Origin of the sequence: Streptomyces sp. C36, assembly GCF_040932295.1 — a bacterium.
GTDB lineage: Bacteria > Actinomycetota > Actinomycetes > Streptomycetales > Streptomycetaceae > Streptomyces > Streptomyces triculaminicus.
Genome location: NZ_JBFQGI010000002.1, coordinates 1 through 226,691 on the forward strand (window position 1 = coordinate 1; position 226,691 = coordinate 226,691).

General features: G+C 72.7%; 202 protein-coding genes, 7 tRNA genes, 2 pseudogenes and 1 riboswitch. Of the genes and pseudogenes, 106 read left to right on the top strand and 105 right to left on the bottom strand.

Features of this window, described 5'->3' with window-relative positions; translation table 11 throughout:
- Positions 1–368: 368 nt before the first annotated feature.
- A complete protein-coding gene (locus AB4K12_RS05470; protein WP_004951951.1) occupies positions 369–650 on the top strand; it encodes an HU family DNA-binding protein in 282 nt (93 codons plus the stop codon).
- 184 nt (positions 651–834) lie between these two features.
- On the opposite strand, the gene murA is transcribed toward AB4K12_RS05470, so the two are convergent.
- Positions 835–2,166, bottom strand: coding sequence for a UDP-N-acetylglucosamine 1-carboxyvinyltransferase (gene murA, locus AB4K12_RS05475; RefSeq protein ID WP_368433162.1), 1,332 nt, complete (start codon positions 2,164–2,166; stop codon positions 835–837).
- Between the two features lie 263 nt (positions 2,167–2,429).
- Here murA and AB4K12_RS05480 point away from each other — a divergent pair, with 263 nt between their 5' ends.
- From AB4K12_RS05480 to AB4K12_RS05510, 7 genes are all read left to right on the top strand, one after another.
- Positions 2,430–3,071, top strand: a complete 642-nt coding sequence (locus AB4K12_RS05480; protein WP_368433163.1) for a YqgE/AlgH family protein — start codon at positions 2,430–2,432, stop codon at positions 3,069–3,071.
- Between the two features lie 30 nt (positions 3,072–3,101).
- Entirely contained in the window at positions 3,102–3,401 is a 300-nt protein-coding gene (locus AB4K12_RS05485) for a DUF3039 domain-containing protein (protein ID WP_207246573.1), read from the top strand.
- Positions 3,402–3,536: 135 nt separating this feature from the next.
- Complete coding sequence (locus tag AB4K12_RS05490) at positions 3,537–5,333, top strand: beta-N-acetylhexosaminidase (RefSeq protein WP_368433164.1); 1,797 nt, start codon at positions 3,537–3,539, stop codon at positions 5,331–5,333.
- Positions 5,334–5,656: 323 nt separating this feature from the next.
- Entirely contained in the window at positions 5,657–6,562 is a 906-nt protein-coding gene (locus AB4K12_RS05495) for a xanthine dehydrogenase family protein subunit M (protein WP_368433165.1), read from the top strand.
- A complete protein-coding gene (locus AB4K12_RS05500; protein WP_368433166.1) occupies positions 6,559–8,565 on the top strand; it encodes a 2Fe-2S iron-sulfur cluster-binding protein in 2,007 nt (668 codons plus the stop codon). The genes AB4K12_RS05495 and AB4K12_RS05500 overlap by 4 nt, the downstream gene beginning before the upstream one ends.
- 23 nt (positions 8,566–8,588) lie before the next feature.
- The gene (locus AB4K12_RS05505) at positions 8,589–10,946 is read left to right on the top strand and encodes a xanthine dehydrogenase family protein molybdopterin-binding subunit (protein WP_368433806.1); all 2,358 of its coding nucleotides are present in this window, start codon (positions 8,589–8,591) and stop codon (positions 10,944–10,946) included.
- A gap of 91 nt (positions 10,947–11,037) precedes the next feature.
- The gene (locus tag AB4K12_RS05510) at positions 11,038–11,487 is read left to right on the top strand and encodes a hypothetical protein (protein WP_368433167.1); all 450 of its coding nucleotides are present in this window, start codon (positions 11,038–11,040) and stop codon (positions 11,485–11,487) included.
- 229 nt (positions 11,488–11,716) lie between these two features.
- On the opposite strand, the gene AB4K12_RS05515 is transcribed toward AB4K12_RS05510, so the two are convergent.
- Positions 11,717–11,968 (bottom strand): hypothetical protein, encoded by a 252-nt coding sequence (locus AB4K12_RS05515; protein WP_368433168.1) that lies wholly within the window; start codon positions 11,966–11,968, stop codon positions 11,717–11,719.
- Between the two features lie 1,169 nt (positions 11,969–13,137).
- Between AB4K12_RS05515 and mycP the strand changes: the two genes are divergently transcribed.
- Positions 13,138–14,337, top strand: a complete 1,200-nt coding sequence (gene mycP, locus AB4K12_RS05520; RefSeq protein ID WP_368433169.1) for a type VII secretion-associated serine protease mycosin — start codon at positions 13,138–13,140, stop codon at positions 14,335–14,337.
- Positions 14,338–14,434: 97 nt separating this feature from the next.
- Here the strand turns inward: mycP and AB4K12_RS05525 are convergent, their stop codons facing one another.
- Genes AB4K12_RS05525 through AB4K12_RS05540 form a run of 4 tightly spaced genes read right to left on the bottom strand, consistent with a single transcriptional unit; the run spans position 14,435 to position 17,108 of the window.
- The gene (locus AB4K12_RS05525; protein ID WP_368433170.1) at positions 14,435–14,920 is read right to left on the bottom strand and encodes a hypothetical protein; all 486 of its coding nucleotides are present in this window, start codon (positions 14,918–14,920) and stop codon (positions 14,435–14,437) included.
- A gap of 2 nt (positions 14,921–14,922) precedes the next feature.
- Positions 14,923–15,420, bottom strand: coding sequence for a hypothetical protein (locus tag AB4K12_RS05530; RefSeq protein ID WP_368433171.1), 498 nt, complete (start codon positions 15,418–15,420; stop codon positions 14,923–14,925).
- Positions 15,421–15,449: 29 nt separating this feature from the next.
- A complete protein-coding gene (locus tag AB4K12_RS05535; protein ID WP_368433172.1) occupies positions 15,450–16,745 on the bottom strand; it encodes a hypothetical protein in 1,296 nt (431 codons plus the stop codon).
- Positions 16,746–16,757: 12 nt separating this feature from the next.
- On the bottom strand, positions 16,758–17,108 hold the full coding sequence (locus AB4K12_RS05540) for a hypothetical protein (protein WP_368433173.1): 351 nt from the start codon (positions 17,106–17,108) through the stop codon (positions 16,758–16,760).
- Between the two features lie 260 nt (positions 17,109–17,368).
- On the opposite strand from AB4K12_RS05540, the gene AB4K12_RS05545 reads away from it, so the two are divergent.
- Entirely contained in the window at positions 17,369–17,875 is a 507-nt protein-coding gene (locus AB4K12_RS05545; RefSeq protein WP_368433174.1) for a DUF3515 domain-containing protein, read from the top strand.
- A gap of 36 nt (positions 17,876–17,911) precedes the next feature.
- On the opposite strand, the gene AB4K12_RS05550 is transcribed toward AB4K12_RS05545, so the two are convergent.
- Together AB4K12_RS05550 and AB4K12_RS05555 are read right to left on the bottom strand one after the other, a co-directional pair.
- Positions 17,912–18,106 (bottom strand): DUF397 domain-containing protein, encoded by a 195-nt coding sequence (locus tag AB4K12_RS05550; protein WP_368433175.1) that lies wholly within the window; start codon positions 18,104–18,106, stop codon positions 17,912–17,914.
- A 10-nt stretch (positions 18,107–18,116) separates the two neighbouring features.
- The gene (locus AB4K12_RS05555) at positions 18,117–18,968 is read right to left on the bottom strand and encodes a helix-turn-helix transcriptional regulator (RefSeq protein WP_368433176.1); all 852 of its coding nucleotides are present in this window, start codon (positions 18,966–18,968) and stop codon (positions 18,117–18,119) included.
- Positions 18,969–19,234: 266 nt separating this feature from the next.
- Here AB4K12_RS05555 and AB4K12_RS05560 point away from each other — a divergent pair, with 266 nt between their 5' ends.
- Positions 19,235–19,729: an ATP-binding protein gene (locus AB4K12_RS05560; protein WP_368433177.1), complete on the top strand. Its 495-nt coding sequence runs from the start codon at positions 19,235–19,237 to the stop codon at positions 19,727–19,729.
- Between the two features lie 10 nt (positions 19,730–19,739).
- Positions 19,740–19,982 carry a DUF6255 family natural product biosynthesis protein gene (locus AB4K12_RS05565; protein WP_368433178.1) on the top strand — a complete coding sequence of 81 codons (243 nt, stop codon included), beginning with the start codon at positions 19,740–19,742 and terminating at the stop codon, positions 19,980–19,982.
- A gap of 59 nt (positions 19,983–20,041) precedes the next feature.
- Here the strand turns inward: AB4K12_RS05565 and AB4K12_RS05570 are convergent, their stop codons facing one another.
- The 4 genes from AB4K12_RS05570 to AB4K12_RS05585 all read right to left on the bottom strand — a co-directional run bounded on the left by AB4K12_RS05570 (position 20,042) and on the right by AB4K12_RS05585 (position 23,039).
- Positions 20,042–22,033: a sigma-70 family RNA polymerase sigma factor gene (locus AB4K12_RS05570; protein WP_368433179.1), complete on the bottom strand. Its 1,992-nt coding sequence runs from the start codon at positions 22,031–22,033 to the stop codon at positions 20,042–20,044.
- Positions 22,034–22,052: 19 nt separating this feature from the next.
- Positions 22,053–22,406, bottom strand: coding sequence for a YciI family protein (locus AB4K12_RS05575; RefSeq protein ID WP_368433180.1), 354 nt, complete (start codon positions 22,404–22,406; stop codon positions 22,053–22,055).
- Positions 22,407–22,527: 121 nt separating this feature from the next.
- Positions 22,528–22,872 carry a hypothetical protein gene (locus AB4K12_RS05580; RefSeq protein ID WP_368433181.1) on the bottom strand — a complete coding sequence of 115 codons (345 nt, stop codon included), beginning with the start codon at positions 22,870–22,872 and terminating at the stop codon, positions 22,528–22,530.
- A 92-nt stretch (positions 22,873–22,964) separates the two neighbouring features.
- Positions 22,965–23,039 (bottom strand) — tRNA-Cys (locus tag AB4K12_RS05585).
- Between the two features lie 224 nt (positions 23,040–23,263).
- Here AB4K12_RS05585 and AB4K12_RS05590 point away from each other — a divergent pair.
- From AB4K12_RS05590 to AB4K12_RS05620, 7 genes are all read left to right on the top strand, one after another.
- Complete coding sequence (locus tag AB4K12_RS05590) at positions 23,264–24,169, top strand: LysR family transcriptional regulator (RefSeq protein WP_086572152.1); 906 nt, start codon at positions 23,264–23,266, stop codon at positions 24,167–24,169.
- Between the two features lie 90 nt (positions 24,170–24,259).
- Positions 24,260–24,814 (top strand): cysteine dioxygenase, encoded by a 555-nt coding sequence (locus AB4K12_RS05595; protein ID WP_368433182.1) that lies wholly within the window; start codon positions 24,260–24,262, stop codon positions 24,812–24,814.
- A gap of 98 nt (positions 24,815–24,912) precedes the next feature.
- Positions 24,913–25,878, top strand: coding sequence for a YeiH family protein (locus AB4K12_RS05600; RefSeq protein ID WP_368433807.1), 966 nt, complete (start codon positions 24,913–24,915; stop codon positions 25,876–25,878).
- A gap of 267 nt (positions 25,879–26,145) precedes the next feature.
- Complete coding sequence (locus AB4K12_RS05605) at positions 26,146–27,597, top strand: MFS transporter (protein ID WP_368433183.1); 1,452 nt, start codon at positions 26,146–26,148, stop codon at positions 27,595–27,597.
- A 105-nt stretch (positions 27,598–27,702) separates the two neighbouring features.
- Positions 27,703–29,493 (top strand): DEAD/DEAH box helicase, encoded by a 1,791-nt coding sequence (locus AB4K12_RS05610; protein ID WP_368433184.1) that lies wholly within the window; start codon positions 27,703–27,705, stop codon positions 29,491–29,493.
- Between the two features lie 342 nt (positions 29,494–29,835).
- Complete coding sequence (locus AB4K12_RS05615) at positions 29,836–30,477, top strand: IclR family transcriptional regulator (RefSeq protein ID WP_086572162.1); 642 nt, start codon at positions 29,836–29,838, stop codon at positions 30,475–30,477.
- 208 nt (positions 30,478–30,685) lie between these two features.
- Positions 30,686–31,531, top strand: coding sequence for a S16 family serine protease (locus AB4K12_RS05620; protein ID WP_107431154.1), 846 nt, complete (start codon positions 30,686–30,688; stop codon positions 31,529–31,531).
- Positions 31,532–31,607: 76 nt separating this feature from the next.
- Here AB4K12_RS05620 and AB4K12_RS05625 read toward each other — a convergent pair whose 3' ends face one another.
- Positions 31,608–32,072: an Lrp/AsnC family transcriptional regulator gene (locus tag AB4K12_RS05625; protein ID WP_086572163.1), complete on the bottom strand. Its 465-nt coding sequence runs from the start codon at positions 32,070–32,072 to the stop codon at positions 31,608–31,610.
- Between the two features lie 124 nt (positions 32,073–32,196).
- Between AB4K12_RS05625 and hppD the strand changes: the two genes are divergently transcribed.
- Entirely contained in the window at positions 32,197–33,339 is a 1,143-nt protein-coding gene (gene hppD / locus AB4K12_RS05630) for a 4-hydroxyphenylpyruvate dioxygenase (RefSeq protein ID WP_086572164.1), read from the top strand.
- A gap of 46 nt (positions 33,340–33,385) precedes the next feature.
- Positions 33,386–34,759, top strand: coding sequence for an FAD-binding oxidoreductase (locus AB4K12_RS05635; protein ID WP_368433185.1), 1,374 nt, complete (start codon positions 33,386–33,388; stop codon positions 34,757–34,759).
- A 102-nt stretch (positions 34,760–34,861) separates the two neighbouring features.
- Here AB4K12_RS05635 and AB4K12_RS05640 read toward each other — a convergent pair whose 3' ends face one another.
- Complete coding sequence (locus tag AB4K12_RS05640) at positions 34,862–35,278, bottom strand: SsgA family sporulation/cell division regulator (protein WP_368433186.1); 417 nt, start codon at positions 35,276–35,278, stop codon at positions 34,862–34,864.
- Positions 35,279–35,526: 248 nt separating this feature from the next.
- Here AB4K12_RS05640 and AB4K12_RS05645 point away from each other — a divergent pair, with 248 nt between their 5' ends.
- Both AB4K12_RS05645 and AB4K12_RS05650 read left to right on the top strand, forming a co-directional pair.
- Positions 35,527–36,864: an RDD family protein gene (locus AB4K12_RS05645; RefSeq protein WP_368433187.1), complete on the top strand. Its 1,338-nt coding sequence runs from the start codon at positions 35,527–35,529 to the stop codon at positions 36,862–36,864.
- A gap of 60 nt (positions 36,865–36,924) precedes the next feature.
- Entirely contained in the window at positions 36,925–37,614 is a 690-nt protein-coding gene (locus AB4K12_RS05650; RefSeq protein ID WP_368433188.1) for an RDD family protein, read from the top strand.
- Positions 37,615–37,620: 6 nt separating this feature from the next.
- Here the strand turns inward: AB4K12_RS05650 and AB4K12_RS05655 are convergent, their stop codons facing one another.
- Complete coding sequence (locus AB4K12_RS05655; RefSeq protein ID WP_368433189.1) at positions 37,621–37,881, bottom strand: hypothetical protein; 261 nt, start codon at positions 37,879–37,881, stop codon at positions 37,621–37,623.
- A 319-nt stretch (positions 37,882–38,200) separates the two neighbouring features.
- Here AB4K12_RS05655 and AB4K12_RS05660 point away from each other — a divergent pair, with 319 nt between their 5' ends.
- Both AB4K12_RS05660 and AB4K12_RS05665 read left to right on the top strand, forming a co-directional pair.
- Complete coding sequence (locus AB4K12_RS05660; RefSeq protein WP_368433190.1) at positions 38,201–40,624, top strand: immune inhibitor A domain-containing protein; 2,424 nt, start codon at positions 38,201–38,203, stop codon at positions 40,622–40,624.
- Positions 40,625–40,772: 148 nt separating this feature from the next.
- Positions 40,773–41,105 (top strand): hypothetical protein, encoded by a 333-nt coding sequence (locus tag AB4K12_RS05665; RefSeq protein ID WP_086565979.1) that lies wholly within the window; start codon positions 40,773–40,775, stop codon positions 41,103–41,105.
- A 28-nt stretch (positions 41,106–41,133) separates the two neighbouring features.
- On the opposite strand, the gene AB4K12_RS05670 is transcribed toward AB4K12_RS05665, so the two are convergent.
- Positions 41,134–41,727, bottom strand: a complete 594-nt coding sequence (locus AB4K12_RS05670) for an isochorismatase family protein (protein ID WP_368433191.1) — start codon at positions 41,725–41,727, stop codon at positions 41,134–41,136.
- A gap of 164 nt (positions 41,728–41,891) precedes the next feature.
- Positions 41,892–43,220, bottom strand: a complete 1,329-nt coding sequence (locus AB4K12_RS05675) for a nicotinate phosphoribosyltransferase (protein ID WP_368433192.1) — start codon at positions 43,218–43,220, stop codon at positions 41,892–41,894.
- 128 nt (positions 43,221–43,348) lie between these two features.
- Between AB4K12_RS05675 and clpS the strand changes: the two genes are divergently transcribed.
- From clpS to AB4K12_RS05715, 8 genes are all read left to right on the top strand, one after another.
- A complete protein-coding gene (gene clpS, locus AB4K12_RS05680) occupies positions 43,349–43,660 on the top strand; it encodes an ATP-dependent Clp protease adapter ClpS (RefSeq protein ID WP_368433193.1) in 312 nt (103 codons plus the stop codon).
- Positions 43,660–44,253, top strand: coding sequence for a DUF2017 domain-containing protein (locus AB4K12_RS05685; RefSeq protein WP_368433194.1), 594 nt, complete (start codon positions 43,660–43,662; stop codon positions 44,251–44,253). The genes clpS and AB4K12_RS05685 overlap by 1 nt, the downstream gene beginning before the upstream one ends.
- A 343-nt stretch (positions 44,254–44,596) precedes the next feature.
- Entirely contained in the window at positions 44,597–46,045 is a 1,449-nt protein-coding gene (locus AB4K12_RS05690) for an amino acid permease (RefSeq protein ID WP_368433195.1), read from the top strand.
- Between the two features lie 155 nt (positions 46,046–46,200).
- Entirely contained in the window at positions 46,201–46,623 is a 423-nt protein-coding gene (locus AB4K12_RS05695; protein WP_368433196.1) for a Mov34/MPN/PAD-1 family protein, read from the top strand.
- Positions 46,624–46,770: 147 nt separating this feature from the next.
- Positions 46,771–47,052, top strand: a complete 282-nt coding sequence (locus AB4K12_RS05700; protein ID WP_086565986.1) for a MoaD/ThiS family protein — start codon at positions 46,771–46,773, stop codon at positions 47,050–47,052.
- Between the two features lie 12 nt (positions 47,053–47,064).
- A complete protein-coding gene (locus tag AB4K12_RS05705) occupies positions 47,065–48,015 on the top strand; it encodes a PLP-dependent cysteine synthase family protein (RefSeq protein WP_086565987.1) in 951 nt (316 codons plus the stop codon).
- Between the two features lie 158 nt (positions 48,016–48,173).
- Positions 48,174–48,236 (top strand): hypothetical protein, encoded by a 63-nt coding sequence (locus AB4K12_RS05710; protein ID WP_368433808.1) that lies wholly within the window; start codon positions 48,174–48,176, stop codon positions 48,234–48,236.
- A gap of 473 nt (positions 48,237–48,709) precedes the next feature.
- Positions 48,710–49,462: an MBL fold metallo-hydrolase gene (locus AB4K12_RS05715; protein WP_368433809.1), complete on the top strand. Its 753-nt coding sequence runs from the start codon at positions 48,710–48,712 to the stop codon at positions 49,460–49,462.
- Positions 49,463–49,554: 92 nt separating this feature from the next.
- Here AB4K12_RS05715 and AB4K12_RS05720 read toward each other — a convergent pair whose 3' ends face one another.
- Together AB4K12_RS05720 and AB4K12_RS05725 are read right to left on the bottom strand one after the other, a co-directional pair.
- Positions 49,555–50,832, bottom strand: a complete 1,278-nt coding sequence (locus AB4K12_RS05720; protein ID WP_368433197.1) for a PTS transporter subunit EIIC — start codon at positions 50,830–50,832, stop codon at positions 49,555–49,557.
- Between the two features lie 221 nt (positions 50,833–51,053).
- Positions 51,054–52,367: a PTS transporter subunit EIIC gene (locus tag AB4K12_RS05725; RefSeq protein WP_368433198.1), complete on the bottom strand. Its 1,314-nt coding sequence runs from the start codon at positions 52,365–52,367 to the stop codon at positions 51,054–51,056.
- A gap of 197 nt (positions 52,368–52,564) precedes the next feature.
- Here AB4K12_RS05725 and AB4K12_RS05730 point away from each other — a divergent pair, with 197 nt between their 5' ends.
- The 3 genes from AB4K12_RS05730 to rdgB all read left to right on the top strand — a co-directional run bounded on the left by AB4K12_RS05730 (position 52,565) and on the right by rdgB (position 54,273).
- The gene (locus AB4K12_RS05730) at positions 52,565–52,798 is read left to right on the top strand and encodes a PTS glucose/sucrose transporter subunit IIB (protein WP_362257730.1); all 234 of its coding nucleotides are present in this window, start codon (positions 52,565–52,567) and stop codon (positions 52,796–52,798) included.
- A gap of 88 nt (positions 52,799–52,886) precedes the next feature.
- On the top strand, positions 52,887–53,618 hold the full coding sequence (gene rph, locus AB4K12_RS05735; protein ID WP_368433199.1) for a ribonuclease PH: 732 nt from the start codon (positions 52,887–52,889) through the stop codon (positions 53,616–53,618).
- A 52-nt stretch (positions 53,619–53,670) separates the two neighbouring features.
- On the top strand, positions 53,671–54,273 hold the full coding sequence (gene rdgB / locus AB4K12_RS05740) for an RdgB/HAM1 family non-canonical purine NTP pyrophosphatase (RefSeq protein WP_086572734.1): 603 nt from the start codon (positions 53,671–53,673) through the stop codon (positions 54,271–54,273).
- Positions 54,274–54,326: 53 nt separating this feature from the next.
- On the opposite strand, the gene AB4K12_RS05745 is transcribed toward rdgB, so the two are convergent.
- Positions 54,327–54,410, bottom strand: a tRNA-Leu gene (locus tag AB4K12_RS05745).
- A 167-nt stretch (positions 54,411–54,577) separates the two neighbouring features.
- On the opposite strand from AB4K12_RS05745, the gene AB4K12_RS05750 reads away from it, so the two are divergent.
- Positions 54,578–55,150 (top strand): hypothetical protein, encoded by a 573-nt coding sequence (locus AB4K12_RS05750; RefSeq protein ID WP_368433200.1) that lies wholly within the window; start codon positions 54,578–54,580, stop codon positions 55,148–55,150.
- Complete coding sequence (locus AB4K12_RS05755; protein WP_368433810.1) at positions 55,150–56,430, top strand: sensor histidine kinase; 1,281 nt, start codon at positions 55,150–55,152, stop codon at positions 56,428–56,430. Before AB4K12_RS05750 ends, AB4K12_RS05755 begins: the two co-directional genes overlap by 1 nt.
- Here the strand turns inward: AB4K12_RS05755 and bcp are convergent.
- Positions 56,411–56,878, bottom strand: a complete 468-nt coding sequence (gene bcp, locus AB4K12_RS05760; RefSeq protein WP_086572731.1) for a thioredoxin-dependent thiol peroxidase — start codon at positions 56,876–56,878, stop codon at positions 56,411–56,413. The two genes, AB4K12_RS05755 and bcp, sit on opposite strands and share 20 nt — an antisense overlap.
- A 140-nt stretch (positions 56,879–57,018) precedes the next feature.
- Here bcp and AB4K12_RS05765 point away from each other — a divergent pair, with 140 nt between their 5' ends.
- The 3 genes from AB4K12_RS05765 to AB4K12_RS05775 all read left to right on the top strand — a co-directional run bounded on the left by AB4K12_RS05765 (position 57,019) and on the right by AB4K12_RS05775 (position 58,214).
- Positions 57,019–57,360 carry a DUF3618 domain-containing protein gene (locus tag AB4K12_RS05765; protein WP_086572730.1) on the top strand — a complete coding sequence of 114 codons (342 nt, stop codon included), beginning with the start codon at positions 57,019–57,021 and terminating at the stop codon, positions 57,358–57,360.
- Positions 57,361–57,473: 113 nt separating this feature from the next.
- Positions 57,474–57,776, top strand: coding sequence for a co-chaperone GroES (locus tag AB4K12_RS05770; RefSeq protein ID WP_048831771.1), 303 nt, complete (start codon positions 57,474–57,476; stop codon positions 57,774–57,776).
- 19 nt (positions 57,777–57,795) lie between these two features.
- Positions 57,796–57,860, top strand: a riboswitch (guanidine-III (ykkC-III) riboswitch).
- A 33-nt stretch (positions 57,861–57,893) separates the two neighbouring features.
- Positions 57,894–58,214: a multidrug efflux SMR transporter gene (locus AB4K12_RS05775; protein WP_368433201.1), complete on the top strand. Its 321-nt coding sequence runs from the start codon at positions 57,894–57,896 to the stop codon at positions 58,212–58,214.
- Between the two features lie 7 nt (positions 58,215–58,221).
- Here the strand turns inward: AB4K12_RS05775 and AB4K12_RS05780 are convergent, their stop codons facing one another.
- Complete coding sequence (locus AB4K12_RS05780; RefSeq protein WP_368433202.1) at positions 58,222–60,531, bottom strand: transglycosylase domain-containing protein; 2,310 nt, start codon at positions 60,529–60,531, stop codon at positions 58,222–58,224.
- A 263-nt stretch (positions 60,532–60,794) separates the two neighbouring features.
- Between AB4K12_RS05780 and AB4K12_RS05785 the strand changes: the two genes are divergently transcribed.
- The 4 genes from AB4K12_RS05785 to AB4K12_RS05800 are packed head-to-tail and all read left to right on the top strand — an operon-like array spanning position 60,795 to position 64,088.
- The gene (locus tag AB4K12_RS05785) at positions 60,795–61,595 is read left to right on the top strand and encodes an ABC-2 family transporter protein (protein WP_362258102.1); all 801 of its coding nucleotides are present in this window, start codon (positions 60,795–60,797) and stop codon (positions 61,593–61,595) included.
- 55 nt (positions 61,596–61,650) lie between these two features.
- Positions 61,651–62,415 carry an ABC transporter permease gene (locus AB4K12_RS05790; RefSeq protein WP_368433811.1) on the top strand — a complete coding sequence of 255 codons (765 nt, stop codon included), beginning with the start codon at positions 61,651–61,653 and terminating at the stop codon, positions 62,413–62,415.
- The gene (locus tag AB4K12_RS05795) at positions 62,373–63,386 is read left to right on the top strand and encodes an ATP-binding cassette domain-containing protein (RefSeq protein WP_368433203.1); all 1,014 of its coding nucleotides are present in this window, start codon (positions 62,373–62,375) and stop codon (positions 63,384–63,386) included. Before AB4K12_RS05790 ends, AB4K12_RS05795 begins: the two co-directional genes overlap by 43 nt.
- Before the next feature lie 21 nt (positions 63,387–63,407).
- Positions 63,408–64,088: a DUF1707 domain-containing protein gene (locus tag AB4K12_RS05800; RefSeq protein WP_368433204.1), complete on the top strand. Its 681-nt coding sequence runs from the start codon at positions 63,408–63,410 to the stop codon at positions 64,086–64,088.
- Positions 64,089–64,116: 28 nt separating this feature from the next.
- Here the strand turns inward: AB4K12_RS05800 and AB4K12_RS05805 are convergent, their stop codons facing one another.
- On the bottom strand, positions 64,117–65,445 hold the full coding sequence (locus AB4K12_RS05805; RefSeq protein ID WP_368433205.1) for an SGNH/GDSL hydrolase family protein: 1,329 nt from the start codon (positions 65,443–65,445) through the stop codon (positions 64,117–64,119).
- 260 nt (positions 65,446–65,705) lie between these two features.
- On the opposite strand from AB4K12_RS05805, the gene AB4K12_RS05810 reads away from it, so the two are divergent.
- The 7 genes from AB4K12_RS05810 (at position 65,706) to AB4K12_RS05840 (ending at position 72,634) form a co-directional block, all read left to right on the top strand.
- Positions 65,706–66,989: a DUF445 domain-containing protein gene (locus tag AB4K12_RS05810; RefSeq protein WP_368433206.1), complete on the top strand. Its 1,284-nt coding sequence runs from the start codon at positions 65,706–65,708 to the stop codon at positions 66,987–66,989.
- Between the two features lie 126 nt (positions 66,990–67,115).
- A complete protein-coding gene (locus AB4K12_RS05815; RefSeq protein ID WP_362257763.1) occupies positions 67,116–67,313 on the top strand; it encodes a DUF3311 domain-containing protein in 198 nt (65 codons plus the stop codon).
- Between the two features lie 41 nt (positions 67,314–67,354).
- Positions 67,355–68,863: a sodium:solute symporter gene (locus tag AB4K12_RS05820; RefSeq protein ID WP_368433812.1), complete on the top strand. Its 1,509-nt coding sequence runs from the start codon at positions 67,355–67,357 to the stop codon at positions 68,861–68,863.
- 53 nt (positions 68,864–68,916) lie between these two features.
- Positions 68,917–69,246 carry a DUF6412 domain-containing protein gene (locus tag AB4K12_RS05825; RefSeq protein WP_368433207.1) on the top strand — a complete coding sequence of 110 codons (330 nt, stop codon included), beginning with the start codon at positions 68,917–68,919 and terminating at the stop codon, positions 69,244–69,246.
- Between the two features lie 141 nt (positions 69,247–69,387).
- The gene (locus AB4K12_RS05830) at positions 69,388–70,197 is read left to right on the top strand and encodes a YidC/Oxa1 family membrane protein insertase (protein WP_368433208.1); all 810 of its coding nucleotides are present in this window, start codon (positions 69,388–69,390) and stop codon (positions 70,195–70,197) included.
- A gap of 111 nt (positions 70,198–70,308) precedes the next feature.
- Positions 70,309–71,166 (top strand): fumarylacetoacetate hydrolase family protein, encoded by an 858-nt coding sequence (locus AB4K12_RS05835; RefSeq protein ID WP_368433209.1) that lies wholly within the window; start codon positions 70,309–70,311, stop codon positions 71,164–71,166.
- A 64-nt stretch (positions 71,167–71,230) separates the two neighbouring features.
- Positions 71,231–72,634, top strand: coding sequence for a choice-of-anchor A family protein (locus AB4K12_RS05840; RefSeq protein WP_368433210.1), 1,404 nt, complete (start codon positions 71,231–71,233; stop codon positions 72,632–72,634).
- A 36-nt stretch (positions 72,635–72,670) separates the two neighbouring features.
- On the opposite strand, the gene AB4K12_RS05845 is transcribed toward AB4K12_RS05840, so the two are convergent.
- The 4 genes from AB4K12_RS05845 to AB4K12_RS05860 form a co-directional block, all read right to left on the bottom strand.
- Positions 72,671–73,267 (bottom strand): dihydrofolate reductase family protein, encoded by a 597-nt coding sequence (locus AB4K12_RS05845; RefSeq protein ID WP_368433211.1) that lies wholly within the window; start codon positions 73,265–73,267, stop codon positions 72,671–72,673.
- A gap of 141 nt (positions 73,268–73,408) precedes the next feature.
- Entirely contained in the window at positions 73,409–74,041 is a 633-nt protein-coding gene (locus tag AB4K12_RS05850; protein ID WP_368433212.1) for a pyridoxamine 5'-phosphate oxidase family protein, read from the bottom strand.
- A 118-nt stretch (positions 74,042–74,159) separates the two neighbouring features.
- Positions 74,160–74,645 carry a heme-degrading domain-containing protein gene (locus AB4K12_RS05855; RefSeq protein ID WP_368433213.1) on the bottom strand — a complete coding sequence of 162 codons (486 nt, stop codon included), beginning with the start codon at positions 74,643–74,645 and terminating at the stop codon, positions 74,160–74,162.
- Entirely contained in the window at positions 74,642–75,772 is a 1,131-nt protein-coding gene (locus AB4K12_RS05860) for a Gfo/Idh/MocA family oxidoreductase (RefSeq protein ID WP_368433214.1), read from the bottom strand. Before AB4K12_RS05860 ends, AB4K12_RS05855 begins: the two co-directional genes overlap by 4 nt.
- Positions 75,773–75,837: 65 nt before the next feature.
- On the opposite strand from AB4K12_RS05860, the gene AB4K12_RS05865 reads away from it, so the two are divergent.
- The 6 genes from AB4K12_RS05865 to AB4K12_RS05890 all read left to right on the top strand — a co-directional run bounded on the left by AB4K12_RS05865 (position 75,838) and on the right by AB4K12_RS05890 (position 81,604).
- The gene (locus AB4K12_RS05865) at positions 75,838–76,953 is read left to right on the top strand and encodes an ROK family protein (RefSeq protein WP_368433813.1); all 1,116 of its coding nucleotides are present in this window, start codon (positions 75,838–75,840) and stop codon (positions 76,951–76,953) included.
- A gap of 98 nt (positions 76,954–77,051) precedes the next feature.
- Complete coding sequence (locus AB4K12_RS05870; protein ID WP_368433215.1) at positions 77,052–77,960, top strand: hypothetical protein; 909 nt, start codon at positions 77,052–77,054, stop codon at positions 77,958–77,960.
- Between the two features lie 129 nt (positions 77,961–78,089).
- The gene (locus tag AB4K12_RS05875) at positions 78,090–78,869 is read left to right on the top strand and encodes an HAD-IIA family hydrolase (protein WP_086575060.1); all 780 of its coding nucleotides are present in this window, start codon (positions 78,090–78,092) and stop codon (positions 78,867–78,869) included.
- 194 nt (positions 78,870–79,063) lie between these two features.
- Positions 79,064–79,696 carry a hypothetical protein gene (locus tag AB4K12_RS05880; RefSeq protein WP_368433216.1) on the top strand — a complete coding sequence of 211 codons (633 nt, stop codon included), beginning with the start codon at positions 79,064–79,066 and terminating at the stop codon, positions 79,694–79,696.
- A 4-nt stretch (positions 79,697–79,700) separates the two neighbouring features.
- On the top strand, positions 79,701–80,387 hold the full coding sequence (locus tag AB4K12_RS05885) for a class F sortase (RefSeq protein WP_368433217.1): 687 nt from the start codon (positions 79,701–79,703) through the stop codon (positions 80,385–80,387).
- Between the two features lie 164 nt (positions 80,388–80,551).
- Positions 80,552–81,604 (top strand): glycoside hydrolase family 6 protein, encoded by a 1,053-nt coding sequence (locus tag AB4K12_RS05890; RefSeq protein WP_368433218.1) that lies wholly within the window; start codon positions 80,552–80,554, stop codon positions 81,602–81,604.
- A 66-nt stretch (positions 81,605–81,670) separates the two neighbouring features.
- On the opposite strand, the gene AB4K12_RS05895 is transcribed toward AB4K12_RS05890, so the two are convergent.
- From AB4K12_RS05895 to AB4K12_RS05905, 3 genes are all read right to left on the bottom strand, one after another.
- Positions 81,671–83,653 carry a galactose oxidase-like domain-containing protein gene (locus tag AB4K12_RS05895; RefSeq protein ID WP_368433219.1) on the bottom strand — a complete coding sequence of 661 codons (1,983 nt, stop codon included), beginning with the start codon at positions 83,651–83,653 and terminating at the stop codon, positions 81,671–81,673.
- The gene (locus AB4K12_RS05900) at positions 83,650–85,509 is read right to left on the bottom strand and encodes a glycosyltransferase (RefSeq protein WP_368433220.1); all 1,860 of its coding nucleotides are present in this window, start codon (positions 85,507–85,509) and stop codon (positions 83,650–83,652) included. The genes AB4K12_RS05895 and AB4K12_RS05900 overlap by 4 nt, the downstream gene beginning before the upstream one ends.
- 340 nt (positions 85,510–85,849) lie before the next feature.
- Positions 85,850–85,923 (bottom strand) — tRNA-Lys (locus tag AB4K12_RS05905).
- 270 nt (positions 85,924–86,193) lie between these two features.
- On the opposite strand from AB4K12_RS05905, the gene AB4K12_RS05910 reads away from it, so the two are divergent.
- Positions 86,194–86,853 carry a C40 family peptidase gene (locus AB4K12_RS05910; protein ID WP_368433221.1) on the top strand — a complete coding sequence of 220 codons (660 nt, stop codon included), beginning with the start codon at positions 86,194–86,196 and terminating at the stop codon, positions 86,851–86,853.
- Between the two features lie 157 nt (positions 86,854–87,010).
- Positions 87,011–87,601, top strand: a complete 591-nt coding sequence (locus tag AB4K12_RS05915) for a lytic polysaccharide monooxygenase (protein ID WP_368433222.1) — start codon at positions 87,011–87,013, stop codon at positions 87,599–87,601.
- Between the two features lie 76 nt (positions 87,602–87,677).
- Here the strand turns inward: AB4K12_RS05915 and AB4K12_RS05920 are convergent, their stop codons facing one another.
- From AB4K12_RS05920 to AB4K12_RS05940, 5 genes are all read right to left on the bottom strand, one after another.
- Positions 87,678–88,502 (bottom strand): cytochrome c biogenesis CcdA family protein, encoded by an 825-nt coding sequence (locus AB4K12_RS05920; protein ID WP_368433223.1) that lies wholly within the window; start codon positions 88,500–88,502, stop codon positions 87,678–87,680.
- Positions 88,499–89,251, bottom strand: coding sequence for a DsbA family protein (locus AB4K12_RS05925; protein WP_368433224.1), 753 nt, complete (start codon positions 89,249–89,251; stop codon positions 88,499–88,501). The genes AB4K12_RS05920 and AB4K12_RS05925 overlap by 4 nt, the downstream gene beginning before the upstream one ends.
- 77 nt (positions 89,252–89,328) lie before the next feature.
- Positions 89,329–89,739 carry a hypothetical protein gene (locus tag AB4K12_RS05930; RefSeq protein WP_368433225.1) on the bottom strand — a complete coding sequence of 137 codons (411 nt, stop codon included), beginning with the start codon at positions 89,737–89,739 and terminating at the stop codon, positions 89,329–89,331.
- A gap of 122 nt (positions 89,740–89,861) precedes the next feature.
- Positions 89,862–89,935 (bottom strand) — tRNA-Lys (locus AB4K12_RS05935).
- A gap of 111 nt (positions 89,936–90,046) precedes the next feature.
- A complete protein-coding gene (locus AB4K12_RS05940) occupies positions 90,047–90,805 on the bottom strand; it encodes an IclR family transcriptional regulator (RefSeq protein WP_368433226.1) in 759 nt (252 codons plus the stop codon).
- 304 nt (positions 90,806–91,109) lie between these two features.
- Between AB4K12_RS05940 and AB4K12_RS05945 the strand changes: the two genes are divergently transcribed.
- A complete protein-coding gene (locus AB4K12_RS05945) occupies positions 91,110–92,213 on the top strand; it encodes an LLM class flavin-dependent oxidoreductase (protein WP_368433227.1) in 1,104 nt (367 codons plus the stop codon).
- A gap of 113 nt (positions 92,214–92,326) precedes the next feature.
- On the opposite strand, the gene AB4K12_RS05950 is transcribed toward AB4K12_RS05945, so the two are convergent.
- Positions 92,327–94,084, bottom strand: coding sequence for a putative bifunctional diguanylate cyclase/phosphodiesterase (locus AB4K12_RS05950; RefSeq protein ID WP_368433228.1), 1,758 nt, complete (start codon positions 94,082–94,084; stop codon positions 92,327–92,329).
- Between the two features lie 418 nt (positions 94,085–94,502).
- Here AB4K12_RS05950 and AB4K12_RS05955 point away from each other — a divergent pair, with 418 nt between their 5' ends.
- Positions 94,503–95,738 (top strand): M6 family metalloprotease domain-containing protein, encoded by a 1,236-nt coding sequence (locus tag AB4K12_RS05955; RefSeq protein WP_368433229.1) that lies wholly within the window; start codon positions 94,503–94,505, stop codon positions 95,736–95,738.
- 69 nt (positions 95,739–95,807) lie between these two features.
- Here the strand turns inward: AB4K12_RS05955 and AB4K12_RS05960 are convergent.
- The 7 genes from AB4K12_RS05960 to AB4K12_RS05990 all read right to left on the bottom strand — a co-directional run bounded on the left by AB4K12_RS05960 (position 95,808) and on the right by AB4K12_RS05990 (position 102,341).
- Positions 95,808–95,881 (bottom strand) — tRNA-Lys (locus tag AB4K12_RS05960).
- Positions 95,882–95,937: 56 nt separating this feature from the next.
- The gene (locus AB4K12_RS05965) at positions 95,938–96,513 is read right to left on the bottom strand and encodes a bifunctional DNA primase/polymerase (protein ID WP_368433230.1); all 576 of its coding nucleotides are present in this window, start codon (positions 96,511–96,513) and stop codon (positions 95,938–95,940) included.
- Positions 96,514–96,648: 135 nt separating this feature from the next.
- On the bottom strand, positions 96,649–97,014 hold the full coding sequence (locus AB4K12_RS05970; protein WP_368433231.1) for a hypothetical protein: 366 nt from the start codon (positions 97,012–97,014) through the stop codon (positions 96,649–96,651).
- 294 nt (positions 97,015–97,308) lie between these two features.
- The gene (locus AB4K12_RS05975) at positions 97,309–98,649 is read right to left on the bottom strand and encodes an AAA domain-containing protein (RefSeq protein ID WP_207247062.1); all 1,341 of its coding nucleotides are present in this window, start codon (positions 98,647–98,649) and stop codon (positions 97,309–97,311) included.
- A gap of 8 nt (positions 98,650–98,657) precedes the next feature.
- Complete coding sequence (locus AB4K12_RS05980; protein ID WP_368433232.1) at positions 98,658–100,244, bottom strand: hypothetical protein; 1,587 nt, start codon at positions 100,242–100,244, stop codon at positions 98,658–98,660.
- Entirely contained in the window at positions 100,235–101,431 is a 1,197-nt protein-coding gene (locus tag AB4K12_RS05985; RefSeq protein ID WP_368433233.1) for a hypothetical protein, read from the bottom strand. Before AB4K12_RS05985 ends, AB4K12_RS05980 begins: the two co-directional genes overlap by 10 nt.
- Positions 101,352–102,341, bottom strand: coding sequence for a phosphatase PAP2 family protein (locus AB4K12_RS05990; protein ID WP_368433234.1), 990 nt, complete (start codon positions 102,339–102,341; stop codon positions 101,352–101,354). Before AB4K12_RS05990 ends, AB4K12_RS05985 begins: the two co-directional genes overlap by 80 nt.
- A 243-nt stretch (positions 102,342–102,584) precedes the next feature.
- Between AB4K12_RS05990 and AB4K12_RS05995 the strand changes: the two genes are divergently transcribed.
- Positions 102,585–103,178, top strand: a complete 594-nt coding sequence (locus AB4K12_RS05995; protein WP_086573818.1) for a histidine phosphatase family protein — start codon at positions 102,585–102,587, stop codon at positions 103,176–103,178.
- Positions 103,179–103,202: 24 nt separating this feature from the next.
- Here the strand turns inward: AB4K12_RS05995 and AB4K12_RS06000 are convergent, their stop codons facing one another.
- Entirely contained in the window at positions 103,203–104,615 is a 1,413-nt protein-coding gene (locus tag AB4K12_RS06000) for a tetratricopeptide repeat protein (protein WP_368433235.1), read from the bottom strand.
- Between the two features lie 267 nt (positions 104,616–104,882).
- Between AB4K12_RS06000 and AB4K12_RS06005 the strand changes: the two genes are divergently transcribed.
- Positions 104,883–105,341 carry a hypothetical protein gene (locus tag AB4K12_RS06005; protein WP_368433236.1) on the top strand — a complete coding sequence of 153 codons (459 nt, stop codon included), beginning with the start codon at positions 104,883–104,885 and terminating at the stop codon, positions 105,339–105,341.
- 65 nt (positions 105,342–105,406) lie between these two features.
- Entirely contained in the window at positions 105,407–106,276 is an 870-nt protein-coding gene (locus AB4K12_RS06010) for a fused MFS/spermidine synthase (protein WP_362257854.1), read from the top strand.
- Positions 106,277–106,284: 8 nt separating this feature from the next.
- On the opposite strand, the gene AB4K12_RS06015 is transcribed toward AB4K12_RS06010, so the two are convergent.
- The 9 genes from AB4K12_RS06015 to AB4K12_RS06055 form a co-directional block, all read right to left on the bottom strand.
- A complete protein-coding gene (locus AB4K12_RS06015) occupies positions 106,285–107,685 on the bottom strand; it encodes a GH1 family beta-glucosidase (protein ID WP_368433237.1) in 1,401 nt (466 codons plus the stop codon).
- 49 nt (positions 107,686–107,734) lie between these two features.
- On the bottom strand, positions 107,735–108,577 hold the full coding sequence (locus AB4K12_RS06020) for a carbohydrate ABC transporter permease (RefSeq protein WP_368433238.1): 843 nt from the start codon (positions 108,575–108,577) through the stop codon (positions 107,735–107,737).
- Positions 108,578–108,586: 9 nt separating this feature from the next.
- Positions 108,587–109,546: a carbohydrate ABC transporter permease gene (locus AB4K12_RS06025; protein WP_368433814.1), complete on the bottom strand. Its 960-nt coding sequence runs from the start codon at positions 109,544–109,546 to the stop codon at positions 108,587–108,589.
- A 17-nt stretch (positions 109,547–109,563) separates the two neighbouring features.
- Positions 109,564–110,892: an extracellular solute-binding protein gene (locus AB4K12_RS06030; protein WP_368433239.1), complete on the bottom strand. Its 1,329-nt coding sequence runs from the start codon at positions 110,890–110,892 to the stop codon at positions 109,564–109,566.
- Positions 110,889–111,095, bottom strand: a complete 207-nt coding sequence (locus tag AB4K12_RS06035; RefSeq protein ID WP_368433240.1) for a cold-shock protein — start codon at positions 111,093–111,095, stop codon at positions 110,889–110,891. The genes AB4K12_RS06030 and AB4K12_RS06035 overlap by 4 nt, the downstream gene beginning before the upstream one ends.
- Positions 111,096–111,239: 144 nt before the next feature.
- Positions 111,240–111,312 (bottom strand) — tRNA-His (locus AB4K12_RS06040).
- A 125-nt stretch (positions 111,313–111,437) separates the two neighbouring features.
- The gene (gene orn, locus AB4K12_RS06045; RefSeq protein WP_086573831.1) at positions 111,438–112,043 is read right to left on the bottom strand and encodes an oligoribonuclease; all 606 of its coding nucleotides are present in this window, start codon (positions 112,041–112,043) and stop codon (positions 111,438–111,440) included.
- Between the two features lie 5 nt (positions 112,044–112,048).
- Complete coding sequence (locus AB4K12_RS06050) at positions 112,049–113,395, bottom strand: helix-turn-helix domain-containing protein (RefSeq protein WP_368433241.1); 1,347 nt, start codon at positions 113,393–113,395, stop codon at positions 112,049–112,051.
- Positions 113,396–113,778: 383 nt separating this feature from the next.
- On the bottom strand, positions 113,779–114,096 hold the full coding sequence (locus AB4K12_RS06055) for a hypothetical protein (protein ID WP_362257872.1): 318 nt from the start codon (positions 114,094–114,096) through the stop codon (positions 113,779–113,781).
- Between the two features lie 343 nt (positions 114,097–114,439).
- On the opposite strand from AB4K12_RS06055, the gene AB4K12_RS06060 reads away from it, so the two are divergent.
- A complete protein-coding gene (locus AB4K12_RS06060) occupies positions 114,440–114,961 on the top strand; it encodes a universal stress protein (RefSeq protein WP_071965807.1) in 522 nt (173 codons plus the stop codon).
- 413 nt (positions 114,962–115,374) lie between these two features.
- Here the strand turns inward: AB4K12_RS06060 and glmS are convergent, their stop codons facing one another.
- From glmS to AB4K12_RS06090, 6 genes are all read right to left on the bottom strand, one after another.
- Positions 115,375–117,195: a glutamine--fructose-6-phosphate transaminase (isomerizing) gene (gene glmS / locus AB4K12_RS06065; RefSeq protein ID WP_368433242.1), complete on the bottom strand. Its 1,821-nt coding sequence runs from the start codon at positions 117,193–117,195 to the stop codon at positions 115,375–115,377.
- Positions 117,196–117,305: 110 nt separating this feature from the next.
- On the bottom strand, positions 117,306–117,581 hold the full coding sequence (locus tag AB4K12_RS06070; protein ID WP_086574229.1) for a hypothetical protein: 276 nt from the start codon (positions 117,579–117,581) through the stop codon (positions 117,306–117,308).
- A 237-nt stretch (positions 117,582–117,818) separates the two neighbouring features.
- Positions 117,819–118,979 carry an acyl-CoA dehydrogenase family protein gene (locus AB4K12_RS06075; RefSeq protein WP_368433815.1) on the bottom strand — a complete coding sequence of 387 codons (1,161 nt, stop codon included), beginning with the start codon at positions 118,977–118,979 and terminating at the stop codon, positions 117,819–117,821.
- A 9-nt stretch (positions 118,980–118,988) separates the two neighbouring features.
- A complete protein-coding gene (locus tag AB4K12_RS06080) occupies positions 118,989–119,927 on the bottom strand; it encodes a hydroxymethylglutaryl-CoA lyase (protein ID WP_368433243.1) in 939 nt (312 codons plus the stop codon).
- The gene (locus AB4K12_RS06085) at positions 119,924–121,948 is read right to left on the bottom strand and encodes a biotin carboxylase N-terminal domain-containing protein (protein ID WP_368433244.1); all 2,025 of its coding nucleotides are present in this window, start codon (positions 121,946–121,948) and stop codon (positions 119,924–119,926) included. Before AB4K12_RS06085 ends, AB4K12_RS06080 begins: the two co-directional genes overlap by 4 nt.
- 8 nt (positions 121,949–121,956) lie before the next feature.
- Positions 121,957–123,573 (bottom strand): carboxyl transferase domain-containing protein, encoded by a 1,617-nt coding sequence (locus AB4K12_RS06090; RefSeq protein ID WP_368433245.1) that lies wholly within the window; start codon positions 123,571–123,573, stop codon positions 121,957–121,959.
- 89 nt (positions 123,574–123,662) lie between these two features.
- Here AB4K12_RS06090 and AB4K12_RS06095 point away from each other — a divergent pair, with 89 nt between their 5' ends.
- The 4 genes from AB4K12_RS06095 to AB4K12_RS06110 all read left to right on the top strand — a co-directional run bounded on the left by AB4K12_RS06095 (position 123,663) and on the right by AB4K12_RS06110 (position 126,758).
- Positions 123,663–124,280 (top strand): TetR/AcrR family transcriptional regulator, encoded by a 618-nt coding sequence (locus AB4K12_RS06095; protein ID WP_362257889.1) that lies wholly within the window; start codon positions 123,663–123,665, stop codon positions 124,278–124,280.
- 127 nt (positions 124,281–124,407) lie between these two features.
- A complete protein-coding gene (locus AB4K12_RS06100) occupies positions 124,408–125,565 on the top strand; it encodes an acyl-CoA dehydrogenase family protein (RefSeq protein ID WP_368433246.1) in 1,158 nt (385 codons plus the stop codon).
- Between the two features lie 8 nt (positions 125,566–125,573).
- A complete protein-coding gene (gene tesB / locus AB4K12_RS06105) occupies positions 125,574–126,464 on the top strand; it encodes an acyl-CoA thioesterase II (protein WP_368433247.1) in 891 nt (296 codons plus the stop codon).
- A 69-nt stretch (positions 126,465–126,533) separates the two neighbouring features.
- A complete protein-coding gene (locus AB4K12_RS06110; RefSeq protein ID WP_368433248.1) occupies positions 126,534–126,758 on the top strand; it encodes a hypothetical protein in 225 nt (74 codons plus the stop codon).
- A gap of 53 nt (positions 126,759–126,811) precedes the next feature.
- On the opposite strand, the gene AB4K12_RS06115 is transcribed toward AB4K12_RS06110, so the two are convergent.
- Positions 126,812–127,594, bottom strand: a complete 783-nt coding sequence (locus AB4K12_RS06115; protein ID WP_368433249.1) for a phosphatase — start codon at positions 127,592–127,594, stop codon at positions 126,812–126,814.
- Positions 127,595–127,780: 186 nt separating this feature from the next.
- Between AB4K12_RS06115 and speB the strand changes: the two genes are divergently transcribed.
- The 4 genes from speB (at position 127,781) to AB4K12_RS06135 (ending at position 136,545) form a co-directional block, all read left to right on the top strand.
- Entirely contained in the window at positions 127,781–128,752 is a 972-nt protein-coding gene (speB, locus tag AB4K12_RS06120) for an agmatinase (protein ID WP_086567368.1), read from the top strand.
- A gap of 173 nt (positions 128,753–128,925) precedes the next feature.
- The gene (gene kdpB, locus AB4K12_RS06125) at positions 128,926–131,070 is read left to right on the top strand and encodes a potassium-transporting ATPase subunit KdpB (protein ID WP_368433250.1); all 2,145 of its coding nucleotides are present in this window, start codon (positions 128,926–128,928) and stop codon (positions 131,068–131,070) included.
- A gap of 97 nt (positions 131,071–131,167) precedes the next feature.
- Entirely contained in the window at positions 131,168–134,941 is a 3,774-nt protein-coding gene (locus tag AB4K12_RS06130) for an ABC transporter ATP-binding protein (protein ID WP_368433251.1), read from the top strand.
- A 170-nt stretch (positions 134,942–135,111) separates the two neighbouring features.
- Positions 135,112–136,545, top strand: coding sequence for a S28 family serine protease (locus AB4K12_RS06135; RefSeq protein WP_368433252.1), 1,434 nt, complete (start codon positions 135,112–135,114; stop codon positions 136,543–136,545).
- 25 nt (positions 136,546–136,570) lie between these two features.
- On the opposite strand, the gene AB4K12_RS06140 is transcribed toward AB4K12_RS06135, so the two are convergent.
- The 3 genes from AB4K12_RS06140 to AB4K12_RS06150 all read right to left on the bottom strand — a co-directional run bounded on the left by AB4K12_RS06140 (position 136,571) and on the right by AB4K12_RS06150 (position 139,152).
- A complete protein-coding gene (locus AB4K12_RS06140; RefSeq protein WP_368433253.1) occupies positions 136,571–137,200 on the bottom strand; it encodes a hypothetical protein in 630 nt (209 codons plus the stop codon).
- A gap of 323 nt (positions 137,201–137,523) precedes the next feature.
- Positions 137,524–138,165 carry a TetR/AcrR family transcriptional regulator gene (locus tag AB4K12_RS06145; RefSeq protein WP_086567362.1) on the bottom strand — a complete coding sequence of 214 codons (642 nt, stop codon included), beginning with the start codon at positions 138,163–138,165 and terminating at the stop codon, positions 137,524–137,526.
- Positions 138,166–138,246: 81 nt separating this feature from the next.
- Positions 138,247–139,152, bottom strand: coding sequence for a LysR family transcriptional regulator (locus tag AB4K12_RS06150; RefSeq protein ID WP_368433254.1), 906 nt, complete (start codon positions 139,150–139,152; stop codon positions 138,247–138,249).
- A gap of 93 nt (positions 139,153–139,245) precedes the next feature.
- On the opposite strand from AB4K12_RS06150, the pseudogene AB4K12_RS06155 reads away from it, so the two are divergent.
- A pseudogene (locus AB4K12_RS06155) lies at positions 139,246–140,025 on the top strand (EamA family transporter); the annotation flags it as partial.
- 52 nt (positions 140,026–140,077) lie between these two features.
- Here AB4K12_RS06155 and AB4K12_RS06160 read toward each other — a convergent pair.
- Complete coding sequence (locus tag AB4K12_RS06160) at positions 140,078–140,884, bottom strand: sugar phosphate isomerase/epimerase family protein (protein WP_368433255.1); 807 nt, start codon at positions 140,882–140,884, stop codon at positions 140,078–140,080.
- A gap of 134 nt (positions 140,885–141,018) precedes the next feature.
- Between AB4K12_RS06160 and AB4K12_RS06165 the strand changes: the two genes are divergently transcribed.
- The 5 genes from AB4K12_RS06165 to AB4K12_RS06185 all read left to right on the top strand — a co-directional run bounded on the left by AB4K12_RS06165 (position 141,019) and on the right by AB4K12_RS06185 (position 148,123).
- Positions 141,019–142,173, top strand: coding sequence for a Gfo/Idh/MocA family protein (locus AB4K12_RS06165; protein ID WP_368433256.1), 1,155 nt, complete (start codon positions 141,019–141,021; stop codon positions 142,171–142,173).
- On the top strand, positions 142,170–143,321 hold the full coding sequence (locus tag AB4K12_RS06170; RefSeq protein ID WP_368433257.1) for a dihydrodipicolinate synthase family protein: 1,152 nt from the start codon (positions 142,170–142,172) through the stop codon (positions 143,319–143,321). Before AB4K12_RS06165 ends, AB4K12_RS06170 begins: the two co-directional genes overlap by 4 nt.
- Positions 143,318–144,148, top strand: coding sequence for a sugar phosphate isomerase/epimerase family protein (locus AB4K12_RS06175; RefSeq protein ID WP_368433258.1), 831 nt, complete (start codon positions 143,318–143,320; stop codon positions 144,146–144,148). Before AB4K12_RS06170 ends, AB4K12_RS06175 begins: the two co-directional genes overlap by 4 nt.
- A gap of 275 nt (positions 144,149–144,423) precedes the next feature.
- Positions 144,424–146,664, top strand: a complete 2,241-nt coding sequence (locus tag AB4K12_RS06180; RefSeq protein WP_362257926.1) for an ATP-dependent RecD-like DNA helicase — start codon at positions 144,424–144,426, stop codon at positions 146,662–146,664.
- A 169-nt stretch (positions 146,665–146,833) separates the two neighbouring features.
- Positions 146,834–148,123 (top strand): citrate synthase, encoded by a 1,290-nt coding sequence (locus AB4K12_RS06185; protein WP_086570638.1) that lies wholly within the window; start codon positions 146,834–146,836, stop codon positions 148,121–148,123.
- A gap of 469 nt (positions 148,124–148,592) precedes the next feature.
- On the opposite strand, the gene AB4K12_RS06190 is transcribed toward AB4K12_RS06185, so the two are convergent.
- The 5 genes from AB4K12_RS06190 to AB4K12_RS06210 form a co-directional block, all read right to left on the bottom strand.
- Positions 148,593–148,805: a heavy-metal-associated domain-containing protein gene (locus AB4K12_RS06190; protein WP_086570637.1), complete on the bottom strand. Its 213-nt coding sequence runs from the start codon at positions 148,803–148,805 to the stop codon at positions 148,593–148,595.
- A gap of 109 nt (positions 148,806–148,914) precedes the next feature.
- Positions 148,915–149,118, bottom strand: coding sequence for a MerR family transcriptional regulator (locus tag AB4K12_RS06195; RefSeq protein WP_368433259.1), 204 nt, complete (start codon positions 149,116–149,118; stop codon positions 148,915–148,917).
- Between the two features lie 242 nt (positions 149,119–149,360).
- The gene (locus AB4K12_RS06200) at positions 149,361–150,362 is read right to left on the bottom strand and encodes a Gfo/Idh/MocA family oxidoreductase (RefSeq protein WP_368433816.1); all 1,002 of its coding nucleotides are present in this window, start codon (positions 150,360–150,362) and stop codon (positions 149,361–149,363) included.
- 20 nt (positions 150,363–150,382) lie between these two features.
- Positions 150,383–151,405 (bottom strand): Gfo/Idh/MocA family protein, encoded by a 1,023-nt coding sequence (locus AB4K12_RS06205; RefSeq protein WP_368433260.1) that lies wholly within the window; start codon positions 151,403–151,405, stop codon positions 150,383–150,385.
- A 64-nt stretch (positions 151,406–151,469) separates the two neighbouring features.
- Positions 151,470–152,399, bottom strand: a complete 930-nt coding sequence (locus AB4K12_RS06210; RefSeq protein ID WP_368433261.1) for a sugar phosphate isomerase/epimerase family protein — start codon at positions 152,397–152,399, stop codon at positions 151,470–151,472.
- A gap of 228 nt (positions 152,400–152,627) precedes the next feature.
- Between AB4K12_RS06210 and iolC the strand changes: the two genes are divergently transcribed.
- From iolC to AB4K12_RS06235, 5 genes and pseudogenes are all read left to right on the top strand, one after another.
- On the top strand, positions 152,628–153,656 hold the full coding sequence (gene iolC, locus AB4K12_RS06215) for a 5-dehydro-2-deoxygluconokinase (RefSeq protein ID WP_368433262.1): 1,029 nt from the start codon (positions 152,628–152,630) through the stop codon (positions 153,654–153,656).
- Positions 153,653–154,531, top strand: coding sequence for a deoxyribose-phosphate aldolase (locus AB4K12_RS06220; protein WP_368433263.1), 879 nt, complete (start codon positions 153,653–153,655; stop codon positions 154,529–154,531). The genes iolC and AB4K12_RS06220 overlap by 4 nt, the downstream gene beginning before the upstream one ends.
- Positions 154,532–154,636: 105 nt before the next feature.
- Positions 154,637–155,527 (top strand): 5-deoxy-glucuronate isomerase, encoded by an 891-nt coding sequence (gene iolB / locus AB4K12_RS06225; protein ID WP_368433264.1) that lies wholly within the window; start codon positions 154,637–154,639, stop codon positions 155,525–155,527.
- Positions 155,496–158,933 (top strand): annotated as a pseudogene (iolD, locus tag AB4K12_RS06230) (3D-(3,5/4)-trihydroxycyclohexane-1,2-dione acylhydrolase (decyclizing)); the annotation flags it as partial. The gene iolB and the pseudogene iolD, both read left to right, overlap by 32 nt.
- Positions 158,934–158,986: 53 nt before the next feature.
- Positions 158,987–161,086, top strand: coding sequence for an FUSC family protein (locus AB4K12_RS06235; RefSeq protein WP_368433265.1), 2,100 nt, complete (start codon positions 158,987–158,989; stop codon positions 161,084–161,086).
- Here AB4K12_RS06235 and AB4K12_RS06240 read toward each other — a convergent pair.
- Positions 161,076–161,675, bottom strand: coding sequence for a TetR/AcrR family transcriptional regulator (locus AB4K12_RS06240; RefSeq protein ID WP_368433266.1), 600 nt, complete (start codon positions 161,673–161,675; stop codon positions 161,076–161,078). The two genes, AB4K12_RS06235 and AB4K12_RS06240, sit on opposite strands and share 11 nt — an antisense overlap.
- A gap of 86 nt (positions 161,676–161,761) precedes the next feature.
- Here AB4K12_RS06240 and AB4K12_RS06245 point away from each other — a divergent pair, with 86 nt between their 5' ends.
- From AB4K12_RS06245 to AB4K12_RS06255, 3 genes are all read left to right on the top strand, one after another.
- Complete coding sequence (locus tag AB4K12_RS06245; RefSeq protein ID WP_368433267.1) at positions 161,762–162,274, top strand: PH domain-containing protein; 513 nt, start codon at positions 161,762–161,764, stop codon at positions 162,272–162,274.
- Complete coding sequence (locus AB4K12_RS06250) at positions 162,271–163,287, top strand: PH domain-containing protein (protein WP_368433268.1); 1,017 nt, start codon at positions 162,271–162,273, stop codon at positions 163,285–163,287. Before AB4K12_RS06245 ends, AB4K12_RS06250 begins: the two co-directional genes overlap by 4 nt.
- Positions 163,288–163,397: 110 nt before the next feature.
- The gene (locus AB4K12_RS06255) at positions 163,398–165,044 is read left to right on the top strand and encodes a sigma-70 family RNA polymerase sigma factor (RefSeq protein ID WP_368433269.1); all 1,647 of its coding nucleotides are present in this window, start codon (positions 163,398–163,400) and stop codon (positions 165,042–165,044) included.
- Between the two features lie 5 nt (positions 165,045–165,049).
- Here the strand turns inward: AB4K12_RS06255 and AB4K12_RS06260 are convergent, their stop codons facing one another.
- From AB4K12_RS06260 to AB4K12_RS06275, 4 genes are all read right to left on the bottom strand, one after another.
- Positions 165,050–165,691: a TMEM175 family protein gene (locus AB4K12_RS06260; RefSeq protein ID WP_368433270.1), complete on the bottom strand. Its 642-nt coding sequence runs from the start codon at positions 165,689–165,691 to the stop codon at positions 165,050–165,052.
- A gap of 77 nt (positions 165,692–165,768) precedes the next feature.
- Complete coding sequence (locus AB4K12_RS06265) at positions 165,769–166,527, bottom strand: succinate dehydrogenase/fumarate reductase iron-sulfur subunit (protein WP_086574092.1); 759 nt, start codon at positions 166,525–166,527, stop codon at positions 165,769–165,771.
- Positions 166,524–168,470 carry a fumarate reductase/succinate dehydrogenase flavoprotein subunit gene (locus tag AB4K12_RS06270; RefSeq protein WP_368433271.1) on the bottom strand — a complete coding sequence of 649 codons (1,947 nt, stop codon included), beginning with the start codon at positions 168,468–168,470 and terminating at the stop codon, positions 166,524–166,526. The genes AB4K12_RS06265 and AB4K12_RS06270 overlap by 4 nt, the downstream gene beginning before the upstream one ends.
- A 1-nt stretch (position 168,471) precedes the next feature.
- Positions 168,472–169,176 carry a succinate dehydrogenase cytochrome b subunit gene (locus AB4K12_RS06275; protein WP_368433272.1) on the bottom strand — a complete coding sequence of 235 codons (705 nt, stop codon included), beginning with the start codon at positions 169,174–169,176 and terminating at the stop codon, positions 168,472–168,474.
- An 87-nt stretch (positions 169,177–169,263) separates the two neighbouring features.
- On the opposite strand from AB4K12_RS06275, the gene AB4K12_RS06280 reads away from it, so the two are divergent.
- Positions 169,264–170,151 (top strand): LysR family transcriptional regulator, encoded by an 888-nt coding sequence (locus AB4K12_RS06280; RefSeq protein WP_207246492.1) that lies wholly within the window; start codon positions 169,264–169,266, stop codon positions 170,149–170,151.
- 84 nt (positions 170,152–170,235) lie between these two features.
- On the opposite strand, the gene AB4K12_RS06285 is transcribed toward AB4K12_RS06280, so the two are convergent.
- The 6 genes from AB4K12_RS06285 to AB4K12_RS06310 all read right to left on the bottom strand — a co-directional run bounded on the left by AB4K12_RS06285 (position 170,236) and on the right by AB4K12_RS06310 (position 173,716).
- Positions 170,236–170,544: a transcriptional regulator gene (locus AB4K12_RS06285; RefSeq protein ID WP_368433273.1), complete on the bottom strand. Its 309-nt coding sequence runs from the start codon at positions 170,542–170,544 to the stop codon at positions 170,236–170,238.
- On the bottom strand, positions 170,544–171,005 hold the full coding sequence (locus AB4K12_RS06290; RefSeq protein ID WP_368433274.1) for a hypothetical protein: 462 nt from the start codon (positions 171,003–171,005) through the stop codon (positions 170,544–170,546). The genes AB4K12_RS06285 and AB4K12_RS06290 overlap by 1 nt, the downstream gene beginning before the upstream one ends.
- A gap of 161 nt (positions 171,006–171,166) precedes the next feature.
- Positions 171,167–171,523, bottom strand: a complete 357-nt coding sequence (gene crcB, locus AB4K12_RS06295; protein ID WP_368433275.1) for a fluoride efflux transporter CrcB — start codon at positions 171,521–171,523, stop codon at positions 171,167–171,169.
- Positions 171,520–171,882: a DUF190 domain-containing protein gene (locus AB4K12_RS06300; protein WP_368433276.1), complete on the bottom strand. Its 363-nt coding sequence runs from the start codon at positions 171,880–171,882 to the stop codon at positions 171,520–171,522. The genes crcB and AB4K12_RS06300 overlap by 4 nt, the downstream gene beginning before the upstream one ends.
- Entirely contained in the window at positions 171,879–172,349 is a 471-nt protein-coding gene (locus AB4K12_RS06305) for a CrcB family protein (RefSeq protein WP_368433277.1), read from the bottom strand. The genes AB4K12_RS06300 and AB4K12_RS06305 overlap by 4 nt, the downstream gene beginning before the upstream one ends.
- A 116-nt stretch (positions 172,350–172,465) precedes the next feature.
- A complete protein-coding gene (locus tag AB4K12_RS06310; protein ID WP_368433278.1) occupies positions 172,466–173,716 on the bottom strand; it encodes a styrene monooxygenase/indole monooxygenase family protein in 1,251 nt (416 codons plus the stop codon).
- A 263-nt stretch (positions 173,717–173,979) separates the two neighbouring features.
- Here AB4K12_RS06310 and AB4K12_RS06315 point away from each other — a divergent pair, with 263 nt between their 5' ends.
- Complete coding sequence (locus tag AB4K12_RS06315) at positions 173,980–174,948, top strand: polyprenyl synthetase family protein (RefSeq protein WP_368433279.1); 969 nt, start codon at positions 173,980–173,982, stop codon at positions 174,946–174,948.
- 55 nt (positions 174,949–175,003) lie between these two features.
- On the opposite strand, the gene AB4K12_RS06320 is transcribed toward AB4K12_RS06315, so the two are convergent.
- Positions 175,004–175,744, bottom strand: coding sequence for a 4'-phosphopantetheinyl transferase (locus AB4K12_RS06320; RefSeq protein ID WP_368433817.1), 741 nt, complete (start codon positions 175,742–175,744; stop codon positions 175,004–175,006).
- A gap of 226 nt (positions 175,745–175,970) precedes the next feature.
- On the opposite strand from AB4K12_RS06320, the gene AB4K12_RS06325 reads away from it, so the two are divergent.
- The 3 genes from AB4K12_RS06325 (at position 175,971) to AB4K12_RS06335 (ending at position 178,500) form a co-directional block, all read left to right on the top strand.
- Complete coding sequence (locus AB4K12_RS06325) at positions 175,971–176,210, top strand: chaplin (RefSeq protein WP_368433280.1); 240 nt, start codon at positions 175,971–175,973, stop codon at positions 176,208–176,210.
- Between the two features lie 197 nt (positions 176,211–176,407).
- The gene (locus AB4K12_RS06330; protein WP_368433281.1) at positions 176,408–178,306 is read left to right on the top strand and encodes an NB-ARC domain-containing protein; all 1,899 of its coding nucleotides are present in this window, start codon (positions 176,408–176,410) and stop codon (positions 178,304–178,306) included.
- The gene (locus tag AB4K12_RS06335) at positions 178,267–178,500 is read left to right on the top strand and encodes a hypothetical protein (RefSeq protein ID WP_368433282.1); all 234 of its coding nucleotides are present in this window, start codon (positions 178,267–178,269) and stop codon (positions 178,498–178,500) included. Before AB4K12_RS06330 ends, AB4K12_RS06335 begins: the two co-directional genes overlap by 40 nt.
- A 2-nt stretch (positions 178,501–178,502) precedes the next feature.
- Here AB4K12_RS06335 and AB4K12_RS06340 read toward each other — a convergent pair whose 3' ends face one another.
- Both AB4K12_RS06340 and AB4K12_RS06345 read right to left on the bottom strand, forming a co-directional pair.
- Positions 178,503–179,768 (bottom strand): hypothetical protein, encoded by a 1,266-nt coding sequence (locus AB4K12_RS06340; RefSeq protein WP_368433283.1) that lies wholly within the window; start codon positions 179,766–179,768, stop codon positions 178,503–178,505.
- Positions 179,769–179,796: 28 nt separating this feature from the next.
- On the bottom strand, positions 179,797–180,159 hold the full coding sequence (locus AB4K12_RS06345; protein ID WP_368433284.1) for a hypothetical protein: 363 nt from the start codon (positions 180,157–180,159) through the stop codon (positions 179,797–179,799).
- A gap of 216 nt (positions 180,160–180,375) precedes the next feature.
- Here AB4K12_RS06345 and AB4K12_RS06350 point away from each other — a divergent pair, with 216 nt between their 5' ends.
- The gene (locus AB4K12_RS06350; protein WP_368433285.1) at positions 180,376–182,607 is read left to right on the top strand and encodes a UvrD-helicase domain-containing protein; all 2,232 of its coding nucleotides are present in this window, start codon (positions 180,376–180,378) and stop codon (positions 182,605–182,607) included.
- A gap of 96 nt (positions 182,608–182,703) precedes the next feature.
- Positions 182,704–183,576: a maleylpyruvate isomerase N-terminal domain-containing protein gene (locus AB4K12_RS06355; protein ID WP_368433286.1), complete on the top strand. Its 873-nt coding sequence runs from the start codon at positions 182,704–182,706 to the stop codon at positions 183,574–183,576.
- A 79-nt stretch (positions 183,577–183,655) separates the two neighbouring features.
- Here the strand turns inward: AB4K12_RS06355 and nshR are convergent, their stop codons facing one another.
- Together nshR and AB4K12_RS06365 are read right to left on the bottom strand one after the other, a co-directional pair.
- A complete protein-coding gene (nshR, locus tag AB4K12_RS06360; protein WP_368433287.1) occupies positions 183,656–184,465 on the bottom strand; it encodes an NshR/TsnR family 23S rRNA methyltransferase in 810 nt (269 codons plus the stop codon).
- A 187-nt stretch (positions 184,466–184,652) separates the two neighbouring features.
- Positions 184,653–184,725 (bottom strand) — tRNA-Arg (locus AB4K12_RS06365).
- Between the two features lie 304 nt (positions 184,726–185,029).
- Here AB4K12_RS06365 and AB4K12_RS06370 point away from each other — a divergent pair.
- The 6 genes from AB4K12_RS06370 (at position 185,030) to AB4K12_RS06395 (ending at position 193,363) form a co-directional block, all read left to right on the top strand.
- A complete protein-coding gene (locus AB4K12_RS06370) occupies positions 185,030–186,652 on the top strand; it encodes a dynamin family protein (RefSeq protein ID WP_368433818.1) in 1,623 nt (540 codons plus the stop codon).
- 5 nt (positions 186,653–186,657) lie between these two features.
- The gene (locus AB4K12_RS06375) at positions 186,658–188,433 is read left to right on the top strand and encodes a GTPase (protein ID WP_368433288.1); all 1,776 of its coding nucleotides are present in this window, start codon (positions 186,658–186,660) and stop codon (positions 188,431–188,433) included.
- A gap of 164 nt (positions 188,434–188,597) precedes the next feature.
- Entirely contained in the window at positions 188,598–189,092 is a 495-nt protein-coding gene (locus tag AB4K12_RS06380) for a single-stranded DNA-binding protein (RefSeq protein ID WP_368433289.1), read from the top strand.
- Between the two features lie 235 nt (positions 189,093–189,327).
- Complete coding sequence (locus tag AB4K12_RS06385) at positions 189,328–190,764, top strand: Cys-Gln thioester bond-forming surface protein (RefSeq protein ID WP_368433290.1); 1,437 nt, start codon at positions 189,328–189,330, stop codon at positions 190,762–190,764.
- A gap of 176 nt (positions 190,765–190,940) precedes the next feature.
- A complete protein-coding gene (gene ettA, locus AB4K12_RS06390) occupies positions 190,941–192,605 on the top strand; it encodes an energy-dependent translational throttle protein EttA (protein ID WP_368433291.1) in 1,665 nt (554 codons plus the stop codon).
- Positions 192,605–193,363, top strand: coding sequence for a hypothetical protein (locus AB4K12_RS06395; RefSeq protein WP_368433292.1), 759 nt, complete (start codon positions 192,605–192,607; stop codon positions 193,361–193,363). The genes ettA and AB4K12_RS06395 overlap by 1 nt, the downstream gene beginning before the upstream one ends.
- A 64-nt stretch (positions 193,364–193,427) precedes the next feature.
- On the opposite strand, the gene AB4K12_RS06400 is transcribed toward AB4K12_RS06395, so the two are convergent.
- From AB4K12_RS06400 to AB4K12_RS06460, 13 genes are all read right to left on the bottom strand, one after another.
- On the bottom strand, positions 193,428–193,832 hold the full coding sequence (locus AB4K12_RS06400; protein ID WP_368433293.1) for a globin: 405 nt from the start codon (positions 193,830–193,832) through the stop codon (positions 193,428–193,430).
- A gap of 66 nt (positions 193,833–193,898) precedes the next feature.
- The gene (locus AB4K12_RS06405; RefSeq protein WP_368433294.1) at positions 193,899–194,882 is read right to left on the bottom strand and encodes an FHA domain-containing protein; all 984 of its coding nucleotides are present in this window, start codon (positions 194,880–194,882) and stop codon (positions 193,899–193,901) included.
- 19 nt (positions 194,883–194,901) lie between these two features.
- Complete coding sequence (locus AB4K12_RS06410) at positions 194,902–196,260, bottom strand: VWA domain-containing protein (RefSeq protein ID WP_368433295.1); 1,359 nt, start codon at positions 196,258–196,260, stop codon at positions 194,902–194,904.
- A gap of 114 nt (positions 196,261–196,374) precedes the next feature.
- The gene (locus AB4K12_RS06415; RefSeq protein ID WP_368433296.1) at positions 196,375–197,535 is read right to left on the bottom strand and encodes a protein phosphatase 2C domain-containing protein; all 1,161 of its coding nucleotides are present in this window, start codon (positions 197,533–197,535) and stop codon (positions 196,375–196,377) included.
- A gap of 3 nt (positions 197,536–197,538) precedes the next feature.
- Complete coding sequence (locus tag AB4K12_RS06420; RefSeq protein WP_368433297.1) at positions 197,539–200,124, bottom strand: tetratricopeptide repeat protein; 2,586 nt, start codon at positions 200,122–200,124, stop codon at positions 197,539–197,541.
- Positions 200,121–201,443: a hypothetical protein gene (locus AB4K12_RS06425; RefSeq protein ID WP_368433298.1), complete on the bottom strand. Its 1,323-nt coding sequence runs from the start codon at positions 201,441–201,443 to the stop codon at positions 200,121–200,123. The genes AB4K12_RS06420 and AB4K12_RS06425 overlap by 4 nt, the downstream gene beginning before the upstream one ends.
- A 168-nt stretch (positions 201,444–201,611) precedes the next feature.
- Positions 201,612–202,574: a glutamate ABC transporter substrate-binding protein gene (locus AB4K12_RS06430; protein WP_368433299.1), complete on the bottom strand. Its 963-nt coding sequence runs from the start codon at positions 202,572–202,574 to the stop codon at positions 201,612–201,614.
- Positions 202,575–202,591: 17 nt separating this feature from the next.
- Entirely contained in the window at positions 202,592–203,974 is a 1,383-nt protein-coding gene (locus AB4K12_RS06435; RefSeq protein ID WP_368433300.1) for a hypothetical protein, read from the bottom strand.
- 299 nt (positions 203,975–204,273) lie between these two features.
- On the bottom strand, positions 204,274–205,095 hold the full coding sequence (locus tag AB4K12_RS06440) for a tyrosinase family protein (protein ID WP_368433301.1): 822 nt from the start codon (positions 205,093–205,095) through the stop codon (positions 204,274–204,276).
- A 50-nt stretch (positions 205,096–205,145) separates the two neighbouring features.
- On the bottom strand, positions 205,146–205,550 hold the full coding sequence (locus tag AB4K12_RS06445) for a tyrosinase cofactor (RefSeq protein ID WP_368433302.1): 405 nt from the start codon (positions 205,548–205,550) through the stop codon (positions 205,146–205,148).
- Positions 205,551–205,980: 430 nt separating this feature from the next.
- Positions 205,981–206,967 carry an N-acetylglucosamine kinase gene (locus AB4K12_RS06450; RefSeq protein WP_368433303.1) on the bottom strand — a complete coding sequence of 329 codons (987 nt, stop codon included), beginning with the start codon at positions 206,965–206,967 and terminating at the stop codon, positions 205,981–205,983.
- Complete coding sequence (locus AB4K12_RS06455; RefSeq protein ID WP_368433304.1) at positions 206,958–208,211, bottom strand: 6-phospho-beta-glucosidase; 1,254 nt, start codon at positions 208,209–208,211, stop codon at positions 206,958–206,960. The genes AB4K12_RS06450 and AB4K12_RS06455 overlap by 10 nt, the downstream gene beginning before the upstream one ends.
- A 190-nt stretch (positions 208,212–208,401) precedes the next feature.
- Positions 208,402–209,547 carry an ROK family transcriptional regulator gene (locus AB4K12_RS06460; protein WP_368433305.1) on the bottom strand — a complete coding sequence of 382 codons (1,146 nt, stop codon included), beginning with the start codon at positions 209,545–209,547 and terminating at the stop codon, positions 208,402–208,404.
- Between the two features lie 238 nt (positions 209,548–209,785).
- Here AB4K12_RS06460 and AB4K12_RS06465 point away from each other — a divergent pair, with 238 nt between their 5' ends.
- Complete coding sequence (locus AB4K12_RS06465) at positions 209,786–210,304, top strand: FBP domain-containing protein (RefSeq protein ID WP_368433306.1); 519 nt, start codon at positions 209,786–209,788, stop codon at positions 210,302–210,304.
- A gap of 157 nt (positions 210,305–210,461) precedes the next feature.
- On the opposite strand, the gene AB4K12_RS06470 is transcribed toward AB4K12_RS06465, so the two are convergent.
- The gene (locus AB4K12_RS06470; RefSeq protein ID WP_368433307.1) at positions 210,462–211,538 is read right to left on the bottom strand and encodes a mechanosensitive ion channel family protein; all 1,077 of its coding nucleotides are present in this window, start codon (positions 211,536–211,538) and stop codon (positions 210,462–210,464) included.
- A gap of 279 nt (positions 211,539–211,817) precedes the next feature.
- On the opposite strand from AB4K12_RS06470, the gene AB4K12_RS06475 reads away from it, so the two are divergent.
- A complete protein-coding gene (locus AB4K12_RS06475; protein ID WP_086570884.1) occupies positions 211,818–212,354 on the top strand; it encodes an HNH endonuclease in 537 nt (178 codons plus the stop codon).
- A 61-nt stretch (positions 212,355–212,415) separates the two neighbouring features.
- Here the strand turns inward: AB4K12_RS06475 and AB4K12_RS06480 are convergent, their stop codons facing one another.
- A complete protein-coding gene (locus AB4K12_RS06480; RefSeq protein WP_368433819.1) occupies positions 212,416–215,460 on the bottom strand; it encodes a beta-N-acetylglucosaminidase domain-containing protein in 3,045 nt (1,014 codons plus the stop codon).
- A gap of 375 nt (positions 215,461–215,835) precedes the next feature.
- Between AB4K12_RS06480 and malQ the strand changes: the two genes are divergently transcribed.
- The 3 genes from malQ to AB4K12_RS06495 all read left to right on the top strand — a co-directional run bounded on the left by malQ (position 215,836) and on the right by AB4K12_RS06495 (position 219,411).
- The gene (gene malQ / locus AB4K12_RS06485; RefSeq protein ID WP_368433308.1) at positions 215,836–217,920 is read left to right on the top strand and encodes a 4-alpha-glucanotransferase; all 2,085 of its coding nucleotides are present in this window, start codon (positions 215,836–215,838) and stop codon (positions 217,918–217,920) included.
- 47 nt (positions 217,921–217,967) lie between these two features.
- Positions 217,968–218,240 carry a hypothetical protein gene (locus tag AB4K12_RS06490; RefSeq protein WP_368433309.1) on the top strand — a complete coding sequence of 91 codons (273 nt, stop codon included), beginning with the start codon at positions 217,968–217,970 and terminating at the stop codon, positions 218,238–218,240.
- Positions 218,241–218,436: 196 nt separating this feature from the next.
- The gene (locus AB4K12_RS06495) at positions 218,437–219,411 is read left to right on the top strand and encodes an acyl-ACP desaturase (RefSeq protein ID WP_368433310.1); all 975 of its coding nucleotides are present in this window, start codon (positions 218,437–218,439) and stop codon (positions 219,409–219,411) included.
- A 55-nt stretch (positions 219,412–219,466) separates the two neighbouring features.
- Here AB4K12_RS06495 and pepN read toward each other — a convergent pair whose 3' ends face one another.
- From pepN to AB4K12_RS06520, 5 genes are all read right to left on the bottom strand, one after another.
- On the bottom strand, positions 219,467–222,037 hold the full coding sequence (gene pepN, locus AB4K12_RS06500; protein WP_368433311.1) for an aminopeptidase N: 2,571 nt from the start codon (positions 222,035–222,037) through the stop codon (positions 219,467–219,469).
- A 148-nt stretch (positions 222,038–222,185) separates the two neighbouring features.
- Positions 222,186–223,214, bottom strand: coding sequence for an aspartate-semialdehyde dehydrogenase (locus tag AB4K12_RS06505; RefSeq protein WP_368433312.1), 1,029 nt, complete (start codon positions 223,212–223,214; stop codon positions 222,186–222,188).
- A gap of 162 nt (positions 223,215–223,376) precedes the next feature.
- On the bottom strand, positions 223,377–223,892 hold the full coding sequence (locus AB4K12_RS06510; RefSeq protein ID WP_368433313.1) for a tetratricopeptide repeat protein: 516 nt from the start codon (positions 223,890–223,892) through the stop codon (positions 223,377–223,379).
- 46 nt (positions 223,893–223,938) lie between these two features.
- Positions 223,939–225,228: an MFS transporter gene (locus AB4K12_RS06515; protein ID WP_368433314.1), complete on the bottom strand. Its 1,290-nt coding sequence runs from the start codon at positions 225,226–225,228 to the stop codon at positions 223,939–223,941.
- Between the two features lie 90 nt (positions 225,229–225,318).
- A complete protein-coding gene (locus tag AB4K12_RS06520) occupies positions 225,319–226,605 on the bottom strand; it encodes a dTDP-4-dehydrorhamnose 3,5-epimerase family protein (RefSeq protein WP_368433315.1) in 1,287 nt (428 codons plus the stop codon).
- Between the last annotated feature and the right edge of the window lie 86 nt (positions 226,606–226,691).

The following is a 226,691-nucleotide window of genomic DNA, read 5'->3' on the forward strand; positions in this document are numbered from 1 at the left end:
TCGCCGGGGCCGTCGCCGGTGCCGTGCGGGAGGCCGCCAAGGCCGCCGGAGCGGCTGTGACGGCCGCCACGACGGTCTGACGACGGCGCGTCGAGTGGCGCGGGGCTCCTTGAGCCCCCATAAGGTGTCGGGCAGACATCCAGGGCCGCGGAAATGCGCCCGCATCCAAGGCTGTGGCGCTGGCCGTGGCGCTTTCCGTGTGACTCTCCAGGGTGCCGGATTGGCTTTCCCGCCACTGGTGGGGGCAGGATGCGTAACCAGGCGCGAGGGTCTGGCAAACGGACCCGGGTCCGGGGACTGTCCGAGGGCCCTGGCAGCATCGGCTTCGATCTCACGCCTCATTGGCAAGAAGAACACGGGAGTACAACATGAACCGCAGTGAGCTGGTGGCCGCTCTGGCCGACCGTGCCGAGGTGACCCGCAAGGACGCCGACGCCGTTCTGGCCGCGCTCGCCGAGACCGTCGGCGAGGTCGTCGCCAAGGGCGACGAGAAGGTCACCATCCCCGGCTTCCTGACCTTCGAGCGCACCCACCGTGCCGCTCGGACCGCGCGCAACCCGCAGACGGGCGAGCCGATCCAGATCGCTGCCGGTTACAGCGTGAAGGTCTCCGCGGGCTCGAAGCTCAAGGAAGCCGCGAAGGGCAAGTAAGCCTCGGGCGCCGCGTCAAGCGTCGCAAGGGCGGCCACCCCGGTCCGGGGTGGCCGCCCTTTTGGCGTTCGTGAGGGCCTGTCAGCCCCGTGAGCGGCCTCGGAACACGAAGAAGCCCGTACGGACCTTCGAAGGTCCGTACGGGCTTCACGCGGCCTTACGGGGCGTCAGGCGCCCTGCGGGCTCAGGCTCCCGGGCGCTCCACGTTCGCACCGAGGACCTTCAACTTCTCCATGAAGTTCTCGTAGCCGCGGTTGATGAGCTCGATGCCGTGGACACGGGACGTGCCCTCGGCCGCGAGGGCGGCGATCAGGTAGGAGAAGCCGCCGCGCAGGTCGGGGATGACCAGGTCGGCGCCCTGCAGCTTCGTCGGGCCGGACACGACCGCGGAGTGCAGGAAGTTGCGCTGGCCGAAGCGGCAGGCGGAGCCGCCCAGGCACTCGCGGTAGAGCTGGATGTGGGCGCCCATCTGGTTCAGGGCGGAGGTGAAGCCCAGACGGGACTCGTAGACCGTCTCGTGGACGATGGACAGGCCGGAGGCCTGCGTCAGCGCCACGACCAGCGGCTGCTGCCAGTCGGTCTGGAAACCGGGGGCGACGTCCGTCTCCAGCGCGATGGCGTTGAGCGGGCCGCCGGGGTGCCAGAAGCGGATGCCCTCGTCGTCGATCTCGAAGGCGCCGCCGACCTTGCGGTAGGTGTTGAGGAACGCGACCATCGAGCGCTGCTGGGCGCCGCGGACGTAGATGTTGCCCTTGGTGGCCAGGGCCGCCGAGGCCCAGGAGGCGGCCTCGAGGCGGTCGGGCAGGGCGCGGTGGTTGTAGCCGCCCAGCTTGTCGACACCGGTGATGCGGATGGTGCGGTCGGTGTCCATCGCGATGATCGCGCCCATCTTCTGCAGAACGCAGATGAGGTCTTCGATCTCCGGCTCGACGGCCGCGTTGGACAGCTCGGTGACGCCCTCGGCGAGGACGGCGGTGAGCAGGACCTGCTCGGTGGCGCCGACCGAGGGGTAGGGCAGACGGATCTTGGTGCCCCGCAGGCGCTGCGGCGCCTCCAGGTACTGGCCGCCCTCGCGCTTCTCGATCGTGGCGCCGAACTGGCGCAGGACCTCGAAGTGGAAGTCGATCGGCCGGCCGCCGATGTCGCAGCCGCCGAGGCCGGGTATGAACGCGTGGCCGAGGCGGTGCAGGAGCGGGCCGCACAGCAGGATCGGGATGCGCGACGAACCGGCGTGGGCGTCGATGTCCGCGACGTTGGCGCTCTCGACGTACGTGGGGTCGAGGACCAGCTCGCCGGGCTCGTCGCCGGGGCGCACGGTCACGCCGTGGAGCTGGAGCAGACCGCGTACGACGCGCACGTCACGGATGTCGGGGACGTTGCGCAGACGGCTGGGGCCGTGGCCGAGCAGGGCGGCGACCATGGCCTTGGGCACGAGGTTCTTCGCGCCGCGGACGCGGATCTCTCCCTCGAGCGGGGCACCGCCGTGGACAAGCAGGACATCGTCAGGGCCGGTCATGGATCTCGCGTTCCTGGAGTTGGGCAGGGGGCAAGAAGAAAGGGTAATGCGACCGGAGCCCCTTTAGGCCGCCCCGAGGGCGCTCAGGGCACGCAATGGTTTTGTCACAACACTCTGCGTTTATGGAATGGTCGCTACCGGTTATCGCGACGTCGCATTCCGGTCATATGCGCGGGCGCTGCTCTCGTACGCCCCCTTCCCGCCCCCCGACGGTCGTCCCCGTCCACTCCCCCTCCGGCCCCGAAATGCGGGATCATGTGGCCATGACCGAGGTGTCCTCGCTCACAGGGCGGCTGCTCGTCGCGACGCCCGCGCTGTCGGACCCGAACTTCGACCGCGCGGTGGTGCTGCTGCTCGACCACGACGAGGAGGGCTCCCTCGGCGTGGTCCTCAACCGGCCGACCCCCGTCGACGTCGGCGACATCCTCCAGCCCTGGGCCGCGCTGACCGGGGAGCCCGGGGTGGTCTTCCAGGGCGGCCCCGTCTCGCTGGACTCGGCGCTGGGCGTGGGCGTGGTGCCGGGGGAGCAGCACGACCAGGACGACCAGCACGCCGCCCCCGCGGCCGGGGAGGGGCCCCTGGCGCCCCCCAGGACGCGCCCGGGGCGCGCGGACCCCATCGGGTGGCGCCGGGTGCACGGGGCGATCGGGCTGGTCGACCTGGAGGCCCCGCCGGAGCTGCTGGCCGCCGAGCTGGGCTCGCTGCGCATCTTCGCGGGCTACTCCGGCTGGGGCCCCGGCCAGCTGGAGCAGGAGCTCGTCGAGGGTGCCTGGTACGTGGTCGAGTCCGAGCCCGGCGACGTGTCGTCCCCCGACCCGCGGCAGCTGTGGCGGGCCGTTCTGCGGCGTCAGCGCAACGAACTGGCGATGGTCGCCACCTATCCGGACGACCCGAGCCTCAACTGACGGGGCCCGGTCCCAGTACCCTTGGAGACCATGAGCACTCTCGAGCCCGAGCGCGGGGCAGGTACCGGCACCCTCGTAGAGCCGACACCGCAGGTGTCGCACGGCGACGGCGACCACGAGCGCTACGCCCACTACGTCCAGAAGGACAAGATCATGGAGAGCGCGCTCTCCGGTTCTCCGGTGGTGGCGCTGTGCGGCAAGGTCTGGGTTCCCGGGCGCGACCCGAAGAAGTACCCGGTCTGTCCCATGTGCAAGGAGATCTTCGACGGCATGGGCGCCGGCGGCGACGGCAAGGGCGGCAAGGACGGCAAGGGCGGCGACAAGAAGTAGCCCCCGTCCCACCCACTTCAGGCTTTTCCACGGCTCCTGGGAGGCGCGCACGCGCCCTCCAGGAGCCGTTCGTCTTCGCCGGGCCGCGCACGCGCCCTCGGTGGCTCCCGGCGCCCGCGCACGGAGGAGTGACGCATGGCCGATCCGCTGACAGCTCCGTCGACCGGCTCCTCGACCGGTCCGCCGGTCGATCCGCCCCCGCTCCCGGCCCTGATCCCCGCCCCGCGCCGGATGCGGGGCGCGCCGCCCGGGGCCGCGTACGCATCCGGCGAGGACGGCGGCGTGGTCCTCGACGAGGAGACCGTGCTCGAGGCGCGGCCCGGCACCGAGGACGTCGCGCGCTGGCTGCGCGCGACCGTCGGCGCGGCGACGGGCCTGCCGCTCGCGCCCCCGGACCCGGCCCGGCCGGACGGCGCGGATCCGGGCGCGGGCCGCGGCGCGGATCCCGGCGCGGGTCGCGGAGTGCGCGTCGTGCTGAGCGTCGACGCGGCCGTCGGGCGGGAGCTCGGCCCGGAGGGCTACCGCCTGGTGGTCGACGGCCACACCGTGCACGTCGCCGGGGGCGGGGCCGCCGGGGTCTTCTGGGCGGCGCAGACCCTCCGTCAGCTGCTCGGCCCGGAGGCGTTCCGGCGCGCGCCGGTGTCCCCGCGCCGCGCGTGGACCGTCCCCCGCGTCGTCGTCGAGGACGCCCCACGCTTCCGCTGGCGCGGCGTCCTCCTCGACGTCGCCCGGCACTTCATGCCCAAGGACGGCGTGCTGCGCCAGATCGACCTGCTCGCCGCCCACAAGCTGAACGTCCTGCACCTGCACCTGACCGACGATCAGGGCTGGCGCGTGGAGATCGAGCGCTACCCGGGGCTGACGGAGACCGGCGCCTGGCGGGCGCGCACCCGGACCGGGCACGGCGCGTCCGCGCTGTGGGACGAGCGGCCGCACGGCGGTTACTACACGAAGGACGATCTTCGCGAGATCGTCGCGTACGCGGCCGGACGGCACGTCACCGTCGTGCCCGAGATCGATATTCCGGGCCACTCGCAGGCCGCCATCGCCGCGTACCCCGAACTGGGCAACACCGACGTCATCGACACCACCACCCTCTCCGTCCGCGACACCTGGGGCATCAGCGAGAACGTACTCGCCCCCACTGACAACACCCTGGCCTTCTACGAGAACGTGCTGACCGAGGTCCTCGAGCTCTTCCCGTCGCCCTTCGTCCACATCGGCGGCGACGAATGCCCCAAGGGCCAGTGGAAGGCGTCACCGGCCGCCCGGGCGCGGCGGGAGGCGGAGGGGCTGGCGGACGAGGAGGAGCTGCAGAGCTGGTTCGTCCGGCACTTCGACCGCTGGCTCGCCGGACGGGGCCGGCGGCTCATCGGATGGGACGAGATCCTCGAGGGCGGTCTGCTGGACGGCGGCCTGTCGCCCGGGGCCGCGGTCTCCTCCTGGCGCGGCCACGCGGGCGGCGTCGCCGCGGCCCGCGCCGGGCACGACGTCGTCATGTGCCCCCAGGAACAGGTCTATCTCGACCACCGGCAGGCGCCGGGCGACGACGAGCCCGTCCCCATCGGCTACGTCCGCACCCTGGAGGACGTCTACCGCTTCGAGCCGGTACCGGCGGAGCTGACGGACGCGGAGGCCGGCCGGGTGCTCGGGGCGCAGGCCAACATCTGGACCGAGGTGATGGAGAACCAGCAGCGCGTCGACTATCAGGCGTTCCCGCGGCTGGCCGCCTTCGCGGAGGCGGTGTGGTCCGACCTCCCGCCGCCCGCCGTCCGCGACTACGCGGGCTTCGAGCGGCGGATGACCGCCGCGCACTACGCCCGGCTCGACGCCCTGGGCGTCGACTACCGCCCACCCGGCGGCCCGCGCCCCTGGCAGCGCCGGCCCGGCGTGCTCGGACGTCCGATCGAGGGTGCGCCCCCGATCGTGTGAGGCGCGGCGGAAGGTGACGAACCGTGGGGCGGCCCCTGGCACGGTGGTCGTTCACACACTGCCGTAAGTCGTACAAGGGTCACCGAAGCATGGCAATACGCAGGCAATACGCACAGATTGCCCAGAGTGCTCATGAGGGAGAGAGTTCCCGAATCCGGACTTTTCCTGCCTCCATCCCGAGTGGGGGCAGTCCGGCGGTTCGTGGACCCTCGCGACGGCGCACCCGGAAGATGTGCCAGAGTTGCCACGTCCGGGCCGACAGCACGTACCGTACGGCGAGACCTGGCGGAACAGTCGGGACCTCCGGGGAAGGGGCAGCTGGGTTGACCACGCACGCACCGCAGGCGGCGCACACGGTGACGTTGCCGGGCTCGCTCGACGAAGCCGTGGCGGCGCTGGCCGCCATGCCCACGGCCGTGCCCGTGGCGGGCGGCACGGACCTGATGGCCGCCGTCAACTCCGGGCTGCTCCGGCCCGCCGCGCTCGTCGGCCTCGGCCGCATCAACGAGATCCGCGGGTGGCAGTACCAGGACGGCGCCGCCCTGCTCGGCGCCGGCCTCACCCACGCCCGTATGGGCCGCCCGGACTTCGCCGCCCTCATCCCCGCCCTCGCCACCGCCGCCCGGTCCGCCGGCCCGCCGCAGATCCGCAACGCCGGCACCCTCGGCGGCAACATCGCCTCCGCCGCCCCCACCGGCGACGCCCTGCCCGTGCTCGCCGCTCTGGAGGCCTCCCTCGTCATCGCGGGCCCCGGCGGCGAACGCCGCGAGATGCCCATCGGCCGGCTGCTGGCCGGCCTGGACATGCTGCGGCCGGGCGAGCTCATCGGGTACGTGCGCGTGCCGCTGCTGCACGCCCCGCAGACCTTCCTCAAGGCCACCGGGCGTACGGGCCCCAGCCGCGCCGTCGCGTCGGTGGCCGTCGTCCTGGACCCGGCGCGGCGCAGCGTGCGGTGCGCGGTGGGCGCGGTGGCGCCGATGCCGCTGCGGCCGTTCGACGCGGAGCGCTGGGTCTCCTCGATCATCGACTGGGACGGGGAGCGCACGCTCGCCCCGGAGGTCCTCGCGGCGTTCGGCGACTACGTCGCCACCGCGTGCATCCCCGACCCGTCCCCCGCACAGTCCGCCCTCGACGGCACCGAGCCGGGTACCCTGCCGCCAGCCGTCCTGCATCTCCGTCGTACGGTGTCGACTCTGGCCCGCCGAGCTCTGGGGAGGGCACTCGCGTGAGTGACGAACAGCAGCGACACACCCATGCGTCCGCCGCGGGCGGCTGGCAGCCCATTCCCCGAGGCGGGGAACTGGACGCCGAAGGCACGACCTTCGTGCAGCTCCCGCCGGAGCTCCTCGCCCACCCCGGCGCGGGCGCCGGAGCCGGCGCGCAGGCATCCTGGGGACCGCTCGCGGCACCCGGCACGGGCTACGCCCCCCCGGTGGCCGACACGTGGCAGCAGCCTGTGGCCGCGCCCGTCCCGGTCGCGCACGGCGGCCAGCACGGCGGTCAGTGGGACGCACCGGCGTACGAGGCCTCCTACGGCCACGCGGGCGTGCCCGCCGACTCCGCGCCGGACGGCGCCGACGACGGCGGTGCCGCCGACCCGCACGCCACGGAGCAGTGGCCCATGCCGTTCGCGGCCGAGGACGGCCAGGGCGGGCAGGCCGGGCATGAGGTCCAGTTCGGTCATGACCTGCAGTTCGGTCACGACGTCCAGGCCGACCCGTTCGGTCACGAGGCCCAGGCCGGCCAGTTCGGTCACGACGGCCAGGCGGGCCACGGCGGCCAGATCGGTCACGACGTTCCGTTCGGGCATGACGTCCAGGGCGGCTATGAGGCTCAGGCCGGTCATGGCGGCCATGGCGGCCATGGCGGCCAGCCGGGCCAGCCGGGCCAGCCGGGCCAGTTCGGCCACGACGGCCAGTTCGGCCACGACGGCCAGTTCGGCCACGACGGCCAGGTGGGCCACGAAGTCCAGGCCGGTCACGACATCCCGGCGGGTCAGTTCGGTCACGACGTTCCGTTCGGGCACGAGGTCCCGCCCGGTCACGGCGGCGTTCCGGCGACCGATCCCGCGGTGACAGCGGCAGGCCAGTGGTCCGTGCCCGCCGCCGGCGACGACTCGGTGGACGAGTCGGGGGAGTACCCCCTGCGCGAGGCGGGCCTGGAGGCGCGCCACGAGTACGCCGCGCCCGTCGGCGAGGTCACCGGTGCGGGCGACAATCCGACCGGAGAGTGGACGACGGCCGCGCGCGCGGAGGCGCCGACGGAAGGCGATCCCACGCCCGAGTCGCCCGAGCCCCCGCTCGACCACGCGGCACCCGACGCCACGTCCCCCGACCACGCCGCGCCGGTGGCACCCGAGGCCGCCGCGCCGGCCCCCGAGCCCGTGGCCGAGTCGACGGTGGAGCCCGTGGCCGAGCCCGAGCCCGAGGCCGTCCAGGCGCCCACCGCCGAGGCGCCGGCCGAGGCGTCGGCCGTCGCGCCGGACGCCGTTGCCGAGCCCGTTCCCGTGCCCGTACCGGAGCAGTACGCCGGGCCGGAGGCGTACGCCGCGGCCGGGGCACAGCCGGAACCGCCGCTGGAAGCCCAGCCGGAGCCGCAGCCCGAGGCCCTGCTCCAGCCGCACAACGAACACCCCTGCGCCTCGTACGTCCTGCACGTCAACGGCACCGACCGTCCCGTCACGGACGCCTGGATCGGCGAGTCCCTGCTGTACGTCCTGCGCGAGCGCCTCGGGCTCGCCGGTGCCAAGGACGGCTGCTCGCAGGGCGAGTGCGGCGCCTGCTCCGTACAGGTCGACGGCCGGCTCGTCGCCTCGTGCCTGGTGCCCGCCGCGACCACGGCGGGCTCGGAGATCCGTACGGTCGAGGGCCTGGCGCAGCACGGGCAGCCGTCCGACGTGCAGCGCGCGCTCGCCGAGTGCGGGGCCGTGCAGTGCGGCTTCTGCGTCCCCGGCCTCGCCATGACCGTGCACGACCTGCTCGAGGGCAACCACGCTCCCACCGAGCTGGAGACCCGCCAGGCCATCTGCGGCAACCTCTGCCGCTGCTCCGGCTACCGCGGCGTGCTGCAGGCCGTGCGCCAGGTCGTCGACGAGCGCGCCGAAGCGGCCGCCGCTCTGGAGGAGACCCAGCAGCAGCCGGACGCGGCCACGGCGGACATCCCGCACCAGGCGGGCCCGTACGGCCCGTACGGCGACGGCAGCGACAGCGGTGACGGAAGGGCGATGGCATGACGGGAATGGGCGGGACCGCCGGAATGGGCGGCCTCGGGGGCACGACGGGCGCGGGAGACATCCCGGCGTCCGTCACCACCGCCACCCTCGTGCCGCCCGCCGTCCCCGAGGGCCCGCCGCGCGGCATCGGCGTCTCCCTCCCGGCCGCCGACGCGGTCGCCAAGGCGCAGGGCACCTTCCCGTACGCGGCCGACCTGTGGGCCGAGGGCCTGCTGTGGGCCGCCGTGCTGCGCGCGCCCCACCCGCGCGCCCGCATCGTCTCCGTCGACACCACCACCGCCGCGACGATGCCGGGCGTCCGGGCCGTCGTGACGCACGCCGACGTGCCCGGCGACGCCGCCCACGGCCGGGGCGTCGCCGACCGGCCCGTCTTCGCGTCCGACACCGTCCGCTACCACGGCGAGCCGATCGCCGCCGTAGCCGCCGACCACCCCGACACCGCCCGCCTCGCCGCCGCGGCCATCGCCGTCGAGTACGAGGTGCTCGAGCCGGTCACCGACCCCGAGGCGGCCTTCGCCGCCGAGCCGCTGCACCCCGACGGCAATCTGATCCGTCACATCCCGCTGAGCTTCGGCGACCCGGACGCCGTCGGCGAGGTGATCGTCGAAGGCCTGTACCGCATCGGCCGCCAGGACCCCGCCCCCATCGGCGCCGAGGCCGGCCTGGCCGTACCACGCCCGGACGGCGGCGTGGAGATCTACACCGCCTCCACCGACCCCCACCACGACCGCGACCTCGCGGCCGCGTGCTTCGCGCTGGAGCCGGAGCGCGTCAAGGTCGTCGTCACGGGCGTCCCCGGCGCGATGGGCGACCGCGAGGACGTCGGAACCCAGATCGCGCTCGGCCTGCTGGCGCTGCGCACGGGCCACCCGGTCAAGCTCGCGGCCACCCGTGAGGAGTCCTTCCTCAGCCACGTCCACCGCCACCCCACCCTGCTGCGCTACCGCCACCACGCGGACGCCGACGGCAAGCTGGTGAAGGTCGAGGCCCAGATCCTGCTGGACGCGGGCGCCTACGCCGACTACTCCTCGGAGGCCCTGGCCGCGGCCGTGTCCTTCGCCTGCGGCCCGTACGTCGTCCCGCACGCCTTCGTCGAGGGCTGGGCCGTACGCACCAACAACCCCCCCTCCGGCCATGTGCGCGGCGAAGGCGCCATGCAGGTGTGCGCCGCGTACGAGGGCCAGATGGACAAGCTCGCGGCGAAGCTCGGCCTCGACCCGGCCGAGCTGCGCATGCGCAACGTCATGGCGACCGGCGACCTGCTGCCCACCGGCCAGACCGTCACCTGCCCGGCCCCCGTCGCCGAGCTTCTGCGCGCGGTCCGCGACTACCCGCTCCCCGACCTCCCCCAGGACGACCCCGAGGACGACTGGCTGCTGCCCGGCGGCCCCGACGGCGCCGGCGAGCCGGGCGCGGTGCGGCGCGGCGTCGGCTACGGCCTGGGCATGGTCCACATGCTCGGCGCGGAGGGCGCGGACGAGGTCTCCACGGCCACGGTGAAGGTCAGCGGCTCGGTCGCCACGGTCATCTGCGCGGCGGTCGAGACCGGCCAGGGCTTCACCACCCTGGCCCGCCAGATCGTCCAGGAGATCCTCGGCATCGAGGAGGTCCACGTCGCCCCCGTCGACACCGACCAGCCCCCGTCCGGCCCGGCCGCCCACGGCCGCCACACCTGGGTCTCGGGCGGTGCCGTGGAGCGCGCGGCGCGCATGGTGCGCACCCAGCTGCTGCAGCCGCTGGCCCACCAGTTCGGCATGTCCACGGAGCTGCTGACGATCGCCGACGGCAAGATCACGTCCTATGACGGCGTGCTCAGCACGACGGTCGACGAGGCCCTCGACGGCAAGGAACTCTGGGCCACCGCCCAGTGCCGCCCGCACCCCACCGAGCCCCTCGACGACACCGGCCAGGGCGACGCCTTCGTCGGCATGGCCTTCTGCGCCGTACGGGCGGTCGTCGACGTCGACGTCGAGCTCGGCTCCGTGCGCGTGGTCGAGATGGCCATCGCCCAGGACGTCGGCCGCGTCCTCAACCCGGCCCAGGCCCGCACCCGCATCGAGGCGGGCGTCACCCAGGGCGTCGGCGCGGCCCTCACGGAGAACCTCCGTACGAGCGGTGGCCACGTCCGCCGCCCGGACCTGACCGGGTACTCCCTCCCCACGGCCCTGGACGCGCCCGAGGTGCACATCGTCAAGCTGGTCGAGGAGCGCGACGTCGTCGCCCCCTTCGGCGCCAAGGCGATCAGCGCCGTCCCCGTCGTCACCTCGCCGGCCGCCGTGGCGGGCGCCGTACGGGCCGCCACGGGCCGCCCCGTCAACCGCCTGCCGATCCGCCCCCAGACGGCCGCGGCGGCTGTGACCGCCGTGACGCAGGAGGTTTGAGTACCCGTACTCAGGTGGATGTCATTCCCCGTCAGTAATCTGTGACAGGTTGCGACATGTCACGGGGGATGACACGAGGGGTGGGACGGACGTGAGTGCCGGGTCGGCGGCTGCCGGAATGTACGCGGAGCTCGAGTCACTGAAGATCTTCCGGGGGAAGCTGGAGGGCATCCTCGCCTCCCTCCCGGGCACGGAGGCGGACCCGAAGCTCGTCGCGGACAACCATTTGACGGTGGCCCAGCTGGGTGCGGGTTTCCCCGAGGTCGACTCGCTGCACGGCGCCTACAACGACATCCACGGCCAGCTCAAGACGCTGGTCGCCCTCCTGAACGACCAGATCGAGGCCCTCAGCACAGCCACCCACGCCGCCCGCGTCGGCTACGCCAACGTCGACGAGGACCTGCGCGCACGACTGGCCGCGATCCAGGCCAGGACCCGGGCCCTCTACGACCCGAGACTCGACCCCCACGCCCCGAAGACGGCTCCGCAGGCGCCTCCTGCGGCCCGCCCGAAGGACAGCACCGAGGGGAGCCTCGTATGACGGCATCGACACCGTCGACACCATGGTCACCGGGTGGGGGTGTGGGGGTGAGTCCGATCCTGCCGAAGCCGGCCAGTGGTCTGATCATCGCGTCGGATTTCGAGTCGAAGTCGCATGACGAGTTGTATGCGATGGTCGAGCACGCGGATGTGGAGCGTACGGCGTTGGTGGCGGCTCGGCTGGCTTCGGCGGCGGTGTTGATCGCGGAGTTGGGTGATGAGCTCAAGGGTCATGTGTCGCAGGTGCGGTGGGAGGGCGAGGCGGGCGAGGCCTTCCGTACATGGGGTGCGGACATGGCCAATGCGACGTTGCGGCTGGGTGAGCTGAGTGGCAGTGCGGGTGAGTGGATGACGCATGCGGCGTCGACGTTGTCGAGGGTGAAGTCGGCGATGCCGAAGCCGTCGGCGTCCCGGGCGACGCTGGATGCGTACCGGCAGGCGAATCCGGAGCGGGTGGGGCAGGTGCCCTCGCCGCTCGTCACGGACCAGTCGGGGGGCCTGCGAACGTCGGGGCCCACGCAGCGTCAGGCGTATGAGGCCCAGCAGGCACCTGCGGAGGCGGCACGCCTGATGCGCCAGCTCGCGGAGTCGTACGCGTGGTCGGCGCACCAGCTGTCGGTGGCGCCGCGGCCTACGTTCCGGCCGATGCCGGACCTGACTCCATTGCCGGGAGACCGTGACGGCGTAACCACTGATCCCGGCTCGGGAGGCGCCGGATCGACGGCTCCGGCCGGTGGTCCGCGTCAGCACACGATGCCGCCCCCCGAGTACAGCAAGGCTCCGCCTGGTCCGGGGACGGGCGGTGACACGCATATTGCGCCAGTCGACCAGGTGGAGGGCCTACCCAGCCACGCGAGCACTGTGATTGACGGCATTACGCCTCAACCTCCCGGTGCGGCCAATAGTGGATTGAATAACCCCGTAGGCATCGGTGGAGTCGGACCGGGGGACAACCCCTTCCCCGGCACCGTCGCTCCGCCGTTCCCCAGAGGTGACGTCAACCTGCCGGACCCCGGTGGTAGGGGCCCAGGCTCCCCCGGCATCACTGGGCCGGGGTTTCCGGGCGGCAGCCGCCGTGTTACTGCGAACCCGGGTCTGATCGGCGGGGCTACCGCAGCAGTGAATCCACGCGTGCCGAACGACGGCATCGTCGGCGGCCGTCCTGTCCCTCGAGCCACCGGACAGACCACTGGTGGTGTACCGCGAGGCACAGTGGTCGGTGCCGAGACGACGCAAAGCCAAGGCTGTCCCGGCATGAACCCTCTCCCCGGTACGGCCAGTCCTGGAGGAAACATGGGCAGCGGAGCCGGTCGTGGAGCCACACGGCGCTTGGCTTCCGAACCGGGAGGTATCGTCGGCGGCCGCATGCAGCAACGCCCCGGGGCGGCAGGCGAGCGCCCCTTCACCCCAGGCGGAACAGGCCTTGTACGCAATGCGCCCGTAGCCGAAGGCTCACCTACCAGCCCGGGGGGACACGGTGGAATCGCACCTCCACAATCAACTCATGGCGGCGCCCAGCAGTCAGGACGGCGCGGTCAACGGCCGGACTACCTCACCGAGGACGAAGAATCCTGGGCTCACAGCACTCGACGACGAATGGTTCCGCCGGTGATCGACTGAAGTGCCGCGCCAGAGGCAAGAGGAAGAGCGAATGCGTAACAGAGTCACCGCAACCGTCAGACGGGCAGGAATCGTCGCTTTCAGCACAGCGTTGCTGGTCGGCAGCCTCGCCGTCGTGCCTGCCCAGGCGGACGTCCGTTCCCGCCAGTGGCACTTGGATGCGATGAAGGCGGAAGAAATCTGGCAAACAGCCAGAGGCGATGGAGTTACCGTCGCCGTCGTCGACACCGGCGTGGAAGACTCTCTGCCCAACCTTCGTGGCCGAGTGCTCGAGGGCCGTAACTTCTCTGTGCAGCCAGGCAACGCACAAGTCGACCCGCACAACCACGGCACGCGCATTGCCGAGATGATCGCCGGCACCGGTGACGGCGATAACAACGCATTCGGCCTGGCACCCGGGGCCACGATCCTGCCGCTTCGAGTGGCGAACGGCAATGACTCGCCTAACGCAGTTTCCGCCGAGCGAGCCTTCTCATCGCAAGTCAGCGCGGCCATTCGGTATGCGGCCGACTCCCAAGCACGGGTCATCAACGTCTCGATGGGTTCTCGGGCATCGGATGAGCAACTCGCGCAAGCCGTTCAGTATGCGCTCTCCAAGGGCAAGCTCATCTTCGCCAGCGTGGGGAACAGCGGCAACGTGGGAAACGGCGTTGAATACCCGGCGGCACTCCCCGGAGTGATCGGCGTAGCCGCCATCAACCGCGAGGTGCGGGCTACCGAAGAGTCTCAGAGCGGCCCGCAGGTGGATCTCGCCGCGCCCGGCGAGGACATGGTGTCGGTCTGCGCGAATGGGACCGACATCTGCACAAGCCACGGCACGAGCGACGCCACCGCTCTGGCCTCCGCCTCCGCGGCCCTGGTCTGGTCCGCGCACCCCGACTGGACGGCGAACCAGGTCCTGCGCGTCCTCATCAACACCGCCGGCGGCCCCAAGAGCGGCGAGAAGCGCAGTGACTATATCGGCTACGGCGTCGTCCGCCCCCGCATCGCCCTGCAGAACCCCGGCGACCCCGGCCCCCCGGACGTAAGCCCCCTACCGGAGCTCGCCGCAGCCGCTTCGAAGGCCAGGCCGGGCACCTCCGCGCCGCGAGCCAATGCCGAGAAGACCTCCGAGGGCGGTGACTTGCTGTCACAGCGCAACATGCCGGCGGCGGGCATCGCCGCAGCAATCGTCGCGGCGGCAGGCGTTGTCACTCTCGTTGTGCGCCGTCGGCGGGGCCGGCCTCACTAGGTTCACGCTGCCACACAGGGGCCGTCCGAGTGTTGGTCGAAGACACGGTAAGTGCTACTGACCTGTGAAGACTTCCCCGCTGTGTCTTGCGGGTCAGTCACAGCCTGAACACTCCGCGCCAGGTCCACCCTGAGCTGAGGACCACCTTCTGCAGGGCATTCCTCATGTCGCGTGTGTCCAGGCGATACGTCTCGACTCTGCGACGGCGGCCGTCGGGCCCTCGTTCGTATGCCCACGCCCGTTCAACCGAGTACCCTCCCCCACGGCTGTACCCGCCCGACCAGGCCAGTCCCTCCCTGGCGGAGGTCCACTGCTCCTGGAGAATCCGCACCTCATGCCCTGCCGGGTCCAGGCGCATCCGGATCCTGAGTCTCCGCTCCACCTTCTCACGGGAGGAGGGGCGCGCCGGGATCCACCATTCCGCCGTCAGGTCGGCTTTCTCCCAGGGGTTGGCCTTGCGCACGCGGTACGGCACGTCCGGGCTGTTGACCGCGAACAGTGCGTCCCGGACCTCCGTGGCGGAGAGCGGTGTGACATCACTGTCGGGGTACTTGGTGCCAAGGATCTTGCTCCAAAGGCCCATCGTCAGCCCTCTGCTCCGGCACCCGGGCGCACCGTGCGCACGAAGTCCTGGAAGTCTCCGAGAACGGTGTCGTGCTGGGCCGCAGTGGCAGTCAGGGCCAGCCGGACCACCGCTCGCTTGCGAGAGTCCGCAAGGTCCAGCATGGGCAGATATACCTGGGACTGGACGAGGTCGCGGCGTGCGTCGTCGGTGCCGGTCGAGAAGGCCAACCGCTGGATCAGGGCAGGCGCGTCCGGGTAGTCGACCTCGCGGCGATGGGTCACCACCACCGAATCGGCGACCTCGCGCAGGCGCTCCACCGACTCGTCGGCCAGCTCATCCAGCGTCGCCGTGTCCGGCCGGTACTCGCCATCGATGGTTATGTTGGCGGTGAACCCGGCGTCAGCCTGCCGGTGTACTGCGGCAAAGGCCACACCCGAGGCGCCGTCCCCTTCCGGATCAGCCGGGAGCCAGGCCTCGGGCAGGCGGAATTCGATCGGTACCGGCAGTGCCGTGGCCATCTCAGGCCCTCTTTCCACGGGGAAGTGCATCAGAACCAGCTGCTGATGGTGCGCTTAACGGAGCCTGCGGTATCACCGACCGCGTCGGCCGCGTGACCAACGGCTTTGCTGAACTTGTGCGGATCGACAGTGATCTCGACGCCTAGCGCTCCGCCAAGGGGTCCGGAGAATCCCGCCTTGGTGCCGAGTTCCCACTTGCCGGTCGTCTCGTCCTTCATGTAACCCCATTTGGCCTCCGCACCAGCGCCGGCCCACCCCTCGGCCGTCCCGCCGATGCCGATGCCGGCGATCTCGAAACCCCCGGCCACGCTAGTCTTCCCTCCGGAGAACCTTTTTGCTCCGACGGTGACCTCGTCCTTGGTCGCTTTGGCGGTGACTCCGCCCTCGACACCGGCGAACCCCTCAGCCCGCGTGTAGTAAAGGATGTCTCCTTTGTCCTCGCGTGCTTCGACCATGGCCCGCCCTCCCCCGGATATCTCGGCGGCGGCGTTGACGCCCTTGTCACTGAAGCCGTAGTTCGCAGTGGCCCTGGCTCCCGCGTAGGCGTCGGCGATCACCGAGACATCCGCCGGCCCGTCGGTCAGCGATCTCTCCGCGGTCACATGGCCCAGGTCGAGGTATGCCTTGAGCCTGCCCTCCTTGCCGTACGAGGGACTGCCGGTCGCGGTGAAGCCGAGACCGGGACCAGTCGTCTTGATCTTCCACCCGTCGGCTCTCGTGGCGGAGATGTCCGGCGCCCCGGCCTTCGCCAAGTCACCCTCGGCGTGCGCGTTGAACCCGCCGAAACCCGCCGCGCGTATCAACGCCCGTTTGACGCCCTGGTCGGCCTCGTCCACGGCCCGCACCGCCTTGGCGATTCCGTCGGTCCACTCCTGGGCCGCCTGCTGGGCCTGGGCCACCAGCTTGGGGTAGTCGGGGTCGTGGTGAAGGGCGTTCTGCTCCTGTGCGGAGAGCTTGCTGAAACCGATGTACGTGGCCCTGCCCGAACCGTCGACCTTGTAGTTCTTCTCCTCGGCGTCGGCGACCAGATCCTTCACTGCCTTCTGCAGTCGGGTGAGCTCGGTGTGCGCCTGCTTCAGGAGGCTGGCGACGGCCAGCGCCTCCGTCTTGGCCGCGGCGTATTCCGAGGCCGTGGCCGCAGAGCTGTTCTGATGCGCGGTGAAGGCCTGGCCCTGCCATTTGCCGTTTGCCAGCGCGCGCTGGACCTGCTTTTCGTAATCCTCTTTCAGCTCAGCGAAGCGCTTTCCCATCTTCTGCCACAGCTCGGACGCGTTCAGCAGTGGCGACAGATCGGCGACCACCACATCCTGGTATCTCAGTGCCACGATCCCCCCAGGTCACCAGTCGTTTATACGGCTGTGAAACGGCTCCTGCGACGCAATGCTCGCCGAGCCGAATTGCGCCGCAGTGGCGGTGTCCTGGCCCTGGAGAAGGGTGTTCGTGCTGCGCAGCGCGTTCAGCTCCCGGTTCAGCCGACTCATCAGCCCGCTCGCCTGTGCCTGCCAGATGGTCATCGCCTCGGACAACCCTTTGTCTGCAGCCCAATCGGACAGCCCCTTCAACCCGGTCTCCGGCTTCAGGAGATTCGACTGCGGGGCCGCTGGACCGGCCAGGGGCGGGTGCGCCGTCCCGCCGCCTTCCCCCATGCGACCGGCAGCCTGGGTGTCCGGCAGCAGATGCCGCTCCATGAACGTCGCGGCACGTTGTGTGTCGCTCGCTGAGCTCGCCAACACTCCCTGGCCGCCGCCCACCCCGCCGACAGCCGCTTGGCCCTGCTGTGAGCGCTTCTCTGCAAAGCCCCCGGAACTCATAGGCGACCCCCCCATAAACGCGCCTCTACCTATTCAGCGCCGAGCGGCGCAGCTTAGGTGCCTGGCGTGTACCTTACAGAGGCTGTCGGGGGCCTTGTGGGGGCTTAGCAGCGCTGATCAGGTCGTACGCTCGGCCGATGAGGGCCTTACTCTGTCGGATTCTTCGCCCGGGGGCGGTTGTCGCGCTGCTTGCTGTGGCCGGGTGCTCGCCAGGTGGGGGGACTGCGGACGCGCGGCCTGAGCCGGGTCCTTCGGGGGAGGAGGCGCGGTACTGCCGAGCGTTGCACGTGGCTTTGCCTGATGTGGTGAACGGGGCGAAGCGGAGAGCCGGCGGGCGCGGCTCGGAGTTCAGTGCGTCCTGGGGGCGTCCGTCCGTTGTGTTGCGCTGTGGCGTCGGGCGGCCGCTTGTTGTGACCGAGGGGCATAAGAGCTACGACCCGTATGCCCCCACGGTGGAGATCGACGGCGTCGAGTGGTTGCTCGAGCCGCAGCGGGACGGCAGTGTCCGCTGTACGACGTCCAAGCGCCGGGCGTGGGTGGAGGTGACCGTGCCCAAGGAGTACATGGGGGAGGCGGGCGGTATCAGCCTGCTCACCGACCTCGCCGATGCCGTGAAGAAGACGGTGCCTTTCGGATACATCTGACGTGGCGCCGAAGGAACTGAGGCACGAGCTCTGAGCTCAGAGCAGGTGGTCGAGCTCGCCGCGTTTGGCCGCCTCGATCAGGTTGCGGAGGCTCTGGGGGGTGGTCGTGATTAATTCGTCAGGGCGGCTCGTCTCGCGGAGTATCGGGGTGCCGTCGGGAGTGTGGCCTATTTGGAGACAGGCGTTGCCTCCGCCGGCGCAGAACGGCTCCTGCCACTTGATGTCGGACATCTGCTTCCCCTCACAGTTCCTTGATGATGCCGTGAATCAGGTCCTGGGTCTTCTCGGCCGAGAGGCACTTGGCCTCCGTGCGTTCCAGCAGGCCACGGTAGTTTTCCAGCTGGAGATCGGCACTGAGGAAGACAGTGGTGTGTGCGGCGTCCAGCTGCACGGTGTCGAGTTGGGGTACCGGCCCGTGGGCGTAGAACACCGTCTGTCCAGCGCCGGGGAAACTGCCGGCGGCGAAGGGGATGGCCCGTACCTCGATGTGCTCGCGTTCGCTGACGGCCAGAAGATGCTTCAGCTGTGCGAGTGCGACCTTGCGGCCGCCGAACTGCATGCGCAGCGCGGCCTCATGGACGATCGCAGCGAAGTGCGGAGGATTCTTCCTGTCGAGTACCGACTGTCGGCGCATCCGGTGCTCGATACGGATGTCCAGCTCATGGGCGGGTAGGGGTGACACCGCTTCCTCGAAGATGACGCGCGCGTGGTCGGTCGTCTGCAGCAAGCCGGGGATGTGCACACTGGAACAGGTGCGCATCGTCCGGGAGCTGTGCTCCAGTTCGGCGATGTCCAGGTATCCGGGCGGAAGTGAGCCCCGGTATTCCTCCCACCAGTTCTTGTCGCGTTCATCCGCCATGGCTACCAACGCTTCTACCAGCTCTTCGTCGGCGCAGCCGTAGTTACAGGCCAGAGTGCGGAGCCGGTTCGGTGTGATGCCGACTCGTCCGGCTTCCAAGTGGCTGACCTGGTACGCCTTGATGTCGACCACGGCGCCAGCCTCTTCCGCGGTCATGCCCGCGGCTTCGCGCAGCTTGCGCAGTTCGGCCCCAAGGCGGCGCTGCCGCTGGGTCGGATGGCTCCTCGACGGCATGTGCCCTCCTCGCGATCTACGTGCAGCATGCCGTGTGGCCCGCCGTTGGTCCACCGACAGGGTTGTCTCTTCAGACAAGGTTGTCTGCCTCCTGGTGAGGCGCTACCGTCGGTATCGCTTGGCTCACACGCCGTGGCGCCGGAAGTGCACCGCGCGGCATGCCCTCCTTCCCTGGGTGGGGTGTGTCCGCGCCCAGGGAGGCAGGCCACCGGTGATCGTCCGCGTGCGAGAACTCCCCCACCTGTGAACGTGCTTGGAGTCCGCATATGAGCAATCGCGATGAACTCTGCATGTCCGATTCGTCGCTGCCGACCGTGTCGACGGGCGGCCCCGGTCGGGCGAACCTCAACTACTCCTTCGGGCTGCCGGGCGGCGCGTACTGCCTGGGTACGGCGCGGACCGCCGTCGGGCGGGTGCTCGCCCAGCACGGGCTGGGCGACATGGTCGAGCTCGGCGTGCTCGCCACATCCGAACTGCTGGGCAACGCCGTCCTGTTCACGCCCGACCGGGGCGTCAGCCTCACCCTGCGATGGCGCTTCGGGGTGTTGCGGCTGACGGTGTTCGACGAGCACCCGGACCATGTCGGCGGCGACGAGAAGCGATGCCGGGCGCATCGGCGCCATGCCTTGTCCACGCTGCAGGCCGTCGTCGACGAGTGCGGTGGCGTGGTCGGGTTGGCGCCGGCGGAGAAGCCGCTTGCCGGAAGCAAGCTGTGGGTGGTGATCCCGCGAGTGGCGGGGAAGCGCTATGCCGAGCTCTGAAAGGTGGAGGATGTGCGCGCACCGGGCGGGGTGGACGCGTGTCGGCGGTGAGGCGCGGTGCGACCGTTGTGGAACCCGGCGGTTCGCCGACTACGGGGCGCTGCGGCCGCCTGGCATGCCGGGAGTCGTGACGCCGGGCCCGGCGGCCGGGCGTTGGGGCGACCGTGCGGCGGCCCGCAGGGTCGCGGCGCGGCAGGCCGCCCGGCCGTGGCCCCGGTGGCCGGGGTGCGCGCATCTGCCGGTGCGGCGGTGAACAGCGCGCATACGCATCGCCCGGTCGGCGAGAAGCGGTGTTGTTGACGGCGGCCGGGTTCAGTCCGAGCTTCGGCCTCGCACTCTGAGCCGCCGCAGCGTGTAGCCCGTTCCCGTCGGGTCGACGGTCTTCGTGGCCTGCTTGAAGAGGTACTCGGCGCGTTCGTAGGACAGGCGGCGGCGGCCCGTCTCCGGGCAGAGGTCGGCCTCGGACGGGGCGCGGGCCGGGCCGGGGCGGCGGTCGGAGAGGAAGACGGGGCCCCGGGTGCGGCCGGCGACCAGGGGCGGGAGGAGCGCGGCCGTTCTGTCACCCCAGACGACCCACATGTCGCCCGTACGGGCGCGGCGGGCCGGGAGATCGAGATCCTCGACGTTCAGGGACAGCACGGTGCCGACGGCCGCCGCCGACTCGTGCAGCAGGCACCACAGGGCGCGTTCGCGCGAGGACGGGCCCGGGCGGTTCCACAGGGTCTCGAGCTCCGCGTCGCCGATCACCGGTGCCGGAGTCCGGATATCGGTGCGCCGGTCGAGGTGGAGCCCCAGGTCCTCCAGGGACGCCCAGGCGCCGAACGACCGTACGGCCGACCGGTGGCGGTTCCACGTCTGTGCCGCCGCCCCGCCCCAGGCCGCCGTGAACACCCGCGCCACCTCGTCGGCCGTCAGCGCGGCCAGCGGCAGGTCGTCGCCCAGGGACCGGCACAGGCGCCGCAGCGTCTGGCCGTACGAGCGGGCCGTGCCGGGGTCGAGGCCGTCGCGCCCCAGGAAGTCCCGGGCCGCCCGGCCGAGGGTGGGGACCGGCGCGGCGGGAGCGGTGATCGCGTCCGCGCGGCGGTGCAGGAAGGCGCGCTCGGCGGCGTTGCCGGTCAGGGCGGCGGCCCGCCGGAACTCCCGCCGCGCCTCCTCGCACCGCCCGAGCCGGGCCAGCAGGTCGCCCCGTACGCCCGGCAGGAGGTGATAGTCGGCCAGCGCGGGGTCGGCGGTCAGGGCGTTGGCCAGGTCGAGCCCCGCGCCCGGGCCGTGCGCCATGCTGACGGCCACCGCCCGGTTGAGGCGTACGACGGGTGTGGGCAGGAGGCGTTCCAGCGCCTCGTACAAGGCCGCGATCCGCGCCCAGTCGGTGTCCTCGGCCGTACGTGCCTGGGCGTGGCAGACGGCGATCGCCGCCTGGAGGACGTACGGGCCGGGTGGGCCGCCGGCCTCGCGTGCGCGCAGCATGGCGGTGAAGCCGCGGCGGATGAGCAACTGGTCCCAGCGGCCGCGGTTCTGCTCGTGCAGCCGGACGGGTTCGCCGGACGGGCCGGTCCGGGCGGCGGCGCGGGAGGCCTGGAGCTCCATCAGCGCGACCAGGCCGTGCACCTCGGCCTGGTACGGGGCCAGTTCTGCCAGCATCCGGCCCAGCCGCAGCGCCTCGAGGCAGAGCCCGGGGCGCATCAGGTCGTCTCCGGCCGTCGCCGCGTAGCCCTCGTTGAAGACGAGGTAGACGACGCCGAGCACGGACGACAGGCGCTCGGCGAGCTCTTCCCCGGCGGGCAGCTCGAAGGGAACCCGCTCCTCGGCCAGCGTCCGTTTCGCCCCGGCGATGCGCCGGGCGATCGTCGTCTCGTCGACGAGGAACGCTCGCGCGATCTCGGCCGCCGTCAGGCCGCCGAGCAGCCGCAGTGTCAGTGCGACGCGGGCGTCGGTGGGCAGGACCGGGTGGCAGGAGACGAACATCAGCCGCAGGACGTCGTCCCGTCCGCCCTCAGCGGCGTCGTCCCGTCCGTCCTCTGCGGCGTCTTCCCGTACATCGCGGGCGATCTGCTCGTGCTTGCGCTCCAGGAGCCGGTCACGCCGGATGCGGTCGACGGCCCGGCGCCTGGCGGTGGTCATCAGCCAGGCGCCGGGGTTGCCGGGCACACCCGCCTCCGGCCACTGCTCGAGCGCGGCGACGAGCGCGTCCTGGGCGAGCTCCTCCGCGAGGCCGACGTCGTGGACCAGTCGTGTCAGGGCGGCGACGATCCTGGCCGACTCGAGCTTCCAGACCGCGTCGACCGCGCCGTGGACGTCCGTCATGGGCTTGGTGCGGGGCCGGTCAGGGACCGAAGACCTGCTGGATCACGCTCTCGCCGTCACCGACGAGCTTCCGGAAGCGGCGCGCGATCTCGATCGCCTCCTCCTTGGAGCGGACCTCGACCAGCGCGAAGCTGGCCACGGCCTCCTTGGCCTCGGCGAACGGCCCGTCCGTCACCGTTATCTCGTCGCCCGCCGACGTCACGCGGATGCCGCCCGGCTCGAGGCCTCCGGTGGCCAGCAGGACGCCCGCCGCCGTCAGCTCCTCGAGCCACGCGCCCATCTCGGCGTAGAGGCTCTCGTCGGGGGCGGCGTCGGTCGGGTTGGTCATCATCAGGTAGCGCATGGGGTCTTCTCCGTCTGTCGTGCGGTCCACGCGGTCCGTGGTGGTCCGCTTTCGACTACGCGTCGATCAGCGTATGTGACAGGGAATCAGGCCGTCGGTCAAGCGCTCGGACCCGGAGGCTCGCCGGGGTGGGCCCGGTCGACGCCCGCTGCTAGCCCGCGTACAGGTACAGCGCCAGGCCCACCGGGCCCGGGCAGGCGAGGGCGGCGACGATGGCAGAGCGGGTGGGGGCGGTCAGGCCGAAGAGCCTGAGGCCCTGGTAGGCGGCTGCCAGGAGGAGGGCGGCCGCGGCGAGGACGCCGGCCACCTGCAGAAGGAACTCCCCGGCGGGGGCGCCCGCGGCCGCTCCCCAAACGGCGATCATCGCGATGACCACCAGGCACAGGCCGAGGGCTTGCGCCGTGATGGCCCAGAGGACCACGGCCAGGGTCTCCGTGAACCCCTTGCGTCGCGAGGGACGGACGGGCAGGGCGGGAGACATGGGGTACGTGTTCATGCTGTGCATCCTGCGCCGACGGCTTCGCCGGGAGCATGAGTACCGCTACTCAACGGCTACTCAAGCTCTCCTCACGCCCTACTCAACAAAAGTGGAGGCCGTGACTGGAATCGAACCAGCGTAACTCGCTTTGCAGGCGAGCCCCTAAGCCACTCGGGCACACGGCCGTGCTGTTCTCCTTGCGAACCTCTTACGGGAACGACCCTAGGGCCATGCGCCGGGGGTCTCAATGGGGCGGACGGCGCTGGCACAAGACCGCCATGTGCCGTTCATGAACGAGTCGTACGAGGTGTAGTGCGGCATAAGTCCACCATGTCGGATCTATTCGGTGATCCAAAAGCAACCCACGCCCCCTCACCCCATTAACCCAAATTCCGCTTATGATTTCGGCGTGTTCGACTCCCGGCACATCAAGACGTTCCACGCGGTCGTGACCGCGGGGTCGTATTCGGCTGCCGCCCGCGCGCTGGGCTACACCCAGCCGGCGATCACCCAGCAGATGAAGGCCCTCGAACGGTCGGTCGGCACTCCGCTGTTCACCCGCGTCGGCCGGCGCATGCGGCTGACCGAGGCGGGCGAGGCGCTCGCCCGGCACTCCGAGACGATCCTCGCCAGCCTTTCCGCCGCGCAGCAGCAAATGAGCTCGCTGACGAGGCTGCGCGCCGGACGGGTCCGCGTGTGCGCGTTCCCCAGCGCCGGGGCGACCCTCATCCCCGAGGCGCTGGCCCGTCTCGCCGCCGACCACCCGGGCGTACGGGTGGAGCTGCAGGAGGCCGAGCCGCCGGACTCGCTGAGCCGGGTCGTGCGCGGCGAGTGCGACATCACGCTCGCCTTCACCTATCCCGGCCTGCGCGAAGAGGTTCCCGACGAGCTCGTGGAGATACCGCTCTTCGAGGACCAGCTGACCGTTCTGCTGCCCACCGGACATCCTCTCGCCCGCCGCCGGGCGGTCAAGCTCGCCGACCTGGCCGAGGAGCGGTGGATCGCCGGCTGCCTGCGCTGCCGCACGAACTTCCTCCACGAGTGCGCCGAGCAGGGATTCGCACCCGACATCGCGTTCACAACGGACGACAACCTCGTCGTGCAGTCGCTCGTGGCGGAGGGGCTGGGTGTGGCGATGATGCCGGCGCTCGTACTGTCCTTCCTCCGGCACGACAAGATCACCGGACGGGCCCTGGATCCGGCCGCCCGACGCTTCGTCTCCGCCTACGTGCTCCGCGACCACTTGAGAATCCCCGCCAACGCGCTGGTACTTGACGAGCTGAAGGCCGTCGCCGCCCGGCGCGTCGGCTGCTGAGCGGGCCCGCTCGGTCCATAAGCGCACGTTGGCGGCATGGCAACAAACTGTCGTTGGACGTGATGGATCAAGCGCCTCGACGCTGCGTGTATGACCACACCTACCGCACCCCTGACGACCGCGCGGCTCGACCAGCTCGTCGGCGACGTCCGGGAGGCCGTAGGCCGCGGCCTGCCGCCCGACACGACGGCGTACCTCGTCGGCGAGCGGCTCGCGGTCCACCTCGGCGCTCCCGACCTGCTCACCGACGAACAGTGCGAGGGCGACCCCGAGCGCTACCGCCAGCACATCCTGCACGCCGAGAGCGACGGCAGCTTCTCCGTCGTCGCGCTGGTGTGGATGCCCGGCCAGCAGACCTCCATCCACGACCACGTCTCCTGGTGCGTCACCGGCGTCCACCAGGGCACCGAGAGCGAGCGCCGCTACCGCCTCGTCCCCGAGGGCATGACCGCCCGCCTGGTGGCCACCGAGGACGTGGTCAACCGGCAGGGCGACGTCTGCGGCTTCGCGCCGCCCGGCGACATCCACCGGGTGCGCAACGCCTGTTCGTCCATCGCCATCTCCCTGCACATCTACGGGGCCGACGTCTCGCGCCTGGGCTCCAGCGTCCGGCGCGTGTACGACCTGCCGGCCGACGCCCTCTGATGGCCCTCCTCCACCAGCGGGCCGCGAGCCCGCCGAACCCGCCGAACCCCTCCGATCCGCCGCGCCCGGCGGCGCCCGGCAAGCTCCCCGGCCTCGCCATGGCCGTCGGCGGGGTCGCCCTCGCCTGGGGCGTCCACGCGCTCCTGCCCGTCGTCCCCATGCTCACCGCCGCCGTCGTCCTGGGCATCGCCGCGGCCCATCTGCCGGGCGTACGGGCGAGGGTGCGCGGCGCCGGAAAGCCCGGCCTGACGCTCGCGGGCAAGCGGCTGATGCGGGTCGGCATCGTGCTGCTCGGGCTCAAGCTCAGCCTGGACGACGTGCTCGGGCTGGGCTGGGCCACCGTCGCGATGGTGCTCGCGGTGGTCGCCGCGACGTTCTTCGGGACGCTGTGGCTCGGCCGCCGGCTCGGGCTGCGCGGCGACCAGCCGCTGCTGATCGCCACCGGCTATTCCATCTGCGGTGCCTCCGCGATCGGCGCGGTCAGCGAGGTGTCGGGCAGCGACGAGGAGGACGTGGCGACGTCGGTGGCGCTGGTGACGTTGTGCGGCACGCTCGCCATCGCCGTGCTGCCGCTGCTGCACCACCCGCTCGGGCTGGGCGACGCGCAGTTCGGCCGCTGGGCCGGGGCGAGCGTGCACGACGTGGGACAGGTCGTGGCCACGGCCCAGACCGCGGGCCAGGCCGCGCTCGGGGACGCCGTCCTGGTCAAGCTGATGCGGGTGGCGCTGCTGGCGCCGCTCGTCGCCGCCGTGGCGGTGTCCGCGCGCGGCCGCCGCCGGGGCGTCGTCCAGGCGTCCGGCAAGCGGCCCCCGCTCGTACCGCTCTTCGTGCTCGGCTTCCTCGCGATGGTCGCCGTACGGACGACCGGCCTGGTGCCCGGCGGCGTGCTCGACGCCGCCCAGCACGCCCAGGAGCTGCTGCTGGCCGCCGCCCTCTTCGGGCTGGGCAGCGCCGTGCACCTGCCCTCGCTGGTGCGCACCGGCGGCCGGGTCGCGGCGCTCGGGCTGAGCTCGTGGGTCGTGATCGCGGGCGCCTCGTACGGCGGGGTGCTGCTGACCACGTGAGCTGAACGCGTGTGCTGATCACGCGTGCTGACCACGTGAGCTGATCACGTGGGCTGACCGCGTGGGCTGGCCACGTGACCTGACCACGTGGGCTGATCACGTGACCCCGGCGGGCTCCCCCGCCCACAAGGGCCTCGAAGGCCCCGGTGCCTGGACCTGCGACGTGGGGCCCGGGGGCCGGGGCCTTCGGACTAGGCCCTACGGACTATGGGATTCCATTCGTCCGGCCGGGGGCGGAAAGGCCGGTCCCTTCCTACGCTGGCTGGCATGACCACAACCGACGCCGAAGGCACCGACCTCGCCCTGTCCGCAGCGACCCAGGAGGCCCCCGGGGGCATACTCGGGCGCCGGTTCCGGGCGCTCACCCTCGGCATCGTCTCCGTCGTCTCCCTCATCGCCTTCGAGGCGAGCGCGGTCAACACCGCGATGCCGGTCGCGGCCCGCGCCCTGGACGGCCTCGAGCTCTACGCCTTCTCCTTCTCCGCCTTCTTCACCGCGAGCCTGTTCGCCATGGCGCTGTCGGGGGAGTGGTGCGACCGGGCCGGGCCGCTCGCCCCCCTCTTCACCGGCATCGCCGCCTTCGGCACCGGACTGGTGATCGCCGGCTCGGCCCAGCAGATGTGGATGTTCGTCGCGGGACGCGGGGTGCAGGGCATCGGCGCCGGGCTGGTGATCGTCTCGCTCTACGTCGTCGTCGGGCGGGCCTACCCCGAGCGGCTGCGGCCGGTGATCCTCGCGGCCTTCTCCGCCGCCTGGGTCGTCCCCGTGATCGTCGGCCCGCTGGTGGCCGGCACCGTCACCGAGCGGATCGGGTGGCGCTGGGTGTTCCTGGCCATCCCCGTCCTGGTCCTGCCGCCGCTGGCCGTGATGCTGCCCGCGCTGCGCAAGCTGCCGGCCGGCGACCGCACCGCGGCCATGGACCGCCGCCGGATCATCCTCGCCCTCGCCGTGGCCGTCGGCGCCGGACTGCTGCAGTACGCGGGCCAGGACCTGCGCCCCGTCTCCCTCCTGCCCGCCGCCGCCGGGCTCGCCCTGCTCGTCCCGTGCGTGCTGCGGCTGCTGCCCGCGCGCACCTTCCGGGCCGGGCGCGGGCTGCCCACGGTGGTGCTGCTGCGCGGCGTCGCCCAGGGCTCGTTCCTGGCCGCCGAGACGTTCGTGCCGCTGATGCTGGTGACCGAGCGCGGCCTGTCGGCCACCCTCGCCGGGCTCTCCCTCACCGGCGGCGGGCTGACGTGGGCGCTCGCCTCGTACACCCAGAGCCGCCCCCGCATGGAGCCCCACCGCGAGCGGCTGATCGGCCTGGGCATGGCGCTGCTGGCGCTCGCCGTGGCGCTCGCCCCCCTGGTGCTGATCGCGTCCGTGCCGGTGTGGATCGTGGCCGTCTCCTGGATCATCGGCGGCTACGGCATGGGCCTGACGATCTCCGGTGGCGCGGTGCTGCTGCTCAAGCTCTCCCGGCCGGGGGAGGAGGGCGCGAACTCCGCCTCCCTGCAGGTGTCGGACGCGCTCGGCAGCATCGTGCTGGTCGGCCTCGCCGGTGTGCTCTTCGTCTCCTCCGGCGGCGGCTCGGTCGCCGCGGACGCGTCCGGCGAGGCGGCCCCGGCGCACGCCTTCGCGGTCGTTTTCGCCCTCGCCTCCGCATCGGCGCTGGTGGGCTCGTACCTCGCCACGCGCCTGTCGCCACGCGACCGTACGACGCGACCGCAGGGCGTTATGTGACCTCCGTCCCACCCTCGGGTGAGCCCCGTCCGTCCCACCCGGGGCGGCGGGGCGGCGCAGGTAGGCTTGCGCGGTTGCCGATCGCCGAGCCAGCCGACGGAGACCGTGACTACCACCACAGCGAACCACCATCTCTCACCCGCCTTCCCCGGCCGGGCCCCCTGGGGTACCGCGAACAAGCTGCGTGCCTGGCAGCAGGGCGCCATGGAGAAGTACGTCCAGACGCAGCCCCGAGACTTCCTCGCCGTCGCCACCCCGGGCGCCGGAAAGACCACCTTCGCGCTCACCCTCGCCTCCTGGCTGCTGCACCACCACGTCGTCCAGCAGGTGACCGTGGTCGCGCCCACCGAGCACCTGAAGAAGCAGTGGGCCGAGGCCGCCGCCCGGATAGGCATCAAGCTCGACCCCGGGTACAGCGCCGGCCCGCTGGGCCGTGAGTACCACGGCGTGGCCGTCACCTACGCCGGCGTGGGCGTGCGCCCCATGCTGCACCGCAACCGCTGCGAACAGCGCAAGACGCTCGTCATCCTCGACGAGATCCACCACGCCGGCGACTCCCGCTCCTGGGGCGAGGCGTGCATGGAGGCCTTCGATCCGGCCACCCGCCGGCTGTGCCTGACCGGAACGCCCTTCCGCTCCGACACCAACCCCATCCCCTTCGTCACGTACGAGGAGGGCAACGACGGCATCCGCCGCTCGTCCGCCGACTACACCTACGGCTACGGCAACGCCCTGTCCGACGGCGTCGTCCGGCCGGTCATCTTCCTCTCGTACAGCGGCAACATGCGCTGGCGCACCAAGGCGGGCGACGAGCTGGAGGCCCGCCTCGGCGAGCCGATGACCAAGGACGCGATCTCGCAGGCTTGGCGCACGGCCCTGGACCCGCGCGGCGACTGGATGCCGAACGTGCTGCGGGCGGCCGACCGGCGGCTGACCGAGGTCCGCAAGTCCATCCCCGACGCCGGGGCCCTCGTCATCGCCTCCGACCAGGAGTCGGCCCGCGCCTACGCCAAGCTGATCCGGGAGATCACGGGCGAGGGCGCCACCCTCGTGCTGTCCGACGACTCCGGCGCCTCGCAGCGCATCGACGACTTCGCGCAGTCCGACTCGCGCTGGATGGTCGCCGTCCGCATGGTGTCCGAGGGCGTGGACGTGCCCCGCCTCGCGGTCGGCGTGTACGCCACCACCATCTCCACGCCGCTGTTCTTCGCCCAGGCCGTCGGCCGCTTCGTGCGCTCGCGCCGGCGCGGCGAGACCGCGTCGGTGTTCGTGCCGACGATCCCGACGCTGCTGACCTTCGCCAACGAGATGGAGGTCGAGCGCGACCACGTCCTGGACAAGCCGAAGAAGGACGGCGACGACGAGAACCCCTACGCCGAGGAGGACAAGCTCCTGGCGGAGGCGGAGCGGCAGCAGGACGAGGACACCGGCGAGAACGATCAACTCTCCTTCGAGGCGCTGGAGTCGGAGGCCGTCTTCGACCGCGTGCTCTACGACGGCGCCGAGTTCGGCATGCAGGCCCACGCCGGCAGCGAGGAGGAGCAGGACTACCTCGGCATCCCCGGCCTGCTGGAGCCCGACCAGGTGCAGCTGCTGCTGCAGAAGCGGCAGGCCCGCCAGATCGCCCACAGCCGCAAGCGCCCCGACGCCGAGGTCGACCTGCTCGAACTCCCCGCCGAACGGCGCCCGGTGGTCACCCACAAGGAGATGCTGGAGCTGCGCAAGCAGCTCAACACGCTGGTGGGCGCGTACGTCCACCAGAGCGGCAAGCCGCACGGCGTGATCCACACCGAGCTGCGCCGGACGTGCGGCGGACCGCCCAGCGCGGAGGCGACGGCCGGACAGCTCACCGAGCGCATCAAGAAGGTGCGCGAGTGGGCCACGCGCATGAAGTGACGTTCACGCGGAAGCCCAAGCCGACGTGACGTGACGTGACGTGCCGTGCCGGACAGGGCGCGGGCTCCCCGACCGGGGGCCCGCGCCCTGTCCACATGGTGGGAACTGCCCGCCGATACCCGCGAATCCGCTGCACAGTGACCGGATTGTGGGCAGACTCTTCCGCTGAGCGGACCGGCGGCGCTACGGTGCCGCTCACGCACACGCCCCGTGGCAGCGCCGCCGCGGAGCGCAGCCGGATCATGCGTCAACGGCCGGCGGCCTCTCTTCGCGCGCTGCCGGACGGGACCGGTGGCGCACCCCACCGTGACGAGGGCCGCCTCTCATCGGAGGAGGGGCGTCGTGACCGCGGAGACTTCGCAGACGCTCGACAGAGGACTGCGCGTCCTCAAACTGCTCGCCGACACCGATCACGGTCTGACCGTCACCGAGCTGTCCACCCGGCTCGGCGTCAACCGCACGGTCGTCTACCGGCTGCTCGCCACGCTCGAGCAGCACGCACTCGTCCGCCGGGACCTCGGCGGCCGGGCCCGGGTGGGCCTGGGAGTGCTGCGGCTGGGCCGTCAGGTCCACCCGCTCGTACGCGAAGCGGCCATGCCCGCGCTGCGGTCGCTGGCCGAGGACATAGGGGCCACGGCCCATCTCACGCTCGTCGACGGCGCCGAGGCGCTCGCGGTCGCCGTCGTCGAGCCGACCTGGACCGACTATCACGTGGCCTACCGCGCCGGGTTCCGACACCCCCTGGACCGTGGCGCGGCCGGACGGGCGATCCTCGCCGCACGCCGGGGCGAGGTCGACAACCCCGGATACGCCCTCACCCACGGCGAGCTGGAGGCCGGGGCGAGCGGGGCGGCGGCGCCGCTGCTCGGGGTGAGCGGGATCGAGGGGAGCGTGGGTGTGGTCATGCTCGCCGATTCCGTCCCCGAGCGGGTGGGAACGCGGGTCATGGAGGCCGCGAAGGAGGTGGCGGACGCGCTGAGGTAGCCCCGACGGAACGCTGAGGCAGTTCCCAACGCTGAAGTAGTTCCAACGGCACGCCGGTGTCGCCCCGGCGGCACCCCGCCGGGGCGACACCGTGCGGGCGGCCCGACGGCCGCCCGCCTGCCTCGCCTGCCGCTCGCGTGGCGCCCGCACGCCGCCCGACGGCCGCCCGCGTGCCGCGCCCGCCCCGCGCGTGAATTAGATTCGCAGCATGCCTGCTCCGTCCCAGCCCGCCCCGGGCGCGAAGACCACGGCTGCCACGACCGCCGGGAGGAAGCGCGCGCGCACCCTCGCCGTCTGCGCCGCGCCCGTCGTCGCCCTGCTCGCGGTGGCCGCGCTCGTCCCCCTGCCGTTCGTCATCGCCCAGCCGGGCTCGACGACCGCGAACGTCCTCGGCGAGCACAAGGACAAGCCGGTGATCTCCATCACCGGCGCGGCGACCCGGAAGACCAGCGGACAGCTGCGCATGACCACCATCGAGGCCACCGGGCCGGACGCGCGCGTGGACCTGGGCGACGTCGTCGACAGCTGGTTCCGCACCGACCGGGCCGTGATGCCGCGCGACTCGGTCTACCCCGCCGGGCAGAACGACGAGGAGATCGAGCGGCACAACGCCGCCGAGATGAAGAAGTCGCAGGACTCCGCCGCCCAGGCCGCCCTGCGCTATCTGCACCGCTCACCCAAGGACGTCAAGGTGGAGCTGAGCCTCGCCGACGTCGGCGGCCCCAGCGCCGGGCTGCTCTTCACCCTCGGCGTCATCGACAAGCTCGACGGCGACGGCCGCGGCGGCGACCTGACCGGCGGCCGGAGCATCGCGGGCACCGGCACCATCGAGCCGGACGGCACGGTCGGCCCCGTCGGCGGCGTCTCGCTCAAGACGCAGGCGGCCCGGCGCGACGGCGCCACCGTCTTCCTCGTCCCCAAGGAGGAGTGCTCGGACGCACGGGCCGAGCTGCCCGCCGGCCTGCGGCTGATCCCCGTCGCCGACCTCAAGGACGCGGTCTCCTCGCTCAAGGCCCTGGCGGCCGGGCAGCGCGTTCCCGCCTGCCCGGCCTGACGCCCGCGCCCGTCCCTCCCGAAGGGCCTCCCCAGTCCTTGGACCAGTCGGGCCAGCTCTCGGGTCAGCCCCTCGGTCAGTCCTCGGACGCCTGCTTGACCAGCGGGATGATCCTCAGCGGCACCGGGTTCTCCATGACGATCGCCGTGGAGGCCCGGACGATCCCCTCGAAGCCCACCACCCTGTCGATCACCCGCTGCAGGTCGGCGTTCGAGCGGGCCACCAGTCGGCACAGCATGTCGCCGTGGCCGGTCGTGGTGTGCAGCTCCAGCACCTCCGGGACGGACGCCAGGTGGGTACGGACGTCCGCCCCCTGGCCCTGTTTGATCTCCAGCGTCGCGAAGGCGGTCACCGGATAGCCCAGCGCGGCCGGGTCCACGTCCGGGCCGAAGCCGCGGATCACCCCCTGGGACTGCAGCCGGTCCAGCCGCGCCTGGACCGTGCCGCGCGCCACGCCGAGGCGCCGGGAGGCCTCCAGCACCCCTATCCGGGGCTCCTCCGCGAGCAACTCGATCAGCCGTCCGTCCAAACGATCGATCACCCTGGTCCGCCTCTCGTGGTCATCCTGCACAGATCGCCCGGATTCCCCGGGCCTCCGCTATGCAGGATGCCCAGGGAAAACGCAAACTATTGCGCACCTTGTGGTTCGGAGAGACCCTGCGGCCATGACTCAGACCACGGATCACACCCCGCACACCGCGCGGCAGGCCGACCCCTTCCCGGTCAAGGGGATGGACGCGGTCGTCTTCGCCGTCGGCAACGCCAAGCAGGCCGCCCACTATTACTCCACCGCCTTCGGCATGAAGCGCGTCGCCTACTCCGGACCGGAGAACGGCAGCCGCGAGACCGCGAGTTACGTCCTGGAGTCCGGCAGCGCCCGGTTCGTCTTCACCACCGTGATCAAGGCGAGCACCGAGCGCGGCCGCTTCCTCGCCGAGCACGTCGCCGAGCACGGCGACGGCGTCGTCGACCTGGCCATCGAGGTGCCGGACGCGCGGGCCGCGTACGCCTACGCCCTCGAGCACGGCGCCACCGGTCTGGAGGAGCCCCACGAGCTGAAGGACGAGCACGGCACGGTCGTCGTGGCGGCCATCGCCACCTACGGCAACACCCGGCACACCCTTGTCGACCGGTCCGCGTACACCGGCCCGTACCTCCCCGGCTACGTCGCCGCCGCCCCGCTCGTCGAGCCCGGCCCGCGCCGCTTCCAGGCCATCGACCACTGCGTCGGCAACGTCGAGCTCGGCAAGATGAACGACTGGGTCGGCTTCTACAACAACGTCATGGGCTTCACCAACATGAAGGAGTTCGTGGGCGACGACATCGCCACCGAGTACTCCGCGCTCATGTCGAAGGTCGTCGCGGACGGCACCCTCAAGGTGAAGTTCCCGCTCAACGAGCCGGCCATCGCCAAGAAGAAGTCGCAGATCGACGAGTACCTGGAGTTCTACGGCGGCCCCGGCGTCCAGCACGTCGCGCTCGCCACGAACGACATCGTCGCCTCCGTCCGGGCCATGCGCGCGGCCGGCGTGCAGTTCCTCGACACGCCGGACAGCTACTACGACACCCTCGGCGACTGGGCCGGCGAGACCCGGGTGCCGATCGAGACCCTGCGCGAGCTGAAGATCCTCGTGGACCGCGACGAGGACGGCTACCTCCTGCAGATCTTCACCAAGCCGGTCCAGGACCGCCCGACCGTCTTCTTCGAGATGATCGAGCGGCACGGCTCCATGGGCTTCGGCAAGGGCAACTTCAAGGCGCTCTTCGAGGCCATCGAGCGCGAGCAGGAGCGCCGCGGAAACCTCTGACGAGGCGATCTTCCCCCCTGCCGCCGACGGTGGCAGGGTGGGGGCCATGGGCGATCTGATCAAGCTCCTGCTCGAGGAACTCCCCGCCGAGGCGGTCCTCACCGACCCCGACGTCACCGCTTCGTACGCCAACGACATGGCGAGCTTCTGCGCGGCGGGGGCGCCGGCCGTCGTCGTCCTGCCGCGCACGGTGGACCAGGTGCGACACGTCATGCGCACCGCCACCGCCCTGCGGGTGCCGGTGGTGCCGCAGGGCGCGCGCACGGGCCTGTCCGGCGCGGCCAATGCCGTCGACGGCTGCGTGGTGCTCTCGCTCGTCAAGATGGACCGCATCCTGGAGATCGACCCGGTCGAGCGGATCGCCGTGGTCGAGCCGGGCGTCGTCAACGCCGTGCTCTCCCGCGCGGTCGCCGAGCAGGGCCTGTACTACCCGCCGGACCCCTCCAGCTGGGAGCAGTGCACCATCGGCGGCAACATCGGCACGGCCTCCGGCGGGCTGTGCTGCGTGAAGTACGGCGTGACCGCCGAGTACGTCCTCGGCCTCGACGTCGTCCTCGCCGACGGCCGGCTGCTGACCACCGGCCGCCGCACCGCCAAGGGCGTCGCCGGCTACGACCTCACCCGCCTCTTCGTGGGCTCCGAGGGCAGCCTCGGCGTGGTCGTGCGCGCCGTCCTCGCGCTCAAGCCCGCCCCGCCGCGCCAGCTGGCCCTGGCCGCCGAGTTCCCCTCCGTGGCCGCGGCCTGCGAGGCGGTACGGCAGATCATGGCGCGCGGCCACGCGCCGTCGCTGCTGGAGCTGATGGACGCGACCTCCGTACGGGCCGTCAACTCCTTCGCCCGCATGGGCCTTCCCGAGTCCACCGAGGCCCTGCTGATGGCCGCCTTCGACACCCCCGACCCCACGGCCGACCTGGCCGCCGTGGCCCGGCTGTGCACCGCCGCCGGGGCCACCGAGGTCGTCCCCGCCGAGGACGAGGCCGAGTCCGACCTGCTCCTGCAGGCCCGCCGGACGGCCCTGCCCGCGCTCGAGACCCTGCGGCCCGCCACGATGATCGACGACGTGTGCGTGCCGCGCTCGAACCTCGCGGCCATGCTGGAGGGCACCGCCGCCATCGCGCGCGAGCACGACCTGACCATCGGCGTCGTCGCGCACGCCGGGGACGGCAACACCCACCCCGTCGTCTGCTTCGACCCCGCCGACCCCGACGAGGCGCGGCGGGCCCGGGCGTCCTTCGACGCGATCATGGCGCTGGGCCTGGAGCTCGGCGGCACCATCACCGGGGAGCACGGGGTGGGCCTGCTGAAGAAGGAGTGGCTGGCCCAGGAGGCCGGGCCGGTGGCCATGGAGGTCCAGCGCGGCATCAAGGCCGTCCTCGACCCGCTCGGCCTGCTCAACCCGGGCAAGGTCCTCGACGGCTGACGCGGCGGGCGGCCGGGCGGGGAGGTTACGCGCAGGGCCGTACCGACCACCCCAACGGGTTCCTCCCCGGCGACCGCCCCGCACTCGAACGGTCCCCTCCGGCTAGGCGCCGGGCGCCAGCAGATCCCGCAACGCCTCGTCCAGGGGCAGCCATTCGCGCTCGGCGCCCGGCGCCACGGTCCGCAGGGTCCGTTCCAGCCACGCCGACACGCCCGCCGCCGGGGCCATCAGCAGCGCCTGCCCGTCCGGCGAGGACAGCGCGATGCAGACCATGGGCCGCCCCCGGTCCTTGCCGGGGAAGACCCGCACGTCCCCCTCGCCGGTCGCCCTGAACGTCCCGTCGACGAGCAGTTCGCGGGAGAAGGTCCACGTCACGGGCTTGTCGGAGGTGACGTGGAAGGTGATGTGGACGGCATAGGGGTCGTCCGTACGGTAGGTCAGCCGGGCCGGGACGGGGATGCTGCGCTGCGGCGACAGCACCAGGCCGATCTCGAGCTCTCGTTCCACCACGGTGTGCATGACGTACGCCCTCTCTGCTCTGCTTCCGTCGGCGCGCGACCCCCTCGCGAGGAGAGGCCCGCTCCTGGAGAGAGCGCTCAGGGCGCACATCATGACGCGACTTCCCGGGATCGGTACCGACTTTTCGCGCGGTCCGCGCAGTCGCACGTGTGAGTGGTCCGGCCCGGGGACGGTCACAGACCCAAGTGCCGTCTGGTAGACCTGTTGGCTACCCAGTACGGCCGAGCAGATACGGGACACCGGAGACCATGAGCGCACCTACCTCGGGATCCGCTGACAGCAGCCCCGCCAGCGGCTACTATCCCGACCCCTCCATCCCCGGTTACATCCGTTTCTGGAGCGGCACCGCCTGGGTCCCCGGCACCAGCAGGCCCGCGCCCGCCGCGGGGGAGCCGATGCCGGCCCCGCCCGCCGGCGCGGCCCCCGCCCCGCTGCCCGCGCTCGCCGCGCCCGTACCGCCGACGCCCCGGCCCGCCGTCCGGCAACTGCCGGACGAGACCGGCCCGGTGTTCCTGGACGAGGAGCCGCGGAGCGGCCCGGAGCGGGCCGGGGCCGCCCCGGCCTGGCAGGCCGACACCGCGCACCAGGAAGGCTTCGGCGGCGAGCAGGACCGGCGCGTCTCCTGGGGCGGTGACGTCCCCTCCGCCTCCTCCGCCGCCCCGGCGCTGCCCGCGGCGCGCGACCCGCGCGTGGCCGAGCCGCCCGCCCGGGAGGCGACGCCGCCCGCCGGGCCCGGCGTTCCCGGGCAGGGCACCCTGACCCTGCGGCCCAAGCCGCACGGCGCCGCCCCGGGCGGGCCGCCCGCCCCCGTCCCCTCCGTCGACCCGCGCCGGGAGCCCGCCCCGACGACGCCCGCCACCCCGCGCCCCCGGACCCCGCAGGCGCAGGGGGTCCGGACCTCGCCCGAGGGTGGGGCCGCCCTGCCCGTGCGGCGCCCGGAGTCCGCGCCCGTGCCCGTCACCCAGCCGCAGCCCGTGGGCTGGGCCCAGCAGGTGCAGCAGCTCGCCCAGCAGGGCCCGCGGCCCGGGGCGGGGGAGCCGGCGCCGGCCTGGAAGCCGCCCAAGGAGGATCCGTTCCTCAGCGCCGCCCAGGCGCAGGGCCGTCCCGCCGGACTCGGCCGGCGGCTCGCGGCCCGGCTGCTGGACACGCTGCTGCTGGGCGGCGTGGTGGGCGCGGTCGCCGTGCCGCTGTGGGGCAGGGCCGTCGACCACATCGACGCCAAGGTCGACCAGGCCCGGCAGACCGGCGAGACCGTCACGGTCTGGCTGCTGGACGGCACGACCGGCGGCTATCTGGCCGTCGTGCTGGCCGTGCTGCTGATCGGCGGGGTGCTCTACGAAGCACTGCCGACGGCCAAGTGGGGGCGCACGGTGGGCAAGAAGCTGTGCGGGGTGCGGGTGCTGGACATCGAGTCGCACGAGACGCCCTCGGTGGGCGCCGCGCTGCGCCGGTGGCTGCTCTACGGCGTGCTGGGCGTGCTCGGCCTGGGGGTGCTGGGCGTGCTGTGGTGCGTGTTCGACCGGCCGTGGCGGCAGTGCTGGCACGACAAGTCGGCCCGTACGTTCGTGGCGTCGGCGGAGAGCTGAGCTGACTCGAACGGCATACGGCCGGATGCGCCCTTTGGAGCCCCGGGTTCCACTGGGTCCATGAGCACCGAGCCGCCGCCGGACGCGGACGACAACGACCCGTTCAAGAAGAAGCGGCAGCCGCCGCCCGGGTCCCCGCCGCCGTACCCGGGATCGGGCGGCGGGAGCCCGTACGGAGGCGGCCCGGGGGGCGGCGCCCCGGGCGGTGGTGGGCCCTATGGCGGTGGGCCCTACGGCGGCGGGCCGTACGGCGGCGGGTCGGAGAACCCCTACGGCGGCCGGACCGGCGCGGCAGATCCGCTGGCGGGGATGCCTCCGCTGGCCAGCCGCTTCAAGCGGCTGATCGCGAGGATCATCGACGCCCTCATCGTGGGCATTCCGGTGAGCGTCGTCTTCTCGCTGGCGACCTGGGGCTACGACCCGTGGAGGGACACGAGCAAGAACACCGGCCTGAGCATCCTCATCTCGCTCGTCTACTTCCTCTACGAGGGCCTGATGCTCAGCACGCGCGGCCAGACGCTCGGCAAGATGGCGATGAAGATCCGCGTCGCGATGCTGGACAACGGCGCGATCCCGGAGGGCAGGCCCGGCTGGACGCGCGCGGCGGTCTACTCCCTGCCCGAGATCGTGCCGTGCTGCGGCTTCATCTTCTGGCTGCTCAACGTGCTCTGGTGCACCTGGGACGAGCCGTACCACCAGTGCATCCACGACAAGGCGGCGAAGACCGTGGTGGTCTCGACGGTGGAGTGAGCGCCGTCAGCCGTGGAGGGAGTGCTCTCCCACGGCGGACGCGGCGTGCGCGGGCGTGCGCTGCTCGGGCAACCGGGCGGCGGCGTCCGCGCGTTCGCGCGGGGTCCGCACCAGGGACGCGACGAGCAGGCCGAGGGCCAGGGCGGCCAGCGCGATGACCGCGACTCCCGGACCCTCGTCAGCCCCTGTCAGCAACAGCATGGCGAGGGTCGTGAAGGCGACGGTGGCCGATCCGTAGGCGATCTGTGCAGGAGTCGGACGCGACATGGCGGGATCCGTCCTCAAGGCATCGAGAAGGGGGGTGCGGAGCCGGCTGGTACATACAGCAATCCCGACTCTACGGTGCTCTCTGCCCGAGCGGAACTGGCGGTAAGCGTGACCTAACCCACGGTACTCGGAGCATTCGGGGCGCACGGGGTCGCGGGGCGCGCCAAGGCGTGCCGGGCGCACGCCCGTTGTGGCCCGAAATCCGCAACATAAAGACCGGATAACGTACTTGCTCACGGCGCCTCAGTCAAGATCTGTCTTTTCTTGAGTCTCTCCGGTCAAATACCTCCACAGTTCTTACTGGGGAGGACATTCACAAGTGAAGAGCAGCCAACGGCGGGTCGCCCGATCCGCCGCCGTGGTCGTCGTGGCCGCCGCGCTGGGCGCGGGGACGCTGACGACGGGTATCGCGCAGGCGACGGGCTTGACCGCCCCGTCCGGCGCGGACCAGGGCCCCTCGGCCGTCGCCGCGCGCCAGGACCCGGCGCAGAACGGCCGTGCCGTCGAGCACGACCTCAAGGGCCCGTTCAGCAAGAAGAAGGAAGCCCAGCGCAAGGCCGCGCTGGAGCAGGTGATCGCCGGCGACGCCAAGACGGAGCAGCGCGGCGCGTCGAAGGTCGTCCAGCTCGGCCGGGGGAAGTACGTCGAGCTCGCCCGGGAGAAGACCGACAGGATCTTCACCATCCTGGTCGACTTCGGCGACAAGGTCGACGACACCACGATGTACGACCCCGACGGCCCGGACGGCCCCAAGCCGCCCGTCAAGAAGTACGGCGGCACGGCGGGCCCGGCGCACAACACGATAGTCCAGCCGGACCGTGCGAAGGACAACAGCACGGCCTGGCGCAAGGACTTCGACCGGCAGTACTTCCAGGACCTGTACTTCTCGCACGACAAGGACAAGGAGTCCCTGGCGAAGTACTACGAGAAGCAGTCCTCCGGACGCTACTCGGTCGAGGGAACCGTCACCGACTGGGTGAAGGTGCAGTGGAACGAGGCCCGTTACGGCTCCAACTACTGCGGCTCCACCAACTGCCCCAGCGCCTGGGACCTCGTCCGTGACGGCGTGAACCAGTGGGCGGCGAACCAGAAGGCCGCCGGTCGCAGCGACGCCGACATCAAGGCCGAGCTGGCGAAGTACGACCAGTGGGACCGCAACGACTACGACGGCGACGGCAACTTCAACGAGCCGGACGGCTACATCGACCACTTCCAGATCGTCCACGCCGGCGAGGACGAGTCCGCCGGCGGCGGCGCCCAGGGCAAGGACGCCATCTGGGCCCACCGTTGGTACGCCTACGGCTCCGACGCCGGCAAGACCGGCCCCACGGGCAACAAGGCGGGCGGCGCCCAGATCGGCGACACCGGCATCTGGGTCGGCGACTACACCATGCAGCCGGAGAACGGCGGCCTCGGCGTCTTCGCCCACGAGTACGGCCACGACCTGGGCCTGCCCGACGAGTACGACACCACCGGCACCGGTGAGTCCTCCGTCGCCTACTGGTCCCTGATGTCCTCCGGCTCCTGGCTGGGCGAGGGCAAGGAGAGCATCGGCGACCTGCCCGGCGACATGAGCGCCTGGGACAAGCTGCAGCTGGGCTGGCTCAACTACGGCAAGGCCAAGGCGGCGACGAAGTCGACGCACAAGCTGGGCGTGGCGGAGTACAACACCAAGGACAAGCAGGCGCTGGTCGTCGATCTTCCGAACAAGAAGGTCACCACGGACGTCGTCAAGCCGGCCGAGGGCACCCAGCAGTGGTGGAGCGGCCAGGGCGACGACCTGAAGAACACCCTCACCCGTAGCGTCGACCTCACCGGCAAGGCCAAGGCCTCGCTGGACCTGTCCGGCTGGTGGGACATCGAGGAGAACTACGACTACCTCTACGCCGAGGTCTCCACGGACGGCGGCGCCAACTACACGCCGCTCGACGGCACCGCCGACGGCAAGGTCATCACCCGCGACGGCGGCGACAAGCCGGCCCTGACCGGTGTCTCGGGCGCGTACAAGAAGCTCTCGTACTCCCTCGACGCCTACGCGGGCAAGAAGATCACCCTGCGCTTCCGCTACGCCACCGACGGCGGCACCTCCGGCAAGGGCTTCACCGCCGACGCCATCACCCTGACCGCCGACGGCACGAACGTCTTCTCCGACGGTGCCGAGGCCGGCGACAACGGCTGGACGGTGAAGGGCTTCTCGCGCATCGGCGCCTCCTTCACCAAGGAGTACCCGCAGTACTACATCGCCGAGAACCGGCAGTACGTCTCGTACGACCGGACCCTGCGCAACGGCCCGTACAACTTCGGCTGGCGCAGCACCAAGCGCTCGTGGGTCGAGCACTTCCCGTACCAGACCGGTCTGCTGATCTGGCAGTGGGACACCTCGCAGGTGGACAACAACGTCGGCGTCCACCCGGGCACCGGGCGCATCCTGCCCGTCGACGCCCACCCCAAGGCCGAGAAGTGGGCCAACGGCAAGCTCATGGACAACCGCTTCCAGGCGTACGACTCGGCCTTCGGCTGGTTCCCGGCCCAGGGCTACACCGTGCACTCCGACGGCGTGGCGACGCGCGTCAAGGGCAAGCTGGGCGTTCCGGTCTTCGACGACCACAAGAACACCTACTACGACGCGGAGAACCCCACGGGCGGTGTGAAGATCACGGACACCAACACCCGGATCCGGATCCTCACCCAGGCCCCCAGCGGCTCGACCATGACGGTCCAGGTCGGCCCGGCCGGCAAGTGACCCAGCGGTAGGCGGGAGCTCCGCGACCGCGCCGCAGGTCGGAACCGCACCGGCCGTCGCCCCCTGGCGGGCGGCGGCCGGTCGGCTTGAGAATGCCTCTCATGATGGTCTTATCGACAGCCTTGTCCATCAGGGAGGCGTGAGGCGGATGACAGGTGGTGGATTCGTCCGGCTCCCCGACGGCAGCGTGGTCGTCGCCCTGTCGCTGACCATGCCGCCCGACGACGGCCCCCGGCCGGGAGCGCGCGTCCGCGTCCTCGTCCACGCCGCCAACCGCGCCCGGGCCCTGACCCGGCTGCGCAACCTCGGGATGCGCGCCGTCTACCTGCGCGGCAACACCGAGCCGCCCGTGCCCGACGAGATCACCGCCGTGCTGCACCACCCGGACGGGGTGGTCTGGCGGTCCGTCCCGGACGACGACACCGAGTCCTGGCACCCCATCGCCAGCCTGCTGCGGGGCAGGCCCGCCGGAGCCGCCTGAGAGCCTCCGTACGGCCCCCCGGGCGCCGTCAGCCGCCCTGGACGACCGGCTTGCCGCTGAGCTCCACGCCGGCCTCCCGCAGCTCCTCCAGCGCCCGCTGGGTGGTGTGCGGGGCGACGCCGGCGGTCAGGTCGAGCAGCACATGGGTGGCGAAGCCGTGCCGCCGGGCGTCCAGGGCGGTGGCCCGTACGCAGTGGTCGGTGGCGATGCCCACCACGTCCACCTCGGTCACCCCGCGCTCGCGCAGCCAGTCCGCCAGCGGCGTGCCGTTCTCGTCCGCGCCCTCGAAGCCGCTGTACGCGGCCTCGTGGGCGCCCTTGTCGAAGACGGCCGCGACGGCGCCGGAGGCGATGACGGGCGCGAAGTTGGGGTGGAAGCCGCTGCCCTCCGTGCCCGCCACGCAGTGGGCGGGCCAGCTCTTCTCGTAGTCGGGGCGCTCGGAGAAGTGGTCGCCGGGGTCCACGTGGAAGTCGCGGGTGGCGACCACGTGGGCGTAGCCGGCCGGCGCCTCGCCCACCAGGTCGGTTATGGCGGCGGCCACGTCGGCGCCGCCGGCCACCGCGAGGCTGCCGCCCTCGCAGAAGTCGTTCTGCACGTCGACGATGATCAGCGCACGGTTCATGGTGCAGATCCTTTGTGAGGGGGCCTCGGCCGACGACGTGATCAACCCTGTGTGACCGAGGGTAGTGACTGCCCTTGCGCAATGGGAGGGGCACTCGGGAGCGCCCGGAGGTATCCCGTCAGGGGCCTCACGGGCGCGTGCGGAGTTCCCTCGGAGGTATTCCGTCAGAGGTATTCCGTGGGCAGCACGGGCTCGCCGCGCGAGAGCTGGGTCGCCGACATCGGCAGCCCCCCGCGCGCCGCGGCGTGCCGCTCCCGGGCCGCGTCCAGGGGCTCGCGGGCCACGACCTCGCCGCCCCTGACCAGCTCCACCAGCAGCTGCCGGTCCGCCAGCTCCGCCGGGACCTCCCCGGTGCCCACGACCTCCGCCTCCGCGACGCCCGAGGCGTCGGTGCGGCGCGCGGCCCACTTGCGGCCGCCGAGGGAGGTCTTTCCGCCCATCGACTTCTTGGCCACGGGCCGCAGCGGAGCCCCGGGCCCGGGCTCGTCCGCACGGGCGACGAGCTTGTAGACCATCGAGCAGGTGGGGTGGCCGCTGCCGGTCACCAGCTGGGTGCCGACGCCGTAGGCGTCCACGGGGGCGGCGGCCAGCGAGGCGATGGCGTACTCGTCCAGGTCGCTGGTGACCACGATGCGGGTGTCCTTCGCGCCGAGGTCGTCCAGCTGCTGCCGGACGCGGTGGGCGAGCAGCAGCAGGTCGCCGGAGTCGATCCGGACCGCGCCGAGGTCCGTTCCGGCGACCTCCACGGCCAGCCGGACCGCCTCGGTGACGTCGTAGGTGTCCACCAGCAGCGTCGTGCCCGAGCCGAGCGAGTCGACCTGGGCGGTGAAGGCGTCGCGCTCGCTGTCGTGCACGAGGGTGAAGGCGTGCGCACTGGTGCCGACCGTCGGAATGCTGTACCGGAAGCCCGCGGCGAGGTCGGAGGTGGAGGAGAAGCCGCCCACGTAGGCCGCCCGGGCGGCGGCCACGGCCGCCAGCTCGTGGGTGCGGCGCGCGCCCATCTCGATCAGCGGCCGCCCGCCCGCCGCCACCGCCATCCGCGAGGCGGCCGCGGCGACGGCGGAGTCGTGGTTGAGGATCGAGAGGATCACGGTCTCGAGCAGCACCGCCTCGGCGAAGGTGCCCTCGACGCGCAGGACGGGGGAGCCGGGGAAGTAGACCTCGCCCTCGGGGTAGCCCCAGATGTCACCGCGGAAGCGGTAGTCGGCCAGCCAGGCGAGGGTGGGCTCGTCCACGATCCGCTGCTCGGCGAGGAAGTCCAGTACGCCGCTGTCGAAGCGGAAGTTCTCCACGGCGTCCAGGACGCGGCCGGTGCCCGCCACGACGCCGTAGCGCCGGCCCTCGGGCAGGCGGCGGGTGAAGACCTCGAAGACCGAGCGGCGGTCGGCGGTGCCGGACCGCAGCGCACCCTGCAGCATCGTGAGTTCGTACCGGTCGGTGAAGAGGGCCGTCGATGGAACGTCCACCGGGAGCCTCAGGTCCGCAGCGTTCATGGCACCAGATGCTACCCCCAGATCTCGTCAGAGTGACGATTTCTGGGACGTGATCTACGGAACCCCTGCTCGGGCCTGTGTGCGAAACCCGGACCCCGTTTGTGCGGGGCGGGGGTGCGAGTGGCAGCATGGGAATCGTGAGTGTTGCACCGGTCGAGATCGAACGGCCCGAAACGGGCGAGTCGCCCTTCGCGGTGGCCGAACCCGATGTTCCTTGGGTGACCCTGGTTCATAACGACCCCGTCAACCTCATGAGTTATGTGACGTATGTGTTCCAGGCCTACTTCGGCTACTCCAAGGACAAGGCGCACCGGCTGATGCTCGACGTCCATCACAAGGGCCGCGCGACGGTCTCCAGTGGCAGCCGTGAGGAGATGGAGCGCGACGTGCAGGCGATGCACGGCTACGGGCTCTGGGCGACGCTGTCGCAGGACCGTTGATGGCCGGGCACTTCGAGCCGCTGGCCGGCGGCGGGGCGGCCGTCGCCCTGGACGAGGTCGAGGTCTCCATCCTGCGCAGCCTGGCCGTGCAGCTCCTGGAGCTGATCGGCCCGGGTGACGACGAGGGCCCGGACGCCGCCGACCCACTGGCCCGGCTGTTCGCGGAGGGCCCCAGCGAGCCCCCGGCCGACCCGGCCCTGGCCCGGCTGTTCCCCGACGCCTACGGCGACCCGGACAGGGAGCAGGACCGGCAGGAGCGCGCGCACGCCGCCGAATTCCGCCGCTACACCGAGAACGATCTGCGCACCCGCAAGCGCGAGGACGCGCTCGGGATGGTCCGCTCGCTGGACTCGCTGACGGTGTCGGGCGACGACGCCGCGGTGCTCCGGCTGACCCCCGAGGACTGCGGGCGCTGGCTCGGCGCGCTCAACGATCTCCGGCTGACCATCGGCACCCGGCTGGAGATCACGAACGAGGACGACGGGGACGAGCTGTTCCGGCTGCCGGACGAGGACCCGCGCAAGCCGATGATCATGGCCTATCTCTGGCTCGGGGGCCTGCAGGAGACCCTCGTCGAGGCCCTGACGGCCTGACGGCCTGATGCCCCGGCCAAAAGGGGAATGAGCTGCTCCGGGGCCGTTCCGGCCCCGTTCGCTCAGCGGATCCGCTCATCCGGATAACGATCGAGTCACCAGTGCTCGCGGCTATTGGTGTCCCAGGTCACTTGTGTCCGGATTTTTTTGTGCCGTGCGCCACAAGAACGCCGATGATCTCATCTTTACACGTGATACTTCTTGCCGACCTGCCTCTGCGACGCCACCCCTGTCGCAGCGGAAGCGCTAGCCGACCGACCGTCGGCGCTGAGCAGGACTCCATCCGGGGGGATCGGAACCCGATCCGGAGCATCCGGATCGGTATGGAGAAAGGCGCACCACCATGACCTCTGAGCAGGTCGCCGACCGCACCGCTGTGCGGGACGGAGAGGGAAGCGGCAAGGAAGCTTCCGAGGGTTACCAGCGGGGACTGGGCAACCGACAGATTCAGATGATCGCCATTGGTGGCGCCATCGGCACCGGCCTCTTCCTGGGCGCGGGCAAAGCAATCTCGAAGGCCGGACCCAGCCTGATCCTGGCCTATGCGATAGCCGGCCTGGTCATCTTCTTCATCATGCGAGCGCTCGGTGAGCTGCTCATGTACCGTCCGGTGTCGGGCTCCTTCTCGGACTACGCCCGCGAGTTCCTCGGCCCCTTCTGGGGCTATGTGACCGGATGGACGTACTGGCTCTTCTGGGTCGTCACCGGCATAGTCGAAGTGACCGCCGCGGCCTCCTATGTGCAGTACTGGAACAAGTCGATCCCGCAATGGGTCTCGGCGCTGGTCTTCACGGTCATCCTCTACTTCGCCAACCTGATCTCCGTGAAGCTCTTCGGTGAGCTGGAGTTCTGGTTCTCGATGGTCAAGGTCACCGCCATCATCGGCATGATCCTCATCGGTATCGGCGTGCTCACCATCGGCTTCTCCGACGCCGGTGACACCGCCACCGTCACCAACCTCTGGAACGACGGCGGATTCTTCCCGCACGGCATCGGCAACACCCTGATGACCCTGCAGATCGTGATGTTCGCCTTCCTCGCCGTCGAGCTGGTCGGCGTCACCGCGGGCGAGGCCAAGGACCCGGAGAAGACGCTCCCCAAGGCGATCAACACCGTGCCGTGGCGCATCGCGGTCTTCTACATCGGCGCGCTGATCATCATCCTGGCCGTGGTCCCGTGGGGCGAGTTCATGCCGGGCGTCAGCCCGTTCGTGGCCGCCTTCCAGAAGATCGGCCTGCCGGCCGGCGCCGGCATCGTCAACTTCGTCGTCCTCACCGCGGCGCTGTCGTCCTGCAACTCCGGCATGTACTCCACCGGCCGCATGCTGCGCGACCTCTCGCTCAACGGCCAGGGCCCGAAGTTCTTCGGTCAGCTGACCAAGAAGGGCCTGCCGCTGCGCGGCACCACCTTCTCGGCCGCGCTGATGCTGGTCGGCGTCGTGATCAACTACGAGTGGCCGGGCAAGGCGTTCGACTACGTCGTCTCCTTCGCGACCATCTCCGGCATGTGGGCGTGGATCGTGATCCTCGTCGCCCAGCTGCGCTACCGCCGCAAGGCCGACCGCGGCGAGCTCCCGCAGTCCGCGTTCCGCGCCCCCGGCGCGCCGTGGACCAGCCTCTTCGCCCTCGCCTTCATCTTCATGGTCATCGTGATGATGGGCATCGACAAGGACGCGCGGATCTCGCTGTACTGCGCCCCCGTCTGGGCGGCGATCATGTGGGTCTCGTACGTCGTGCTCAAGAAGCGCAACCCCGAGGCGTTCGAGCGCAAGGAGTACTCGCAGGTCTCCTGACGCCCGTCAGCTGAGTGAAAGGACCCGCCCGTACCACTGGTACGGGCGGGTCCTTCGCGTTCGGTCCTGCGGCGGCGGCCGTGTTCCGAATCCGGCCATGTTCTTGAAACATCGCGACCGGCCCGCGCGACGCACACCCCTTCTATTGTGGGCGCATGCTGACCATCACCCAGGCCCTGTACGACCGGATCGTCGCGCACGCCCGCGCCGACCACCCCGACGAGGCGTGCGGCGTGGTCGCCGGCCCGGCCGGCAGCGACCGCCCCGAGCGGTTCGTCCCGATGCTCAACGCGGCCCGGTCGCCCACGTTCTACGAGTTCGACTCGACGGACCTGCTGAAGCTCTACCGCGAGATGGACGACCGCGACGAGGAGCCCGTCGTGATCTACCACTCCCACACCGCGACCGAGGCCTACCCCTCCCGCACCGACGTCTCCTACGCGGGCGAACCGGGCGCGCACTACGTCCTGGTCTCCACGGCCGACGGCGACGGCGCCGGGCCCTTCCAGTTCCGCTCGTTCCGGATCGTCGAGGGCGAGATCACCGAGGAGGACGTCGAGGTGGTCGAGGCCTACTGACCGGCCCCTTCCCGCTCACCACTCAAGACGACCTGTTTCACATACCGGGACGAACATACGGCTGCCGTACGGGGAATCGATACGATGCGCCCACAGTTCTCCCTCAGGAACCAGGAACCTCCCGCACTCCGACAGGAGCACCAACCCATGGCCATCGAGGTCCGCATCCCCACCATCCTCCGCACCTACACCGACGGCCGGAAGGCCGTCGAGGGCAGCGGCGCCACGCTCGACGAGCTCTTCAAGGACCTGGAGACCCGCCACGCCGGCATCCGCGAGCGACTGGTCGACGAGTCCGGAGAGCTGCGCCGCTTCGTGAACGTCTACCTCAACGACGAGGACGTCCGCTTCCTGGCCGGGATCACCACCGAGCTCGGCGACGGCGACAGCGTCACCATCCTCCCGGCCGTCGCCGGCGGCATGGCCTAGATCGGGCAGCCGGTGCGCTACGACAGCCCCCTGGCCGCGGTGGGCAACACCCCGCTCGTCCGCCTGCCGCGCCTGTCCCCGTCCGCGTCCGTGCGGATCTGGGCCAAGCTGGAGGACCGCAACCCCACGGGATCGGTCAAGGACCGCCCCGCCCTGCACATGATCGAGCAGGCGGAGAAGGCCGGCCGGCTCACCCCGGGATGCACGATCCTCGAGCCCACCTCCGGCAACACCGGCATCTCCCTTGCCATGGCCGCCAAACTCAAGGGCTATCGCATGGTGTGCGTGATGCCCGAGAACACCAGCGAGGAGCGGCGGCAGCTGCTCGCCATGTGGGGCGCCGAGATCATCCCCTCGCCCGCCGCCGGCGGCTCGAACACCGCCGTGCGGGTGGCCAAGGAGCTGGCCGAGCAGCACCCCGACTGGGTGATGCTCTATCAGTACGGCAACCCCGACAACGCCGGTGCCCACTACGCCACCACCGGCCCCGAGATCCTCGCCGACCTCCCCGAGATCACCCATTTCGTGGCCGGCCTCGGCACCACCGGCACCCTGATGGGCGTCGGTCGTTATCTGCGCGAGCACCGGCCCGGCGTGCGGATCGTCGCCGCCGAGCCGCGCTACGACGACGTCGTCTACGGCCTGCGCAACCTCGACGAGGGCTTCGTGCCCGAGCTCTACGACGCGTCCGTCCTCACCACCCGCTTCTCCGTGGGGTCCGAGGACGCCGTCCGTCGCACCCGCGAACTCCTCGCCGAGGAGGGCATCTTCGCGGGCGTGTCCACGGGCGCGGTGCTGCACGCCGCGCTCGGCGTCGCACGCAAGGCGGTACGCGCCCAGGAGAGCGCCGACATCGTCTTCATCGTGGCCGACGGCGGCTGGAAGTACCTCTCCACCGGCGTCTACACCGCCGCCACCACCGAAGAGGCGGTCGAGACGCTGCACGGCCAGCTCTGGGCGTAGCGTTCCCGTGCCGTCCGCGCGCGCCGGTCCGTATGAACAGACCGGTCCGTAAAGAACAGAACTGTGCACGGATGAACTGCTACTACCGATGTTGGGAAGCGGCTGACATCATCCCGTAGGAGACGCACATGAACTGTCCCGCATGTGGATCTTCGGACATGAGGCAACTCAACAATGGAAACTGGCAGTGCGGAAGCTGCGGCGCAGTCACGGCTGGATAGGGCGGCGTGGGATGCGCTCGCCCCTGAAACGCGCGAGCGGCTGGCGGCCTTCATGTCGCCGGAGGTCTTCACCGTGACGGCGGGCAGCAAGGAGTCGGCCGAGCGCTTCCAGCGCTTCATGGACACCCTCGACCGCGCCGAGCGGCACCGCCCCCTCTAGGGGGTGTCCGCACTCCCTGGGGCATGCCCTAAGGCGCCCGGCTCCGGCCGCGTACCGTCCGTGCGGCCGCGCCACCCGGGCGTACGTATGTCCCCCTGCCCGTCCCCGTGAGGGCCCCGTCCGCGCCGTGTCGTCCGGTACGGGCGGGGCCCTGTGCCGGTGCGGGGGGTTGCCGGGCGCCTTAGCGGACCACGTCCGTCCTGGTGATTCCGCCCACACGCCCCGCCCCGGAGGAGTCCGCGCCTCCATCTCGTCTTACCCTCGACTGCACCGCATGGCCCCCCGTAACCAGCCCACGGAGGTTCAGGCCCGCATGAAGCTCACCGTCGTCGGATGCTCGGGCTCGTTCCCGTCCACGGAATCGGCCTGCTCGAGCTATCTGGTGGAGGCCGACGGCTACCGGATCCTCCTCGACATGGGCAACGGCGCCCTCGGCGAGCTGCAGCGCCACATCGGTCTGTACGACCTCGACGCCGTGCTGCTGTCGCATCTGCACCCCGACCACTGCATCGACATGTGCGGCTACTTCGTCGCCCGCTACTACCGCCACGAGGGCGGCCGTGCCGACGCCATACCCGTCTACGGCCCGGAGGGGACCGAGCGGCGGCTGGTCACCGCCTACGGCGACGTCCCCCACGAGGCCTGCATGAGCGAGGTCTTCGACTTCCGCACCCTCACGCCGGGCACGTTCTCCCTCGGCCCCCTCACGATCCGCACCGCCCGGGTGAGCCACCCCGTGGAGGCGTTCGCCTTCCGGGTCGAGCACGACGGCTCGGCGCTGGTGTACTCGGGCGACACGGGCCCGTGCGAGGCGTTGTCCGAGCTGTCGTGGGGGGCGGACCTGCTGCTGTGCGAGGCGTCCTTCACGCACGGCAAGGAGGACATCCCCGATCTCCACCTCAACGGCCTCGAGGCGGGGCAGACGGCCGCCCGGGCCGCCGTGGGGCGTCTCGTCCTCACCCACATCCCGCCGTGGACGGACCCCCTCACCAACCTCCGCGACGCGCGCTCGGTCTACGACGGCCCGGCGGAGCTGGCCCACGCGGGCGCGGTCTACGAGCTGTAGGGGCGCGGACGGTACGTACGCACAAGGCCCGCGGAACCGGAGTGGTTCCGCGGGCCTTGTCGGTCCGGCCGGGCGCTACGGCCCCGGTGCCGTCAGGACTTGATGTCCTCCAGCTGGCCCTCGGGCTCACGGCCCGGGGTGGGGAGGTTGAACTTGGTGATCGCGAAGCGGAACACCACGTAGTACAGGGCGCCGAAGCACAGGCCCACCGCGGCCAGCATCCACGGCTTGCTGGCGATGCCCAGGTTCAGCAGGAAGTCGATGGCGCCGGCCGAGAAGCCGAAGCCGTCCTTCATGCCGAGCGCCCAGGTCAGGGCCAGCGAGACACCGGTGAGCACCGCGTGGACGGCGTAGAGCGCCGGGGCGATGAACATGAAGGTGAACTCGATCGGCTCGGTCACACCCGTGACGAACGCGGTGAGCGCGAGGGAGAGCATCATGCCGCCGACGACCTTGCGGTTCTCCGGGCGGGCGCAGTGGACGATCGCCAGGCACGCGGCCGGCAGCGCGAACATCATGATCGGGAAGAAGCCGGTCATGAACTGTCCGGCGTCCGGGTCGCCGGCGAGGAAGCGGGCGATGTCGCCGTGCTTGCCGTTGAAGTCACCGGCCTGCAGCCACGGGAAGGAGTTGAGCAGGTGGTGCATGCCGACGGGGATCAGCGCGCGGTTGGCGACGCCGAAGATGCCCGCGCCCACGGCGCCGGAGCCGACGAGCCACTCGCCGAAGTTGTGCAGACCCGTGCCCAGGACCGGCCAGATGAGACCGAAGACGATGCCGATGACCAGACCGGCGAACGCCGAGAGGATCGGGACGAGGCGGCGGCCGCCGAAGAAGCCCAGCCAGTCGGGGAGCTTCTTGCGGCTGTAGCGCTGGTAGAGCAGGGCCACCACGAGACCCATGACGACACCGCCGAGGACGCCGGCGTTGACGGGCGCCTCGTTCATGACGATCTTGCCGTCGACGACCGCGGCGACCTTCGGCAGGTTCTTGTCGGTGAAGGTGGCGAGCACCTCCTTGAAGACCAGGTAACCGGCCACGGCGGCCAGCGCCGTGGAGCCGTCGGACTTCTTCGCGAAGCCGATCGCCACACCGACGGCGAACAGCAGCGCCATGTTGCCCAGCAGCGCGTTGCCGCCGGCCGACATGTAGCTCGCGACCTTGGTGATGAACTCGGGGAACGACTCGCGGCCGAGCATGTCGTTGTTGCCGAGGCGCACCAGCAGTGCGGCGGCGGGCAGGACCGCGACCGGCAGCATCAGGCTGCGGCCGATACGCTGGGCGACGGCCATGGCGCCGGCGCCCCGCTTCTTCTTCTGCGGTGCCGCCTCTTCAGGCGCTGTCTTCGCCGCCTTGGCTGCCGTACTCATCGGATTCCTCCAGGTGAGGCGGGCGCTCGGGGGGATGGGGGACGGCCCGCATTTGGTCTACACCACTAGTGGTTTAGACCTGTTGTAGCACGTGAGTCGGGCATAAAGGAATCCACAGTTCCAGGTGCTGTGGGCCACATCCGTAAAGATCACGTGAAGCTTAGGCGCTGCGTCACGTCGCGTTCACCACACGGTGACGGCGGGGGCCGTCGGGCCGCCTTCTATTCGACGTTCTTCTTCTCGATCTCCTCGGCCAGTTCCTCGGGTTCCCGCCCGGGCGTCGGCAGATCGAAGAAGGTGATGGCGAAGCGGAAGATCGCGTAATAGACGGCCGCGAAGCCGAGCCCGATCGGAATGATCAGCCACGGTTTGGTCGCCAGCCCCCAGTTGATGACGTAGTCGATCAGCCCGGCCGAGAAGCTGAAGCCGTCGTGGACCCCCAGCCCCCAGGTGAGCGCCATCGAGACGCCGGTCAGCAGGGCGTGCGCCACGTACAGCAGCGGGGCGATGAAGAGGAAGGAGTACTCGATCGGCTCGGTGATGCCCGTGACGAACGAGGTCAGGCCGACCGAGAGCATCATGCCGCCCACCGTCTTGCGGTGCTCGGGGCGCGCGCAGTGCGCGATGGCCAGCGCGGCGGCCGGCAGGGCGAACATCATGATGGGGAAGAAGCCGGAGGTGAACTGCCCGGCGTTCGGGTCGCCCGCCAGGAAGCGGTTGATGTCGCCGTGCACCACCGTGCCGTCCGGCGTGGTGTAGGAGCCGAACTGGAACCACACGAAGACGTTCAGGAACTGGTGCAGGCCGATCACCAGCAGCGCGCGGTTGGCGACGCCGAAGATGCCCGCGCCGGTGGCGCTCAGGTCGGACAGCCACTCGCTGAAGCTCGTCAGCCAGCCGCCCACCGTCGGCCAGACCCCCAGGCACAGCACGGCGAAGGCGATGCCCACGAACGCCATGATGATCGGTACGAGCCTGCGGCCGTTGAAGAAGCCCAGCCAGTCCACCAGCCGGACCCGGTGGAAGCGCTGCCAGAACCAGGCCGCCAGCAGGCCCATGACGATGCCGCCGAAGACGCCGGGGTTCTGGTACGAGGCCGCCGCCGGCGTGCCCGCCGCGGTGACGCACACGCCGCTCAGCAGGCCCAGGACGATCGGCTTGGAGCCGGCGGGGCAGGCCTGGGGGAACTGGTGCAGCACCGCGTAGTAGACGAGGAAGCCGGCCACCGCCGCGAGCGCCGTGGAGCCGTCCGACTTCTTCGCCATGCCGATGGCCACCCCCACCGCGAACAGCAGCGGCAGGCCCAGCGAGGAGTCCAGCAGCGCCCCGCCCGCGCCGGCCATGACCTTGGCGACGTCCGTCCAGCCCAGCCCGTCCCTGCCGAACACGTCCGGCTGCCCGAGCCGGTTGAGGATGCCCGCCGCGGGGAGGACCGCGATCGGCAACTGCAGGCTGCGGCCCATCTTCTGCAGGCCCTGGAAGAGGCCGTGCAGGCGCTTGCGCTCCGGCGGACGCGCCGCGGCGGTCGAGCTCATCTGCGTCCTCCGGCTGCTGGCATACTGGTGTAGACCACTTGCGGTGCGGTCGCGGACCTCCCGGAACGGGTGTGCCGGGTGTCCGCCATCTTTCGGTAGATGACGGACATACGCCCGCATAGTTGGGCTATACGTGGGTAACCGTGTGAAAGCCGGTCGGCGGGATCGCCGAGGGGCTGAGACAACCAGGAGTGCACATGGCCAGCAAGGCTGAGAAGATCGTCGCCGGCCTCGGCGGGATCGACAACATCGAGGAGATCGAGGGCTGCATCACCCGCCTCCGCACCGAGGTGAACGACCCCTCCCTCGTCGACGAGGCCGCCCTCAAGGCCGCCGGCGCCCACGGCGTCGTGACGATGGGCACCGCCATCCAGGTCGTCATCGGCACCGACGCCGACCCGATCGCCGCCGAGATCGAAGACATGATGTGAGCTGAGCCCCAGGCTCCTCGCACAGGGCCCCGTACCGGTTCAAGCCAACCGGAACGGGGCCCTCTGTTGTCCGGATAGGCTCATCACCATGTCTCGCATCGACGGCCGTACCCCCGACCAGCTCCGCCCCGTGACCATCCAGCGCGGCTGGAGCAAGCACGCCGAGGGCTCCGTCCTCGTCTCCTTCGGCGACACCAAGGTCTTCTGCACCGCCAGCGTCACCGAGGGCGTGCCCCGCTGGCGCAAGGGTTCCGGCGAGGGCTGGGTCACCGCGGAGTACTCGATGCTGCCCCGCTCGACCAACACCCGCGGCGACCGCGAGTCCGTCCGCGGCAAGATCGGCGGCCGTACCCACGAGATCTCCCGCCTCATCGGCCGCTCCCTGCGCGCCGTCATCGACTTCAAGGCGCTCGGCGAGAACACCATCGTCCTGGACTGCGACGTCCTCCAGGCCGACGGCGGCACCCGCACCGCCGCCATCACCGGCGCCTACGTCGCGCTGGCCGACGCCATCGCCTGGGCCCAGGGCAAGAAGCTCGTCAAGCACGGCCGCAAGCCGCTGACCGGCACCGTCTCCGCCGTCAGCGTCGGCATCGTCGACGGCGTCCCCCTCCTCGACCTCTGCTACGAGGAGGACGTCCGCGCCGAGACCGACATGAACGTCGTCTGCACCGGCGACGGCCGCTTCGTGGAGGTCCAGGGCACCGCCGAGGCCCAGCCCTTTGACCGCGACGAGCTCAACCGCATCCTCGACCTCGCCGTCGCCGGCTGCGCGTCCCTGGACGCCGCCCAGCGCGAGGCCCTCGCCCGCACGCTCTGACACACCCCCCGTCCCGGGGGTCCCGGCGTGGCCCCCGGGATAATCAGGACCCATGAAGCGCCTGATCCTCGCCACCCGCAACGCCCACAAGGTCACCGAGCTCCGCGCGATCCTGGCCGGGGCCGGCCTCGACGTCGAACTCGTCGGCGCCGACGCCTACCCCGAGATCCCGGACGTCAAGGAGACCGGCGTCACCTTCGCCGAGAACGCCCTCCTCAAGGCCCACGCCCTCGCCCGCGCCACCGGCCACCCGGCCGTCGCCGACGACTCCGGCCTGTGCGTCGACGTCCTGAACGGCGCCCCCGGCATCTTCTCGGCCCGCTGGGCGGGCCGGCACGGCGACGACAAGGCCAACCTGGACCTCCTGCTGGCCCAGCTCTCCGACATCGCCGACGAGCACCGCGGCGCCCACTTCGCCTGCGCGGCCGCGCTCGCCCTCCCGGACGGCACCGAGCGCGTCGTCGAGGGCCGCCTCGAGGGCACGCTGCGCCACGAGCCGGCGGGCTCGGGCGGCTTCGGCTACGACCCCGTCCTGCAGCCCCTCGGCGAGTCGCGCACCTGCGCGCAGCTGACGGCGGAGGAGAAGAACGCCATCAGCCACCGCGGCGAGGCCTTCCGGGCGCTGGTGCCCGTGGTGCGCGAGCTGCTGGGCTGAGACCGAACGCCGAAGGGCCGCCCCGCGACGCGCGGGACGGCCCTTCGTTCGTGTGCGGCCGGAGGGACTCGAACCCTCACGGGTGTTACCCCACTGGGACCTAAACCCAGCGTGACTGCCAATTCCACCACGGCCGCCGGTCACGGCCATCGTATCGGCCCCCAGGCGGTAGTTGGGAGGCGGTCCGGGCGGCGCGCGCCCCGCGCCGGACACATCACCGGCGCCCGCGCGGCGAAGCCGGTGCGCCCCGACGGGAACGCGGAGTGCCGTTTCACCGTCCCTCAGAGCGGGAGTGGACACGCCCGTGAACGAACACCCGCACGTGATCGAGGAAGAGAGCCCGATGACCGACCGCGCCGTGGCTCGTTGGGCGGGCATGCGCACCGTTGTGGCGATCCTGGCGGGAGCCGTCGTGCTGGTGCTCGGCGGGGTCTGGCTGGCCAACGCCACGGACCGCGCGCGCAGCGTCGACGAGGCGCCGAAGACCACCGCCGCCCAGAAGTCGCGGGCGGCCGGGCAGGAGTCGCAGGTGGAGGTCGACGACGCGGACTCGCGCGAGGTGCCGGGCGTGCGGGACTGCGGGGTCGGGGAGCCGGTGCCGGAGCCGACGATCATCACCCTCGACTGCTCCACCGCGGGCCGGGTGGCCAGCGGCATCCAGTGGGACCGGTACACGGCGGCCGGCGCGGACGGCAGCGGAGTGGTGCAGGTCTCCAGCGGCGCCGCGGGAGCGGCGGCCGGCAAGTCCTTCCCGGCGCGGCTGCGGCTGTTCGGGCCGAAGGAGGTGGACGGGCTGGTGGCCTTCACCGCCCTCGAGGTGACGTACACGGGTGCCACCCCCAAGGGGGAGCACACAGAGGTGTTCCCGATCGCGTGATGGGTATTCGTGGCCGGATCGCGCTCGCGATCTCCTTTGTCACCGCCTTGGCCGTCGTGGTCCTCGGCGTCGCCGTGCACCACATCTCGGGCATGGAACGCGACCGGCAGGCGCTGGCGTACCAGGACGGACTGCTCAGCTCCGCCCTGCAGATCTACCAGCGCGACGGCACCCTCGCGCTGGGCGCCCAGCTGGACGACTCCACGCTGCCGTTCCCCCTGGAGAAGGCCGTCGCCAAGGGGCAGTCGGGCACCTACATCAGCGGCGGCGACGACCCGCGCGTGTGGGCCGCGACGCCGGTCGGCGACGACAAGGTGCTGTCGATCTCGGCGTCGTACCCCGACCGCGACCCGCTGCAGGCCGCGCTGGACAAGGCGCTGGTGGTGGCCGGCGCGGCGACGGTGGCGCTGATGGCGGTGGTGGCGTGGTTCGTCGCGCAGAGCCTGTCGCGGCGGCTGCGGCTGAGCGCCGCGGCGGCCCGGCGGATCGCCTCCGGCGAGGCGCCCGACGCGGACGCGCTGCACGCCGGCGGCCGTGACGAGGTCGCCGAGCTGGGCCGGTCGGTGCACCACATGGCCATGTCGCTGGCGGCGCGGGTGTCGGCGGAGCGGCAGTTCACGGCGGACGTGGCGCACGAGCTGCGCACCCCGGTCGCGGGACTCGTGGCGTCCGCGGAGCTGCTGCCGCATCCGCGCGCCGTGGAGATGGTGCAGGAGCGCGCGCAGACGATGCGCGCGCTGGTGGAGGACCTGCTCGAGGTCTCCCGGCTGGACGCCGGGGTGGAGAGCGCCCAGCTCGAGGCGGTGGAGCTGCCCTCGCTGGTGCACGGCATCGTCAAGCGGGCGCGCGGCCAGCGCGGGGTGGACGACGTGGCCGTCGAGGTGATCGGCGAGGGCCGGATCGTGGTCACCGACGCCCGCCGGGTGGAGCGGGTTCTGGTCAACATCCTCGCCAACGCCGCCAAGCACGGCCGTCCCCCCATCGAGATCACCGTGGAGGGCACCCGGATCGTCGTCCGCGACCATGGCGACGGCTTCCCGCCGGGCCTGGTGGACCAGGGGCCGCGCCGGTTCCGTACGGCCGCGCCGGAGCGTGGCACGGGCCACGGCCTGGGGCTGACGATCGCGGTGGGCCAGGCGGCGGTGCTCGGGGCGCGGCTGGCGTTCGGGTCGGCGGAGGGCGGTGGCGCCCGGGCCGTCCTCGACCTGCCGGAGGCCGAGGACGAGGGCGAGCCCGAGCGGTCGCCGTGCCCGCGGGCGGTTACAGCCCCAGGTCCTTGATGATCTTCGCGACGTGGCCGGTGGCCTTGACGTTGTAGAGGGCGCGCTCGACCTTGCCCTCCTCGTCGACGACGATGGTCGAGCGGATGACGCCGGTGACCGTCTTGCCGTACAGCTTCTTCTCGCCGAAGGCGCCGTAGGCCTCGAGGACCGCCTTGTCCGGGTCGCCGACGAGCGTGACCTTCAGGCTCTCCTTCTCGCGGAACTTCGCGAGCTTCTCCGGCTTGTCCGGGGAGACGCCGATGACGTCGTAGCCGTGCCCGGCGAGGAGGTCGAGGTTGTCGGTGAAGTCGCAGGCCTGCTTGGTGCAGCCCGGGGTGAGGGCGGCGGGGTAGAAGTAGACGATGACCTTGCGGCCCAGGTGGTCGGCGAGCGAGACCTGCTTGCCGTCCGCGTCGGGCAGGGTGAAGGCGGGGGCGGTCTCGCCGGGCTGCAGTCGCTCGCTCATGGCTCTCCTCGACAGATCGTGGTTACGGTCCCGAGGGTAGTCAGGTCACGGATCGGGGGTGCCGCGGGGCGCCGGGCCGGGGCAGCTGACAGACTGTAGTCATCACTCTTCATTCTTATCGACGAGACGGAGGCAGCGCGGTGGCGGAAGCCAGGACCCCTGCGCAGATCGAGGCGGACATCGCCCGTCGGCGGCAGGAGCTCGCCGTGACGCTCGACGAGATCGGTGTGCGGATGCACCCGAAGACGATCATCGGGGACGCCAAGGCGAAGGTCGCCTCCAAGGTGGACCACACGGCGGGCCGCGCGTATGTGGCGGCCAACCGGGTCGTCTCCGAGGTGCGCGCGCGCTTCACCGCCGAGGACGGCTCCCCGCGCCTGGAGAGGATCGTTCCGGTGGCCATGGTGGCCGTGGGCGTCGTGGGCCTGCTGGTGGCCTCCTCGAAGAAGTCCTCGAAGCCCTCCGGCCGCCGTAAGCGGTAGGTCACGGTGACCGGTTCGGGCCGGATGACGGCCCTGTGGCCTCGCCGCCGGGTCCGGGCAGGTACCGTCTTCGCGTGAGTACGAACACCACCCACGACAAGCTGCCCATCCGGATGCTCCACGACCGCGTGCTGGTCCGGACCGACATCCCCGAGGGCGAGCGCCGGTCCACCGGCGGCATCGTCATTCCGGCGACGGCGGCGGTGGGCCGCAGGCTCGCCTGGGCCGAGGTCGTCGCGGTCGGGCAGAGCGTACGCACGGTCGAGCCGGGCGACCGGGTGCTCTACGACCCGGAGGACCGCGCCGAGGTGGAGGTCCGCGGGGTCGCCTACGTCCTGATGCGCGAGCGGGACCTGCACGCGGTGGCGGCGGAGCGCCTCGAGGGGTCCGAGGACTCCACAGGTCTCTACCTCTGACGGATGTCCCTGTCCGTCCACTTTTGATACGGTCGTCATACCCGACGAGACGCGCCGTACCGGGTCAGGACAAGACGACGCACCCCTGGAGAGTCCCTTTCCCCCGGAGGTGCCGTCATGGCATGGGTCCTGCTCGCCGTCGCCGGTCTGCTCGAGGTCGGCTGGGCGATCGGCATGAAGTTCACCGACGGTTTCACGCGGCTGTGGCCGAGCGTGTTCACCGTCGCCGGCATCGTCGCCAGCATGCTGCTGCTGGCCCAGGCCGCCAGGACGCTCCCCATCGGCACGGCCTATGGAGTGTGGGTCGGCATCGGCGCGGCCGGGGCGGCGGTGCTCGGCATGACCGTGCTCGGCGAGCCGGTGACCGCCGCCCGGGTCCTGTTCATCGCCCTGCTGCTGGTGGCCGTGGTCGGCCTGAAGGCCACGTCCGGCCACTGAGCGGCCGTCAGTAGTCGTACCCCAGCAGGTCGCCGGAGCCCCGGCGCTCCGCCGGATGCCGCTCCTTGCCCTCGTTCGGCGGCCCGAACGTGGGCAGTCCCGGCGGCGTCGGGAAGCCCGGCGGGGTGACCGGCGGAACCGTGAACTCCGGTGGCTGCCGCGGGCCCTCGGTGGGCGGCGGGCTGAACGGCGGGACCGTCGTCGGCGGGGCGGTGGGCTCCGTCGGCGGGGCCGACGTCGGGCTCGGCTCGACGGGCGGCGTCACCACGCCGCTCTGCAGCTCCAGGTCGAAGTCGGTGGCCTCGGTGCCCTCCAGCGCGTCGGCGGTGTACGACGCCCAGATCCGCGCCGGATAGTCCCCGCCGTTCATGCGGGCCTCCCCGGCCGCCCCGTACAGCGGCTTCTGGTCGCCCGTGTCGGGGTCCTGGCCCATCACCGCCACGACGGTCGCCAGATCGGGGGTGTAGCCCGCGAACCAGGCGGCCTTGTCCTCCTCGGCCGTGCCCGTCTTGCCCGCCGCCGGCCGGCCCGCGGCCTGGGCCCTGCGGCCGGTGCCGCTCTCCACGACGCTCTGCAGGATCGAGGTCGTGGTGTCGGCGGCCTCGCGCGTCACCACCTGCTTGACCTCCCTGCCGTCCGGCAGCTGGATGTCCTCGCCCGACTTGGCCACCGACTCCACCAGCGTGTACGGGCCGTGCCGGCCGTGGTTGGCGAGCGTCGCGTAGGCCTGGGTCATGTCCAGGACGCTGGCGGTGGCGACGCCGAGCGCGATGGAGGGGGTGGCGGTCAGGTCGGGCGTCCGGGCGGGGACGCCGAGGGCGACGGCGGTGGCCTTGACCTTCGCGGGGCCGACGTCCTGGGCCATCTGCGCGTACACGGAGTTCACCGACAGGTCGGTGGCCTTGGTGACCGTGATCGGGCCGTAGGACCGGCCGTCCTCGTTCTCCGGCGCGTAGCCCACGGGGCCGCCGCTGCCCTGCACCGGCCGCCTGTTGGTGCCGTCGTAGATCGTGTACGGCGTGATCGGGCGGCCCTGCTGGGTGGTGGAGTCGTTGTCGACGGCCGAGGTGAAGACGAACGGCTTGAACGTGGAGCCGACCTGGTAGTCGCGCCGGGTGGCGTTGTTGACGTACTGCTTGGTGTAGTCGATGCCGCCGTAGAGGGCGACGACCTTGCCGGTCTTCGGGTCGATGGAGGCGCCGCCGGCGCGTACGTACCGGTCGACCTTGCGGTCGTCGCTGAGGTCGTCCATCAGCTGCCCGCGCACCGCGTCGACGAAGGCGGCCTGCTTCTTCCTGTCGATCGTCGTGGTGACGCGATAGCCGCCGGCGGCCAGCGTCGTCTCGTCGATGATCTTGTTGGTGGTGAGGTAGTCCTTGACGGCCTCCACCAGATAGCCGCGCTGTCCCGTCATGCTCAGCCGCGGCTTGGTCTTGCCGGGCATCGGGAACGTGATCCGCGCCCGCTCGTCCTCCCCGAGCCACTTCTTCTTCAGCATGCCGTCGAGGACGTAGTTCCAGCGGGCCAGCGCCCGCGGCTTGTTCTCGGGATGCGCGCCCACGTCGTAGGCGCTGGGGGCGTTGAGGAGGGTGGCGAGGTAGGCGCCCTCGGCGGTGGTGAGCTTGTCGGAGTCCTTGCCGTAGTACGCCTGGGACGCGGCCTGGATGCCGTAGGCGTTGCGCCCGAAGTAGCTGGTGTTGAGATAGCCCTCGAGGATGTCGTTCTTGCTCTCCTCGCGGTCCAGCTTGATGGCGATGAAGAACTCCTTCACCTTGCGGCTGATGGTCTGTTCCTGGCCGAGGTAGTAGTTCTTGACGTACTGCTGGGTGATCGTCGAACCGGACTGCTTCCCCTTGCCGGTGACGGTGTTCCAGGCGGCGCGCAGCATCGCCTCGGGATTGACCGCCGACTCGGAGTAGAAGTCGCGGTCCTCGGCGGCGAGGACGGCGTGCTGGACGTCCTTGGGGACGCGGCTGAGCGCCACGCTCTCGCGGTTGACCTCGCCGTCGCGGGCGAGCTGGGAGCCGTCGGAGTAGAGGAAGACGTTGCTCTCGGCGACGGCGGCCTTGTTGGCCGGGGGGATGTCGACCAGCAGATAGCCGGCGACCAGCGCGCCCACGATCAGCAGGACGATCAGGAGGAAGCCCCCGAGCACCATGCGCCAGGTGGGCACCAGCCGGCGCACGCCCGTGCGCCGGGGGCGGCGGCCTCGTCCGCCGGGCGCGCCGGGTGCCGCGGCCGCCTCCCCCCGCGGGGCCCAACGGGGCGGCGCGTGACCAGCACCGGCGGACCGCTGCTGTGACTGCTCGTCGCTCATGTCTCCAGGGACTCCTCGGCCGCCGCCGAGGTTGTGCGGCCACGGCGGAGCAGTATCGGGTCGGGCGGTTCCGAACTGCGTCGTACGCCCCGAAAGACACTGTCGCATCAAGCGTTCCGGCTGAAGGTCCCAGCGCACGTTTGACAGCTCCGTAAGGGCCGTTCAGGCCAGCCCGACCACTCCATGGGGTGAAATTCCGTGGTTCGAGGACGATACGTACGGCTAGGCTCGTGCGCTTCGGCGACGACGAGGGGGATCGCGGGATGCGGCTGTACGCGGCCGTCGCGGCCGGCGGCTTCCGGCGGTACGCGACGTACCGGACGGCCACCGCCGCCGGGGTGTTCACCAATACGGTCTTCGGTTTTATCGTCGCCTCCACCTACATCGCCCTGTGGAACGAACGCCCGCACCTGGGCGGCTACGACCGGGCGCAGGCGCTGACGTTCGTCTGGGTCAGCCAGGCGCTGCTGGCCTCCGCCTCGCTGCTCGGCGGGGGCTTCCAGGAGGAGCTCCAGGACCGCATCCGCTCCGGCGACATCGCCGTCGACCTCTACCGGCCCGTGGACCTGCAGGCGTGGTGGCTGGCGAGCGACCTGGGCCGGGCGGCCTTCCAACTGCTGGGACGCGGCGTGGTGCCGCTGGCCGTCGGCGCCCTCGCCTTCGAACTCGCCCTCCCGGCCGACCCCGTGACCTGGCTGTACTTCCTGCTGTCGGTCCTCCTGGGCCTCGTCGTGGGCTTCGCCCTGCGCTATCTGGTGGCGCTGTGCTCCTTCTGGCTCCTCGACGGCGCCGGGGCGGGCATGCTGAGCGCCCTGCTGTGCATGTTCTTCTCCGGCACGCTGCTGCCCCTGAACGTCTTCCCCGGCGCCTTCGGCGAGGTCGCGCGGACCCTGCCGTGGGCGGCCATGCTGCAGGTGCCCGTGGACGTCCTCCTGGAGCGCCACCGGGGGACCGGCCTCGCCGCCGCGCTGGCCTTCCAGGCGGTGTGGGCGGCGGTCCTGCTCGCGGCGGGACGGCTGCTGCAGTCGGCGGCGACACGCAAGGTGGTGGTCCAGGGTGGCTGACGCCGCCGCGCGCCGGTGGGGCGAGGGACTGCGCTGCTACGGGCTCATCGTGGGCATGTGGGTGCGCTCGACGATGGCGTACCGCCTGTCCTTCCTGATGATGGCCGCGGGCAACTTCGCCGCCACCGCCCTGGACTTCGTGGCCATCGCCATCATGTTCTCCCACGTCGACGTGCTCGGCGGCTTCTCCCTCCCCGAGGTGGCCTTCCTCTACGGCACGACGAGCACCGCCTTCGGCCTCGCCGACCTCACGCTCGGCAACATGGACCGCCTCGGCCGGCGGGTGCGCGACGGCACCCTGGACGTGCTCCTGACGCGCCCGGTGCCCGTCCTCGCCCAGGTGGCCGCCGACCGCTTCGCGCTGCGGAGGGTGGGCCGGCTCAGCCAGGGAGTCCTGCTGCTGGCCTGGTCGCTGACGCGCCTCGACGTCCACTGGACGCCCGTGACGGTGGCGCTCGTCCCGCTGATGCTCGTCAGCGGAGCGGTCATCTTCGGGGCGGTCTTCGTCGCCGGGGCGGCGTTCCAGTTCAGGGCCGACGACGCCTCGGAGATACAGAACGCCTTCACCTACGGCGGGACGACGCTGCTGCAGTACCCGCCCACGGTCTTCGCCACCGACCTGGTGCGCGGGGTCACGTTCGTCGTCCCGCTCGCCTTCGTCAACTGGCTGCCGGCACTGCGCGTCCTGGGCCGCGACGACCCGCTGCGGCTGCCCGCCTGGGTCGACTTCGCCTCGCCCCTGGTGGCGCTCGGGTGCTGCGCGGCGGCCGCACTGGCATGGCGGACGGGACTGCGGAGCTATCGGAGTACGGGGAGTTGACGACAGTGGACGCGTTCATCGAGCTCGACGACGTGCGGAAGGTCTTCGACGTCCGCCGCAGAACGGGCCTCCTGCGCCGGGAACGCCACCAGGTGCGGGCCGTGGACGGCATCAGCTTCCGCGTGCCGCGCGGCGAGATGGTCGGCTACATCGGCCCCAACGGCGCCGGGAAGTCGACCACCATCAAGATGCTCACCGGCATCCTCACACCCAGCGGCGGGCGCCTGCGCGTCGCGGGCGTCGACCCCTCCCGCGACCGGACGGGGCTCGCCCGCCGCATCGGCGTGGTCTTCGGGCAGCGCACGACCCTGTGGTGGGACCTTCCCCTGCGCGACTCCTACGGCCTGGTGCGCCGCATGTACCGCGTCCCCGAGGACCGTTATCGCGCCAATCTCGAGCGCTGCGTGGAACTGCTCGACCTCGGCCGGCTGCTGGACGTGCCCGTACGGCAGCTCTCGCTCGGCCAGCGGATGCGCGGGGACATCGCGGCGGCGCTGCTGCACGATCCGGAGGTGCTCTATCTCGACGAGCCCACCATCGGCCTCGACGTGGTGAGCAAGACGAAGGTGCGCGAGTTCCTGCGCGAGGTGAACGCCGAGCGCGGCATGACCGTTCTGCTCACCACGCACGACCTGACCGACATCGAGCAGCTCTGCAAGCGGGTGATGGTCATCGACCACGGCCGGCTCGTGTACGACGGCGCTCTGGACGGGCTGCACGCGGTGGGGGAGAGCGAGCGGACGCTCGTGGTCGACCTGGAACACGAGATGCCGCCCATCACGGGAGTACCGGGGGCGCGCACGGTGAAGGTCGAAGGGACGCGGCAGTGGCTGGCGTTCGCCGCGACCCACAGCGCCGCGCCCGTCGTGGCGGCGGTGGCCGGACGGTATCCGCTGGTGGACCTGTCGGTGCGGGAGCCCGACATCGAGGAGGTCATCGCCCGGATGTACGCCGAACGACCCACGCCGTAGGCCCTTAGGCTGAACGCCATGATGAGCGAACTTCCTGAGATGCGGGCCTCCGACGCGGAGCGAGAGCGGATCGCCGAGGCCCTGCGCGAGGCCGTCGCCGAGGGGCGGCTGGACATGGAGGAGTTCGAGGAGAGGCTGGACGCCGCCTACAAGGCCCGCACCCACGCCGACCTGGAACCGCTCGTCCGGGACCTGCCGATGCCCTCCCGCACGGGCGCCGGGGCCGCCGGGCCGGCCACCGGGGACTGGGCCGGGCGGATCGGGGGCCGGGCGACGTCCAAGGGCGCCGTGGGCATCATGGGCGGCTTCCAGCGCCGCGGCGGATGGACCGTCCCCCGGCGGTTCACCGCCTTCACCTTCTGGGGCGGCGGCGAGATCGACCTGCGCGAGGCGCGGTTCGAGGACGGCGAGATCGTCATCCGCTGCTTCGCCGTCATGAGCGGCATGCAGGTCACCGTCCCCCCGGAGCTCGAGGTCCAGGTCGGCGGCATCGGCATCATGGGCGGCTTCGACGACAAGGCCTCCGGCCCGGGCACCCCCGGATCCCCCACGGTGCACATCACCGGCTTCGCCTTCTGGGGCGGCGTCGGCGTCGTCAGGAAGCTGCCGAAGGCCGAGCGGAAGCGGCTGCGGGAGGAGCGGCGCGAGGAGCGCCGCCTGGACCGCGAGGAGCGCCGGAACGACCGCAAGAGGCTGGAGTGATCGTTTCTCCTCGCGCCCGGGCCGCGGCTCACAGCGCGGCGGCCACCGGCCGGCTCTTGAGCCCGTCGAGGTCCAGGGCGTCGGCCATCGCGCGGTAGCCGGCGTCGCTGGGGTGCAGATGGTCGCCGCAGTCGTACGCCGGGAGGAGCTGCTGCGGGTTCGCGGGATCGCGCAGCGCCCGGTCGAAGTCGACCACATGGTCGAAGACGCCCCCGGCGCGGATCTCGGTGTTCACGCCCTGCCGCACGACCTCCTGCTCCGGCACGACGCCCTTGTGGCCGCTGATGGGCGTCAGCGTGGAGCCCACCACGCGCACCCCGCGCGCGTGCGCCCGCTCCACCAGCTGCCGCAGGCCCGCCACGATCCGGGCCGGGTCGGCCTGCTTGGGGCGGCGCAGGATGTCGTTGACGCCCAGTTCGACGACCACGACCCGCACGCCGGCCCGGGACAGCACGTCGCGGTCGAAGCGCTCGAGGGCGCTGGGGTTGTTCGCCGGGGAGGTGCCCTGGCCGCCGAGCAGGATCCGGTTGCCGCTGATGCCCTGGTTCAGCACGCCGTAGCGCGGTGCGTCGGGCTCGGAGCGCAGCCGGTCGGCCAGGAAGTCGGTCCAGCGGCGGTTGGCCCCCACGGTGGAGGACACGCCGTCGGTGATGGAGTCGCCGAGGGCCACCACCGAGCCGCGCGCCTCGGTGCTCCAGACGTCGACGCCGGTGACGTAGCGCCAGTACGGGCTCTTGGCGGTGTACGCGCCGGCCTCGGTGTCCTCGACCCGGTCGCCGTTCGCGAGGTAGGCGGTCTGACGGGCGTACGGGTGAAGGGTGACCGGGCCCGAGGGCGTGGGGGAGTAGGTGGTCACCATCAGGTCGGCCGCGTACCCGACGGCGAACCGGACCGGGTCGCTGACGGTGGCCCGGCCGGCCGGGATGGTCACCGTGCTGCGCCCGCCGAAGGTGAGCGCGCGCATGCTGCCGGGCACGGCGGCAGGGCCGCCCGGCGTGGCGGCGAGGGCCAGCGAGGCGTGGCTGACGGTCAGCGGGGTGGTCCCGAAGAGGTTGGACAGGTGCACCCGGGCGCTGCTGCCGGCGAGCGTGGTGTGCAGCACGTTGCGGATCGAGCGGCCCGGAAGGCCCTGGGGGGTGTCCGCCTCGGCCACCGCCGGGGAGGTGGACCAGGCGCCCACCCAGCCGCCCGTGGCGGCCGGCGCGGCCGAGCGCCGGGCCTCGTGGGCCCGGTCCGCGGGCCGGTCGTCGGACCCGCCCGCGGTGAGGAATATCGCGATCGAGACCACGATCACCACGCCCACCAGCGACGCGAGCACGGCGTACGCGGCGCCGTGGGGCAGGGGTGACCTCTTCATGGGCGGTTGTCTCCTGGGTACTGCGGAGCGTACGGCTCCGGGCCGGCCTGGCGGCCTGTGGGGGCGAGAGCCACGCAGCGCGTGCTCGTGACATGTCATGTGCGACTTGTCAGACGCGGGGAACTCTTCGTCCGTTCCCCGAGTAGGTCGGGCAGGGACAATGCACGTGAGGACAGCCGGAACGGGTGGTGCGGATGAAACGGTCCCATGGACAGGAATCGGCTGCCGCCGGTGACGGTGCGAATGCCGCCGATGGAGTGATGCCCGCCGTGCCCGGCGGACTCACCTACAGCGAGGCGGACGCCGAGAAACAGCGCGGCGTCCGCCGGATGAAGGCGCTCGCCACAGGGCTGCTGCTGGCCGTCGCGGCCGTCTACACGCTGGCCACGTGGGCCCGGACCACGGGGTGGGGCGGAGGCTGGGCCGGCTTCGTCGCGGCCGCCGCCGAGGCGGGCATGGTCGGCGCGCTCGCCGACTGGTTCGCCGTCACCGCGCTCTTCCGGCGGCCCATGGGCCTGCCGATCCCCCACACGGCCATCATCCCGACCAAGAAGGACCAGCTGGGACAGAACCTCGGCGACTTCGTCGGCGAGAACTTCCTCTCCGGCGAGGTGGTGCGGCAGCGGCTGCGTTCCGTCGGCATCGGCTCCCGGCTCGGCACCTGGCTGAGCCGGCCCGAACACGCCGACCGGGTGACCGACGAACTCGCCACCGCCCTGCGCGGCGCCCTGACCGTCCTGCGCGACGCCGACGTCCAGGCGGTCGTCGGCGAGGCCATCACCCGGCGGGCCGACGCCGCCGAGATCGCCCCGGGCATCGGCACGATGCTCGAGAGGATCGTCGCCGACGGGGGCCATCACAAGGTGGTGGACCTGGTGTGCGTACGGGCCCACGACTGGCTCGTCACCCACAGCGACTCGGTGATGTCGGCCGTCGCCGGCGGGGCCCCCGGCTGGACGCCGCGCTTCGTGGACCGCAAGGTCGGCGAGCGGGTCTACAAGGAGCTGCTCCGCTTCGTGACGGAGATGCGCGACATGCCGGATCATCCGGCGCGCGGCGCCGTCGACCGCTTCCTCGCGGACTTCGCCCACGACCTGACGTCCGACGACGACACACGCGCGCGTGTCGAGCGGCTGAAGTCCGAGGTGCTGGGCCGCGGCGAGGTGCAGGACATCATCGCCTCGGCGTGGTCGTCCGTGCGGGCGATGATCGTGGCCGCGGCGGAGGACGAGCGCAGCGAGCTCCGGACGCGCACCCGCGCCTCGATCCTCTCCCTGGGCGACCGGATGACCGGCGACGAGCGGCTGCGGCGGAAGGTCGACGGCTGGCTGGAGGACGCGGCCGTCTATGTGGTGACGACCTATCGGGACGAGATCACCGCGCTGATCACCGACACGGTGGCCGGCTGGGACGCGGAGCACACCTCCCGCAAGATCGAGGCCCACATCGGCCGAGACCTGCAGTTCATCCGGATCAACGGCACGGTGGTGGGGGCGCTGGCGGGGCTGGTGATCTACACGGTGTCCTGGCTGTCGGGGGCGTAGGCGACGCAGGGGGGCGGGCGGAGTCCGGGGTGCGGGGGCCGGGGCGGCGGCCGGGCTTCGCCGGTGCTGAGGCCGGAATCGGGGGCTTAGGGCGGAACGGGCTCGTCCGCGACCTAGGGTCGATCCGTGAAGAAACGTCCCAACCTGCTGTGGCTCCTGGCCCCGTACGTCCTCTACCTGGGCGCCCTCCCCCTGGTGGACCGCGTCCACCCGACCGTCCTGGGCCTGCCCTTCCTCTTCTTCTGGCTGCTGCTGGCGACGTTGCTGACCCCGGCCGCCGTCTTCCTCGCCTGGCGGGGCGACCGCAAGCGGGGACGCGCGTGAGCGGCGACGCCGCCGTCGCGTCGGCGATCTTCGGCGGATTCATGCTCCTGACCGTCGCCCTGGGCCTGCTGGCCGTCCGCGGCCACGGCCGCACCACCGGACTGGCCGAGTGGTCGGTGGGCGGCCGCAGCCTCGGCACGGTCTTCATCTGGGTGCTGATGGCCGGTGAGGGCTACACCAGCTTCAGCTACCTCGGCGCCGCCGGCTGGGGCTACAACCACGGCGCCCCCGTCCTCTACGTCATCGCCTACATGTCCTGCGGGTACGCGCTGGGCTACGTCGTCGGCCCGACGCTCTGGTCGTACGCCCGCCGGCACGGCCTCGTCACCATCACCGACATGGTGGCCCACCGCTACGGCCGGCCCTGGCTCGGCACGGCGGTGGCGATCCTGGCGACCGTGTGCCTGCTGCCGTACATCCAGCTGCAGATCACCGGCATGGGTGTCGTCGTCTCGACGATCTCCTACGGGGCGATCAGCCTGAACTGGGCCTACTTCATCGCCTTCGCGGTGACGACGGGCTTCGTGGTGGTGAGCGGCCTGCGCGGCAGCGCCTGGGTCTCGGTGCTCAAGGACCTCATGGTCATCGTCACGCTCGGCTTTCTCGCCTTCTACGTACCCCTGCACTACTTCGACGGCTACGGCCCCTTCCTGGACCGGATCGTGGCCGAGAAGCCGGACTGGCTGACCTTCACCGGGCACGGCGGCAGCGGGCTGGGCGGCAGCTGGTTCGTGACGACCAGCTTCCTCAACTCCCTGACGGTCGTCATCTTCCCGACCACCGTGGCGGGCTACCTGGGCGCGCGCAACGCCGACGCGCTGCGGCGCAACGCCATGCTGCTGCCGTTCTACAACGTGCTGCTGTTCGTGCCGATGCTGCTGGGCATGGCGGCGATCTTCGTGGTGCCGGGGCTGACCGGGGCCGGCTCGAACCTGGCGCTGTTCAAGCTGGTCGTCGACTCGCTGCCGGCCTGGGCGGTGGGCGTGATCGGGGTCGCGGCGGCGCTGTCGTCGATCGTGCCGATGGCGGTGTTCATGCTGGTCATCGGGACGATGTGGGGGAAGAGCGTGCTGGGCGCGATCCCCCGGCTGGCCGCCCGGCCGGACCGGCAGAAGACGGCGGCGCAGGTCGTGGTGGTGGCGGCGGGCACGCTGGCGCTGGTGCTCACCTACACCGAGCCCAACACGCTGGTGCGGCTGTCGCTGATCTCGTACGAGGGCATGGCCCAGCTCGTCCCCATGATTCTGCTGGGGCTGGTGTGGCGGCGGATGACGCTGTGGGGCGCGGTGAGCGGCCTGGTGGCGGGCGGTGCGCTGGTGTGCTGGCTGGTCTTCACCGGGCACGATCCCCTGTGGGGGGTGAACGCGGGCGCCGTGGCGCTGGTCGTGAACCTGGCCGTGGCGCTGGCGGTTTCGTTCTGGGGGCCCCGGACGGCCGACGCGCGGCCGGACGAGGAGGTGCTGGCGTCGGATCCGGGCCGGGATCCGGGCGCGGAGGCGGACCCGAGGGAGGGCGTTGTCAGTGGGGCGGTCTACCATCGGAACGACTGAACTGGTGAGCGGCTGAACTGCCGTTCTCTCATCCGACCGTGCGAGGGGGCCCGATGCGTCACGTACTGCGTGCCGTGGCGCGCGACGTGCTGTGGACGCACGTCAGCGTCTTCCTCCTCCTGCTCGGCGAACTGCTGCTGGCCGAGACCGGCCTGCTGTCCGCTGTCGCGCTCGCCGCGACCACCGCCGTCGCGCTCGCGCTGACGCTGTGCGCCGTCGCCGTGGCGGCCGCCCGCACGGGCGGTCCGCTCACGCCGACCCGAATACGCACGGCGATACGGGACCGGGAGCTGCGTACGGCGTTCCTCGCCCAGCGCGATCCCGACGCCCAGGGCCGCCGACGGCCCCGAGCGCCCGGCCTGCCCCTCCCGGCGGCCGCGTAGGCGCGCTCCGCGCATCCCTGTCCTCCCGCCGGCGGCAAGCTCTTCATCGCTTTCCGCCCGCGCTCACCGGGGTGCCCGGGGGCTGTGCCCACGTGGCTCGTCACGCCGAATTCCCTTGCTTCCTTCGGCACGACGAGACCCGTGGAGGGCTCACTCACCATGTCCGTCTTCTCTCCCCTCTTCACCTCACTCGGCTCGCTGCTCACGCATCTCGCCGACGCGCTCGACCCGCTGCTGGGCGCCTCGGCGACCGCCGGGGCGATCGTGGTGTTCACCGCGTGCGTGCGGCTGGCGCTGCACCCCCTGACCCGTTCGGCGGCCCGCGGCGAGCGGGCCAGGGCCGAGCTCGCGCCCCGGCTCGCCGAGCTGCGGCGGAAGTACGGCAAGAAGCCCGAACGGCTGAAGGAGGAGGCCGCCAAGCTCTACGCGGAGACCGGGACGTCCCCGCTGGCCGGGTGCCTGCCGATGCTGGTGCAGCTGCCGGTGTTCTACGTGATGTACCACCTGTTCTCGACCGGTGACGGAGGAGGCGATCTGCTGAAGCACAAGCTGCTGGCCGCGCCGCTCGGCGGGCGGTGGGCCGACGCCCTGGACGAGGGCGGCCCCCTGGGTGCGCAGGGGCTGGTGTACGTGGCGCTGTTCGCGCTGATGGCCGTCGTCGCCACCTGGACGTACCTGCGCAACCGCAAGACCGCGGCGGCGCTGCCCGCGGCGGCGGGCGCGGACGCCCAGGCGCCGGGGATGGCGACGATGGTGAAGCTGATGCCGCTGCTCTCCTTCGGCACGCTGGTCACGGCCGCCGTGGTGCCGCTCGCGGCGGGGCTGTACCTCGTGACGACCACCACGTGGACGGCGGTCGAGCGGGCGTACCTCCAGCCGCTGCGGACGCCGGAGGGGCGGGAGAAGCAGGCGGGGCGGGAGAAGCAGGCGGGGCGGGCTTCCGCCACGTAGGGCGTGTCCGACGGTCCCTGGGCGCCGTGGACCGAAAGGGGGCTTGTGGAGTGTGCCTCCGTTCTTGGACGATCGAGCGGAGGGGCTTGACGACTGGGGGGAGTTGTAGCGATGAGACTGCTGCGCGTGGGGCCCGCCGGGGCGGAACGCCCGGCGCTGCTCGAGGACGACGGGACGCTGCGTGATCTGTCCGGGCTGGTCCCGGACGTGGACGGCGCGCTGCTCGGCGACCGGGCCGCGCTCACCCACGTCCGGGCCGCCGTCGGCGCCCGCATCCTGCCCGTCCTCGACCCGAGGGGGCTGCGGATCGGCCCGCCGGTCGCCCGGATAGGCAAGATCGTCGGCATCGGCGCCAACTACCGGGACGCCGTGGCCGAGGCGGGCCTGGCGGCCCCGGCCGAGCCGGTGGTCTTCCTCAAGGCGCCGGACACGGTCGTCGGCCCGGAGGACACCGTGCTGGTGCCGCGCGACAGCGAGAAGACCGACTGGGAGGTCGAGCTCGCCGTCGTCATCGGCCGGACCGCGCGGTATCTGCGGACGGACGAGGAGGCTCTGGCATCGGTGGCGGGATACGTCATGGCCAACGACGTCACCGAGCGCGAGTTCCAGAACGAGCGCGGCGGCCAGTGGGACAAGGGCAAGAACTGCGAGACGTTCACTCCGCTGGGGCCGTGGCTGGTGACGGCCGACGAGATACCCGACCCCCAGGCGCTGGGCATGCGGCTGTGGGTCAACGGCGAGCTGATGCAGGACTCCGGCACGGCGGAGCAGATCTTCCCGGTCGCGTATCTGGTGCGGTACGTCAGCCGGTTCATGACGCTGTATCCCGGCGACGTCGTCAGCACGGGCACGCCCGCCGGGACCGCGTTCGGCAGGCCCGAGCCGAAGCCGTATCTGCGGGCGGGGGATGTGATGGAGCTGGAGATGGACGGGCTGGGGAGGCAGCGCCAGCAGGTGAAGAACGCGTAGGCCGTCCGGGGGCTGACGGGTGTGGCTCCGTGATCCGCTCCGCGCAATATGCATATTTTCGGATATGTCTCAGAGGGAGCGTGGAACGCGCCGGGTCGTCCGTTCGGTCGCCTCGGCCACGGCCACACTGGCCGCGGCCGGGGGCACCCTGCTGGCATGTGCCTTCGCGGCACCGGGCGCGGGTGACGGACGGTCCGTCGCCGGGCCGGGGCCCTGCGTGCCGGGCAGGTGCCCGGCCGCGTACCCCGACCCGCACGGCGGCGCGGTCGTGGGGCGCGACAACGGCGTCAACGTCTTCGTCGGAGGCGACTTCGCGGTGCGCGACGCGGCGGCCGGGGCCGAGGGCCGGGTGGTCGTCGAGGGCGAATTCGACCTGGCCAAGGGGTCGGGGTCGCCCCTGGCGTACCACGTGGGAGCCGTGGGGGTGGGCTCCCGGGTGCCGCCCGACAACGGTTCGCCGTTCCTGCGGGTGGGTGGCGACCTCAAGCTCGCCGCGGGCCAGCGGCTGCTCGCCGAGGACGGTCCCGTCAACGGGACGGTCGCCTTCGCCGGACAGCAGACCGGCACGGGCACGGTGAGCCCGAAGGCCGTGCGCGACACGGGAGCGCTGGCGGCGTTCGACGGGCTGCGGGAGGAACTGACCGCGGCCAGCACGTGCTACGCCTACGACAAGGGGGTGCCGAGGAAGCCGACGGGGACGGCGGTGAACCAGGGCAGGGTCACGGTCTTCACGGGGAACGGCACCTCGGCGTTCCAGGTCTTCAACGCGCCCTTCGACCTCGTCGCACCCGACGGGAGCGCGCAGAGCCTCTCCTTCCGGAAGGTCCCGGCGAACGCGACGGTGCTGGTGAACGTGACCGACGAGAACGGTGAGGCGCGGACGATCAACACCTCGGCCATGGCGCTCGCCGGCATCCGGCGGGAGCGGCTGCTGTGGAACATCCCCGACGCGAAGGTGGTCAGGATCGCGGGCGGCGGGCAGCTGCAGGGCTCGGTGCTGGTGGGCCGTCGCTCCTCCACGACCCGGCTCTCGGTGACGGCGGTGAACGGGCGGGTGTTCACGGCGGGTTCGCTCGCCCATGAGTCGGGGACGGGCCGCGCGGGCGGCCAGACCATCCACGCCTACCCCTTCGTGGGCGTGCTGCCCGAATGCGGGACGGGCCCTTCCCCGGACGGCGGCCACACGGACACCGGTGAGCCGGTGCCCTTCCCGACGGGAGTGCTGCCGCCCGGCTTCCCCGGCCTGGAGGGCCTGGAGGGCCTGGAGGGCCTGCCGGGACGCCCGGGCGCCGCCGGCCCGGACGACGCCGCCCCCGTCGAGGGACGCGAGCTGCCGCGCGAAGGGCCGCCGATGAGGGCCTCGATGGCGGTCGGCGCGACCCTCATGGCGGTGGGCGCGGCCCTGGCGCTGGCCGTACTCTTCCGCACCCGCTCGGGCCCCGGCTCCGGCCCCGGCCGCAGAACCTGACGGGCCGCCGGCCGCCTGCCCGTCGCCCGCCGCGGGCTACCGCCCGGCGGCCGGCCGGTAGGTGCAGACGTTGACGCCCGTGCCGCTGGTGACGGTGGAGACCAGCTCGAGCGTGCGCAGCGTGCCGTCGTCGGGGAAGATCCTCTTTCCGCCGCCGAGGAGCACCGGCATGACCATGAGCCGGAGTTCGTCGACCAGGCCCTCGCCCAGGAGGGTGCGCGCCAGGGTGGCGCTGCCCATGACCAGCAGGTCGCCGCCGTCGGTCCCGCGCAGCTTCCGGACGCGGGCGACGGCCTCGGCCCCGGGGATGCGCGTGGTGTTGTTCCAGGTCAGCTCGTCGTCGCCCAGCGTGCTGGACACGACGTACTTCGGGAGGGCGTTCATCCGGTCGGCGAACGGGTCGCCGGCCCGCTCGGGCCAGGCCGCGGCCATCGTCTGCCATGTGCGGCGCCCGAACAGCAGCGCCTCGGCCTTGCCCGTCGCGTCGGCGAAGGCGCCGCCGACCACCTCGGGGTCGAAGAAGGGGTGCGACCAGCCGCCGTGGGCGAAGCCGCCGTCGGTGTCCTCGCCGGGGCCGCCCGGCGCCTGGACGACACCGTCGAGGCTCATGAACTCACTGATCACGATGCGCATGGGAGTGCTCGGCTTCCTGTTCGGGCGTACGGCGGGCCATCGCCCGGCTGTGGCGGATCACTGTCCGGGCTGTGACAGGTCCGGGCTATGACAGGAATGGAAGCACGCGCCACTGACAACGGCCGCTGCCCGCGGGGCGGATCAGTCGTACAGTCTTCCGGCGTACTGCGGGCCGTAGTAGCGCTCGAGGTCCTCCAGGGCGTCCTCGGGCCGCTCCAGCGACTTGGAGATGCGCGCCCGTGAGGGGACCGCGTCGGGGTTCCAGGTCTCCGGCTTCCAGAGCCCGGAGCGCAGGAAGGCCTTCGAGCAGTGGAAGAAGACCTCGTCGATCTCGACGAGGACCGCGAGCTGCGGCCGGTGGCCCTTGACGACCATCCGGTCGAAGAACGGCGCGTCGCGGACCAGGCGGGCCCGGCCGTTGACGCGCAGCGTGTCGCCGCGGCCCGGTACCAGGTAGATCAGGCCGATCCGAGGGTTGCTCAGGATGTTGTGGAAGCCGTCGGCGCGGCGGTTGCCGGGACGTTCCGGCACGGCGATCGTCGTGTCGTCGAGAACGACGGTGAAGCCGGGCGGGTCGCCCTTGGGGGAGACGTCGCAGCTGCCGTCGGCCGCGGAGGTCGCTACCAGGCAGAACGGCGACTGCGCGAGCCACTGCTTGTCGTGCTCGTGGAGCCGGGTGCGGACCTTGCCCGCGGCCTGTGGTGTGGGCTGCCCGAGCAGCTCGCGCAGCTCGTCCCCCGAGGTGATCTCGACTATGCCGGCGGCGGTATCCATCGGTGCGTCCCTTCCCCGTGCGTGTCCCCTTCGGAGCGTAACCGCCCCGGATGGGCATTGCGTGGGCGTGTGGCGCACGCCATGAAGGGATTGCGCACCGACCGGAAGTGACATGCCATCAGGGGTGCGGGGCGGGTCGGCGGGGGCCGGCGAGGAACCGTTCCAGCGCCTCGACGACCAGCGCGTGGTCCTCGCCCTGCGACAGCCCCGACACCGCCACCACGCCCACCACGCCCGTGCCGCGCACCCGCAGCGGGAACGCGCCACCGTGCGCGGCGTAGCGGTCGGGGTCGAGGCGGGAGGAGTCCTCGAAGGTGCGGCCCTTGGCGCGGAAGCGGGCGCCGACCAGGTACGACGACTCGGCGTAGCGCTCGACGACCCGGCACTTGCGGTCGATCCAGGCGTCGTTGTCGGCCGAGGTGCCGGGCAGGGCGCAGTGGAAGAGCCGCTGGGCGCCGTGCCGGATGCCGACCGTGACGGCCGCGCCGCGTTCACGCGCCAGGTCCGTCAGCAGCCGGCCCAGCCGCCAGGCGTCGTCGTGGTCGAAGCGGTCCAGGAGGAGCCGCCGCTCGTCGTCGGCGAGCCGGGTGACCTCCTCGCTCACCGCGTCTCCTCCAGGCGGACCGTACGGCCCTCGGTCGCCGAGGTCTTCGCGGCCTCGAGCACGCGCAGCGCCGCCGCGGCCTCCGTCGCCGTGACCGGGGGCCGTCCGCCCGTGCGCAGGGCGTCGGCGATCGCCGCGTAGTACGCCGGGTAGTCGCCCGGCAGCGTCCGCACCGGTTCGCCGCCGCCCGTGAGCGGGGACTCGCCGGCGCCGAGGCGGCCCCAGGACGACTCGGCCTCGACGCCCCAGGCGCGGCCGTCGCCCGGCCGCAGGCCTTCGCGCAGCGCGGCCTCCTGCGGGTCGAGCCCGTACTTCACATAGCCGGCCGTGCTGCCCAGCACCCGGAAGCGCGGGCCGAGCTGGGAGGCGGTGGCGCTCATCCACAGGTGGGAGCGGACGCCGCCGGTGTGGGTGAGGGCGATGAACGTGTCGTCGTCGGTCTCGGCGCTGTCGCGGCGGACGTCGGCCTCGGCGTAGACGGTCGCGGCGGGGCCGAAGAGGGCCAGCGCCTGGTCGACGAGGTGACTGCCCAGGTCGTAGAGGATGCCGCCGACCTCCGCCGGGTCGCCGGACTCGCGCCAGCCGCCCTTGGGGCGGGGGCGCCAGCGCTCGAAGCGGGACTCGAAGCGCAGCACCCGCCCGAGGGCGCCGTCGGAGACCAGCCGGGTGACGGTGCGGAAGTCGTTGTCCCAGCGCCGGTTCTGGAAGGCGCTGAGCAGCAGGCCCCGGCTGTCGGCGAGCGCGGCCAGCGACTCGGCCTCGGCGGCGGTCGCGGCCAGGGGCTTGTCGACGACGACCGGCAGCCCGGCCTCGAGGGCGGCGCGGGCGAGCGGGACGTGGGTGCGGTTGGGGGAGGCGACGACGATCAGGTCGAGCTCGCCGGCGCGGGCGAAGAGGGCGTCCGCGCTGTCGGCAGTACGGACCCCGGGGTGCTCGGCGAGGGCCTGGCGCCGCCGTTCGGGGTTGGCGGTGACGACCGTGTCGAGGACCAGCCCGTCGGTGGCGGCGAGGAGCGGGGCGTGGAACACCGAGCCCGCGAGGCCGTAGCCGATGAGGCCCACGCGGAGGGGGGCGCGGAGGGCGCCGGTGGCGTCGTCCGGGGCGGCGTCCATGTCCGGGGTTTTCATGCCCTCCACTTTGGCAACAGTGTTGCGTAAGTGCAAGCGGAGTGGAGAATGAGGCCGTGAGCACTATCGGAGCCGGCCCCGGAACCCATCCTGGGGCCAACCTCGCCGCCCTGCGCGACCACAACGCCGCCCTCGTCCTCGGTCTGCTGCGCGACGCCGGCGAGGCCGGCGCCAGCAGGGCGGAACTGGCCGCGCGCACGGGACTGACCCCGCAGGCCGTCAGCAAGATCACCGGCCGGCTGCGGGAGTCCGGCCTCGCCGCCGAGGCGGGCCGCCGCGCCTCCACGGGCGGCAAGCCCGCCACCGTCCTGTGCCTGGTGCCCGGCGCCGCGCACGCCCTCGGCCTCCACCTCGACCGCGACACCCTGACCGTCACCCTGGCCGACCTCATGGGCGCGGCCGTCGCCACGCGCACCACGCCGCTCGCCTTCGGCGCGGGCGGGGACGCGGTGCTCGACGCGGTGGCGCGCGAGGCGACGGCGCTGCTCGCGGAGGCCGGGGCCCCCGCCGTCCTCGGCGCCGGAGTCGCCGCCCCCGGCCCGCTGGACCACCGCGGCGGCGTGCTCCACCGCGTCACCGGCTTCCCCCAGTGGGACGGCTTTCCCCTGCGCGACGCGCTGAGCGAACGGCTGGCCCTGCCCGTCACGCTGGACAAGGACACCAACGCCGCCGCCCTCGGCCTCGCCCTGCGCGGCCCGCGCGACGCCGCCGCCTCCTCCTTCGCCTACCTCCATCTCGGCACCGGCCTCGGCGCGGGCCTCGTGCTCGGCGGCCGGGTGCACCGCGGAGCCAGGACCGGCGCGGGCGAGTTCGGCCACCAGGTGCTCCAGCTCGACGGCCCCCCGTGCCCGTGCGGAAACCGCGGCTGCCTGGAGGTCCTCTGCCTCGCGGCCGTCGCGGCCGGCGACACCGCCCGCGCCGCCCGCCTGCTCGGCGTCGGCGCCGCCAACCTCGTCCGGCTGCTGGACATCGACCACGTGCTGCTCGGCGGCCGGACCGTGCTGGCGGACCCCGACGCGTACGTCCGCGGAGTGCGCGCCGAACTGGCCGACGCCGTCGCCGTCCGCGTCGCCCCGGGAGGCGACCGCACGGTCGTCGAGGGAGCGGCCGAACTGGTGCTGGCCCCCCTCTTCGGCCGCGGCGTGGATGAGATGACCATCGGCCTATCGGGCGGACATTGACGCCCAGTCGGGCGCAAGCCGCGGGCGACGCGATGACCGGTCGCGGACCGGTGGGATGTTCCGGTACGACCGGAGCCGCCACCCGGAGAGGTCCCGCGATGCCCGCGCTGTCCGCGATGTGCCCGACCCGAGCGCCGAGGCCCGTCCGGCGGTTCCTCCTCGCGTGCGCCGCCCTCCTCGCCTGCGCCGCCCCGGCCGCGGCGGCCCCGTCGCCCGCCGACCCCCCGTCGCAGCGGTGCGGCGACCCCGTCGGCAGCGAGTTCCCGATCACCTCGCGGCTGAGCGGCGGCCCCGGGGCGTACGAGCGCGGCGGCACCCCGCACACCTGGCGGCTGGAGCTGCACAACGACACCGACGGCGAGTGCCGGTCCATCCACCCCGTCGCCGTGCTCGCCGACAAGCGACGGGCCCTCCAACCCGGCCACGTCCACCTGGACTTCTACGACCAGAGCGGCTCGCGCTGGCTGCCGGTGCGCCTCGAGCGCACGGACGAGGCGGAGAACGTCGGGGTCCTCGGCGACACCCCCTCCGGCTTCCCCGGCTTCGCGGTGCCCCCGCACGGATTCGTCACCGTCCAGCTGCGGCTCGGCTTCACCGCCGAAGCCCCCGAGGGGGCGGTCACCGCCAACGTCACGGCCGTCCAGAAGCGCGGCGCCGACGGCGCCTGGGTGGGGGAGTCCGACGACTACGCCTTCGCCGTGGGGCCCGCCCGCGCCACCCCCGCCTCCTCCTCGCCGTCCGATCCGTCCGAGCCGTCCGCGGCGGACGTGCCGAGCGGCCCGTACGGCCCGTCCGGCGGCCCCGCCGACGCCGCCGCGGCCTCGTCCGCGCTCGCCGACAGCGGCGACGAACGCCCCGTGCTCGCGATGGGCCTCGTGGCCTGGGCCCTGCTGGCCGCCGGGACGGCGCTGCTGATCGGCGGCCGCCTGGCCCGGGGCCGTCTGCTGGAGGCGGCGGAGGCCCCGGCCGAGGACGACGAGGAGCGGCAGACCGGGACGGACCGCTAGGAATCGGCGGCCCGGGGCCACCGCCGGGGACTGATTAGGCTGGGGGTGTCAGGGCGGCGCACGAGTGGTGCCGTCCTGGCGTCCCGGTGTCCCGCCGGTGACGGGCGACAGCACGGCAGGAGTCCCGCAGTGGCAGAGCGCAAGCCGATCGAGTCCTGGCTCACCGACATGGACGGTGTCCTCATGCACGAGGGCATTCCGGTGCCCGGGGCCGACGCCTTCATCAAGGGGCTCCGCGAGTCCGGCAAGCCCTTCCTCGTCCTGACGAACAACTCGATCTACACCGCCCGGGACCTGCACGCCCGGCTGCAGCGGATCGGGCTCGACGTGCCGGTCGCCAACATCTGGACCTCCGCCCTGGCCACCGCCCAGTTCCTCGACGACCAGCGCCCCGGCGGCACCGCCTACGTCATCGGCGAGGCCGGGCTGACCACCGCCCTGCACGACATCGGATACGTCCTGACCGACGCCGACCCCGACTACGTGGTCCTCGGTGAGACCCGCACCTACAGCTTCGAGGCGCTCACCAAGGCCATCCGCCTGATCAACAACGGCGCCCGCTTCATCGCCACCAACCCCGACGAGACCGGCCCCTCCGCCGAGGGCGCCCTGCCCGCCACGGGTTCCGTCGCCGCGCTGATCACCAAGGCGACCGGGCGCGAGCCCTACTTCGTCGGCAAGCCCAACCCGCTGATGATGCGGGCCGGGCTCAACGCCATCGGCGCCCACTCCGAGACCAGCGCCATGATCGGCGACCGGATGGACACGGACATCCTGGCCGGGCTCGAGGCCGGCATGGAGACCTTCCTCGTGCTCACCGGGCTGACCCGGGCCGAGGAGGTCGACCTGCACCCCTTCCGGCCGTCCCGCGTCGTCGACTCGATCGCGGACCTCGTCGACCTGATCTGACGCCTGCTCCGCAACCGGCGTGACCGGTTCCAACGACCGGTCCGATCCCGGCGTGTGAGGGTCGGATCCGGCCCGTAATTGGGCCGAACCGGTCTGATTGGTTCTGAAGATCGTCAAATGGAGCAATACGAGCACGGAGCGGATGCGTACGGCCGCCTCGGCGGGTGAACCTCTGGAGTACCAGGAGGTTCACTATGGCTTCAGTCCGCTACGCCCTCTGCGGCGCCGTGGCCGCGGCGGTCGTCGTCTGCGCCGCCACCGCCCACGCCAACGACGGCCCCGTCACCATGTCAGGAACCATCGAGCTCACGCCCGTCACCAGCAGGCCGGGTGCCGAAGTCCAGCTGCGGGTCGCCGGCTGCGAGAGCGACCGGGCGACCGCCACCTCCGAGGCGTTCGTGACCGACGCCAAGCTCACCAAGGACTCGGACGGCATGTTCGCCGAGGCCACCATCCGCGAGACCATGGCCGCCGGAACGTACCCGGTCAGGATCAACTGCGAGGGCGTCGACGCCACCGCCGAGGGAAGGCTGACCGTCGTCACCGACGGCCGGGACCTGTCCGACCGTCACACCGGCGCGCGGAGCGAGCGGGCCGACGGCGACCGCGCCGCCGCCGTGGGCCCCGACCCCCGCGAGGCCTACGGCCACGCCTCGCCCGTCGCCCCGGTGCCCGCCGGAGGCGGCGGCACCCGTCATGTGGCCGCCGCCGAGGCGCCCGACACCGGGGGCCTCGTGCTCGCGGGCACCACCGCGACCATCGCGGGCGTCCTCATCTGGTACCGGCGCCGCACCAACGCCCAGCAGCGCCGACGTCAGCAGCAGTAGCGCCATGCCGGACGAGCGCGCGAGCGGTGCAGGTCGTCTGCTGACCGGAATGGCCTGGTCCGCGCTGCTGGTGGCGCTGTGGCTGTGGGGCCGGGACGTCACCGAGGTGCCGATGGCGGTCTCTCCCACCACCGGCGACGTGGCCGCCGTCGGGCGGCCCGGCCACGCCCTGCCCCCGGCCCACGACCCCCTGCCCCCGGCCCGCCCCGGAGCCCTCACCATCACCACCGCGAACATACGTGCCCCCATCGAGCCCCACGGCCTGACCCGGCAGGGCGCCGTCGAACCACCCCCCTTCACCCGCCCCGGCGCCGTCGCCTGGTACCAGGGAGGACCCGCCCCCGGCAGCCCGGGCGCGGCCGTCCTGGTCGGCCACCTCGACACCGACCGCGCGCCCGCCGTCTTCTCCGCACTCGGCGGCCTCGGCCCCGGCGAGAAGATCGGCGTCACCCGCGCGGACGGGTCCACCGCCGAGTTCACCGTCGAGGACGTCGCCGTCTTCACCAAGGACCGCTTCGACGCCGCGAAGGCCTACGGGCCGCGCCGGCCCGACCGGGCCGAGCTGCGCCTGATCACCTGCGGCGGCGACTACGACCACGAGCGCCGCTCGTACAGCGCCAACATCGTCGTCTCCGCCTACCTGACGGACACGACCGCCCCCTTCGCCACCACCGACATCCGAAAGGCCTGACGATGAGTCCGACGCCGCGGCCGCGCCCGGTCCGGTCGAGTCGCCCGACAGGGCGACTCGGTATGTGTCATGGCATGACTGCCCACGGCCGTGGGCACGTCTGTGCCAGCATTGAGAAGGCATCTCCGGGCACCGCCAGAGGCAGTACACCCAAGGGGGAGTGGATGTACGGCAGCGACGCCGGACGCACGCGCGGGGCCCGCCGGACGCGGGCACGGGCGGGGGCGACCGCGGGGGTGCTCCTGCTCCTCGCCGTCGCGGGGTGCTCGTCGGGCGACGAGGCGTCGCCGAAGAAGAACCCCCCTTCCGCGTCGCCCGCCTCCCAGCTGCCCAAGTCCTCCTCCCCGTTCTGGGTGAACCCGGACGGCACCGCCGCCAAGGAGGCCACCCGGCTGCGCGAGGACGGCAAGAAGCGGGACGCCGACCTCATCCAGAAGATCGCCGGGCAGCCGGTCGCGGAGTGGGTGGGCGCGGACGACCCGGAGGGCCAGACCCGGGGGTTCACCGAGGCGGCCACCAAGGCCGACCGGGACGCCCTGCTCGTGTTCTACAACATCCCCCACCGCGACTGCGGCCAGTACTCCCAGGGCGGCGCGGCCGACGGCGACGCCTACCGCGCCTGGCTGGAGAAGGCCGTACGCGGCATCGGAGACCGCGCCGCGACGGTCATCCTCGAACCCGACGCGCTGCCGCACATGGAGGACGGCTGCACCCCCCAGCAGTTCCACGAGGAGCGGTACGCCCTGCTGAAGGAGGCCGTGGGCAGGCTCAAGGAGCTGCCCCGCACCAAGGTCTACCTCGACGCGGGCAACCCCAGCTGGGTCACGCCGGGCGACCGGATGGCCGAGCCGCTGCGCCGGGCCGGCATCGACCGGGCGGACGGCTTCGCGCTGAACGTCTCCAACTTCCAGACCACCGACGACAGCAAGGACTACGGCCGCGGGCTCTCCGCCCTCGTGGGCGGCAAGCACTTCGTCATCGACACCAGCCGCAACGGCAACGGCCCGCTCAGCGGCGGCGACCACGAGAAGGCCTGGTGCAATCCCTCGGGCCGGGCCCTCGGCGCCCCCCCGACCGTACGGACCGGGGACGCGCTCGTGGACGCCTACCTCTGGGTCAAGCGGCCCGGCGAGTCGGACGGCGCCTGCAAGGGCGGCCCGGACGCCGGCCAGTGGTGGGAGACGTACGCCCTCGAGCTGGCCCGCAACTCCCGCTGACCCACCCGGCCGCTCCGGCCCCGGAACCGGGTCGGAGCGGCCGTCCCGCTCACGGGTCGCCGGAGCTCAGGAGGAGTTCGCCGACGACTCGGCGGGCGCCGCCGGGGAGAACTCCTCCGCCACCGGCACCTTGACCCACACCGCCTCCGACGGAGTCCCCTTCGCGTCGACGACGTTGAGCATGTACCAGCCGGGGGGCACCAGCGAGGGGTCCTTGGGGAGCGTCACGGTGAAGGTGTCGCCCGAGACGGTCAGGTCCAGGGCGATCGAGCGCTGCTCGATGTTGGTGACATGGGTGAAGGAGCCCGGCCGGATCAGCCGTCCCTTGACGATGCTCTTCGCTTGGTCCGCGCGGTAGGTGGCCGACTCTCCCAGCCGCACCGTGCGGGACGCGGTGTCCTTGATCTCCGGGCGTTCCTCCCGGAAGGCGTAGGGCGGGGTGTAGAGGTCGATCTGCTGCTGGAAGGTGCCCGGCCTGGTGTTGTCCTTGTCGCCGAAGAGCGAGTCGGAGCCGAACGTCATCACCCGCCCGTCGGGCAGCAGCAGCGCCCCGGAGTGGTAGTTGCGCCCCACCAGCGGATCGGCGACCGGGCGGGTGCTGTTGGCCCTCGGGTCGTACAGCTCCGCCGCGATGACGTTGGAGTCGCTTCGGCCCCGGTAGTCGCCGGAGCCGTTGGTGGTCAGCACGGTGTCGTCGGGCAGGATGACGCTGCTGGGGTAGCGCACCTTGGCGTAGAGGTCGGGCCCGTCGTGGAAGCGGGGGTTCTCGTCGCGCAGGTCGACGATGCGGGTCCGGGCCGTGGACCTGCGGTCCTCGCCCACCCCGCCGCCGCCCAGGACCATGTAGCGCTGCAACTGGGCGGGCGGCAGCAGCACGGACATCGAGGTCTCGAGGATGTCCGGGTCGCCGATGCCCGGCACCACGGTGAATTCGTTGCTCTCCAGGTCCCACAGCCCCGGCACCCGGCCCTTGTCGGCCGGGCCGTAGCCGGCGTTGGAGCCGGTGTAGAAGATCCTGCCCTTGTCGGTGAGGAACAGGGCGGGGTAGGTGGGGAAGAAACGCTCCTTGGGCAGGTACCTCCACTTCTTGGTGGCCGGGTCGTAGATCTCGTTCTTGCCGGGGACGACCTGGCCGATCTCGTCCAGGCCGGAGACCGACAGCACCCTGCCGTCCTGAAGGGTGGTCAGGGTGGGGTACCAGCGGGCCTCCTGCATCGGGTCGACCGTGACATAGCGCTCGGACACCGGGTCGAACTCGAAGGCGTCCTTGATGCCCTGGAAGTCCTTCTTGTCGAAGGAGAGCTTGTTGGCGATGCCGTAGGAGTTCCGGGCGTCGGCGCCGGACAGGCCCTCGACGCGGTAGTTGTCCGTCGCCCCGGTCTCGTACTCGTGGCCCTTGTCCAGCGCCTCCACGTACACCCGCGCCGTGCTGGCCGTGACCTTGACCTTGTCGCCCTCGCCGGTCTTGGCGGCGCGGGGCACGAGGACCGCGTCCTTGGACTCGAAGGACTTGTGGTTGGCCTTGCCGGTGAAACGGGTGCCCGCCGGGAAGGTCATGGGCTTGTCGGGGTTCTCGTTGTGGACGATCATCAGGCCGCCGGCCTTGTCGACGTCGCCGTCGAGCTTTTCGTAGCGCTGCGTGCCGCCCGCCACCAGGAGCTTTCCGTCGGGCAGCTGGGTGTGCCCGGAGCAGAAGAGGTCCTTGGGGGTGGGGATGTCCTTATAGGTGTCACTGCGTGGATCCCACAGGACCGTGCGGAAGGACTTGGCCTTGAAGTTGGCGGCGTTGTTGCCGGAGCCGGCCACGAGCAGCACCTTGCCGGTGTGCAGCAGGGCCGCGTGGATGGTGTTGATCCGGTACTCCTCCGGGACGTCCACCACGTCCCAGTGGCCGTTCCTGGCCTTGTACTCCGGCTTGTTGATCTTGTAGTCGTGGTACTGGTCGGCGGCGTATCCCCAGATGGCCGGTGCGTTCATCCCGCCCAGTACGAGCACGACCGCCGCACCGATCGCCAGGCGGCGGGTGCGGCGGCTCGGGGTGAATCTCATGTCTGGGGTGCCCCCTCGGGGTGCTCGGCGGGCCGCTTCGCGCGGTGGACGGTCCACCACCAGGCGACGATCGGCGCGAGGGTGACCGCCAGCGCGAGCGAGGCCCAGGTGCGCATCGCCACATGGGTGTGGCCCGCGACGAAAGAGGCCACCAGCGATCCGCCGAAGACCATCAGGAAGAACAGGTGGATACGGAAGGTGCCGAAGAGGGTGTCGGGACTGGCCGAGTCGCCCTTCGGGGTGACCACGAACCTGCTCTTGCGGCGCAGCACCGCGTCCGTCAGGGAACGGGCGTAGATCGGCGCGGAGAGCGCGGACATCACCATGCCGGCGAGGCCGCCCGAGCCCTCGGGCTCGTGCGGCGAGACGTTGTGCCGGCGGTTCCAGATGTAGAGCCCGATCTGGAGGGCCGCCGCGTCGCTGTAGAGCATCATCCAGATTTCGGAATTGATGGAGATTCCCGAGGCGCCGAGCCCCAGGAAGAGCGCGCAGCTCAATGCGCCGAGCATCCAGTTGACAGCCGTCATCGGGTAGTAGATGACCATCAGGGTGTAGTTGAGGAACTTCCCCGGGGAAAGGGTGAAGGGCCCTTTCCAGTACTGCTTGATGATCGTCTCGTAGGTGCCCCGGGACCAGCGCAGCTGCTGGGTGAAGAAGTCCGTCCAGGCGCTCGGGCCCTCTCCGACGGCGAGGACGTCCGGGGTGTAGACCGAGCGCCACTTTCTGCCCGTCCCGGGATTGCGGTGGCGGTGCAGCTCGAAGCCGGTGGCCATGTCCTCGGTGATCGAGTCGTACAGGCCGCCGATGCCCTTGAGGGCACTGATGCGCACGGCGTTGTTGGTGCCGACGAACATGGGGGCGCCGTAGCGGTTGCCGGCGCGCTGGATGAGGGCGTGGAAGAGGAACTGCTGGCTTTCGGCGGCCTTGGTGACGGCCGCGTCGTAGTTCCCGTACACCTGCGGTCCAACGACAAAGGCGACATCGGGGTCACGGAAATATCCGAGCATGCGCTCGAGGAAATTCGGCAGCGGTACGTGGTCGGTGTCCACGGAGGCGAAGAAGTCGTAGTCGTCGCCGTGCGCGTCGAGCCAGGCGTTGTAATTGCCGTGCTTGGTCTTCGCGCGGTGCGGGCCCTTGGGCAGGTTCCACTTCTCGACCCCCTTGCGGCTGAAGTGGTGCACGCCCAGCCGTCGGCAGACGTCCTTGACCTCGGGGTCGTCGCCCTCGTCGAGCAGCCATACGTGCACCGGGCCGCGATGGCGCACCCGGACGGCCGCCTCCAGGGTCCGGGTCACCATCTCGATCGGCTCCTTGCCGGGCACGAAGGAGGTGAGGAAGGCGACGCGGGTGCCGGTCTCGGGCACGACCGGTATGGGATCGCGGGCGACGAGCGTGGCGTGGGCGTTGGAGGTGACGTTGAGCGTGCGGAAGAGCTCGATCAGGCCGATGGACACCAGCATCACGGTGTCCAGGACCCGCATGAGGGTGGTGCCGTTCTCACGCTGCGTCCAGTGGGCGGGCTGCATCAGCCATACCAGCAGGCCGAGCGAGACCACGGGCGCGGCGCCCAGCAGCAGGGCTGCCTGGACGCGGTGCGGCTCGTCGGCGAGCAGGCTGCGGTAGCGGACGCGGTACGGGCCGGGGTCCTCGCCGGGGTCGGTGAGCGGGCCGGCGAGGCGGCTGTAGTGCTCGTAGTCGAAGCGCGGAAGCGGCTTGCGATGGTGGGGCGGCGAGAGCCTCGGCGGGTCGGAGTGCCGGGGACGGCCTCCCGTGCCGGCCGGGGCCGGAACGCGCAGCCGGGTCGTCACCGATGGATCGTAGGTCTGCTGCCGGGCATCGGCAGGCGTGGACGTCATGAGTCATCCCCCCGCACGCATGGTGAATGCGTGTACGTGCCAGTGCGTGGCCCCGCGGGCCCCCCTCGGCCGCGCGGGCGCGCAGGTGCCGGCTCCCCCCGGCACCAACCAACTCACTGGTCAGACAGTGACATTGGGTGAAGCTGTGCGTTTCAGGATCTCGAACCCCGCGTCATGATCGCAAGGGTGAAACAAGGTGTTTACCGGGCAAAGCGGTACGTCGAACGAAGATGCGTGCGAATGTTGCCCAAGTGGTCACGGGTGACACGCTTGTGTGTTCGTATCGCTCGGAGAACGACTCAAGGCTCCTCACCGAAGGTGAGGAGCCTTGAGACTCGCGTGCGCCGCCAGGGACTCGAACCCCGGACCCGCTGATTAAGAGTCAGCTGCTCTAACCAACTGAGCTAGCGGCGCGTGCTGACAGAGAAAACTCTACCCGACTCCGGAGGCGCCTTTGACCACCCCGCGACGCGGGACCTCGTGAGCCCGTGGGGGCGATCCGGCGAAGGGGAGTCCGATACATCCGCTAATGGCATGAATATCTGCTACGTACGGTAACGCCGATGCGACGTGCGGTCCCTTTCGGTCGCTGAGACGCTGTGCCGAGCGCCCGGGCGGTGGCCGAAAAAAATCAGCGGAAGCCGCCCGGGGCCGCCGGAAGCCGGAGGAAAGGCGGCCAAGGAGATGCCCGAGGACATATCCGGGGAGGGTCCCCGCCGTCGGCGGGGCGCCATGCGCGCCGCACTGCTGGCGGCGCTGGGGGCCGCGGCGATCGCCGGGCCGGGGGCGGTCGCGCGGGCGACGGAGCCGCCACGGCCGGGCCCCGGCCAGGGGGCCGACACCGCCACGCTGGAGCCGAAGCCCGAGGACCCGGAGCTCGCCGCCCAGGAGCTCGCCGGCCGTGAAGCCGCCGGCCAGGGCCTCGCGGATCACAACCTCGCGGAGACGGAGGGCGCGGGCGCCGCCCCCGCCCTCGAGCCCGCGCTCGTCTTCGCGCTGCGCCAGGTGGGTGACCCGTACGCCCTCGGGGGCGTCGGGCCGCACCGCTGGGACTGCTCCGGGCTGGTCCAGCGGGCCTACGCCCGGGCCGGCGTCCGCCTGCCGCGCCTGGCCGCCGACCAGTACCGGGCCACCCGGCGCATCCCGCGCGGCGACCTGCGCCGCGGCGACCTCGTCTTCTGGTCCGGCGACGGCCGGGCCTCCGGGGTGCACCATGTCGCGATCTATCTGGGGGGCGGCCGCTACCTCGAGGCGGCCCACCCCGGCACCCGGGTCCGGATCTCCACGTTCGCCGACCACAACCCGCACATGTACGGGCGTGTCACCCGGACGGCGGCGCGCTGACGGGGTGGTGGTGGTCGCGGTCGGTGAGGAGACCGTGGTGTGTCAAGGGTGCGAATTTGACCTGGACATGGCGAATAACCGGGTCTAGCCTCCGTATTGGTCTGGACCGCAACCCACTCGACTCACAGAACCCCCCACGTTCTCGAGGAGTGCCAGCATGCGCAAAAAGATCAGTGCGGCGATCATCGGCTCAGGAGTCGCCTGCGTCTCGGTCCTCTCCACCACGAGCGCCTCCGGCCACGGCTACACCGACGCCCCCACCAGTCGCCAGGTGCTCTGTTCCCGGGGCACCGTCCAGGACTGCGGCGACATCCAGTGGGAGCCCCAGTCCGTCGAGGGCCCCAAGGGCTTCCCGACCCGCGGCCCCTCCGACGGCACCATCTGCGCCGGTGGCAACAGCCGCTTCGCCGAGCTCGACGACCCGCGCGGCGGACAGTGGCCGGCCACCGAGGTCACGGCGGGCCAGAGCCTGACGTTCCGCTGGAGGATCACCGCGCGCCACGCCACCACGGACTTCCGCTACTACCTCACCAACAGCACGTACGACCCCAAGAGGCCGCTCACCCGGGCGGACCTCGCCACCCAGCCCTTCCTGACGGTGCCCTACGGAGGCCGCGTCCCCGACGCCACCGTCAGCCACCAGGGCACCCTCCCCGCGGGGAGGACCGGCAAGCAGCTGATCGTCGCCGTCTGGACCATCGCGGACACGGGCAACGCGTTCTACGCCTGTTCCGACGTCCGGTTCTGACGTCCGGCCGCCGCCCATGAGGACGGCCGTGGGGTGACCGGTCGGCGATCACCCCACGGCACTCATCCGGCGGCGCTCACTCGTCGGGGTCGCGCCGCAGCGCGAACCGCGCCAGCACCCCGGCCACCACCAGGGCGACGACGGCCAGCAGCGCGTAGTCCGGCACCGCGTTGCCCACCCGGGAGGCCAGCTCCTCGAGGCGGAACTCCTGGTCGGCGTCCAGGACGCCCGGCAGGCCGGTCGTCCCGTCGTAGACGAGGAAGAGCGTCCCGATGCCGATGAAGAACAGCCCGGAGACCAGGGACGTGGTGTGCAGCCGCAGCCGGCCCAGGCGTATCTCCCTGCCGCGCAGCCAGGCGCGCCCCCCGAGCCGGAAGCGGTCCCAGAAGAGGGCCAGGACGAACAGCGGCAGCGCCATGCCCAGCGCGTAGACGGCCAGCATCGAGGCCCCGTACACCGGATTGCCGTCGACGGCGGTCACCGTCAGCACCGCGCCGAGGATGGGCCCGGCGCAGAAGCCGGCCAGTCCGTACACGCAGCCCAGCAGGAACGTCGACGCGGCGGTGCGCGGCGTGATGCGGCCGGCGGCCGCCTGGGCCCTCTTCGATGCGAAGCCGAGGCCCACGATCTGTGCGACGCCCAGGGCGATCACCACCCAGCCGCCGGTGGTGACCAGCAGGTCCCGGTGGCCGTTGAAGAGCCGGCTGGCGGCGCTCGAGGCGACGCCGAGCGGTACGAGCGTGGTGGCGAGCCCGAGGTAGAAGACGCAGGTGCGCGCGAGCAGCCGGCCGGGGCTCGCGAGCGAGTACGCGAAGAACGCCGGCAGCAGCAGGGCGCTGCACGGGCTGACCAGGGCGAGTGCGCCGCCCAGGAAGGCGGCGAGGTAGCCGATGTCGGTCACTTGCCGGACTTCCCGGCGGCGTCCTTCACCGCTTTGGCCTGGGTGATGGCGGCCTCGAACTCCTTCAGCGGCTGGGCGCCCGCCAGCGGCCGGCCGCCGACGAGGAAGGTGGGGGTGCTCTTGACGCCGAGGGCGTAGCCCTCCTCCTGGTCCTTCTTGACGGCGGCCTCGGCGTCGGAGCCGTTCAGGTCCTCGCGGAACCTGTCGAGGTCCTTGACGCCCGCCGTGCCGGCCATGTCGACGAGCTTGTCCTCGGCGAGGGCGTCGCCCTTGCGGAGCTTGGCGAAGACCTCGTGGTGGAACTGCGCGAAGCGGCCCTGGCGGCCGGCGGCCCAGGCGGCGCGGGCGGCGCGCTCGGAGTCCTTGCCGAAGATCGGGAAGTTGCGGAACTCGATGCGCAGGACGCCCTCGTCCACGTACTTGCGCACCAGCTCGGGCTGGGTCTCCCGGGTGAAGCGGCCGCAGAAGGAGCACTGGTAGTCGGCGTACTCCACGAGCACGACGGGCGCGTCCGCCCTGCCGACGGCCAGGGGGTCGCCCTTGTCGCGGCGGCTGGTGATCTTCTCCAGCCGGTCGTACGTGGGCTGCTGCGGGCCGAAGGCGGGCTGGGCGGCGGAGGGCTCGTGCCCGCCGGAGCCGCCGCCGTTCCTGGCGAGGGCGATGCCGGCGGCGGTGACGGCCACGACGAGGGCGATGATCGCGCCGATGGCCGCCAGGCGGCGGGAGGGCGTGGAGACGCGTGCGGACATGTGAGGTGGTGCTCCATGGGTCGTGAGGATCTGGGCATGCCGGAGCACGGCCCGTGCGGGGCCGTGGCGGGGCGGTCCTAGATCCGCAGGACGGGGAGCAGCTCGGCGCAGCCGGCGACGGGCACGGGCGGCGCCCGTGGGGCGCCGGGGCGGGGGGTCTCGGTCCGGGGGAGTGCCAGGCGGGTGGCGCCCGGGCCGGTGACGGGGTCGGCGTGCGCGGCGGCGACGGCGACCTCGGCGCCCTTGAGGGGAACGTCCTGCTGGCGGCAGGTGCCGCCGGTGTCGGCGGCCTCGGCCCGGGGCCGGGCCTCGGACCGGTCCTCGGTCGTGGCGGCCGCGGCGGGGGCGTGGGCGCGGGTCGCGGCGAGGGCGGAGGTGCCCGCCGTCGCGTGGACGGCGGGGGAGACGCCGCACAGGGAGGGGGCGAAGACGGCGGCGATGAGGAGCAGGAGCACGGCGGCTGCCGTCGGACGGCGTCGCTGCGACACGCGCGCCCCTCCTTCCCCTCTGTCCTCGCCGGTCTCTTCCGCCCGGGGCGGGAGACGGCCTCCCATGCTACGGGCCGTACGACGAAGGCCCCCACCGATCGGTGGGGGCCTTCGACTGTCTGTGCGCCGCCAGGGACTCGAACCCCGGACCCGCTGATTAAGAGTCAGCTGCTCTAACCAACTGAGCTAGCGGCGCCTGCTGACAGAGAAAACTCTACCCGATGTCCGGGGGTGCTCCGAACCACCGGTCACATCAGCCCCTCGGACCCCCGCTCTGCCCCGTGCCACGGGCCGTCCGGGCCCCGCCCTACAGGGTCAGCGACAGCAGCATCGGCGCGGCGTGGCGGTTCAGCGCGTCCGCCGCCTCGCGCAGCCGGTGGGCGTGCTCGAGCGGCAGGGACAGGCCCAGCGAGCCCACCGAGCGGCCCGCGGTGATCGGGACGGCCGCGCAGACCGTGCCCACCGCGTACTCCTGGAGGTCGAGGACCGGGACGGTGGCGGGCTGGGAGGCCAGCCGGCTGAAGAGGACCTTCTCGTTGGTGATCGTGCGGGAGGTGAGGCGGGCGGTGCGGTGCCGCGAGAGGTGGTCGCGCCGGTCGTCCTGGTCGAGCTGGGTCAGCAGGCACTTGCCGAGCGCCGTGGCATGGGCGGCGGAGCGGAAGTCGACCCATTCGTTGACCTTGGGGGTGCGGGGTCCGTCCGCGTACTGCGTGATCCGGATCTCGCCGTCGACGTAGCTGCTGAGGTAGACGGCCGCGCCGACCCTGTCGCGCAGCGTGTGCAGGGACCGCTGGAGCTTGGCGGCCAGCGCCTGCTTGCGGTCGCCGCCCGAGCTCAGCAGGGCCAGCGCCTCCCCGGTGACGTACGCCCCGTCGCCGGTGCGCTCCACGTACTCCTCGCGGCGGAGCATCAGCAGCAGGTGGGCGAGGTGTCCGGCGGGCAGCCCGGTCTCCCGGACGATCTGCGCCTCGCTGACGCCGCCGGTGTACTTGGCGACCGTCTCCAGCACGCGCAGGGCGTACTGCACCGAGTGGAACGGTGCGGTCGGCTCGGGCCTGAGAGCCACGGTCTCCCCCTAGCGATGTTCCTGCGGGTGTCCCGCTCTCCACGATAAGGGTGAATCCGGTTTCCGGGAGGCGGTGTTGAACAGAATGAACACCCCGCCCGTACCCCTGTCCTGGGCTTTGCGACCTTGGCATATGTCTCCGTCCTAAGGGTGCCCGCCCGGGGTCGCCGAGGCCCGCCGGGAATAATCGGAGAGTGACTCCGGTTGTGGCCGCTCAGGGTGCGACGCCGCACCCCGGACAGCTCCTGTCCGCTCGGGCTCCTGCCCGATCCAGGTTCTTGCTCAATCAGGGAGGCGGGCCACCGTGGCCGACGTGCGGGACGACGACATCATCCGGGCCAAACCCCTCGGCAGCGCCCCCGTGGCCCTGTCGGTCCTCGATCTGGCCACGGTCGGCACCGGCCGGACCGCCCGGCAGGCGCTGCTCACCACGGTCGACCTCGCGCGCCTGGCCGAGCGGCGCGGCTACCACCGCTTCTGGGTCGCCGAACACCACTCGATGCCCGGGGTCGCCAGCTCCTCCCCGGCCGTCATCCTGGCGCACGTCGCCGCCCACACCGAGCGCATCCGCCTCGGCTCCGGCGGTGTGATGCTGCCCAACCACGCCCCGCTGGTGATCGCCGAGCAGTTCGGCACGCTCGAGGCCCTGGCCCCGGGCCGCGTCGACCTCGGCCTCGGCCGGGCGCCGGGCACCGACGGCGCGACCGCCGCCGCGCTGCGCCGCCAGGACCGGATGCCGCAGGGCGCCGACGACTTCCCGGAGCAACTCTCCGAACTGACCCGCTTCCTGGACGACGACTTCCCCGACGCCCACCCCTACGCCCGCATCCACGCCGTTCCCGGGCCGATCCAGGGCCGGGTGCCCGGCGGGGTGCAGCGCGCCGACCGGCCCTCGATCTGGCTGCTCGGCTCCTCGGGCTTCAGCGCACGCCTGGCCGGGCTGCTCGGCCTGCCGTTCTCCTTCGCCCACCACTTCTCGGCGGCCAACACCCTGCCCGCCCTCGAGGTGTACCGCGAGTCCTTCCGGCCCTCCGCCGTCCTCGACCGCCCGTACGCCAAGATCGGCGTCCAGGCGTTCGCCGCGGACGACGCCAAGGAAGCCCGCCGTCAGGTCCTCACCGGCGCGCTGTCCATGCTCCGCCTGCGCACCGGGCGTCCGGGACTGGTGCCCTCGCCCGAGGAGGCCGCCTCCTACGCGTACGGCCTGGCCGAGCAGGAGTTCGTCGCCGACTGGCTGCGCAACGTCGTCTTCGGCACGCCGGACGAGGTGCGCGAGGGGCTGACCTCGCTGGCCGAACGGACCGGCGTGGACGAGCTGATGATCACGACCAACGCCCACGGCCCGGAGGCGAGACTGCACAGCTACGAGCTGATAGCCGACGCGTTCGGGCTCCCCGGCGGCGCGTAGCCGCGGGCGCCGGGGCCCGCCCCGCCGGACGGACCGCCACGGGGGTGCGGCCCGGCCGGCGGGGCGGCGCGCCCCCGGGCCATACGCCCCGGCCCCGGTTCGTACGCCCGCGCCTAGGGCCGTACGCCCGCGCCGAGCAGCGCGTCGATGCGTTCCGGCGGCACGGGGCGGGAGTAGAACCACCCCTGGCCCGTGTCGCAGCCGATCCGCCCCAGGCGCTCGGCCTGTTCCGCGCTCTCCACGCACTCGGCCGTGACCGTCAGGCCCAGCCGGTGCGCGAGCTGGACGAGCGCCTCGACGATCGTCTCGTCGGCGGGGTTGGGATGTTCCTCGGTGCGGAAGCCGCGGACGAAGGAGCCGTCGAGCTTGAGGGTGGAGACGGGCAGGCGGCTGAGGTAGGCGAGGTTGGAGTAGCCGGTGCCGAAGTCGTCGATGGCGATGGCGACGCCCATGTCGCTCAGCGCCTGCAGCTGCTGCAGCGGCCGGCCCGCCGAGCCCATCACCGCCGACTCGGTGAGCTCCAGCTGGAGCAGGCGGGCCGGCAGCCCGGTCTCCGCCAGGATCGCCGCCACGTCCGCCACCAGGTCCGAGTCCCACACCTGACGCACCGCCACGTTCACGCTGACCAGGATCGGTTCGGCGGGGTGGTCCAGCTGCCAGCGCCGCGCCTGGCGGCAGGCGGTCGCCAGCACCCAGCGGCCGAGCGGCACGATGGCGCCCGTCTCCTCCGCCAGACCGATGAAGCGGTTCGGCGCCAGCGTCCCCAACTGCGGGTGGTGCCAGCGCACCAGCGCCTCCACGCCCCGTACGACGCCGTCGTCCAGCCCCACCAGCGGCTGGTACTGCAAGGAGAACTCCTCCCGTTCGACCGCCGGGCGCAGGGTGCTGGAGAGGGCCTGCCGGGTCATCCGGTGGGCGTTGCGCTCGGGGTCGAAGAGCGTCCAGCGGGCCTTGCCGTCGGCCTTCGCCCAGTAGAGCGTGGTGTCCGCGGCCTGCATCAGCTCGGTGGCGTGCGTCCCGGCCGCCGGGCGCTCGACCACGCCGATGCTGGCCGAGACCGCCAGCCGCTGCCCCGCCACCTCGAACGGCCGGGCCAGGCTGGCCTGTACGGCCGCCGCGAGGTCCACCAGCTGCTCGGTGCCGGCGGACTCCTCGACCAGCAGCGCGAACTCGTCGCCGCCCAGCCGCGCCACCAGGTGGCCGCCGGGGGCCGCGCACTCGGTCAGCCGTCGGGCCACCGCGACCAGCAGCCGGTCGCCGGCCCGGTGCCCGAGGGTGTCGTTGATGGCCTTGAAGCCGTCCAGGTCCAGGTAGCAGAGCCCGATCCGGCCGCCGCCGCGTGACACGGAGGCGGCGGCCAGCGCGGCGGCCAGCCGCTCGAAGAACAGGCTGCGGTTGGGCAGCCGGGTCACCGGGTCGTGCATCCGCAGGTGACGCAGCCGGGCGCGCAGATCGCGCCGGTCGGAGATGTCGGCCACCGACAGCAGCGCGTCGCGGCTGTCGGGCAGCGCGGTGACGGTCACCTCGGCCCACACCCCCTGTCCGTCCGGCTGCCGGAGTCTGCGGGTGCAGTGCAGCCGGTCGCGACGGCCCAGCAGGACGTCGCGGTACGCGCTCCAGGTGCGGGAGTCCTCGCGCAGGCCGGTGAACTCGGCGGCGGGGGAGTCCTGGAGCCGGGCGGGGTCGGTGCCCAGGAGCGCGCCGAGGGCGTCGTTGGCGGTGCGTACGAGGCCGTCGCGGCCGACGACGGCCATACCGAGGCGCGCGGCTCGGAAGGCGGCGCGGAAATCATTCGAAGTGACGTGACGTTGCGTGACGACTGGCGGCGTCGTACCGGGCGTGCCGCCCTGGCCGTCGAGTGTTCCGCTCAACGTTCGCTCCCGCGTGGCATTCGTTCCGCACGGATCCCGTGCGGGTCTTCATGAGTCTCGTACGCGTGATGGAAAAGGCGGCAAATGGCCGACTGTAGGGGGATTCCGTGCTGGAAGTGTGGCGAGCATAGAGCCCGCGCAGGGACCGTTCCAGCGGCCCGGCCGTGAGGGGTGGAGCCGCAGGCGGGGGTCCGACCGTTTCTGCGCGTCTGTGCACATCCATGGGCGATCACGGTTGGAGCTGCATGGTTGCGTCTTCTCGATTGACCACATGTGACCGTGTGTGATGTACCCAGAAGTCGGCTTAGTCACTCGACTGGGGTAGTGAAACGGGGCATAACACCGCAAATAACAAGAGGGTGGGTGAGGTCTCCCGATTCCGTCCCCGGAGGTCGACGTGGTGCGTCCGCTGACACCCATGGGAGTGGACCGGCCGCGGCCGCGCCGCGTCGAGCGGTCCCGGCTGCAGCGCGCGGGTGCCGTACTCACCAGCCTGTGCGCGATCGCCACCAGCCTCGCCGCCGCCCCGGCGCACGCGGCCGGTCCCGGCGGCCCCTGCGCGCTGCCGCGCAGCCAGGCCCACCATTCCGAGGGCGTCGACTCCTGGAACACGGACTATCCCCGGCCCGTGGGCCGGCTCGACGCCGTCATGGTCTTCCTGTCGTTCCCCGACTCCAAGCCGAGCGTCTCCCCCGAACGGCTCGCCGCCGACCACTTCCCCGGCACGTCCCGCTTCTTCGAGCGGGCGTCCTACGGGCGGTTCACCCTGCGCGCCCACCCGCTGAAGCGGTGGTTCCAGATGCCTCGACCCTCCGGCGACTACCACATACAGCGCGACTGGGACGGCGAACAGCGCTCCGCCTACCTGCGGGACGCCATCGCCGCCGTGGACAAGGACGTGAACTTCCGGCGCTACAACCTCGTCTATCTCGTCGCCGACCCCGACGCCCCGGGCGTCGACTCCGACGCGACCAAGGTCGTCAACCTCGAGGAGCCCATCGCCGTCGACGGCACGGAGCTGCGCCGCGTCGTCACGGTCTTCGAGCACCACCCGCCGGACCGCAACGTCCTCGCCCACGAGACCGGGCACGTCCTGGACCTGCCCGACCTCTACCACCGGCCGACCGACGGCAAGGGCGACTGGGACACCCACGTCGGCGACTGGGACCTCATGGGCAGCCAGTTCGGGCTGGCCTCGGACCCCTTCGGCTGGCACAAGTGGAAGCTGGGCTGGCTCGGCCCCCGCCAGGTCGAGTGCGTCAGCCGCTCCGGCGGCTCGGCGCACGTCCTCCAGCCGCTCGAGGCCCCGATGCGCCCGGGCACGGACGGGCGCACCCGCATGGTGGTGGCCCGCACCGGGGTGACCAGCGCGATCGTCGTCGAGGCGCGGGGCGCCTCCGGCAACGACGCCGCCACCTGCACCGAGGGCGTACTGGTCTACCGGGTGCGCAGCGACACCGCCTCGGGCGGCGGGCCGGTCCAGGTGCTGGACGGGCATCCGGGCACCCACGCCTGCTGGGGCGAGTCGGTCTACCCGCCGCTGGCCGACGCGCCGCTGGTGACGGGCGAGTCGCTGAGCGCGGACGGGGTGCGGGTGGACGTGGTGGGACACACGGTGACCGGGGCGTGGAAGGTCCGGGTGACCCGGAGGTGAATCCTCCCGGCGTGCCGTGGCCCGGACACGACGAAGGCCCTCACCGTGGTGAGGGCCTTCGACTGTCTGTGCGCCGCCAGGGACTCGAACCCCGGACCCGCTGATTAAGAGTCAGCTGCTCTAACCAACTGAGCTAGCGGCGCCTGCTGACGTGGAAGACTTTAGCACCCCGGTCCGGTGGAAAGAAAATCCGTATGTTTCAGCCCGCCGTGGGGGTGGGTACAGGGGTCGCCCGCGCGGCCCGTACGCAGGCCCACAGCAGGGCGTCCGCCGCCGGGAGCCAGGGACTGCGGCAGTCCGGGACGACCAGCCAGCGGCTGGCGGGCGGGGTGGGCTCGAGCCCCGCGGGCGGCGGGCAGAGCGGCGGGACGGTCACGGCGTCGCCCGTGCCGTAGGAGAGCAGCGGCGGCGGTGCCGTCCGGCCGTCGCCTCCCCACTCCTCCCAGGCCAGCAGCGCGGGCAGCCGCTGGGCCGTGCCGGGCGCGGCGAACAGCAGGAGCCGGCCGCGCTGGGCCGCGACCGGGCCCGAACCGGGGCCCGCCGGCGACCACAGGCGGTCGAGCATCCGGCGGCCGAACAGCATCGGGGCGTCGATCACGTCGAACGCCGTGCCGCACGGCAGTATGACCGTGGCCAGCGGGTCCTCGGCCCACAGGGCGTGGACGCTGCGCGGGAAGCGGCTGGCGGAGGCCAGCCAGTCGGCCCCGGCGAGCGGGACGTGGGGGGCGGCGGGCCGGGGGCGGACGGGACGCGGATCGTGCGGCCAGGTGGTCATGGCCCTATGGTCGGCGGCCCGGCGGGGTGGGCCCGGGGGAGTTCGGGGAATTCGGGACAGGGCCGCGAGGGGTGCGCTACGGTGCGCTCCGCATATGCCAACGGCCCATGATCGAAGATCATGGGCCGCGTCGGATCAGTCGCGGGCGATGCTGCCGCGCAGCAGGTCGCGGCCGAACTCGACCATCTTCTTCGTGTAGTCCTCGCTCCACTCGGCATGCTCGGCGATGACGGCTGTCGGCAGTCTGTCGAAACGCCGGGGATCGGCGAGCTGAGCCGCCGCCACCGCCTGGTACTCCGTCGCCCGGTCCGCTGCCGCGCGGAAGGCCAGTGCCAGCTCGGTGGAGCGGGACAGCAGCTCACGCGGGTCCTCGATCGACTCGAGGTCGAAGAAGTGCTCCGGATCGGCGACGGCCTCGGGTGGCTCGAAGAGCAGCTGCGCGGGCTTCAGGCGGCGCGGAGCACTGTCCTGCGCGCCGGGAGCCTGCTTCGGCTCGCACATGTACATACCTCCAGAATCGTCTGCACCGTCATCCATTGTCCTGCCGCGCGCAAGTGCGCCCCCGCGCCACGGCCCCCTCACGGCCGACCGGGTGCCGCCCCCGCGGCGGGTCGGCGGGCGGCTTCGGTTCACGGCCGCCAGGGGACGCGGTGCTCGGCCAGATGGGCCAGGACCGCGTGGTTGGCCTCCCACCCGTCCGGGCTGTTTCCCTTGGCCGCCTCCGGCGGCGTGCCGGGCTCCGCCCGGCGGCTCGGGGGGTGCCGCCCGTGCGGCGGGACCGTGGGCGGCTTCGGTTCACGGCCGCCAGGGGACGCGGTGCTCGGCCAGGTGGGCCAGGACCGCATGGTTGGCCTCCCACCCGTCCGGGAACTTCACCGTCACCCCCAGCTGCACCGGTTCCGTGGCGGGGTGGTCGTCCAGCAGGCGGTCGACGCCCGCCCGGCAGACCACCACGCACGCGTGCCGGTGCCGCGAGGCCAGAACGCACAGGCGGCCGGTCTCCAGGTGGAACGCCGTCGCGTCGGGGCGGCCCGACAGGGGGTGGAGCACGACCGTGACGTCGAATTCGCGCCCCTGGAGCCGGTTCGCCGTGTCCACCGTGACCCCGGCCACGCCGAGCTCCGCAAGGGCCGCGCGGACGGCCGCGGCCTGGTCGCGGTGGGCCGTGCCCACCGCGATCCGCTCCGCCGTCAGCGGCGCCGGATCCGGCGCGCTCTCGCTCGTCACGGCCCCGCCGCGGTCCAGCAGCCGCCGGACGACGTGCGCGACCGCGCCCACCGCCTCCGGGTCCGTACGCGGCGTGTGGCGCGCGGGCAGCTCCAGCAGGCCCCACCCCGACTCCGCCGCCTCGTCCAGCACCCGGTCCGGTCCGGAGCCGTCCGAGCGCACCGCGAAGGCGAGCCGCCGATCGCCGTGGCCGGTGCCGCTGCGGAAGGGCGTGTACGGATAGAAGGCGTCCGAGACCAGCGGCGCGGCGGAGGCGGGCAGCCGCCAGGAGACCGGCAGCCGGTGCTGGGGAAGCCCGGGGTTGTGGGCGAGCAGCGTGCTGACCGCGCTCGCCGACGGGTCGTACGACAGCCCCGCCCACTGCTCCGCGCCGACCACGCTGAAGGGGTCGAGCTGCCCCGGGTCGCCCACGAACAGCGCCCGTTCGAAGAGCCCGGCCACGGCCAGCAGCGCGTCCGAGCGCATCTGGTACGCCTCGTCGACGATGGCGTGCCCCCATGGCTCGGCGATCTTGGTGTGCGCCCACTTGGCGGCCGTGGAGACCACGACGTCCAGCCCGGCGAGATCGGCGGCCTTCGCCGAGGTGACGACGGAGTCCAGCGCGTCGAGGGCCGGGTCGTAGGCGCGGCGCTCGCTGCTGTGCAGCCGGCCGACCGGCAGGTCGGGGTCCTGCTTGGCCAGGCGCAGCACGAGGTCGTCGACCTGGGCGTTGGTCTGGGCGACGATCATCAGCGGGCGCCCGGCGGCGGCCAGCTCCCGGGCCGCCCGGACGACCAGCGTCGACTTCCCGGCGCCGGGCGGGGAGTCCACGACGACGCCGCGGTGCGGGCCGTGCAGGGTGTCGCGCAGGATCGCGTCCGTGGCCTCGGCCGCCGCCCGGCCGGGATCGAAGGCGCGCCCGCGCTCCATGCGTACGGTCACAGGTGGTCCTCCGCGGTCACCGGGTCGGGGGCCTCGGCCGCGGCGGCCGGGGGGCCGCCGTGGGTCCAGGGCGTCTGCTCGGGCTCGGGCAGCTCGGGGCCGCCCCTGGGGGCGTGCTCGAAGAGGGTCCAGCACACCTGGTCCCCCGGCTCGGGTACGGAGCCCGCCTCCGGGGCCTTGCCGCGCCCCATGCCTCCGGTCAGCCGTACGGTCAGGGTGCCGTCCGGGCCGTGGGAGACGAACTCCGCGGGCTGCGACCTGCCGTCCGGCAGCGCGCGGTGCAGCTTCACGCCGTCGGCGACGTGTGGGGTGTCCTGGGTGCGGAGGGTCACCAGCGGGCGCGGACGCGGAATCTTCGCTTCTGAATACTCCATCACCACCTCGGCGACCGGCCCGGCGAAGGCCTCACCGGCCAGCCGCCGCCCGGCCATCACCAGCGGATCGTCGAGCGCCTCCTGCGCGTCGAGCTGGGCCTGCGCGGTCTCGCGGGCGGCCAGCTTGCGGGCCGCCGTCACGGCGTCGTCCCGCCGCGGCTGCGGGGGCTCCCCGGCGCGGACGCGGTCGCGGTGCGCGGTGTACGACCAGCGGTCGCGCTTCCAGCGCTCGCCGACACGGGCGCCCTCGGGCAGGGCGCGCAGCAGGTCGATGCCCTGCCAGACGGCGTCCCAGGTGGGACGCAGCTGCCCCTCCAGGAGGTCGCGTATCTCCCGCTCGGCGTCGGCCAGCGCCCGGTGGGCCGCCGCGAACCGGTGCGGCGACGCCTGGAGGACGTCCGCGCGGGCCCGGTCGTAGCGGGCGATGGCCGGGGCCAGCCGCTTGTTGTCGAAGACCGGGTCGGTGGCGGGACCGGCGGGCGGGTGGGCCGGCAGGCCCTCCGCGTCGCGGGCCAGCTCCGCCCGCAGGGCGGCCGCGGCGCCCGACGTCCCCTCCGGCGGGTCGATCCAGGCCAGCAGGGCCCCCAGGTGCTGGTCCTCGAGGACGCTCTGGCCGGTGGCCCAGTGGCGGCCCAGCACCTGCGTCATCGCCAGCAGCAGCGACGAGCCGGGGACGCGCGAGCGCTCCCCGAAGTGCGTCAGCCAGCGCCCGAGCAGCGGCACCCGAGGGGGAGCCGGGTGCGGCGCGTCGGGGTCCTGCTCGGCGGTGCGGCGGAAGCGCATCGAACGGCCGAGCAGCCGGACGTACTCCACGCCCGCCGCGCTCGGCACCACCACCTGCGGGGCGTCCGCGCACAGCTCGACCTCGACCGGCACCTTCCTGCCGGTCGTCGGGTCGGTCTCCTTGCGCTCCTCGCGTTCGACGGCGTCGGCGAACTCCTCGATGCGGGGCAGCATCGCGTCGGCCAGCTCCGCGAGGAACGCCGAGCGCAGGTCGCGGTCGCGCGGCTGGGCCACGACGAGCAGGCGGGGGGCGTCCCGCTCGGTGCCCACCAGCGCCCCGAGCGGAGCCCCGGCCTCGCCCGCGGTGGTCAGCGGCACGAACACCAGCGGCCGGTCGGCGATGTGGCGGTGCCGCACGGTGGCCAGCGGCCGGGCCCGCCCGTCCCGCGCGGCCTCCAGCCGGGCGAGGGTGTCGATCAGGGACATGACGCCGCCTCCGCCGTCTCCAGCGACTCCGCCCGCAGCCGTGCCGCGCGGCGCAGCGCGGCGACCGCCGGATCGCCAGGGTCGCCGGCCTCGCCGGCCGCCGCGGCGAGGACCGCCTCGATCGTGGTCAGACCGCCGAGCTCGGCGCGCAGCGCGCGGCCCAGGGTCTGCACCGCGTCCGCCGCCCGGGACCGGGCGCGGCAGTGGAAGGCCAGCTCGCACGCCGCCAGGCACTCGGGGGCGTACGCCGCGCCGACGGCGTCGACCGCGGCGGCGAGCTCGTCGGCCGGCCGGGTGGGCGTCCGTCCGTCGTCGGCCAGGCAGAGGTCGAAGGTCGTGCCGTGGGGGAGGCCGTCGGCGATGTCGGCGACGCCCGTCAGCCGGTCCAGCTGACGGCGTGTCGTGGCGAGCTGCTTGCGGAGGTCGACGAGGGCGGCGTCGGGGAGGTTGGAGAAGTTCTTCGGGCAGACCAGCAGCGCGCTGTGACGGACCGAGGCGCCGTCGCCGATGCGCTCGGCGACGGGCTCCAGGGCCAGCGCGTACACCGCCGCCTGGCGGGCGGCCGCCCCCACCTTCGCCGCGTCGGCCGCGCCGTCGACCATGGCGAAGGACTTGATCTCCACGACCGTCCAGCCGCCGTCGGGGTGGACCACGACGGCGTCCGGCTCCAGGTACGCGGGCGTGCCGGCCACGGACAGGGCCAGCATGGGGTGGTCCAGCAGCGCCCACCGGCCGGCGGCCGTGGCCTCGCGCAGGGCGAGGGCGGTGCGGGCCGTACGCCCCTCGGGCCCGGAGGCGGCGAGGTCCGGCATGTCGATCTCGCCCGGCCCGGGCGGCGGGGGCGAGCCGTCGCCGAGCCGCTCGCACAGCAGGCGGATCAGCTCCGTGCCGCCGTCGTCCTTCGCGCGGGCCTCGAAGGCGTGGCCGCGCACGAACGCGAACTGGGACTGCCCGAACGTCGCCGGCGAGCCGAGCGCCCGGGCCAGGGCCGCCTTGTCGACGCCGGCGCCGTCGAGCAGGGCCCGGCGGTGGCAGCCGGGGTTCGCGGCCAGCGCCGCGAGCGCGCGGGCGTCGAGCGGCAGCGGTGCGACGGCCGGGCCGCGCAGCTCAGCGAGCCGCTGTCGCAGCGCCGTCGGTGCGGCTGTCTCCGGCCTCGCCCCGGGCCGGCTGACGGGGGATCTGGTCACTGGCGTCCGCCTCGCGAAGTCTCTCCGGCGCTCCCGGACGGCCGGCTCCGGCCGGGGAGCCGGGGGAGGACGTCCGGACGAGCGCAGTACCCGCCGCAGTCTCGCACCCGCCACTGACAATCGCGGGCGTCCCGGCGGTTTCCGCGGACGCGGCGCCGGCGAAGCGGGTCCGGATCCGGTCGGCGAGGCGCACCGCGGGCCGCGCGAGCAGGAAGCCCGCGCCCATCACGGCGACGCCGGCGACGGCGTCGAGGAAGTAGTGGTTGGCGGTGCCCATCACCACGAGGGCGATGGCGAGCGGGTAGGCCACGCCCGCGACCTTCGTCCAGGTGGCGCGGCCGTGGCGCCAGAGCACCACCCCGCACCACAGGGCCCAGCCGACGTGCAGGCTCGGCATGGCCGCGTACTGGTTGGTGAGCCCGCCCATGCCGCGCGGGGCGCTGGCGTCGCGGCCCCACCAGCCGTACGCGGAGTACTGGTGCATCGTGTCGACGAAGCCCTGGGCGTCGTCGAGGAGGCGGGGCGGGCAGGTGGGCAGCAGGGTGAACCCGATGAGGCCGATGAGGGTGGAGATCATCAGCCAGGTCCGCATCCGGCGGTAGTGGTCGGGGCGGCGTCGGAAGAGCCAGACCAGCAGCGCGGGAGTGAGGAGGTAATGCAGGGCGGCGTACGCGAAGTCCGCGGGTATGCCGATCGCCGGATGGCTGGTGAACAGACGGTTGAGCGGGTGCTCGAAGTCTATTCGGAACGTTTTTTCAAGATCGAGAATGGCGAGGCCGTGATCCACGGCCGACTGCACATCTCCCCTGACCAGGAGCCGGCCCGCCGTGTACAGCCCGTACACCACGGCTATCAGTGGCAGTTCGGTCCACCAGCGCGGCCGCTTCCCGAGTGGTGCGGTGCGGTACATCCGGACGGCTCTCCATTTGTTCAGGCGGCCAACAAGCGCGCTTGCAACCGTACGGTGTACGCCACATTGCGCGCACACCGCCCCGGGACTTTCCCGGAACCCCGAGGCGGCGGGAGGGGAGACGCCGTCGCTGACCAGAGGGTTGCCTGAGAGTGAAGTGAGTGATGATGGGGGCTGGACGGAACCGACGTCACGCCGGAACTGTCGTGAAAGTCACCGAAATCTTGTGAAGGGGCCCTCGCCATGGCACCGCGCATCCTGCTGGCCCGGCACGGACAGACGCAGTGGTCGCTGTCCGGGAAGCACACCGGCCGCACGGACATCCCGCTGCTCGACGAGGGCCGGCGCGGCGCCAAGCTGCTCGGCGAGCGCCTGCACCGCGCGCCGTGGAACGCCCTGCCGGACGTCGAGGTGCGCACCAGCCCGCTCGTGCGCGCCAAGGAGACCTGCGAGCTGGCCGGCTTCGGGGACCGGGCGAGCGACTGGGACGCCCTGATGGAGTGGGACTACGGCGCCTACGAGGGCATGACGCCGGCCGAGATCAAGGCGGGCCGCCCGGACTGGCTCATCTGGCGCGACGGCGTCCCCGAGGGCGAGACGCGCGAGCAGGTCGCCGCCCGCGCCGACGAGGTCGTCGAGTGGGCCCGCTCGGCCGACCGCGACGTGCTGGTCTTCGCGCACGGCCACATCCTGCGCACGATCGTGGCCCGCTGGCTGGGCGAGGACCTCTTCTTCGGCTCCCGCATCCGCCTCGACCCGACGTCCCTGTCCGTCCTGGGCTGGGCCTACGGCGCCCCCGCGCTGGTGCGCCTGAACGACACCGGCCACCTCGGCTGACGCCCCGTCGGCCCGTCGGCCCGCCTATCCGGCCTGCGCGGCGGGCCGGTGGCGGGCCAGGAAGCCCGCCACCACCGGCTCCGCCGCGTGCCGGCGCAGCTGCCGCGCGGTGGCGGTCAGCATGGTGCGGACCCGGGACGAGCGGACCTCCTCCAGCAGGTCCAGCGCCCGGCACCCGGCCGCCGCCGCCTCGTCCGGGGCGCCGCCGCGGGCCAGGTCGCCCGCCAGCTGGGCGGTGTAGAGGGCGATGTTCCGCGCGAAGTGCGGGTCCTGCAGGTCCACCGCCCGCTCCGCGTGCTCCGCCGCGCGCCGCCAGTCGCCGAGGGCGGACCAGCACTGGGCCTCCAGGCCCTCCAGCTCCGCCTCGCCGAAGAAGGTCATCCACTCCGGGTCCGTGTCGTCCGGCCCCCGCCCGAACAGCGTGCGCGCGCGCAGCAGCGCCTCCTCGCACGCCGCACGGTCCTCCAGCCGCGCCCAGCCGCCGGCCTCCCGCAGGGCCAGCAGGGACATCAGCCGCGCCGAGCCCAGCCGCCGGCCGGCCCGCTGCGCGGCCTGCGCGGCGCGCACCGCCTCGCGGGGCCGCCCCGCGTCCCGGGCGAGGAAGGCGGTGTTGCAGAAGGCGTGCGCCTCCAGCGCCGCGTCGCCCGCCACCCGGGCGGTCGCCAGCGCCTCCGCGTAGTGCGAGCGCGCGTCCGGGAAGCGGCCCGAGTCATGGGCCAGCCAGCCCACCGAGATGGCGAGCTCGCCCGCCCCCGCGTGCAGCCGGTCGGCCACCGACCGCCGCCGCGTCTGCGCGTCGAGCAGCGCGTAGGCCGCCTTCAGCGGGCGGCCGGCGCGCCGGTAGAGGCCGTCGGCGCCGTGCCGGTCGTCGAGTACCCGGATCTGCCGGACCGCCTGCTCGACGGCGCAGGCCTCGGGCTCTCCCGCGCGGCGGGGGCCCGGGGTGCCGGGGGCGGCGCCCAGGGAGGCGGCGGCCATGGCGGCCGTGCCGGAGGTCATGAACGCGCGACGCAACACGTCGCTCTCCTTGTTGCTGTCGAAGTTGCTGCCGGAGCCTCGTGCGAAGGCCCCGTCCGCCCCGGGGGAGGCCCCGAGGGAGGTACGGCTTTCGGCGGGGCTCTCGGTTTGCCCGGGCAGCGCGGAACCCTTTTTGCGCGCCCCCCGTCCACGCACCGTTTCGCGCGGTGCGAAGCCCATGTCCACCGGCTCGAGGCCGGGGAACATGTGCCGGAACACCCGCTCGTAGGCGTAGTTGGGGCAGCGGATCTCGCCCGACTCGACACGCCCGACATAGCGCGCGTCGCAGGAGACGTGCTCGCCGATCTCGCGGCCCGCCCGCCGCACCGCCGCCGCGAACTCCCCTGGTGAGCGCTGTCCGCGCAGTTCCCGGAAGGCGGCGTTGGGGCGTGCTGACGAGGACGCGCGGTGCGACGCCATGGCCGGACCCTCTCCCTGGCGAGCCGCCCCGGGGGCAACCCGCGGGGCGGGCGGCTGTGCTTGCCGTGTGGCGTGACGACCGTACCGGCTGTGGCGGGACGACTACGCCGGGTTTGCCTACAAACGGGATATCCCACCTGTCATCCGCCATGAACTGCCATCCTTTGGCGCGGCATGGCGCCGTAGCCGTTGACGCCCACGGCCGTTGAACCCTCCGAGCGTGAGCGCGCTCGACGCGGAGTGGCACTGGCGTGAGGAGGGTTTCCCGTGGCGGAGGCCGGAGTGGACATCGGCGGCGGCTCACGGACGACGGCGCCGCACCGGCCGCGTCAGGACCACAGCCCCTCCCCCTGCCCGACGCGGGCCGCCGCCGAGGACGGCCGGCCGTGCGACCTCGTCACCGTCCCCTCCCGGCAGGGCCTCGAGGCGGTCGACATCCTGCGGCTGCGCGACGGCGTCGGGCCCGTGCTGCACGACGGCGAGGGCGACACCCTCGGCTTCCTCGTCCCGCCCGGCACCGCCGACCGCTGGGACGTGCCGGGCAGCGCCTGCACCCAGACCTACGGGCGCGGGCCGCGCGCGACGGCCGACATGCCGCCCGTCAAGGGCACCGGCTGGCTCGTCGCACCCGACGCCGCCTACGCCTGGGCCACCGACCCGGCCGTGCTGCGCGCCGCCCTCGGGGAGGCCGCCCGCACGATCGAGGCCGTCGACCGCTGCCGCTGAGGCCCCCGTTCCGCCGGGCCGCCGCCACGGCCGGAGCGCCGCGCGCCACCGGCGATACTTGACGGGTGGCGAAAGGCAAGCAGAAACAAGGTCGCGGGCGCACCGCGGAGGCGGTGACCGCGCGGGTCGACGGCGGTCTCGCCGAGCTCGTACCCGACCGTGACCGCCCGCGCGGCCGCACCCTGCTCATCGACGGGGCCCCGCAGTCCCATGTGGACCTCGACGACCCGGCCTACCTCGACTTCGCCTACCAGCGCAGGCTCGGCCACATCGCCGACCTCGTCGCGCCGCCCGGCAAACCGGTCCAGGTCCTGCACCTGGGCGGCGGCGCCTTCACGCTCGCCCGCTACGTCGCCGCCACCCGCCCCCGCTCCACCCAGCAGATCGTCGAGATCGACGCCCCGCTGGTGGCGTTCGTCCGCGCCGAGCTGCCCCTGGAGAGCACCTGGCGCGTCCGGGTGCGCGGCGGCGACGCCCGCGAAGGGCTCGGCAAGCTGCCGGACGGCTGGGCGGACCTGATCATCGCGGACGTCTTCAGCGGCGCCCGCACGCCCGCCCATCTGACCAGCACCGAGTTCGCGGCCGAGGTCCGCCGGGTGCTGCGCCCGGGCGGCTTCTACGCCGCCAACCTCGCCGACGGACCGCCGCTCGCCTACGTCAAGGCGCAGATCGCGACCGTGGGGACCGTCTTTCCCGAACTGTGCCTGACCGCCGACCCGGCCGTCCTGCGCGGGCGCCGCTTCGGCAACGCCGTGCTGCTGGCCTCCGACCGCGAGCTGCCCGTCGCCGAGCTGACGCGGCGGGCGGCCACCGACCCCCACCAGGGGCGGGTCGAACACGGCCGCGCCCTCGCCGACTTCACCGGCGGCGCGGCGCCCGTCACCGACGCCGACGCCCGCCCCTCCCCGGCCCCGCCGCCCTCCGTCTTCGAGTGACGGCCGCCTCAGCTCGGCGTCAGGCGGCCGGTCCGGGCCACGCGGGCGTACCAGCGGGCGCTCGACTTGGGTGTACGGGCCAGCGTCGCGTAGTCGACGTACACCGCGCCGAAGCGCTTGCTGTAGCCGTACGCCCACTCGAAGTTGTCCAGCAGCGACCAGAGGAAATAGCCGCGCACGTCGGCCCCGTCGCCGAGGGCGCGCAGCACCGCGTCGAGGTGGGCGTGCAGGTAGGCGATGCGCTCGGGGTCGTGCACCGCCCCGTCCGCGTCCGGCTTGTCGTCGTAGGCGGCGCCGTTCTCCGTGATGATCAGCGGCAGGCCGGGCGCCTCGCGGGTGAAGCGCATCAGCAGGTCGTACAGGCCCGTGGGGTCCACCGCCCAGTCCATCGCGGTGAGTTTGCCCGGGGGCCGGTGGAACGCCACCCGGCCGGCGCCCGGCCAGGGCGAACGCCCGCCCGCGCCGTGCCCGTCGGACCGGTCGGGCCGATTGTCAGTGGCGGCTGATACCACTGTAGGCGCGTAGTAGTTGATGCCCAGCGCGTCGAGGGGGTGCTTGACGATGTCCGTGTCGCCGTCCCGCACGAACGACCAGTCGGTGATCGGCTCGGTGTCGGAGATCAGGTCCGCGGGGTACGCACCGCGCAGCATGGGCTCGGTGAAGATACGGGTGGCGAGGGCGTCGACGCGCCGCTGAGCGTCCAGGTCGCCCGGCGCGGGGGTACGGGCCCGCACGGCGGCGGGGTTGAGGGCGACGGACAACCGGGCGTCCGCCGACAGGACGGTGCGCAGCGCCTGGGCGCCGAGGCCGTGCGCCAGGTTGAGGTGGTGGGCGGCGCGCAGCGCGGCCTCGTCGTCCGTGCGGCCCGGCGCGTGGACCCCGGCGGCATAGCCGAGGAAGGCGCTGCACCAGGGCTCGTTGAGCGTGGTCCACAGCCCGACCCGGTCGCCCAGCACCTCGCCGACCAGCAGCGCGTAGTCGGCGAAGCGGTGTGCCGTCTCGCGTGCGGGCCAGCCGCCCGCGTCCTCCAGTTCCTGGGGCAGGTCCCAGTGATAGAGCGTCAGCATCGGTTGGATGCCCCGGGCCAGGAGGTCGTCGACGAGCGCGCGGTAGAAGTCCAGTCCGCCGCGGGAGGCGGGCCCCCGGCCGGTGGGCTGCACGCGCGGCCAGGAGACGGAGAAGCGGTACGCGCCCAGCCCCAGCTCCGCCATGAGCCGGACGTCCTCCTCGCGGCGGTGGTAGTGGCCGGTGGCCGTGTCGCCGGTGTCGCCGCCCAGCACCCGGCCCGGGGTGCGGGAGAACGTGTCCCAGATGGAGGGGGTCCGGCCGTCCTCCCGGGCCGCGCCCTCGACCTGATAGGCGGCGGTCGCGGCACCCCACAGGAAGCCGGTCGGAAAGTTCACGGTCATGGTCGCTCCCGAAGAGGTGAGAGGAAGGGGAGGAGAGAGAGTGGACGGATCAGCCTTTGACCGCGCCCCGCATGATGCCGCCGACGATCTGGCGGCCGAAGAGGGCGAAGGCCAGCAGCAGCGGCAGGGTGCCCAGCAGAGCCCCGGCCATGACCACGGCCTGGTCGGGCACATAGCCCCGGCCGAGCCCGGTGAGCGCCACCTGCACGGTCGGGTTCTCCTGGGTCAGCGCGATCACGGGCCAGAAGAAGTCGTTCCACGCCTGGACGAAGGAGAGCATCCCCAGCACGGCCATCGCCGGCCGGGCGACGGGGAAGACGATGTGCCACACCACGCGCCAGCTGCTCGCGCCGTCCGTCCGGGCCGCCTCGATCAGCTCGGTGGGCAGCGCCTCCACGAGGTACTGCCGCATGAAGAAGACCCCGAAGGCGCTGACCAGCGTGGGCAGCACCACGGTCTGCAGCCGGTCGGTCCAGCCCAGGCCGGCGACCACCATGAACAGCGGGACGACACTGAGCTGCGGCGGCACCATCATCGTGCCGACGGTCAGCGACAGCAGGACGTTCTTCAGCCGGAACCGCAGCTTGGCGAAGGCGAAGCCGGCGATCGTGCAGAAGAGCACCGTGCCGAGCGCGACCGTCCCGGCCACGACCGTGGTGTTGAACAGCGCGAGCCCCATGTTGGCGTCGCTCCACGCCGTGCCCAGGTTCTCCGGGAGACGGTCCCCGAACCACAGCGGCGGCGGGGTGCGGGCCAGCCGGGCGTTGTCGCGCGAGGCGGCGACGGCCGTCCAGACGAGGGGGAACAGCGAGCCCGCGGTGAACAGCGCCAGCACCGCGTAGCCGACCGGCCCGGCGCGCAGCTGCCGTCCCGCACGGGGTGGCATCGCCATGGGCTCCTCTCACCGGTCCTTCCGCAGCCGGCGCGCGATCAGCACGTTGACCGCGGCCACGAGCATGAGAAGGAGGAACATGCTCCAGGCGACGGCCGAGGCCCGCCCGAGGTGGTAGTAGAACCAGCCCTGCTCGTAGAGGTAGAGCCCGAGCGTCTGGAACTGGTGCGAGGCGCCGCCCTTCTGGCCGCCCGCCCCGCCGAACAGCAGGGGCTCGCCGAAGAGCTGGGTCGCCCCGATCGTCGAGACCACGACGGTGAAGAGGATCGTCGGCCGCAGCGCCGGAACGGTGATGTGCAGGAACTGCCGCCCGCGCGACGCCCCGTCCAGCGCCGCCGACTCGTACAGCTCGTCGGGCACCGCCTGCATGGCGGCGAGATAGATGAGCGCGTTGTAGCCCGTCCACCGCCAGATGACGATCGAGGAGACCGCGCACCGCGAGCTCCAGGTGCCGTTCTGCCAGTCGACCGGGCCGACGCCCACGGTGCCCAGGGCCCAGTTCACCAGGCCGTAGTCGCGCCCGTAGAGCAGGACGAAGACCAGGGTGGCGGCGGCGACCGAGGTGGCGTACGGGGTCAGCAGCGCGACGCGCCAGAACGTCGCGGCGCGCAGCCGGTAGTGGAGCAGATGGGCCAGGCCCAGGGCCATCAGCAGCTGGGGGACGGTGGAGAGGACCCCGATGGTGACGGTGTTGCGCAGCGCGTTCCAGAAGAAGTCGTTGTCGAGCAGCCGGAGGTAGTTGTGCGCACCCACCCACACCATGCGGTCCGGGGCCGTCAGCTCCACCCGGTGCAGCGAGGCCCAGCCCGTATAGAGGAGAGGGAAGAGTCCGAACGCGGCGAAGAAGGCGAAGAACGGCGCGACGAACGCGTACGGGCTGTAGCGCAGGTCCCAGCGGTAGAGGCGGCTGCGCCAGGCGGCCGGGCGGTCCCGGTCGCGGCCGGCGGGGCCCGCTTCCGCCCCCTCCACCGCCGTGGTCGTGGCGGTCACTCGTCCACCGCGTTCTTGATCTCCTTCTGCGCCGCCGCCCAGCCGGCCGCGGGGGACCTGCCCTGCTGTTCGACCTGGGCGATGCCGATGTCGGTGAACGCCGTGCCGATCTGCTGCTCCCTCGGGCCGAAGACCAGCAGGGGCACCGACCGCGCGGCCGTGGTGAAGATCCGCCCGATGGGGGCGTCGCCGAAGTAGGGGTTCCGCGCGTCCCTGACCGCGGGCATGGCGTACGAGGCCGGGGTGGAGGGGATGCTCGCCTGCCGTTCGAAGAGCCGGGCCTGCTGGGCGGGGGCGGTCAGCCAGACGGCCAGCTCGATCGCGGCCGCCCTGTGCCGGGCGGCCTTCGGCACCGTGACGAAGGAGCCGCCCCAGTTGGCGGGCCGGGGGGCCGCGGCCACGTCCCACGCGCCCCGGCCGGCCGCGCCCGACTTCTCCTTGATGTAGCCGAGCATCCAGGGCGGGCAGGCGACGGTGGCGAAGCGGCCGTTCGCGAAGGCCTGGTCCCAGGGCTTCTCGAACTGCTTGAGGCGGGCCGTCAGCCCGGCGCGCACCGCCTGCACGGCCAGGTCCCAGGACGTCCTGACCGCGGGGGAGTCCGTGTGGACGGGCCGGCCGGAGCGGTCGTAGTAGCGCTCGGGATAGGCGTGGACCGAGGCGTTGTAGATTCCGGCCGCCGAGTCGGTGAAGACCGTGCCGGCCGGGGCCCGCCGGGCGTAGGCCTTGCCGGTGTCGATGTACTTCTGCCAGTCGCCGGCCCACAGCCGGCCGACCGCCTCCCGGTCGGTGGGCAGCCCGGCCCGCCGGAAGAGGTCCTTGCGGTAGCAGATGGCGATCGGCCCGATGTCCGTGCCGAGGCCGATGGTCCGGCCGTCCGGGGTGGTGGCCTGCGCCCACTTCCACGGCAGCCAGTCCGCCCGCCGGACGCCCTTCGCCCGGGACAGGTCCTCGAAGAGGCGGCCCTGGGCGGCCGCCACCTCGTGGATGTTTCCCACCTCCATGGCCTGGATGTCGGCGAGGCCGCTGCCGGCCGCGAGGTGGGTGAGCAGCTGCGGGTAGTAGGCGTCGTTGCGTTCGATGACGCTTTCCTTGACGACGACGTCCGGGTGCAGCCGCTCGTACTCCTCGTAGAGCCCGGCCTGGCGGTAGCCGAAGACACCGAAGGTGCCGATGGTGACCGTGGTCCGCCCGTGGTGCCCGGCGTCGTCGTCACCGCCGTCCCGGGCGCAGCCGTCGAGCACGCTCACGACGAGGAGGAGCGCGGCGGCGACCGCGAGGACCAGCGCCCGGCGCCGGTAGGGACCGCTCGGCCAGGCCGGGGTCACCTCTCGACGTTGACGTTCTCAGCCTGCGGTCCCTTCGGTCCCTGGGTGACGTCGTAGCTGACCTTGTCGCCCTCGTGCAGTTCCCTGAAGCCCGCGCTCTGGATGGCGGAGAAGTGGACGAACACATCCGGCCCGTTGTCGTCCTGCTGGATGAAGCCGAAGCCCTTGTCGGCGTTGAACCACTTCACTGTGCCCGTTGCCATCGATCATGACCCTTCGTCCGGTGTCGGCACCTGAGCATTCCCCGGACCGACGCCGAACTTCCCCTGGCCGCGCCGTGCATCACCCGTGAGGGCTACAAAACGATAAGAGCCCGGTCCGCTTACGCGAACCGGGCTCTCCATCAGGGTGAGTAACGGGACTCGAACCCGCGACATCCTGGACCACAACCAGGTGCTCTACCGACTGAGCTATACCCACCATGTCCGGTGTTTGTTTCCGTGTTTCTTACCGGCCGAGAAAAAGTGTACAGGGTCCGGAGGGGTGCTCGCTCCCAGCTTTCGCCGTGCCGGGAGCGAGCTGCGTCACTATGCCTGGCTGCGTCTTTACGCCTGGACGGGCAGGACGTGTTTGGCCGCGATGGCCTTCGCCGTGTCGGAGTCCGGACCGGGCTGCGGCACGAAGATCGCCTCGCGGTAGTAGCGGAGCTCGGCGATCGATTCGCGGATGTCGGACAGTGCCCTGTGGTTGCCGGTCTTCTTGGGGCTGCTGAAGTAGGCGCGCGGGAACCAGCGGCGGGCCAGCTCCTTCACCGAGGACACGTCCACGATCCGGTAGTGCAGGTGACCCTCCAGGGCGGGCATGTCCCGCAGCAGGAATCCACGGTCGGTGCTGACCGAGTTTCCGCACAGCGGGGCCTTGCCCGCCTCCGGGACGTGCTCACGGACGTACTCCAGGACCTGACGCTCCGCTTCCTCGAGCGTCGTCCCGCCGTCCAGCTCCGTGAGCAGCCCGGAGGCCGTGTGCATCTGGCGCACCACCTCGGGCATGGTGGCGAGGGCCTCGGCGGGCGGGCGGATGACGATGTCCACGCCGTCCCCGAGGATGTTCAGCTCAGAGTCGGTGACCAGGGCGGCCACCTCGATGAGCGCGTCGGCCGACAGCGAGAGCCCGGTCATCTCGCAGTCGATCCACACCATGCGATCGTTCATACGTCTCACCCTACGGGGCGCTCCCGCTGACCGGGCAGGCGTGGAGCGTAGAGGTCGGCATCCGATTTGCCGGAGTCATTGGGGTTCATCCCATGACTTCCGCCGTGACCGGTGTGGCCCATATGACCTCCGTGGCCGACGTGCGGCGGCGGGCTGCCCAGGGGCGCACCCGTCACCGCGTGCGCGGCCGGAGCCATGGCCGTGCGCCGCATCCCCATGAGCGACGGCTCGCCGGAACGGTGCTCGACGGGATCCGGCCGGTCGAACCGGTCCCCGCGCTCGCTCCGCTCCACACGCTCCGCCCGCTCGCTCCGCTCCACGCGCTCCGGCCCGCTCTGCGGCCGGCGCGCCCGGTAGGCGGCCCGGTAGGCGGCGGGGGAGGATCCCAGCTGCCGGCGGAAGTGGCCGCGCAGGGCCACCGGCGAACGGAAGCCGCAGCGCCCGGCGACCTCGTCCACGGAATAGTCCGAGGTCTCCAGGAGCCGCTGCGCCTGCAGCACCCGCTGAGTGATCAGCCACTGCAGCGGGGCGCTCCCGGTGAGCGAGCGGAACCGTCGGTCGAACGTGCGACGGCTCATATACGCGCGGGCGGCCAGGGTCTCCACGTCGAACTGCTCGTGGAGGTGCTCCAGCGCCCAGGCGACGACCTCGGCGAGCGGGTCGGCGCCGATCTCCTCCGGTAAAGACCTGTCGAGGTAGCGCTCCTGTCCTCCGCTGCGGCGCGGTGGCACGACGAGGCGGCGGGCCAGGGCCCCCGCGGCGTCGGCGCCGTGGTCGGTGCGGACGATGTGCAGGCACAGATCGATGCCTGCCGCGGTGCCCGCGGACGTCAGTACGTCGCCGTCGTCCACGAAGAGCTCCCGGGGGTCCACATGGACCGACGGATAGCGCTTGGCGAGCGTGGGCGCGTACATCCAGTGGGTGGTGGCGGGCCTGCCGTCGAGCAGGCCGGCGGCGGCCAGTACGAAGGCCCCGGTGCACAGCCCGACGATGCGGGCCCCCTCTTCATGGGCCCGGCGCAGCGCGTCGAGTGCGGCGGCCGGTGGCGGCTGGGTGATCGACCGCCAGGCCGGTACGACTACGGTGCCGGCCCTGGAGAGTGCCTCCAGGCCGTACGGTGCGGTCAATTCCAGGCCGCCGGTCGTTCGCAATGGCACATCTTCGCCCGCGCACACCAGCAATCGGTAGCGGGGAACTCCTGCGTCCTGTCGGTCGATCCCGAACACGGAGAGCGGAATGGAGCTTTCGAAGATGGGGCCGCCGCTGAAAAGAAGTACGGCGACGATCTCCCGGCGGCGGCGTCCGGAGAGCTTACGCGCGGCCTCCGGTGCGGTCGTGGAGTCCTGGCTCATGGCGCTAAGCCCCCCTCGGCGGTCGAGTCCTCTCGGTCCTGCACGTTTCCCCTCGGTCCTGAACGGTTCCCCCGCCGGTCATGGCCAAGATCGAATCTACTGCGTCGTTTGGAGACGCGGTGACCAGTTCACCACCCGCCTCTAAGTCGACATGACAACTTGGCGCGAAGCGTTCGATCACGAAGCGTTGCACTTGCAGGCCCCGGTGAAAAGTACGCCTCTCGCCCATGCCCTCTGTCCGTAGGCGGCAACCGCCCTGCAGGCCCGTTTCCTTGCTGGTCGACCGGCTGTTGGAGGGCTCTTTGGCCAAGGTGTGAAGTTCGGGCCGAACTTGGCTGAAAACCTACGGGTGCAGGCGTGCGAGAGGGTCCGTCGAGGGGGGATCAGGAGCCCGGATGACGCGCCCCGCGATGGCTTCCGCCGCCCGTCCGGCCGCGCCTGCCGCGGTGCGGAATCGACTGTTCCGAGGAGACTCTCGCGGCGGTGCGCGCCGACTGGCGCAGGAGGGCGTGACAGACGGAGGTGAGAGCCACCAGACCGGCCGCGGTGCCGGCCGCGCCGCCGAAGGACTGACCGCACATCAGCAGGACGACCGGAACCAGGACGCAGCTGAACGCCGCCCAGCGGACCACGTCGCTCACCGGATCGGGGGACTGCCCCTCGGAGGTGTCCTCGCGGGCGTCATCACGGGTTCCGGGCACGAGCGGCTCCCTGCTGGCGGCTGCTGGAGGTGGTACGCGGTACTACAACGGCGGCCCGGGGGCCTGGGTCACTGGGGAGTGGGTACCAGTGAGTAGAGCCGGGGCCATTGCGCTACGCGCCGCGCTCGTGCATGCTCCGGGGAACGCCCACGGGGGCTCGTTCCCGTGCGGCGGCCTCTGGGCAGGCAGGCAGTGTCGCCGTACCCTGGGGGTAAGCACTTGAAAAGATGAATCCCGGACGGATTTGGCCGTCCATGATCCATCCGAGGGCGTGCCCCCCGACAACTCCAACCAGTCCACCGCCGATCCCCCTCGACACGAGGCTTCCTTCGCCGAGACACCGATGGCCGGTCACGAATTCTCCGAACCCGCGGACCGCAAGCGGATCGCCGATCAGACGGCGCATCCCGAAGCGGCGGAAGAAACACGTCATTCCTGCGATCCGGCGTTCCAGCATGGCGTCGTGGTGGGCTTCGACGGTTCCATGTCGAGCGAGCGAGCGCTTGCGTATGCAATCGGGATGGCCCGCCGTTCCGGCTCGGGCCTGATCATCGTGCATGTGGCCAACCGGCTGCCGACGACGGTGTGGGCCGGCTGTGAGCCGCCGGTCTTCGTGGACGTTCCCGATCACCGCACCGAGGTGCTGGGCCTGGAACTCGCCTGCGCGGACTATTTGTCCGAAGTGCCCTGGATTCTTGTGGAGCGTGGCGGGGACATCTGCCATGAGCTCGAAGAGGTCGGCCGGGAGTACGCGGCGGACGCGATCGTGGTGGGCTCCACGCACGGTCTGGTCGGCCGGATCTTCGGCTCGGTGGCGGGCCGGCTGGCGCGGCGCGCCCAGCGGCCGGTCGTGGTCATCCCGTAGAGCGACCGGACATGCCCCGGAGGCATGTCAACTCCCGTGCGCCAAAAGGTCGATGGCGTCGAATCCGGCGTTGGGCGCGTCTTGACGCGCGCCTTGGCGGTCGCTTTGACAGTTGCCTTGACGAGCCGCGAAATCTACTCACGCGTAGAGGTGGCTCGTGCCCCGGGTGCGGGTAGGTCTCCGGCACACGACGCTGTCGTGCCGCCGGACGGGAGGTGACGGTTCCCGGGACCGGTGGCATCACCGCCGGTGTGAGGGCGACGCCGGCGCAGGGGAGGCGGCCCTCCCCGCGCGCGTGGTGGCACGCGTGGGGAGGGCCGTCCTCTCGTACCTGTCGCGGACAGGTGCGGACAGGTCCGAGAGGGCTTGGGGGTCCGCCGGGGGCGGACCGGGGCGGGACCGCCCGGCCGTGACTACTCGACCGTGACGGACTTCGCCAGGTTGCGCGGCTTGTCGATGTCGCGGCCCATGGCCTTCGCCGTGTAGTAGGCGAAGAGCTGCAGCGGGATGCCCATGAGGATGGCGTCGAGCTCGTCCTCGTTCTTCGGCACCACGATCGTGTGGTCGGCCTTCTCCTGCTCCTGGTGCGCGACGGCGAGGATGCGGCCGCTGCGGGCCTTGATCTCCTCGAGCGCGGCGCGGTTCTTCTCCAGCAGCTCGTCGTTCGGGACGATCGCGACGGTCGGCATGGCGGGCTCGATCAGGGCCAGCGGGCCGTGCTTGAGCTCGGAGGCCGGGTAGGCCTCGGCGTGGATGTACGAGACCTCCTTCAGCTTCAGCGAGGCCTCGCGGGCCACCGGGTAGCCCCGGACGCGGCCGATGAACATCATCGACTTGGCCTCGGCGTACTCCTTGGCCAGCTCCTCGATCTGCGCCTCGTTCGCCAGGATCTCCTCGATCTGGCCGGGCAGCTTGCGCAGGCCCTCGATGATCCGCTTGCCGTCGGCGACGGACAGGTCGCGGGTGCGGCCCAGGTGCAGGGCGAGCAGGCCGAAGGAGACCACCATGTTGGTGAAGCACTTGGTGGAGACCACGCAGACCTCGGGGCCGGCGTGCACGTAGATGCCGCCGTCGGTCTCGCGGGCGATCGCCGAGCCGACCACGTTCACCAGGCCCAGGACGCGGGCGCCCTTGCGCTTGAGCTCCTGGACGGCGGCGAGGACGTCGTAGGTCTCGCCGGACTGGGAGACGGCGATGTAGAGGGTGTCGGGGTCCACGACCGGGTTGCGGTAGCGGAACTCGGAGGCCGGCTCGGCGTCCGCGGGGATGCGGGCCAGCTCCTCGATCATCTGGGCGCCGATCTGGCCGGCGTGGTACGAGGTGCCGCAGCCGAGGATCTTGACCCGGCGCACCGCGCGGGCGTCGCGGGCGTCGAGGTTCAGGCCGCCCAGGTGCACGGTGGAGAAGCGGTCGTCGATGCGGCCGCGCAGCGCGCGGTCCACGGCGTCGGCCTGCTCGTGGATCTCCTTGTGCATGTACGTGTCGTGGCCGCCCATGTCGTACGACTCGGCCTCCCACTCCACGGTGGTCGGCTGGGCCGAGGTGGAGGAGCCCTCGGTGGTGTACGTGCGGTAGTCGTCGGCGCGCAGGGTGGCCATCTCGCCGTCGTCGAGGGTGACGACCTGGCGGGTGTGGCTGACCAGGGCGGCGACGTCGGAGGAGACGAACATCTCCTTCTCGCCGATGCCCAGCACCACGGGGGAGCCGTTGCGGGCGACGACGATGCGGTCCGGGAAGTCGGCGTGCAGGACGGCGATGCCGTACGTGCCCTCGATGTGCTTGACCGCCTCGCGGACCTTCTCCTCCAGCGTGCCGGCCTCGGAGCGGGCGATGAGGTGGGCGAGGACCTCGGTGTCGGTGTCGGAGACGAAGACGAAGCCCTCGGCCGTCAGCTTGGCGCGCAGGTCGGAGGCGTTGTCGATGATGCCGTTGTGGACGACGGCGACCTTCTCCTCCGCGTCCAGGTGCGGGTGGGCGTTGACGTCGTTCGGGGCGCCGTGGGTGGCCCAGCGGGTGTGGGCGATGCCGGTGGTGCCGGCGAAGCGCTTGGGGAGGCGGGCCTCCAGCTCGCGGACGCGGCCCTTGGCCTTGGCGGACTTCAGGCCGCCGGTCTTGCCGCTGGCGTGCAGGGCTATGCCCGCGGAGTCGTAGCCGCGGTACTCCAGCCGCTGCAGGCCCTCCAGCAGCAGCGGAGCGACGTCACGCTTGCCGATGTATCCGACGATTCCACACATAGGTGACCCTCCCAGGTAAACGATCAGTGGCGCCCGGAGGCGACGACGACGGTGGAAGCGATGAGGCGGCCGTGCGGGGCCGCCTCACCGTTTCCGTCCCGGCTGCCGGTTCAGCCGTAGACGATGCGACGCAGTTGCCGCAGTGAGAGCTCGGGTGGTGCCACGGCGCGGTGCGGCAGCTCCGCGGCGATCCGCTCGAAGATCTCCGTGTTGTTCAGCCCGCCGGACTGCAACTCGCGGTGGCGGCGGCGGACGAACTCCTCGGCCGTCTCGTCGAAGTACGCCAGCACGTCCAGGACCACCCGGGCAGCCTCGCCGCGCTGAAGCGGCGTGCTGCGCACCAGGTGGTCGACCAGGTCGTCATGGGGCATACGGCGTTCGAGCACCCGTCGATACTGAGGGCTACGGAGAGCATTCGCAAGAATCCTGCCCGATTTCGGGCAGGGAATCCAGGAAATGTGAGGTGAATCAGCTGCAAACGTCTGAAGATCGCCTGATTTGCCGGTCCGGGCCGGGCAGGGCCGGAGCAGGGCAGCCCGGGCCGGGGTGGGCCGGGCCCGGAAGGCGGGTGGGGCCCGGGAGGCGGGTCGGGCCGGGCGGGGGGAGGGTTCCCGCCCGGGCGGTCAGTACGTGAGCCCCAGCTCGCGGGCGATCAGCATGCGCTGGACCTCGCTCGTGCCCTCGCCGATCTCGAGGATCTTGGAGTCCCGCCACATCCGGGCGACCGGGTATTCGTTCATGAAGCCGTAGCCGCCGTGGATCTGGGTGGCCTCGCGGGCGTTGGTGACCGCGATCTCGGAGGAGTAGAGCTTGGCCAGCGCCGCCTCCTTCTTGAACGGCTCGCCGTGCACAAGGCGGGAGGCCGCGTCGCGCCAGGCGATCCGGGCGGTGTGGGCCCGCATCTCCATATCGGCGATCTTGAACTGGATGGCCTGGTTGGAGCCGATCGGCCGGCCGAAGGCCTCGCGGGTCTTCGCGTACGACAGGGACTCGTCGACGCAGCCCTGGGCCAGGCCCGTGGCCAGGGCGGAGATCGCGATACGGCCCTCGTCCAGTATCCGCAGGAACTGGGCGTAGCCGCGGCCCCGCTCGCCCAGCAGGTTGGCGGCCGGCACCCGGACGTCGGAGAAGGACAGCTCGCGGGTGTCGGAGGCGTTCCAGCCGACCTTGGAGTAGGGGGCCGCCACCGTGAAGCCCGGGGTGCCGGACGGCACGATGATCGAGGAGATCAGGGGCTTGCCGTCCGGCTTGCGGCCCGTGACGGCGGTGACGGTGACCAGGCCGGTGATGTCCGTGCCGGAGTTGGTGATGAAGCACTTGGTGCCGTTGATCACCCATTCGCCGGTGGCCTCGTCCAGGCGGGCCGTGGTGCGGGTGGCGCCCGCGTCGGAGCCGCCGTCGGGCTCGGTCAGGCCGAAGGCGCCCAGCATCTCGCCGGAGCAGAGCTTCGGCAGCCACTCCCGCTTCTGCTCCTCGGTGCCGAATCGGTAGATGGGCATCGCGCCGAGCGAGACCCCCGCCTCGAGGGTGATGGCCACGGAGGAGTCCACCCGGGCGAGCTCCTCGAGGACCAGCCCGAGGGCCAGATAGTCCCCGCCCATGCCGCCGTACTCCTCGGGGAACGGCAGCCCGAACAGGCCCATGCGGCCCATCTCCCGCACGATCTCGTACGGGAACTCGTGCCGCTCGTAGAAGTCGCCGATCTTCGGGGCTACGACATCGTGTGCGAACTCCTCCACGGTGCGGCGGAGTTCCTCGTGCTCGGGGGAGAGGCGGTGGTCCAGCGACATGGCTCAGGGCTCCTGGTGGGAGAGGGCACGGACGGTGCGGGACGGGCTGGGTCGGCCCAGTTGGCGGGCCATCCACACGCTGGTGGCGGTGAGACGGCCGAGATCGACGCCGGTGGTGACACCGAGGCCGTCGAGCATCCATACGAGGTCTTCGGTGGCGAGATTGCCGGTGGCGCTCTTGGCGTACGGGCAGCCGCCGAGGCCGCCGGCCGAGGCGTCGACCGTGCTCACGCCGTGCCGCAGGGCGGCGAGGGTGTTCGCGAGGGCCTGGCCGTAGGTGTCGTGGAAGTGCACGGCGAGGCGGTCGGTGGGCACGCCGGCCTCGTTGAGCGCGGTCAGCAGCGCCGTGACGTGGCCTGGGGTGGCCACGCCGATGGTGTCGCCCAGGCTCAGCTCGTCGCAGCCGAGGTCGAGCAGGCGGCGGGCGACGCGGACCGTCCGCTCGATCGGCACGGCGCCCTCCCACGGGTCGCCGAAGCACATGGAGAGATAGCCGCGCACTCCGAGGCCGGCCTCGCGGGCCGTCGCGACGACCGGGGCGAACATCTCCAGCGACTCGTCGACGGTGCGGTTGAGGTTGGCCTTGGCGAACGACTCGGTCACGCTGCCGAAGACGGCGACCTCACGGGCGCCGAGGGCGAGCGCGCGGTCGAGACCGCGCCGGTTGGGCACCAGCACCGGAAGGCGGGCCCCGACGCCCTCGAGCATCGGCAGCAGCTGCTCGGCGTCGGCCAGCTGGGGCACCCACTGGGGGTGCACGAAGCTGGTGGCCTCGACGGTGTCGAGACCGGCGGCCGCCAGCCGGCGGATGAACTCCGCCTTGACCTCCGTCGGGACGATCGTCTTCTCGTTCTGCAGGCCGTCGCGGGGGCCCACCTCGTGGATGCGGACGCGGGAGGGGAGGGCCGGGTCGGGCACGGCCATGGGCAGCTGGCCGATCATGATTCCTCCAGGGGCGCGGCCGGGGTGACGACGGCCAGGACCTGGTCCATCGCCACCGTGCTGCCGGCGGTCACATCGAGCTCGGTGACGGTGCCGGCGTGGGGGGCGGCGATGACGTGCTCCATTTTCATCGCCTCGACGACGAGGAGGCTCTGGCCGGCGGCGACCTCGTCCCCGACGGCCGCCTTGACCACGGTGACCGTGCCGGGCATGGGGGCGGTGAGCGTGCCCGCGTGGGCGGCGCCGCCGCCACCGGTGAGGGCGGCGGCCACGGGGTCGTGGGGGGTCAGGTGCCAGGCGTCGCCGTCCCGGGCGAGCCAGGTGCCCCGGGGGCCGACCGCGTGGGCGAAGGCGTGGGTGACGCCGTCGATCTCGAGGGCGATCCCGGCGCCCCGGTCCGGCAGCAGCTTCGCGCCGGCCGGGCCGGCCTCGCCGACGGCCACCTCGCCCTCGCGCACCCGGACCGTCACCGGGGCCTGCCCCGGCACGCGGAAGTGGTGGGGCGTCCAGGCGGGGGTGCCGCCCAGCCGCCAGCCGCTGGGCGCGGAGAAGGGGTCCGCCCAGCCCGAGGGGCCTTCGGCCCGCTCCTCGGACAGCCGGGCCTGGGCGCGCAGCGCCCCGGCGGCGTAGACCTCCCGCGGCACGTCGGCCGGCACCAGGGAGGCGGCGTCCCGGTCCACCAGGCCGGTGTCCAGGTCGCCCGAGACGACGTCCGGGTGGGCCAGCAGGCGTCGGAGGAAGCCCACGTTGGTGTCCACACCCAGGACGGTGGTCCCGGCGAGAGCCGCCCGCAGGCGGCGCAGGGCGGTGGCGCGGTCGGGGCCGTGGGCGATCACCTTGGCGAGCATCGGGTCGTACGACGTGCCCACGTCGCCGCCCTCGGCCAGGCCGGAGTCGACCCGTATCCCCTCGCCCGCCGGCTCGCGCAGCGCGAGCACGGTGCCGGCCGACGGCAGGAAGTCGACGCGGTCGCCGCTCACGCGCGCCGTCTCCGCGCAGACGCGGGCCTCGATGGCGTGGCCGGAGAACGTCACGTCCTTCTGGGAGGGGCCCAGCACCTCGCCGGAGGCGACGCGGATCTGCCACTCCACCAGGTCGAGGCCCGTGACCATCTCCGTCACGGGGTGCTCGACCTGCAGCCGGGTGTTCATCTCCATGAAGTAGTAGGAGGAGGGGTCGTCGCCGGGGACGATGAACTCCACCGTGCCCGCGCCCGCGTAACCGCAGGACCGCGCCGCCTGCACCGCCGCCTCGCCCATGGCCGCGCGCGTCGGCTCGTCCAGCAGGACGCTCGGCGCCTCCTCGATGATCTTCTGGTGCCGCCGCTGCAGCGAGCACTCGCGCTCGCCGAGGTGGATGACGTTGCCGTGGCCGTCCGCCAGCACCTGGATCTCGATGTGCCGGGGCCGGTCGACCCAGCGTTCGACCAGCAGTGTGTCGTCGCCGAAGGAGCCGCGCGCCTCGCGCCGGGCGGCGGCGATCTCCTCGCCGAGCAGCGCCTCGTCGCGCACGAGCCGCATGCCCTTGCCGCCGCCGCCGGCCGACGGCTTCAGCAGCACGGGCATGCCGATCTCCCGGGCGGCCTCGACGAGCCGCTCGTCGCTCAGGCCGCTGCCCACGGACCCGGGCACGACCGGCACGCCCGCCGCCCGGACCGTCTCCTTGGCGCGGATCTTGTCGCCCATCAGCTCGATGGCCTCGGCGGGCGGGCCGATGAAGGCGAGCCCGGCGCCGGCGCAGGCACGGGCGAAGGCGGCGTTCTCGGCGAGGAAGCCGTAGCCGGGGTGGACGGCCTGGGCGCCGGTGCGCGCGGCGGCGTCCAGCAGCCGCTCGATGGACAGATAGCTCTCGGAGGCGGCCGCCGGGCCGATGCGCACCGCGGTGTCGGCCTCGCGGACGTGCCGGGCACCGGCGTCGGCGTCGCTGTACACGGCGACGGAACGGATGCCGAGGGCGCGCAGCGTACGGATGACCCGTACGGCGATCTCGCCCCGGTTGGCGACAAGGACAGTCTCGAACATGCTCCGCCTCACATCCGGAAGACGCCGTAGCCGGGCTCGCCCAGAGGGGCGTTGGCACAGGCGGTCAGGGCCAGGCCCAGCACCTGCCGGGTCTCCAGGGGGTCGATGACACCGTCGTCCCACAGCCGGGCGGTCGCGTAGTAGGCGTTGCCCTGGGTTTCGTACTGCTCGCGGACGGGGGCCCGGAAGGCCTCCTCGTCCTCCGCGCTCCACTGCTCGCCGCGTGCCTCGAGCTGGTCGCGCTTGACGGTCGCGAGGACCGAGGCGGCCTGCTCGCCGCCCATGACGGAGATCTTGGCGTTGGGCCACATCCACAGGAAGCGCGGCGAATAGGCGCGGCCGCACATGGAGTAGTTGCCCGCGCCGTAGGAGCCACCTATGACGACCGTCAGCTTCGGCACGCGGGCGCACGCCACGGCCGTGACCATCTTGGCGCCGTGCTTGGCGATGCCGCCCGCCTCGTACTGCCGGCCGACCATGAAGCCGGAGATGTTCTGCAGGAAGAGCAGGGGGATGCCGCGCTGGTCGCACAGCTCGATGAAGTGGGCGCCCTTCTGGGCGGACTCGGAGAAGAGGATGCCGTTGTTGGCGACGATGCCGACGGGGTGGCCGTGGATGCGGGCGAAGCCCGTCACCAGGGTCTGGCCGAACTCGGCCTTGAACTCGGCGAAGCGCGAGCCGTCGACGACCCGGGCGATGACCTCCCGCACGTCGTACGGCGTGCGCGAGTCCACCGGGACGGCGCCGTAGAGCCCCGCGGGGTCGGCCACGGGTTCCTCGGCCGACTCCACGGACCAGGGCAGGGGCCCGCGCTCGGGGAGCGTGGAGACGATGGTCCGCACGATGCGCAGGGCGTGGGCGTCGTCCTCGGCGAGATGGTCGGTGACGCCCGACACCTTCGAGTGAACCTCGCCGCCGCCCAGCTCCTCGGCCGTGACGACCTCGCCCGTCGCGGCCTTCACCAGCGGCGGCCCGCCCAGGAAGATGGTGCCCTGGCCGCGCACGATGACGGCCTCGTCGCTCATGGCGGGGACGTAGGCGCCGCCGGCCGTGCACGAGCCGAGGACCGCGGCGATCTGCGGGATGCCGGCGCCGGACATGCGGGCCTGGTTGTAGAAGATGCGGCCGAAGTGCTCCCGGTCGGGGAAGACCTCGTCCTGCAGGGGCAGGAACGCGCCGCCGGAGTCCACGAGGTACAGGCACGGGAGCCTGTTCTCCAGGGCGATCTCCTGGGCGCGCAGGTGCTTCTTGACGGTCATGGGGTAATACGTGCCGCCCTTGACGGTGGCGTCGTTGGCGACGATCACCGTCTCGCGGCCGGAGACCCGGCCGATGCCCGCGATGACCCCCGCCGCGGGGGCGGCGCCGCCGTACATCCCGTCGGCCGCCAGGGGGGCGATCTCCAGGAACGGCGAGCCGGGGTCCAGCAGGGCGTCCACCCGGTCGCGCGGCAGCAGCTTGCCGCGCGCGGCATGCCGCTCGCGGGCCCTTTCACCGCCGCCCAGCCGTGCCTCGGCCAGCTTCTCCCGCAGCCCCGCCACCAGCTCGCGGTGCGCGGCCTCGTTGGCGCGCCAGGCGTCGGACGCCGGATCTGCGGCGCTCCCCAGCACCGGTGCCTGCTGCATGTACTCGAGCTCCCTTGCTCGGTTAATGAGCGTTAACACATCCGCCTTCAGGTTAACGACCACTAACGCCGCTGTCTAGAATCGATTTCGTGAAAGACGCACCCGCCCGCCCCCAGGCGGCTCCCGCCCCCACCCGCCGCGAGCAGATCCTCCGGGAGGCCGCCCGGCTCTTCGCCGAGCGCGGCTTCCACGGCGTCGGGGTGGACGAGATAGGAGCGGCGGTCGGCATCAGCGGCCCCGGGCTCTACCGTCACTTCGCGGGCAAGGACGCGATGCTGGCCGAGCTGCTGGTGGGCATCAGCGGCCGGCTCTTCGCGGGCGGCCGGCAGCGGGTGGCCGACGCCGCCGAGGCCGGGGCCGGCCCGGCCGAGGTGCTCGACGCGCTCATCGACGGGCACATCGACTTCGCCCTCGACGACCGCGCGCTGATCACGCTCCACGACCGCGAGCTGGGCCAGCTGCGCGACACCGACCGCAAGCTGGTCCGCTCCCTGCAGCGCCAGTACGTCGAGCTGTGGGTCGACGTGGTCCGCCGGCTGCACCCGGACGCCGCCGAGGCCGAGGCCCGGGCCGCCGTCCACGCCGTCTTCGGGCTGCTGAACTCCACCCCCCACCTCGGCCGCCCCGGCGCCCTGCCCAGCCGGGCGGCGACGGCCGCGCTGCTGCGCCGCCTCGCGCTGGGCGCGCTCGCCACGCTCTCGGCCTGACCGCCCGGCCGGGCGGCATGTGGCGCGAAGCGGACCGTCACGATCGCGCCAACAAGTTCTGGACAGCTCCGGTACCGGCCGGTAGCTTGCCTGAGCAAGCGCTTACACAGCGGGAGGGGAAGCCGTCATGCGCCGCACCGTCTTCAACGAGGACCACGAGGCTTTCCGGGAGACGATCCGGGACTTCATCGCCGCCGAGGTCGTGCCCCACTACGACGAGTGGCGCGAGGCGGGCATCGTGCCGCGCGACTTCTACCGCGCGCTCGGCGAGCTGGGCGTCTTCGGCATCGAGGTGCCCGAGGAGTACGGCGGCGCAGGCCAGAGCTCGTTCAAGTTCCAGGCCGTCATCACCGAGGAGTGCGCCCGCGCGGGCGTGAGCTTCGGCGGCGCGGGCGTGCACACCGCGCTGTGCCTGCCGTACCTCCTCGCCTACGCGAACGAGGAGCAGAAACGGCGCTGGCTGCCGGCCTTCGTCTCCGGCGAGATGATGACCGCCATCGCCATGACCGAGCCCGGCACCGGATCCGACCTGGCCGGCATGAAGACCACCGCCCGGCTCTCCGAGGACGGCACGCACTACGTCCTCAACGGCGCCAAGACCTTCATCACCGGCGGCGTCCACGCCGACCGCGTGCTCGTCTGCGCCCGGACCGCCCCGCCCACCCCCGAGGACCGCCGCGGCGGCATCTCGATCCTCGCCGTCGACACCGCCTCCGAGGGCTACGCGGTCGGCCGCAAGCTGGAGAAGCTCGGCCTGAAGACCTCCGACACCGCCGAACTGTCCTTCACCGACGTCAAGGTGCCCGTCGAGGACCTCCTGGGCAAGGAGGGCGAGGCATTCTCCTACCTCACGCACAACCTGCCGCAGGAGCGCCTGGGCATCGCGTTCGGCGCGTACGCGCAGTCGGCGGCGGCCGTCGCGTTCGCCACGGAGTACGTACGGGACCGGACGGTCTTCGGCCGGACGGTCGCGTCCTTCCAGAACACCAAGTTCACGCTGGCCGACTGCCGGTCCGAGGTCGACGCGATGCAGGCGGTCGTGGACCGGGCCCTGGAGGCGCACGACGCGGGCGAGCTGACCGCCGCCGACGCCGCCTCCGCCAAGCTCTTCACCACCGAGCGTGCGGCCGTCGTCATCGACAAGTGCCTTCAGCTGCACGGCGGCTACGGCTACATGATGGAGTACCCGATCGCCCGCCTGTACGCGGACACCCGCGTCAGCCGCATCTACGGCGGCACGAGCGAGGTCATGCGGTCCATCGTCGCCAAGTCGATGGGTCTGTAGGGCGACCGATGACGAACGAGCCCCTCACCCCCCTCGACGACCTGCTCGGCCTGCTCGACCTCGAGCCGATCGAGGAGAACATCTTCCGTGGCGCCGCCGGCCGCGCCACCATCGTGCCGCGCGTCTTCGGCGGCCAGGTCGCCGCGCAGGCCCTGGTCGCCGCCGGGCGCACGGTGCCGGCCGACCGGCGGGCCCACTCGCTGCACTCGTACTTCCTGCGCCCGGGCGACCCCGGGGTGCCCATCGTCTACACCGTGGACCGCATCCGCGACGGGCGCTCCTTCACCACCCGCCGCGTCGTCGCCGTGCAGCACGGGCAGCCGATCTTCCACCTCTCCGCGTCCTTCCAGACCGAGGAGGAGGGGCTCGAGCACCAGGAGCCCATGCCCCCGGCGCCGGACCCGCTCAGCCTGCCCACCGCCGCGGAGATGCTGCCCCACTACGCCGATCGCCTGGGCGGCCCCGAGGTCGTCGAGCGCATCCTGGAAGCGCGCGACGCGGTCGACCTGCGGTACGTGGACGAGCCGCCGCTGGCCAGCGTCGGCGAGCGGCGTGAGCCGAAGTCGCAGGTTTGGTTCCGGACGAACGGCAAACTGGCCGACGACCCCATGCTGCACATCTGCCTCGCCACGTACGTCTCCGACATGACGCTTCTGGACTCCGTGCTGCTCGCCCACGGCCGCGGCGGCTGGGCCGTCGGGGACGTCGTCGGCGCGAGCCTGGACCACGCCATGTGGTTCCACCGGCCCTTCAGGGCCGACGAGTGGCTGCTCTACGACCAGGAGAGCCCCACCGCCCAGGGCGGCCGGGGGCTCGCGCGCGGCCGGATCTTCACGGCGGACGGGCAACTGGCCGTATCCGTCATCCAGGAGGGCGTCGTCCGCGTTCCGCGCGCCTGAACGACCTCGTACCCTCTTGAAGTCGATCAGTGTCGGGAGGGGTACGGGATGCCGCGCACAGGAACAGCCATGAGCAACGTGGTTCGAGCACTGCTGATGACCGCCGGGGTGGCCGTGATCGCCTTCGGTGCCGTCCTCCTGTTCTTCTGGCACTCCGAGATCCTCGAACTCGCCGGCAGCGCCCGGCTGATATCGGGCCTGGCGCTGAGGGCCGTCGAAGCCGCCGTGCTCTACGGCGGCTCCTGGCTGGCCGTCAAGGGCTGGAACGGCCGCTGGGGCAAGCAGGAGGCCTAGGGCGTGGCCGACGGGTCGGCACGGGCCCTGGCCCCACCCGGACGGCCCCGCGCCTACAGCAGCCCCGCCGCGCCCAGCAGATACGCCGTCATCGGCTCGTAGAAGCGCGGGTCCACGACGTGGTCGTCCAGCGGCACCGCCACCTGCAGGACGCCCTCGGCCTCGGCGAGGAAGAGGGCGGGGTCGTTGGAGTCGGCGAAGCCCACCGCGTCGATGCCGCGCTGCGCCGCGCAACCCGCCCAGCCGTGGTCGGCGACCACCAGATCCGGCTGGGGGCGGCCCTGCAGCCGCAGGCCGTCGAGGATGGCGGCCATGGGGGCGGGGGAGTGGGTGTGCCAGAGGGTGGCCCCGCGCTCGTACACCGCCACGTCCGCGACCTGGTAGACCGAGCCGTCGTCCGCCCGCAGCCCGCCGGGGATGGAGACGATCTCGCACCCCGCCGCCCGCAGCGCGGCGGCCGTGGTGCGGTGCACGTCCAGCAGCCCGCCCGGGTGGCCCGTGGCGAACAGCACCCGCTTGCCGTCCTCCGCCGCCTTGCGCAGGAGGGTCGCCGCGCGCTCCAGCGCCGCCACCGTCAGCTCCGGGTCGATCGTGTCCTGGCCCACCCGGTGCTCGAGGTCGTCGCTGACGCCGCAGCGCTCGGCCATGACGGCCAGCACGTCCTGCTCGTCCGTCCACCGGTCGCCGAGTTCCACGCCCAGCCAGTACAGCCGGTCGCCCTGCGCGAGCCTGCGGTAGTGGTCGAGGTTGTTCTCCCGGGGGGTGGCCACATGGCCCGCGATGCGCGTACGGAGGAGGTGATCGATCAGCTCGGTACGGCTGGGTGGTATCGGCATGGGCTCATTCTCCCCCGGCTGAGCGCGATGGACGTCGTGTCCATATGAACGGGCGGACCCTTCACTTCCGTACATGTGCGGAATCCGCCTCCCTGCCTACCCTCGGGTACGTCCTATGGCAGTCGCTCCGACGTTGACGTGACCGTGACCCGTCGGCGCCCCGTCCGTGATCCGAGAGGCCCCAGCATGAGCACCCCCGCCCCCCGTGAACCGCGCGGCCCCGTCGACTCCTCCCGCATCCCGCGCTACGCGGGCCCCGCGACGTTCGCCCGGCTGCCGCGCCTCGACGAGGTCGGCACGGCCGACGTCGCCGTCGTCGGCGTGCCGTTCGACACCGGCGTCTCCTACCGTCCGGGCGCCCGCTTCGGCGGCAACGCCATCCGCGAGGCCTCGCGCCTGCTGCGCCCGTACAACCCGGCCCAGGACGCCTCGCCCTTCGCCCTCGCGCAGGTGGCGGACGCCGGCGACATCGCCGCGAACCCGTTCAACATCGACGAGGCCGTCGAGACCATCGAGGCCGCGGCCGACGACCTGCTGGGCACCGGCGCCCGCATGATGACCCTCGGCGGCGACCACACCATCGCCCTGCCGCTGCTGCGCTCGGTGGCCAAGAAGCACGGCCCCGTCGCCCTGCTGCACTTCGACGCGCACCTGGACACCTGGGACACGTACTTCGGCGCCGAGTACACCCACGGCACGCCGTTCCGCCGGGCCGTCGAGGAGGGCATCCTCGACACCGAGGCGCTCTCCCACGTCGGTACGCGCGGCCCGCTGTACGGCAAGAAGGACCTCACCGACGACGAGAAGATGGGCTTCGGCATCGTCACCTCCGCGGACGTGATGCGCCGCGGCGTCGACGAGATCGCCGACCAGCTGCGCCAGCGCGTGGGCGACCGCCCGCTGTACATCTCCATCGACATCGACGTCCTGGACCCGGCCCACGCGCCCGGCACCGGCACGCCGGAGGCGGGCGGCCTGACCTCCCGCGAGCTGCTGGAGATCATCCGCGGTCTGTCCTCCTGCAACCTGGTCTCCGCCGACCTGGTCGAGGTCGCGCCCGCGTACGACCACGCCGAGATCACCTCGGTCGCGGCCTCGCACGCGGCCTACGAGCTGACGACGATCATGTCGCGGCAGATCGCCGCCGCGCGCGGCTGAGACCCCGCGTCGGGCGTCACGCACCCGAACGGTTCCGGCAGCGGCGTAAAGACCGTGTAAGTCCGGGGCCGTCGGGCGACAAGGGCACGTAAGGGCACGCCGGGGGCGTGCCCTCAGGCGGTTTGCTGAGGCGGTCGTTCCCTGCCGCCCACACCGCCGAAGGCCACACCCTGATGCCGTACCTGGCGCCCGAAGCCCCCGCACAGGACCTCGTACCGCCGACGCCCGGCACCGGCGCCCGGCGCCGCCACCGCCGCGTCTCCGGCGGTCTCGTCGACCCACGGCAGCTGATCGCCTCCTTCCCGGACGCGTTACGCAAGCTGCACCCGAGGGCGATGGTCAAGCACCCGGTGCTCTTCGTGGTCGAGGTGGGCTCCGCCCTCACCACGCTCTCCGCCGTCCTGGACCCCTCCGTCTTCACCTGGCTCATCAGCGTCTGGCTCTGGCTCACCGTCGTCTTCGCCAACCTCGCCGAGGCCGTCGCCGAAGGGCGCGGCAAGGCCCAGGCCGAGACGCTGCGCCGGACCCGGAGCGTCACCGCCGCCCGGCGGCTGCGCGCCTGGCGGGTGGGCATGGACCGGCGCGACTGGGAGGAGGAGCGCGTCCGGGCCGGGGAGCTGCGCCCGCACGACGTCGTGGTCGTGGCGGCGGGGGAGGTGATCCCCGGCGACGGCGAGGTCGTCGACGGCGTCGCGGCGGTGGACGAGTCGGCCATCACGGGCGAGTCGGCCCCGGTCGTCCGGGGGTCCGGAGGCGACCGTTCCAGCGTCACCGGCGGCACCACGGTGCTCTCCGACCGGATCGTCGTCCGGATCACCTCGCGCGTCGGCCACACGTTCCTCGACCGCATGATCGCGCTGGTCGAGGGCACCAGCCGGCAGAAGACCCCCAACGAGCTGGCGCTGAACATCCTGCTCGCCTCGCTCACCGTGATCTTCATCCTGGCCGTGGTCTCGCTCCAGCCCATGGCGAGCTGGTCGGGCGCGCCGCAGAGCATCACGGTGCTCGTCGCGCTGCTCGTCACCCTGATCCCGACCACCATCGGCGCCCTGCTCTCCGCCATCGGCATCGCCGGTATGGACCGGCTCGTCCAGCGCAACGTCATCGCCCTCTCGGGCCGGGCCGTGGAGGCGGCGGGCGACGTCGACACGCTGATCCTGGACAAGACGGGCACCATCACCCTCGGCAACCGCCAGGCCGTCTCCTTCGACCCCGTCCAGGGCGTCGCGCACGAGCTCCTGGCCGACGCGGCGCAACTGGCCTCGCTGTCCGACGAGACACCCGAAGGCCGCTCCATCGTCACGCTCGCCGAGCGGTACGGCATCGGGCACGCCGCCGGCGACTTCGCCCACGGCCGCTTCGTGCCCTTCTCCGCCGAGACCCGCATGAGCGGGGTCGACTTCGCCTTCGACGGCGACTTCTGCCGCATCCGCAAGGGCGCCGGCGCCGCGGTCGCGCAGTGGGTCCACCGGCGCGGCGGGCACGTGCCCGAGGAGGCCGGCCGGCTCGCCGACTCCATCGCCGCGGCCGGCGGCACCCCGCTGCTCGTCGCGGTCGAGGACCCCGAGGGGGCACGGATCCTGGGCGCCGTCCACCTCAAGGACGTCGTCAAGCCCGGCATCGCGGAGCGCTTCGCGGAACTGCGGGCCATGGGCATCAGGACGATCATGGTCACCGGCGACAACCCCGTCACCGCCCGGGCCATCGCCGCGGAGGCCGGGGTCGACGACTACGTCGCCGAGGCCACACCCGAGGCCAAGCTGGCCCGCATCCGCGAGGAGCAGGCCGGCGGCAAGCTCGTCGCCATGACCGGCGACGGCACCAACGACGCCCCCGCCCTCGCCCAGGCCGACGTCGGCGTCGCCATGAACACCGGTACCCCGGCCGCCAAGGAGGCCGGGAACATGGTCGACCTCGACTCCAGCCCCACCAAGCTCATCGAGATCGTCGAGGTCGGCAAGCAGCTGCTCATCACCCGTGGCGCGCTCACCACCTTCTCCATCTGCAACGACGTGGCCAAGTACTTCGCGATCGTCCCCGCGATGTTCGGCGGCGTGGCCGGCTACGAGGGCCTGGAGAAGCTGAACGTCATGGGGCTGCACAGCTCCACCTCGGCCATCGCGTCCGCGATCATCTTCAACGCCCTCGTCATCGTCGCGCTGATCCCGCTGGCGCTGCGCGGCGTGCGCTACACCCCTTCCTCCGCGCACGCGCTGCTGCGCCGCAACCTCGGCCTGTACGGGCTGGGCGGGCTCGTCGCGCCCTTCGTGGGGATCAAGCTCATCGATCTGCTGATCCAGTACGTACCCGGCATGTGACGCGTACCCGACCGGCCGTTTTGTTGCGCCGGGATGAAATCCGCAGCCCAGAGCGTTGGGGCCTTCCGTCGGGAACAGGGACAGCGGGAGGTCTGGGGTGGCGGCGACGGATGCGACCGGTCAGGGGTGGGCCAGGCGGCTCGCCGGGTACTGCTGGCGGTACCGCGGGGCGGTGCTGCTCGCGCTGGGCTCCTCCCTCGCCGGCATGGCCGTCATGGCGCTCGTACCGCTCATACCCAAGATGATCATCGACGACGTCATAGGCTCCGGCGATCGCCCGATCGCCCCCTGGGCCACGCTGCTGATCGTGGCCGCGGTCGTCGTCTACGGTCTCACCTACGTCCGCCGCTACTACGGCGGCAGGCTCGCCCTCGACGTCCAGCACGACCTGCGGACCGAGATGTACGCCGCGATCGCCCGCCTCGACGGCAGGCGGCAGGACGAGCTCTCCACCGGCCAGGTCGTCGGCCGGGCCACCAGCGACCTGCAGCTCATCCAGAGCCTGCTCTTCATGCTGCCGATGATGATCGGCAACATCCTCCTCTTCGTCATCTCGCTCATCGTGATGGCGGTGCTCTCCCCGCTGCTGACCGTGGTCGCGCTCGCCGTGGCCCCCGCGATCTGGATCCTCGCCCAGCGCAGCCGCACCAAGGTCTTCCCCGCCACCTGGTACGCCCAGGGACAGGCGGCGGCCGTCGCGGGCGTCGTGGACGGCGCCGTCACGGGCGTACGCGTCGTCAAGGGCTTCGGCCAGGAGGCCCAGGAGGCCGGGAAGCTGCGCGAGGTCAGCGGGCGCCTTTTCGCCGGCCGGATGCGCACGATCCGGCTCAACTCCCGCTACACCCCCGCGCTGCAGGCCGTGCCCGCGCTCGGCCAGGTGGCCATGCTCGCGCTCGGTGGCTGGATGGCCACGCGCGGACAGGTCACCCTCGGCACCTTCGTCGCCTTCTCCACCTACCTCGCGCAGCTCGTGGGGCCGGTGCGGATGCTGACCATGGTCCTCACCGTGGGCCAGCAGGCCCGCGCGGGCGTCGAGCGCGTGCTCGAGCTCATCGACACCGAGCCGGTGGTGCAGGAGCGTGCCGGGGCGCACGAGCTGCCCGCTGACGCCCCCGCCACCGTCGAGTTCGACGACGTGACCTTCGGCTACGACCCCGAGAGGCCCGTCGTCTCGGGGCTCTCGCTGCGCGTCGAGCCCGGCGAGACCGTGGCCGTCGTCGGCGCCTCCGGCAGCGGCAAGTCGACGCTGGCCCTGCTGCTGCCGCGCTTCTACGACGCCACCTCCGGCGCCGTCCGCGTCGGCGGCCACGACGTGCGCGAGCTGACCCTCTCCTCACTGCGCGCCGCGATCGGCCTTGTACCGGAGGACAGCTTCCTGTTCTCCGACAGCATCCGCGACAACATCGCCTACGGCCGCCCGGAGGCGACCGACGAGCAGATCCGGGCCGCCGCGCGCGCGGCGCAGGCGGACGGATTCGTCTCCGCGCTGCCCGACGGCTACGACACCACGGTGGGCGAGCAGGGCCTGACCCTCTCCGGCGGTCAGCGCCAGCGCATCGCGCTCGCCCGCGCGATCCTCACCGACCCCCGGCTGCTGCTCCTGGACGACGCCACCTCCGCGGTGGACGCGCGCGTGGAGCACGAGATCCACGAGGCGCTGCGCGGCGTCATGGCGGGCCGTACGACCCTGCTGATCGCCCACCGTGCCTCCACCCTGGCCCTGGCCGACCGCATCGCCGTCCTGGACGGCGGTCGCCTCGTCGACGTGGGCACGGCCGAGGAGCTGGAGGAGCGCTGCGCGGTGTACCGGCGGCTCCTGACCGACCCCGAGGAGCTCGCGGGGGTGACCAAGGACCCGGCGGGCGCCGCGATCCTCGCCGGCGCCTTCGGCGGCGAGGCGTCGGCCACGGGCCTCGCCGAGCCCCCGGTCCGCGGCGCCGGCGCCGAGCGGGCCGGCGTCGACGGCGTCACCCCGGGTCTGTGGGTGCGCAAGGACACCGGCGACGCGACGGGCGCGGGCGGCGACTCGGCCGGGACGCCCGCCACGCCCGAGCTGCTGGCCAAGGTGGCGGCCCTGCCGCCGGCCACGGACACGCCCGGCATCGACGAGGAGCTCGCCGCGCGGCCCGAGGAGTCCTACGGCCTGCGCCGGCTGCTGCGCGGCTTCGGGGCGCCCCTGGCGGTCAGCCTGCTGCTGGTGGCCGTCGACGCCCTGGCGGCCCTGCTGCTGCCCGTCCTGATCCGGCACGGCATCGACCAGGGCGTCCAGCGCCTGGCGCTCGGCGCGGTCTGGGCGGCCTCCGCCCTCGCGCTGCTCGTGGTGCTCGTGCAGTGGGCGGCGCAGATCGGCGAGACCCGGATGACGGGGCGGACGGGTGAGCGCGTGCTGTACTCGCTCCGCCTGAAGATCTTCGCCCAGCTGCAGCGGCTCGGCCTGGACTACTACGAGCGCGAGCTCACCGGCAAGATCATGACGCGGATGACGACGGACATCGACGCCATGTCGACGTTCCTGCAGACCGGTCTGGTCACCGCCGTCGTCTCCGTCCTCACCTTCTTCGGCATACTCGTCGCCCTCCTGGTCATCGACGTCCAGCTGGCGCTCGTCGTCTTCGCCACCCTGCCGCCGCTCGTCGTCGGGACGGTCTTCTTCCGCCGGCAGAGCGTCAAGGCGTACGAACTGGCCCGCGAGCGCGTCGGCTCGGTCAACGCCGACCTGCAGGAGAGCGTGGCCGGGCTGCGCATCGTGCAGGCGTTCCGCCGGGAGACGTCGGGCGGCCTCCGCTTCGCCGAGCGCAGCGCGTCCTACCGCGAGGCGCGGGTGCGCGGCCAGTGGCTGATCTCGGTGTACTTCCCCTTCGTGCAGCTGCTGTCGTCCGTGGCGGCGGCCGCGGTGCTGATCGTGGGCGCGGGCCGGGTCGACGACGGCACGCTGACGGCGGGCGCGCTGGTGGCGTACCTGCTCTACATCGACCTGTTCTTCGCGCCCGTGCAGCAGCTCTCCCAGGTCTTCGACGGCTACCAGCAGGCGACGGTCTCGCTCGGCCGGGTGCAGGAGCTGCTGCGCGAGCCGACGACCACGCCGGTGGCCGCGAAGCCGTTCGCGGTGCGCGAGCTGAGCGGCGAGGTCGTCTTCGACGACGTGCGCTTCTCGTACGGCGGCGCCGACGGGGACGGGGAGGCCGCGCTGGACGGCATCAGGCTGACGGTGCCGGCGGGGCAGACGGTGGCGTTCGTCGGCGAGACCGGCGCCGGGAAGTCCACGCTGGTCAAGCTGGTCGCGCGGTTCTACGACCCGACCTTCGGCGCGGTCCGCGTCGACGGCCGCGACCTGCGCGAGCTGGAGCCGGTCTCCTACCGGCACCGGCTCGGCGTCGTCCCCCAGGAGCCGTACCTCTTCCCCGGCACCGTGCGCGACGCGATCGCCTACGGGCGCCCGGACGCGAGCGACGCGGAGGTCGAGGCGGCCGCGCGCGCGGTGGGCGCCCACGAGATGGTCGCCACGCTGGACGGCGGCTATCTGCACGCGGTCACCGAGCGCGGACGCAACCTTTCCGCCGGCCAGCGGCAGTTGATCGCGCTGGCCCGGGCCGAGCTGGTCGACCCGGACATCCTGCTGCTGGACGAGGCCACGGCCGCGCTGGACCTGGCGACCGAGGCGCTGGTCAACGAGGCCACCGACCGGCTGGCCGGGCGGCGTACGACCCTGGTGGTCGCCCACCGGCTGACCACCGCGGCCCGGGCGGACCGCGTCGTGGTCCTCGACGGCGGCCGCGTCGTCGAGGACGGCACGCACGCGCAACTGCTGGCCAAGGACGGCGCGTACGCGCGCCTGTGGCGGACGTTCACCGGCGAGGTGGTCCCGGCCTGAGGGCCGGGCCCACCCCCGGGCCCGCTCTCCGGGGCCTCCCGGAGCGGGACGAACCGGTTGAACCGGGCAGCGCGCCCAGCAAGATCGAAATCTCCGCCGACTGACTCTGGCGTGGCGGATGGTGCCCCCGGTAGGTTCGCGGCGACCTTTGCGAACCCAGGGGAGGGCGCATGCGCAAGGCTCTCAGAGCACTGCTGGCACTGACGATGTCCATAGGGACGGTCGGTGCCGGCAGCGCGGCAGCGGGCGCGGCGACGGCCGCCGACACCGCGCCGGACATAAAGGAACGCATCCTGAAGATTCCGGGGATGAGTTTCGTCGAGGAGAAGCCCTACGAGGGCTACCGCTACCTCGTGCTGAACTACAAGCAGCCGATCGACCACAAGAACCCGGCCAAGGGCACCTTCGAGCAGCGCTTCACGCTGCTGCACAAGGCCACCGACCGGCCGACGGTCTTCTTCACCTCCGGCTACAACGTCAACACCAACCCGTCCCGCAGCGAGCCGACCCGGATCGTCGACGGCAACCAGGTGTCGATGGAGTACCGCTACTTCACCCCGTCGCGGCCCAAGCCCGCCGACTGGTCGAAGCTGGACATCTGGCAGGCCGCCAGCGACCAGCACCGCCTCTTCCAGGCGCTCAAGCCGGTCTACAACAAGAACTGGCTGGCCACCGGCGGCAGCAAGGGCGGCATGACGGCGACGTACTTCCGCCGCTTCTACCCGAACGACATGAACGGCACCGTCGCCTACGTCGCACCCAACGACGTGGTCAACAACGAGGACTCGGCCTACGACCGCTTCTTCGCGAACGTGGGCGACCAGGCGTGCCGCAAGCAGCTCAACTCGGTGCAGCGCGAGGCGCTGCTGCGCCGCGACGAGATCGTCGGCCGCTACCAGAAGTGGGCCGACGCCAACGGCAAGACGTTCAAGGTCGTCGGCAGCGCCGACAAGGCCTACGAGAACGTCGTCCTGGACCTGGTGTGGGCGTTCTGGCAGTACCACCTGCAGAGCGACTGCAAGACCGTCCCCGCCACCAAGGCGTCCACGGACGATCTCTACAAGTTCATCGACGAGATCTCCGGCTTCGAGGCCTACACCGACCAGGGCCTGGAGCAGTACACCCCGTACTACTACCAGGCGGGCACCGAGCTGGGCTCCCCGACGTTCAACTCGCCGCACCTCAAGGGGCTGCTTCGCTACCCCGGCATCTACGCGCCGCGCAACTACGTGCCGCGTGACATCCCGATGAAGTTCCGCAACGGCTCGATGGCCGACGTCGACCGCTGGGTGCGCGAGGACAGCAAGCGGATGCTGTTCGTCTACGGGCAGAACGACCCGTGGAGCGCCGAGCCGTTCCGCCTGGGCAAGAACGCCGAGGCCCGGCACGACTACCGCTTCTTCGCTCCGGGCGGCAACCACGGCACCAAGATCGCCGACCTGGTGGCCGACGAGCGGACCAAGGCCACGGCCGAGGTCCTGCGCTGGGCGGGCGTCGCACCGGCCGCCGTCCAGAAGGACGACCGCAAGGCCAAGCCGCTGGCCCCGTTCAACTCCAAGCTCGACCGCAAGGACGTGGAGCGCAACACCACGCTGCGTCCCTAGCGGCCGGTAGCACCCCGGCAGGCTGTCAGGAAAGGCGGCGGGCGCACCCCACGGGAGCCCCGCCGCCGACCTGTACGTACAGGTCGGTCGCCGGGGGACAGTCCTCGCGGGAGCCCACCGCGCGGTCCACCCGGAACTCCGGGGTGTGCGGGCCGGAGCCGTCGCAGGCGGCCTCCTTCACCACGCCGTGCCGCTCGGTGTACACACAGTCGCCCGGCACCGTCAGCGGGCCGCCGCCCATGCCCGGGTCGCCCGGGTGCGGCGGGCGCAGGTTGCGCATGCAGGCGTAGCCCTCGGGAACGCTGTCCGACTCCGACGTTCCGGCGTCGACGGCCGTGATGTGCAGGACGAAGTCGGTGCTCTCGGGGCAGCGCGGGCCGCCCGTCCGCGGGCCGTAGTAGCGGGCGAGGACGCTCGCCGCGGCCTGCGCGCTCCCGCAGTCGACCTGGGCGAAGGCGGGCCGCCCACGGCCCGTGCACGCCCCGCGGCCCAGGAACGTGGCGACATACCCCGAACCCGCGTCCGCGACGCTCCCCCCGCCCTGCGCGACGGTCTCCGCTCCGGTGCGCCCGGCGGCCTGACAGCCGGTGAGCGCGTACGAGCCGTACAGCACGGCGAGCGCGAACAGCGCCTTCGGCAGCGCGCGATGGCGCATGGTCTCCCCCAACCCACCCTACGAGCGTCCAGAGTTACCCGACGGCCACCGGCGCACACCAGGCGTGCGGGAGGCTTCGCGGAGGGTGACCGCGAGCCCCTCGCATGCCCGCCGGGCGGTCCGCCACCGGTGCGTCGGAGGGGGTGCACCGGCGGCGGTGTGCTGCCGTCCGCAGGCGGCGGAGAGGGGGTGGGTCGGCGACGCGGCCAGCGGCGGAGCCGACACCGCTCCGCGGAGCGGCAGCACGCCCCTTGGACGGACCGTGCGCCGGAGCGGTTCCGCCCGGGGGTGCGCACTCCGCCGCCCCGGCCCGGTCGCCCGGTCTAACCGGCCGCGCGACGCGCCCTGCCGAAGCCGCGCGCCCGGCGCCACCGGGCGGCCGGGCGTACGGTCAGCAGCTTCGCGCGCGGGGCGAGCCGCCGGACCATCGCGAAGACCGACTCGGTGCGGGAGAGGTCGCTGTCCAGCACGGTGAAGAGGTTGACGCCGAGGTAGAAGGTGACCGCCGCGTTGGCCAGGTCCCTCGGGGGCATCAGCCGGGCGAGCGGGCTGCCCCCGATGACCCGCTCCAGGGTCTCCTCCATGAACGCCAGCCACGGGTCGACGCGTACGCGGATCTCCTCGCGCAGCTCCGGCTTGGCGACGGCGGCGGCGACCAGCTCGGACAGCAGCGTGATGTGACCGCCCTCGAGGTCGTCGCGGTACACGCGCGTGGCGGCCGCGGCGAGTTCCTCCAGGGTGCGGGCGCCCGCCACCGTGGCGGCGTGCTGTTCCAGGCGCTCGGCGGAGGAGCGGTCCAGGGCGGCGAACAGCAGGGCGTCGACGCCGCCGAAGTGGTAGAAGATCAGCGCCGAGTTGACGCCGGCCTCCTTGCCGATCGTCCGCGCGCTGGCCTTGCCGTATCCCTGGGTGCGCAGGACCGTGCCCGCCGCGGTGATCAGCCGTTCCTTGGTCTCCACCGACATGTGCCGTCCCCTCGCAGAGCGCTCATCATACGGTTCGGGTCCTCCAGGATTTGAGCGAGTGGTCAAGACCCGGGGAGCGGGTCAGAAGCTGCGCTCCGGCCACCGCTCGCGCAGCAGCCGCACGGTCTCGTGGATGGCCGGGCGGCGGGCCGCGCCCGCGCGCCAGTAGGCGAACAGCCGCCGGATGGGGGTGGGCTCCAGCGGCACCGCCCGTACGCCCTCGAGGAGCGGCCCGCGGCCCAGGCGCGGCACGAGGGCGATGCCCAGGCCGGCCGCCACGAGCGCCACCTGGGTGTGGTTCTCGGCGACCTGGTAGGCCAGGTCGGGCTCGCTGCCGGCGCCGCGCAGGGTGCGCACCAGCCAGTCGTGGCAGACCGTGCCGGGCGGCTGGCAGACCCAGCGCTGGTGCGCCAGGTCCGTCTCGCGCAGCGGCCCCGGTCCGTCCAGCGGATGGCCCCGCGGCACCAGCACGTCGCACACGTCGTTGCCGATCCGCACCCGCTCCAGGCCGTCCGGCGCGGGCAGCGGCTCGATGTCCCATTCGAAGGTGACCGCCAGATCGAGCACACCCCGCGCCACCAGGGCGACGGACTCGTGCGGGTCGACCTCGGCCAGGCGGGTGTCCAGGGAGGGGTGTTCGCGGGCGAGCGCGGCCAGGACGCCCGGCATCAGCCCGCGCGCGGCCGACGCGAACGCCCCGACCACCAGCCGGCCCGTGGGCAGCCCGCGCCGCTCCTCCAGGTCCGTCTCCGCGCGTTCGACCATGACGAGCAACTCCCGCGTGGTCTCCGCCAGCCGCACGGCCGCGTCGGTCAGCACCACGCCGCGCCCGCGGCGCTCGAGCAGGGTGGTGCGGGTCTCCCGCTCCAGCTTGGTGATGGACTGCGACACGGCGGACGGCGTGTAGCCGAGCGCGACGGCGGCCGCGCTGACCGAACCGTGCACGGAGACGGCGTGCAGGGCACGCAGCCGGGACAGATCCAGCATGATCCTCGGACCCCCATCTTTGAGCGTTGCTGAATCCCATCATGAAGAAACCCGCGCTGGTGCTACATGGTGCGTACAGATGATGCTCGTCGCATGCGACCACCGCACATAGCCCTGGCCGTCGCCGTAGCGGCCCTGTGGGGCGTCAACTTCGTCGTCATCGACGTCGGCCTCCACCACTTCCCGCCCCTGCTCTTCTGCGGGCTGCGCTTCCTCGCCGCCGCGCTGCCGGCCGTCTTCCTCGTGGGGCGGCCGCCGGTGAAATGGCGGTGGATCATCGGGGTGGGACTGGCGCTCGGCGTGGGCAAGTTCGGGCTGCTGTTCGTCGGCATGCGGGCCGGGATGCCGGCCGGGCTGTCCTCGCTGGTCCTGCAGGCCCAGGCGGTCTTCACCGCCCTCTTCGCCATGCCGGCCCTCGGCGAACGCCCGGGAAGGGTCCGGCTGCTGGGCATGGGCGTGGCCCTGTCGGGCATCGTGGTCGCGGCCGTCGACGAGAGCGCCTCCGGGCCGGTCCTCGGCTTCGCCCTGGTCGTGATCGCGGCCGCCTTCTGGGGCGTCTCCAACGTCCTCACCCGCAAGGCCGCGCCCTCCGACGGCCTGCGCTTCACCGTCTGGATCAGCACCGTGCCGGTGCTGCCCCTCCTGCTGCTGTCCCTCGTCTTCGAGGGCCCCGAGGCCGACGCCGAGGCCCTGAAATCCCTGGACTTCGCCGGGGTGGGCGCCCTGCTGTTCGTCGCCTGGGTCAGCACCGTGCTCGGCTTCGGCGCCTGGAACTTCCTGCTGCGCGGCTACGACGCCTCGTCCGTCGCCCCCTTCACGCTGCTGGTGCCCGTGTTCGGCATGACCTCCGCCGCGCTGCTGCTGGGGGAGAACGTGAGCCCGCTGCGCTGGTGCGCGGCGGTGCTGCTGGTGGGCGGGGTCGCCGTCACCTCGCTCGCGGGGCGGCGGCGACCAGCCCCCGCAGGTACTCCGCTCCCGGACCCGCCAGCTGCTCGAAGTCGGCCACGTGAGGGTGCCAGCGCTTCTCGTACTCCCAGCACAGCCAGCCGTCCCAGCCCGCCCGGCTGAGCGTCCCCACGCAGGCGCCCAGCGGCAGGACGCCCGTCCCCAGCTGCACCGGGGTGGTGTCCTCGGCCGAGCCGACGTCCTTGACCTGCACATAGCCCAGGTGCGGGGCCAGGGCGGGGAAGCTGACGGCCGGCTCCTCCCCGCCCAGCCAGGTGTGCAGCAGGTCCCACAGCGCCCCGATGCTGCCGTGCCCCACGGGCCCCAGGACGCGCACGGCGTCCTGGGCGCGCCCATGGGAGTCATGGGTCTCCATCAGGACGCGCACGCCTGTGTCGGCGGCGAGCGGCGCGATCGCCCCGAGCCGGCGCGCGGCCGCCGCGTCGGCCTCGTCACCGGGCTGGTCGCCGGCGCCGGGGAACACCCGGACGTACGACGCCCCCAGGTCGCCCGCGAGCCGCACCAGGCCGTCCAGCTCCGCCAGCACCGGCTCGTCGGGGCCGGGTGCGGCCACGCGCGCGTACCCGGCCACCGCCAGGACCGCCAGGCCCGCCCCGGCGAACGTCTCGGCCGCGGCGGCCCGCGACGCGGGCGGCATGCCGGGGTGCACGGGCTCCTCCGGATGGGCCCGCAGCTCGACGCCGTCGTAGCCGTGCTTCCCGGCGAGCCGCACCACGTCGGGCACGGGCAGTCCGGGCGTTCCCAAGGTCGAAAAAGCCAGCTTCATGGTGATCGGTTTCCCCGTCCGGCGCCGGGAAATGCCCCTGATGCCGAAGTCGGGAACACCAGGGGACGGGAGGGCGACCGCGCATGACGGCCCGGGGAAGCGGAAAACCGCGCGTGACCACCAGGGACACGCGCGTGACGACCAGGGACATACGCATCGCCGTGAACGGCGCGACCGGCCGGATGGGCCATCGCCAGCACCTCGTACGCTCCCTCCTCGCCCTCCGCGAGCAGGGCGGCGTGCCGCTCGGCGACGGCAGGACCCTGCGGCCCGAGCCGGTCCTCGTCGGCCGCGACGGCGGCAGGCTGGCGGCGATCGCCACCCGCCACGGAATCGAGCGGTGGACCACCGACCTCGACGTCGTCCTCGCCGACCCGGACGTCGAGGTCTACTTCGACGCCCAGGCCACCTCCGCCCGGCCCGCCGCGCTGCGCCGGGCCATCGCCGCGGGCAAACACGTGTACTGCGAGAAGCCCGTCGCGGGCCGCTACGCCGACGCCCTGGAGCTCGCCCGGCTTGCCCGGGCCGCCGGGATCCGGCACGGCGTCGTCCAGGACAAGCTCTTCCTGGCCGGACCGCGCAAGCTCAAGCGGCTCGTCGACGAGGGCTTCTTCGGCCGCGTGCTGTCGGTGCGCGGGGAGTTCGGTTACTGGGTCCTCGAGGGCGACGGGGAGCCCGCTCAGCGGCCCTCGTGGAACTACCGCGCCCAGGACGGGGGCGGCATGGCCGCCGACATGTTCCCCCACTGGGAGTACCTGCTGCGTGAGCTGTTCGGCCCCGTACGGTCCGTACAGGCGCGCCTGACGACCCACATCGGCCGCCGCTGGGACGAACGGGGCCGGCCCTACGAGGCCACCGCCGACGACGCCGCCTACGCCATCTTCGAACTGGAGGGCGGCGCGGTCGCACAGTTCAACTCCTCCTGGGCCGTGCGGGTGCACCGCGACGAACTGCTGGAGCTCCAGGTCGACGGGACGGACGGCTCGGCGGTGGCGGGGCTGCGCCACTGCCGGGCCCAGCACCGCTCGGCCACCCCCCGGCCCGTATGGGATCCCGACGGGCCGGCCGCCGAGGACTTCCGCGCGCAGTGGCGGGAGGTGCCGGACGCCCCCGGCGACGGCGACAACGCCTTCCGCGCCCAGTGGGAGCTCTTCCTGCGGCACGTCGCGCTGGGCACCCCGTGGCACCACGACCTCTTCGCGGGCGCGCGCGGCGTGGCCCTCGCCGAGGCGGGCCACCGGTCCTCGCGGGAGGGCCGGCGGCTGCCCGTGCCGGAGCCGGCGCCGTGATCCGCCTGCCGGACGCGTCCGGTGCGCTGCGCCCCTACACGCCGCGGGCCGCGCGGCCGGTGCCCCCCGGGCCGCCGCCGCGCCTCCGTACGGTCCTGGCCGCCGCCCATGTCGTCGCCGACCCCTTCGGCGACACCGCCCCGGGCGGCCGCGCCTCGCTGGACTGGGACGCCACGCTCGCCTTCCGCCGCCACCTGTGGGCGCACGGACTGGGTGTCGCGGAGGCGATGGACACCGCCCAGCGCGGCATGGGCCTGGGCTGGGACACGGCCGCCGAACTGATCCGGCGCTCGGCGGCCGAGGCGGCGGCGGTGGGCGGCCGGATCGTCTGCGGGGCCGGCACCGACCACCTGACGCCTCCCTACGGCTCGCCGGACGACGTCGCGGCCGCCTACGAGCGCCAGCTCGAGCTCGTGGAGTCGGCGGGCGCTCAGGCCGTCGTCATGGCCTCCCGGGCCCTGGCGGCCGTCGCCCGCGGACCGGAGGACTACGAGCGGGTCTACGGGCGGCTGGTGCGCCAGACGGAGCGCCCCGTGATCCTCCACTGGCTCGGCCCCATGTTCGACCCCCTCCTGGAGGGCTACTGGGGCGCCACCGACCTCGACGCCGCCACGGACACGCTGCTGCGGATCGTGACCGCCCACCCCGGCAAGGTCGCGGGGGTGAAGGTCTCCCTGCTGGACGCCGGGCGCGAACGGGCGCTGCGGCGGCGGCTGCCGGCGGGGACGCGGTGCTTCACGGGGGACGACCTCCACTACCCGGAGCTGGTCGAGGGCGACGACGGCGGATCCAGCGACGCGCTGCTGGGCGTCTTCGACCCGCTGGGGCCGTGGGCGGCCCATGCCGCGCGCCTGCTCGACTCCGGCGACCGGCACGGCTTCCGGGCCGTGCTGGACCCGACCGTGCCGCTGGCCCGGCACCTCTTCGAACCCCCGACGCGCTTCTACAAGACGGGCATCGTCTTCCTGGCCTGGCTCGCCGGGCACCAGCACCACTTCGTGATGCCCGCGGGCCTGCACGCCGCGCGAACGGTGCCCCACCTGGCACGGGCGTACGAACTGGGCGACGGCCTCGGCCTGTTCCCCGACCCCGAACGGGCCCGCGACCGGATGGCGCGCTGGCTGACGGTCCACGGGGTGGAGCGGTGAGCGGGCTCGAGCGGTTCAGCCTCAACCAGTGGACGGTCCGGCAGTGGTCGCTGCCCGAACTGGTGGCGGGCTGCGCCGCCGCCGGGGTGCGGGCCGTGGGGCTGTGGCGGGAGCCGGTGCGGGAGTACGGCGTCGAGGCCGCCGCCCGGCTCGTACGCGGCGCCGGGCTGACCGTCAGCAGCCTGTGCCGGGGAGGCTTCCTCACCGCCGCCGACGCCCCCGGGCGGGAGCGCGCGCTCGCCGGGAACCGCGCCGCCGTCGAGGAGGCGGCGGCACTCGGTGCCGCCGCCCTCGTGCTGGTGGCGGGCGGTCTGCCGTCCGGCAGCCGGGACCTGCCCGGGGCGCGCGAGCGGCTGGCCGACGCCCTGGCCGAGCTGGGGCCCTACGCGGCCGGGTACGGGGTGCGGCTGGCGATCGAGCCGCTGCACCCGATGTTCGCCTCCGACCGTTGCGTGGTCTCGACCCTCGGCCAGGCCCTCGACCTCGCCGAACGCTTCCCGGCCGGCCAGGTGGGCGTGGCGGTGGACACCTATCACCTGTGGTGGGACGACGCGGTGGGCCGTCAGCTGGTCCGGGCGGGGGAGGGCGGCCGGATCGCGGTCTTCCAGCTCGCCGACTGGATCACGCCGCTGCCCGAGGGGGTGTTGCTGGGGCGGGGGCAGCTGGGAGAGGGGTGCGTGGACCTGAGGTGGTTCCGCGAACGGGTGGAGGCGGCGGGGTACGCCGGGGCCGCCGAAGCGGAGATCTTCAGTCCGTCGCTGTGGGCGCGCGAGGGGGCGGAGGTGCTCGCGGAGACGCTGGACCGGTATCGCACGCATGTGCTGTGACCTGGGGTTCGGCACCGTAGGTAACGGAATCATAACGCCTTGGAATCGCTGCAACCCTTCGGCGCCCTGGCGGGTCGTTATGAGCATCAGGCTTCCCAGGGAGGGGTCCGGGGGGATTCAGGGGAAGCCGGTTCCGGGGGGAACGCGAGGGGCTCGGTCGCAGACCGGGCCCCTCGAATCGTTCCGGCCGCGCCCCGGACCCGCTCCTCCAGAACCGGAACCACGGTTATCCACAGGCCCGAACGCCTGTCGGACCCCGGCGGTACCGTCGGGGCATGGTGCAACTGGCTGTGGTCGAAGGGGTTCTCGAGCGGATCACCTACGCCAACGAGGAGAGCGGCTATACGGTCGCACGCGTCGACACCGGGCGCGGCGGCGGCGACCTCCTCACGGTGGTCGGCGCGCTGCTCGGCGCGCAGCCCGGCGAGTCGCTGCGCCTGGAGGGGCGTTGGGGATCCCACCCGCAGTACGGCAGGCAGTTCACCGTGGAGAACTACACGACGGTCCTGCCCGCCACGATCCAGGGCATCCGCCGGTATCTGGGCTCGGGCCTGATCAAGGGCATCGGCCCGCGCATCGCCGACCGCATCGTCAGCCACTTCGGCACGGACACCCTCGACGTCATCGAGGGCGAGCCCGCCCGCCTGATCGAGGTCCCCGGGCTCGGCCCCAAGCGCACCCGCTCGATCGGCGCCGCCTGGGAGGAACAGAAGGCCATCAAGGAGGTCATGGTCTTCCTGCAGGGCGTCGGCGTCTCCACCTCCATCGCCGTACGGATCTACAAGAAGTACGGCGACGCCTCGATCTCCGTCGTCCGCAACCAGCCCTACCGCCTCGCCGCCGACGTCTGGGGCATCGGTTTCCTCACCGCAGACCGGATCGCCCAGTCCGTCGGCATCCCGCACGACAGCCCCGACCGGGTCAAGGCGGGCCTGCAGTACGCCCTGTCGCAGTCCGCCGACCAGGGGCACTGCTTCCTGCCCGAGGAGCAGCTCATCGCGGACGCCGTGAAGCTCCTCCAGGTGGACACCGGCCTGGTCATCGACTGCCTCGGCGAACTCGCCGCGGACGAGGAGGGGGTCGTGCGCGAGAGCGTTCCCGGCCCCGACGGCGGCGAGCCGGTCACGGCCGTCTATCTGGTGCCCTTCCATCGTGCGGAGCTCTCCCTGGCCGGGCAGCTGACGCGGCTACTGCGTACCGAGGAGGACCGCCTGGCGGCGTTTCAGGACGTCGACTGGGACAAGGCCCTGACCTGGCTCGCGGGGCGTACGGGCGCGGAGCTGGCGGCCGAGCAGCAGCAGGCGGTCAGACTCGCGCTCACCAGCAGGGTCGCGGTCCTCACCGGCGGGCCGGGCTGCGGCAAGTCCTTCACCGTACGGTCCGTGGTGGAGCTGGCCCGGGCCAAGAAGGCCAAGGTGGTGCTGGCCGCGCCCACCGGGCGGGCGGCCAAGCGGCTCTCCGAGCTCACGGGCGCCGAGGCCTCCACCGTCCACCGGCTGCTGGAGCTCAAGCCCGGCGGCGACGCCGCCTACGACCGCGACCGGCCGCTGGACGCCGACCTGGTGGTGGTCGACGAGGCGTCGATGCTGGACCTGTTGCTGGCGAACAAGCTCGTCAAGGCCGTCCCGCCGGGCGCGCACCTGTTGCTCGTCGGGGACGTGGACCAGCTGCCTTCGGTGGGGGCCGGAGAGGTGCTGCGCGACCTGCTCGCCGACGGCGGGCCGGTCCCGGCGGTCCGGCTCACCCGGATCTTCCGGCAGGCACAGCAGTCCGGGGTGGTCACCAATGCACACCGCATCAACTCCGGGACGCACCCCATCACTCAGGGGATGCAGGATTTCTTCTTCTTCGTCGAGGAGGACACCGAGGAGGCGGGCCGGCTCACCGTGGACGTGGCGGCGCGGCGCGTCCCCGCCCGGTTCGGCCTCGACCCGCGCCGCGACATCCAGGTGCTGGCCCCCATGCACCGCGGCCCAGCCGGCGCCGGGACGCTCAACGGACTGCTTCAGCAGGCCATTACGCCCGCCCGCCCCGACCTTCCCGAGCGGCGCTTCGGCGGCCGGGTCTTCCGGGTGGGCGACAAGGTCACCCAGATCCGCAACAACTACGAAAAGGGGCAGAACGGCGTCTTCAACGGCACGGTGGGCGTGGTGACCGCGCTGGACGCCGTCGAGCAGCGCCTGACCGTGCGCACGGACGAGGACGAGGAGGTCGGCTACGACTTCGACGAGCTCGACGAGCTCGCGCACGCCTACGCGGTCACCATCCACCGCTCGCAGGGCAGCGAGTACCCGGCCGTGGTGATCCCTGTCACCACGGGCGCCTGGATGATGCTGCAGCGCAATCTGCTGTACACGGCGGTCACCAGGGCCAAGCGACTCGTGGTGCTGGTGGGTTCCCGGCGTGCACTGGGGCAGGCGGTGCGCACGGTGTCCGCAGGCAGGCGCTTCACGGGGCTCGATTACCGGCTCGCGGGGAGCGGCGGAAGACGTGACGGAGGTGGCATTCGTCTCTGAGCGGTTTACCAATGCGGGCGAAGGGGGCAGGATGGGCAGGCTGGGCGGCACTGAGTGCCGCCTTTAGGCCCTATGGCCGACCCCGAGTGCACGTACATCGTCCAAATGGGGGAAGGTAGGGGTAGTCAGGGCACCTCGAAGAAGAGGCACAACGTCGGTGAGGGATGACGTGAGCGACAACTCTGTAGTAGTGCGGTACGGGGACGGCGAGTACAGCTACCCGGTGGTCGACAGCACTGTCGGCGACAAGGGCTTCGACATCGGCAAGCTGCGTGCCCAGACCGGTCTGGTGACCCTGGACTCCGGCTATGGCAACACCGCCGCCTATAAATCCGCGATCACCTACCTCGACGGTGAGCAGGGCATCCTGCGCTACCGCGGTTACCCGATCGAGCAGCTGGCCGAGCGCAGCTCGTTCCTCGAGACGGCGTTCCTGCTGATCAACGGCGAGCTGCCGACCGTCGACGAGCTGGCGACCTTCAAGGGCGAGATCACCCAGCACACCCTGCTGCACGAGGACGTCAAGCGGTTCTTCGACGGCTTCCCGCGTGACGCCCACCCGATGGCCATGCTGTCCTCCGTGGTCAGCGCGCTGTCGACCTTCTACCAGGACAGCCACAACCCGTTCGACGAGAAGCAGCGTCACCTGTCCACGATCCGGCTGCTGGCCAAGCTGCCGACGATCGCGGCGTACGCCTTCAAGAAGTCGATCGGTCACCCGATCGTCTACCCGCGCAACGACCTCGGCTACGTCGAGAACTTCCTGCGCATGACCTTCTCGGTGCCCGCCGCGGAGTTCGAGCTGGACCCGGTCGTCGTCAGCGCCCTGGACAAGCTGCTGATCCTGCACGCCGACCACGAGCAGAACTGCTCGACCTCGACCGTGCGCCTGGTGGGCTCCTCGCAGGCCAACCTGTTCGCGTCGATCTCGGCCGGCATCAACGCCCTGTGGGGCCCGCTGCACGGTGGCGCCAACCAGTCGGTGCTGGAGATGCTCGAGAGCATCCAGCGCAACGGCGGCGACGTGGACTCCTTCATCCGCAAGGTGAAGAACAAGGAGGACGGCGTCCGCCTGATGGGCTTCGGCCACCGCGTCTACAAGAGCTTCGACCCCCGGGCGAAGATCATCAAGGCGGCGGCGCACGATGTCCTCTCCGCGCTCGGCAAGTCCGACGAGCTGCTGGACATCGCGCTGAAGCTGGAGGAGCACGCGCTCTCCGACGAGTACTTCGTCTCGCGCAACCTCTACCCCAACGTGGACTTCTACACCGGTCTGATCTACCGGGCCATGGGCTTCCCGACCGAGATGTTCACCGTGCTCTTCGCGCTCGGCCGGCTCCCCGGCTGGATCGCCCAGTGGCACGAGATGATCAAGGAGCCCGGCTCCCGCATCGGCCGTCCGCGCCAGATCTACACGGGCGTCGTCGAGCGCGACTTCGTCCCGGTCGAGCAGCGCTGACCCCCGTACGGCACTGGGGTCCGCGTCTCGCGGGCCCCTGGGCGCCCCGCACCGCTCCGGCGGTGCGGGGCGCCGTCGCGTTTTCGGCTCGCAGTGCGTTTTCGGCCCGCGGCGGGTCCGGGCATACGAAACCCGCAGGAAGCCCGGCATGCGAAAAGCGCCCCGTCTCCGATCCCCCCACGGGTCGGAGCGAGGCGCTTTTCTGTCCCGGCGCGGATTCCCCCCACGGGACCCGGCCGGGAGCCGACGGACGCGATCTGCCGGGACGCGTACGTACGGGAGGGCCGCTCAAAGCTCCCCGGGTACGTGTCCCGGCCACGCGTAGCCGGTCCGTCCCCCAAGACGATCCAGCACTGCCTGGTTAGACCAATGTCCCCCCGCGATGGTTACCTGCCAATCGCTGTGATCTAGGTCTCCAGGAGAAAACGGGACGTCAGGGGCGTCGGGGACGTCCGGGACGCCGGGCGCGTCAGGCGCGGCCGACGAGCTCGTAGCCCGCCTCGTCCACGGCCGCGCGGACCGCCTCGTCGTCCAGGTCGGCGCCGGCGGTGACGGTGACCAGGCCCGTGGCCGCCACGGCCTGGACCGAGGTGACGCCGGCGATCGTGGAGAGCTCGCCGGTCACGGCGGACTCGCAGTGGCCACAGGTCATGCCGGTCACCTTGTAGACGGTGGTGGTCATGTGGACTCCTCGGTAGGGAAGGTTCGTGTGCCGTAGGGCGGCGGCAACCAGACTACCCCCCGGGGGTATTCCCGGGGGGTAGGGGTGAGGGGGGAATTCGCCGCGGGCGTCAGGATCTCGGGCGGCGGTTGCGGTTGCCGGGCCGGGAGGCGACCCAGGTGCGGATGGTGTCGGCGAACCAGTACGGCTTCCCGCCCTCGCTGAGGTCCGGGGAGGGCAGCAGTCCGTGCTTGCGGTAGGACCGCACGGTGTCGGTCTGCACACCGATGTGCGCCGCGATTTCCTTGTAGGACCAGAGTCGACGGTCGGTCATCTCTCGCGCCTCTCCGCTGCGCCGCAGTCACGGAGGGGGGTCCGTGGGGGGAGCTGCGGCGCGGCCTTGGTGATCGTCAGCCTGTCCCCGGAGAACGACGCAGAGTGATCAGGCGGAGCCGTTGTCCGGCTCCTGTGACGGAAGGCTCGCGCGGATGTGACGCTCGTAACAAGGAGGTGACTCCGTAACAGCCGTGTTTCCGCGAGCCCGGCGGGCCGCCGCCCGGACGGCCCCGGCTCCCGTCAGCCCACGTCCGCGAGCCGCACCGGACGCCGCTCGCGCCGTGAGACCTCGCAGGCCTCGGCGATGTGCAGGGCGCGCAGCCCCTCCGCCCCGGGGCAGGGGCTCGCGGAGCCGTCCCGTACCGCCCGTACGAACGCCGCGAGCTCGGCCCGGTACGCGCCCTCGAACCGCTCCAGGAAGCCCCTCCAGGGCCGCGCGGGCGCCCCGGGCCCGTCCGGCTCGGCCGAGGTCAGCGGCGCGCGCCCGGACAGCCCCACCACCCACTGGCCGCGCTCCCCGGACAGCTCCGTGCGCACGTCGTACCCGGCGCCGTTGTACCGGGTGGCCGTCGCCGTCACCAGCGTGCCGTCGTCCAGCGTGAGCAGCGCCGCGGCGGTGTCCACGTCGCCGGCCTCACGGAAGAAGGCGGCACCGGCGTCCGTGCCCCGCGCGTACACCTCCACCACCTCGCGCCCGGTCAGCCAGCGCACCGCGTCGAAGTCGTGGACCATGCAGTCCCGGATCAGCCCGCCGGAGTGCGGCAGGAACTCCGGCGGGGGCGGCGCGGCGTCGGAGGTGACGCAGCGGATGGTGTGCACCCGCCCCAGCGCCCCCGAGCGCAGCGCCTCCCGGGCCGCCAGGAAGCCGGCGTCGAAGCGGCGCTGGAAGCCGATCTGCAACAGGGTGCCCGCCGCCTCCACCTCGCGCAGCGCGGTGACCGTGCCGGCCAGGTCCGGGGCGACGGGCTTCTCGCAGAACGCGGGCAGCCCGGCCCGGGCCGCGCGGGTGATCAGGTCGCCGTGCGCGGTGGTCGTGGCGGCGATCACGACCGCGTCCACACCGCGCCGGTTGAGGACCTCGCCCACCGTGCGCGCCGCGTGCGCGCCGACTGCGCGCGCCAGCGCCGCCGCCCGCGCCGGGTCGGCGTCGGCGATCACCAGCTCGGCGACGCCGTCGGTGCCCGCCAGCGCCGCGGCGTGGAAGGTGCCGATGCGCCCCGCGCCGAGCAGTCCGATCCGCAGTCCGCCGTCGTCCACGGTGCTCATCCTCCGTAGAGGGCCGGGCGCGGCACGAGCGTGACGGGCGTGCGCTCGCCGGTGGCCTGGGCCCGTACCCCGGCCTCGCAGACGGCGGCGGCCGCGTAGCCGTCCCATACGCCGGGGCCCGTGGTCCCGCCGCGCCGGGTGGCGTCCACCCAGGCCTGCACCTCGCGGTCGTAGGCGGCGCGGAAGCGCACCACGTAGTCCGGGGCGATCTCCCCGCCCCATCGGCCGGCGGCGTTGACGTAGAGGCCGTGCGCGTCGCCGGCCCGCGCGGTGCCGTGTTCGCCGACCGCCTCGCAGCGCACCTGGTAGCCGAAGCCGCAGTTGAGGAAGACCTCGACGTCGACGACCGCGCCCTCCGTGGTCTCGAACAGGACGAGCTGGGGGTCGCTCAGCCCCCCGGGCGCGGCGGACGAGGAGGCGGGGCGCACCACGGTGACGTGGGTGATCTCCTGGCCCAGCAGCCAGCGCGCCACGTCGATCTCGTGGACGACCGAGTCGTGGATCGTCATCGGGCCGGTGAAGCCGGGCGGGGTGGCGGCGTTGCGGTGGGTGCAGTGCAGCATCAGCGTCCGTCCGAACGCGCCGGAGTCCAGCAGCGCCTTGAGCTGCTGGAACTCGGCGTCGTAGCGGCGCATGAAGCCCACCTGCGCCCGCCGGTGCCCCAGCCGGACCTCCGCCTCCATCACCCGCAGCGCGGACGCGGTGTCCGGGGTGAGCGGCTTCTCGCACAGCACGGGCAGGTCGCGGGCGAACGCCTCCAGCAGCGCCGCCTCGTGGGCCGGGCCGGGGGAGGCGACGAGGACGGCGTCCACGGCGTCGTCCGCCATCGCGGCGGCCGGGTCGGTGTAGGCGGCGCAGCCCGGTACGGAGGCGGCCACGGCCCCGGCGCGCTCGCCGTCGATGTCGACGACGGCCGCCACCCGGGCCCCGCTGATGACCTCGTCGATGCGCCGGACGTGGTCCGAGCCCATCCTGCCGGTGCCGATCACGGCCACGCCGAGTGTTCCGTCTCGCGTCATTGCACATTCCTCAAAGCTGGGGGGCCTCAAAGCTGGGGGGCCTCGGAGCTGGTGGGGCGGCGCCCTAGGCGCCGCAGGAGCGCAGGAAGGCGCGGGTGCGCCGGGCGATGGGCAGGGGCTTGCCGGGCGGGCAGGGGTACATGTCCTGCTCGACGATGGCGAAGAGGTCGACGCCCAGGCCCTGCGCCGCGGTCAGGACGGGCTCCAGTGCGGGGACGCCCGTCGGCGGTTCGCACATCACGCCCTGCGCCACGGCCGGGCCGAAGGGCGTGCCCCGCTCCACGACGCCCGCGAGGACGGCCGGGTCCACCTGCTTGAGGTGGAGGTAGCCGATCCGCTCGCCGTAGGTCTTGATGAGCTTGACGCTGTCGCCGCCGCAGTAGGCGTAGTGCCCGGTGTCCAGGCACAGGTGGACGAGCGCGGGGTCGGTGGCGTCGAGGAAGCGCTCGACGTGCGCCTCGGTGTCGATGTGGGTGTCCGCGTGCGGGTGGACGGCGATGGTCATCCCGTACACGTCGAGGACCTCGCGCGCCAGGCGTTCCATGCCGGAGGCCAGGTGGCGCCACTGTTCGGCGGTCAGCTCGTGACTCTCGATCACCTCGGCCGTCCTGTCGTCGCGCCAGAAGGAGGGGATGACGACGAGGTGGCCGGCGCCGGTGGCGCGGGCGAGGCCGGCGACCCGGGAGACCTGCTCCCAGGTCTCCTCCCAGACGGCCGGGCCGCGGTGCAGGGCGGTGAAGACCGTGCCGGCGCTGACGTGCAGACCCCTGCCGCCGGTCTCCTCCAGCAGCAGATCGGGGTCGGTGGGCAGATAGCCGTAGGGGCCCAGCTCGATCCACGCGTAGCCGGCCTCGGAGACCTCGTCCAGGAAGCGCCGCCAGGGCACCTGCGCCGGGTCGTCGGCGAACCAGACGCCCCAGGAGTCGGGGGCGGATCCGACGCGGATCCGGTCCAGGGCGGGGGGAGGGGGCGAAGGCGTGGCGGTGGAGTCCATGCGGCGGCTCTCCTCTCGCCGGTCGGCGTTGACCGGTGAAGGCTTAAGGATGCCCGTAGCTTCATGGCTGTGCGGAGGAGTGTCAAGATTTCGTCCGGACATAAGGACGTAACGTCAATAGCGGTTCGATGACGTCCTTATGTAAGGACAAATGCTTGACAGGGTCGTCCGCCCCCCGCTAGACCTGAGCCCGGAGCGAGCCGTCGCGCGGAGGGGACGAGGGAGACCATGACCGGTCCGTACGAACTCATCACCATGGGCCGGCTGGGGGTGGACCTCTATCCGCTCCAGACCGGGGTGCCACTCGCGCGGGTCGAGACGTTCGGAAGGTTCCTGGGCGGCTCGGCGGCCAACGTGGCGGTCGCCGCCGCCCGGCTGGGCCGCCGGACCGCGCTGATCAGCCGCACCGGCGACGACCCCTTCGGCGGCTACCTCCACGACGCGCTGCGCGACTTCGGCGTGGACGACCGCTGGGTGACCCCGGTGGCCGCGTACCCCACGCCCCTCACCTTCTGCGAGATCCACCCGCCGGACGACTTCCCGCTGTACTTCTACCGCCGGCCCAAGGCCCCCGACCTGGAGATCCACACCGCCGAACTGGACCTGGACGCCGTCCGGGCCGCCCGCGTCTTCTGGATGACCGGCACGGGCCTGAGTGAGGAGCCCAGCCGCACCGCCACGCTGGCCGCGCTCGAGGCCCGGGGCGGGCGCGGGACGACCGTCTTCGACCTGGACTGGCGGCCGGTGTTCTGGGGCGACGCCGGCGCCGCGGCCGCCCGCCCGCTCTACGCGGCCGCCCTGGCCCACGCCACCGTGGCCGTCGGCAACGTCGACGAGTGCGAGGTCGCCACCGGCGAGCGCGAGCCGTACGCCGCCGCGCGGGCGCTGTTGGCCGCCGGCGTGGAGCTCGCCGTCGTCAAGCAGGGGCCGAGGGGCGTGCTGGCCGTCCACCGCGACGGCACCACCGCCGAGGTTCCGCCGGTGCGCGTCGAGGTCCTCAACGGGCTCGGCGCGGGCGACGCGTTCGGCGGCGCGCTGTGCCACGGGCTGCTCGCGGGATGGGAACTGGAGCGGGCCGTACGGTTCGCCAACGCCGCCGGGGCCGTCGTCGCCTCCCGGCTGGCCTGCTCCGCCGCGATGCCGACCCACGACGAGGTCACGGACCTGCTGGACCGTTCGGCCGAGAGGGACCGTTCGGCAGAGACGGACCGGCCCGCTGAGATGAACCGTTCCGCCGAGAATGAGGGTTCCCCGTGAGCATCCGTATCGCCGACCTGCCGCGCGTGCGCAGCCGCCACCCCGAGGCCGTGGCCGAGGCCGCCGCCCGGCGCGCGCGCCGCCCGCTCGTCGGCGACAGCGGCCGGCTGATGATCGTCGCCGCCGACCACACCGCGCGCGGCGCGCTCGACGTGGGCGAGCGGCACCTGGCCATGGCCAACCGGGCCGACCTGCTGGAACGGCTGTGCCTGGCCCTCTCCCGGCCCGGCGTGGACGGCGTGCTCGCCACCGCCGACATCCTCGACGACCTGCTGCTGCTCGGCGCCCTGGAGAACAAGGTCGTCATGGGCTCCATGAACCGTGGCGGCCTCTTCGGGGCGTCCTTCGAGATGGACGACCGCTTCACCGGGCCCCGCGCCGACGACATCGTCCGGCGGGGCTTCGACGCCGGCAAGCTCCTGCTGCGCATCGACTACGACGACCCCGGTTCGCTCACCACGATGGAGTCGGCCGCGCGCGCGATCGACGAGATGGCGGCCCGCCGGCTGCCCGTGTTCGTGGAGCCCTTCCTCTCCCGGCGGGTCGACGGCCGCGTGCGCAACGACCTGAGCGCGGAGGCGGTCACGAAGTCCCTCACCATCGCGTCGGGTCTGGGCGCGACGTCCGCCTACACCTGGCTGAAGGTGCCGGTCACCGACGACGCACGTGACATGGCGCGGGTGATGGAGGCCTCGACGCTGCCCGCCGTACTGCTCGGCGGCGACGTGGGCGACGACCAGGACGCCGCCTACGAGCGGTGGCGGTCGGCGCTGCGGCTGCCCACGGTGCAGGGGCTGGTGGTGGGAAGGGCGCTGCTGTACCCCGCCGACGGCGACGTGGCCCGGGCGGTCGACACCGCGGTGGGGCTGCTGTGACCGCGTCCGCACCGGCGCGGCGCCGGGAACGGGGGAAGACATTCCGTCGCTGCGGCGAGCGGTCCCTGACGATCTGTCCGGCGTGCCGGGTGAGGAGAGACGCGTATGACCTCTGACAACCGTCACCTGCCGGCCGGAGCGGGCGCCGACGGCGCCTACGACCTGGACATCGGGCCGGAGCGCGCCGGCTGGACGTACTCCTCGCTGCGGGTGGTGACCCTGCGGCCGGGCGCGGCCCATACCTTCGACACCGGCGACAGCGAGTGGATCGTGCTGCCCCTCGCCGGCGGCTGCGCCGTCACCACCACCGGTGACGGCGGCGAGGTGACGTTCGAACTGGACGGCCGCGACAGCGTCTTCACCGCCGTCACCGACTTCGCCTACGTCCCGTGCGACGCGCGCACCACGCTGACCTCACCCGGTGGGGGACGGTTCGCGCTCGCCGGGGCGCGCTGCGAGCGGGCGCTGCCCGCCCGCCACGTGCCCGCCTCCGCCGTCCCCGTCGAACTGCGCGGCACCGGCACCTGCTCCCGCCAGGTCAACAACTTCGCCGCCGCCGACGTCTTCGCGTGCGAGCGGCTCATCGCGGTCGAGGTCCTCACCCCGGGCGGCAACTGGTCCTCCTACCCGCCCCACAAGCACGACGAGCACCATGCCGGCGAGGAGTCGGAGCTCGAGGAGATCTACTACTTCGAGATCGCCGCCGCCCCCGGCGGCGAGGCGGGCCTCGGCTACCAGCGCGTGTCGCCCTCCCGCGAGAAGGGAACGGACGTCCTGGCAGAGGTCCGCACCGGCGACGCCGTGCTGATCCCCGACGGCTGGCACGGCCCTTCCGTCGCGGCGCCGGGCCACACCATGTACTACCTCAACGTGATGGCCGGCCCCGGCCCCGGCCGCGAGTGGCTCATCCGCGACCACCCCGCCCACGCCTGGATCCGCTCCACCTGGCCCGGCCAGGACCCCGATCCCCGCCTGCCGCTCTACGAAGCGCCCTGAGGAGGCCCTTGATGACGACCCGACGGCTCACCGTCGCCCAGGCGCTGGTGGAGTTCCTCGCCCACCAGTACACCGAGCGCGACGGCCGCCGGCACCGCCTGATCGCCGCCTGCTGGGGCATCTTCGGCCACGGCAACGTCGCCGGCGTCGGCCAGGCCCTGCTGGAGTCCGGGGACGCGCTGCCCTACCTCCAGGGCCGCAACGAACAGGCCATGGTGCACGCCGCCGTCGGATACGCCCGGCACAACGACCGCCTCTCCGCCCACGCCGTCACCACCTCCATCGGTCCCGGCGCCACCAACCTCGTCACCGGCGCCGCCCTCGCCACGATCAACCGGCTGCCCGTCCTCCTGCTGCCCGGCGACGCCTTCGCCACCCGCCCCGCCGACCCCGTCCTGCAGCAGCTCGAACACCCCGGCGCGGGCGACGTCTCCGTCAACGACTGCCTGCGCCCGGTCTCCCGCTTCTTCGACCGGATCACCCGCCCCGAGGCGCTGATCCCCGCCGCCCTCCAGGCGGCGCGCGTCCTCGCCGACCCCGTCGAGACCGGCGCCGTCACCCTCGCCCTGCCGCAGGACGTGCAGGCGGAGGCGTACGACTGGCCGGAGGAGTTCCTCGCCGACCGCGTCTGGCCCGTACGCCGTCCCGCCCCCGACCCGGCGGAGCTCGAGGCGGCGGCCGCGGCGGTACGGGCCGCCCGGCGGCCCCTGCTGATCGCCGGCGGCGGGGTCCACCACAGCGAGGCCGAGGACGCCCTGCGCGCCCTCGCCGACGCCACCGGCATCCCCGTCGCCTCCACCCAGGCGGGCAAGGGCTCGCTGCGCCACGACCACCCCTGCGACGTCGGCGGCATCGGTCACACCGGCACCGCCGTCGCCGACGCGCTCGCCGCCGGCGCCGACGTCGTCATCGGGGTCGGCACCCGCTACAGCGACTTCACCACCGCCTCCGCCACCCTCTTCGCCGCCCCGGGCGTCCGCTTCGTCAACCTCAACATCACCCCCTACGACGCCCACAAGATGGCCGGCCTGCCGCTCGTGGCCGACGCCCGCACCGGGCTCGAGGCGCTGACCGAGCGGCTGGCCGGCCACCGCGTCCCGGACGCGTACGCCAGCGCGTACACCGCCGGGAAGGCGGAGTGGGAGGCGACGGTCACGCGCGCGTACTCGTCGCGGGACGGCCGGGGCGACGGGGCCCGCCCCACCCAGGCGCAGGTGCTCGGCGCGCTGGACTCCGTGGTGGGCGACGAGGACGTGATCATCAACGCGGCGGGCTCGCTGCCGGGCGACCTGCACAAGCTCTGGCGGGCCCGCTCCCGCCGCCAGTACCACCTGGAGTACGGCTACTCCTGCATGGGCTACGAGATCCCGGCCGCCATCGGCGTACGGCTCGCCGACCCCGGCCGGCCCGTGTGGGCCCTGGTCGGCGACGGCACGTACCTGATGATGCCGACCGAACTCGTCACGGCCGTGCAGGAGGGCGTCGCGATCAAGGTGATCATCGTGCAGAACCACGGCTACGCCTCGATCGGCGGGCTCTCGGAGGCCGTCGGCGGCGAGCGCTACGGCACCGCCTACCGCTTCCGGGCGCCCGACGGCACGTACACCGGCGATCCGCTGCCCATCGACCTGGCCGCCAACGCCGCCTCCCTCGGCATGACCGTGCTGCGCGCCCGCACCACCCGCGAGCTGGGCGCGGCGCTCGCCGAGGCGCGCGCCTCGGACCGGCCCACATGTGTCTATGTGGAGACCGAAACAGCCGACACAGTGTCCGGCGCGCCACCGGCGCAGGCATGGTGGGATGTGCCTGTCGCCGAGACCGCGACCCGCCCGGCGGCCGTGACGGCCCGGGAGGAGTACGACCGCAACGCCGCCGCCCGTCGTCGTTATCTTTGACCGTAAGGAAGGCCGAGCAGATGAAGACCGTCAACCATTGGATCGACGGCAAGTCCGTCGAGGGCGGCTCCGGCACCTACGGGCCGGTGACCGACCCGGCGACCGGCGCCGTCACCACCCGGGTCGCCTTCGCGTCGGTCGAGGAGGTCGACGCGGCCGTCGCGGCCGCCAAGGCCGCGTACGCGACGTGGGGCGGCTCCTCGCTGGCCGCGCGCACCTCGGTGCTCTTCCGCTACCGCGCGCTGCTGGACGCCCACCGCGACGAGCTCGCCGCGCTGATCACCGCCGAACACGGCAAGGTGCACTCCGACGCGCTGGGCGAGGTGGCCCGCGGCCTGGAGATCGTGGAGCTGGCCTGCGGGATCACCACCCAGCTCAAGGGCGAGCTGTCCACCCAGGTCGCGAGCCGGGTGGACGTCGCCTCCATCCGGCAGCCGCTCGGCGTCGTCGCGGGCATCACGCCCTTCAACTTCCCGGCCATGGTGCCGATGTGGATGTTCCCGCTCGCCATCGCCTGCGGCAACACCTTCGTGCTCAAGCCGAGTGAGAAGGACCCCTCGCCCGCGATCCGCCTCGCGGAGCTCGCCGCCGAGGCCGGCCTGCCGGACGGCGTCCTCAACGTCGTCAACGGCGACCGGACCGCCGTCGACCGGCTCCTGGAGCACCCGGACGTCGCGGCCGTCTCCTTCGTCGGCTCCACGCCCATCGCCCGCCACATCCACACCACCGCCACCGCCCACGGCAAGCGTGTCCAGGCCCTCGGCGGCGCCAAGAACCACATGCTGGTCCTGCCCGACGCCGACCTGGACGCGGCCGCGGACGCCGCCGTCTCCGCCGCCTACGGCTCGGCCGGCGAGCGCTGCATGGCCATCTCGGCGGTCGTCGCGGTCGGCGGGACCGGCGACGAGCTGGTGGCGAAGATCCGTGAGCGCGCCGAGAAGATCAAGATCGGGCCGGGCGACGACCCCGCCTCCGAGATGGGCCCGCTGATCACCAAGGCCCACCGCGACAAGGTCGCCTCCTACGTCCACGACGCCGCCGCCCAGGGCGCGGAGGTCGTCCTCGACGGGACCGGCTTCACGGTGGCCGGCTACGAGGACGGCCACTGGATCGGGCTGTCGCTGCTGGACAAGGTCCCCACCACCGCCGACGCCTACCGCGACGAGATCTTCGGCCCGGTGCTGTGCGTGCTGCGCGTCGCGACGTACGAGGAGGGCGTGGCCCTCATCAACGCCTCGCCGTGGGGCAACGGCACGGCCGTCTTCACCCGCGACGGCGGTGCGGCCCGGCGCTTCCAGCTGGAGGTCGAGGCGGGCATGGTGGGCGTCAACGTGCCCATCCCGGTGCCGGTGGGCTACCACTCCTTCGGCGGCTGGAAGCACTCTCTGTTCGGCGACCACCACATTTACGGCAACGACGGCGTGCACTTCTACACCCGCGGCAAGGTCGTCACCACCCGGTGGCCCGACCCGGCCGACGGCGGGGTGGACCTGGGGTTCCCCCACCACCGGTAAGCCGGTTGGGTTGTCCCGGTTTGCTGCGGTACGGACCGTAAGCTCGGGGCATGACCTGGTCGAGCGCGCTGAAGGACACCGCACGCGCCGGGCTGACGATCGAGAAGGCCAGCCTGGAGCCGCTGGTCGCGCTGCGCGGCGCGTGCGGTGTCGCGATCGTCATCGGACTCACGCTGTGGCTGGGCACCCCACGGCTCGCGGTGTCCTCGGCGTTCGGCGCGTTCGCCTCGGGACTGGCGACCTTCCAGCGCAGCTGGCGGCCGCGGCCGGTCCTCGCGCTCGCCGTGGCGGTGGGGCTGGCCTTCAGCACGTTCGTGGGCTACATGGCCATCGCCGACCACGTGCTCTTCGTCGTCCTGCTGGCCCTGTGGACGCTGCTGGCGGGCATGGCCTGGGCGATCGGGCCCGTCTCGGGGATGGTGTCCTCGCAGATGGTCGCCGTCATGCTGTTCACCGTCACCCTGCCCACCTCCGTGCTGGGGGCGCTGCACCACGCCGGCCTGATCGCCTTCGGCGGGCTCGTGCAGGCCGCGCTCATCGTCGTCTTCCCCATCCGGCCCTGGGGGCGCCAGCGCGACGCCCTCGCCGACGCGCTCGCCGCCGAGGCCGACTACGCGCGCCGGCTCCGCCACGACCCGGTGGCCACCTTCGACCCGCAGCCGCTGATGGACGCCCGCAGCGCCGCCGCCATGACCCCGCGTCAGGCGAGGCGGCGGCCCGGCCAGCTCGGCGGCCCGCGCGGCCTCGCCGAGCGGCTGCGGCCCGTACTGGCCTCGCTCGCCGACCCCGTCCTCGGCGCGCCCCCCGAGGGCCCCGAGCGCGACCGGGTCCGCGAACTGCTCGGCGCCGCGGCGGCCGTCCTCGACGCGGTGGCGCACGCGGTCCGCTGGGGGCGGCCGGTGAAGGTCAGCCCGGAGGTCATGGCCGCGCTGGACGTGCCCGACGAGACCCGGCCGGTGCTCACGGGCGCCGCCCAACGGTCCGCGCTGCGGCTGATGGTGCTCCTCGCCGACGTCGTCGAGTCCGCCGACGAACGCGTCGAGTCCACCCGCCCCACCGCCCCCGAGGAACGCCGCCACCTGCTGCGCCCCTCCGTGCCCCGCCTCGTGCCCGTCGGCCTGCGCGCCCTGCGCCGCGAGGCGCGCTGGTCCTCGGCCATCGGGCGGCACGCCGTGCGGGTCACGGCGGTGGTCTCGCTCGGCTACGCCCTGGGCTCCATGCTGCCCCTCGGGCACGGCTACTGGGCCCCCATGACCTCGGTGATGGTCATGCGCCCCGACTTCGCCCAGACCTACTCACGCGGCGTCGCCCGCTTCGCCGGGACCGTGGTCGGCGTCTGGCTCGCCGGCGGGCTGATGGCGCTGTTCCACCCGGGCATGTACGTGTGCGCGGGGCTGGCCGTGCTGTGCATCGGGCTGATGTACCTGCTGATGCGCACGGGCTACAGCGTCGCCTCCACCTGCATCGCCGCCTATGTCGTCTTCCTGCTGGGCATCGCGGGCGAGGGCTGGTCGCAGACCGTCTGGGCCCGCCTCGCGCTGACCCTGCTGGGCGGGCTGCTGGCGCTCGCCGCGTACGCCGTCTTCCCCGCCTGGGAGACGCTCCGGCTGCGCGACCGCCTCGCCGACTGGCTCGACGCCAACGGCCGCTACGCCCTCGCGGTCCTCGCCCGCTACGCCCACCCCGACGTCCGCAAGCCGCGCCGGGTGCGCGAGGCCCTGCTGGACCAGCGGGCGGCCCGCCTGGAGTGGGAGGAGGCCGTCGCCCGCGCGGAGAAGGAGCCGGTGCGCCACCGCGGCATCTCCCGCCGCGCGGAGCGCGCGGCGGAGTCGGCCATGGCCATGATGGGCCGGGCCACCATGCTGATGGAGGCTCATCTCCCCGACAGCGACGCCCCGCCGTCGCCGGGCGCCGAGGCCTTCGCCGCCGCCCTGCGCGACGCCCTGCCGGACGCGGCGGCGGCCGTACGGGAGCGCCGCCGCCCGGACTGGACCGCGCCGCACGAGGCGTACGCCGCGTGGCGGGCGGCCGTGGACGAGGAGGGCGTGGCGGTCCGGGCGACCGAACTGCTGCTGGACGCCGTGGACGAGCTGGCGGACGCCGTGGCGCCGCGCAGGCGGCGGGAGACGCCGGGGCGGCCTACGGCGTGAACAGCCGGTCCAGGTGGGCGTCGGCCAGCGCCAGCGCCTCGGCCGGCGAGTGCACGTCGAGCAGTGTGTAGCTGGTCAGCCCGTCGACCAGGCAGATCAGCAGCGTCGCCTCGGTGTCCGGGTCGCGGTCCGGGGCGATCTGCCCCTCCGCCATCGCCCGCCGGATCTGGTCCGCGAACAGCGCCCGCAGCAGCGGAACGCCCTCCTTCGCATGTCCCCGCAGCCGTTCGTCGTGCACGGCCTGCAGGAAGTACGCGACCTGCACCAGGTTGCCGCTGCGGCTCTCGTCGTCCAGCGGCAGCATCTCGGCGACCGACTCGCGCAGGATCACGCGCGGCGAGGGGGCGGTCGCCGACGCCTCGACGCGCGCCCGGACGCGCCGCGCGGCGAGCTCGTTGACGTGCTCGAGCGCGAACACCAGCATGTCGCCCTTGCTGCGGAAGTAGTGCTGCAGCTGCCCGAGCGAGATACCCGCCTCGGCCGCCACGTCGCGCAGGCTCGCGCCCTCGAGGCCGCGCGTGGACGCGATCCGCCAGAGGGCCTCGGCGATGCGGCGACGGCGTTCGTCGTGATCGACACGCTTGGGCACGTTTCCTGCCTCTCGTTTTTACAGGTCAGTTGTATTGCCATACGCTGCGGCCTGGCAGTACAACTGACTTGGAAAGAATGGGGGACATGGTGGCCGGAAACCCGCACCATTCTCAAATCGGGCGGCTCCGGCCCCCACGTCACCGCGCCGGCCCCCGCGCCCGCCGCTGGTGGACCGCCCGGGCCTGGCTCGCCGTCGGCGGCCCCGCGCTCCTCGCCTCCGGCGCCCTCCTCGCCCTGTCGGCCCTCTTCTTTCCCGGGGCGCTGTTCTGGCTGGCCCCGCTCACCGCCGCCGCCCTCGCCCCCGCGCTCGGCTACGCCCTTCTCGCGCCCGCCCGGCGCTGCCGCACCCACGCCTGGGAGGTGGGGGAGTCGGCCGTCTACGCGGCGAGCGGCTGGTACTGGCGACGGCGCCGGATCGTCGCCCTGGCCGGCGTGCGCGACGTCGCCGTCCGGCGCGGCCCGCTGCAGCGGCTGTACGGGCTCGCCACCGTCACCGTCACCACCGGCTCGACCGCCGCCGACCTGCGGATCGCGGGCGTGCCCGAGGCCGAGGCCCGGACGCTGGCCGAGCGCATCCGGTTGGGGGTGGCGGCATGACGGTCCTCGCCACGGCGGACAACCGCCGGCTCCGCTATGCCCCGCTCACCTTCTGGGCCTGGGGAGGCGTCCTCATCGCCGCCGGAACGGTGTGGAAGATCCTCAAGGCGACGGGCGTCAAACCCTGGCGGCTCGGCTTCGTGCGGCGCCTGGCCGAGGCGTTCGGCGGCGACGCGCTGTGGGTGTCCGTCCCCCTGGCGCTCGCGGCCATGACCGCGCTGGGCGTGGCGGGCGCGCTGGGCCTGCACGCCCTGACCTGGTCGCGGTACCGCCTCGAGCGCACCGCCGAGGGCGGCCTCACCGTCCGCCGGGGCCTGTCGGGCAAGGACGCCGTCTCCATCGCGCCCGACCGGCTGTGCGGGGTCGCGCTGCGCGAGCCACTGCTGCTGCGGGCCGGCGGCGGCGCGTCCGTACGGGCCGTGGCGGGCGGCCTCGGCAACCTCGACCAGAACCGCACCCGCAGCGTGGTCCTGCCGCCGTCGCCGAAGGCGGAGGCCGAGCGGGTGTGCGCGGGCGTGCTCGGCGAGGGCGTGGACGTGACCGGGCTGCGCGGGCATCCCCGGGCCGGTCTGCGGCGACGGGTCGTGGCCGCCCTCGGCTGGTGGGTGCTGCCGGTGGTCATGGTGCTCGTGGTGCTGGGGTGGCTGCTCGCGCTCCCCGTGCTGCTCGCCTGTGCGGCGGGCTGGGCGCTGGCCGTCACTCCGGTCGCGCTGGTCCTCGCCCGGGACGCCTACCGGGGGCTCGGGCACGCCGTCCGAGGCCGCTATCTCGTCGTGCGATCCGGCACGTTCGGACGGGAGACGGTGACCCTCGCCCGGAATGCCGTACAGGCCTGGACATTTACCGATACGCCCTGTGCGCTCCGGGCAGGTGTGGTCACTCTCACTGCGGCGGTGCCCGGAGGGGAGGACGGATATCGCATTCGGGACATGTCGGCGGCGGAAGCGGCCGAGTTCGCGGAGTACGCGGCTCCGGGAATCGTCCGTGAGTTCTTGATCGATACAGATGCCTGAAAAGTCTGTCGTACATTCGCACCCAACTTTTTGTTATCTGCGGGCCGACCCCCGGTCTCCTAGGTGTCGGATCGAACGCCAATGTGGCGGGTGCGGAAAGAGGTGCGGGCGTGAAGAGTGTGAGCGTGGCCGTGATCGAGGCGGCGCGGGCCGGTGACACGGCGGCCCAGGACGAGCTCGTCACCACCCACCTGCCGTTGGTCTACAACATCGTCGGGCGGGCCCTCAACGGCCACGCGGACGTCGACGACGTCGTCCAGGACACCATGCTCCGCGTGATCAACGGCCTCGACGGGCTGCGCGATCCCGCGAGCTTCCGCTCCTGGCTCGTCGCGATCACCATGAACCAGATACGCAGCCACTGCCGGGAGCCCCACCCCGAGGCTCCCGTCAGTGGCCTGCAGGACGTGGTCGGCGAGGTCGCCGACCCCAAGGCCGACTTCGTCGACCTGACCATCGTGCGACTGGGCCTCGCGGGGCAGCGCAAGGAGGCCGCCGAGGCCACCCGCTGGCTCGACGAGGGCGAGCAGGAGGTCCTCTCGCTGTGGTGGCTGGAGGCCGCCGGCGAGCTGACCCGCGCCGAGGTCGCCTCCGCGCTCGAGCTCACCCCCCAGCACGCGGCCGTGCGCATCCAGCGCACCAAGGCCCAGCTGGACATCGCCCGGGGCGTGGTCCAGGCGCTCGCCGCCCACCCCCGCTGCCCGCAGCTCGCCGAGACCACCGCCACCTGGGACGGCGTCCCCTCCGCGCTGTGGCGCAAGCGCGTCTCCCGCCACGTGCGCGGCTGCGGCCGCTGCACCGGCGCCCTGGCCGTGCTGGTCCCGGCCGAGGGGCTGCTCGTCGGCCTCGGCCTGGTGCCCCTCGGGGGCGCGCTGCTCGGCTGGTGGCGCGGCGCCGCGACGCTGCCGACGCAGTCGGTGGCCCACGCCGCCCCGATGGGCGGCCGCGCCCGGGCCCGCCGCGCGAGCGGCCACGGCCGACGCGCCGGCCGCGGCCACGGGGCACCCCGTACGAACCGCACGACCCGGCGGGCCGCGGTCGGCGCCGGCGTGCTGGCACTCATAGCCGGCGGCGTGCTCGGCGGCGGCTACCTCTTCCAGAACGAGCCCGAGAAGACCGTCAGGACCGAGGCGGACGCCGCCACGAGCGACCTGAAGCAGCTCAACGCCGGCGAGCCGTCGCCGCTGCGCCCCACCGCTTCGCAGTCCGCCAAGCCCAGCGCGTCGGCCTCGGCCAGCCCGTCGCCCAGCAGCTCCACGCCGGGGGCCAAGGCCTCGGCCAAGGCGTCCCAGTCCTCCTCCGCCGACGCCCCCGAGCGCACGGCCGCCGCGCCCAAGCCCACCCCGCGCAAGACCAAGGCCCCCTCCGGGGGTGGCGGGCCCCTCGCCCAGCAGGTCGTCAACCTCGTGAACGCCGAGCGCGCGAAGGTCGGTTGCTCGCCGGTGACGGAGAACAGCCTCCTCGACGCCGCCGCCCAGGGACACTCCGACGACATGGCCGCCCGCGGCTTCTTCGACCACACCAACCCCGACGGCAAGGGCCCCGGCGAGCGCATCACCGCCGCCGGCTACCAGTGGAGCACCTACGGCGAGAACATCGCCTACGGGCAGCAGACTCCCGCCTCGGTCATGGACTCCTGGATGAACAGCGACGGCCACCGCAAGAACATCCTCAACTGCAGCTTCAAGGAGATCGGCATCGGCATCAACAAGGCCCCCGGCGGCCCGAGGTGGACCCAGGTCTTCGGGGCGCGATAGGCGGGTCAGGCGGCGCCCCGGCGCCGCCGCTGCCGCACCCGACGGGGCAGGACCCGTAGCGGCACCAGCAGCCCCCACCAGAACTTCGCGGCGGTGGGGGACGCCACGGCGACGGGAATCGACGTGGCGAAGACGACGGCCAGGGTCGCGTTGGCGTACAGCAGCCGCGCGACCCGCCCCGGCGACGCCTCCGGCACGAGCGGCGGGCCGCCGCCGGCGCGCAGCCGCAGGGTCATGACGGTCAGCAGCGCCGCCGTCAGCGCGATGGCGGCGGCGTAGCCAGCCGTGGCCTGAGCGGTCTCGCCGTACTCGCTGAGCAGTCGGGTGGGGAACGGCAGTGCGGCGATCACGGCCAGCAGCGCCAGCTCCAGGCGCACCGTCGCCCGGTCGACCTCGACGATCAGGCTGAACAGCCGGTGGTGGGCGAGCCAGAGCAGGCCGACGACCGTGAAGCTGAGCAGATACGCGTAGACCTTGATCAGCACCTCGCCCAGCGCGTGGCCGAGCTGCCCGGCCGAGAGGCCTTCGGGGACGCGGATCTCCAGGGCCAGCAGCGTGATGGCGATGGCCGTCACCGCGTCGGCGAACGCCAGTAGCCGGTCCTTGCCTATCCCGTATGCATCGCTTCCGTACGCATCGCGCGGCACGGCATAAATCGTACGGAAGGTGGCGCCGCGTCATCGCCGGCGCCCGGTAAACCGCACGATCGGGTGAGCCGCCGTGGTCATGTCCCGCGCCGGACTCCTCCCTTGACCGTGGCGCGGAGGTACTCGCGGTTCATCGTGCTGATCGCCGTGAGCGGGATGCCCTTGGGGCAGGCGGTGGCGCACTCGCCGGTGTTGGTGCAGCCGCCGAAGCTCTGCGCGTCCATCGCGTCGACCATGCCGAGCACGCGTGACGCCCGCTCCGGGGCGCCCTGCGGCAGGACGTTGAGGTGGACCACCTTGGCCGCCGTGAAGAGCATCGCCGAGCCGTTCGGGCACGCGGCCACGCAGGCGCCGCAGCCTATGCACTCGGCGTGCTCGAAGGCGAGGTCCGCGACGGGCTTGGGCACGGGCGTGGCATGGGCCTCGGGGGCCGAACCGGTGGGCGCGGAGACATAGCCGCCCGAGGCGATGACGCGGTCGAAGGCCGAACGGTCGACGACGAGGTCCTTGACCACGGGGAAGGCGGCCGCGCGCCACGGTTCGACGTCGATCGTCTCGCCGTCGCGGAAGTGACGCATGTGCAGCTGGCAGGTGGTGGTGCGCTCGGGGCCGTGCGCCCGGCCGTTGATGACCATGCCGCACGCGCCGCAGATGCCCTCGCGGCAGTCGTGGTCGAAGGCGACGGGATCGTCACCGGCGAGGATGAGCTCCTCGTTGAGGTGGTCGAGCATCTCCAGGAAGGACATGTCCTCGCTGATGCCCGTGACCTCGTAGGTGGTCATGGCGCCGGGCCCGGCCGCGTCGCGCTGGCGCCAGATGCGCAGGGTGAGGTTCACGCGTAGCTCCGCTGGGTGGGGTGGACGTACTCGAAACGCAGGTCTTCCTTGTGCAGGACGGGCGCGGCGCCGGGGGAGGTGAACTCCCAGGCGGCCGCGTACGCGAACTCCTCGTCCCGGCGCGCCGCCTCGCCGTCGGGCGTCTGGCTTTCCTCGCGGAAGTGCCCTCCGCAGGACTCGGTGCGGTGCAGCGCGTCGAGGCACATCAGCTCGGCGATCTCCAGGTAGTCGACGATCCGGTTCGCCTTCTCCAGCGACTGGTTGAGCTCCTCGCCCGAACCCGGCACCTTGATCCGCCGCCAGAACTCCTCGCGCAGCTCGGGTATCCGGCCCAGCGCCTTGCGCAGGCCGCTCCCGGTGCGGGACATCCCGCACTCGTCCCACAGCAGCTCGCCCAGCTCGCGGTGGAAGGACTCCGGCGTCCGGTCGCCGTCGTTCTCCAGCAGCCGGCGCAGGCGGGCCGTCACCTCCGCGACCGCCTCGGCGGCCGCGGGGTGGTCGTGCGGCACCTCGTCGTGGGGATGGCGGGCGAGATAGTCGTTGATGGTGGCGGGCAGGACGAAGTATCCGTCGGCCAGGCCCTGCATCAGGGCCGAGGCGCCCAGGCGGTTGGCGCCGTGGTCGGAGAAGTTGGCCTCGCCGATCGCGAAGAGACCGGGGACGGTGGTCTGCAGGTCGTAGTCCACCCACAGGCCGCCCATCGTGTAGTGGATCGCCGGATAGATGCGCATGGGCACCTCGTACGGATCCTCGGCGGTGATCCGCTCGTACATCTCGAAGAGGTTGCCGTAGCGGGCCTCGACGGCCTCGCGGCCCATGCGCGCGATCGCGTCGGCGAAGTCGAGATAGACGCCCTGGCCGCCGGGCCCCACACCGCGCCCCTCGTCACAGACGTTCTTGGCGGCGCGCGAGGCGATGTCGCGCGGGACGAGGTTGCCGAAGGCGGGGTAGATCCGCTCCAGGTAGTAGTCGCGCTCGTCCTCGGGGATCTCGGCCGGCGGGCGGGCGTCGCCCCTGGCCCTGGGCACCCAGATGCGGCCGTCGTTGCGCAGCGACTCGCTCATCAGGGTCAGCTTCGACTGATGGTCGCCGGAGCGCGGGATGCAGGTGGGGTGGATCTGGGTGAAGCAGGGGTTGGCGAAGTGGGCGCCGCGCCGGTGGGCGCGCCAGACGGCGGTGGCGTTGGAGTTCTTGGCGTTGGTCGAGAGATGGAAGACGTTGCCGTAGCCACCGCTGGCCAGCACCACGGCGTCGGCCAGGTAGGTGTCGACGCGGCCGGTGACCAGGTCGCGAGCGACGATGCCGCGCGCCCGCCCGTCGACGACGATCAGGTCGAGCATCTCGGTGCGGGCGTGCATCTCGACGCCGCCCGCGTCGATCTGGCGGCTGAGCGCCTGGTACGCGCCGAGCAGCAGCTGCTGCCCGGTCTGCCCGCGGGCGTAGAACGTCCTGGACACCTGCACGCCGCCGAACGAGCGGGTGTCCAGCAGGCCGCCGTACTCGCGGGCGAAGGGCACGCCCTGCGCCACGCACTGGTCGATGATCTCCACCGAGATCTGCGCCAGGCGATGCACATTGGACTCGCGGGCGCGGAAGTCGCCGCCCTTGACGGTGTCGTAGAAGAGGCGGTGGACGGAGTCGCCGTCGTTGCGGTAGTTCTTCGCGGCGTTGATGCCGCCCTGCGCGGCGATGGAGTGGGCGCGGCGCGGCGAGTCCTGGTAGCAGAACTGCACGACGCGGTAGCCCTGTTCGGCGAGCGTCGCCCCCGCCGCGCCGCCCGCGAGGCCGGTGCCGACGACGATGACGGTGTGCTTGCGGCGGTTGGCGGGGTTGACCAGCCTCGCCTCGAAGCGGCGGCGGTCCCAGCGCTCCGCGATCGGCCCGCCGGGAGCCGCCGCGTCGACGAGCGGCTCGCCGACGGCGTAGTGGAGATACTCGCTCATCTCAGCTCACGACTCCTGTCAGAACACCGAGGGGCACGGCGATGAAGCCGCAGGTCAAAAGCGCCGCGAGGGTATTGGCGACGGCCTTCAGGGCCCGGTCGCGGCGGGGCGAGCCCGCGCCCAGCGTCTGGGCGGCGCTCCAGAAGCCGTGCCGGATGTGCAGCCCGAGGGCGAGCATCGCGGCGATGTAGAAGGCGGAGACGTACCAGCGGTCGAAGGAGGCGACGAGGTTCTCGTACGGGCGGCCCTCCTGGGCGTTGGGGTTCACGTCGAGGGTGGTGAGGTCGAGGATGTGCCAGACGATGAACAGGGCGAGGATCACTCCGCCCCAGCGCATGGTGCGGGTGGCGTAGCTCTTGCGGCGCGGCCTGTGCGCGTACTTCGCCGGGCGCGCCGCCAGGTCGCGTCGGCTGAGCTGGTACGCGGCCACGCCGTGCAGGACGACCGACGCGCTCAGCGCCACCCGGGCGGTCCACAGGAACCACTCGCGGTGCAGGAACGGCTCGCCGATGGTGCGGATCCAGTGCCCGTAGTGGTTGAACTCCCCGGCGCCGAAGAACACTTTGAGGTTGCCCATCATGTGGGCGACCAGGTACGCCAGCATGACCAACCCTGTGACGGCCATGACCGCCTTCTTGCCGACGGTCGAGCGCCACGCGGAGCGGATGAGGGACGGAGGCCGGTCCGTCCGGGTCGCCAGTGCCATGCCGCCGACGCTAGGGCGGGCGCCCACGATGCGTCCAAGACATGATCGGGCTCGTTTCCATAGGCACCTCCTATCTATCGTGGTGGGGTGCAACTTCAGCAGCTCCGCTACTTCGCCACGGTCGCCGAGGCGCGGCACTTCACCCGGGCCGCGGAGGCCCTGCATGTCGCCCAGCCTTCGCTGTCCCAGCAGATCCGCGCGCTGGAGCGCGAGCTGGGCGCCGAGCTCTTCCACCGGGCCCGGGGCAACATCACTCTCACCGACGCCGGCGAGGCCCTGCTGCCGCTCGCCCGCCGCATCCTCGCCGACACCGAGACCGCGCACCGTGAGGTGCAGGAGGTCGCCCAGCTGCGGCGCGGCCGGGTCCGGCTCGGCGCCCCGCCGAGCCTGTGCGCGAGCCTGGTGCCGGACGTGCTGCGCACGTACCACGCACGCTTTCCCGGCATCGAGCTGCACGTCGACGAGGGCGGCTCCCAGGATCTGGTGCGCCGGCTGGCCGACGGCGGGCTCGACCTGGCGCTGATCATCACCCCGCTCGGCGTCGGCGCCCCGGCACTGGTGACGACGGAGCTGCTGCGGGAGGACCTGGTGGTGGTCTCGGCCCCGTCCGGGCCCCCGCCCACGCGCCGGGGCCATATCCGGGTGGGGGAGCTGCGGGATCTGCCGATGGTGATGTTCCGGCGTGGCTACGACCTGCGGGAGATCACCACCGCCGCGTGTCGTGCGGCGGGCTTCGAACCCTCCTTCACCGTCGAGGGCGGCGAGATGGACGCCGTCCTGGGTTTCGTCCGCGCGGGTCTCGGGCTGGCCGTCGTCCCCGGGATGGTCGCGGCCCGTTCCGGACTGCGCGTCACCCCCTTCGAGGACGACCGCATGCGCCGTACCGTGGCCGTCGCGCACCGGAAGGACGCGCCGCCTCCGCGCGCGGCCCGTGAGCTGCGGCGTGTGCTGCTCGAGCACTTGGGCGAGGAGTGAGCGCCCGGGGGTGCGGCGTGACCGGCCCCAGGGTGTGACCGTTTGCCGCGCCGGGGGCGGGCCCCGGCGGCCTGGGGGCGGGGCTCAGCCCTCGCCGAGGTCGGCGCTGACGATCGCGCGGAGCGCGGCGAGGTGGGAGCGGTAGGCCGCCCGCCCCTCCTTGGTCAGGCGCAGCCACACCCGCTGCCGGGTCTCGCGCACGGCCCGCCGCTGCTCGACGTAGCCGGCGTCGGTCAGGACCGTGACGTGCTTGCTCAGCACGGACGGGCTGACGCCGAGCGTCTCGCGGATCGTCGCGAACTCGATCTCCTCGACGGCGTCCAGCGCGGCGCAGATCCTCAGCCGGTTCGGCGCGTGGATCGTCTCGTTGAAGCCGTCTTCGGGGGCGGTCACTATGCGGGTATGCCCTTCGTGCGGGAATGCCTTTCGAGTCCCAGGATGCCCCCTCCGACCAGCAGCGCGGCCGGCACCCAGACCCAAGGCATGTCGGCCTGGTGTTCCACGACGAGCGCGGTCACGTACACCGTGATGCCGAGGAGCGCGCCGACGGCCATCTGGCGCCCCGTCTTCGGGGTGGCGCGGTGCATGACGCCCATCTTGCGCACCTGCAGGACCACGAACGTCATCATGCCCACGAACAGGACGCCCACGGCGGTGATGTCGAAGGGATCGGGCAGCAGATTCGTGAGGAAGAGCCCGATCAGGAACGCGGCCAGCGTGGGCTGGTACCACCGCCCGGGCGAGATCGCCCCGACCGCGGCCTGAGCCTGTTCCGCGAGGGCCAGGGCCTGGGCGGCGCTCTCCCGCGAGGGCATGGACGGGTCGGACGGCCGTGAGTTCTCATCAGTTGCCATGACGGAAAGTGAACCACGCCGTTTCCGTCATGGCAACTGGTAATTTTCCGCTGTGGAAAGTCGGGTGAAAGGCCAGGTGGGAGCCCGATGGGGCGAGGGAGGTCACGGCGGGGAGCCCGGCGGTGAGGGAGGGTCCGGGGGCGAGGGAGAGTCCGGTGCGGTCAGGCGGGAAGGCCGACCCACACCCCCGCGAAGGCCGCCCCCACCCCGCACGTCACGCTCGCCGCCGCGTTGAGGACGGCGTAGCCCCGCGCCCCGTCCTCGGCCAGGCGCAGCGTCTCGTACGAGAACGTGGAGTACGTGGTCAGGGCGCCGCACAGGCCCGTGCCCAGGAGCAGGCGCAGGTGCCCGTCGGGCAGGGCGCCGGCCAGCAGGCCCAGGATGAAACAGCCCGTCACGTTGACCGCGAACGTCCCCCACGGGAACACGGAATCGTGACGGGACTGGACGAAACGGTCGGTGAGGTAGCGCAGAGGGGCGCCGAACATGGCGCCGGCGATGACGAGGAGCCAGTTCACGCAGGTGTCTCCGGCGGAATCTCGACCTCGTCGAGGGTGATCAGGCCACCCGGTCCCGGCCCGGTCAGCTCGCGCAGGACCGGCAGGAAGGCCCGTACGCGCTCGGCCGTGTCCACGATCACCACCGCCACCGGCAGGTCCTCGCTCAGCGACAGCAGCCGGGAGGTGTGGATTCGCGACGAGGCCCCGAAGCCCTCGATGCCGCGGAAGACGCTCGCGCCGGCCAGGCCGGCCGCGTGGGCGCGATGGACGATCTCGGAGTAGAGCGGGCGGCCGCCCAGGCCGCCCGAGCCCGCCACCGTGTCCGACTCGCCGACGTAGACCGTCAGTCGCAGCGCCGTGCCGGGTGCGGGCGTCATCGGGCCCTCCGCGCGATCAGGCGCCGGGTCGCCGTCGCCGCGGTCCACACCGCCACCATCGCCGCGCCGAGCGTCGCGGCCGCGTACGCCGCCGCCGTCCCCGCGTGGCCGTCCCGCACCAGTTCCTCGATGTCCACCGCGTACGTCGAGAAGGTCGTGAAGCCCCCCAGCACCCCCGTTCCCAGGAACGGCCGCGCCAGGCGGTGCGGGCTGCCCGCCTCCGCGATGGTCACCAGCAGCACTCCGATCAGCGCGCATCCGACCACGTTGACCAGCAGTGTCGTCCAGGGGAAGGCGCCGCTCGGCGTCGGCCACAGCAGCCCGGCGCCGTAGCGGGCGGCCGCTCCCGCGGCGCCGCCCAGCGACACGGCGCAGAGCACCGGCCACTGCCCCGGCGTCCCGCGCCGTCGGGCGGGCGCGGGCGCGGCGCCCGCCTGTGCCACCGCCCCCGGCTGTGTCGTACCCATCACCTCAGGCTAGCCCAGCGCTGCCCGCGCCATCGGTCCGCCGGGCCTCAGGCCACCGGTCCGTCGGGCCTCAGGCCACCGGTCCGCTGGGCCTCAGACCATCGGTCCGCCGGGCCTCAGGCCGCCGGGCCGGCGACCGCGGCCAGGCAGGCCTCCGCGCGGTCGGCGTCCATCAGCCATTCCTGGTAGTCGGCCGGGTCCGCGAAGCCGTTGACGTAGCGGTGAGCCAGCTCCGGATGCCGGGCGGCGGCCGCCAGGACGTGCTGGACGTGGTCGGGCAGCGGAGCGTCCAGCACCATGTTGGTGAAGGCCGTGGTGTGCCGGGCGTGGTCCCACCAGCCGGCGAACGCCTCGTGCATCCACGCCCGGTCGAACGGCCGATCGCCCCGCTCCAGCACCGAGCCCAGATAACGCTCCGCGCAGCGGGCGGCGTTGTTCGCTCCCTGGCCGGTGATCGGGTCGTTGAGGACGACGGCGTCCGCCATGCCGAGGACGTACGACCCCGGGGCGACCTCCGCCACCGGATGCCGCACCACCGGCGTCAGGCTTCCGGTCAGCCACGCCCCCGGGTCCGTCGGTTCGGCGCGGGCGAACAGTTCGTACTCCCAGGGCGCGTACGAGCGCAGCAGTTCCAGCGAGCGCAGCAGCGCCGCGTCCGGGCCCGAGACGTCGCCCCAGCAGTCGAGGGGGCCGCCGGGATGCCCCTCCCAGAGCAGGATCACGCACGGCCCCGAGCCCGTCAGCGCCGGCAGCACGAAGAACTCCCCGGCCTCCGGGAAGCCCCACATCCGCAGATAGGACGGCGGCAGCCCGGGATCAGGGGCGGCACCGTGCAGGTAGACACAGGCCAGGGTGCGCTTGGGGCCGGCGTACGGGCTGTGCCGGTCGTCGCGGCCGAACACCTGGCCGAGGGGGCCGTATCCGGTGGCGACCACCGTCAGGTCGTGACCGGAGGCGAGCGGCGCCAGGTCGTCGGGGGCGACCTCCCGGTATTCCACCCGGCCGCCGCGGTGCTCGAACAGCTCCAGCCAGTGCGCGGTCTTCACCCGCTGGTCGACGGACCGCGCCGGCTCGTCGAGGGCGGCGGTGATGGTCCGCTCCGGGACGGGCACGCCCGGCGGGTCCACCGGACCGATGCGCAGGCCGTCGATCCGGGGTGTCAGCTCGTCCCACATGTTCAGGGCCGCCGACCGCTCCAGGGCGAGCGCCGGCCCGTACATCAGCTGGGTGGACATCACCCGGCCGCCACGCACGGCGTCGGGCGTGCGCGCCGAGACCACGGTCACCTCGTAGCCGCCGGCCGCCTGCAGTCCCAGGGCCAGCTGCAGTCCCGCCTGGCCCGCGCCGACGATCGCAATCCTGCGCATGGTTGCCTCCGAAAAACCGGATTCCGTGGCTCGCCCCCGATGTAACCGTCCACGGCGCACGCTGTACAGACGGCACGCGAGTGGCGCCCCAACCGTCACCCGGCTCCGGGGATGGCAGGAAACCGGCGCTTTCGGCGCGCTGTGCCGGGGTAGTCGTCTGGCCGGTCACCTTCCGCCGTCTTCCGCTTCCGAGAACCGTCGAGAACGGAGCCACCCGCCCGTCGGGGTCGGTGAAGGCCGCAGCCGATCCATGGAGATACACGATGACGAAGCAACCCCAGCCGCCCCATCCGGTGGCGCCTCGAACGGTGTCACCCCGGCTTCAACGGGCGAGAATGCTCGACCGGGTCGAGGAACGGCTGCGCACCGTCCTCGACGAGGAGCACCACCGCTGGCGCACGGCGGACGCGCGCGGCGCCGGACTCGTGGAGTCCCTCGCGGAATTCGTGGCGGCGGGCGGGGACCGGGCCCGCCCTCTGGTCTTCCTCACCGGCTACCTCGCGGCCGGCGGCGACCCGGACGCCTCCTGGGCCGTCGACGCCGCGGCGGCCCTCGAACTCCTGGACACCTGCAGCCTCATACGGAGCGACGTCCGCGACAACGCCGCCCTGCGCCGGGGCATGCCCACCCTCCACGTCAGCCGCGCCGCCGAACACGAGCGCGGCGGCTGGGCGGGCGAGGCCCGGCGCTTCGGGGAGTCCACCGCCACCCTCGCCGGGGACCTCGCCCTCGCCCACGCCGACCGCCTCATGGCCCCGCTGCCCGTCGAGGCCCGGCGGATCTGGGACGAGCTGCGCACGGAACGGGCGATCGGCTCGTACAGCCACCACGCCATGACCGCCGAATACCTCGACGACCCCTGGCCCGGGCGCTGCGTGACCGGCTGCGACCTGGGCTGCGCCGCGGGGTGGTACGCCCTGCGCCACCCGCTGCGGCTGGGCGCGGCGCTCGCCGGGCGGCCGGATCTCGACGGCCCCTACGAGGCGTACGCCCGGTCGTTGCACGCCGCCTGGCGGCTGCGGGGGTTCCTCGACGGCGGTCCGGAGTACGCGTGGGACGCCCAGCTGCTGCGGGAGATCCTGCTGGAGCCGGAGGAGCACGACGTGGCCGAGGAGCTCATCCAGGAGCTCGTCGAGCGTGCCTGCCGCACGGCGGAGTCGCTGTCGCTGGCCGCCGGCTGGGGCGAGGAGCTGGCCGCGTTCGCCGACCGGGTCGCGTCGCAGGACGGGTGAGCGCCGGCGGCGTCCGGCGCGCCCCCTGTGGGGCGCGCCGGACGCCCCGCGGCCCCTACTCCGGCACGACGGCGAGCGCCGCGGACCGGTCGGCGGCCGTCGTGGCCTCGTCGGAGGCCGCCCGGTGCGTCGCGGGCACGGCGATGGCCGTCACGATCAGGCCGTCGTGCACCCGCCAGCGGCCGCTGAAGCCCGCCAGCCGGTTTCCGGTCGCCGCCAGCAGCGGCGCGGGGTCGATGAGGCGGGCAGTGAACGTCCGCGCGTCGGGGTCCACCTCGACCATGGCGTCCTCGAAGTCGAGCCAGAGGCCGGTGAGCGGGAACCACGCCTTGTAGACGCTCTCCTTGGCGCTGAACAGCAGCCGGTCCCAGTGCACGCCCGGGTGCCGGGCGGCCAGCCGCGCCAGCTGCCCGCGCTCCTCGGGACGCGTGACCAGCGTGCGGACTCCCGCGTTGGGCAGGGGCTGGTGGGGCTCCGCGTCCAGTCCTATGGTCATCACGTCGCGGGCGTGCGCGACCGCCGCCGCACGGTAGCCCTCGCAGTGCGTCATGCTGCCGATGACCCCGGCCGGCCACCGGGGCGCGCCGCGCTGCCCGGGCAGGATGGGGGAGGGGGCGAAGCCCAGCCTCCCCAGTGCGGTGCGGGCGCAGGACCGTACGGTCGTGAACTCCCTGCGCCGTTTGTCCACCACCTTGGTCAGCAGCGCCTCCTCCTCGGGGAAGAGAGGCGGAGGGTCCACCGGGTCGTGGAAGGACTCGGCGGACTCGACCGCCGACGGGAGCAGCGCGCCGATCAGTTCCGCCGGCCGTGACGCCGCCCGAGACATCTCACCGTGATTCACGGAAGGAACCCTGCCAGCCCGGAAGCCGGTGCGGAAACCCCCATTTCCGTTCATCGGTGCGCATCGGCATCACTCGGACGCTTCATGAACGAAACCTTTGTGCCCCCTACCCGTTGATCCGGGCTCCCGGCCGTCACCGACCGGGTGCTCGTCCCGTACGACCAAGCAAAGGTGTCTCCCCATGTCTCGTATCGCCAAGGCAGCAGTCGTCACCGCCGCCGTGGGCGCCACTCTCGTCGGCGTGGCCGGCGGCGCGGTCGCCGACGCCGGAGCCAAGGGTGTGGCGGCCGGTTCTCCCGGTGTCATCTCGGGCAACGTCATCCAGGTGCCGATCCACATCCCGATCAACATCTGCGGCAACACCATCGACATCGTCGGCCTGCTGAACCCGGCCTCCGGGAACATCTGCGTCAATACCTGACCGGTGATCGTCCGACGCGGTTGATCCGCGGCTCCGGGGCGCTCCCCGACCCGGAACCATCCCGTGCGTATGGCGCCCCCGACACTCCGTCGGCGGGCGCCATACGCCGTCGTGCGCCCGGCCCGTAGGATCACTCCTCCCGGCCGCGGAGGGGGCGGAACCGGGGCGGGAGCGGGCGAGTTGGGGGCTGGGGCGTCATGGGCGACGGCAACGACAACACCATCGGGGGCGGCACGTTCCACGGCACCGTGGTGCAGGCGAGGAACGTGCACTATCACTCCACCGCCCCCACGCGGCGGACCCCGCGGCTGCTGGACGCCCCGCCGGAGGTGTTCGTCGACCGCGATCCGGTCTTCGAGATCCTCGCGCGCGCGGCCGCCGAACGGGCCGGGCGCACGGCACCCCTGGTCGTCGTGGTCACCGGACTGCCCGGCATGGGGAAGACCGCGACCGCCCTGCGCTGGCTGCACCAGCTCGCCGCCGACTTCCCCGGCGGCCACCTTCAGGCCGACATGAGCCCGCAGGGCCCGCTCAGACCCCGCGACCCCGTCGCCGTACTCGAGGGCTTCGTACGGGAACTGTCCGACCGTCAGGACGACCGTCCGGCCGGCCCGGACGAGCTCGCCGCCCACTACAGGTCGCTGACCGCGGACGCGCCCGCCCTCGTGCTGCTCGACAACGTGGTCACCGCCGGCCAGGTACGCCCCCTGCTGCCCGGCCACCCCGAGAGCGTGGTCGTCGTCACCAGCCGCTCCCCGCTCACCGGTCTGCGGGCCTCGCACCCGCGCACCCTGGCGGTGCCGCTGCGGGCGCTGGACGCGGCGGCGGGCGCCGACCTCTTCCACACCGTGGCCGGGCGCCCCGACGTCCTGGACCGGCCGGCACTGGAGGACGTCCTGAGCGCCTGCGCGGGGCTGCCCCTGGCCGTACGGATCGCGGGCGCCCGCGCGGGTGAACTCCTCGATTCCGGGGAGGATCCGGCCGTACTCGCCCGCGAACTCATCGACCGCCGCACCCGTCTGGAGGCGCTCGCCGTGCCGGACGACCTCTCCGTCCCGCAGGTCTTCGACGCCGCTCACGCCTCCCTGCCGGAAGGGGCGGCCGCGCTCTACCGGGCGCTGGGCGCGCACCCGACACCCGAGTTCTCGCGCGAGCTCGCGCGGCGCGTCGCCGACGCTCTGGACGCCGACGCGGAGACCGACGTACGGACGCTCGTGCGCGAGGGACTGCTGGAACCGGCCGGCGCGGGGCGCCTGCGGATGCACCGGCTCGTCCACGACCACGCGCGGGCCGCCGCCACGAGCGCGGAGACCGAGGCGGCGGTGGGCCGGTACGCCGACTGGTACCTGCGGCGGGCCGCCGCCGTCGAGCGGCTGACCTCGTCCCGGTGGCGCTACGGCCCGCTCTTCGCGGGCCCCGGAAGCGACGACGGCGCCGGGCACGCGTTCCGGGACGCCGAGGAGGCGCTGGACGCCCTGGAGGCCGACCGCGCCAATCTGGTGGCCGTGGCCGAACTCGCCCACGGCACGCACCGGTACGCACAGACCTGGCAGCTGTGCGAGGCCCTGCGCGGCTTCTTCTTCCGCCGCAAGTACCACGCGGACTGGATCGCCGTCTGCCGGCTCGGCCTGGCTGCGGCCGAGCGGTGCGACGACCCCCTCGCCGCGGCCCGCATGCACCTGGAGTTGGCCTTCGCCTGCACCGACGCCCGGGACGAGCCGGCCGCGGAGCACTACCGGCACTCCCTGCGCCTGGCCTCGGCCGCCGGGCACGCGCGTACCGTGTCGTCCGCGCTGGAGGGGCTGGGACTGCTGGCGCTGGCCGCGGACGACCCCGCCACGGCCGCCGAGCACTTCGGGCGCGCGGTGGAGGCGCTGGACGGCATCGACCACCCGCGGGGCCGGGCCCTGCTGACCCTGCACCTCGGGCGTGCGCGCGCCGCCGAACGCCGTCACGAGGAGGCGGCGAGCCTGCTGCTGCGCGCCCGCGACCTCTTCGCGGCACTGCCGGACCCCTTCAACGAGGCCAAGGCGCTGTGGCACTACGCCGTGCACGCGTGCGTGCCGATCGTTCCGACGAGGCGGTCGCCCCGCTGAACGAGGCGGCCGGGCTGATGCGGACGTGCGGGGCCCCGGAGGAGCAGGCCGGCATCCTGCTGCTGCGGGGCGACGTCGCGGCCGGTCGCGGCGAGCGGGAGGCCGCCGAGGCGGACTGGCGGACGGCGGCGGAGCTGTACGACCGGGTGGGCAGCCCCTCGGCGCGTACGGCGAGGGAGCGGCTGGGCGGCTGAGGTCAGCCCGCCGGGCGCTCCCGGTGCGTGGCCGGGCGCTCGAGGACGTAGGGCGAGCCGGCCACGATCACCGCGACGCGGTCGCCTTCCGGCAGCGCGTACAGCGCCGACGCGGCGATAGCGACGGGGTCCGGCGGCGCCGAGTCCACCCACAGGGCCGTCGTCCGCCCGCCGTCCCGCGTGAACGCCACACAGCTGTTCGCCTGCTCTCCGGCGAAGGCCGCCAGCCAGCACCCCGGATGCTCTCGGAAGACCCGCTCGGCGGCCTCTCGGAACGTTTCACCGCGCGCCGGCGGGCGGGCCAGCACCACGTCGGCCGTGCGGGACCAGCGGGAGTCGGGCTCGCCCTCGGCGGTCACGAGGTGGGGGTCGGGCAGGTGGCCGGTGACCGCGCCCTGCAGGGCGGCGGGGTAGCGGCGGAGCTCCAGCCCTCCGTCGGCGGTGCTACGGGCGTCGGCGTACGCGGCGGGAGCCACCGGCTCGTGGCGCTCGGCGGGGAGCGGCAGGGGCAGGGCGACGGGGCGGGGGACGGCGGGCTGCTCCGGTTCGGGCAGCTCCATGCGGGAGTAGTACAGGCGGCGCAGCAGCTCGGCCGACCGCATGGGCCGGGAGGTGACCAGTGCGCCGATGCCGTCGAGCCGTTCGTCCCCGGCCCGGCCGGCAGCCGCGCGGGCGAGCTGCCGCTCCAGGGGGACGTCCGGCACCACGCGGGCCAGCGCCGCACCCAGCCGGTCCATGGGCGAACCCTTCGCCACCACGTCCTCCCCGAACGCGCCGAGCAGCCCGGGCACGCCGAGCGCGGCCGCGTACAGGGTCAGCGAGCCGTGGTCGCCGGCGAACGCGTCGGCCGCCACGAGCGCCGCCTTCCAGACGTCGGTATCCGGTGACGGCAGGATGAGCCCGGCCCGCAGGAAGGGAGCCAGCCACGCGCGGAGCTGCCAGCCGCCGTGCCCGTACCAGACGTTGGGGTGCACGGCTGCCAGGACGCGGTACTCGTCGGACGGCAGCTCGGCGAGCGCGCGGCGCACGAGGTCCATGTTCGCGCCGAGGAGGGAGTACGGACCCCAGGTCGAGGTGAGCACCAGCAGCTTCTGTCCGGGGCGCAGGCCGAGCGCGGCGCGGTACTCCTCCCGGAAGGGGAGCGAGGCGCGCAGCCGGTCCATGCAGGGGTCTCCGGCGACGACGGAACGGGGCACGGCCTCCGGGCAGCCGCGGCGCAGGCGCTCGCGCTGCTCGTCGTGGGAGAGGACGATGGCGGAAGGAATCAACTCGCCGTCGTGAGTGAGCCATTCGGCATCAAGGCCGAAGGCCTCCGGTTTCCGGTTTCCGGTTTCCGGTTTCCGGTTTCCGGTTTCGCTGCAAGTATTTATTGTATCCGGCGCCGTGCGGGGCACCGACGAGCGGTGCGTCGATCTTCTGCAGTTCGCCGCCCCGGCTGCTGCTCACGGCGAGGTCGAATTTCTCGCCGAGGGCCATCTCCCAGGATATGCAAGGAAGTTCGCGGGCGGTCATGAATTCCCGTATCCCCGCCTCGAACGCCGACGACCCCGTGCATGTGAAGACGACCTGGACGCGCGGATCGCCCTCGAACGGCTCCAGCAGGTCCAACAGCCGTGTCGCGGAGGTGACGTTGTGGATGACGCCCAGGACCGTGCGCACGGGAGAGGTGGTCGTCCAGCGCGCGGCGTCGTCCCTCAACGGGACGTACGAGACCCGGGATGCTCCTGTGTCCGGCACCGCCGCTCCTCGATCTCGCTCGCTCCGACCCCGCAGACGATACCGGCCGCCTCCGGGGTGATGGCGATGCGTTGTTCGATCATTACTTTGTGTATATATGCAAGTTCGTGGGGGAGTGTGTAGGCGAGGGGGGCGGATATGGAGGCTGGTGGTTCGGCATCGAACAGGGCTCAGGAAGCCCGGCGGCACGAGCGTGAGCTGCGCGAGCAGTTGCGGGCCGCGCAGCGGGAGGCCCGGCGGTGGGAGGCGGCGAGCGAGGGCGAGCGCAAGGTCGCGGCCCAGCTGCTGATGCTCACCCGGCGCGGCTGGCGGCTGCTGGTGGACCGGCGGTGGCCGGGGACGCGCGCGGCCAACGTCGACATGCTGCTGGTCGGGCCCGGCGGGGTCTTCGTCATCGACGTCAAGAACTGGCGGGCGGCTCCCGGCGCCGCCGACGGTCATCTCACCGCCGGCCGCCAGCGGCGCGACGGCGAGATCGGCAAGCTCCTGGCCGTGACGCGGGTGGCGGAGGTGGCGCTGGCGTCCCTGGGCCTGTCGCCCGTGGCGGTCCAGCCGCTGATGGTCTTCGCGGGCCGTTCCTTCGACGGCACGCTCGACCGCGTACGGCTGCTGGGCGAGCGGGAGGTGGGCCCCGCCCTGCTGGCCGAGCGCACCCGGTTGGGAGCGGCCATGGTGTGTGCGATCGCCGACCACCTGGAGGTGGTGTTCCCGGCGTACGAGGGCTCGTACGTCCCCGAGGAGCCGTCCGTGCCCTCCGCCGGCCCCGGTCGCCCGGCCCCCGACGGCGGGGGCATGTCCGACGCCACCTCCGGCGACACGGCCGCCGACAACGCCCTCTTCGACATCGCGAGCCTGCGCGACGCCGCCATGGACGCCGCGCGCCGCGCCCCCGTCGAACGGTGGATGACCTTCCTGCACCCCGACCAGGTCGCCCTCGTACGGCGCAACTGGTCCGGCCCCGCGCGCGTGAGCGGTCCGGCGGGCACCGGCAAGACCGTCGTGGCGCTGCACCGCGCCGCCCATCTCGCCCAGCGCACGACCGGGCGGATTCTGTACGTCACCTTCGCCAGTAATCTCCCGCGCGTCCAGGGCACGTTTCTGCGGACGATGGCACCGGCCGTCGCCGACCGGGTGGAATTCCGCAGCCTGCATTCCTGGGCACGGAAATTCCTCGCCGAGCGCGGAATTCCGCACCGGCTGCACGGCGGCCGGTCGGAGGACGCCTTCAGCAGGGCCTGGGTACGGTGCGGCCGGCCCAGCGTCCTCGCCGCCCTCGATCCCTGCCCGCGCTATTGGCACGAAGAGATCGACTGCGTCATAAAGGGGCGCGGCATCACGGGCTTCGAGGAATACGCGACGCTGCGGCGCCAGCGGCGCCGGGCCGCCCTGCGCCGCCCGCACCGCGAGGCGGTCTGGGCGCTGTACGAGGAGTACGAGCGCGTCCGCCGCGCGCGCGGCGTGCACGACTTCAACGACATCCTCAGCCTGGCCCTCGCCGAGGCCCGTGCCCGGCCCGGACGCTCCCCGTACGCGGCGGTCATCGCCGACGAGGTGCAGGACCTCACGCTCGTCGGGGTGCGCCTGCTGCACGCGCTCGTCGGGGACGCCCCCAACGGGCTGCTGTTGGTGGGCGACGGCCAGCAGGCCGTCTATCCCGGCGGCTTCCGGCTTTCGGACGCCGGCATCGACGTCCGCGGCGACCGCGGGCAGGTGCTGCGGACCAACTACCGCAACGCCCACCAGATCCTCGACGCCGCCCTCGCGGTCGTGGCGGACGACGCCTTCGACGACATCGACGGCACCCGCCTCGCGGGTCTGCGCGACGTCGACCGCACCTACCACGGCGGTCAGGTCACGCGGTCCGTCTCCGGCACGCCTGCCGAGCACGACGACGCCCTTCTGTCGGCCCTGCGCGCCCGCGGAGAGGCCTCCTGGCCCGACTCGGCCGTACTCTGCCGCTCCCGCCGCGAGACGGCCCACTACCAGCGCCTGCTGGCCCGGGCAGGGATCCCGTTCTGCTCCCTCGAGCGCTACGACGGCCGGCCGGTCGCCGCCGTGAAGGTGGGCAGCTACCGCCGGGCGAAGGGCCTGGAGTTCAAGCACGTCTACCTCCCGGACCACGAGCCCGCCCCGGCCGTTCCCTCCGTCGCGGCCCCGGTGGCCTCGGTCGCGTCCTCCGGCATGTCCACCGTCAGGTCCTCCGTCGCGCCCTCCGCCACGTCCACGCGCGCGTGCACCGTCGTCGGCGACGAGGACATCGCCCTCGAGCGCGCGGAACTCTCCCGGACCCAGCTCTTCGTGGCGATGACCCGGGCCAGGGACAGCCTCTGGCTGGGCTCGGTGGCGCGTGGCTCGAGCGACGTGTCATAGCGGTGTCAGCGGACCACGCTTGGATGAAACGGACCACACGTCGAAATCGATGCAAAGGGGCGGCGGGCGTGCGATCCGCGTTCCGAAGGAGACACCATGTACAAACCGAGCCACGCGCGCCTGTGTGAGGAGATCGCCGAGCAGAGCGGGCACCTCGCCAAGGCGCTCGCCCGCCTCGACTTCGCCGGGCGGATCGACACCTGCCCCGGCTGGACCGCGGCCCACCTCATGGGCCATATGCATACGGCCTTCGTCTGGGCCACGGGGATCCTGACGAGCCCGGGTGCCGAGTTCCACCCGCCCCACGTGTTCCTGCCCGAGATTCCCGAGGGCGCTCTCGACCCCGCGATGCCGTGGTCGCACTACGTCGACGCGCTCGCTCGCGCGTACCTGAACGCCCCGTCCGGCGAACGGGCCGTCGAGGAGCGTCTGGTCTCACCGGTGACGGACTCCGCCGACGCCTTCGTCGCCGCCCTGCAGGAGAGCGGACCCGACGCGCCCGCGTGGACGACCTACGGCGAGCCCCGGTCCCGGTTCTGGGCGACCTGGGGCGCGCTCGAGGCCGCCGTGCACCGCGCCGACGCCGACATCGCCCTGGGCGTCGAGCCCCGGCTCGACCCGGACGTGGCCCTGAACAGCCTGAACTTCTGGTTCACTTCGATGGGCGAGCCGGGTGTCGCCGCGTTCCTCAACCCACGGGTGGGGGATCTGCGCCGCTCCGGCGAGCTGATCCTCTTCCAGGGCGACGGCACCTCCCCGTCCCGGTCCGGGCAGTGGCTGCTGCGCCTGTCGCCCTCGGGCCCCGCCATCGTCGCTCCCGACAGCGGCCGCCCGGACGCCACCGTACGAGCGTCGGCCGACCAGCTGCTGCTGCTGAGCAAACGGCGACTGCCCGTCACCGCCCCAGGGATCCGCGTCTCCGGTGACGTCGGCCTGGTGCATCACTGGCTCGACCACGTGCTGGCCTAGCCGGCGTCCGGCGACCTCGGCCCGGCCAAGGCGCCGCGCGGCGAAAACCCCTCCCGTCCGGGAGGGGTGAAGCGCCGGCTTATCGGTTGACGGCGAAATTCCTGTCGATCCGCTCGTGCAGTGCGATGCCGACCGCGACCGAGACATTCAGGGACTCGGTCGAGCTGATCATCTGAATCGACACCGAGGACGAGGACGCGTCCTTGAAAAGATCCGAAGGTCCGCCCTTTTCACTGCCGAACAGCAGGGCCAGACGTTCCTGCTTGCCGCCCAGGTCCTTCACCGTGAGTTCGCCGTCGGCGTCGAAGACCATCAGCGACATTTCGCTGTCCCGAATGAAGGAGACCGCGTCCTCCCGATCGGCGAGGACGATGGGAAGCGAGAAGACGTAGCCGCGGCTGGCCCTCAGCAGGCGTCGGTCGGCGATGCTGGTGAGATCGCTGTCGACCAGCACGATTCCCGCAGCACCGAGCGCGAGCGACGTGCGCACGATCGCGCCGATGTTGCCGACGATCTTCACGCCGTCGAGCACGACGACGTCCCCGCCCCGCTTGGAGATGTCACCGAACTTGGCCGGGCGCGGAACACGGGCGAGGCCGAAGGTCTTCGCCTTCCGCTCCCCCTTGAACAACTGGTTGACGACCGACGAATCGACGAGGCGTACGGGAATGTTCCGCTGCTTGCACAGATCGAGCAGCTCGGAAGAGATCGGGCTGCTGTCGCTGCCGTATACCTCGATGAATTCCACCCCCGCATGGATGGACTGCATAAGGGGCTCGACGTCCTCGATCAGCGTAGTCCTGATGTTGGACCTCGAAGGCTTGGTGACATCGATAATTCGTTGAATCGCGGGGTCGGAGATATTTGCGATCGTGTCCAACTCAGTCATGCGTTGATCCTAACGGCTCCGGGGTGCGGCGATGCGGTAGCGAGCGACGGCCGGCCCCGCGTCCCGTCGGGTCGCTCCCGTCGCGGTCCGTGACCATGCGGAGGAGAGGGGGAAAGTGGAGGCGGTGGGCCCTCCGCCCAGCAAAAACGCCCCTCCTGGGAAGGAGAGGCGCGGAACATGGAGCGAGCGCCCCCGGCAGGACTCGAACCTGCGGCCAAGCGCTTAGAAGGCGCCTGCTCTATCCACTGAGCTACGGGGGCCGGTTGTACGGCGGTCGCGGACGGCTGAAGCCCCGGGCTCGGTGGTGCCGTGACCTTGCCGGGGACAAGGATAGGGCTCCGCGTACCTCGTCCCGGTTGCTTCACCTCCGTGACACGATGTGGAGGTTCGGTGAAGCGGTCCTGATAATCGCAGGCAGGTGCGAATTTCGCATCGTTTTTGACGTCCCAGGCGCCGGGTGTTGTGTACTCGTTATGCCTGAGCCCCTTGCGCCACGCCTCGCGCGCCGGGGGCTATACGCTTCAAAAACACCCCAGAATTGGGCATTCTGCACGTGTGGCGACCTTGGACGTACGGCCCCGACTGCTTGACGCGCTGTCCGCATTGCGTGATCGCGTGGACGCCGCACGCTTTCCGCTCCCCCTCCCCGGCGCGGCCCGTGCCCGCCGGAACCGGGCCGAGCTCCTGGCGCAGCTCGACGACTACTTGGTGCCCCGCCTGTGCGCCCCCGAAGCGCCGTTGCTGGCGGTCGTGGGGGGCTCCACGGGGGCGGGCAAGTCCACTCTGGTCAACTCGCTTGTGGGGCGCCGGGTCACTGAGGCGGGGGTGCTGCGGCCGACGACTCGCACTCCTGTCCTTGTCTGCCATCCGGACGATCATCACTGGTTCGCCGGATCGCGGGTGCTGCCCCGGCTCCAGCGGGTGTGGGTGCCGATGCAGGAGTGCGCCGCGGCGGCGTACGAGGCGGAGGCGATGGACGACGACGTGTCGGCGGATGCCGTGGAGCACGAGCCCTTCGCCCTGCGCATCGAGACCGACCGCGCCCTCCCGCGCGGACTCGCCCTCCTCGACGCACCTGACATCGACTCACTTGTCGAGCACAACCGCGACCTTGCCGCCGCGCTGGTCTGCGCCGCCGACATCTGGGTGCTCGTCACCACCGCGACCCGGTACGCCGACGCGGTGCCCTGGCACCTGCTGCGCACGGCCAAGGAGTACGACGTCACGCTCGTCACCGTGCTGGACCGGGTGCCGCATCAGGTGGCGGTCGAGGTCTCCCGGCAGTACGACGCCATGCTGGAGCAGGCCGGGCTGGGCGACGTTCCCCGCTTCACCATCCCCGAACTGCCCGAGTCGGCCGACGGCAGCGGGCTGTTGCCCGCCACCGCCGTGGCGGGACTGCGCGCCTGGCTCGCCCAGCGGGCCGAGGACCCCGCCGCGCGGACGGTGGCGACCGCCCGTACCGCCCGGGGCGTGCTCTCCTCGCTGGGCTCGCGGCTGCCGGGCCTCGCCGGGGCCTCGGCGGTGCAGCACGCGGCGGCCGTCCGGATGCTGCAGAGCGTGGAGGAGGCGTACGGGCGCGCGGTCGAGCGCGTCCGGCGTGAGATCGCGGCAGGGGAGGCGCTCGCCGGTGACGCGCTGACCCACTGGCGCGGGCACCCCCATGACAGCACCCCCGACGAACTGCTGAACGCGCTCACCGGCTCCGTCATCGCGCTGCTGACCTGTGCCGCCGACGCCGCCGACGAGGAGATCGCGGCGACCTGCGGCGGCGACCCGGCGGCCGAGGCGGCGCTCGCGCCCCGTGACCCCGACGGCGCGAGCGGGCGCGTGGGGGTGGCCGTGCGCCGGTGGCGGCGCTGCCTGGAGGAGATCGCCCAGGAGGAGGTGCGGGCGGCGGAGCGCGACCGCGGCAACGAGGCGGAGAAGACCGCCGCGTTGCTGGCGGCGGCGCTGCTGGGCGGCGGCCGGGCGAGCACGGCGGGGGACTCCCTGGCCAGGACGCTCGGGGCCGGCGCCGCGCTGCGGCTGCGCGACCGGGGCGGCGACCTGCTGTCCGACTGTCTCGAACGGGTCCTCGAAGGCGAGCGGGACCGCAGGACGGCCCCCCTCGAGGCCCTCGACCTGACCCCCGAGCATCAGGTCGAACTCATCGCGGTGCTGTCCCTACTGCAGAAGGAGAGATGACCGCCGTGCCGTCAGCAGACGAGGTGGGCCGCTTCTGGAACGACGGTTTGATCGCTCGCCGCGGCCGGCCGGACGGCGGCTCCCGCCCGGGAGCCGAACCCGAGCGGCCGGTCCCGGTCGCCGCTCGCCCCCTGGTGCCCGCGGGCCCCCGGGTGACGACCTCACCCGCCGGCCAGGCCCTCAGGCCCCGGCTCGACGCGCTGCGCGAGCTGGTGGGGCTCTCCCGGGCCAGGCTGGACCGGCGCACGCTCGCCGAGGCGGGCCGGGTGCTGGAGGAGGCCGCGGCCCGCCACCGGCACTCACTCGACCTCACGGTCGTGGCCCTCGCCGGATCCACCGGCAGCGGCAAGTCCTCCCTCTTCAACGCCCTCGCGCGGGCCCAGCTCTCGGAGGCCGGGGTGCGCCGGCCGACCACGGCGACGCCCTTCTCCTGCGCCTGGACCGACCGCGCCGACGGACTGCTCGACCGCCTCGGCATCCCCGCCCGGGCCCGCCGCCAGCCGGTCCGGCCGTACGACCCGGCGCTGAGCGGCCTGGTCCTGCTCGACCTGCCCGACCACGACTCGGCGGCGGTGGGCCACCGCGAACAGGTGGACCGGCTGCTGGGGCTGGTGGACGCGGTGATCTGGGTGGTGGACCCGGAGAAGTACGCGGACGCGGTGCTGCACGAGCGCTATCTGCGACCCCTGGCCGGCTACGCGGAGGTGACGTTCGTCGTCCTCAACCAGGTGGACCGGCTGTCCACGGACGCGGCGGACCAGGTCCTGGACGACCTGCGGCGGCTGCTCGACGAGGACGGGCTGGCGCTGGGCGAGCACGGCGAGCCGGGGGCGGCGGTGCTGGCCCTGTCCGCCCTGACGGGCGAGGGGGTCGGCGAACTGCGCGAGGCCCTGGGCGCGTTCACCAGCCGGCGGTCCGCGGCGGAGCTGCGGCTGACGGCCGACGTGGACGGGGTGTCGGCGCGGCTGCGCAGGGCCTATGTGGCCGACGGGCGGCCGGGGCTGACGGAACGGGCGCGGCAGGAGTTCGAGGACCGCCTGGCGGAGGCCGTGGGGGCCCAGGCCGCCGGGCTGTCGGCGGAGCGCGCCTGGCGGCGGGACTCCGAGCGGGCGTGCGGCACGGCCTTCAAGCGGGTGCGCGGCTGGCACGACCGGCTGTTCCTGGGCGCGCGCGCCCGGCACCACACCGCCGACGACACCGAGCCCGTCGGCTACGCGGCGCCGCAGCGCCGCACGGCCTCCCGGCCGCTGGTGGAACGGGCCGTACGGGCGCTGGCGTACGAGGCCTCGGCCGGGCTGCCGGGCCCCTGGGCACAGGCGGTGCGCGAGGCGGCGGCGCGGGGCGCGGAGGGGCTGGCGGAGGCGCTGGACGAGGTGGCGGCGGTGGCCGCGGAGACGGCGGCGACGTGCGCCGGCGGTACGGCGCGGGCGGTACGGCCCCGCTGGTGGGCGGCGATCGCGGCGGGGCAGGGGGCGCTGCTGGCGATGCAACTGCTGGGAGCGGCGTGGCTGGTGGGCATGTTCACCGGGGACTTCGGCGGGCCGTGGTGGCTGCCGGCGGAGCTGCTGGCCGGCGGCAGCCTGGGCGGCCCCGTCCTGGCGTGGTGCGGGCGGATCGCGGCGCGGGGGCCCGCGCGGGGCTACGGGCTGGAGACGGAGCACCGGCTGCGGGGCGCGGCGGCGGGCTGCGGGCGGGCCCGGGTGCTGGAGCCGGTGGCGGCCGAGCTGCTGCGGTACCGCGAGGTGCGGGCGCAGTTCGTGATCGCGGCGGGAGAGGCGTAGCGGGAGCGGCCTAGCGGGAGAGGCGTAGGCGTTCTGGCGGTACGGGCGGTGTTCGTGTGGGGGAGGCGGTTGTCCACAACCGGCACGCCGTCCACAGCCCCCAGCGGGATCTGGACGTCGTGGGCACCATGAGATCCGAGACGACGACGGGGGAGGCGTTCCGGATGAACGAGACAGTGGTGACGGTCGTGGGCAACGTGGCCACGCAGCCCGACTTCAGGGAGGCGGCGAACGGATCGGCCGTCTCGCGCTTCCGCCTCGCGGCGACCGTGCGCCGCTGGGACCGGGAGCGGGAGGAATGGGCGGACGCGTACACCAGCTTCTACACGGTGTGGGCGTGGCGCACGCTGGCGGCGAATGTGGTGGGTTCGGTGTCCGTGGGGGAACCGGTCATCGTCCAGGGAAAGTTGCGAATTCAGGAGCAGGAGCGCGAAGGAAAGCGCTGGCTTTCGGCCGACATTGACGCCGCGTCGATCGGCCACGATCTCACTCGCGGTACGTCGGCATTCCGCAGAGTGTCACCGGCGCGGCCGCTCCCGGTCGAGCCGGTGCGGTTGGCGGGCGCGGGGCCGGGGGCGCTCCCGGTGGCGCCGGCGGGGGCCCGCGACCCGGCCGGGACTGCGGCGATGCCCGGCCCCGCGTTGGCGACGCCCCTGTGAAATGAGTACTTTGTCCCGGCGATTTGTCGATAATCCCGGGTCCGGTACGCCTATGCGATAACGATTCCGATTCGGATCGGTGATGCGAAGGCATGTGCGAGGGGCGGGTTCTGAGCGCTCCTTAAGATCCTTCTCCATAGCAACGGGGGCTTCTGAGTTTTGAGTTGCCCGGTGGGGCGCGCCCCCGAAGGTCCGCACCGGCCTTCGCGCGAGGCGCCCACCCGAAAGGAAATCCATGAACTCTGTAAAGAGGCGGGGCGTGACCCGCCTTGCCGCGGTGATTCTGACGACGGGTCTGGCGGCGGGCGGCACCGTCGCCACGGCGGGCGGCGCGTCGGCCGACGAGGCACCGCAGAACCAGGGCGGCGTGATCGCCACCCTCGGCCGCATCACGGCCGGCGGCGGGGCCGTCGTCCACGACCGGCGCAAGACGGGCAACGTCATGGCGGGCCTGTTCGAGATGAAGGTCGAGGGCGGGGGCGCGCTCCAGACGTACTGCATCGACATCCTCACCAACACGGTCGACGGCGCGAAGTACAAGGAGACCGGCTGGAACGAGTCCTCCCTGCACGCCAACAAGAACGCGGGCAAGATCCGCTGGATCCTCCAGCACTCCTACCCGCAGATCAACGACCTCGCCGCGCTCGCCAAGACCTCCGGCGCCGGCACGCTCGACGCGAACACCGCGGCCACCGGCACCCAGGTCGCCATCTGGCGCTACTCCGACAACGTCGACGTCGAGGCGAAGAACCCGGCGGCGGAGAAGCTCGCCGACTACCTCTACAAGAGCGCCGAGGACGTCGAGGAGCCCAAGGCCTCCCTGACGCTCACCCCGCCCGCCGTCTCGGGCCGGTCCGGCCAGAAGATCGGTCCCGTCACCGTCCACACCAACGCGAGCAGCGTCACTGTCGCCCCCTCCGGTGACGCCGCGGGCCAGGGTGTGAAGGTCGTCGACAAGGCCGGCAAGCCGGTCACCTCGACAGGCAACGGCGGCGAGCTCTACTTCGACGTCCCGGCCGGCGCCCCCGACGGGTCCGTCACCCTGAAGGCCACGGCCGCCACCAAGGTCCCGGTCGGCCGCGCCTTCATCGGCAACCACACCAAGACCCAGACGATGATCCTGGCCGGCTCCAGCGAGAGCACCGTCTCCGCCGCCGCCACCGCGAACTGGGCCACCAAGGGGGCGATACCCGCCCTCAGCGCCAAGAAGAACTGCGAGAAGGGCGGCGTGGAGATCACCGCCGACAACAAGGGCGACCAGCCCTTCACCTTCGAGCTGGAGGGCCGGAAGCACACCGTGCGACCCGGCGGCTCCGAGACCGTCCTGGTGAAGGTCGGCGAGGACCAGGCGTACAAGTTCACGATCACCGGGCCGAACGGCCTCTCCAGAACGTTCTCCGGAATCCTGGACTGCAAGACCGCCGAGACCGGCAGCACCGGCGGCTCGGCCGGCGGCACCGCCACGCCCTCCGCCACCCCCACTCCGGCGTCGGGCAGGACCACCAGCGGCACCACCACCGGCACCACCGGCTCGACCACCGGCGGTGACCTCGCCACCACGGGCAGCAGCAGCGCTACGCCCGTCATAGCGGGCGTGGCCATCGCTCTCGTCGTGGTCGGCGGCGGCGCGGTCTTCCTCCTGCGCCGCAAGAAGACGGTCGCGGGCGAGTAGCGCCCGGCGCGCCGATGTGGCCGCACGGCCGGTGACCGGGGGAGATCCCACGGTCACCGGCACGTCGCCCGTAACGCGTTTCCGCCAAGGGCTTCCCGTACGGCAAGATGGGGTGTATCTGCCCTCACTGCGGCGGAGCCGCACATTGGCCCTTCTCGAATGCCGGACGGTTTCTCTTGGCTGAGTACATCTACACCATGCGCAAGACGCGCAAGGCGCACGGCGACAAGGTCATCCTTGATGACGTGACGCTGAGCTTCCTGCCCGGTGCGAAGATCGGTGTGGTCGGCCCCAACGGTGCCGGTAAGTCCACCGTCCTCAAGATCATGGCCGGTCTGGAGCAGCCGTCGAACGGCGACGCGTTCCTGTCGCCCGGCTTCAGCGTCGGCATCCTGATGCAGGAGCCGAAGCTCGACGAGACCAAGACGGTGCTCGAGAACGTCCAGGACGGCGTCGCCGAGGTCAAGGGCAAGCTCGACCGGTTCAACGAGATCGCCGAGCTGATGGCGACCGACTACTCCGACGCGCTGCTCGACGAGATGGGCAAGCTCCAGGAGGAGCTGGACCACTCCAACGCCTGGGACCTCGACGCGCAGCTCGAGCAGGCCATGGACGCGCTGGGCTGCCCGCCCGCCGACTGGCCGGTGGTCAACCTCTCCGGTGGTGAGAAGCGCCGCGTCGCGCTGTGCCGCCTGCTGCTGGAGGCCCCCGACCTGCTGCTCCTCGACGAGCCCACCAACCACCTCGACGCCGAGTCGGTGAACTGGCTGGAGCAGCACCTCGCCAAGTACGCGGGCACCGTCGTGGCGATCACCCACGACCGCTACTTCCTCGACAACGTCGCCGAGTGGATCCTCGAGCTCGACCGCGGCCGCGCGATCCCCTACGAGGGCAACTACTCCACCTACCTGGAGAACAAGGCCTCCCGTCTGAAGGTCGAGGGCCAGAAGGACGCCAAGCGCGCGAAGCGCCTCAAGGAAGAGCTGGAGTGGGTCCGCTCCAACGCCAAGGGCCGCCAGGCCAAGTCCAAGGCGCGTCTGGCCCGTTACGAGGAGATGGCGGCCGAGGCCGACAAGATGCGGAAGCTGGACTTCGAGGAGATCCAGATCCCGCCGGGCCCGCGCCTGGGCTCCGTCGTCGTCGAGGTCAACAACCTCTCCAAGGCGTTCGGCGACAAGGTCCTCATCGACGACCTGTCCTTCACCCTGCCGCGCAACGGCATCGTCGGCGTGATCGGCCCGAACGGCGCCGGCAAGACCACGCTCTTCAAGATGATCCAGGGCCTGGAGAAGCCGGACTCCGGCTCCATCAAGGTCGGCGAGACCGTCAAGATCTCGTACGTCGACCAGAGCCGCGCCAACATCGACCCGAAGAAGACGCTGTGGGCCGTCGTCTCCGACGAGCTGGACTACATCAACGTCGGCCAGGTCGAGATGCCGTCCCGCGCCTACGTCTCCGCGTTCGGCTTCAAGGGCCCGGACCAGCAGAAGCCGGCCGGCGTGCTCTCCGGCGGTGAGCGCAACCGCCTCAACCTCGCGCTCACCCTCAAGCAGGGCGGCAACCTGCTGCTCCTCGACGAGCCGACCAACGACCTCGACGTCGAGACCCTGTCCTCGCTCGAGAACGCGCTGCTGGACTTCCCCGGCGCCGCGGTGGTCGTCTCCCACGACCGCTGGTTCCTGGACCGAGTGGCCACGCACATCCTGGCCTACGAGGGCGACTCCAAGTGGTTCTGGTTCGAGGGCAACTTCGAGTCCTACGAGAAGAACAAGATCGAGCGCCTCGGTGCTGACGCGGCCCGTCCGCACCGTGCCACCTACAAGAAGCTGACGCGGGGCTGATGTACCGGCTGTGCTTCGCCGACGCCGGGGAGGCGGCCGACCTGGCCGCCTTCCTGGCCCGGCTGATCCACTACGACCGGGCCGCCGCCGTCCGGCTGCAGGCCGGCGGTGGCGTGCTCGGCGTCTTCGGCCGCCCGCCGTCCTTCGAGGTCCTCGCGATCCGCACGGCCCGCCTGGCCACCGACGTCACGCTGGACGTGACCGTCTCGGCCGGACAGCTCGCGGACGCCCTCGACAACGGCGACCCGGCTGCCGAGGGCGGCCTGGAGGCCGTGGTGCCCGAGGCCGTCACCGGCCCGCCCTGGGCGGGCGTCCTGCCGCCGCGCGGCGGCTGGCGGCGCGTCGAGCCCTTCCCCGGGGCCCCGGACGTACGGGGAGCGGTCGCGGCCGCCGTCGCGGAGTTCCGGACCCGGGACGAGGCGCTGCCCGAGCAGCACCGCACCCGTGCCGAGCGCGAGCGCATCGGCCGGGAGATCTGGTCGCGCACCCTGGGCGACACCGGGCTGCCCCTGCGTGCCGTGCACGCCGCCCAGTCGCTGGGCTTCCTGCGCCCTGCCGGGGCGCGGGAGCGGGCGCCGCACCAGGCCGTGGCGAGCGTCGCGGCCGGTCCCGCCGTCCGCGCCGCGGGCGCGACGGCCCTGGCGCCGGAGCCGCTGGCCCTCTTCGCCGCACGCGGCTGGCTGCGGCTGCGCACCCCCTACGGCTCGGTGGCCGTGCGGACGGGCGGCCTGCGGGACCTCACGGTCACCCCCGCCTGACGACAGGGACGACACAGACGACACAGACGTCACGGCATCACGGACGGCCGGGGCCCGGGGCGGTTCAGCCCTGGGCGTTGACCATGGAGGCGGCGGCGTAGGTCATATAGCCCCACAGCTGCCGCTCCAGCTCGGGCGCGAGCCCGAGCTCGTCCACCGCGTCCCGCATGTGCCGCAGCCAGGCGTCGTGCGCGGCGCGGTCCACCGTGAACGGCGCGTGCCGCATCCGCAGCCGGGGGTGACCGCGGTTCTCGCTGTAGGTGCGCGGGCCGCCCCAGTACTGCATCAGGAAGAGCACCAGGCGCTCCTCGGCCGGGCCGAGGTCCTCCTCCGGGTACATCGGCCGCAGCAGGGGATCGCCGGCCACACCCTGGTAGAAGCGGTGGACCAGGCGCCGGAAGGTCTCCTCGCCGCCGACCTGCTCGTAGAAGGTCTGCTCCTGAAGCGTGCCGCGCGGAATCTCATTCACCCCTCCATGGTCTCAGACCGCCCGGCGGAGGACCGGCGGCTCAGGACTCCCGCCGCTGCCGGCCCCTCAGCCCCGCCGGACCGTGATCGTCGTCCACGCCCCCACGTGCACCCGGTCGCCGTCCTGGAGCGGAACGGGCACATAGGGCTGGATCGGGTCCTCGGAGCCGTTGACCGTCGTGCCGTTGGTGGAGTCCTGGTCGACGACCGCCCAGCCGCCGTCCGGCTGCTGCACCAGCATGGCGTGCTGGTGCGAGACGCCGGGGTCCTCCGGCGGGCGGGACAGGTCGATGTCCGGGGACTCGCCCGTGCTGTGCCGGCGGCGACCGATGGTGACCTGGTGCCCGCCGAGGGGGAAGCGCAGCTCGGGGGAGTAGGCGGGCAGGTTCAGCCCCGCCGCCTCCGGGCCGCTGCGGTTCATCATCGACAGGAAGTACTCCCGGTCGGGCGTGATGACCGCGACCCAGACGCCGCCCTGCGAGGGCACTCCGGGCGGCGGCACGGGCCGCGGGGCGCCCTCGGCCGGGCCGCGCTCGCCCTGGTGCTCGTAGGAGTACGGGGCGGGGGCGGCGGCCTGGCCCGGGACGGGCGGGGGCAGCACCCAGTCGTCCTCGCCGAAGACCTGCGGCTGCTCGTGCGGGACCAGCGGCTCGGCCGGGCGGTTCACGCGCGACGGGCGGGAGCCGTGGTAGTCGAAGCTCTGCGGCTGCTGGGCGTGCTGCGGCGGGGGCGGCGGCGCCGACTGGAAGCCCTGGACGGGCTGGGGCGGCTGGGCGTAGGGGTTCGCCGTCCGGGTCGCGAAGTTGTAGCGGCACTCCTCGCAGAAGGGCGCCTGCGCCTCCCGGGGCGTACGGCACTGGGGACACAGCTCCGCCTGGACGGTGACGTCGCCGCCGGCGGCCGGGAAGCCGTAGCCGCCCGTGCCGGGCGGCGGGGAGGACGGCGGCGGAGGCACGACAGGCGCGGGCGCGCCTGCCTCCGGCATCCGGTGGCCGCACACCTCGCACCAGTCTTCGGCACCCGACTGATGGCCGTTCGGGCAGGTCGGCATGGCGGTGGATTCCCCCTCGTCACTTCTTGACGCGAACGGTCTTGGTGGAGCGCGTCTCGAGCGTCATCTCCGCTTCCTCCGAGACCTTCGTCTTCAGCCGCACAGTACCGTTCGCCGCGTCCACGACGTCGACCACCTTGGCGAGCAGTTTCGCGGTGTCCTCATGACCCGAGCGGCTGGCCAGCTGCACCGCGCGGCCGAGCTTCTCCGTCGCCCCGTCGACGTCCCCGGACTTGCGCAGGTCCAGCCCCTGCTGGATGGCCTGGGCCAGTTCGGCCTGGCCCGTGTAGTGGGCGACCTGCGGGTTGATGGACGTGGACGCGGCCAGGTCGTCCGTCCACACCGCCCGCACCAGCCCCTGGGCGAGGACGTGCGGTGAGGCGCCGTCCGGGGTGGGCAGCACCAGCGAGACCCGGGCGGCGAGCATCTCCTGGCCCACGTGGGCGCTCGGCACCCGCACGCACACGTGGTAGTCCCGCGACTCCTCGCCCCAGGATCCGGTGGGGTAGTCGCTCGCGCGCGGCCCGGCCGCGGCCCGGCGGTCCGTCAGTTCCTCGACGGTGGGCGCCATCTGCTTGACGAAGAGCACCTCGGCGCCCTGCGGGGTCCACAGCCGCAGCGAGACGTCGCCGACCTCCTTGCCCATGACGGTCTCCATCATCGACGTGAAGTCCGCGGCCAGGGCGGCCGGGTCGGCGACGATGTCGGCGCTGCCCAGCAGGGCGGAGGCTATGCCCGTGACCTCCTTGACCTCCCAGTCGGTGCCCACGCCGCGCGCGTCGCAGGTGAACCGGCCCGCGCACGCGTCCAGCGACGCCCGCAGCGCCTCCGGCTCCTCGTGCTCGTTGCGCCCGTCGGTGAGCAGGATGCCGTGGCGTATGGAGGCGTCGGAGGAGGAGAGCAGCCGGTCGGCCAGGCGCAGCCAGGTGCCGATGGCCGTACCCCCGCCCGGGCCGAGCTTGCGCAGGGCCTCCTTGGCCTGGCCGCGGGTGGTGGCGTCGGCCACCGCCAGCCGCCCGCCGGCGGGGTAGACCTCGCGCGCCTGGTGGGTGCCGGCGACGACGGCGAAGGCGACGCCGTCGCGCAGCGCGTCGATGGCGGCGGCCGTGGCGTCGCGGGCGTTGCGCATCTTGGCGGGCGGGTAGTCCATCGAGCCCGAGCAGTCGACCATGACGACGACCGCCGCGTCGGGGGCGTGGCCGCCGGGCGAGAAGGAGCCGGGGGACAGGGAGCCGGAGGGGAGGGACGGCTCGCCGGGGCCGCCGTCGGCGGTGACCGTGACGATCGCGTTGACCTCGCGGCCGCCCTCGGGGAGGTTGACGTTCTGGTACACCTCGACCGAGAACCGCGGCACGCTCGGTGGGGACATACTGGCCATCTCATCCGCTCCTTCGTACTCCACGTGGTCACATGGGGCGTGCGGCGGGGCGGACAGCCGCGCGGCGCCGTGCACGGCGCCGCGTATCGATCCCCCCGTGGTCACTCAAGGCCGTCAGGCCGATCCTGCCCCCTCGCGCGGGGCCGGGAACGGCAGTACGGCCACTGTTACGTTGTCGTGGCCCCCTCCGTCCAGGGCGTGCGCCAGCAGACGGCGTGCGCACTCCAGCGGCCGGGTGCGGGCGTCGGGCGGCACGACGGCCGCCATGTGCTCGGCGGACTCCGCGTAGTTCCACAGGCCGTCGGTGCAGACGATCACCACACCCGGCCGGTCGGGGTGGTACGAGGCGGTGTGCGGCTCGACCTCGTAGGCGTCCGCGCCCAGCCAGCCGGTGATCGCGTGGGCGCGCTCGTCCGCGTAGGCCTCGGCCTCCGACATCAGCCCGGCGGCCACCATCTGGGCCGCCCAGGAGTCGTCCTCGGTCAGCCGGGCGGGCTGGGTGGCGCGGTCGTCGGGCACCCAGTAGGCGCGGCTGTCGCCGACCCAGCCGACCGTCAGCAGGTCGCCGGTGACGATGGCGCTGACGATGGTGCAGGCGGGGGCGTTCTCCTGGCGGTAGTGCTCGTGTTCGCGCGGCCGGGGGGCGGGGGCGGCCGCCAGGCCGGCGACGGCCTCGGCGGCCAGGACGATCGCCCGGTGGGTGGCCTCCCTGGGGGGCGCGCCCCGCTCCAGGTCCTCGACCAGGGCGCCGTGCGCCGCGGCGCAGGCGGCGGCCGACGCCTCGTCGGGCCGCGAGGCGGACGACACGCCGTCGCTGACGACCGCGACGACGGTCCGGCCGCCGGTCAGGTCGGTGGTGGACACGGCGTACGCGTCCTCGTTGCGGTGGTGGCGCAGGCCGCGGTCGGTGACCGCCGCGACGCCTGCCGACTCGTGCTCCATGTGATCCCGTTCGCGCGGTTGTGCATGCCCGCAGTGTTCGCAGTACCCGTCTTTGTCGATCATGCCCGACCGGCAGGCCGCACAGGCTCCGCCGGGGCTCGCGCCGTGCGCCGGCTGGGTGGGCACCCCGCCGGCCGGCGGGGCGAGGCGGTAGTCGTCCGCCCCTCGCACCACAGGCGTGTCAGGCTGCCGCCACCCGTCGGCCCGCGCCCTCCCGGGCGCGGGCGGCACGGCCGAGAGGTCCGCGCCGCAGCCTCCGCAGAAGTTGTCGGCCGGCTCCAGCGGCTCGTGACAGACGGGACACGCCGTCAGTTGTGGGGGCAGTTGCGACATCGATCACACCCATGTCCTGGGGCGGTAACGGTTGGCCCGCTCCACCAGTTCGATCCGTTCCTCACCGCGCTGGGCCAGGCGGGCGAGCACGCGGTACGAGCGCTCCAGCCCGAACCGCAGGTCCTGCTCGTCGAGGCCGCTGCCGAGCAGGCGCGCCGGCCCCGGCGCGGCTCCGCCGCCGGCGGCCGCGCCCTGACGGCCCGACAGCACCCAGTCCAGCGCGGCGCCCAGCACCTCGGACGACAGCTGCTCGCGCCGCATCGCGTCCAGGCCGAAGTCCGCCAGCCGCTCCACCTGCCCGGCGGCCGCGCCGAGGTCCGCCAGCAGCGCGTCCCGCGCGGAGCGCTGCCGCAGCCGCGCCCGGACCGCCGCGACGCGCGCCGCCGTGTAGTGGATGGAGGCCTCCGGCACGGACTCCAGGGCGGCGACCGCCCCGGCCCGGTCACCGGCGGCCAGCCGCACCCGGGCCAGCGCGAAGGCGGCGCCCACGAAGCCCGGGTCGGTCGCCCACACCAGACGGTAGTACTCGGCGGCGTTGTCGAGCTGGCCGAGGAGCTCCGCGCACACCCCCAGCGCCAGCTTCGGGGCGGGCTCGCCGGGGAAGGCGTCGTAGACGGCGTCGAAGGAGAGCGCCGCCGTCCCGTGGGCGCCGACCACCAGGGAGTGCACGCCGCGGTGCCAGACGGTGCGCCAGTCCTCGGGGTGGGCGGCCTCCAGGGCGTCCAGGGCCGCTCCCGCCGGGCCGTCCTCGCCGAGTTCCAGCTGGGCCCGTACCCGGCGCAGCCGCAGCTCCGGAGAGTCCGCGGGCGCCGCCCGCAGCGCGGCGTACAGCTCGGCGGGCTGGGAGGCGAGCAGGCCGGCCAGGAAGCCGGCGTTGGGGTCGGAGCCGTCGACGAGGGGCGGCGGCAGGGCGAGGGCGGTGGCCCGGGCGTCCAGCGGCTCGACGGCGGGCACCGAGGGCCCGGCGCCCTGCGCGGGGATCGCGGCCGGGCCGGGGGCGCGCCGGCCCGCAGGCCGCTCGCCGAGCAGCGAGACCTCCCCGGTCCAGGGGGCGAACAGGCGGGTGTCCACCACCCGCGGCTCCGGCCCGAACAGCGTGGACACCGCCGGCCGGGGCGTGCCCGTCTGGAGTGCCACGATCTCCCGCAGGACGCCCGTCAGCTGCTCGGCCATCTCGTCGGCGGAGGAGAACCGGCGCGCCGGGTCCGGGTCGGTGGCCCGCACGAGCAGCCGGTAGAAGGACTCGTAGCGGGTGAGGACGTCGATGTTCTCCGGGGCGGGCAGGCCGTCGGCGAAGACGGTGGTGTAGCCCTGGAAGTCGAAGGTGAGCACGGCGAGGGTGCGCGCCACGGTGTAGAGGTCGGAGGCCACCGACGGGCCCAGCTCGGCGACCTCCGGGGCCTGGTAGCCGACCGTGCCGTAGATGGGGCTGTCGTGGTCGTCCATCCGCCGGACCGCGCCCATGTCGATGAGCTTGAGCCGGTCCTGCTGCTGGATGGCGTTGTCGACCTTGAAGTCGCAGTAGAGGAGGTTGCGGCTGTGCAGGTGGGCCAGCGCCTCCAGCGCCTCGATGCCGTACGCGCAGGCCTGCTCCACCGGCAGCGGGTCGCGCCGGCCGTCGGGCCGGCGCCGCTCGTTGGCGATCTCCTTGAGGGACTTGCCGCCGACGTACTCCATGACGATGTAGCCGTCGAGGCTGCCGGTGCGCTGGTCGAGGTGCTCGACGAAGTTGTAGATGCGGACGATGTTGGAGTGCTCGATCTCCGCGAGGAAGCGCCGCTCGGAGACCGCGGCGGCCAGCGCGTCCTCGTCGCCAGTGTCGAGCAGGCCCTTGAGGACCACCCACCGGTCGGAGACCGCGCGGTCGATGGCCAGGTAGATCCACCCCAGCCCGCCGTGCGCCAGACACCCGGCGACCTCGTACTGGCCGCGCACCACGTCGCCCGGGTGCAGCTTGGGTACGAAGGAGTAGGGGTGGCCGCACTTGGTGCAGAAGCCCTCCGTGCGTCCCGGGCGCCCGGCGCGCGAACGCCCCACGGGGACGCCGCAGTCGCCCCTGCTGCAGAACCGCTTGCGCTCGGGCACCTCCGGCCGCTCGAGCACCGCCGCGCGGGGGTCGGGGCGCGGCAGGCCCGGCATCGTGACCAGGCCGGCGCCCAGCCGGTTGCGCCCGGGGCCGGACCCCCCCGACTGCCGGCTGCGCACCGAGACCGAGGGGGGCCCGCCGGCCTCCGTCCGCCCGGAGCCCGCGGACAGGGAACGGGAGAGCCGGCCGGGCACCGACCGGCGCGAGGAGGCGGACCGCGAGGACGACCCCGACGACCCCGACGACCCCGACGACCCGGACGACCCCGACGACGACCGGGCGGAAGGCGAGCTTCCAGCGCTCCCGCTCCCCGCGCTCCCCCCGCTCTCCTCCGCGGAACTGGCCCGTCCGCCCGCCCGGGTGACCCCCGTGGGAGGCGAGGAGATCTGCCCGCCGGGCGAGACCACCGGTGCCAGCCCGCACTCGCCGCAGTACAGCTCGCCGCCGCCGACGTCCTCGTAGACGCCGCCGCAGTCCGGCCGCTGGCAGCTGGTGCCCGTCATGATTCCCCCCTGCCCTCGGCGGCCCCGGGAACGGCCGAACGGGCTGGCGGGGCCGCCGCCTCCGCCACGGCCCGCTGGAAGCGCAGCACGGCGCCCTCGGCGGCCACCAGATCGCACGGCGCGCTCCACAGCATGCGGCGCGCCACGTCGTACCGCTCGATGATGAAGTGGTCCTCCGCCAGCCCCAGCCGGGCCGCCTTGGCGCGGTACGCGTCCAGCCGGCCGCGCAGCTCGGCCCGTACGGCCAGCGGGGCGGTCACCGCCGTCAGCGACTCGCGGGCACGCAGCAGCTCCTCCTCGGCACGCTGCTCCAGGCTCTCCAGCAGCGGGGACAGGCGGTGCCACCGGGCGGCCCTGCGGTGCTCGGAGGCCACCGCCAGCTGCTCGTAGAGCACGGTCGGCGGACCGGAGACGGCGGGCACCTCGGACGCGGCGATCTTCGAGAGGACCTCGACGCGGGCCTGCCGGGCCTCGCCGAGCGTGCGGTCCGCGCGCGAGAGGACGTCGCGCACGCGCATCAGCCGCTGCTCGGCGTCCTGGCGGACGTCGAGCACGGCCTCGATCTCGCGGCGTACGTCCTCCAGGGCGAGGGCGGCGCGGTCGTAGCGGCCGGTGTCGGGGCGGCCCCCGCCGGGCGCGGTTCCGGCCGGGGCGCCGGTCCAGAAGGCGAGCGGATCGGATATCACTTCGGACCGCAGCGCGGCCAGTTCATCGGCGATCCGCTCGAGGTCGTCGCCGGCGGGGTGGTCGCCGGGGCGCACGCCCACGGAGTGGGCCAGGGCGCGGCTGCGCTGCAGTTCGGCGGCGAGCAGGTCGATGCGGGCGGGCAGCGCGGACCAGACGGCGTCGGCGGCGACCACCACGTCCAGGGCGCGGGCGTACCAGCTGTTCATCCGGTCGACCAGCTCGTGCAGGCTGAGCCGTTCGCTGAGCTTGGCGGAGGCGCCCAGCAGCACGGCCGTGGCCGCGGGCGGGCCGGCGGGCAGGGTGATCCCGGTGCCGCGCAGCAGGTCCGTCAGCTCGGACAGCTCGCCCTGGGTGGGCCAGCGGCGGCGGGCGCGCAGCTCACGGGCCGCCTCCAGCGCGTCGGTATAGGCGTCGAAGTACACCCACAGCTGCGTGACGAGCGCTTCGGTGACCTCCCACCGGTCCTTGGTCACCCCGGCCAGCTCCGCGCCCTCCAGCAGGCGACGGCCGGCATGGTCCTGGAGGGCCAGCAGCGAGGACTCCACGGCCTCGTGCTCCGCGCCGAGTCTCGCCAGCGCACGGTCCACCTCCTCGCGGCTCAAGGCCGGCCCGGTGGGCCCCGCGACCGCCATCGATCCCCTCTCCTGTGCGCGGCCCACGCCACGCACGAACGCTGTGAACGGTATTCCCCGTCCGTGCCGGTACGTCGTCGGTCCCCAGTCCCTGTAGGTCAATCCTCGTACGTCGGTCCGTGTACTGCGTTTCTCTCGCTTCGGCTCCCGTGCTTCGGTTCTCCCGCGTCAGTCCTTGTACTTCGGTTCCGGAGGGGCGGTGATTCCCTTGAGGTCGGCCGCCAGCCACTTGTGGTAGGCCACCATCCACGGGCTCTCGGCGCCGCCCCGGCGGTAGTCCTCCAGAACCGCGTTGACCCGGCGTACCAGGTCCTGGTCGCCCAGGTTCATCGCCACGCCGTAGGACTCGGTGGTGAACGGTTTGCCGACGAGTCGCACGGACGGGTCCTGGGCCGCCTGTCCGGCGGCCAGCGCGCTGTCGGTGATCACCGCGTCGACCTGTCCGAGCTGGAGCCGCACCAGGCAGTCGAGCTGGTTGGGCACGGTCAGCACCGTGGCGCCGTGCGACTCGGCGCGCAGCTCGCTCTCGCCCGTGGATCCCTTGGCCGTACAGACTTTCTTCCCCTTCAGGCTGTCGTCGAACGCCGTGACCGGTGACCCCTTGGGGGCCAGCACCTGCTGCCCGGCCTCGAAGTAGGCCGTGGAGAAGGCGACTTGCTTGATCCGGTCGCAGTTGATGGTCATGGTGCGCGCGATGATGTCCACCTTGCCCTTTTCCAGCGCGGGTATGCGTTGGTTGGTGGGGATCGCCAGAAAGGTGACCTTGTCGGGGTCGCCGAGGACGGCCTTGGCCACGGCGCGCACGAGGTCGATGTCGAAGCCGCTGAGCTCGCGGGTGGCGGGGTCGCGGTAGCCCCAGCGGTAGCTGTTCTGGTCCACGCCGGCGATGAGCCGGCCGCGGTTCTTGATGCGCTGCACCGCGGGGCCGTCGGCGGTGGAGGGCCGCAGGCTCGCCTCCGGGTCGGCGCACTTGGCCGGCGCGCGCACCGCCGCCTGGCGCGCGGAAGCGGCGGCGGGCGCCCGGCTCCCGGCGTCGCGCGGGGCGGCGGGCGGCAGCACGGCGAGCGCCGCAGCCATCGCACAGGCCGTGGCGGCGACCGCCGCCCACCGCCCGCCGGTCCGTCCGCTCATGGTCCAGCCTCCCCCTGTCACCGGTACTCCGAGAGCCTGCGCCCGATGCCCAGCACGGCGGCCGCGGCACCCAGCACGGCGAGCACGGCGGCCCCCGCCGCCAGCCCCGTCAGCGCCCCGCGGCCGTCGTCGGCGGCCGACCGGAACTCGCCCTGCTCGTGGGTCAGCGCCTGGCCCAGTTCCCTGTCCACCCGGTCGAACGATTCGCCGGTGCTGTCCTTCTCGCCGATCACCTTCGGCAGCGCGCGTTCGTAGTAGCCGCCGTCGTCGGCGGCGCGGGCCTCGCGGTGCCGCTGCTGCCACTGGCGTACGTCCTCGATCGCCTTGACCAGCGGCTCCCGCCCGCCGTCGCCGTCGGCCAGCGCCCGCGCCCGGCCCAGCAGGCTGTCCGGCGCCGGGGCGCCGGACGCCGGTGTGTCCTTGGCGTCCGCCCCCACCAGCCGGCCCATTCCCGAGCGGTAGCTCGACTCGTAGGCGTCGCCGCCCTCGGGGGTGAGCACGGCGCCGCGCGCCACGAGGGTCAGGCTCTCGTCGCCGCGGGCCTGGAGCGAGGCGATACGGGCCTCGTTGAGCACGCGCAGGGACTTGGCGCCGTGCTCGTAGGAGGTCGTCAGGCCCGAGCGCGCCAGGGCGTGCCCGGTCACCAGCCACAGCAGCACCACCGCGCAGGCGGCGGTCGCGGCCAGCAGGCCGTGGTTGAAGACGCGGTTGGTGCGGTGGTAGTCGCGGCGCTGGGCCCAGCCGAGCGCGCCCAGTGCCAGCACGCCGGTGGCCAGCGCGACCCAGGGCCAGGACTCGGCGTCGTCGTAGTCGGAGCCGAGCCGGCCGGTCTCGGCCTCGTACAGCGCGCGGGCGGCGGGCAGCAGGTCGTCGCGCATCCGGTCGCCGGCGTGCCGCAGATAGGCGCCGCCCAGCGGCAGTCCCTGGCGGTTGTTGGCACGGGCCGACTCCACCAGGCCGGTGTAGACGGGAAGTTGGGCGTTGAGTAGGGCTATCTGGCGCGCCGCACCGTGCGAACCCTCGGTGTTCGCGGCCGCCTTCACCAGCAGTTCGGACGCGAGCGCGATGTCCTTCTCGTATCGCTCGCGGACCGCGCGCGGTTCCTGGCCGCCGGCGAGGAAGCCGCCGGCCGCGGCGGTGTCGGCGTCGGCCAGGGAGCGGTAGATGTCGGCGGCGTCGGCGCTCAGCGGCTGGCTGTGGTCGACGACGGCGTCCGAGGCCGTGGCCCGGTCGGTGACCTGCCAGGCGGTGACCGCCCCGAAGGCCACCAGCAGCGCCGCCAGGACGGCCCCGATGATGCGCAGTCTGCCGGGCTCCGTGGTGGCCGAGGCCTTCAGGCGGTCCAGACCCTCGCGCCACGCTGTGCGCCGGGTGCCCGGATCCGGCTGCGGTTGTGACACGTGACCTCCCCCTTGGTCGCCGGCGGCGTCCGTCGCTCCGAGAGCCGCGAGGGACGGATGCCCGGCCAGCAGTATGGCCGCAGGGACTGACAAACACACCGGTCGTGCATCGATCTTGTGCGGACCGGGATATTCCCCTGATTCCCCGGTGTGTCCGTGTCGGCCTTCTCCTGTGTTCACGCGTGGGGTGGCTGTTCGGTTCCCGTACGAGGGGACGCGGGCGGACAGTTCCGGAGAAATGCCGTGGGGGCGGCGGGCCGGGGCCCGCCGCCCCCACGGGCGGCCGTACGAGAGGAATCTCAGCTGTCGTACGTGTAGAACTTCGTGTGGTCCAGCATGTCGGCCGGGGTGACGTTGTTCCAGGGGCGCATGGTGTCGTTGAGGTCCACGACGTTGGCCGTGCCGGCGGCCGGAAGGTACGTCGAGGTGGGGTGCAGGCGCTGCCAGTCGGCCCACAGCTTGTCGATGAAGCAGTGGTGCAGCCAGAAGACGGGGTCGTTGGGCGAGACGCCGGTGGCCATCTGGCCGCCTATCCACACGTGGACACGGTTGTGGAGGTTGACGCCGCGCCAGCCCTCGAGGTTGTTGCGGAAGCCGTTGGAGGAGCTGTTCCAGGGGGCCATGTCGTAGGTGGCCATGGCGAGCACGGAGTCCACCTCGGCGCGGGTGGGCAGCGCCCGGACGCTCGTGCCCAGCTCGCGCTGGAGGAAGGGCCGGTTGTCCACCGAGACGTTGATGTTCCACTGGCCGGTGGAGTAGGCGAACGGGCCGGTGGTGACCTGGGAGTCACGGCTGCGGCCGGTGCCGCCGAGGAAGTCGGCCCCGAATATGGAGGCGGTCGTGGTGCGGTCGGCGGTCCAGTCCCAATAGGGGAGCGTCACCGAAGAATCGATTTTCTGCAGCTCCTGCTCGAACTGGATGAGGAAGCGGCGGTGCCAGGGCAGGAACGACGGCGAGCGGTGGCCGACGCGGTCGCCGGAGTCGGAGTCGCTCATGATGAACTCGTTGTGCGTGCGCACGAATTCGTCGTAGCGGCCGTTCTTCTTCAGCGCCAGCACCGCGTTGACGAAGTTGCGCTTCTCGGTGGCGGTCAGGGTCGCCTGGTTCTTGCGTACTGCCATGGGGATCGTGTCCTCTCGGGTCGGGGCGGGGTGGCCGGCAGCGGCCGGAATCAGGCGGTGGCGATCGGGACGAGCACGGCGCCCTGGAGCTTGTCGACGGCGGCGCGGGTCAGCGCCAGCGGGTCGGCGAAGGTCTGGTAGTGGTTGACGACGCTGATCCAGGTGCCGTCGGCGTTCTGCATGACGTGCAGTTCCTTGCCGTCGATGGTCACGGCGAAGCCGCCGTGGTGGGCCTGGTGGCCACCGGTGGCGGGGGCGCCGACGATGCGGCGGCCCTTGTAGGTCTCGTCGAACGCCTGCGGGCCGTGGCCGGCGTGGTCGCCGTGGCCGGAGTGGTCCATGGGCTTCGTGCCGGTCTCGGCGGTCGCGATGCCGGCCACGCCGGCCAGTGCGGCGCCGGCCACGGCGACGGCCGTGCCCCGGAGGACGAAGCGGCGAGTGACGGTCTTGGACATGGGTGTCCCCCCTCGGGATGCGGGTGGTCGGGAGCAGGGGTTGCCACGAGGCGCCGAGTACCGTTTTGGGGTGATTTCGGCGGCCGTTGGTCGTATTTCGTGATCAATCCGTGCGTGCCCGGATGCTTGCATGCGGCCGAAGAGGGGGAGAAGCGGTTGCTCTGAATACGGACATTGGGGTACATGAACGGTCAACCAATGTCAGAAGAGAAATTTCTGAGGCTTCCCGTTGTTGACGTGAATGTCAGTAAGTTCAGTGAGCAGGGCGGGTCGTTGGTGAAGGATTTACGGTCACCCGGGCCACTCGGTGACGTCTCTCACGATGTGAAGATGACGTGAACAGATCGCACACCATGGAATCCGGCCACGCCAGGACGGACCGCCGCGACGGATCCCGCGGCACATGCCGGGCCGCGGCACAGGGGGTGTCCTAGCCGTAGTGGGCGCGCAGCCTGCCGTACGCCGCGGCCGGTGCCCCGGCGCCGTCGAGGGCCAGCAGCGCCGCGCCCAGCACGGGCGGCGCGGTGACCACGCCCGGCACGGCCCGGGGCGCCCGCGCGGCCAGCCGCGCGACGACCCGCTCGTGCAGCAGCGGGTGGCGCGCCGCGAGCACACCGCCGCCCAGCACCACCGGAACCTCGGCGTCCAGCAGGTCCAGCCGCCGCAGCGCGCTCACCGCCATGGCGACGACCTCGTCGGCCTGCCGGACCACCAGCGACCGGGCGATCGCGTCCCCGGCCGAGGCCACCGCGAAGAGGACGGGCGCCAGTTCGTGCCGCCGCTCCCAGCCGATGTGCCCCAGGTGCAGGGCCTCGACGAGCTCCGGCACGCCGGCCAGCCCGAAGTGGGCGGGCAGCGCCTCGCTGAGCGCGGTGGCCTCGCCGCGGCCGTCCGCCGCCCGCGCCGCCCACCACAGCGCCTCCTCCGCCAGGACCCCGCCGCCGCCCCAGTCGCCGGAGATCCGCCCCACCGCGAGGAAGCGTGCGGTCCGCCCGCCCGGCGCGATCCCCGAGCAGTTGATGCCCGCCCCGCACACGACGGCCACCCCCGCCCGCTCGCCCGCGTCCGGCAGCCCCGCGCGCAGCAGGGCGAAGGTGTCGTTGGCGACCGTGACCGTACGGCCCCACCCGTACGCCGCGATCTCCGCGGCCAGCCGCTCCTCCTCCACCGGCAGGTCGGCGTTCGCCAGGCACGCCTGGACGTGGGCCACCCGGCCCGCGGCCCGGGGCCCGGCCCGCTCGACCGCCCGCGCGACCACGGCCGCCAGGCCGGCCACCGCCCGTGCGGCGCCCTCCGCCACCGGCTGGAAGCCGGCGCCGCGCGCCGCGCCGAGCACCGTGCCGTCGGCGTCCACCAGCACCACGTCGGTCTTGCTGTTGCCCGCGTCGACGGCGAGCAGCGCACCGCTCACACCCACGCGAGGTGCTCCCGGTTGTGGGCGAGGAGAGCGTCGGTCAGCCGGTCCGCGGAGTCGCTCTGGCCGACGAGCGGATGGGCCAGCAGGGCCCGGAACACCCGGTCCCGGCCGCCCTTGAGCGCCGCCTCCAGGGCCAGGTGCTCGTACGCCGTCACCCCCGCGACCAGCCCCGCGAACAGGGGCTCCAGCGGCCGTACGGGCAGCGGGCGCGCACCCTGCCCGTCCACGGTCGCCGGTACCTCGACGACCGCGTCGTCGGGCAGGAAGGGCAGGGTGCCGTTGTTGAGCGTGTTGACCACCTGGACGTCGCCGGTGCCCGACAGCAGCGAGGACGTCAGCGCGACCGCCGCCTCCGAGTAGAAGGCGCCGCCCCGCTTCGCCAGCAGCGCCGGCTTCTCGTCCAGCGCCGGATCGCGGTACATCGCCAGCAGTTCCCGTTCCATGTCCGCCACTTCGGCCGCCCGCGAGGGCCTGGTCCGCAGCTCCTCGACGACGGCGTCGTGCCGGTAGAAGTAGCGCAGGTAGTAGGAGGGCACGACCCCCAGCCGGTCCAGCAGCGCGCGCGGCATGCGCAGGTCGGCCGCGATGGCCTCGCCGTGCTCGGCGAGCAGCCGGGGCAGGACGTCCCGGCCGTCCACGCGCACGGACCGCTCCCAGGTGAGGTGGTTCAGGCCCACGTGCTCCAGCGTCACCTCCCGGGGATCCACGCCGAGCAGCGTCGCGAACTTCCGCTGGAAGCCGATGGCCACGTTGCACAGCCCGACGGCGCGGTGCCCGGCCGTCAGCAGGGCGCGGGTGACGATCCCGACGGGGTTGGTGAAGTCGACGATCCAGGCGGCGGGGTTGCGGCGGCGCACCCGCTCGGCGATGTCCAGTACGACGGGGACGGTGCGCAGCGCCTTCGCCAGACCTCCCGCACCCGTGGTCTCCTGCCCGACGCAGCCGCACTCCAGGGGCCAGGTCTCGTCCTGGTGGCGGGCCGCCTGGCCGCCCACGCGCAGCTGCAGCAGCACGGCGTCGGCGCCGTCGGCGGCCGCGTCCAGGTCGGCGGTCCAGGAGACGCGGGCCGGGTGGTCCTGCCGGGCGAGGATCCGCCGGGACAGCGCGCCCACCGGCTCCAGGCGTTCGGCGTCCGGGTCGACGAGCACCAGCTCCGTCACCGGCAGCGTGGCGCGCAACCGGGCGATGCCGTCGACGAGTTCGGGGGTGTAGGTGGAGCCGCCCCCCACCACTGCGAGCTTCAACCCTTGACTCCTGTCGGTGTGACGCCTTCGACGAAGCGTGGCATGGCGGTACTTCCTTCGGGATGAGGATGCGGGGAAGTGACGCGATGGACGTACGGCGGTACTGGACGGAGGGCTGTGCTGGACGGAGGGCCAGGGCGTGTCAGAGGAGGGACGTACGGCGAGGGGCTGGGCGGCCGGAAGGGGACGTTCAGGTGGTGTCGAAGACTGTGTCGCGGGCGGCGGCCAGCGCGCCGTACAGCGCGCCAGCCAGGACGGGGGAGCCCTCGACGCCGCTCAGCCGCAGCCGCGGCCGGGGCAGTGCCAGCCCGGTCAGCTCGTCCTCGACCAGCTCGCGCAGCCGCTCGCCGCCGGCCCGGCCGACCTCGCCGCCGAGCACCACCAGCTCGGGGTCGACGACGGCGACGATCGCCGCCAGCCCGGTGGCGACGCGTGCGGCGAGCGCGGCGAGGAAGTCCTCGCCCGCGCCCGGGGTGGAGGCCGCGAGGAGCAGGGCCTGGGGGGCCGTCGGGGCGTCGATGCCGTGCTCGCGGGCCAGGGCGGCCACGGCCGCCGAGCCCACGAGCATCTGGAAGCCGCCCCCGCCGTCCGGGCCGGCGGTGGCCTCGGGGCCGCCGCGCGCGAGCGGGGCGCCGGGCAGCGGCATGTAGCCGACCTCGCCCGCGCCGCCGGTCGCGCCGCGCAGCAGCCGCCCGCCGAGGACGATGGCGGCGCCCACGCCCTCGTCGATCCACAGCAGGACGTAGTCGTCGGCGTCGCGGGCCGCGCCGCGGTGGCGCTCGGCGAGGGCGGCGAGGTTGACGTCGTTCTCGATGACGACGGGCGTGCCGAGGAGCGCGGCGAGTTCGGCGCGCAGGGCGGGCGCCTGCCAGCCGGGCAGGTGCGGGGCGTAGCGCAGCGTGCCGGTGCGGGGGTCGAGGGCGCCGGGGGTGCCGATGACCGTGTGCCGCAGGGCGGCCCGGCCGAGCCCGGCGGCGGCCAGGGCGCCGTCCACCGCCTCGGCCGCCGGCTCGCGCACCCGCTTGTTCGTGGCGGGGGCGGCGACGCGGTGTTCGCCGGTGACGGTGCCGGTGATGTCCGCGACGGCGGCGGTGATGCCCTTCTCGTCGACGGCGAGGCCGGCCACGTGCGCGGCGGTGGGCTCGATCTCGTAGAGCTGGGCGTTGGGCCCGGGGCGGCCGGTGACGTTGCCGGTGACGCGGACCAGGCCGGCGGCCGTCAGCCGGCCGAGCAGCTGGGAGGCGGTGGGCTTGGACAGGCCGGTCAGCTCGCCGAGGCGGGTGCGGGTGAGCGGGCCTTCCTCGAGGAGGAGGTCGAGCGCGGCGCGGTCGTTCATGGCCCGCAGGACGCGGGGCCTCCCGGGGACTCCGGCTCCGGCCATGGCTGTGCACCCGTCTGTGAGGGTCCGACAGGGAACTGTAAGGAAAGTTTCCTAATGGCGGAGGGACGCTATTGCGCGCCTCGGCGGGCCGTCAAGAGGCCGGGACCCGCCACCGCGCGCCGTGGCGCCCGGAGGCCGGCGACCGCGAAAATCAGGCGACGGCCCCCACCCGCCGCTGTTAGTTTCCTGCCACATGGAACAACTCGGCGAAAACGCCATACGCGCCTCCTTCGTGAACTGCTCGAAGGGCGAGGCGCGCAGGATCAGCCTGCCCAAGGGGCTGGCCGAACTCCCCTGGGCGGACCTGGACTTCCTCGGCTGGCGTGACCCGGGTGCGCCGGACCGGGGCTACATCGTCGCCCTGCGGGGCGGCGAACCCGTCGGCATCACCCTGCGCGTGCCGCAGGGCGGCCCCCGCAGCATGGCCAAGACCACCATGTGCTCCGTGTGCCTGACCGGCCACGCCGGCTCGGGCGTCTCGCTGCTCGCCGCCCGCAAGGTCGGTGCCTCCGGCCGCGACGGCAACACCGTCGGCACCTACATCTGCACGGACCTGGCCTGCTCCCTGTACGTACGGGGCAAGAAGGTGCCGGAGGTGACCATGCGGTACAAGGAGTCGCTCACGGTGGAGGAGCGCGTGGCCCGGATGACGGGCAACCTCGACGCGTTCCTGGACAAGGTCTTCCAGGAGCAGGGCTCGCCGGTGAGCTGAAACGGCCGGCCGACGTTGAAAGCGGCCGACATGGTCGGCGCTGAACGGTCGGTGCTGAAACGGCCGGCGCCGAAACCGCGCGGTCGGCGCGCATACGCAAGGGCCCCCTCGCCACATCGGCGGCGAGGGGGCCCTTGCGTCCTGCGCGTCCCGCGCGTCACTTGCCTATGGGGACTCCCGGCGTGACCGGCGGGATCGGTGTCGTCGCCTGGGACTGCGGGGACGTGGGGTTCGCCAGCGCGGACGGGGCCGCGACGGCGGCCGCCGGATCCGAGATGACCACGGTCTCCAGGTCCGGGTCGAGCGGGCGGCCCACGATGCGGATGCCCTCCGCGTCCAGCGCCCGCTTGATGCGCCAGCGCAGCTCGCGCTCCACCCCGACGGCCTTGCCCGGCATCGTCTTCACCGAGACCCGGATGATCACCGAGTCGAGGTAGATCGCGTTCAGGCCGAGCACCTCGACCGGCTCCCACAGCCGCTCGCTCCACGGCTCGGCCTTGCGCATCTCCTCGCCGGTCCGGGTGATCACCTCGCGCACCCGGTCCAGGTCCTCGTCCGCCCGCACCTGGACGTCGACGCCCGCGGTCGCCCAGCCCTGGCTGAGGTTGCCGATCCGCTTGACCTCGCCGTTGCGCACGTACCAGATCTCGCCGTCCACGCCGCGCAGCTTGGTCACCCGCAGGCCGACCTCGATCACCTCGCCGGAGGCCACCCCGGCGTCGATCGTGTCGCCGACCCCGTACTGGTCCTCGAGGATCATGAAGACGCCGGAGAGGAAGTCGGTGACCAGATTGCGCGCGCCGAAACCGATGGCGACACCGGCCACACCCGCGCTGGCCAGCAGCGGAGCAAGGTTGATCTTGAGTACGGAGAGGACCGTCAGGGCCGCCGTTCCCATGATCACGAACGAGGCGACGCTGCGCAGCACCGAACCGATGGCCTCCGAGCGCTGCCGCCGCCGCTCGGCGTTGACCAGCAGGCTGCCCAGGGCGGTGCCGTCGACCGCCTGGGCGGTGCGGTTCATCCGCGCTATGAGCTTGGTGATGGCGCGTCGGATCAGGTGCCGCATGGCCACCGCGATCAGCAGGATCAGGATGATGCGCAGGCCGTTGCTGAGCCAGACGGACCAGTTCTGCTCGACCCAGCCCGCGGCGTCGTTCGCCGTGCGTTGGGCCTCGTCCAGGGACGTGGGACGAGGCGTCGAGTCTGCGGCCAGGGCAGCGGACCAGAACACAGCAGGAATCCTCCGGTGTGGGGCGGACCCGCGACGAGGAGCGATGCGGGCGATCCACCACACTAACGGGGCAGGCAAGGTGCCCCGTTGTTCTGTTCGATACAGGACCGCTCTTGCGCGGGGATGGCCGTGGTGGGTCCGGCAGTGCTCCCCGGTGTGCTCCAAAACACCTGAGACCCGTTACTCAGTGATGGTGGCGCCGGTGGCGGGGGCCAGGGGACACTTGCAGGAGATCGTCCCGGCGCGAGCCACGCGCCGCCGGCGTACAAGGAGGCACCCGTGCCGCATGTCCTGGTCCTCAACGCGTCGTACGAGCCGCTCGGCGTCGTACCGCTCCGCCGCGCGCTCATACTCGTCCTCAATGAGAAGGCCATCAGCCTCGAGGACTCCGGCGCCTATCTGCACAGCGCGTCCTGCACCGTCCCCGCCCCCAGCGTCGTCAGGCTGAAGCGCTTCGTGCGGGTGCCCTTTCGGGGCCCCGTCCCGCTCACCCGCCGTGCCCTCTTCGCCCGCGACGGCGGGCGCTGCGCCTACTGCGGTGGCGTCGCAACCAGCGTCGACCACGTCGTCCCGCGCAGCCGAGGCGGCCAGCACGCCTGGGAGAACGTGGTCGCGGCGTGCCGTCGCTGCAACCACGTCAAGGCCGACCGGCACGTCGCCGAGCTCGGCTGGCGGCTGCGTCACCAACCCGCGCCGCCGTCCGGCCTGGCCTGGCGGATCATCGGCACGGGCCATAGGGATCCGCGCTGGCTGCCGTACCTGGAAGCCTACGGCGCGGAGGACGCGATGGCCCGGATCGACGGCATTTCCGCCTGAGATCACCGGGCCATCGTCGTCTGCGGGGCGCTGGCGTCCCGGACGCGGCGATGACCCGGTCTCAGCGCGCCTGCTCGCCCTTTCCGGGCTCCCGCACGGCGTACGCCTCCACCTGCCACAGCGAGTAACCGAAGCGCGTGGCCCGCTTCTCGCCCTGGACGCGCACGAAGCGCGCGTCCGGCGCGTCCATGCGCACGGCCTCCACGCCGCCCTTGCCGTCGGCGACGGCGGCCGCGTCGCGCCAGGTGCGGCCGTCCGGGGAGACCTGGACGCGGTAGCGGGCCGGGTGGGCCTCCTGCCAGTGCAGGACGAGCCGGCCCAGCCGGACCGGGCGGGCCAGCTCCAGCTGCCACCAGGCGTCGTCCCGGGCCGGTGAGGACCAGCGGGTGCGCGGGTCGCCGTCGAGCGCCGCGGAGGCCGGGAAGCGGGAGGTCTCGTCGCCGGAGGAGGCCGCCCGGCCGCCCGGCGCCAGGTCCGGTCCCCCGGTCGGCGGAAACGCCCGGACGGTTACGGTCCGCTCCTGTCCAGCGAGGCTGACGGGCACCGCGAACACCCGGCCCGGGCTCCCGGCCGGCACGGTCAGCTCGATCCGGGCCGTGGTGACGCCTCCGCGCACCGCGGACAGCTCGGCCGGGGCCTTGACCGTCACCCCGTCGGGCACCTTGACGGTGAGCTTCTCGTGCACCGCCTCCGGGCGCTGGTTGATCATCCGGGCCTCGATGACGGCCGGTCTGCCGCCGGTCTCCGCGTCCACCTCGCCCTGCCCGACCTCGAAGACGGCCGTGCGGGTGTCGGCGTACCAGGGGGTGAGCTCGTGCACGGCCGGCGGGGCCGTCGCCGCGTCCCCGCTCCACACCACCCGCAGCGCGTCCGCCCGCAGCCCCTTGCCCGGCACCTGCGTCCAGCCGCCGGCCTCCACGGGCCCCAGCGGCTGCCAGCCCTTGACCGGGTCGTGCGCCTCGACGGTGCCCGTCGGCCGCCTCCCCTGCCCGGGCTCGGTGAGCAGGGTGACGACGGTCAGCGGGTGCGGCTCGGGCAGCCGTACGGACAGCGGTTCGCCGGGCTTCGGGCGGAGGGCGGTGGACGGGTCGCCGTCGGTGGCCCGGCCCGCCGTGCGCAGCGGCCGGTCCACCCCGGTCCAGCCGTTGGCCCGGGCCAGGGCCTGGTCCAGGAAGGGCGTCAGCACGCCCGTGCCCACGGTCACCCGGTCCTGGCCGATCCGCCCGCGCAGCCGCTGGACGTCCAGCTGGGCCCGCCAGGCCCCGGCGCCGTCGCCGCGCGCCTGGGCGGTGAGCATGTCCACGGCCCGCACGCCCGCCTCGCCGTGCCGGGCCAGCTGCTCCAGCCACGGCCGCACCTCCGCGCCGAGGGCGGGGGAGAGCTTCTCGCGCGCCGAGGCCATGGTGCGGAAGGCGGCCCGCAGCTTCTCCGCGGCCCCCTCCAGCCTGCCGGTGTCGGAGCCGGCCAGCGCCGCCCAGAAGTCGTCCAGCAGCGGGCGCAGGTACGCCGACTCCTCGCCGCCCAGCACGGAGGAGGCGTCGTTGCCGGCGAGCGCCCGCAGTGCCTCGCGGGCCTGGCCGTCACCGCCCGCGAGGTCGTCGACGGCGGCCCGCCAGGACTCCTCGGGCCGGTATCCGCGCGGGTTCCAGGCGTAGTCGGCGGTGGTGAACAGCGGGATGCGGGACGCGGTCGGCTGGGCCGAGGCGTTGGCGAGCAGCGCGGCCGAGCCGGTCGCGACGGCCGGCTCGCGGCCGGTGTAGGGGCCGAGGAAGATACGGTCCTGCGCGAAGTCGTTGACCGGGTAGTTGTCCATGGTCACCAGCGGGTGGCCGAAGGCCGCGCGGGCGTCGGACAGTTCGCCGCCGGTGATGGTCTTGGGCACCACCCCCACGCCCGTCCACGCCACCTCCACGCGCGGGTCCAGCGCGTCGGCCAGCGCCCTGCGGAAGGCGGTGCGGCCGTCCTGGTAGTACTCGGTGGGCAGCAGCGACAGGGGGGCCGCCGCGTCGTCCTTGGCGGCCAGGTGCCGGGCCAGCTCGCCCGCCACCTTCGCCTGCGCCTTGGCCGCCGCCTTGGGGCCCGAGCCGAACGCGTCGGCGTCCGCGTCGCAGTGCCACTCGCTGTAGCTGACGTCCTCGAACTGCAGCTGGAAGGCGCGCACCCCCAGCGCCCACATGGCGTCGACCTTGCGCTTGAGCGCCCGCATGTCCCCGGCCGAGGAGAAGCACATGGCCTGTCCCGGGGAGACCGCCCAGCCCAGCGTCACATGATTGCGACGGGCCCGGTCGGCCAGCTCCCGGAACTCCGCGCGCTGTGTGGCGGGGTACGGGTCGCGCCAGCGGGCCTGGCGGTAGGGGTCGTCGCCGGGCGCGTAGAGATAGCGGTTGAGCTTGTTGCGGCCCATGAAGTCCAGCTGGGCGAGCCGCTGCGGCTGCGACCAGGGCCTGCCGTAGAAGCCCTCGGTGACGCCGCGCACCGCCGTGACGGGCCAGTCCCGGATCACCGCGCCCGCGAAGCCCCGCCCGCCGTCCCGCTCCACCACCAGCTGGCGCAGCGTCTGCGCGGCGTGGAAGAGCCCGTCGGTGCCCATGCCCGCCAGCGCCACCGCCGGCCGGCCGCCCGCGGTGCCCGTCGCCAGGCGGTAGCCGCCCCGGGGCAGGTCGGCGATGGGGCCCGCGCCCAGCGACCGCAGGGCGTCCTCGGCCGCCTGCCCGCCCGCGTAGACGATGAGCCCGGCCGGCGGCGGGGTGCCGCCGGGCTGGGCGTCGACGACCGTGCGGGCGCCCGCGGTGCGCAGGACCTCGCGCAGCGCCTCGATGGCGTGGGGGTCGGTGCCCTGCTCGGCCATCAGGGTGACCTCGTCACCCACCCGGACGTACGAGCCCTGGGCGCGTGCCGCCTGGGGGCGCGGCCAGACGGGCGGGAGGCCGCCCGTGCTCTCCTGGTCGGGGGCGTCCGGGCCCGGGGCGCCGGCGGCCGGCGAGGGTCCGGGGTCGGCCAGGGCGTCGCCGGCGTTGCCGAGCAGCCCGCCGAGAAGGGCGGCCGCGAGGACGGTGACCCCGGCCCGCCGGGGGCGGCCGGCGGCGGAGGGGAGGACCCTGCCCAGCCGGCCCGTGCCGAGGGTGCGGCCGGGCCGCCGCCGGTCGCCGCCGTCGTGTCCGTACGACGCGTGTCCGTACGGCTCGTGCCCGCACGCGTCGTGTGCGTACGAGGGGTCGTCGCCCGGGAACCGCACGGCCTTCTCCTTGCCCCTGGTGTCACGCCCGTGAGCGATGAGCCCATCACCAGGTGATGGGCGTGTCAACGCAGCTGCCCGAACTGCCGGTAATGCCCCACGGGTCACGGAAGGAAGCCGAAGCGGAACCGAAAGCGAAGCCTCCCGAAGGGGCGTCAAAGCGACATCGGGGAACGGAAGGTGTCGATGGCCGCGGCGGATGGGTAGGGCATCAGGCGACCGGCCCGGGCGACCACGGAGGTATCGATGGGCAGAGCGCGCCTTGCCGAACTGCACGGTGTCGCCACCACCTACGAGCCCGCCCCCGGCCACAGCGCCCGGGTCGCCGAGGACACCGTCGTCGCGGTCCTCGCCGCCCTGGGCGTCGACGCCTCCACCCCCAGGGCCGTCCACGACGCCCTCGAGGCCCACGGGGCCGCCGTGCGCGGGCGCCTGCTGCCCCCGGCCGTCGTCCTCCGCCAGGGCCACAAGCGGAATCTGCCGGAGCTCCCCGGGGGCACGTCGCTGCGCGTCGACACCGAGGACGGCGACAGCCTGGAGTGGGACGGGTCGGCGCCCCTGCCGCTCGGCGGCCACCTCCTGCGCGCCCAGGCGCCCGACGGCCGCGCCGCGCGCGCCCCCCTGATCGTCGCCCCCGGCCGGCTGCCCGTCCCCGACGGACGCGGCCACGGCTTCCTCGTCCAGCTCTACTCCCTGCTGTCCGCGCGCTCCTGGGGCATGGGCGACCTCGGCGACCTGGCCGAGCTCGCCGCCTGGGCGGGCCGCTCCTTCGGCTCCGACTTCGTCCAGGTCAACCCCCTGCACGCGGCCGTCCCCGGACCGCCCACCGACCCCTCGCCCTACCGGCCCTCCTCCCGCCGCTTCCCCGACCCGGTCCACCTGCGGGTGGAGGCGGTCCCCGAGTTCGGCTACCTCACCGGAGCCGCCCGCCAGGAGGCCGACGCCCTCCTGGCCCGCGCCGCCGGGCTGCGCGACGGCGTGCTGCGGCACGGAGAGCTGATCGACCGGGACGCCGTGTGGGAGCTCAAGCGGCGGGCGCTGGAGCTGCTGCGCGCCGTGCCGCAGGGCCCCGGCCGCCGCGCCGCGTACTGCGACTTCCTCGCCGAGCAGGGCCAGGCCCTCGACGACCACTCCACCTGGTGCGCGCTGGCCGAGGTGCACGGCCCCGACTGGCACACCTGGCCCGCAGGCCTGCGCGACCCCCGCTCGGCCCGCACCGCCCGCGCCCGCGGCGAGCTGCTGGACCGCGTCGACTTCCACTGCTGGCTGGCCTGGCTCACCGACGAGCAGCTGGCCGCCGCCCAGCGGACGGCCCGCGCCGCCGGGATGCGCGTCGGGCTCGTCCACGACCTGGCCGTCGGCGTCCACCCCTCGGGCGCCGACGCCTGGGCGCAGCAGGACGCCTTCGCCGCCGGGATGTCCATCGGCGCGCCCCCCGACGCCTTCAACTCCCGGGGCCAGGACTGGGGCCTGCCGCCCTGGCGCCCCGACGCCCTGGCCGCCACCGGCTACGCCCCCTACCGCGAGCTGCTGCGCGGGCTGCTGCGGCACGCGGGCGCCCTGCGCGTCGACCATGTGATGGGGCTGTTCCGGCTGTGGTGGGTGCCCCAGGGCTACGAGCCCCGGCGCGGGGCGTACGTCCGCTACGACGCCGAGGCCATGCTCGGCGTCCTGGCGCTGGAGGCGCACCGGGCGGGCGCGGCCGTCATAGGCGAGGACCTGGGCACGGTCGAGCCCGGGGTGCGCGAGACGCTCGCCGAGCGGGGGGTGCTGGGCACGTCGGTGCTGTGGTTCGAGCGCGACTACGCCGGCGGCGCCGCACGGCCCGAGCCGCTGGAGCCGGAGCGCTGGCGGGCCGGCTGCGTGGCCACCGCCACCACCCACGACCTGCCGAGCACCGCGGCCCGGCTCACCGGGGACCATGTGGAGCTGCGGCACCGCCTGGGGCTGCTGGACCGGCCGCTGGCCGTCGAGCAGCGCGAGGACGCCGCGGGGGTGGCGGAGTGGCTGGCGCTGTTCGGCCGGCTGGGGCTGCTGCCGGAGGGGCCGGGCGACGAGGAGGCGGCCGTCAGGGCGGTCCACCGCTTCCTGCTGCGCACCCCCGCCCGCCTGGTCGGCGTGTGGCTGCCGGACGCCGTGGGGGACCGCCGCCCGCAGAACCTGCCGGGCACCTGGGATCAGTACCCGAACTGGCGGCTGCCGGTCGCCGACGCCGCCGGGCGTCCGCTGTCCCTGGAGGAGCTGACGGCCTCGCCCCGGCTGCACGCGCTGATGGAGGACCTCCGTGAACAGGGGGGCGACCAGGGAGGCGGGGCAGGCGGACGCCGATAGGCCACCCCGGGCGCGCGCGGTCGGCGGCTGTCCGATACGTTGAGGCCGTGAGCAATAAGGTCAACAAGAACGCCGTGCGCGCCGGTGCCATCTCCGCCGGCACGATGCTGATGCTGCTGATGTCGTCCCCCGCGTTCGCGCTCACCCGCGACGACGGTGACGACCCGGGCCCGGGCCTGAGCGTGATCGACACGATCGGCCTCTACGTGGTCGCTCCGATCGTCCTCTTCCTGGTCATCGCGGGCCTGACCATGGTCCTGGCCAAGGGCTCGGACAACCCCCGTACGCACGCCGCCAGCACCCACCACCCGCGCGCCTAGCGCCGAGGCCCAGCGCTCCACGCCGTACCACGCCGGCCATGACTCCGCTCCGGAGTCATGGCCGGTTTTTTGCTGCCCCGCTCCGGGGCCGGGCGAGGTGGAACGATCATCTTTATGTCGCCTTTAACTTACGCTGACGTAACCTACGGGGCCGTAAGTAACTGTTGGTAAGCCGCCCCACCCCCAGGAGCCGTCCGTGACCATCGCCCCCTCCCTGCACGGCGACTCGGCCGTATGGAGCGACAGCCGGCTGCTGTACGCCCTCGAAGAGGTCGTCGAGACCGAGCTCAACCGGCACCTGAAGGTGGCGAAGGAATGGATGCCGCACGAGTACGTGCCGTGGAGCGACGGCCGTAACTTCGACGGCGTCATGGGCGGCGAGGCCTGGGCCCCCGAGCAGTCGAAGGTGACGGAGATCGGGCGCACCGCCCTGATCGTCAACCTGCTGACCGAGGACAACCTCCCCAGCTACCACCACGAGATCGCCTCGCTCTTCGGCCGCGACGGCGCCTGGGGCACCTGGGTGCACCGCTGGACGGCGGAGGAGGGCCGGCACGGCATCGTGATGCGGGACTACCTGCTCACCTCGCGCGCCGTGGACCCGGTCGCGCTGGAGCGGTTCCGCATGCAGCACATGTCGGAGGGGTTCGAGTCCGACAACCGGCACAGCATGCTGCACTCGATCGCCTACGTCGCCTTCCAGGAGCTGGCCACCCGCATCTCGCACCGCAACACCGGCCACCACTCCGGTGACCCGGTCTGCGACCGCATGCTCGCCCGCATCGCCACGGACGAGAACCTGCACATGGTCTTCTACCGCAACCTGCTCGGGAAGGCCTTCGAGCTGGCGGGCGACCAGACGATGTGCGCGGTGCGCGACGTGGTGACCGACTTCCGGATGCCCGGCCACGGCATCCCCGGATTCGAGCGCGCCGCCGCCCAGATCGCCATCGGCGGCATCTACAACCTGCGCATCCACCACGACGACGTGCTCCAGCCGGTGCTGCGCTTCCTGAAGGTCCTGGACATCACGGGCCTCGGCCCGGAGGGCCTGCGCGCCCAGGAGGAGCTGGGGCTGTTCATGGGCGGCCTCGACGACCAGGCGAGGAAGTTCGACGAGAAGCGCGAGGCGCTGCTGGCCCGGCGCCGGGCCCGGGCGGAGAAGGCCTGACAACGCCGAGGGCGCCCCGGACCGAACGGTCCGGGGCGCCCTCGCGTGTGTGGCCTCAGACGGCCGCGGCGGCGTCCGCGGCCTGGGCCTTCAGGGCCCGCTCGACGCCCGCGCGGGACTCGGTGACCAGGCGGCGCAGCGCCGCGTTCGGCTCGGCCGAGGCCAGCCAGGCGTCCGTGGCGTCCAGGGTGGCCTGGGAGACCTGCAGCGCGGGGTAGAGGCCGACCGCGATCTGCTGGGCGATCTCGTGGCTGCGGCTGTCCCAGACGTCCTTGACCACCGCGAAGTACTTCTCGGCGTAGGAGGCGAGCAGCTCGCGCTGGTCGGCCTGCTGGAAGCCGCCGATGACCGACTCCTGCACCGCGTTGGGCAGCTTGTCCGACTCCACGACCGAGGCCCAGGCGCGCTCCTTCGCCTCGGCCGTCGGGCGCGCGGCCCGGGCCCAGGCGGCGTGCTCCTCGCCCGCCGAGGTCCTGTCGCGCTCCAGCTCGGCGGCGATGGCCGCGTCGTCGGCGCGGCCCGTCGCGGCGAGCCGGCCCAGCAGGTCCCAGCGCAGCTCGGTGTCGACGACCAGGCCCTCGACGGTCTCGGTGCCGTCCAGCAGGCCGGACAGCAGGCCCAGCTGCTCGTCGGTGCGGGCGGTGGCGGCGAAGGCCCGGGCCCACGCCAGCTGGTGGTCGCTGCCGGGCTCGGCCGCGCGCAGGTGCTCGAGCGTGGCCTCGGTCCACCGCGCCAGGCCCGTCTCGCGCCAGGTCGGCGCGGCGTACAGCTCGAGCGCGGTCTTGACCTGGCGGTGCAGCGACTGCACCACGCCGATGTCGGACTCCTTGGCGATGCCCGACAGCACCAGGTCCAGGTAGTCGCGGGTGGCCAGCTCGCCGTCGCGGGTCATGTCCCAGGCGGAGGCCCAGGACAGGGCGCGGGGGAGGGACTCGACGAAGTCGCCCAGGTGCTGGGTGACGGTGGCCAGGGACTCGGCGTCCAGGCGCACCTTGGCGTACGACAGGTCGTCGTCGTTGAGCAGCACCACGGCCGGGCGGGCCGTGCCGACCAGCTGCGGGACCTCGGTCAGCTCGCCGTCGACGTCCAGCTCGATCCGGTCCTTGCGGACCAGCTTGCCGTCCTCGAGGTCGTACAGGCCGATCGCGATGCGGTGCGGGCGGAGCGTGGGCTCGCCCTGGGCGCCGGCCGGCAGCGCGGGGGCCTCCTGGCGGACGGCGAAGGAGGTGATGACGCCGGCGTCGTCGGTGGTGACGGCGGGGCGCAGGATGTTGATGCCGGCGGTCTCCAGCCACGCCTTCGACCAGGCCTTCAGGTCGCGGCCGGAGGTCTTCTCCAGCGCGCCCAGCAGGTCGGACAGGCGGGTGTTGCCGTAGGCGTGCTCCTTGAAGTACGCCTGGACGCCGGTGAAGAACGCGTCCATGCCGACGTAGGCGACGAGCTGCTTGAGGACCGAGGCGCCCTTGGCGTAGGTGATGCCGTCGAAGTTGACGAGCACGTCGTCCAGGTCGCGGATGTCCGCCATGATCGGGTGGGTGGACGGCAGCTGGTCCTGCCGGTACGCCCAGGTCTTCATGGAGTTGGCGAACGTCGTCCACGAGTGGGGCCACTTGCTGCCCGGGGCGTAGGCCTGGCAGGCGATGGAGGTGTACGTGGCGAACGACTCGTTCAGCCACAGGTCGTTCCACCACTCCATGGTGACCAGGTCGCCGAACCACATGTGGGCCAGCTCGTGGAGGATGGTCTCTGCGCGCACCTCGTACGCGGCGTCCGTCACCTTCGAGCGGAAGACGTACTGGTCGCGGATGGTGACCGCGCCCGCGTTCTCCATCGCGCCCGCGTTGAACTCCGGCACGAAGAGCTGGTCGTACTTGGCGAAGGGGTAGGCGTAGTCGAACTTCTCCTGGAACCAGTCGAAGCCCTGCCGCGTCACCTCGAAGATCGCGTCGGCGTCCAGGAACTCCGCCAGCGACGGGCGGCAGTAGATGCCCAGCGGGACGGTCTGCCCGTCCTTCTCGTACGTGCTGTGCACCGCGTGGTACGGGCCGGCGATCAGCGCGGTGATGTACGTGGAGATCCGCGGGGTCGGCTCGAAGCGCCAGACGTTGTCCGCGGGGCGCTCCGGGGTCGGCGAGTTGGAGATCACGGTCCAGCCCTCGGGGGCCTTCACGGTGAACTGGAAGGTCGCCTTCAGGTCCGGCTGCTCGAAGGAGGCGAAGACGCGGCGGGCGTCCGGCACCTCGAACTGCGTGTAGAGGTAGGCCTGCTGGTCCACCGGGTCCACGAAGCGGTGCAGGCCCTCGCCGGTGTTGGTGTACGCACAGTCCGCGACGACCTTCAGTTCGTTGCGCCCGGGCACCAGGCCCGGCAGCGCGATGCGGCTGTCCCGGAAGACCTCGCCCGCGTCCAGCGCGGTGCCGTTCAGCACGACCTCGTGCACGGCCGGCGCGACCAGGTCGATGAAGGAGTCGCCCGCCTCGGCGGCCTCGAAGCGCACGGTGGTGACGGACCGGTAGGTGCCGCCCTCCTGCGCGCCGGAGAGGTCGAGCTCGATCTCGTAGGCGTCCACGGTCAGCAGGCGGGCCCGCTGCTGTGCCTCTTCGCGGGTCAGATTCGTTCCGGGCACCAGGGCATCTCCTTCACATCACGGCACATCACGACGTTCTGGGCCATCCTTCCACGCCGTCGCTGTCCGTGGCGGTCCGTACGCTGACGGCGGATGCGCCGAGGGGGCGGGCCGACCGGCCCGCCCCCTCATGACGTCGCGTCGTGGGTCAGCCGCGCAGCTCGGCGGCGACCAGCTCGGCGATCTGGACGGCGTTGAGCGCGGCGCCCTTGCGGAGGTTGTCGCCGGAGAGGAAGAGCGCCAGGCCGTGCTCCACGGTCTCGTCCGCGCGGATGCGGCCCACGTAGGAGACGTCCTTGCCCGCCGCCTGCAGCGGGGTGGGGATCTCGGACAGCTCGACGCCGGGCGCGTCCTTCAGCAGCTCATAGGCGCGCTCGACGCTGACCGGACGCTCGAAGCGGGCGTTGACCTGCAGGGAGTGGCCGGAGAAGACGGGGACGCGCACACACGTGCCGGAGACCTTGAGGTCCGGGATCTCCAGGATCTTGCGGGACTCGTTGCGGAGCTTCTGCTCCTCGTCGGTCTCGAAGCTGCCGTCGTCGACGATCGCGCCGGCCAGCGGCAGCACGTTGAAGGCGATGGGGCGCTTGTAGACGCCCGGCTCCGGGAACGCGACGGCCTCGCCGTCGTGGGTCAGCTCGGTCGCCCGGTCGGCGACCTCGCGCAGCTGGCCGTCCAGCTCGGCGACGCCCGCCAGGCCCGAGCCCGAGACCGCCTGGTAGGTGGTGGCGATCAGGGCGGTCAGGCCGGCCTCGGCGTGCAGCGGCTTGAGCACCGGCATGGCGGCCATGGTGGTGCAGTTCGGGTTGGCGATGATGCCCTTGGGGCGGTCGGCGATCGCGTGCGGGTTGACCTCGGAGACCACCAGCGGCACCTCGGGGTCGCGGCGCCAGGCGGAGGAGTTGTCGATCACGACCGCGCCCTGGCCGGCGACCTTCTCGGCCAGCGCCTTGGAGGTGGCGCCGCCGGCGGAGAAGAGCACGATGTCCAGGCCCGAGTAGTCGGCGGTGGCCGCGTCCTCGACCGTGATCTCGGTGTCCTGCCAGGGCAGCGTGGTGCCGGCGGAGCGCGCCGAGGCGAACAGGCGCAGCTCGCCGACCGGGAACTTCCGCTCGGCGAGGATGTTGCGCATGACTGCGCCGACCTGACCGGTGGCTCCGACGATTCCGATCCTCACGCGTGCTCCCTAGCTCATGTACACCACAACTGTCACCGCCGGGGACGGCGCACCCGGCTGAACGGTTCCATCATGTGGTGGTACCCGCCCCAAAAGTCCAATCCATTGTCCGGGGACCGGGACGCCGGGGCACGGCGGCCACGCCGGGGCGGGCCGTGGAGCTCAGTGGAAGGCGTCCAGATCGTCCGCGTAGTGCTCGATCGCCCGTCGGTGGCCGTGCACCCCCGGGTCGCCGCTGGTGGCCGCCACCACCTTGAGCAGGGTGGTCACGGACTCGTGGTGCTCGCCGGCGTTGTACAGGGCCATGGCGGCGAACACGCGCAGCGCCGGGTCGTCGGGGAACTCCTCCAGCCCCCGGCGCAGCGTCTCCAGCGACCGCTCGTGGCGGCCGAGCACGCGGTAGGTGCTGCCCAGCCCGAGGAACGCGCCGTGCCGGTCCTGTGCCGTGAGCCCCGGGGCGCTCAGGGCCCGCTCGTAGTACGGCACCGCCTCGGCCTCCAGCTCGAGCTTGTCGTGCGCCCAGGCCGTCTGGTAGGCGATCTCGGCGTCCTCGGGGTACCGGTCGGTCAGGGCCAGCAGCTCGCCGCGGGCCCGCTCGGTCTCCCCCTGCTCACGGAGGCGGACCGCGCGGGCGAGGGCGGCGTCCCGGTCGTCGTTCAGGGAGGCGTCATCGTTCATGGAGGTCACGCTGCCACGCCCGGCCCGGGCGGGCCAGGGCTTCGCGTCAGGCGGGCTGGGCCGCGAGTTCCTCGTCCGGGCCCTTGGCGGCGGGCGCGTCGTCGCCCGGGGCCAGGGCCCGCAGGTCCACGTAGCGGAGGGTGAGCAGGGTGAGCAGGACGGGGAGGGTGCCGCCGAGCACGAAGAACCAGACGACGAACTGCCGGCCGGAGCCGATCCCGGCCAGCGCCATGGAGACCGGCACCAGGGCGAGCGAGCCGAGCCAGTCGATGCTGAACACGCGGCCGCGCACCGCGGCGGGGACCCGCGTCTGCACCAGCGTCGACCAGTAGACGTTGCCCATGGAGGAGAAGACCCCGTAGACGGCGGCCAGCGGCAGCAGCATCCAGAAGGACGGCACGAAGACCATCAGCGCCAGCGGGGCCGCCCCGGCGGTCCAGGCGAGCAGCATCCACAGCGGGTAGTGCCTGGGCGGCCGCCGCGAGGCGAGGAAGAGCGAGCCGGCCATCGCGGAGATCCCGAGGACGGCGAGCAGGGTGCCGTAGTCCCGGGCGTCGCCGCCCAGGTCGTTGTGGATGACGAAGGGCAGCAGCACCTGCCGGGGCCCGGTCTGCAGGAGCAGCACCACGCCGGACCACACGATGAGCACCCACAGCCAGCGCTCACCGAACAGGTAGGACAGGGCCTTGCGGTAGGGGACCGGCTCCCCGTCGGCCTCCTCCCCGTCCTGTCCGCCGGCGGCCCGCAGGGGCTTGACCGACCAGGCGCACAGGGCCGCGACGCCGAAGCTCGCCGCGTCGAGCAGGATGACCGGCAGCGGGCTGAACAGCGAGATCAGCACGCCGCCGAGGGCGGGGCCGGCCATCCGGGCGGCGAGCGAGCGGACCACGGACTCCAGGGCGTTGGCCGCGTGCAGGTCCTCCTCGGGCACCAGGTCGGGGGTGAAGGCGTCGGCCGCCGGGCCGCTGACGGCGGCCGAGGCGCCCAGCACGAACGCCGCGGCCGTCAGGTGCCACACCGCCAGGTGCCCGCTCGCGTGGGCCACGGCCACCGCCGAGAGCACCGCCAGGCTCGCCACGAAGGACCACGCGATGACCGCCTTGCGCGGATAGCGGTCGGCGAGGGCGCCGCCGACGAGGACGCACGAGACCAGTCCGACCGACTCCGCGCCGACGACCATGGCCAGGTCCGAGCTGCCGCCGCCGATGGTGATGGTGATCCACGGGAGGGCGACGAGCCACACCCCGTCCCCCACCATGCTGATGACGAAGGACAGGAAGAGCAGCCGGTAGCTCTTGTGCCGCAGGGGCGCCAGCGTTTTCGACGGGGCCAGCATGGGGTTTCCCACCTCTTGGACGACGACGGACGGGAGCCGGGCCGCGGCCGCCACGGCGGTCACGACCCGGCCGGGAGCGGCCGGCCTTCCCTAGGCCACGGCCTGGATCTTCTTGCGGAGGGCGACGCGGATCTTTCGTCCGTCCGGACCGTCGATGAGCATGACCGAGGGCGTCGCGTGCGTCGTGGGAAGCTCGCGCAGCCGCTTCTGGTCCGCCACCTGCTCCTCGTAGTACTCACGGCTCGCCGGGATGACGTTCGGCCGCAGCGAGGGGATGGGGCGCTTCTCGCGGGGCCAGTCGATGACGTCGTTGCCGGGGCGGTAGTCGCCGCCGTCCGCCGGCAGCAGGGTGCGCGGCCGGTTGATGGTGAAGACGTTCTCCAGGTGTTCGAAGGCGTGCCCGACGCCCGGAGGGATCAGCAGGTACCGGCGGGGGTCCGGGGTGAAGGTGATCGCGAGATCCGCGCCGTAGCTCGGCGAGTCCACCCGGGTGTCGATCAGGTGCAGGGTCACCTGCTGGTCCCTGGGGCCGACGAAGGTCAGCCGGTCCTCCTGGCCGAGGTGGATGCCGTAGGCGTCGTGGGAGTAGCCGGTCTCGCCGTGGTCGATGAAGTAGAGCGGGTGCCGGTCGAGCAGGGCGGAGAAGCCGGACTCGGGGCCGCTGACCACGACGGGGTGACGGACCCAGCCGACGCCCATGACGCCGTCGACCGGCTCCCAGGCCTTCTCCTCCGCCTTGGGCAGGCGCTTGCGCAGTTCCACGCGGCGGATCGTTCCGTCGGCGAGCCGGACCTCGCGCGTGAGGGGGTACTCGTGCGAGATCTTGGGGATCATGCCGCGCTGCTGCGAGGCCACCAGGTCGTACCAGAGCTCGCTCGCCGGATGGGAGTTGGGCCGGTAGTACGGCAGGTCCTCCTGGGCGATGTCGAGCGGGATGTTGATGATGTCGGCGTCGGGCTGCCACTCCAGGCTGCCACGGACCCACTGCTCGGGGTCGGGGAGGAAGAGCTCGTAGGAGTTGATGGTGTTGACGAACTCCAGGCCGTCGAAGGTGTGGGCCACCCCCGGCGGAATGTAGAGGGCGCGTCGTGAGGCGGGGGACCAGACGTGCCGTTCCCGGACGCCCGCCGTGGGGGATCCCTCGCGGCAGTCGATGAAATACCCGGTGATTTCCCCGGTGGACGGCCCGAGGAACGTCAGGACGTCCGCCTGGCCGAGGTGAATTCCATAGTGACCGTAGCTGAATTCGGTCTCACCATGGAATACCAGCGTGGCCGGACGGAGCGTGGGGAAGGGGACGACGTACGAGTCCTTCCCGTTGTCGATTCGCCAGTTCTCGCGCCAGCCCAGTCCGTCGATGGAAAATGACTCGCTCACGGTGATCTCTTCTCTCGTCCCCTGTTCGGCGGCCCCGGGGCCGTTGTCGGGAGCGGGGCGCCCCGCCCGTGAGCGTGTGGAACCCT

Excerpts from the sequence above, each read along its gene's own strand:
- AB4K12_RS06460 (WP_368433305.1), bottom strand. The coding sequence starts at position 209,547 with ATGAACGACCGCGCCGCGCTCGACCTCCTCCTCGAGGAAGGCCCGCTC.
- AB4K12_RS06270 (WP_368433271.1), bottom strand. The coding sequence starts at position 168,470 with ATGAGCGAGTATCTCCACTACGCCGTCGGCGAGCCGCTCGTCGACGCG.
- AB4K12_RS05580 (WP_368433181.1), bottom strand. The coding sequence starts at position 22,872 with ATGAACACGTACCCCATGTCTCCCGCCCTGCCCGTCCGTCCCTCGCGA.
- mycP (WP_368433169.1), top strand. The coding sequence starts at position 13,138 with ATGCGTAACAGAGTCACCGCAACCGTCAGACGGGCAGGAATCGTCGCT.
- AB4K12_RS05965 (WP_368433230.1), bottom strand. The coding sequence starts at position 96,513 with ATGACCACCTGGCCGCACGATCCGCGTCCCGTCCGCCCCCGGCCCGCC.
- AB4K12_RS06330 (WP_368433281.1), top strand. The coding sequence starts at position 176,408 with ATGGGCGACGGCAACGACAACACCATCGGGGGCGGCACGTTCCACGGC.
- AB4K12_RS05890 (WP_368433218.1), top strand. The coding sequence starts at position 80,552 with ATGTACGGCAGCGACGCCGGACGCACGCGCGGGGCCCGCCGGACGCGG.
- AB4K12_RS06110 (WP_368433248.1), top strand. The coding sequence starts at position 126,534 with ATGAGCAACGTGGTTCGAGCACTGCTGATGACCGCCGGGGTGGCCGTG.
- AB4K12_RS06190 (WP_086570637.1), bottom strand. The coding sequence starts at position 148,805 with ATGACCACCACCGTCTACAAGGTGACCGGCATGACCTGTGGCCACTGC.
- AB4K12_RS06315 (WP_368433279.1), top strand. The coding sequence starts at position 173,980 with ATGACGAAGCAACCCCAGCCGCCCCATCCGGTGGCGCCTCGAACGGTG.
- AB4K12_RS05970 (WP_368433231.1), bottom strand. The coding sequence starts at position 97,014 with ATGTGCGAGCCGAAGCAGGCTCCCGGCGCGCAGGACAGTGCTCCGCGC.
- AB4K12_RS06140 (WP_368433253.1), bottom strand. The coding sequence starts at position 137,200 with ATGCGCCATCGCGCGCTGCCGAAGGCGCTGTTCGCGCTCGCCGTGCTG.
- AB4K12_RS05605 (WP_368433183.1), top strand. The coding sequence starts at position 26,146 with ATGACCACAACCGACGCCGAAGGCACCGACCTCGCCCTGTCCGCAGCG.
- AB4K12_RS06275 (WP_368433272.1), bottom strand. The coding sequence starts at position 169,176 with ATGGCACTGGCGACCCGGACGGACCGGCCTCCGTCCCTCATCCGCTCC.
- AB4K12_RS05545 (WP_368433174.1), top strand. The coding sequence starts at position 17,369 with ATGAGGGCCTTACTCTGTCGGATTCTTCGCCCGGGGGCGGTTGTCGCG.
- AB4K12_RS06510 (WP_368433313.1), bottom strand. The coding sequence starts at position 223,892 with ATGAACGATGACGCCTCCCTGAACGACGACCGGGACGCCGCCCTCGCC.
- AB4K12_RS06085 (WP_368433244.1), bottom strand. The coding sequence starts at position 121,948 with ATGTTCGAGACTGTCCTTGTCGCCAACCGGGGCGAGATCGCCGTACGG.
- AB4K12_RS06115 (WP_368433249.1), bottom strand. The coding sequence starts at position 127,594 with ATGCCGATACCACCCAGCCGTACCGAGCTGATCGATCACCTCCTCCGT.
- AB4K12_RS06210 (WP_368433261.1), bottom strand. The coding sequence starts at position 152,399 with ATGGACTCCACCGCCACGCCTTCGCCCCCTCCCCCCGCCCTGGACCGG.
- AB4K12_RS05595 (WP_368433182.1), top strand. The coding sequence starts at position 24,260 with ATGACCACACCTACCGCACCCCTGACGACCGCGCGGCTCGACCAGCTC.
- rph (WP_368433199.1), top strand. The coding sequence starts at position 52,887 with ATGTCTCGCATCGACGGCCGTACCCCCGACCAGCTCCGCCCCGTGACC.
- AB4K12_RS06090 (WP_368433245.1), bottom strand. The coding sequence starts at position 123,573 with ATGCAGCAGGCACCGGTGCTGGGGAGCGCCGCAGATCCGGCGTCCGAC.
- AB4K12_RS06050 (WP_368433241.1), bottom strand. The coding sequence starts at position 113,395 with ATGAGCCAGGACTCCACGACCGCACCGGAGGCCGCGCGTAAGCTCTCC.
- clpS (WP_368433193.1), top strand. The coding sequence starts at position 43,349 with ATGGGAATCGTGAGTGTTGCACCGGTCGAGATCGAACGGCCCGAAACG.
- AB4K12_RS06290 (WP_368433274.1), bottom strand. The coding sequence starts at position 171,005 with ATGGCAACTGATGAGAACTCACGGCCGTCCGACCCGTCCATGCCCTCG.
- AB4K12_RS05620 (WP_107431154.1), top strand. The coding sequence starts at position 30,686 with ATGCCTGCTCCGTCCCAGCCCGCCCCGGGCGCGAAGACCACGGCTGCC.
- AB4K12_RS05720 (WP_368433197.1), bottom strand. The coding sequence starts at position 50,832 with ATGAGTACGGCAGCCAAGGCGGCGAAGACAGCGCCTGAAGAGGCGGCA.
- AB4K12_RS05480 (WP_368433163.1), top strand. The coding sequence starts at position 2,430 with ATGACCGAGGTGTCCTCGCTCACAGGGCGGCTGCTCGTCGCGACGCCC.
- tesB (WP_368433247.1), top strand. The coding sequence starts at position 125,574 with ATGACGAACGAGCCCCTCACCCCCCTCGACGACCTGCTCGGCCTGCTC.
- hppD (WP_086572164.1), top strand. The coding sequence starts at position 32,197 with ATGACTCAGACCACGGATCACACCCCGCACACCGCGCGGCAGGCCGAC.
- AB4K12_RS06160 (WP_368433255.1), bottom strand. The coding sequence starts at position 140,884 with ATGAAGCTGGCTTTTTCGACCTTGGGAACGCCCGGACTGCCCGTGCCC.
- AB4K12_RS06035 (WP_368433240.1), bottom strand. The coding sequence starts at position 111,095 with ATGGCAACGGGCACAGTGAAGTGGTTCAACGCCGACAAGGGCTTCGGC.
- AB4K12_RS05645 (WP_368433187.1), top strand. The coding sequence starts at position 35,527 with ATGAGCGCACCTACCTCGGGATCCGCTGACAGCAGCCCCGCCAGCGGC.
- AB4K12_RS05725 (WP_368433198.1), bottom strand. The coding sequence starts at position 52,367 with ATGAGCTCGACCGCCGCGGCGCGTCCGCCGGAGCGCAAGCGCCTGCAC.
- AB4K12_RS06355 (WP_368433286.1), top strand. The coding sequence starts at position 182,704 with ATGTACAAACCGAGCCACGCGCGCCTGTGTGAGGAGATCGCCGAGCAG.
- AB4K12_RS05470 (WP_004951951.1), top strand. The coding sequence starts at position 369 with ATGAACCGCAGTGAGCTGGTGGCCGCTCTGGCCGACCGTGCCGAGGTG.
- AB4K12_RS05570 (WP_368433179.1), bottom strand. The coding sequence starts at position 22,033 with ATGACGGACGTCCACGGCGCGGTCGACGCGGTCTGGAAGCTCGAGTCG.
- AB4K12_RS06080 (WP_368433243.1), bottom strand. The coding sequence starts at position 119,927 with ATGATCGGCCAGCTGCCCATGGCCGTGCCCGACCCGGCCCTCCCCTCC.
- AB4K12_RS05885 (WP_368433217.1), top strand. The coding sequence starts at position 79,701 with ATGCCGGACGAGCGCGCGAGCGGTGCAGGTCGTCTGCTGACCGGAATG.
- AB4K12_RS05805 (WP_368433205.1), bottom strand. The coding sequence starts at position 65,445 with ATGAAGAGGTCACCCCTGCCCCACGGCGCCGCGTACGCCGTGCTCGCG.
- AB4K12_RS06205 (WP_368433260.1), bottom strand. The coding sequence starts at position 151,405 with ATGACGCGAGACGGAACACTCGGCGTGGCCGTGATCGGCACCGGCAGG.
- bcp (WP_086572731.1), bottom strand. The coding sequence starts at position 56,878 with ATGAGCGAGCGACTGCAGCCCGGCGAGACCGCCCCCGCCTTCACCCTG.
- AB4K12_RS05845 (WP_368433211.1), bottom strand. The coding sequence starts at position 73,267 with ATGCGCATCGTGATCAGTGAGTTCATGAGCCTCGACGGTGTCGTCCAG.
- AB4K12_RS05850 (WP_368433212.1), bottom strand. The coding sequence starts at position 74,041 with ATGGATACCGCCGCCGGCATAGTCGAGATCACCTCGGGGGACGAGCTG.
- AB4K12_RS05995 (WP_086573818.1), top strand. The coding sequence starts at position 102,585 with ATGGCACCGCGCATCCTGCTGGCCCGGCACGGACAGACGCAGTGGTCG.
- AB4K12_RS06515 (WP_368433314.1), bottom strand. The coding sequence starts at position 225,228 with ATGCTGGCCCCGTCGAAAACGCTGGCGCCCCTGCGGCACAAGAGCTAC.
- AB4K12_RS05730 (WP_362257730.1), top strand. The coding sequence starts at position 52,565 with ATGGCCAGCAAGGCTGAGAAGATCGTCGCCGGCCTCGGCGGGATCGAC.
- iolC (WP_368433262.1), top strand. The coding sequence starts at position 152,628 with ATGACCGGTCCGTACGAACTCATCACCATGGGCCGGCTGGGGGTGGAC.
- AB4K12_RS05485 (WP_207246573.1), top strand. The coding sequence starts at position 3,102 with ATGAGCACTCTCGAGCCCGAGCGCGGGGCAGGTACCGGCACCCTCGTA.
- AB4K12_RS05980 (WP_368433232.1), bottom strand. The coding sequence starts at position 100,244 with ATGTCCCTGATCGACACCCTCGCCCGGCTGGAGGCCGCGCGGGACGGG.
- AB4K12_RS06250 (WP_368433268.1), top strand. The coding sequence starts at position 162,271 with ATGACGGTCCTCGCCACGGCGGACAACCGCCGGCTCCGCTATGCCCCG.
- AB4K12_RS05770 (WP_048831771.1), top strand. The coding sequence starts at position 57,474 with ATGCTCCACGACCGCGTGCTGGTCCGGACCGACATCCCCGAGGGCGAG.
- AB4K12_RS06100 (WP_368433246.1), top strand. The coding sequence starts at position 124,408 with ATGCGCCGCACCGTCTTCAACGAGGACCACGAGGCTTTCCGGGAGACG.
- AB4K12_RS06015 (WP_368433237.1), bottom strand. The coding sequence starts at position 107,685 with ATGACCGTGAACTTTCCGACCGGCTTCCTGTGGGGTGCCGCGACCGCC.
- speB (WP_086567368.1), top strand. The coding sequence starts at position 127,781 with ATGAGCACCCCCGCCCCCCGTGAACCGCGCGGCCCCGTCGACTCCTCC.
- orn (WP_086573831.1), bottom strand. The coding sequence starts at position 112,043 with ATGAACGATCGCATGGTGTGGATCGACTGCGAGATGACCGGGCTCTCG.
- AB4K12_RS05700 (WP_086565986.1), top strand. The coding sequence starts at position 46,771 with ATGGCCATCGAGGTCCGCATCCCCACCATCCTCCGCACCTACACCGAC.
- AB4K12_RS05795 (WP_368433203.1), top strand. The coding sequence starts at position 62,373 with ATGGCGGACGGGACTGCGGAGCTATCGGAGTACGGGGAGTTGACGACA.
- AB4K12_RS06385 (WP_368433290.1), top strand. The coding sequence starts at position 189,328 with ATGAACTCTGTAAAGAGGCGGGGCGTGACCCGCCTTGCCGCGGTGATT.
- rdgB (WP_086572734.1), top strand. The coding sequence starts at position 53,671 with ATGAAGCGCCTGATCCTCGCCACCCGCAACGCCCACAAGGTCACCGAG.
- AB4K12_RS06425 (WP_368433298.1), bottom strand. The coding sequence starts at position 201,443 with ATGGCGGTCGCGGGGCCCACCGGGCCGGCCTTGAGCCGCGAGGAGGTG.
- AB4K12_RS05530 (WP_368433171.1), bottom strand. The coding sequence starts at position 15,420 with ATGGCCACGGCACTGCCGGTACCGATCGAATTCCGCCTGCCCGAGGCC.
- AB4K12_RS05685 (WP_368433194.1), top strand. The coding sequence starts at position 43,660 with ATGGCCGGGCACTTCGAGCCGCTGGCCGGCGGCGGGGCGGCCGTCGCC.
- AB4K12_RS06445 (WP_368433302.1), bottom strand. The coding sequence starts at position 205,550 with ATGTCCAAGACCGTCACTCGCCGCTTCGTCCTCCGGGGCACGGCCGTC.
- AB4K12_RS06195 (WP_368433259.1), bottom strand. The coding sequence starts at position 149,118 with ATGACCGACCGTCGACTCTGGTCCTACAAGGAAATCGCGGCGCACATC.
- AB4K12_RS06465 (WP_368433306.1), top strand. The coding sequence starts at position 209,786 with ATGGAACAACTCGGCGAAAACGCCATACGCGCCTCCTTCGTGAACTGC.
- glmS (WP_368433242.1), bottom strand. The coding sequence starts at position 117,195 with ATGTGTGGAATCGTCGGATACATCGGCAAGCGTGACGTCGCTCCGCTG.
- AB4K12_RS05780 (WP_368433202.1), bottom strand. The coding sequence starts at position 60,531 with ATGAGCGACGAGCAGTCACAGCAGCGGTCCGCCGGTGCTGGTCACGCG.
- AB4K12_RS06405 (WP_368433294.1), bottom strand. The coding sequence starts at position 194,882 with ATGCCGACCTGCCCGAACGGCCATCAGTCGGGTGCCGAAGACTGGTGC.
- AB4K12_RS06350 (WP_368433285.1), top strand. The coding sequence starts at position 180,376 with ATGGAGGCTGGTGGTTCGGCATCGAACAGGGCTCAGGAAGCCCGGCGG.
- AB4K12_RS05555 (WP_368433176.1), bottom strand. The coding sequence starts at position 18,968 with ATGCCGTCGAGGAGCCATCCGACCCAGCGGCAGCGCCGCCTTGGGGCC.
- AB4K12_RS05540 (WP_368433173.1), bottom strand. The coding sequence starts at position 17,108 with ATGGAGCGGCATCTGCTGCCGGACACCCAGGCTGCCGGTCGCATGGGG.
- kdpB (WP_368433250.1), top strand. The coding sequence starts at position 128,926 with ATGCCGTACCTGGCGCCCGAAGCCCCCGCACAGGACCTCGTACCGCCG.
- AB4K12_RS05670 (WP_368433191.1), bottom strand. The coding sequence starts at position 41,727 with ATGAACCGTGCGCTGATCATCGTCGACGTGCAGAACGACTTCTGCGAG.
- AB4K12_RS05900 (WP_368433220.1), bottom strand. The coding sequence starts at position 85,509 with ATGACGTCCACGCCTGCCGATGCCCGGCAGCAGACCTACGATCCATCG.
- AB4K12_RS05910 (WP_368433221.1), top strand. The coding sequence starts at position 86,194 with ATGCCCGAGGACATATCCGGGGAGGGTCCCCGCCGTCGGCGGGGCGCC.
- AB4K12_RS06325 (WP_368433280.1), top strand. The coding sequence starts at position 175,971 with ATGTCTCGTATCGCCAAGGCAGCAGTCGTCACCGCCGCCGTGGGCGCC.
- AB4K12_RS06395 (WP_368433292.1), top strand. The coding sequence starts at position 192,605 with ATGTACCGGCTGTGCTTCGCCGACGCCGGGGAGGCGGCCGACCTGGCC.
- AB4K12_RS05840 (WP_368433210.1), top strand. The coding sequence starts at position 71,231 with ATGTCTCAGAGGGAGCGTGGAACGCGCCGGGTCGTCCGTTCGGTCGCC.
- AB4K12_RS05635 (WP_368433185.1), top strand. The coding sequence starts at position 33,386 with ATGGGCGATCTGATCAAGCTCCTGCTCGAGGAACTCCCCGCCGAGGCG.
- AB4K12_RS05550 (WP_368433175.1), bottom strand. The coding sequence starts at position 18,106 with ATGTCCGACATCAAGTGGCAGGAGCCGTTCTGCGCCGGCGGAGGCAAC.
- AB4K12_RS05820 (WP_368433812.1), top strand. The coding sequence starts at position 67,355 with ATGCTCCTGACCGTCGCCCTGGGCCTGCTGGCCGTCCGCGGCCACGGC.
- AB4K12_RS05490 (WP_368433164.1), top strand. The coding sequence starts at position 3,537 with ATGGCCGATCCGCTGACAGCTCCGTCGACCGGCTCCTCGACCGGTCCG.
- AB4K12_RS05565 (WP_368433178.1), top strand. The coding sequence starts at position 19,740 with ATGTGCGCGCACCGGGCGGGGTGGACGCGTGTCGGCGGTGAGGCGCGG.
- AB4K12_RS05825 (WP_368433207.1), top strand. The coding sequence starts at position 68,917 with ATGCGTCACGTACTGCGTGCCGTGGCGCGCGACGTGCTGTGGACGCAC.
- AB4K12_RS05600 (WP_368433807.1), top strand. The coding sequence starts at position 24,913 with ATGGCCGTCGGCGGGGTCGCCCTCGCCTGGGGCGTCCACGCGCTCCTG.
- AB4K12_RS05715 (WP_368433809.1), top strand. The coding sequence starts at position 48,710 with ATGAAGCTCACCGTCGTCGGATGCTCGGGCTCGTTCCCGTCCACGGAA.
- AB4K12_RS06440 (WP_368433301.1), bottom strand. The coding sequence starts at position 205,095 with ATGGCAGTACGCAAGAACCAGGCGACCCTGACCGCCACCGAGAAGCGC.
- AB4K12_RS06305 (WP_368433277.1), bottom strand. The coding sequence starts at position 172,349 with ATGGGTACGACACAGCCGGGGGCGGTGGCACAGGCGGGCGCCGCGCCC.
- AB4K12_RS05800 (WP_368433204.1), top strand. The coding sequence starts at position 63,408 with ATGAGCGAACTTCCTGAGATGCGGGCCTCCGACGCGGAGCGAGAGCGG.
- AB4K12_RS05870 (WP_368433215.1), top strand. The coding sequence starts at position 77,052 with ATGCCCGCGCTGTCCGCGATGTGCCCGACCCGAGCGCCGAGGCCCGTC.
- AB4K12_RS05505 (WP_368433806.1), top strand. The coding sequence starts at position 8,589 with ATGGGCGGCCTCGGGGGCACGACGGGCGCGGGAGACATCCCGGCGTCC.
- AB4K12_RS05675 (WP_368433192.1), bottom strand. The coding sequence starts at position 43,220 with ATGAACGCTGCGGACCTGAGGCTCCCGGTGGACGTTCCATCGACGGCC.
- AB4K12_RS05560 (WP_368433177.1), top strand. The coding sequence starts at position 19,235 with ATGAGCAATCGCGATGAACTCTGCATGTCCGATTCGTCGCTGCCGACC.
- AB4K12_RS05655 (WP_368433189.1), bottom strand. The coding sequence starts at position 37,881 with ATGTCGCGTCCGACTCCTGCACAGATCGCCTACGGATCGGCCACCGTC.
- AB4K12_RS06135 (WP_368433252.1), top strand. The coding sequence starts at position 135,112 with ATGCGCAAGGCTCTCAGAGCACTGCTGGCACTGACGATGTCCATAGGG.
- AB4K12_RS06380 (WP_368433289.1), top strand. The coding sequence starts at position 188,598 with ATGAACGAGACAGTGGTGACGGTCGTGGGCAACGTGGCCACGCAGCCC.
- AB4K12_RS05880 (WP_368433216.1), top strand. The coding sequence starts at position 79,064 with ATGGCTTCAGTCCGCTACGCCCTCTGCGGCGCCGTGGCCGCGGCGGTC.
- AB4K12_RS05755 (WP_368433810.1), top strand. The coding sequence starts at position 55,150 with ATGGGTATTCGTGGCCGGATCGCGCTCGCGATCTCCTTTGTCACCGCC.
- AB4K12_RS05695 (WP_368433196.1), top strand. The coding sequence starts at position 46,201 with ATGCTGACCATCACCCAGGCCCTGTACGACCGGATCGTCGCGCACGCC.
- AB4K12_RS06150 (WP_368433254.1), bottom strand. The coding sequence starts at position 139,152 with ATGCTGGATCTGTCCCGGCTGCGTGCCCTGCACGCCGTCTCCGTGCAC.
- iolB (WP_368433264.1), top strand. The coding sequence starts at position 154,637 with ATGACCTCTGACAACCGTCACCTGCCGGCCGGAGCGGGCGCCGACGGC.
- AB4K12_RS05895 (WP_368433219.1), bottom strand. The coding sequence starts at position 83,653 with ATGAGATTCACCCCGAGCCGCCGCACCCGCCGCCTGGCGATCGGTGCG.
- AB4K12_RS05690 (WP_368433195.1), top strand. The coding sequence starts at position 44,597 with ATGACCTCTGAGCAGGTCGCCGACCGCACCGCTGTGCGGGACGGAGAG.
- AB4K12_RS05955 (WP_368433229.1), top strand. The coding sequence starts at position 94,503 with ATGGGAGTGGACCGGCCGCGGCCGCGCCGCGTCGAGCGGTCCCGGCTG.
- malQ (WP_368433308.1), top strand. The coding sequence starts at position 215,836 with ATGGGCAGAGCGCGCCTTGCCGAACTGCACGGTGTCGCCACCACCTAC.
- AB4K12_RS05810 (WP_368433206.1), top strand. The coding sequence starts at position 65,706 with ATGCCCGCCGTGCCCGGCGGACTCACCTACAGCGAGGCGGACGCCGAG.
- AB4K12_RS05640 (WP_368433186.1), bottom strand. The coding sequence starts at position 35,278 with ATGCACACCGTGGTGGAACGAGAGCTCGAGATCGGCCTGGTGCTGTCG.
- AB4K12_RS05925 (WP_368433224.1), bottom strand. The coding sequence starts at position 89,251 with ATGTCCGCACGCGTCTCCACGCCCTCCCGCCGCCTGGCGGCCATCGGC.
- AB4K12_RS06145 (WP_086567362.1), bottom strand. The coding sequence starts at position 138,165 with ATGTCGGTGGAGACCAAGGAACGGCTGATCACCGCGGCGGGCACGGTC.
- AB4K12_RS05835 (WP_368433209.1), top strand. The coding sequence starts at position 70,309 with ATGAGACTGCTGCGCGTGGGGCCCGCCGGGGCGGAACGCCCGGCGCTG.
- AB4K12_RS05775 (WP_368433201.1), top strand. The coding sequence starts at position 57,894 with ATGGCATGGGTCCTGCTCGCCGTCGCCGGTCTGCTCGAGGTCGGCTGG.
- AB4K12_RS05665 (WP_086565979.1), top strand. The coding sequence starts at position 40,773 with ATGACAGGTGGTGGATTCGTCCGGCTCCCCGACGGCAGCGTGGTCGTC.
- AB4K12_RS05990 (WP_368433234.1), bottom strand. The coding sequence starts at position 102,341 with ATGTACCGCACCGCACCACTCGGGAAGCGGCCGCGCTGGTGGACCGAA.
- AB4K12_RS05975 (WP_207247062.1), bottom strand. The coding sequence starts at position 98,649 with ATGGAGCGCGGGCGCGCCTTCGATCCCGGCCGGGCGGCGGCCGAGGCC.
- AB4K12_RS06420 (WP_368433297.1), bottom strand. The coding sequence starts at position 200,124 with ATGACGGGCACCAGCTGCCAGCGGCCGGACTGCGGCGGCGTCTACGAG.
- AB4K12_RS06300 (WP_368433276.1), bottom strand. The coding sequence starts at position 171,882 with ATGACGCCCGCACCCGGCACGGCGCTGCGACTGACGGTCTACGTCGGC.
- AB4K12_RS06310 (WP_368433278.1), bottom strand. The coding sequence starts at position 173,716 with ATGCGCAGGATTGCGATCGTCGGCGCGGGCCAGGCGGGACTGCAGCTG.
- AB4K12_RS06410 (WP_368433295.1), bottom strand. The coding sequence starts at position 196,260 with ATGGCCAGTATGTCCCCACCGAGCGTGCCGCGGTTCTCGGTCGAGGTG.
- AB4K12_RS06415 (WP_368433296.1), bottom strand. The coding sequence starts at position 197,535 with ATGTCGCAACTGCCCCCACAACTGACGGCGTGTCCCGTCTGTCACGAG.
- AB4K12_RS05790 (WP_368433811.1), top strand. The coding sequence starts at position 61,651 with ATGTGGGTGCGCTCGACGATGGCGTACCGCCTGTCCTTCCTGATGATG.
- AB4K12_RS05525 (WP_368433170.1), bottom strand. The coding sequence starts at position 14,920 with ATGGGCCTTTGGAGCAAGATCCTTGGCACCAAGTACCCCGACAGTGAT.
- AB4K12_RS05650 (WP_368433188.1), top strand. The coding sequence starts at position 36,925 with ATGAGCACCGAGCCGCCGCCGGACGCGGACGACAACGACCCGTTCAAG.
- nshR (WP_368433287.1), bottom strand. The coding sequence starts at position 184,465 with ATGACTGAGTTGGACACGATCGCAAATATCTCCGACCCCGCGATTCAA.
- murA (WP_368433162.1), bottom strand. The coding sequence starts at position 2,166 with ATGACCGGCCCTGACGATGTCCTGCTTGTCCACGGCGGTGCCCCGCTC.
- AB4K12_RS05915 (WP_368433222.1), top strand. The coding sequence starts at position 87,011 with ATGCGCAAAAAGATCAGTGCGGCGATCATCGGCTCAGGAGTCGCCTGC.
- AB4K12_RS06430 (WP_368433299.1), bottom strand. The coding sequence starts at position 202,574 with ATGAGCGGACGGACCGGCGGGCGGTGGGCGGCGGTCGCCGCCACGGCC.
- AB4K12_RS05785 (WP_362258102.1), top strand. The coding sequence starts at position 60,795 with ATGCGGCTGTACGCGGCCGTCGCGGCCGGCGGCTTCCGGCGGTACGCG.
- AB4K12_RS06020 (WP_368433238.1), bottom strand. The coding sequence starts at position 108,577 with ATGGCGATGCCACCCCGTGCGGGACGGCAGCTGCGCGCCGGGCCGGTC.
- AB4K12_RS06060 (WP_071965807.1), top strand. The coding sequence starts at position 114,440 with ATGGCCGGTCACGAATTCTCCGAACCCGCGGACCGCAAGCGGATCGCC.
- AB4K12_RS06245 (WP_368433267.1), top strand. The coding sequence starts at position 161,762 with ATGGTGGCCGGAAACCCGCACCATTCTCAAATCGGGCGGCTCCGGCCC.
- AB4K12_RS06180 (WP_362257926.1), top strand. The coding sequence starts at position 144,424 with ATGGTGCAACTGGCTGTGGTCGAAGGGGTTCTCGAGCGGATCACCTAC.
- AB4K12_RS05860 (WP_368433214.1), bottom strand. The coding sequence starts at position 75,772 with ATGAAAACCCCGGACATGGACGCCGCCCCGGACGACGCCACCGGCGCC.
- AB4K12_RS06235 (WP_368433265.1), top strand. The coding sequence starts at position 158,987 with ATGACCTGGTCGAGCGCGCTGAAGGACACCGCACGCGCCGGGCTGACG.
- AB4K12_RS06000 (WP_368433235.1), bottom strand. The coding sequence starts at position 104,615 with ATGGCGTCGCACCGCGCGTCCTCGTCAGCACGCCCCAACGCCGCCTTC.